The organism is Pseudomonas sp. DF11 (genome assembly GCF_058148565.1).
In genome coordinates this window covers 57672-288357 of the sequence record NZ_JBYVYN010000004.1, presented here as the reverse complement: position 1 = coordinate 288357, position 230686 = coordinate 57672, and the positions used below count along the sequence as shown (strand labels likewise).

Genomic DNA, 230686 nt, shown 5'->3' with positions numbered 1-230686 from the left:
GCCGACCTGGCAAGGCGTATTGGTTCTACGCGCCTTGGTGGGGCTATCGTTGAGCGGTCTGGCAGCGGTGGCGATGACCTACCTGAGCGAAGAAATCCATCCCAAGCACATCGGCCTGGCGATGGGGCTGTACATCGCCGGCAACGCCATCGGCGGCATGTGCGGGCGCCTGATCACCGGGGTCTTGATCGACTTTGTCAGCTGGCACACTGCAATGCTGGTGATCGGTGGCCTGGCCTTGATCGCGGCGGCGGTGTTCTGGAGGATTCTGCCCGAGTCGCGCAACTTCCGCCCGCGCTCGCTACACCCGCGCAGCTTGCTGGACGGTTTCACCATGCACTTTCGCGACGCCGGCCTGCCGTTGCTGTTTCTCGAAGCCTTCGTGTTGATGGGCGCGTTCGTGACGCTGTTCAACTACATCGGCTACCGCTTGCTGGCCGAGCCCTATCACCTGGATCAGGCCTTCGTCGGACTGTTGTCGGTGGTGTACCTGTCGGGCATCTACAGCTCGGCGAAAGTCGGTGCCCTGGCGGACAAACTCGGTCGGCGCAAAATGCTCTGGGCAACCATTGCCCTGATGCTGGCCGGGCTCGCACTGACCATGGCCACGCCACTGTGGCTGGTGGTCCTGGGCATGCTGGTGTTCACCTTCGGCTTCTTCGGCGCTCACTCGGTCGCCAGCAGCTGGATCGGCCGCCGCGCCCTCAAGGCCAAGGGCCAGGCATCGTCGCTGTACCTGTTCAGCTATTACGCCGGGTCGAGTGTTGCGGGTACGGCGGGCGGCGTGGCCTGGCACCTGGCCGGGTGGAACGGGATCGGCCTGTTCATCGGCGGGTTGCTGGTGGTGGCGTTGCTGGTGGCGGTGAAACTGGCGAGGTTGCCGTTGTTGCCGGGGAATGTGCAGGTTTAGATCCAAGGCAGGAACAGAGTAGACACTTTGTGGCGAGGGGATTTATCCCCGCTGGGCTGCGCAGCAGCCCTAAAGCAGTGAACTCAATCTTCCTGGCCCACCGAGTGCCTGGTGTGGGGGCCGCTTCGCAACCCAGCGGGGATAAATCCCCTCGCCACAGGGCTTGTTTCTTGCGCGGCAGCGCAGCGTCGAAGACGCGGCGGCCACTCTCTCACCACAAAAACCTCATACCCCTGGCCAAAATTGCTGTGTACTCGATCGATCATTGACGTAACACCACCCGCGCCTCCAACACACTACCACGCGCTTCCAGGGTCAACGACTGCAACGCCGCGCCCTCCCGCTCTTGCTGATCCAGCCACTGAAGCAACCGGTTGGCATCGCCACTGACGGCCAGTCGCAACGAATCGCCGTCGACCTCCATCTCTGCGATATCCAACCCCGCCGCAGTCGCACTGTCATTGACGCGCACCGACAAGGGGCGTGTCGCGGCGGTCGGATCCCGGGTGGGTTCGGCGCGCAGGATTCGGGCGTGCAGCTCAGCCTGTTGGCGATACTGTCGCTCGGAAACCTCCAGCCGTTGCCGGGTCGGTTGCCAAATCGAGGTGTAGGCCACGACCACCAGCAACAGCCCGACCAGGCCCAGCAACGATTGTTGCTCACGACGTGACACCCTCCCCCAGGCCTGGATCAGGCTATTGAAGTTCATCAACTGTTCTCCAGCGTGAGAGTGGCCTGCACTCGGTTGTTCTGTTTGCTGGCGCTGCCCAGGGTGACGGACAGTCCGGTTTGCTGCCCGCGTTCACGCAGTTGCTCGAGCTCGACGAAGCTGTTGGCGGTCAGTTGGATTTTCCAACCTTCGTCCTCACGAAAATCGATGCGCTGCACTTCGACGTTGCTCGCGCCAATGACCTGCTCCGTCAGACGGACCAGACGCGCAACCTGGGTGTCCTGGCTTTGCCCACGACGACTCTGCAACGCCTGGAACTGCGCCGCCAGGTCGACGATCCGGGTTTGCTCGGGATACAGCGACCTGAATCGCTGCTCGTCCTGGGCGTACAGATAACGAGTTTCGCCTTCAAGAAATCGTATGCGCGCCTCGCTGAACGCCCAGGTGAGCAATAACAATCCCGACGCGGCAACCGCCACGCCACGCCACGGCAAAGGCTGACGACGTCGACGAAACTCGCCCTGCAACAGGTCGATGGGATGTCCGCCAGCGTTGAGCAGCCACTCATCGATACCTTCGCGATCGCGTCCCTCGTCCAGCCAGTGAATGTCCTCGGGCAAGTCGGGCTTGAGCGTTGCCAGGGCCCGGGCCGACAGCGATACCCGCGCCGGCAACGCCCCGCCCAACAGCCAGCGACCGAACCAACGCACCGCAAAAGCCCTGTCATCGGGAAGCAGGTCGGCATCGACATGCATCGCACGGACATCGACGCCTTGCGCGGCCAGCAGCGCCAGCAATGCCTGGAACCGGCTTCGCTCGGTCACCATCAGCGGGTAGCGCTGCTGACGATCCCGCGCGCCGGCGCTGATGTGCAACGTCTCGAGGTTTTCACTCAACTGTTCTTCGATGGCGAACGCCAGGGCCTGGGGTCGCGGCTGGCGTCGAGAAGGCCACGGATCGCTGCGCAGCCAGCTGCACATTTCCATCGGCAACAGCACGTCGACGACTCGCCCGTGCAATTCGCCGGCGGCTTCATGCAAGGGCAGGCAGCGTCGATCGCCCGTGGGCGACCACACGCAACACGGCCAGTTGGCGCAAGGCGCCTCCATGCCGTCGGGCGTCAGGTAAAGCCAGGTTTTCATCTAAGGGCGCTCACTGGGGCTGATGGGTAAAAGACGACGCTGAGTCACCGTCCAGCGTCCGCTAACGGGGTCGCGCTCGATGTCCGAGGCCAGGCGCAAACGGCTGCCGGCACGGGTCACGCTCACGGTGATTCGGAACCAGCGGCTGCTCACGCCCAGGCCATGGCTGCCAATGTCCGATCCGGACAACAGCGGGTCATTGGTAAAGGCCTGCGCGCTGGCGAATGGCAGGTGGCGACGTTGGTTGACCAACGCTTTGGCCGGCCCATCCTCCATACCGTCCAGGCTCATCAACACTGGCAGCGGGGCGGTATTGATATTCAACAGGGCCTCCCTGGGCAGCAACACCACCCAAGGCTCCAGGCGTCGCAGCGTCTGGCCGTCGATGCCCGGCAGCAGGCGCAGTTGACTCAACTCCTGCACCGAGCCGACCTGGGGCAATGACAACGCGGGTAAGTCCAGCAACGCCAACAATCGCGTCCAACGACCGAGCGTGACTTGATCGGTTTGGCCCTGGGCCAGCAGCGCATTGAGGTTCAAGCGCCCGGCCAGATCCTCGATATCGATGTGGACCTCGGCGTCTTCCATCTCGAAAGCAGGTTCGAGCCGAGCCCAATCCTGGCTCAGGCCTACCGGCCCGGACGAAGTGATCGCGCTACCTTCCAACACCGCCTGCGCCCAGGCTTCAGCGGCCAGCCCCAATTGACGCAGCTGGACGTGCTGCAACTGCTGGGCGCTGCTCTGCAACAACAGGCGATGACTGCGCAGCATGCCGGCGGTGAGCAGCAGCGCCAGGCTCAGGACCAACAACACACTGATCAGCGCCACGCCCCGTTGTCGGTTCACGGCAACGCACCAGGCAACAGCAGCACACGGCGGATCTGCTGGAAACGCCCCGTGGAAATCACCAGTTCCAACGCCAGCGGCGCATTGCCGCGCACGGTTTCGCCGTGCCAGCCCCGTTTCGCATCGAATACACGCCAGCTCAGGCTGCGTACGTCCTCGAGCAATTTCTGCTGTTGCACGATGACCGGCCCTTCACCGCGACTGTCGCGCCACAACACAGCGCCCTCGAGTCGATAGTTCACCGTTTGCCGCTCGCTGCGTGGCTGGTCCAGCGGATTGGGCCAATGGCTACGCTGCAATTGCAGGCGCCCGGACGCGAGCACGATGGAATCGGCAACGACCTGCCACGCATCCCGTTCGATGACTCCCACGGCGCGCTGCAAGGCCCTGACTTCACGCTCATGTTGACCGGCGCCCTGCTGGGTGCGCACGACACTGTCGAACAGGCGCCAACTGGCCAGGCCAAGCAGGGCAAAAATGGCGATGGCGATGACCAACTCCAACAAGGTGAAGCCCGACTGTCTATTCATGACGGTTGCGGATCCATCCAGTGGTGCGATGCACTGCAGCTGGGCTGCCGGCGCGGCTGACCTGGATCTCGACCTGGAGCAGACGCGGGTCGCGGGCCGGGGCGACACGCTGGTGCAAGATCCAATCGCGCTGATCCAGGCGTTGGGTCAGGCGCTGTGTGCCAAGGGGCGTAGCGGCTTGCAGGCGGAGCTCGCTGAGCTGGTTGTCCGCCAGCCAGGCGCTGAACAGACGGTCCTCGAGCCCGGCGCTTTGCTTGAGCACGAACTGACTGGCCGACAGCACCGCAGCCGCCAACGTGGCGAAAATCGCCAGCGCGACCATGATTTCCAACAGCGTGAATCCCTGGCAATCGGCAGCCAGCCTGCGAGCGTCAGCCATCGATCAGCGGCTCCGCCAAACCATCGCTCATGACCTGGGAGATCGTCTGGCCAGCGACTTTGATGAGCAACCTGAACGGACTGATCTCGTCACTGCTGAGCATCAGCAACTGTGGCGGGCCTTGGGCATCATCGAGCGTCAGGACGTGGCCGTCCTGCTCCAGCCCAAGCGTCAGGCTTTCAGGCATTCGCTGAAGCGCCGACACCGCTGTCCAGCCCAGGGACTCGAGGCGCAACGCCTGATAACCGCGAGGCTGTATGCGCACCCCATACTCCAGCCCATCCAACACCGCGCGTTCGCGCAACTGCTGTACCACGCGGACGAAGTCCTGGGCTTGCTGCCGGGCCTCACGCACCGGGCTCGGACCGAGAGCCAGACTGACCATGCCCATCACGACGCCAATCAACACAATCACGACCATCAGTTCCAGCAAGGTGAACCCCCGAAAATGACGACCCATGTTCACTCGGCCCAATTGCCGATATCGGCGGCAAACCCATCGCCGCCCGGCAGGCCATCGGCACCCAGCGAGTACAGGTCATAGCCGCCATCGAGTGACTTGAGGCCAGGGTTGAGAAACTGGTAGGGCGTGCCCCAGGGATCGACCGGCAGGCTTTTCAGGTAACCCTGGGGGTTCCAGTTCTTTGCCACCGGCGTACCGGACGGACGCTTGCTCAGCGCCTCCAGGCCTTGCTGGGTCGAAGGGTAATGAGCGTTGTCGAGACGGTACATTTCCAGGGCCGTGGCAATCGCCTGGATATCCGTGCGCGCGGCGGTGACCTTGGCTTGGTCGGGCCGGCTCATGAACTGCGGCACGACGATGGCGCCGAGGATGCCGATGATGACCACCACCACCATGATTTCGATCAGGGTGAAGCCGCGCTGAGGACATGCCGGTCGGTTGCTGTGAAGTTTCATGGGTCAATTCACCAATTGGTTGAGGCTCAAGATAGGAAGCAGAATGGCCATGACGATCAGCAGCACGACGCCGCCCATCAGCACCAACATGGCCGGTTCGAAAAGGCTCACCACCAGCGCGATGCGCGCCGCGAGGCTGGCCTCCTGTTGTTCGGCGGCGCGGGCCAACATGCTCTCGAGTTCGCCGGCGCGTTCGCCGCTGGCAATCATGTGCAGCATCAGCGGCGGGATATCCCCGCCGAGCTCCAGGCCACGGGTCAGGGTCCCGCCCTCGCGCACCGAACGAGCAACGTCGGCCATGCGCCCACGAATGGTCAGGTTGCCGATCACCTGCGCGGCGATGTGCAAGGCGTCCACCAAAGGCACCGCGCTCTTGCTCAGGATCGCCAGGGTGCTGGCGAAGCGGGCCGCTTCCATCGCCCGCAGCACCTCGCCCAACAACGGCAGCCTGAGCAACAAGCGATGCCAACGCAGGCGCCACGCCGGTTGGCGCAGGCTCCAGCGCCACAGCCCGAGCAATCCGGCCAAAGCCCCGAACAGCAGCAGGCCATAGCGGCGCAAGCCATCGCTCAGCGCGATCAGCGCCTGGGTCAGCCAAGGCAGCGGCTGGCCACTGTCGACGAAAATCTTCACCACATCCGGCACCACGTAGCCCAGCAGGAACGCGACAATCGCGACGCAGGCCAGCATCAGGATCAGCGGATACACCAACGCCAGTTGAATGCGCTGGCGCGACGCCTGGCGCGCCTGGGTGTAGTTCGCCAGTTGCTCCAGCACCTGGCCCAAGTGGCCGGATTGCTCACCAGCGGCAACGGTGGCGCAAAACAGCTCGGGGAAGGCTTGGGGAAATGCCCCCAGGGCCGTCGCCAAGGCGTGACCTTCCATCACTCGGCTGCGCACTGCCGACAGCAAGTGGACGACACGGCGCTTCTGGCTCTGTTGCGCCACCGCCCCCAGGGCTTCTTCGAGGGGCAGGCCGGCCTGGATCAAGGTGGAAAGCTGCAACGTCAGCAACGCCAGGTCAGCCGGGCTCAAACGTCCCCCCGCAGGCCGGATGCCAAAGGTTCGCGACTCCCCGGCTTCACGCAGCTCGCTGGGCAGCAAACCGCGCTCGCGCAATAACTGACGGGCATGGCGGGGGCTGTCGCCTTCCACCCGGCCCTTGCAGCGTCGGCCCTGGGCATCTTCGGCCCGGTAGTCGAAGGTCGGCATGACGCTAATCCTCCTGGGTGATGCGCAGCAGTTCATCGACGCTGGTCAGGCCTGCGAGAACCCGCTGGCGCCCGTCCTGGAACAGGCTGCGGGAAGTCTTGCGCGCCTCAGAAGCCAACGCCTGCTCGGTGGCGCCCTCGTGAATCAGCTGCGACAACGCGGCACTGACATTCACCAGTTCGTAAATACCGATGCGCCCGCGATAACCTTTCTGGCATTGAGTGCAGCCTTGGGCCTTGAACAGCCGTGGCGCGGCGTCGGCTTCAAGACCCAGGCGCAGACAAGTGGCGGCGTCGGCCACATAGGGCGTCTTGCAGAACGGGCACAAGGTGCGCAACAAGCGCTGGGCGACGATGCCGGCCAGGGACGAGGCCAGCAGATAGGCATCCACGCCCATGTCCACCAGCCGCGTGACCGCGCCGACGGCGGTATTGGTGTGCAGGGTCGAGAGCACCAGGTGCCCGGTCAGGGACGCCTGGACGGCGATCTCGGCGGTCTCGCGATCGCGGATTTCACCGACCATCACCACATCCGGATCCTGGCGCAAAATGGCCCGCAGGCCACGGGCGAAGGTCATGTCGACTTTCGGATTGACCGGCATCTGGCCGATGCCCGGCAGGTGATATTCGATCGGGTCTTCGACGGTGAGGATGTTGCGGCTCTGGTCGTTGATGCTGCTCATCGCCGCGTACAGGCTGGTGGTTTTGCCCGAGCCCGTGGGCCCGGTCACCAACACGATGCCGTGGGGTTTGCCGAGCAATTGGCGCAGCCCGGCCAGGGTGTCGTCGGGCAGGCCCAGGCGTTGCAGGTCCAGGCGTCCGGCCTGCTTGTCGAGCAGACGCAACACCACGCGCTCGCCATGGGCCGACGGCAAGGTCGAGACCCGCACATCGACTTCGTGCCCGGCCAGCCGCAAGGCCATTCGCCCGTCCTGGGGCACGCGCTTTTCGGCGATGTCCAAACGGGCCATGACCTTGATCCGCGATACCAGCAGATTCGCCAACTCCCGACGCGGACGCAGCATTTCCTGCAACTGACCGTCGATGCGCATGCGTACCGACAGGTATTGCTCGAACGTTTCCAGGTGCACGTCCGAGGCGTGTTCGCGGACCGCCTCGCTGAGCAGGGCGTTGATCAGCCGGATGATCGGCGCATCACCTTGTTGCTCCAGCAAGTCGGTGGTCTGCGGCATCTGGTCGGCGAGGCTGAGCAGGTCCAGTTCTTCGTCCAGGCCCTGGGCCACCTGCTCGGCGGCACTCTGGCCCTGACGATAGACGTTGGCCAGGCGCGCAGCGAACGGCGCCGGCTCCAGCACCTGGATGGGCAAATCCCGACCGCACAGGCGCCGCACTTCCGCCACGGCGGTCAGCGGCGTATCGCCGCGCATCACCAGGGTCAAGGTCGGCCCCGCGCCTTCGAGCAGCACACCGAAACGCCTGGCGAAACCAAAGGGCAACGGGGCCTGCGAGTCCGTCACAGGGCCCCCGAACGCTGTGGCGGATCGGCCGCATCCGTGGATGAGTCGAACAACTGGCGGGCATCCCGGGGCAACAACAGCGAGTTGTTTTTCCGCGAGCCGGGTTTGCTCAGGTCCCGGAGCGCGTCGTAGCGCTGGCGGCTGACCTCGGCCAGGTCTTCGTTGCTGCGCACGATGGTCGGGCGCAGGAACACCATCAGGTTGCTTTTGGTCTGGGTGTCGCGGTTCCAGCGAAACAACGCGCCCAGGTACGGAATACTGCGCAGCAAAGGAACACCGCTTTGCTGGGTGCGGACACTGTCGCGGATCAGCCCGCCGATCACGATGATCTCGCCATCGTCCGCCAGGATCGTGCTCTTCAAGGCGCGCTTGTTGGTGATCAGGTCGGAGGAATCCACACCGGAGACAGACGGCGCGATGTCCGAAACTTCCTGCTCGACTTCAAGGCGCAAGGTCGAACCTTCGTTGATGTAGGGCTTGACCTTGAGGCTGATGCCGACGTCCTTGCGCTCCACGGTGGTGAACGGATTGTCCGCACCGTTGCCACTGGTGGCGTAGGAGCCCGTTTTGAACGGGACGTTCTGGCCGACGATGATTTCCGCTTCCTGGTTATCCAGGGTCAGCAAGCTGGGGGTGGAAAGCAGGTTGCTGTGGGTATCGCTCGCCAGCGCCGAGACCAGCGCACTGAAGCGGTCGCCACCCAGGCGCAGGAACGCGCCCTCGGTCTTTTTATCCAGCTTATTGAGGTCCAACCCGATGATCGGGATGTCGGTTCCCGGAAAGTTGATCGCCCCTGTCGCACTGCCGCTCTCCAGACCCCACTGCACCCCCAGCGCTTCGGAAATGTCGCCGGTGACCTCGACGATGGCCGCATGAATGAGCACCTGGGCCCGGGGCTGGTCCAATTCACGAACGATGTTCTCGATGATGCGGACCTGAGCAGGTTCGGCGATCAGCACGAGGGCATTCTGGCTTTCATCGGCCTTGATCATGAACGGGCTGGTGGCGGCAGTTTCCCGCAGGCCGGTCAGTGCCGGCGTGGTTTTCTTATCCTGACCGACAGCCTCCAGCACCTCGGCCAGTTGCTTGGCATCGCTATGGCGCAGGCGGATGACCCGGGCGTTGTCCTGGGATGTCGCGGCCGGGACGTCGAGGGTCCGGGCCAGATCGACCAGGCGCTGGCGCACCGCTGGCGCGCCGATGATCACCAATCGATTGCTGCGGGCATCGGCGATCACCAGGCCCGCCGTTTCGCCCTCGCGCTTGCCACCGGAGGCCTCCATCAGCGGTGCGATATCCCCAGCCTGGGCATGCTGCAACCGCACCACCACATGATTACGGTTGCGCCCTGAGTCCAGTTGCCGAACCACTTCGGCGATGCGCTGGACATTGGCGGCGGTGTCGGTCACCACCAGGGCATTGGACGATACCGAAGGGCCGACGTAACCACTGCCTGACACCAGGGGCCGGACCAACCCGGCGACGTCGGCGGCGATACTCGATTGCAAGTCGAGGACCCGGGTGACGAACTGCGACGGTGTGGCGCTTTTTACATCCGTGACGCCGGCTCGCGTCTTGGCATCGCTGACCGGGGTGATGAGGATCCGCTCGCCTTCGTCGATCACAGTGAAGTTGTGTGCGTCGAGTACCGAATAGAACAACCGACGCACACCCTCGCGGTCCAGCGCCTGGCGGGACATGACCGTAATGCGCCCTGACACCCGGGGATCGAGCACCACGGTCTTGCCCAGGATCGCGGAGAACTCCTCGACCACATCGCGCAGTTCCGCATTGTTCATCGCCAGTTGCCATTGGGTCTCCTCGGCCCGCAACGAACCGGGGAACATCAACGGACAGGCCGCGACAAGGCCGAACAGGACGCATGACACACGGCCTCGGATAAAGCTGTTCATGAATTCGATCACTCTGATTGCCCGGCCACCGGGCGTAGGTATTGCGAGGAATGAAGCGTGGCATGGCGCCCGTCTTCGAGATCCAGCCGGCGCAGCAAGGGCTTGACCGCTTGCTGCAAGGCCAACCGTTCTTCACGGCCGTTGCGCCACAACGTCACATGGCTGGCCTCGACCCGGCGCAGCACGCTGCCACCGGGCAAGCGCTCGCCCACCTGGTAAATGCGCGGGCCGGCGGCGTCCGCCAGCAACGCCCGCGACAAGCCTTCGCCGGCGACAAAACTGGCCTGCAACGTAATCGGCTCGGCGCTTGGCGCCTGGACACCTTCAGGTGCCAGGCCAAGCACGGTCGTCACGGCTTGCACGTTGGGCAGGTCGCGAACCGGCACCACCGGCGGGTCGGCCAGCACTGGCACATCACGGCCCAATCCCTGGCGAAAGCGCCACTCCTGTCCGGCCAGCAATACCCCGTATAGCAGCGGCACGAGTAACAGCAGCAGCTTCGGCAGGCGGCGACCAAGAAAAGACCGGCTCACCCTTGCGCGCTCCGGCCCATCGCGCCCGCAGGCTTGGCGAAAGACATTCGCCGTACCACCCTGCGCCCGGAAAACTCATGCCAGAGCACCGCGCACAGGTGCAGCGCAATCAGCATCGAAAGCACCACGCAAGACAGGGTATGGAGGGTGTTGGCCAGCTCGATCAGCGCCGGATCAGCCAATGGTTGAGGGAAGCGAACGAGGCCGAAGACACTGATGGCGCTTTTCATCATCAGCACGCCAGTCACCAGAACGACACCGATAGTCAGGTAGATCAGCGTATGCACCGCCAGGGCCAGCCTCTTGTTCAATGAAAGCGCTGCCCCACGGGGCTCCCGCTCGCAAAAGAACAACCAGGTCCGCCACACGAAAAACGGAATGAACAGCGTGGTCAGCGACACATTGAGTGACCCGACCCACTGCTCGGTCGAAGCTGACACCGGGTTGAACGCCACATAAAACCCGGACGCCAACGCCCATAAGATAATGATCGCCGACAGCCAGTGCAGCAGCACCCGTCGCCTGGAATAGTTGATAGGCATCATTGCGCCCTCGTCTGAAGGCCCCAGGCAACCCGCGGGTTGCCTGGGGCCATGCCTGTCAGGACTTACAGCTTGTCCCAGGCGCTTTCCCAGGACGCACCGACACCCGGTTCGAAAGCGTTCGCCGACTGGCTGTACTGGTTGCAGAAGCCGGACGCAGGGAACGGCTTGCACTCGAAGACTTCGTCGGTCTTGGACTGCAGCACTTTCGTGCCGACGGTGTAGTCGCCAAGGCCGTCAGGGAACACGAAGTCGTATTCGATGCCGGCGCCCTCACCGGTCAGGGTGACCGTCTGGGTCTCCTGGCGCGTGGTGCGGCCGTCTTCGGTGGTGCCCACCAGCGTCAGGGTGTGCACGCCAGGGTTGCTGCGCACGTCCAGGCTCAGGCCGGTACTGCCTTCACCTACGGCTTGCGCGACAGCCAACTGCTTGTCCTTCTCATCGAACAACGTGGCTTCAAGGTTCATCCTGCGGTTTGTCTGCGCGGTGAGCACCATACTGACCCGACCTTTGTCGAGTACGTACTCTGGTTGCAGGGGGGACAGTTCCATGCTGGCGTTGGCGTCTTCCTGCATGTCCAGTTGCACTTGATAGCCGGTCACACCGCTTTCTTTCTGGGCGTACAGCCTGTTGGTACCCTTGACCGGGGCGATATTGCCGTCTTCGTCACGAATACCGGCACGAATCAGGGCATGGGCGTTGTTGATGGCTTCGGCCAATTTGAACGACCAATTCTCAGGCTTGCCTTCTTCAGCGTTGTCGATGCTGATTTCTACGCTGTACTGCGCATTTTCGCCGGTGGCGGAGAATGCCCGGGCCTTGACCTTGTCACCCGCCAGCAACGGGGTCGATCCTGTAATGCTGCCCACCGGCAACCAGCCGCCCGGTAATGCGGCTTCGGCGAGAATGTTCACATCCACCGGGTTGTAGAACGCGTTATCGGTGTCGCCCACAGTCCAGACGGCCAGGATGACGTGATGACCCGTTTTGCTGTCAGGAATGACGCAGTTGTGCGGAGCACCGCCTACCGGAATTTGATGACCGCCCTCCACCGTACAGAACGGCGTGCTGTCGAACGAGGTGCGCTTGAGCACTTGGTTCGGTTTCCAATCGTCGCGGGTAATGAAATATTCGTGTTTGCTCGTCCGGTGCGCCGCGATGTATTGCCATTGAAAGGCAATGTTGCGGTCCCTGATTTCGGTCAGGTGCCAGCGCGAAGAAGATTGCGCATCGAGAGCAGAAAAGTTGGCGTTGCCGCCGCTGGCGATTTTGCCGTCGATAGGGCCTTGCAGCGGCCCGCCACCGGCTCCATTCGGGAAGCCCTTGAAGGTCTCGCCGGTACTATGCGGCTCGTATTGCGCGCCGCCGCAGTTCTTGTTGATACCTTTCTGGCACAGCAGCGCACGGGAAGGCGGCACTTCGACGAAACCGTGGGCAAACACACTCTGGGAAGCCACCATTGCCGATAACAGAACTAACGACGAAGCACACCCCGTTAACACACTGTTCTTCTTGAAGTTGTTGTTCATATAAATTCCAGACTACTCATCGAGATTGAAAGACGTATCACCGTCATCTTGAAAGGTGCGCTGGATCGTTCAGCGCTGAACCTAACAAGCGCCGAACCTTATAGAAAGTTGAATATTTCCTATGTAGGAAAAATCTCTCAAACCAGAAGGAATGATCTGTGAAGCTATTTCCTTTACATAGTTCGAGAAACTTCTTACGAATAGAAATAGCTATCAAACAAACACAAACAGATACTTCATACAAAACAACTAACGAGTTTCATATTGAACAAATAAACAACAGGGCAAGAAAAAGCCTGTCCGGCACGGGTCCGGACAGGCTGGGTGACGCAGGGTTGCGATTACTGGTGGTATTGCGCCGACAACTCATGCACCGCTCGCAGGAAGGCACCGGCGTGTTCAGGGTCGACTTCCGGGGTGATGCCATGACCGAGGTTGAACACATGGCCGCTGCCGCTGCCGTAGCTGGCGAGGATGCGCCCGACTTCAGCGCGGATGGCTTCGGGCTTGGCGTAGAGCACGGTCGGGTCCATGTTGCCTTGCAAGGCGACTTTATGACCGACGCGCTCGCGAGCGTTGCCAATGTCGCAGGTCCAGTCCAGGCCCAGGGCGTCGGCGCCGGCATCGGCGAGGCTTTCCAGCCACAGGCCGCCGTTTTTGGTGAACAGGATCACCGGCACCTTACGACCTTCATGCTCGCGAATCAGGCCGCTGACGATCTTGCGCATGTAGGCCAGGGAAAACTCCTGGTACGCCGCCGCCGACAGGTTGCCACCCCAGGTGTCGAAGATCTGCACCGCTTGCGCACCGGCCAGGATCTGCCCGTTGAGGTACGAGGTGACCGACTGGGCCAGTTTGTCCAGCAACAGGTGCATGGCTTGCGGGTTGTCGTAGAGCATCGCCTTGGTCTTGCGGAAGTCCTTCGACGAGCCGCCTTCGACCATGTAGGTGGCCAGGGTCCATGGGCTGCCAGAGAAGCCGATCAGCGGCACGCGACCGTTGAGTTCACGGCGGATGGTGCTGACTGCGTCCATGACGTAGCCCAGGTCCTTCTGCGGGTCGGGAATCGGCAGGGCTTCGATGTCCGCGAGGGTGCTGACGACTTTCTTGAAACGCGGACCTTCGCCAGTCTCGAAGTACAGGCCCTGGCCCATGGCGTCGGGAATGGTGAGGATGTCGGAGAACAGGATCGCTGCGTCCAGCTGTGGGTAGCGATCCAGCGGCTGCATCGTCACTTCGCAAGCGAACTGGGGGTTCATGCACAGGCTCATGAAGTCACCGGCCTTGGCGCGACTGGCGCGGTACTCCGGCAGGTAGCGACCGGCCTGGCGCATCATCCACACCGGGGTGACGTCTACGGGTTGCTTGAGCAGGGCGCGAAGGAAACGGTCGTTCTTCAGGGCAGTCATGTCGGCATCCGGAAAAAAAGTGCGGGCATTTTCTCAGAGCGCGAGGCAAAAGGCACGGCAAGAGCCGTGCCTTTTATCTATCGGGGCAATTTGTCGCGGTAGGTACGCTGGTTTCAACAACACCTTGAAACCAATGTGGGAGCGGGCTTGCTCGCGAATGCGGTGTGGCAGGCAACAAATCCGTCGACTGACACTCCCTCTTCGCGAGCAAGCTCGCTCCCACATTTGATCGCATTCCAATTCAGGAAATGATCAGACCCCCAGGTAATCCAGGATCCCTTCCGCCGCATTGCGGCCTTCGAAGATCGCTGTCACCACCAGGTCGGAACCACGGACCATGTCGCCACCGGCGAAGATCTTCGGGTTGCTGGTCTGGTGCTTGTACTGGCCCTGTTCCGGGGCCACGACGCGGCCCTGGCTGTCGGTCTGGATGCTGAACTGCTCGAACCACGAGGCCGGGCTCGGGCGGAAGCCGAAGGCGATGACCACGGCGTCGGCCGGGATGATCTCTTCGGAACCGGGGATCGGCTCGGGGCTGCGGCGGCCGCGGGCGTCCGGCTCGCCGAGACGGGTCTCGACCACCTTCACGCCTTCGACCTTGTCTTCGCCGACAATGGCGATCGGCTGGCGGTTGTAGAGGAACTTCACGCCTTCTTCCTTGGCGTTCTTCACCTCTTTGCGCGAGCCGGGCATGTTGGCTTCGTCACGACGGTAGGCGCAGGTCACCGACTTGGCGCCCTGGCGAATCGAGGTGCGGTTGCAGTCCATCGCCGTGTCGCCGCCACCGAGTACCACGACCTTCTTGCCTTTCATGTCGACGAAATCTTCCGGCGACTTTTCAAAGCCCAGGTTACGGTTGACGTTGGCGATCAGGAAGTCGAGTGCGTCATAGACGCCTGGCAAGTCCTCGCCGGCGAAGCCGCCCTTCATGTAGGTGTAGGTGCCCATGCCCATGAATACCGCGTCGTATTCTTCGAGCAGTTGCTCCATGGTCACGTCCTTGCCCACCTCGGTGTTCAGGCGGAACTCGATGCCCATGCCGGTGAAGACTTCGCGGCGATTGCTCAGCACGGTCTTTTCCAGCTTGAACTCGGGAATGCCGAAGGTCAGCAGGCCGCCGATTTCCGGGTTCTTGTCGAACACCACCGGGGTCACGCCGCCACGCACCAACACGTCGGCACAGCCCAGGCCCGCCGGGCCGGCACCGATGACCGCCACACGCTTGCCGGTCGGCTTGACCTTGGACATGTCCGGGCGCCAGCCCATGGCGAACGCGGTGTCGGTGATGTACTTCTCCACCGAACCGATGGTCACCGCGCCGAAACCGTCGTTGAGGGTGCAGGCACCTTCACACAGGCGATCCTGCGGGCACACCCGGCCGCAGACTTCCGGCAGGGTGTTGGTCTGGTGGGACAACTCGGCGGCCTGGAGGATGTTGCCCTCAGCCACCAGTTTCAGCCAGTTGGGAATGAAGTTGTGCACCGGGCACTTCCATTCGCAATACGGGTTACCGCAACCCAGGCAGCGATGGGCCTGGTCGGCCGACTGCTGGGGTTTGAAAGGCTCATAGATTTCCACGAACTCTTTCTTGCGTTGACGCAACAGTTTCTTCTTCGGATCCTTGCGCCCGACATCGATGAACTGGAAGTCGTTATTCAGACGTTCAGCCATTGTTAAAACCTCATCAAACTCTTCAGGCGCATATCACTGCGGGTTGGCACGAGTGCTGGAAAGCAACGATTTCAGGTTGGCAGCCTTGGGCTTGACCAGCCAGAAACGGCGCAAGTAGTCATCGAGGTTTTCGGCGAGTTCACGACCCCACTCGCTGTCGGTTTCCGCGACGTACTCGTTCAGCACGTTTTGCAGGTGGCTGCGATAGGCTTCCATCGCCTCGCCGCTGATCCGCTGGATTTCCACCAGTTCGTGGTTGACCCGGTCAACGAAGGTGTTGTCCTGGTCGAGCACGTAGGCGAAACCGCCGGTCATGCCAGAGCCGAAGTTATAACCGGTCTTGCCCAGCACGCAGACAAAACCACCGGTCATGTACTCGCAGCAGTGATCGCCGGTGCCTTCCACCACAGTGTGGGCCCCGGAGTTACGCACGGCAAAACGCTCGCCCGCGGTGCCGGCGGCAAACAGCTTGCCGCCCGTGGCGCCGTAAAGGCAGGTATTGCCGATGATGGCACTGTCCTGGGTCTTGTAGATGCTGCCCTTGGGCGGAACGATGACCAGTTTGCCGCCGGTCATGCCCTTGCCCACGTAGTCGTTCGCATCGCCTTCCAGGTACATGTTCAAGCCACCGGCGTTCCAGACGCCGAAGCTCTGGCCTGCGGTGCCCTTGAAGCGGAAGGTGATCGGCGCCTTGGCCATGCCCTGGTTGCCGTGTTTGCGCGCGATTTCGCCGGAGATCCGCGCACCGATGGAACGGTCGCAGTTGCAGATATCCAGGTCGAACTCGGCACCGCTCAGGTCGTTGATCGCCGCGGCGGCCATGTCGACCATCTTCTCGGCCAGCTCGCCCTTGTCGAATGGCGGGTTGCGGTCGACCTGGCAGAACTGTGGCTTGTCCGCCGGAATGTGATCGCTGCCCAGCAATGGGGTCAGGTCCAGGTGGTGCTGCTTGGCGGTCTGGCCTTCGATGACTTCCAGCAGGTCGGTACGGCCGATCAGCTCCTCGAGCGAGCGCACGCCCAGCTTCGCCAGCCACTCACGGGTCTCTTCGGCCACGTAGGTGAAGAAATTCACCACCATGTCGACGGTACCGATGTAGTGGTCCTTGCGCAGCTTTTCGTTCTGGGTCGCCACGCCGGTGGCGCAGTTGTTCAGGTGACAGATGCGCAGGTACTTGCAGCCCAGGGCGATCATCGGCGCGGTGCCGAAGCCGAAGCTCTCGGCGCCGAGGATGGCGGCCTTGATCACGTCCAGGCCGGTTTTCAGGCCGCCGTCGGTCTGCACCCGGACCTTGCCGCGCAAATCGTTGCCACGCAGGGTCTGGTGGGTTTCAGCCAGGCCCAGTTCCCATGGCGCCCCGGCGTACTTGATCGAGGTCAGCGGCGAGGCGCCGGTACCGCCGTCGTAGCCGGAGATGGTGATCAGGTCGGCATAGGCCTTGGCCACACCGGCGGCAATGGTACCCACGCCCGCTTCCGCCACCAGTTTCACCGAGACCAGCGCCTGCGGGTTCACCTGCTTGAGGTCGAAGATCAGTTGCGACAGGTCTTCGATCGAGTAGATGTCGTGATGCGGCGGCGGCGAGATCAGGGTCACGCCAGGCACGGCATAACGCAGCTTGGCGATCAGGCCGTTGACCTTGCCACCGGGCAGTTGGCCGCCCTCACCGGGCTTGGCGCCCTGGGCCACCTTGATTTGCAGCACTTCAGCGTTGACCAGGTATTCCGGCGTCACACCGAAGCGGCCAGTGGCGACCTGCTTGATTTTCGAACTCTTGATGGTGCCGTAGCGCGCCGGGTCTTCGCCGCCTTCACCGGAGTTGGAACGCGCACCGAGGCGGTTCATGGCTTCGGCCAAGGCTTCGTGAGCTTCCGGGGACAGGGCGCCGAGGGAGATACCGGCGGAATCGAAACGCTTGAGCACCGATTCCAGCGGCTCCACTTCACTGATGTCCAGCGGCGTGTCGAGGGTCTTGACCTTGAGCAGGTCGCGGATCATCGACACCGGACGGTTGTCCACCAGCGAGGTGTATTCCTTGAACTTGCTGTAGTCGCCCTGTTGCACGGCCGCTTGCAAGGTGTTGACCACATCCGGGTTGTAGGCGTGGTATTCGCCGCCATGGACGAACTTCAACAGGCCGCCCTGCTGGATCGGCTTGCGCGGGCTCCAGGCTTCGGCTGCCAGGGCTTTCTGCTCGGCTTCGATGTCGACGAAACGCGCACCCTTGATGCGGCTCGGCACGCCACGGAAGCTCAGCTCGCAGACTTCTTCGGACAGGCCGATGGCCTCGAACAATTGCGCGCCGCGATACGAGGCGATGGTCGAGATGCCCATCTTCGACAGGATCTTGAGCAGGCCCTTGGTGATGCCCTTGCGGTAGTTCTTGAATACCTCGTAGAGGTCGCCCAGCACTTCACCGGTACGGATCAGGTCACCCAGCACTTCGTAGGCCAGGAACGGATACACCGCCGAGGCACCGAAACCGATCAGCACCGCGAAGTGATGCGGATCGCGGGCGGTGGCGGTTTCCACCAGGATGTTGGAGTCGCAGCGCAGGCCTTTTTCGGTCAGGCGATGGTGCACCGCACCGGTGGCCAGCGAGGCGTGGATCGGCAGCTTGCCCGGCGCGATGTAACGGTCGCTCAGCACGATCTGGGTACGCCCGGCGCGCGCGGCTTCTTCAGCCTGGTCGGCAACGTTGCGGATCGCCGCTTCCAGGCCGACGCTTTCGTCGTAGTTCAGGTCGATGACCTGGCGGGCGAAGCCCGGACGGTCGAGGTTGGTCAACGAGCGCCACTTGGCCGGGGAAATGACCGGCGAGCTGAGGATCACCCGCGAGGCGTGCTCCGGCGACTCCTGGAAAATGTTGCGCTCGGCACCGAGGCAGATCTCCAGGGACATGACGATCGCTTCACGCAGCGGGTCGATCGGCGGGTTGGTCACCTGGGCGAACTGCTGGCGGAAATAGTCGTACGGCGTGCGCACGCGCTGGGACAGCACGGCCATCGGCGTGTCGTCGCCCATGGAGCCGACCGCTTCGTAGCCCTGCTCGCCGAGCGGACGCAGCACCTGGTCACGCTCTTCGAACGTCACCTGGTACATCTTCATGTACTGCTTGAGCTGATCGACGTCGTAAAAAGCCGAGCCATGGTCGTTGTCTTCCATGGTCGCCTGGATGCGCAGGGCATTCTTGCGCAGCCATTGCTTGTACGGATGACGGGACTTGAGGCGGTTATCGATCGCATCGGTGTCGAGGATCTGGCCGGTTTCGGTATCCACGGCAAAGATCTGGCCCGGGCCTACACGGCCCTTGGCGATGACATCTTCGGGCTGGTAGTTCCAGACACCGATTTCCGAAGCCAGGGTAATGAAACCGTTGGTAGTGGTGACCCAGCGCGCCGGACGCAGACCGTTACGGTCCAGCAGGCACACGGCGTAGCGACCGTCGGTCATGACGATACCGGCCGGGCCGTCCCACGGCTCCATGTGCATGGAGTTGTATTCGTAGAAGGCCCGCAGGTCCGGGTCCATGGTCTCGACGTTCTGCCACGCCGGCGGCACCAGCATGCGCACGCCGCGGAACAGGTCGATGCCACCGGTCACCATCAGTTCCAGCATGTTGTCCATGCTCGAGGAGTCCGAGCCGACGCGATTGACCAGCGGGCCGAGCTCTTCGAGGTCCGGCATCAGGTCGTTGGCGAACTTGGTGCGCCGGGCCACGGCCCAGTTGCGGTTGCCGGTGATGGTGTTGATCTCGCCGTTGTGGGCGAGGAAGCGGAATGGCTGCGCCAGCGGCCATTTCGGCAGGGTATTGGTGGAGAAGCGCTGGTGGAACACGCAGATCGCGGTTTTCAGGCGCTCGTCGCTCAGGTCCGGATAGAAGGCGGTGAGGTCCGCCGGCATCATCAGGCCTTTATAAATGATGGTCTTGTGGGAAAAGCTGCAGATGTAGTGATCGGTGTCAGCGGCGTTGGCCACGGACGAACGACGACGAGAGCTGAACAGCTTGATCGACATCTCTTGGTCGCTCAGGCCATCGCCGGCGATGAACACCTGCTCGATCTGGGGCAGGCGCTCGAGGGCCAGGCGGCCGAGGACGCTGGTGTCGATTGGCACTTTGCGCCAGCCCACCAGTTGCAGGCCGGCGGCCAGGATCTCGCGGTTCATGTTCTCGCGAGCCGCCTCAGCCTTCACCGGATCCTGGTTGAAGAACACCATGCCCACGGCATACTGCTTGGGCAGGGTCACGCCGAACGTTTCCTGGGCAATGGCACGCAGGAACTCGTCAGGCTTTTGAATCAGCAAGCCGCAACCGTCACCGGTCTTGCCGTCGGCGTTGATCCCACCGCGGTGGGTCATGCAGGTCAGGGCCTCGATGGCCGTTTGCAAAAGGGTATGACTGGGCTCGCCCTGCATATGGGCTATCAGGCCGAAACCGCAGTTATCCTTGAATTCATCTGGTTGGTACAGACCTGCTTTCATAGACACTTTCTCACCAGGCTGCCTCTAATCGAGGCAAATTTCTTTTCAATTCAACCAGTTGCATGCCGCGCCGAACGTACGCCAGCTTTGCGGGGGCAAAAGGGAGGTCATTGTACACACCGACACAGAGGCTCACAAATTTGACGACGAACTGTCGCAAATCCATGTCGCATTTGTGAAAGGTTTAAAGCTATATGCTGTGCTAGTCAAAACTTTTTTGGGTTCGACCGCTACGACTCAAACGCTACTGTGACGCAGACACCACAAGGCGCGCGGCCTGAAAGGTCGCCCGCCCTTGCGGAAATTTTGAGGTTGCCGGGAGAGGCGGCCTGGGTAAGGCCGCCGAATCTTCAGCGAGTTGCTGCCAGTTCCTGTTGGACGCTGGCGACAGTGCGAGGCCAAGGTTTACCAGCCTGAACCTTCGCTGGCAAGGCCTTGATGGCGGAAACGGCTGCATCACGACTGGCAAAGCTGCCGTAGGTGATGACATACAGCGGCTTGCCGTTGAGCACTTTCTTGAAATAGCGGTACTCGCCACCCTGCTCCTTGACGAAGTTCTGCGCCGTGGCTTCGGAGCTGGTGCCGAGGATCTGCACCACGTAGTTACCCGGTGCCTGGCCGGCGTACCAGTTACCGCCCGCAGCCTTGGCCGGGGTAGCAGCAGGCTTGGCCGCTGGTGCTGCTGGCTTGGCCGCAGGCGTTGGAACCGGTACAGGCTTGGCGGTGGCCAGTTGGGTCGGAGCCGGGGTCGGCTTGGCGGCCGGAGCAGGCGTTGGCGTCGGCGCAGGACCGGCCGGCACGCCCGCTGGTGGTGCGGTGGTAGTCACGGTCGGCGGCACGTCGCTGCTGTCGTCGATCGGTGGCGCCGCGCCGTCGTCGCCTTCGGTGATGCCACCGGCCGCTTCGGCCAGCGGGCCACGCATGACCGGCTGCGACTGGCCGACCAACGGCAGCGGCATCGGCTGGGTGTTACCGGCGAACTCCACGGCCGGAGCACCACCGTTGGGTTGTGGCGTGCCCTGACCGAGGGGCAGTTGCGCCTGTTCGTTGGCAGGTGTGCCCGTGGTCGGTGCCTTGTTGCGACCCGGCATCAGCCAGGCCGCGGCAACCGCGACCACGACGACGGCGGAAATTGCCAATACGTGTTTCTTCGGCATGTTGAACCCCATACTTGGACGCTTCACCGCTGAGCGGCTGGCAATCATGACTTCGATCAGAGCATCGCGGGCGACCTGGTTGATGTTGCCAGGCCAACCGCCTGCGCTTTCGTGAATCTCAGAGATCTGATCGGCGGTAAAAAGTTCGATACCCCGGCCCGCCCCCTCAAGACGCTGGGCCAGGTATTCACGCGTCTCTTCCTCGGTGTAGGGCGCCAACTCGATAACGTGGAAGCGCTCTTCCTCAAGGCTCAGTTGATCCAGATCAGCGATCAGCGACGACTCGCCGAACAGGAACACATGAGGACGACCTTCCGGCGCACCGGCAGCCAGGGCCAGCAGCGCTTCCAGGGCCGACTCGTCGAGCTGCTCGGCGTCGTCCACCAGCAGATAGACTTCCTGCCCGGTCAGCGCCAACTGCACGATCTGATCGAGAATCGCCCCGATTTCGGCCTGGGCGACATTCAGCGCCTGGGCCACCTGGCGCAACACACCGGCGGCATCGCCGGCGCCACGGGCGGAGACCACCAGGCTTTGCACCGACTGCTTGTTGGTACTGGCCACCAGGGCCTGGCGCAGCAAGGTCTTGCCACTGCCCTGGGGACCTGTGACCACCAACAGCAACTGGCTGTAGCGCGCCAGGTGATGCAACTGGCCCAGCACCGGCTTGCGCTGGGCGGGGAAGAACTTGAAGCCCGGGACCCGTGGAGCGAAAGGGTCATGACTCAATTGGAAATGGCCGAGGAAAGCCTCGTCGGCATGCAAACTAGTCATCGGAATCTTATTAACCTTTAAGCTGAGCCAGGGCGCGGTAGTCCGCTCCCAGCGTGGCCTGTAGAACTTCTTTCGGATAATCGTCGGTCACCACCGCTTCGCCCATGTGGCGCAGCAGCACCAGACGCAGACGACCGTCGATCACTTTTTTGTCGATTGCCATGTGTTCAAGGAAATCCGCCTCAGTCATTTCCTCGGGTGGAACCACCGGCAGCCCGGCGCGCTGGAACAGACGAATGCCGCGATCACGCTCCTGCTCGCTGATCCAGCCCAGGCGCGCAGACATCTCCAGGGCCATGACCGTGCCGGCCGCAACCGCCTCGCCATGCAGCCAGACACCATAGCCCATGTGGGTTTCGATGGCATGGCCAAAAGTGTGGCCCAGGTTGAGCGTGGCCCGCACTCCCGACTCCCGCTCATCGGCACCCACCACGGCGGCCTTGGCGGCGCACGAGCGCTCGATGGCGTAGGTCAGGGCCGCCTGATCCAGCGCACGCAGACGGTCGACGTTCTCTTCGAGCCAGCCCAGGAACGGCTCGTCGCAGATCAGCCCGTACTTGATGACTTCCGCCAGCCCCGCGGACAATTCGCGGGCAGGCAAGGTGTTGAGGGTGGCGGTATCGATCAGCACCACGTTGGGCTGATAGAAAGCTCCCACCATGTTCTTGCCCAGCGGATGATTGATCCCGGTCTTGCCGCCCACCGACGAATCGACCTGGGACAGCAGCGTGGTGGGGATCTGGATGAAATCGACGCCACGCTGATAGCAGGCGGCGGCAAAACCGGCCATGTCGCCGATCACGCCGCCACCGAGGGCAATCACCGTGGTGCGCCGATCGTGCCGCGCACTCAGCAGGCCGTCGAAGATAAGTTGCAGGGTTTCCCAGTTCTTGAAGGCTTCACCGTCGGGCAACACCACTGAAATGACCGAGAAGGCCGACAGGCTGCGGGTCAGACGTTCCAGATACAGGGGCGCGACGGTTTCATTGGAAATGATCGCCACTTGCCGCCCGGCGATATGCGGCGCCAGCAGTTCGGGCTGGTCCAGCAAGCCTTCGCCAATATGAATCGGGTAGCTGCGCTCGCCCAGGTCGACCTTAAGTGTCTGCATGTGTCCCCACAGTGAAGATGGAATCAGGCGTCCTGCCTGCAATTAACGAAAGTCCACGGTGCTTGTTCTGACGCCAGTTAATGGCCATCCGCCACGCCCCAGCCGGGCCACGACGGGACGTCGAGGATAGCGCATTTCGCCAAGCGCATTAACGGGGAGGCAGTTGCTGAAGGCGATCAAGGATGTCGAGCACCACCATCCGCGGTGGCCGCTCGTCGGTTTCCACCACCAGGTCGGCGATCTCCCGATACAACGGGTCACGCAGCTCCAGCAGGTCCCGCAGGGTCTTGGCCGGGTCGGCGGTACGCAACAGCGGACGGTTGCGATCCCGAGCGGTGCGGCCGACCTGCTGTTCGACGGAGGCATGCAGGTAGACCACTCGTCCGCCGGCGTGCAGCGCCCGACGATTGGCTTCGCGCATGACCGCGCCGCCGCCGGTGGCCAGCACCACGCCATCGAACGCGCACAGCTCGGCGATCATCGCCTGCTCACGGTCACGAAAGCCCGGTTCGCCTTCCTTGTCGAAAATCCATGGGATATTAGCGCCCGTGCGCAATTCAATTTCCTTGTCGGAATCTTTGAATGGCAGGCGCAGCTCTTTGGCCAGCAAACGGCCGATGGTGCTTTTTCCAGCGCCCATCGGCCCAACAAGAATCAAATTTCGCACAGAATCAACGACTCACAGCAATCGCCTGGTTGTTCATGATACGCGGAGTGAGGAACACCAGCAGCTCGGATTTTTTCTCCGAGACCACATCACGCCGGAAAAGGCGGCCAAGATACGGCACATCGCCAAGAAATGGCACCTTATCTACAACCTTGCTCTGAGTATTTGAGAAAACCCCGCCAATCACAATGGTCTCGCCGTCATTGACCAAGACCTTGGCGTTGACCTCGTTTTTCTTGATTGGCGGTACATCCTGCACCTTGTTCAAGTAGTCCGGCTCATCCTTGGTGACCTTGACCTCCATGATGATGCGATTGTCCGGGGTGATCTGCGGAGTCACCTCCAGCGACAGCGAAGCCTCCTTGAACGACACCGACGTGGCACCGCTGGAACTGGCTTCCTGATAAGGGATTTCCGTGCCCTTGAGGATTTTTGCCGTCTCCTTGTCGGAGGTCACCACCTTGGGCTGGGAGACGATTTCACCGTTGCCGGTCTTCTCCATGGCCGTCAGCTCCAGATCCAGCAGCACGTTGTCGGTGATGAACGCAATGCCGATTCCGGAGGTATTGCCCGACGCGCCCAGATCGACAAACGGCTGGTTGGTGCTGGTACTGCCCGGCGTGCCAATGGTGGTGGAGTCGCCGGTGGTGACCCCGGAGGAATTCCAGTTGCCCTTGTTCTGGATCGAACCGCCCCAACGCACACCCAGGCTTTTGTCGTAATCGACGTTGGCCTCGACGATCCGCGCCTCGATCATCACCTGGCGCACCGGAATATCCAGTTGCGCCACGATCCTGCGCAGTTCGTCGAGGCGGTCCTGGGTCTGGTAGGCGATGATGTTGTTGGTTCGCTCATCCACCGTGATCGTGCCGCGCTCGTCGGCCTTAGCCTCGGCACTGGTCACTGACTGGAACAGCTTGGCGATGTCCGCCGCCTTGGCGTAGTTGACCTGCAACAGCTCACGCCGCAGTGGTGCCAGGTCGGCAATCTGCTTCTGCGACTCCAGCTCCTGGCGCTCGCGGGCCGCAATTTCATCGGCCGGAGCCACTAGCAGCACGTTGCCGACCTTGCGCTTGTCCAGCCCCTTGGTCTTGAGCACCAGATCCAGCGCCTGGTCCCAAGGCACGTTCTGCAAGCGCAGGGTGATGCCGCCCTGCACCGTGTCGCTGGCCACCAGGTTCAGGTTGGTGAAATCGGCGATCAATTGCAGGACCGAGCGTACCTCGATGTCCTGGAAGTTGAGCGAGAGCTTCTCGCCACTGTAGGCCGCGCGGTCGGCGTTGCGTTTTTGCAGGTCGTCGACGGTCATGGGCCGGACGCTGACGGTGAGCTTGTTGTCGGTCTGATAGGTCGAGTAGTCGAAGGTGCCGCTGGGCTCGATGCTGATGATCGCCCGGTCGCTGCCGGCGCTGGCATTGACGAACTGCACCGGGGTGGCGAAGTCCTTGACGTCCAGGCGCACCCGCAATGGCTCGGGCAATTGGGTTCTGGCGAAATTGAGGATGATCTTGCCTTCGCGCTCCTGGATGTCCGGGGCGATGGACGGATCAGACAGGTCGATCACCACGTTGCCTTCGCCCTGGGTCCCGCGCTGGAAGTCCACCCCACGGATCGCCTTGCCCACCGGCGCACTGGCCCTCGCAGGCACGGCGCTGGCAACCGCCGGGCGCGGGGCCTGGGCGGTGTTCTTCGGGGCAGTGCTCTTCGGAGCGGCCCCCTTGCCGACCACCACGAACAGGTTGTTACCTTCAACCCGGGTGTCATACGGCGCCAGTTGGGTAAGGCCGATGATCAACCGGGTGCGATCCCCGGCCTCGACCACGGTGGCGCTGCGTGCATTGCCCCCGCCCAGGTCGTGGTTCCTGCTGGCCAGTTGATTGGTCACCCCGGGCAGGTCCAGGGCAATCCGGGCCGGTTGTTCGGTGGTGTAGCCCCGAGGAGTCGGCGGCGGTCCATCGAAGGTGAGCTTCAACTCGACACGGTCCCCCGGCAACGCCGCCACATCCAGCGTCTTCAGACTGGCCCCATGAACCATCGGCGACAACAGCGCTATCCATAGCGAAATACCGAGGGCTGAAAAAAACCTGTTCATTGTTCGAGTTCCACTATGAATGCTCTTTCAAAGGAATGGTCCGTGGTCGCTCCAGCCAGGCACCCTCGCCATCGGGAACGATTTCGACCACATCGACCTGGGTGGCACTGATGGCGACGATCCGCCCGTCGTTGCGACCCAGATAGTCACCGACCTTGAGCCGATGCACCCCGCCCGCGCCACGCAGGAGCGCGAAGGAGCCACTGACGTTGGAGATCGTACCGACCATTTCGAACTGCTCGATGTTGAAGCCCTCCAGGTACTGCTTGACCCGGTTGGGGTCGGGCCGGACGTTGCGCGAGCCCCGCTGCCGGTCGGCCTGGTCCACGCGGACCTGTCGGGAAAACGGACTGCGCAGGTTGGCGGCGCTGTAGGTAAAGGTTTCGTAGGGCCTGAACGTGGGTGTCGGCTCGATCTTGCCAGGCGGGCGCAGGCGCACTTCGTTCATGTAGGCGTCCAGGTCGCTGAAACCGTTGTCGTTGTTGCAGCCCGCCAGTGCGACCAGGCCCGCCAGCAGGCAGATGCGACACACCGGCCTCATGGTTGCGCCTCCTGCTCGTTGTACCGGTAGGTCTTGGCCTGGATGCTCATGCGCAACTTCGTGCCCGCCTCGGGCTCCATCGGAGCGATTTCGAAATCGTGCAGCGTGACGATCCGGGGCAACCCGGCCACCCCACTGACGAACGTCGCCAGGTCGTGGTAGCCGCCGGTCACGGTGATCTGGATCGGCAACTCGATGTAGAACGGCTGGGTGACCTCCGGCAGCAGCTTGATTTCCTCGAATTCCAGGCCGCTGCCCAGGCCGGTGCGAGTGATGTCCTCCAGCAGGCCCGGCACTTCGGTATCGCTGGGCAATTGCCGCAACAGCACACCAAAAGACGTTTCCATCTGCTTCATCTGCTCGGTGTAGCGCTCCAGGTTCGCGGCCATGTGAGCCTTGCCCGCGAATTGCGCCTTGAGGGTGTTTTCTTCCTCGCGCACCTGCTGCAACTGGTTTTCCAGGTCACTCAAGGCAAAGTTATAGCCCAGCCCCAGCACCAGGACCACCAGCAGGACGCCGGCCAGCCATTTGATGGGCGCCGGCCAGGAACCGATGTTGTTGGTGTCCAGGTCACTGAGGTCGATCTTGCGTAGCGCGTCGAACCACTCCCCTGGTTTCATTGGGCGCCCTCCGCATCGGCCGGGCGGGTCTGGCGAACCGTCAGCTGGAAAACGTTGGCCTGGTCGAGTTGCCCGGCGGTGGTGGCCTTGACCTCCGTCAGGTTGGGCGTATCGAACAGGTCCGACGAGTCCAGGTTGCGCATCAGGTCCGAGACCCGGTTGTTCGATTCCGCGGCCCCCTTGATCGAGAGCGTGTGGTCTTCCATCTTCACTTCGGTGAAATAAACCCCGTCCGGCAAGGTCCTCGCCAACTGGTCGAAGATGCGCCCGCTGACCGGCCGGTTTCCCTGCAAGTCCTGGATGATGCGCATACGCTCCAGCAATTGCTGGCGACGAGCCTTCAATTCGCTGATCTGCTTGATGCGCTCGTCCAGTACGGCGATCTGTTCCGAGAGATGGTTATTGCGAGCGACCTGGTGGTCGATGGCGCTGTCGATGTATCGGACCGCGACCAGGACGACGCCGACCGCACCGACCAGCGCGCCCACCAAGGCCAGCAAAAAGCGTTTGCGCCGTTCTTCGCGCAGCTCTTCGCGCCAGGGAAGCAGGTTGATCCGCGCCATCAGTCGAAGCTCCTGAGGGCCAGCCCGCAGGCAATCATCAGCGCCGGCGCATCACTGGCCAGCGCCCCGGCATTGACCTTGCTGCCCAGGGCCATGTTGGTAAACGGGTTGGCCACTTGGGTCGGTGTACCCAGGCGCTGCTCGATCAGCCGATCCAGGCCGGCGACCGAAGCCGTGCCTCCGGCCAGCAGGATATGGTCGACCGCACTGTACTGGCCCGAGGCGAAGAAGAACTGCAGGGATCGTGAAACCTGCTGGACCAGGGCCTCGCGAAAGGGCTGCAACACTTCGCTCAGGTAGTCGTCCGGCAGCCCTCCCTGCTTCTTTGCCAAGCCGGCCTGCTCGGGGGTCAAGCCATAGCGACGCTGAATCTCCTCGGTCAACTGGCGGCCGCCGAACAATTGTTCGCGGGTATAGATGATGCGCCCGTTGTGCAGCACGCTGAGGGTGGTCATGGTGGCGCCGATGTCGATAACCGCCACGGTCAGCCGCTCCTGGGAGGCGGCCAGTTGCGTGGCAAGCAGGCCGAAAGCGCGCTCCAGCGCATAAGCCTCCACATCGACCACCCGGGCCGTCAGCCCGGCGAGTGCCAACGCAGCCTCGCGGACCTCGACGTTTTCCTTGCGGCAGGCCGCCAGCAGCACTTCGACGCGCTCGGCACTGCGCGGCGAAACGCCCACCACTTCAAAATCGATGGCCACCTCATCCAGCGGATAGGGAATGTATTGATCGGCCTCGATCTTGAGCTGGTTTTCCATGTCATCGTCGGACAACCCGGCGTCCATCTCGATGGTCTTGGTGATCACCGCCGACCCCGCAACGGCCACCGCCACGCTACGCACGGGCGTCTTGGCCTTGGCCAACAGCCGCGACAATGCCTGGCCCACCCCTTCGAGATCGGCGATGTTCTTCTCGACCACGGCGTTGGCCGGCAACGGTTCGACCGCATAGGACTCGACGCGGTATCGCTCGCCCTGGCGGCTCAGCTCGAGCAGCTTCACCGACGTCGAACTGATGTCGATCCCCAGAAGCGCATGGGCTTTTTTATTGAAGAGTCGTAGCACTACCAATTCCCTATGACTATCCGTGAGTTACGGACTCTCTAATATGCATTGCGTTCAATCACTCCGGCCCGACGGACGTCCGGATGGCATTCGCGACGAAAAAAAATGCTTATAATGCCCAGCGTTTTTTTCGCTTTGTTGCAAGCACGGGGTCCATCCCTGCACCTGGCGCCTTTTTCATTCTTTGCCTGGATATCCAAAAGCCTTGATTCGTCTGCTGAAATTTTTCGGATGGTCCATCGTCGCTGTTTTCTGCGGACTGCTCTTGGGCCTGAGCGGTGCCTTCCTTTACCTTAGTCCGGGATTGCCGTCCGTGGAGGCGCTGAGAAGTATTCAGTTGCAGATTCCTCTGCGGGTGTACAGCAGCGACAACAAGTTGATCGCCGAATTTGGCGAAATGCGCCGCACGCCGATCCGTTTCGCCGACATTCCCCCCAATTTCATCAATGCGTTACTAAGTGCTGAAGACGATAACTTCGCCAATCACTATGGCGTCGATCCAGGCAGCCTGATGCGCGCCGCCAGCCAGTTGGTCAAGAGCGGGCACATCCAGTCCGGCGGCAGCACCATCACCATGCAGGTGGCCAAGAACTTCTTCCTGACCAGCGAGCGCAGCTTCTCGCGCAAGACCACCGAGATCCTCCTGGCCCTGCAAATCGAGCGGCAGCTGACCAAGGATGAAATCCTCGAGCTGTATGTGAACAAGATCTACCTGGGCAACCGCGCCTACGGCATCGAGGCGGCGGCACAGGTGTACTACGGCAAGTCGATCCGCGATGTGAGCCTGGCGCAGATGGCGATGATCGCCGGCCTGCCCAAGGCACCGTCACGCTTCAACCCTCTGGCCAACCCGGCACGCAGCAAGGAGCGTCGCGACTGGATCCTGGGGCGCATGTACAAGCTCGGCAAGATCAGCGAGGCCGACTACACGGCCGCGATCAATGAACCGCTGAACGCCAGCTATCACGTACCGACCCCGGAAGTGAACGCCCCGTATATCGCCGAGATGGCCCGTGCCGAGATGGTCGGGCGCTATGGCAGCGACGCTTACACCGAAGGTTTCCGCGTGACCACCACGGTACCGAGCAACTTGCAGGAAATGGCCAACACCGCCCTGCACGAGGGCTTGATGACCTACGACCAGCGCCACGGCTACCGTGGCCCTGAATCGCGCCTGCCGGGCAAGACCAAGGAAGCCTGGGCCCTGGAGCTGACCAAGCAACGCACCATCAGCAGCCTGGAGCCGGCGATCGTCACCTCGGTGGACAAGGACGGCATCAAGGTGCTGACCCGCAACGGCGAACTGGAAGAACATGTGGCCTGGGACACCATGAAATGGGCCCGTCCGTTCCTCAATACCAACAGCATGGGCGCCAACCCACGGCAGCCATCCGACGTGGCCCAGGTCGGCGACCTGATTCGCGTCCAGCGCCAGGCGGACAATACCCTCAAGTTCAGCCAGATCCCGGCCGCCCAGGGTGCGCTGGTGTCCCTCGACCCACAGGACGGCGCCATCCGTTCGCTGGTGGGCGGTTTTGCCTTCGAGCAGAGCAACTACAACCGGGCGTTGCAGGCCAAGCGCCAGCCGGGCTCGAGCTTCAAGCCGTTCATCTACAGCGCCGCCCTGGATAATGGCTACACCGCCGCCAGCCTGGTGAACGATGCGCCGATCGTGTTCGTCGATGAGTACCTGGACAAGGTCTGGCGACCGAAGAACGACACCAATACATTCCTCGGCCCGATTCGCCTGCGTGAGGCGCTGTACAAATCCCGCAACCTGGTATCGATCCGCCTGCTGCAGGCACTGGGCGTGGACCGCACCATCGACTACATCAGCAAGTTCGGCTTCAACAAGCAGGACTTGCCGCGTAATCTATCCCTGGCGCTGGGCACCGCGACCCTGACGCCAATGGAAATCGCCACGGGCTGGAGTACGTTCGCCAACGGCGGGTACAAGATCACCCCGTACATCATCGACAAGATCGAAAGCCGCAACGGCGAGACGCTGTTCGTTGCCAACCCGCCACGCGTGCCCACGGGCGAGCAGGCCAGCGATGGCCTCGCCGCGCCGTCCACCGAGACGTTCACGGTCAATGCGACGCCGGGCGAAGCCACGACAGCGCCAGGCCTGCCGCAAGCCCCCGCCGTCGCGGAACGCATTGTCGATGGCCGCACCACCTACATTCTCAACAGCATGCTCCAGGACGTGATCAAGCTCGGTACCGGCCGCCGTGCCCTGGCCCTGGGCCGCACCGACCTGGCGGGCAAGACCGGTACCACCAACGAATCCAAGGACGCCTGGTTCTCCGGCTACAACGCCGATTACGTGACCACCGTCTGGACCGGTTTCGACCAGCCCGAAAGCCTGGGTCGCCGTGAGTTCGGTGGCACCGTGGCGCTGCCGATCTGGATGAGCTACATGGGCGCCGCCCTCAAGGACAAACCGCCTCACACCCAGCCGGAACCGGAAGGTATCCTCAGCCTGCGGGTCGACCCGGTCAGTGGCCGTGCAGCCACGCCAGGTACCCCGGGCGCGTACTTCGAACTGTTCAAGAGCGAAGACACGCCACCGTCGGTCAACGAGCTGGGCAACGGCGTTGCGCCGGGCAGCCCGTTGCCGGCGGACGAAGCGGCGCCGATCGATCTGTTCTGACCCAGCCCCACCCAAAAGCCCCGCCTTCGGAAGAAGTGCGGGGCTTTTTTTTGCAGGCTATCTCGTGGCGAGGGGATTTATTCCCGCAGGGCTGCGCAGCGGCCCAAAAACCAGGCAGCACGGAACAATAGATGAACCGCGACAGCCGGATTACGACTGCTGCGCAGCCGAGCGGGGATAAATCCCCTCGCCACGGGTTTCTGGCTTCTGGAAAGATTTCTGGCCACCCACAACCCCGCAGGCAATAAAAAACCCCGACTCACCAGAGCCGGGGTTTTCGTTGAAGCGCTACAACGGCTTAGCCGTTGAACACATCATCCACGCTCTTGAGCGGGTAGTTCTTCGGATACGGCAGGGTGGCCACGCCAGTCTCGATGGCGGCCTTGGCCACGGCGTCGGAGATCAGGGTGATCAGGCGGGCGTCCATTGGCTTCGGAATGATGTACTCACGACCGAATTCCAGCTTGATGCCGCCGTAGGCGTCGCACACTTCCTGGGGTACCGGCAGCTTGGCCAGTTCGCGCAGGGCGTTGGCGGCCGCGACTTTCATTTCTTCGTTGATGCGCTTGGCGCGAACGTCCAGGGCACCGCGGAAGATGAACGGGAAGCCCAGTACGTTGTTGACCTGGTTCGGGTAGTCCGAACGGCCGGTGGCCATGATCACGTCGCTGCGGGTAGCGTGAGCCAGCTCCGGGGAGATTTCCGGATCCGGGTTCGAGCAGGCGAACACGATCGGGTTCGGCGCCATGCGCAGCAGGTTTTCCGGGCTCAGCAGGTTCGGACCCGACAGACCGACGAATACGTCGGCACCGTCCAGCGCGTCCGCCAGGGAGCGCTTGTCGGTCGCGTGAGCGAACACAGCCTTGTACTGGTTCAGGTCGTCACGGCCGGAGTGGATCACGCCGGTACGGTCGACCATGAAGATGTTTTCGATCTTGGCGCCCATGCTCACCAGCAACTTCATGCAGGAGATGGCCGCGGCGCCGGCGCCCAGGCAGACGATCTTGGCTTCCGGCAGGGTTTTGCCAGCGATTTCCAGGGCGTTGATCATGCCGGCCGCGGTGACGATGGCGGTGCCGTGCTGGTCATCGTGGAATACCGGGATGTCGCACTGTTCGATCAGGGCGCGCTCGATCTCGAAGCACTCAGGTGCCTTGATGTCTTCCAGGTTGATACCGCCGAAGGTGATGGAGATACGCTTGACGGTGTCGATGAAGGCTTGTGGGCTCTCGGAGTCGACTTCGATGTCGAATACGTCGATACCGGCGAAGCGCTTGAACAGCACACCCTTGCCTTCCATAACCGGCTTGGAGGCCAATGGGCCGAGGTTACCCAGGCCGAGAATCGCGGTGCCATCGGAAATGACTGCAACCAGGTTGCCTTTACCGGTGTATTTGTAGGCCAGTTCAGGGTCGCGAGCGATTTCGCGTACTGGTTCGGCTACGCCGGGGCTGTAGGCCAGCGACAAGTCGCGAGCAGTAGCGGTGGCCTTGGTGAGCTCGACACTCAGCTTCCCTGGACGAGGATTAGCGTGATATTCGAGAGCGGCAGTTTTCAGATCAGACATGTGGGCATTCCGCTTTTTACTGTGTTGGACAGACGGACCGCCGAGGATACGCGCCTCGTAAAATCCCCACAAGACTGACCAGTCACTACTGTCAAGCGCCCTGCCCTACGACTTTGGGCCAAGAGCCACGAAACACAAGGGCTACATGCATACAATCAGACAGAGAAATGTCTACAATTTTTAATCAAGCCCTCTCGCGCAGCCCGATACCTTGCTTTATCGCAGGCACAAAAAAGGCGCCCACAAGGGACGCCTTCTTTATCAATCTGGAAGGGTCGAAACGACCTTCCAGAATGATCAGCCTCAGGCTTTTGGAGTAACTTTGCCGAAAGCACCGAAACGATCGGCGAACTTCTGAACGCGGCCGCCGGTATCCAGAGTCTTTTGCTTACCGGTGTAGAACGGGTGGCATTCGTTGCAAACGTCGATCGCCAGGGCTTTGCCGTAGGTCGAACGAGTTTCGAACTTGTTGCCGCAGCTGCAAGTCACGGCAATTACTGGGTATTCCGGATGGATATCGGTTTTCATGCTGTTTTCCTCAGGCTAGCGTGCCGCCACCCAACACTATTGTTGAATACCGCACGTAATTAGGCCGCGGATTCTACCAGACAACATCAATCACGCAAGCTATGACTTGTACCAACCGTCTGCTAGGCTCCCTGCCTCATGCGCAAGCTCTTCCACAGGGTTGTGCCAAGCCTTCTGAATTCGTCTGTATATCGAGACCCTCCCGCGTGCCCGACGCCATCCTGCGCCTCGCCTTGCCTTCGCCCCTGCGCCGCCTGTTCGACTACCGCGCCCCGGCCGGAGTCCTGCGCGCCCAGTTGCACCCGGGCATGCGCCTGCGGGTGCCGTTCGGTCGCCGGGAGATGATCGGGATCCTGGTGGAGGTCACCGATCACAGCGAAGTGCCGGCCGACAAGCTCAAACCGGCCCTGGCTCTGCTCGATGCCACGCCCCCCTTGCCGGCGTCGCTGTTCAAGCTGTGCCTGTGGACCTCCCAGTATTACCAGCACAGCCTCGGCGATACCTTGAGCTGGGCGCTGCCGGTGCTGCTGCGCCAGGGCGAACTGGCCGAGGCGCGCCAGGAGCGGTTCTGGTCGGTGGCCCCGGGAGCCTCGCTGGACGATCCGCGCATCGCCCGTGCCCCGCGCCAGCGCGAAGCCCTGGCGACCCTGGCCCAGCACCCCCACGGTGTCGCCCATCAATTGCTGAGCAAGCTGATGCTCAGCAAGGACAGCCTCGATCTGCTGCTGGCCAAGGACCTGGTCCAGGTGGAGATCCGCAGGCACGCCCCCGGCGCCCGCCACGAACATTGGTTGGCCCAGCCGGAACTGCCGCTCAACGCCGAACAACGGGCTGCTTGCGAAGCGATCCGGGCAGGCTTCGACAGTTATCACGCCTTTCTGCTGGCGGGCGTCACCGGCAGCGGCAAGACCGAAGTTTATCTACAGCTGATCCGCCAGACTTTGGAAGCCGGCAAACAGGCCCTGGTGCTGATTCCGGAAATCAACCTCGGCCCGCAAACCCTGGCGCGCTTCGAACAACGCTTCAACGCCCGGATCGCCCTGGTGCACTCGGCGGTCAACGACCGCGAACGCCTGGAGGCCTGGCTCGCCGCCCGCGATGGCGAGGCCGACATCATCATCGGCACCCGTTCGGCACTGTTCACGCCGATGAAGAATCCCGGCCTGATCATCATCGACGAAGAACACGACGGCTCCTATAAACAGCAGGAAGGCCTGCGCTACCACGCCCGCGATCTGGCGCTGGTGCGCGCGCGCCAGGAAAACATCCCCATTGTCCTCGGCTCGGCGACGCCGTCCCTGGAAAGCCTGCACAACGCCTATAGCGGCCGCTACGGCCTGCTGCGCCTGAACGAACGGGCCGGCGGCGCCAAGCAACCTCGGTTCCTGCGCCTGGATGTGAAAAGCCGTCCGCTGGACAGCGGTATTTCCGGGCCGATGCAGCAAGCCATCGGCCAGACCCTGGCCGCCGGGCAGCAGGTCCTGGTGTTTCTCAATCGCCGTGGTTTTGCCCCGACCCTGTTGTGCCACGACTGTGGCTGGATGTCCGGTTGCGAACGCTGCGACGCGCGGATGACCGTGCATCAGCGCCACGGCGAACTGCGTTGCCACCATTGCGGCCACGTCGAGCGCGTGCCAAGGCACTGCCCACAGTGCGGCAAAGTGGATTTGCGCCCGGTCGGCGCCGGCACCGAACGCGCCGAAGAACGGCTGGGCATCCTGTTTCCCGATTACCCGGTACTGCGGGTGGATCGCGACAGCACCTCGCGCAAAGACGCGATGAACCAGTTGTTCGCCACCATCCAGAAGGGCCAGCCGTGCATCCTGGTGGGCACACAGATGCTCGCCAAGGGGCACCACTTCCCCCGGGTCACGCTGGTATCGATCCTCGACGCCGATGGCGGCCTGTTCTCCGGTGACTTCCGCGCCAGCGAGCGCATGGCGCAGTTGATCGTCCAGGTTGCGGGGCGGGCCGGGCGGGCCGAGGAGCCGGGCAAAGTGATTATCCAGACCCACCTGGCCGATCACCCGCTGTTGATCCAACTGACCGAACAAGGTTATTTCGCCTTCGCCGAACAGGCCTTGAGCGAACGGCGCAGCGCCGGCCTGCCGCCGTTTGCCCACCTGGCATTGCTGCGGGCCGAAGCCCACAAGCCGGGGCAGGCCGAAGCATTCCTCGACGAGGCCTGCAGCGAGGCAGAACGCTTGCTGGCAGAGCAGAGCCTCACCGGCATCGAACTGTTGGGCCCGGTACCGGCACCGATGGAACGGCGGGCCGGGCGCTATCGCGCGCAGCTTTTATTGCAAGCCAATGCCCGGGCGCCACTGCATCGCCTGCTGAGCGCCTGGCTGCTGGTGCTGGAACAAATGCCCAGCGGGCGAGCGGTGCGCTGGTCGCTGGATGTGGATCCGGTGGATTTGTATTGACCCAGGCATCGTCATCGCGAGCAGGCTCGCTCTCACATAGGAATGCAATTTTCTGTGGGAGCGAGCCTGCTCGCGATGAGGCCCGAATAATCACCACACATCCCCAACCGACCCGCTACAGTTGGCAAGCCCGTCTTCGCCACGGATAATGCCCAGTTTTTCCACCAGCGCATCGAAGCGCCGCCGCGCCTGCGGTTGAAAGAGAAGACCATGAAAGACACCATTCGCCAGCTCATCCAGCAAGCCATCGCCCAACTCGTCACTGAAGGTGTGCTGCCAGAAGGCCTGTCGCCGGCGATTCAGGTCGAAAACACCCGCGACAAGACCCACGGCGACTTCGCCAGCAACATCGCGATGATGCTCGCCAAACCGGCCGGCATGAAACCGCGAGACCTGGCGGAAAAAATCATCGCCGCGCTGCCGGCCGACGAAAACGTCAGCAAGGCAGACATTGCCGGCCCCGGCTTCATCAATTTTTTCCAGAACACCCAAGCCCTGGCCTCGCGCCTGGACGCGGCCCTGGCCGACGAACGCATCGGCGTGCGCAAGGCCGGTCCGTTGCAGCGCACCGTGGTCGACCTCTCGGCCCCTAACCTGGCCAAGGAAATGCACGTCGGCCACCTGCGCTCGACCATCATCGGCGACGGCGTGGCCCGGGTCCTGGAGTTTCTTGGCGACACGGTGATCCGCCAGAACCACGTTGGCGACTGGGGCACCCAGTTCGGCATGTTGATGGCCTATTTGCAGGAAAACCCCATCACCAGCGATGAGCTGTCGGACCTGGAGAACTTCTACCGCGCCGCCAAGCAACGCTTCGACGAGTCACCCGAGTTCGCCGACCGTGCCCGTGGCCTGGTGGTCAAGCTGCAGGCCGGCGACCCCGAGTGCCTGGCGCTGTGGACCAAGTTCAAGGACATCTCCCTGTCCCATTGCCAGAAAATCTACGAGCTGCTGAACGTCAAATTGACCATGGCCGACGTGATGGGCGAAAGCGCCTACAACGATGACCTGGCCAACGTGGTCAACGACCTCAGGGCCAAGGGCATGCTGGTGGAAAGCAACGGCGCCCAGTGCGTGTTCCTCGACCAGTTCAAGACCGCCGACGGCGAGCCGCTGCCGGTGATCATCGTCAAGGCCGACGGCGGCTATCTCTACGCCACCACAGACCTGGCGGCCGTGCGCTACCGCAACGGCGTGCTCAAGGCCGATCGAGTGCTGTACTTCGTCGACCAGCGTCAGGCCCTGCACTTCCAGCAGGTGTTCGAAGTCGCGCGCCAGGCCGGTTTCGTGACCCGTCCGATGGAAATGGAGCACATGGGCTTCGGCACCATGAACGGTGCCGACGGTCGTCCGTTCAAGACCCGTGATGGCGGCACGGTGAAACTGATCGACCTGTTGACCGAAGCTCAGGAGCGCGCCTACACCCTGGTCAAGGGCAAGAACCCGGACCTGGCCGAAGACGAACTGCGCAAGATCGCCAAGGTCGTGGGCATCGACGCGGTGAAATACGCCGACCTGTCCAAGCACCGCACCAGCGACTACAGCTTCAACTTCGACCTGATGCTCAACTTCGAAGGCAACACCGCGCCGTACCTGCTGTACGCCTATACCCGCGTGGCCGGGGTGTTCCGCAAGCTCGGCAAAAGCTTCAGTGAAGTGGATGGCCAGATCGTGCTTGAAGCCGCCCAGGAACAGGAGCTGGCGGCGAAACTGGCGCAGTTCGGCGAGGTGCTCAACAACGTCGCCGACAAGGGCACACCGCACATCCTGTGCGCCTACCTGTACGATGTGGCCGGCCTGTTCTCCAGCTTCTACGAGAACTGCCCGATCCTCAATGCGCAAACCCCAGAGCAAATGCAGAGCCGCCTGCGCCTCGCCGCGCTGACCGGGCGTACGCTCAAGCAAGGCCTGGAGCTGCTGGGCCTGGAAACCCTGGAGCGCATGTAAGTTGGCCGCCAAGAAAAAACCTGCCCCCAAACGCGGCGCCAGTCGTTACCAGCCTCCAGCCAAGAAACCGATTCCTGGCTGGTTGTGGATGGCCATCGGCCTGACCGTCGGCGCTTTCATTGTGTTTCTGATGAAGCTGGAGCCAGGCCAGGGCGATGACGTCAAGCGCGTCCGGCAGGAGCAGCAGAAAGCCACGCGCATCGCCGAGGCCAACAAGACCCCGCCGAGCCCGACGCAACCGGTGAAACCGAAATACGACTTCTACACCTTGCTGCCGGAATCGGAAGTCATCGTGCCGCCCGATGCCGTGCCGGAGAAAACCCTGCCGACACCGCAGGTGCCTGCTACGCCGGTGACCCCAGCCGAAGCGGCGAAAATCGACACCGCTCGCGCCCAGGCCGCCCTGGCCGGCATCACGCCGCCACCGGCCCCACCGGTACAGAAAGCCGCGCCAGTGACCAAGTTCTTCCTCCAGGCCGGCTCGTTCCGCAAGGAGGCCGACGCCGACAAGGTCCGGGCGCAGATCATTCTGCTGGGTCAGTCCGTGTCCGTGGAGTCCGGCACCGTGAAGGACGAAACCTGGTACCGGGTATTGGTCGGCCCATTCAGCAACCGGGAAGAATTGACCAAGGCCCAGAAACAACTGGCCGGCAGCGGTTTCAGCAACCTGTTGTTACAACAACGCCAGAGCCGCTGAGCCAAGCGACCGCGATCCTGTGGCGAGGGGATTTAGCGAAACGTCGCACCGCCCCGCTGGGGCGTGAAGCGGCCCCGAAAAAGCCTGCCGTTTCGGTGTGTCAGGCTGATTACCCCAAGCTTTAGGGGCTGCTTCGCAGCCCAGCGGGGATAAATCCCCTCGCCACAGGATTGCGGAGCAACCGCAGCGCACCACTCGTCTCCTCCCGCCCCCCACAGTTGAAAAACCCCGCGCCACCCCCATATGAGTTCCATCCGGGCATTTTCGCCCCGCTGCGTGGAGACTCTCCCTTGACCACCATCGTTTCAGTCCGCCGTCATGGCAAAGTCGTCATGGGCGGCGACGGCCAGGTTTCACTGGGCAACACCGTGATGAAAGGCAACGCGAAGAAAGTCCGCCGCCTGTATCACGGCGAGGTCATCGCCGGGTTCGCCGGCGCCACCGCCGACGCGTTCACCCTGTTCGAACGTTTCGAAGGCCAGCTGGAAAAACACCAGGGCCATCTGGTTCGTGCCGCCGTGGAACTGGCCAAGGAATGGCGCACCGACCGCTCCCTGAGCCGCCTCGAAGCCATGCTCGCGGTCGCCAACAAGGACGCCTCGCTGATCATCACCGGCAACGGCGACGTCGTGGAGCCGGAGGATGGCCTGATCGCCATGGGTTCCGGCGGCGCCTACGCCCAGGCCGCGGCCAGCGCGCTGCTGAAAAAAACCGACCTGTCGGCCCGTGAGATCGTCGAGACTGCCTTGGGCATCGCCGGCGACATCTGCGTCTTCACCAATCACACCCAGACCATTGAGGAGCAGGACCTCGCCGAATAAGCCTGCCATTTGCGCACCGGCTCATTCTTGCTTGAGGACCGCCAATTATTATGTCCATGACTCCCCGCGAAATCGTCCACGAACTCAACCGCCATATCATCGGCCAGGACGATGCCAAGCGCGCCGTCGCCATTGCCCTGCGCAACCGCTGGCGGCGGATGCAGCTGCCCGAAGAGCTGCGCGTCGAGGTGACCCCCAAGAACATCCTGATGATCGGCCCGACCGGTGTCGGCAAAACCGAAATCGCCCGTCGCCTGGCCAAACTCGCCAACGCGCCGTTCATCAAGGTCGAGGCCACCAAGTTCACCGAAGTCGGCTATGTGGGTCGCGACGTCGAGTCGATCATCCGTGATTTGGCCGATGCCGCCATCAAGCTGCTGCGCGAACAGGAAATCACCAAGGTTCGCCACCGTGCCGAAGACGCCGCTGAAGAACGCATCCTCGACGCCCTGTTGCCACCGGCGCGCATGGGCTTCAACGCCGACTCCGCCGCGACCCAGGATTCCAACACTCGCCAGCTGTTCCGCAAGCGCCTGCGCGAAGGCCAACTGGATGACAAGGAAATCGAGATCGAAGTCGCCGAAATGGCCGGCGTCGACATTTCCGCGCCACCGGGCATGGAAGAAATGACCAACCAGTTGCAGAGCCTGTTCGCCAACATGGGCAAGGGCAAGAAAAAGAGCCGCAAGCTCAAGGTCAAGGAAGCGCTGAAACTGGTGCGCGATGAAGAAGCCAGCCGCCTGGTCAACGAAGAAGAGTTGAAGGCCAAGGCGCTGGAAGCGGTCGAGCAACACGGCATCGTGTTCATCGACGAAATCGACAAGGTCGCCAAGCGCGGCAATGTCGGCGGCGCCGATGTGTCCCGCGAGGGCGTACAACGCGACCTGCTGCCGCTGATCGAAGGCTGCACGGTCAACACCAAGTTGGGCATGGTCAAGACCGACCACATCCTGTTCATCGCTTCCGGTGCGTTCCACCTGAGCAAGCCGAGCGACCTGGTGCCGGAGCTGCAGGGTCGCCTGCCGATCCGTGTCGAACTCAAGGCGCTGACGCCGGAAGACTTCGAACGCATCCTGAGCGAGCCCCACGCGTCCCTAACCGAACAGTATTGCGCGTTGCTCAAGACCGAAGGCCTGAGCATCGAGTTCACGCCGGAAGGCATCAAGCGCCTCGCGCAGATCGCCTGGCAGGTCAACGAAAAGACCGAGAACATCGGTGCCCGTCGCCTGCATACGCTGCTCGAACGCCTGTTGGAGGAAGTCTCGTTCAGCGCCGGCGACCTGGCCAGCGCCCACAACGAAGCGCCGATCCTGATCGACGCCGAGTACGTCAACAGCCACCTGGGTGAACTGGCGCAGAACGAAGACCTGTCGCGGTATATCCTGTAAGTAGCAATTACAGGCGAACGCAGACCTGTGGGAGCGGGCTGTGTGGGAGCAAAGCTTGCTCGCGATCCAGGCGCTGCGGTCCTCAAGAGACCCCGGCGTTTTCATCGCGGGCAAGCCTTGCTCCCACACAGCCCGCTCCCACATTGACTGTGTCGTTTTATAGATCAAGGTGTCCTTCAGAGACAGATCACAGGCCATGACCAAACTCCCCACCGCCATCAACCTGCACAAAGCCTCCAAGACCCTGACGCTCAAATACGCGCCAGACGAGGAGTACCACCTGCCCGCCGAATTCCTGCGGGTGCACTCGCCTTCCGCCGAGGTCCAGGGCCATGGCAAACCCATCCTGCAATACGGCAAGCTCAACGTCGGCCTGACCAAGGTCGAACCGGCCGGCCAGTACGCACTGAAACTGACCTTCGACGACGGCCACGACAGCGGACTGTTCACCTGGGACTATCTCTATCAGTTGGCGGTGCGCCAGGAAGACCTGTGGAACGATTATCTTGCCGAGCTCAAGGCCGCCGGGAAAACCCGCGATCCGAACGAGTCCGTCGTCAAGCTGATGCTCTAGCTCAAGGGCTGGCGCTTTAGGGCGATTTTTCTAGACTCATCTGCTTGAATGCCCGCGCAGCAACGTCAATGACTGGCCTGCTTGCGAAAAAAATTAAACTCGGGTAACCAATGGAGCTGGCAAGTTACCTGCAAAGGAACCGGCGAGTTCCTGGCATACGTTTCCTCATTGGCCCTCGATGCGGAATTAATGGTCACCCGAGCAGCGTACCTGGTATTGGCTGTGTGGCTTCATGGCACGATACGGGTACTCGTCTGAAGGGCAATGGAGCGTCGTAGATGAGCAACAAGAACAACGATGACCTGAAGTACCAGGCCTCGGAAAATACCCTGGGGTTGAATCCCGTCGTCGGCTTGCGCAGGAAAGACCTGCTGGCCTCTGCCCGCATGGTGCTGACCCAGGCCATCAAGCAACCGCTGCACAGCGTCAAGCATGTCGCTCATTTCGGCGTCGAACTCAAGAATGTCCTGTTTGGCAGATCCGAACTGCAACCGGCCGGTGACGACCGTCGCTTCGTCGACCCGGCGTGGAGCCAGAACCCGCTCTACAAACGTTACCTGCAAACCTACCTGGCGTGGCGCAAGGAGCTGCACGCCTGGATCGACGACAGCAACCTCTCGCCAGCGGACATCAGCCGCGGGCATTTCGTGATCAACCTGATGACCGAAGCCATGGCGCCGACCAACTCGGCGGCCAACCCGGCGGCGGTCAAGCGCTTCTTCGAAACCGGCGGCAAGAGCCTGCTGGACGGCCTGTCCCACCTGGCCAAGGATCTGGTGCACAACGGCGGGATGCCGAGCCAGGTCAACATGGGCGCGTTCGAGGTCGGCAAGAGCCTGGGCGTGACCGAAGGCGCCGTGGTGTTTCGCAACGACGTGCTGGAGCTGATCCAGTACCGGCCCATCACCGAGCAGGTCCACGAACGTCCGCTGCTGGTGGTGCCGCCACAGATCAACAAGTTCTACGTCTTCGACCTCAGCCCGGACAAGAGCCTGGCGCGCTTCTGCCTGCGCAGCAACGTGCAGACCTTCGTCATCAGTTGGCGCAACCCTACCAAGGAGCAGCGCGAGTGGGGCCTGTCGACTTACATCGAGGCGCTCAAGGAAGCGGTGGACGTGGTCACGGCCATCACCGGCAGCAAGGACATCAACATGCTCGGCGCCTGCTCGGGCGGCATCACCTGCACCGCGTTGCTGGGCCACTACGCCGCCCTCGGCGAGAAAAAGGTCAATGCCCTGACCTTGCTGGTGAGTGTGCTCGACACCACCCTGGACACCGACGTGGCGCTGTTCGTTGACGAGCAGACCCTGGAAGCGGCCAAGCGCCACTCCTACCAGGCCGGCGTACTCGAGGGCCGCGACATGGCCAAGGTGTTCGCCTGGATGCGTCCCAACGACCTGATCTGGAACTACTGGGTCAACAACTACCTGCTGGGCAACGAGCCGCCGGTGTTCGACATCCTGTTCTGGAACAACGACACCACGAGGTTGCCGGCGGCGTTCCACGGCGACCTCATCGAAATGTTCAAGAACAATCCACTGATCCGGGCCAATGCACTGGAAGTGTGCGGCACGCCCATCGACCTCAAGCAGGTCACCGCCGACATCTACTCCCTGGCGGGCACCAACGACCACATCACGCCGTGGAAGTCCTGCTACAAGTCGGCGCAGTTGTTTGGCGGCAAGGTTGAATTCGTGCTGTCGAGCAGCGGTCATATCCAGAGCATCCTCAACCCGCCGGGCAACCCCAAGTCGCGCTACATGACCAGCGACGACATGCCGGCCAAGGCCGAGGACTGGCAGGAAAACTCCACCAAGCATACCGATTCCTGGTGGCTGCACTGGCAGGCCTGGCTGGCCGAGCGCTCGGGCAAACTGAAAAAAGCCCCTACCGTGCTGGGCAACAAGGCCTACCCGGCCGGTGAAGCGGCACCCGGCACTTATGTGCATGAGCGGTAGGAAATGCAACTCGTCTGCTGCGGGAGTGGGCTTGCTCACGAAAGCATTCCGGCAGCCGACACTGAATGCAAGGCCCACAGCGCTGGGGAACATAAAACCCATGTTCACAGCAGATTCCCTGTGGGAGCGAGCCTGCTCGCGATAACGGTGTGTCAGCCCACATTGATGTTGGATGTACCGCCGTCATCGCGAGCAGGCTCGCTCCCACAGGGGATAGGGGAAAAATGAAAGACAGCGATCCAACCCATAGGGCTTGAAGCATGCCGCAACCGTACATCTTCCGTACCGTCGATCTGGATGGCCAGACCTTGCGCACCGCGGTACGTCCCGGCAAGCCTCACTTGACGCCCTTGCTGATTTTCAACGGCATCGGCGCCAACCTCGAGCTGGTGTTCCCGTTCATCCAGGCCCTGGACCCGGACCTGGAAGTCATCGCCTTTGACGTACCCGGTGTCGGCGGCTCATCGACGCCCAACCGGCCGTATCGCTTTCCCGGGCTGGCAAAACTCACTGCGCGGATGCTCGATTACCTGGACTACGGGCAGGTCAACGTGATCGGCGTGTCCTGGGGGGGCGCCCTGGCCCAGCAGTTCGCCTATGACTACCCGGAGCGCTGCAAGAAGCTGGTCCTGGCGGCCACGGCGGCCGGGGCGGTGATGGTGCCAGGCAAACCGAAGGTGCTGTGGATGATGGCCAGCCCCCGGCGCTACGTGCAACCGTCCCATGTGATGCGCATCGCACCGCTGATCTACGGCGGTTCGTTCCGCCGTGACCCGAGCCTGGCGGCCAGCCATGCGGCCAAGGTTCGTTCGGCGGGCAAGCTCGGTTATTACTGGCAGCTGTTCGCCGGCCTGGGCTGGACCAGCATCCACTGGCTGCACAAGATCCACCAGCCGACCCTGGTGCTGGCCGGCGACGACGACCCACTGATCCCACTGATCAACATGCGCATGCTGGCCTGGCGCATTCCCAATGCCCAATTGCACATCATCGATGACGGCCATCTGTTCCTGATCACCCGGGCCGAGGCGGTGGCACCGATCATCATGAAATTCCTGGAGGAAGAACGTCAGCGTGCAGTGATGCATCCGCATCCCTCGCCGCTGGGCGGCTGAAACCGCCCATTAGCGCCTGGCAGGACGCCGGACCGCGCAGCGACCCGAAACAGCGACTATGTTGTCTGCTTCGGTGTGTTTGTTTTTAGCCTGATGACGAAGGAGTTGACTCATGCGCGACAAACCGGCGAAGGGTTCCATGCCCGCCCCTGCCAGTTTCATCAACGCACAAAGTGCGGTCACCGGCTTGCGTGGCAGAGACCTGCTATCCACCTTGCGCAGCGTTGCCGCACATGGCTTGCGCAACCCGGTGCACAGCGCCCGGCATGCGTTGAAGCTGGGCGGTCAACTGGGCCGTGTGCTGCTGGGCGAGACCCTGCACCCCACCAACCCCAACGACCAGCGTTTCGCCGATCCCACCTGGCAGCTCAATCCGTTCTATCGCCGCAGCCTGCAGGCCTACCTGAGCTGGCAGAAACAGGTCACGAGCTGGATCGACGAAAGCACCATGAGCCAGGATGACCGCGCCCGCGCCCATTTCGCCTTCGCCCTGCTCAACGATGCCGTGTCGCCGTCCAATACCTTGCTCAACCCACTGGCGGTCAAGGAACTGTTCAACTCCGGCGGCGCCAGCCTGGTTCGAGGTATCAGCCACCTGGTGGACGATCTGTTGCACAACGACGGCTTGCCGCGCCAGACCACGCCCCACGCCTTTGAAGTCGGCAAGACCCTGGCGACTACACCCGGAGCGGTGGTGTTTCGCAACGAATTGCTCGAGCTGATCCAGTACCGGTCCATGAGCGAAAAACAGTACGCCAAGCCCTTGCTGATCGTGCCGCCGCAGATCAACAAGTTCTACATTTTCGACCTGAGCCCTTCCAACAGCTTCGTCCAGTACGCCCTGAAAAACGGTTTGCAGGTCTTCATCATCAGTTGGCGCAACCCGGATGTACGCCACCGCGAATGGGGCCTGTCCAGCTATGTCGAGGCAGCGGAAGAGGCCATGAATGTCTGCCGGGCAATCACCGGCGCCCGCGAGGTCAACCTGATGGGTGCCTGCGCCGGGGGCATGACCATCGCGGCCCTGCAAGGCCACCTGCAAGCCAAGCGCCAGCTACGCCGGGTCGCCAGCGCCACGTACCTGGTGAGCCTGCTGGACAGCCAGATCGACAGCCCGGCCACGCTGTTCATCGACGAGCAGACCCTGGAAGCCGCCAAGCGCCGCTCCTACCAGAAGGGCATCCTCGATGGTCGCGACATGGCCCGGGTATTCGCCTGGATGCGCCCCAACGATCTGATCTGGACCTACTTCATCAACAACTACCTGCTGGGCAAGGAGCCGCCGGCCTTCGACATTCTCTACTGGAACAACGATTGCACCCGGCTGCCGGCGGCTTACCACGGCGACCTGCTGGACTTCTTCAAGCACAACCCACTGACCCATCCCGGCGGCCTGGAAGTGTGCGGCACGCCAATCGACCTGCAGAAAGTGACGGTGGACAGTTTCAGCGTGGCTGGCATCAACGACCACATCACGCCCTGGGACGCGGTGTACCGCTCGACGCTGTTGCTCGGTGGCGAAAAACGCTTCGTGCTTTCCAACAGCGGTCATGTCCAGAGCATCCTCAACCCACCGGGCAACCCCAAGGCCAATTACATCGAAAGCGCGAAACTGAGCAGCGACCCACGGGCCTGGTACTACGACGCCAAGCACGTCGAAGGCAGTTGGTGGACCCAGTGGCTGAGCTGGGTCCAGGAGCGCTCCGGCGCCCAGCACGAAACCCAGATGACCTTGGGCAACGCGAACTACCCGCCTCTGGACGCAGCCCCGGGGACCTATGTTCGCGTGCGCTGAAGGCTCCACCCCACGGCCAGGTTATTGGCCGTGGCACGACTTGATCACTAAGAAGAACGGATGAAAACCCGCGACCGCATCCTCGAATGTGCCCTGCAGTTATTCAACGAAAAGGGCGAACCGAACGTATCCACCATGGAAGTTGCCAACGAAATGGGCATCAGCCCGGGCAACCTCTACTACCACTTCCATGGCAAGGAGCCGCTGATCCTCGGGTTGTTCGAGCGGTTCCAGAGCGAACTGGCCCCCCTGCTGGACCCTCCGGCGGACGTGCAGTTGGCGCCGGAAGACTATTGGTTGTTCCTGCATCTGATCGTCGAGCGCCTGGCCCAGTACCGATTTCTGTTCCAGGACCTGTCGAACCTGGCCGGGCGTCTGCCGAAGCTGGCCAAGGGCATTCGCCAACTGCTCAATGCCCTGAAGCGAACCCTCGCCTCACTGCTGGCGCAGCTCAAGGCCCAGGGGTTGCTGGTCAGCGATACCCAGGCCCTGGGGCAACTGGTGGAACAGATCACCATGACCTTGCTGTTCTCGCTGGACTATCAACGGATCCTCGATCGCGAGGGCGAGGTGCGACTGGTGGTTTACCAGATCATGATGCTGGTGGCGCCGCACCTGCCGCCAGCGACCAAGGTGGCGACCGAGCGACTGGCATTGCGGTACCTGGAAGAGCATGAGTGATGATCCTCTGTGGGAGCGGGCTTGCTCGCGAATGCGCAGTGTCAGTCAGCAGTGATGTAGCTGATACTCGGCATTCGCGAGCAAGCCCGCTCCCACATTTGGATCTGCTGTGCATTCAAACGCACACGCAAATAAAAACGCCCGACCTTCACAGGCCGGGCGTTTTTGCATGTCCTCAAGAATCAGGACTGGGTGGGTGGTGTCGATGGAGCCGGCGCAGTGGTCGGAGTGACGACCGGGGTCGGTGCCGCGGCGGAGTTCGCCGTGCTCGCCGGAGTTGCCGGTTTGGCGGCCGCGGTGGGCGCCTTCGGTGCGGCAGCTTTTGGCGCGGCCGTTTTTTTCACGACAGGTTTTTTCGCTGCAGCGGGTTTGGCTGCCGCTTTTGCCGCAGGCTTAGCGGCAGGTTTAGCCGCTGGTTTAGCCGCAGCGGGTTTAGCTGCAGCAGTCTTGGCCGCTGGCTTGGCAGCCGGTTTGGCTGCTGCTTTCGCCGCTACCGGTTTGGCCGCCGCTTTAGCAGCAGGTTTGGCCGCTGCGGTTTTAGCCGCGGGCTTGGCCGCTGCTTTGGCAGCAGGCTTGGCGGCGGTTTTTGCCGCAGCCTTGACCAATGGCTTGGCTGCCGTTTTGGTCGCCGGCTTGGCCGCCGCCGTCTTGGTCGCTACCGGTGCGACTTTGGCGCCAGTGAGTTTTTCGATCTGCTTGGTCAATGTATCGACCTTGCTGTGCAGCGCCTTCACTTCATTGCGGCTCGGCACGCCCAGACGCGAGATCGCACTGTTCAGGCGCTTGTCGAAAGCCCCTTCCAGTTCGTCCCATTTGCCCAGTGCACGATCCTTCACGCCGCCGATTCGCGACTTGGCGGACTCGGCAGTGCCCTTGGCCGCATCGACTTGTTTGCCGACGGCCGTCTTGGTGAGTTTTTCGGCCTTTTCGCCGTCCTTAACCAGGGACTCGAAGAGTTTGCTGCCGTCAGTGTCGATCTTCGAGTACACGCCTAAACCAGCAAGCCAGATTTTGCGGGAGTATTTTTCAATCTTCCCGGCCCACGAGCTGCCTTCTTTTTCAGTGATCTTTTTGCCAGCCATCCCGTTCTCCTTAATGTTTACGCGCGACACGTTCGAGCAATGCTGTCAGCTCATCGAGCTTAGCAGAGAGTGTCTCAACGTCATGTTTAGACGGAATGCCGATACGATTCAAGGCACTTGCAACACGGGCATCGAATACCTTCTCGACTTTATCGAGTTGTACTTCAACCCGGGCCTTGAAAGTATTGACGTCGGTCTTGGCTTCAATCAATTCGCTGTTGGCCGCTTCAAGTTTCCCGGCAATTTTCTTTTTGCCTTTGGTTTCAATAACTTCGCCAGCCTTTACCAACTCCTGGAAGTACTCGCTGCCTTCCTGGCCGACCTTCGTGTAGGCGCCCAGGCCAGCCAGCCAGATCTTGCGCGCGTACGTTTTCACGTCGCTGAGCGTGGAAGATTCAACGTCGGTTTTTTTCTTCAGAATAACTTTGGCCACGGTGCACCTCACTCGAAAAAAGGTTTGAGGAACTGCCCGCGCATGGACGGGCTCAGGCACAAAGTAGTGACAATAATTAGAAAGAGCACCCTAACAACTGACAGACATCCTATTGGCGCTGACTTCCCATGTGGGAGCGAGCCTGCTCGCGATAGCGATGGACCAGCAACATTGATGTTGAATGACACACAGCAATCGCGAGCAGGCTCGCTCCCACATTTGGATCGTGGTGGACTTCAGTTCTGTACCCACCCTTCGATCAATCAAACCAACGCCTTATCCAGCGCCTTTTCGATTTCCGTCTTGATCGTGCCGCTCATGGCCGACATCAACATGCCCAGCTCCACGTCGACGCGGATCGAGTCCTCGCCCACGTGCACTTCGCCCTTGACCCCGGAGCGCTTGAGTTTCAGGGTGTCGCCCTCCCACTGCGGCTCCAGGCCATAGCTGTCGGACAACTTCTGGGCCAGCTTGTCGGCCTTCTCTCGCGCCGCTTCCTTGCCCAGGCCATGGGCACGCTCAACAGTTATACGGGCCATCGGGTGACTCCTGTTTTATCGGGACTTGCCTGAACGTTTCAGACCCTGGCTGCGTCAAAACGTCCCGGCGGTAGCCCATCTTACCTTCAGCCTTGCCAAGACAAAGCCCTCCACCGGGATTAGAATGTCCCGCATTCTTTTTTGGTGACCGCGATATGACTGATCAGCGCAAAGGCAGCGATGCCGAACCCACCACTCACTTCGGCTTCAAGAACGTGCCGGAAAGCCAGAAAGCGGAAAAAGTCGCCGAGGTTTTCCACTCCGTGGCCGCCAAGTATGACTTGATGAACGACCTGCTCTCGGGCGGCATGCACCGTCTGTGGAAACGTTTCGCGATCGAGCTGTCGGGCGTGCGCAGCGGCAACCGCGTACTGGACATCGCCGGCGGCACGGGCGACCTGACCAAGAAGTTTTCCCACATCGTCGGGCCGACCGGCCAGGTGGTGCTCGCCGACATCAACGAATCCATGCTCAAGGTCGGCCGCGACCGCCTGCTGGACCTGGGTGTGGCCGGCAATGTCGAGTTCGTCCAGGCCGACGCCGAGAAGCTGCCGTTCCCCGACAACCATTTCGACTGCGTGACCATCGCCTTCGGCCTGCGCAACGTCACCCACAAGGAAGACGCCCTGCGCTCGATGCTGCGCGTGCTCAAGCCCGGCGGCCGCCTGCTGGTGCTGGAGTTCTCCAAGCCAACCAACGCGCTGATGTCCAAGGCCTACGATGCCTACTCGTTCGCCTTCATGCCGCTGATGGGCAAGCTGATCACCAATGACTCGGAAAGCTACCGCTACCTGGCCGAATCGATCCGCATGCACCCGAACCAGGAAACCCTGAAGTCGATGATGGTCGAGGCCGGTTTCGACCGCGTGACCTACCACAACATGACCGCAGGTATCGTCGCCCTGCATCGCGGTATCAAACCCTGATGCTGCTCACCGGCCTGCTCGCCAGCGTCGAACTCGGCCTCAACCGGGTGCTGCGCCTGGACAGCACGGCGCTCGCGCGCCTGGCGCACTTGAGCGGCACAGTGATCGCCGTCGACTGCCGCAGCCCGGCGTTGCGGCTGTTCATCCTGCCCAGCGACGAAGGCCTGATGCTCGCCGCCCACTGGGAAGCCGAGGCCGACTGCACGCTGCGCGCCCCGGCGTCGAGCCTGCTGAGCCTGGCCCTGGGCAAGGACAAGACTGCCGTGCTGCACAGCCCCGAGGTAGAGCTCGATGGCGACAGTGGTGTGCTGCTGGAGCTGGCGGCGATTCTCCAGGACCTGGAGCTGGATTGGGAATACGAAGTGTCCCGCTGGATCGGCCCGGTGGCGACCCAATTGCTCAGCGGCCATTTGCGTAGCCGCGGCCGCTGGTATCGCCAGGGCTTCGTCAGCCTGGGGCAGAATCTGAGTGAATACCTGGCCGAAGAATCGCGTACCCTCGTAGGCCAACGCGAAGCCCAGGCCCGTTTTAATGAACTGGATCAGGTCAAGCTTGACCTGGAACGTCTCGAGGCGCGTTTCGAGCGCCTTTCCCGATCCCTTGAAACCAAGCGATAACGCATGAAGCTGCTTGCCGTCCGCCGTTTGTTGCGCATCCAGCGCGTCGTGATCCGCTACCGCCTCGATGACCTGCTGTTCGCCCTGCCGTTGCCCTGGTTTCTCCTGGCATTGCGTTTCGTGCTGCCGTGGCGCTGGTTCCCCCGGCGAACGCTAGACCTGACGCGCGGCGCACGCCTGCGCCTGGCCTTGCAGGACCTGGGGCCGATCTTCATCAAGTTCGGGCAGATCCTCTCGACCCGTCGCGACCTGTTGCCCGAAGACATCGCCGATGAGCTGATGCTGCTGCAGGACCGCGTGCCGCCGTTCGACTCCAAGCTGTCGGTGGCGCTGATCGAAGAACAACTGGGCAAGAAGGTCAGCGAAGTCTTCAGCCGTTTCGACGTCGAGCCCCTGGCCTCGGCCTCGGTGGCCCAGGTGCATGCGGCGCAGCTCAAGAGCGGTGAAGAAGTGGTGGTCAAGGTGATCCGCCCGGGCCTCAAGCCGATCATCGCCCAGGACCTGGCGTGGCTGTTCATCCTCGCCCGGGCCGCCGAGCGGCTGTCGGCCGACGCCCGCCTGCTGCATCCGGTGGACGTGGTCCAGGACTACGAAAAAACCATCTACGACGAACTCGACCTGCTGCGCGAAGCCGCCAACGCCAGCCAGTTGCGCCGCAACTTCGAAGGCTCGCCGCTGCTCTATGTGCCGCAAGTCTATTGGGACTGGTGCCGCCCGAAAGTGTTGGTGATGGAGCGCATCTACGGCATCCAGGTCACCGACCTGGCGACCCTGGCCGACCAGCGTACCGACATGAAGTTGCTGGCCGAGCGTGGCGTGGAGATTTTCTTCACCCAGGTATTTCGCGACAGCTTCTTCCACGCCGACATGCACCCGGGCAACATCTTCGTCAGCACCGTACAGCCATGGAGCCCGCAATACATTGCCATCGACTGTGGCATCGTCGGCAGCCTGACCCCGGAAGACCAGGACTACCTGGCGCGCAACCTGTTCGCCTTCTTCAAGCGTGATTACCGTCGTGTCGCCCAACTGCACATCGATTCGGGCTGGGTGCCGGCCGAGACCAAGCTCAACGAGTTCGAAGCGGCGATCCGTACCGTGTGCGAACCGATCTTCGAAAAACCGTTAAAAGATATTTCCTTCGGCCAGGTGCTGATGCGCCTGTTCCAGACCGCGCGCCGCTTCAACATGGAAGTCCAGCCACAACTGGTGCTGTTGCAGAAAACCCTGCTGAACATCGAAGGCCTCGGCCGCCAGTTGTATCCGGACCTCGACCTGTGGAACACCGCCCAACCGTACCTCGAGCGCTGGATGCGCGAACGCGTCAGCCCCAAAACCTTGCTGGGCAACGTGCAAAGCCAGTTCGAGCAGCTCCCGCACCTGGCCAACATGACCCGCGACCTGCTCGAACGCATGTCCCAGCCCCATGCCCACGACCCGGCGCCACCGTGGCACCGACGCAAGGACGACTGGTTCCTGCGCTTGCTCGGCGCAGCTCACCTGGGAGGTGGCGCCATGCTGGCGGCTGGTGGGCCGTTGAGCGAATTGGGCCATTGGCCCGCCGCAATCATGGTGATCGTCGGCTTGTATCTGGTCGTTCGACGATAGCCAGCACCGGTTCGCGCTGGCACACTGTTTCAACGCTGGGCCCGCCGACTTCAGGTGCGTGGCCCATGGTCGGAGTCAAAGATGAAAAACTGGCAGGACGAGATCAAATGGGACGCTGACGGCCTGGTGCCGGCCATCGCCCAGGACCACAAGACCGGGCGCGTACTGATGATGGCCTGGATGAACCGCGAAGCACTGGCCCTGACCGCCGCCGAGAACCGCGCCATCTATTGGTCACGTTCCCGTGGCAAGCTGTGGCGCAAAGGTGAAGAATCCGGGCATGTGCAGCACCTGCATGAGATGCGCCTGGACTGCGACGGCGACGTCATCATCCTGATGGTCGAACAAGTCGGTGAGATTGCCTGCCACACCGGCCGTCAAAGCTGCTTCTATCGCGTCTTCGAGAACGGCGACTGGAAAACCGTCGACCCGGTGCTCAAGGACCCGCATGCCATTTATTCAGGACATACCCATGAGTGACACCCTGATCCGCCTGGCCCAGGTGCTGGAAGAGCGCAAAGGCGCCGCGGCCGACAGCTCCTATGTCGCCAGCCTGTACCACAAGGGTTTGAACAAGATTCTGGAAAAAGTCGGCGAAGAGTCGGTCGAGACCATCATCGCCGCCAAGGACGCCGCCATCAGCGGCGATTGCAGCGACGTGATCTACGAGACCGCCGACCTGTGGTTCCACAGCCTGGTCATGCTCGCCCAACTGGGGCAGCATCCGCAGGCCGTACTGGATGAACTGGACCGTCGCTTCGGTCTGTCCGGGCACGTCGAGAAAGCCTCGCGCCCATCCGCCTGATCAACTTTTGAGAGGAATAGCCACATGGGTATCTTTGACTGGAAACACTGGATCGTCATCCTGGTTGTCGTGGTGCTGGTGTTCGGTACCAAGAAACTGAAAAACCTCGGCACCGATGTCGGCGAGTCGATCAAGGGCTTTCGCAAAGCCATGAACGATGACGAAAAACCGGCCGACCCGACGGCTGCCCCGGCGCAACCGGTACAGCCAGCCCAACCGGTACATCCCCAGGCCTCCCAGCCTGTGAATGCGCCGCACACCATCGACGTGCAGGCACAAAAAGTCGAAGAGCCCGTCCGCAAAGACTCGTGAGCACTGACTAATGTTTGGGATCAGCTTCACTGAACTGCTGCTCGTCGGCCTCGTCGCCCTGCTGGTACTGGGCCCCGAGCGCCTGCCGGGTGCTGCGCGCACCGCCGGTCTGTGGATCGGGCGCCTGAAGCGCAGCTTCAATGCGATCAAACAGGAAGTTGAACGTGAGATCGGTGCCGACGACATCCGTCGGCAACTTCACAACGAACATATCCTGTCCCTGGAGCAGGAAGCGCGGAAAATCTTCACGCCGACCCAACAGGAGCCGACGCCAGTCCAACCTGCGGTCGAGCCGACGATTGCGCCCCAGGCGCCGGTGGACAACACGGCGCCCGTGGTGGCCAAACCGGTGGAACCCGCCGCGACAGTAACCACGCCAGCAGCTCCCAACGACCCTACATTGCCGCCGCGAGCCCCATGAGCGATATCCCTGAAAACGACCAGCCGATGCCGCTGGTCTCGCACCTTACCGAGTTGCGCACCCGCCTGCTGCGTTGCGTCGCGGCGATTTTCATTATTTTCGCCGGGCTGTTCGCCTTCACCCAGCAGATCTACACCTTCGTCTCCACACCGCTGCGCCAGTACCTGCCGGCAGGGGCGACAATGATCGCCACCGATGTGTCGTCGCCGTTCCTGACGCCACTGAAACTGACGATGATGGTCTCGCTGTTCCTGGCGATCCCGGTGATCCTGCACCAGATCTGGGGCTTCATCGCACCGGGCCTGTACAAGCATGAAAAACGCATCGCCGTGCCGCTGCTGGTGTCCAGCATCCTGCTGTTCTACACCGGCATGGCGTTCGCTTATTTCCTGGTGTTCCCGCTGATCTTCAAGTTCTTCGCCGCCGCTACGCCGGCAGGCGTGGAGATGATGACCGACATCACCAGCTACCTGGATTTCGTCATGACGCTGTTCTTCGCTTTCGGCGTGGCGTTCGAAATCCCCGTGGCGGTGGTGCTGCTGGTGTGGATCGGCGTGGTTGACGTTGCCTACCTGAAGAAGATCCGTCCCTATGTGATCATCGGCTGCTTCGTGGTCGGCATGATCCTGACCCCGCCGGACATTTTCTCCCAGACCCTGCTGGCCGTGCCGATGTGGCTGCTGTTCGAGATCGGTATCCTGTTCGGTGGCCTGGTGCGCAAGCGCCGGGAAGAAGAGCCCGAGGACCAGCCGGTCGACGACCACAACGACCAGCCGCCAGCGACCCAAGCGTGAACCTGCTGCTACTCGAAGAGGCCGACTTCATCGGGCCGGACCGCGTGATCCTGAGCGATCGCCGGTTGACCCACATGCAGGAAGTCCATCGCAGCGCCGTCGGTGACAGCCTGCGGGTCGGGCGCATCGGCGGGTTGATGGGCACGGCCCAGGTGCTGCGCCTGGAAGCCCGCGAGGCGGAACTGCAAGTGGCCCTCGACCAGCCTGCGCCAGCCAAGTTGCCGCTGACCCTGGTGCTGGCCCTGCCGCGTCCGAAAATGCTCCGGCGGGTGTTCCAGACCATCGCCACCATGGGCGTGCCGCGCGTGGTGCTGGTCAACAGCTATCGCGTGGAAAAGAGCTTCTGGCAGACGCCATTCCTCGAACCCGAGGCCATCCGCGAGCAACTGATCCTGGGCCTGGAACAAGCCCGGGACAGCGTGCTGCCAGAAATCATCATCGAAAAACGCTTCAAACCCTTCGTTGAAGACCGCCTGCCGGCCATTACCGACGGCACCTTGGGCCTGGTCGGTCATCCCGGCAACTACCCGCCCTGCCCCCGCGCGCTGACAGAGCCGGTGACCTTGGCCATCGGCCCGGAGGGTGGCTGGATTCCCTACGAGATCGACCTGCTGGCCAAGGCCGGCTTGCAACCGGTGCAATTGGGCGAGCGGATCCTGCGGGTCGAGACCGCCGTCACGGCCCTGCTCGCGCGGTTGTTCTGATCCCCACGGCTTGTGCACCTTTGTGACAGGGTGGATTGACCCCGCCGGTTGAGAGCCTACCCACCCTCTGGAAGTAACCCCCCACCTATTTTCTACAGATCCCTGTGACATGGTCGATACTCTCCTCATAAGACCTACAAAAGGTTCGAAGGAGTATCAGCATGTTCAGTTGGCTAACCGAAAAGCTGGGAAACGTAAGCGTCAATCGCAAACTGGGTTTCGGTTTTGGCCTCGTACTGCTCATGACCCTCCTGAGCACCTTCGCAGGCTGGAACAGCCTGAGCAGCGTGATCAGCCGTGCGGATAAGCAGGCGTCCATTGCCAGCCTCAATGAACTGGCCAAGGATTTGCGCGTCGCCAGCCTCGACTATGAAATGCGGCGCGGCGAACAAGGGCCGGCTACCGTCAGCGAGTTCCTGGGCAAGCTCCAGGAGAGCATACAAGCTGCCCTCAAACGGTTCGTGCGCCCGGCAGACCAGGAATTGCTCAATCAGCAACTGGCTATCCTCGATGAGTACAAACGTGCCTTTGCCGACCTGACCCAGGCGACGCAGAACCGCGAATCGGCCCGATCCAAGCTTGGCGCCAACGCCGACAACGCCGTGGCCAAGGTGACAGAAGTCGAAAATGCCTTGCGCCAAGGCGACAGCGTCCCGCAATTCAACAGTGTGGTGGAGCTGAGCAAACTGCTCCAGCAAGCGCGCTATCAGGTCCGCGGCTACACCTACAGCGGCAAGGCCGAAGCTGAGCAACCGGCGCTGGATGCCATCGAAAACGTCTTGAAAAACCTTGAAAACCTGCCGGGCAAACTGCCGGAACAACACACCGCCAACCTGCAACAAGCCAGCGAATCGATGAAAGCCTATCACGCTGCCGTCAGCCAGTTCCGCGACTCCCAGGTGAGCAGCGCCTCAGCCCTCAAGAAAATGGTGGATCAAGACGCCCGTTTGAACGCGCTGAACAGTCATCTGACGACCTCGCAGATCGAGAAACGCGACCAGGAGACGGCTCAAGCCAAAGAAACGCTGATCATCGTCACCATCCTGGCGCTAGCGTTTGGCCTTCTGGCCGCATGGATCATTACCCGGCAAATCGTCGGTCCACTGCGGCAGACCCTGGTTGCCCTCGAACGTGTCGCCTCCGGCGACTTGAGTCAAAACCTGGTGGTCACCCGTCGTGACGACATGGGCCAATTACAAGGCAGCCTGCAGCGAATGGTGATCGGCCTGCGGCAATTGATTGGCGGCATCAGCGACGGCGTCACGCAAATCGCCAGCGCTGCCGAACAGCTTTCGGCCGTCACCGAGCAGACCAGCGCCGGGGTCAACAGCCAAAAAGTGGAAACCGATCAGGTCGCCACCGCCATGCACGAAATGACCGCCACGGTGCAGGAAGTGGCGCGCAATGCCGAGGAAGCCTCCGAAGCGGCCGTCGCCGCTGACCAGCAGGCTCGCGAGGGCGAAAAAGTAGTCGGCGAAGCCATTGCCCAGATCGAACGCCTGTCCAAGGAAGTCGGCAACTCTACCGAAGCCATGGGCCATCTCAAGCGCGAGAGCGACAAGATTGGCAGTGTGCTGGACGTGATCAAGTCGGTCGCCCAGCAAACCAACCTGCTGGCCCTCAACGCCGCCATCGAGGCCGCCCGCGCCGGCGAGGCCGGACGTGGTTTTGCGGTGGTGGCCGACGAGGTGCGTAGCCTGGCCCAGCGTACCCAGAAGTCCACTGAAGAGATCGAGGAACTGATCCTCGGCCTGCAATCGGGCACTGAACAGGTCGCGGCCACCCTGGACAACAGCCGCAACCTGACCGACAGCAGCGTCGAACTGACCCGTCGCGCCGGCGGCTCACTGGAAAACATCACCCGTACCGTCTCGGCAATCCAATCGATGAACCAACAGATCGCCGCTGCAGCCGAGCAGCAGAGTGCCGTGGCCGAAGAGATCAACCGCAGCGTCGTGAACGTTCGCGATGTGTCCGAACAGACGGCTTCTTCCAGCGAAGAAACCGCCGCCTCCAGTGCCGAACTGGCACGGCTGGGGGTTCATTTGCAGACGCTGGTAGGACGCTTCAAGGTCTGACCCAAAAGAGCTGGCATAAGCCTGTGGCCAGAGCTTGCTCCCTCGCCACAGGAGTGCATTACGTATTTTCTACAGATCCTGCCAAAACCGCCGATACAGCCCTGATAAAACCAATCAGCGCTACAAGGGAGTATCAGCATGTTCCGGTGGCTTGCCCAGGGTCTGGGAAACGTAAGCGTTAATCGCAAACTCGGCGCAGGCTTCGGCCTGGTGCTGTTCCTTACCTTGATGATTGCATTCACCGGCTGGTCCGGCCTGGGCAATGTCATCAGTCGGGGCGACAAACTGGGGTTCATTGCCAGTCTCAACGACTTGAGCAAAGACTTGAACCTGGCCAGCATCGACTACAACACCACGCGGGGCGAGAAAGGACCGCAATCGGTCAACGACCTGCTGGGCAAGCTCGAAGAGGGCTTGAAGACTGCTCGCCTATTGATCGAACAACCGGCCGACGTCGCGCTGATCGATGCGCAACTGGCCGCCGTCGCCGAATACAAGGGCGCCTTCGCCCAGATGACCCGCGCTACCGTCAACCGCGAAGATGCCCGCAGCAAACTCGGTGCCAGCGCCGACAACGCCGTGGCCCGCGTCACCGAAGTTGAAAAGTTGCTGCTGCAAGGCGGCGACGTCACCCTGTTCAACAGTGTGGTGACCCTGAGCAAAGCGGTCCAGCAAGCCCGCTACCAAGTTCGCGGCTACACCTACAGCGGCAAGAGCGAAGCCCAGCAACCGGCCCTCGAGGCCATCGACACGGTCCTCAAGCTGCTTGCGCGACTGCCAGACCAACTGCCCCAGGAACACGCCGCCAACCTGCAACAGGCCAACGACTCGTTCAATCTCTATCGCGCGGCGGTCGCCCAGTTCCGCGACTCGCAAATCGACAACGCCGCGGCCCTTCAGCGCATGAGCGAGCAAGGTCAGATACTGATCGACGCCAGCCAGAAGCTGACCGTGTCCCAGACAGCCGTGCGTGACCACGACGCCGCCCAAGCCAAGACGGTCCTGATCGTAGCGGCCGCCCTGGCGCTGCTGTTCGGTGTGATCGCCGCCCTGTTCATCACCCGGCAGATCGTCGGCCCGCTCGGCCAGACCTTGAAGGTTGCCGAACGCGTGGCCGCCGGTGACCTGACCCACAACCTCACCTCCGAGCGTCGCGACGAACTGGGCCAACTGCAACGCGCCATGCAAAGCATGACCGTGGGCCTGCGGCAATTGATCGGTGGCATCGGCGACGGAGTGACCCAGATCGCCAGCGCCGCCGAACAGCTCTCGGCCGTGACCGAACAGACCAGCGCCGGGGTCAACAGCCAGAAAGTGGAAACCGATCAGGTCGCCACCGCCATGCACGAAATGACCGCCACCGTGCAAGAAGTCGCACGCAACGCCGAGGAAGCTTCCGAAGCCGCCGTCGCTGCCGACCAGCAGGCCCGCGAGGGTGACAAAGTGGTTGGCGAGGCCATTGCCCAGATCGAGCGCCTGGCTAAGGAAGTCGGCAACTCCACCGCCGCCATGGGCGACTTGAAGCGTGAAAGCGACAAGATCGGCAGCGTCCTGGACGTGATCAAGTCCGTGGCCCAGCAGACCAACCTGCTGGCGCTCAATGCCGCCATCGAGGCCGCCCGTGCCGGTGAAGCGGGACGTGGTTTCGCGGTGGTGGCCGATGAAGTCCGCAGCCTGGCCCAGCGTACCCAGAAGTCCACCGAAGAAATCGCAGAACTGATTGTCGGCCTGCAAAGCGGCACCGAACAAGTCGCGACCATCATGGACAACAGCCGCAGCCTGACCGACAGCAGCGTCGAACTGACCCGCCGCGCGGGGGGCTCGCTGGAAAACATTACTCGCACGGTTTCGGCGATCCAGTCGATGAACCAGCAGATCGCGGCGGCGGCGGAGCAGCAGAGTGCGGTGGCTGAGGAGATCAACCGTAGCGTGCTGAATGTGCGTGATGTGTCGGAGCAGACGGCGTCGTCCAGTGAGAAGACTGCCGCTTCGAGTGCTGAGCTTGCGCGGTTGGGGGTTCATTTGCAGACGTTGGTGGGGCGGTTCCGGGTCTAGCAGGCCTACGCAAAACCTGTGGCGAGGGAGCTTGCTCCCGCTTGAGTGCGCAGCGCTCACAATATTGCAGGGAGCAGCGGCTGCGCCATCTTGAGCTGGTGGTCTGTGGGTCTTGGGTGTATATCCGTTATTTAGGTAACGGCTGCTGACGGTTCCGCCCTTACGGCGGCTCACTTTTGAAAAGCGCAAAAGTAAGCAAAACGCTTCTGCCCCACCACTCGGCACCTCGCCTAGGCTCGGTGTGCCCTCACTCCGGCATTGCTCCGTGGGCCCGCCGCGAAGGGCCATCCATGGCCCAGCGCGGCTAACCCGGCATCCATGCCGGGTTGCCCACTGCGCAATGCCTGCGTTCGGCCAGCGTGGTTAACGGGGCGCCGAGATCAACGTCCACCGCGAGGCGGCCTGATAGCCGACCTGGCTCTTGGTAAAACCGCGTTCCTCCTGTGGGAGCGGGCTTGTTCGCAAAGACCATGTCACAACCAATGAAGATATCGAATGTGTTGGCCTCTCACCGTTGATCTTCAGCGGGCACAACATTCATGTACACCGCAAAGCCATTGTGGGAGCGAGCCTGCTCGCGAAAGCGGTACCACAACTAATGGAGATGTCGGATGTGCTGGCCTCTTCGCCAGCAAGCTCACTCCCACCTTTGATCTTCAACGGACACAGCATTCACGTACACCGCAAAAACATTGTGGGAGCGAGCTTGCTCGCGAAGGCGGTGCCACAGTGGATGAAGATGTCGGATGTGCTGGCTCATCGCGAGCAGGCTCGCTCCCACAGGGGAGTGCAGTCACCCAGAACCAGGTCGGCTATCAGGCCGCCTCGCGGTGGACGTTGATCTCGGCGCCCCGTTAACCACGATGGCCGAACGCAGGCATTGTGGAGTGGGCATCCCGGCATGGATGCCGGGATAGCCGCGCTGGGCCATGGATGGCCCTTCGCGGCGGGCCCACGGAGCAATGCCGGAGTGAGGGCACACCGAGCCTAGGCGAGGTGCCGAGTGGTGGGGCATAAGGCGTTTTGCTTACTTTTGCACCTCTCAAAAGTGAGCCGCCGTAAGGGCGGAACCATAAGCGGCCGTTACCGAAGAAACGGATATACACACAAAAACACCTACATCCACAACCCGTCATCCCAAGGCTACACAACCTTGCACCATTGCCTACAACTGCGCCAGAATCCGCCGGCTTGTGCGCCTTGGCCCCGAGCTCTAACGTTTGCAGGTCGCTGTCAGTTCAGCGATCGGGTTTAGCAGCTCGGCACAATATCAAGGCACGCAGGTCCGTTTTATGGCGGCTGTGCGTGGGGCACTTCGGTGCGCCGGGTTCCTTGATTCCTGGTCTGCTAACCCGCGTACTGCCGCCACCCTTTTCGTTTAGCAGCGATGTCTGGCGGCTCCATCAATCAAGGAGCCTCATGATGTACAAAGTCACCCCCAACCCACCAGAACCCGAAACCGATCCCAAGAAACTCCAGGAAGCCACCGATCGCGCGCTCGATTACTACCTGAACCCCAAACAGCCCAAACCCGAAGACGAACAACCATCGGGCCAGCTCTTCACCGTCCTGGACCACATCGACACCGAAACCCTACTGGCCAACCTCAGCGAAACCCTGGCCTCAGCCGATGCCATGACCAACGACCTCGCATTCGACCTGGAAGGTTCACCACGCCATATTGCCCTGGGCATCCAACAACTGATCGAACTGAGCGGCCTGTTGGCAAACCGAGTGCTGGACAGAATCAATGCACAACCCTGACCTCGCCACGGCGAACTAAAACAGCACCCAACAAAAAGCCCCGCTTCCTTTCAGAAGCGGGGCTTTTTGCGTATCAGGCCACTTGCGATTGTACGCTCACCGGCTGTAACGGCAGCAGCGGTGCATGGGGATCGGCCTTGACCGATTCACGCCACGCCGCCAGCCACTCGGGATGCGCCTCGCTCCAAACCTGCTCGTGCAGGCGGGACAAGGCCACCGGATCGCTCAGCAGCGCCAGTCGCTCGGCGTTGCTGAGACCGGCAGGACCGGCCTTCAAGGCGTGACGAACGCGTTCGACCCGCAGCCATTCAATCGGCTCGGCCTGGCCGTGACGCGAGGTTGCCAGGGCATACGCCAAGGCGTTCTGTTGTGGATCGACCACCGCCCGGATGAAACCGTCTTTCAACGCGTGCCAACGGTTTTCATGGGTGTACTGGTCTGTCGACAGCAGTTCCTGCGGCGGTGCGTATTCCTCAGGGATCAGGAACAGGCTCTCATCGCGGGATTTCAAGCCCAGGCCCACGCGACTGGAGATCACCGATACCGGGATCGACAGCATCAGCGAACCGACGATCGGCACCAGCCACCACAGGAAGCTCGGGTTCAGCCAGATCACCAGCAAGGCCCAGAAGAAGCCCAGCAGGGTCTGCGGACCGTGGCGCTTGACCGCTTCGCTCCATGGCGTGGAATCGTCGTCACGTTGTGGCGAGTTCCAGGTCGCGGCCCAGCCCAGGAACGCGGCGAGCACGAAGCGGGTGTGGAAAATCATCCGCACCGGCGCCAGCAACATGGAGAACAACATCTCCAGCAGCATCGACAGCGTCACCTTGAACTTGCCACCGAACTCCTTAGCACCCTTGGCCCAGATCAGCACGATGCTCAGCAGCTTAGGCAGGAACAGCAACACGATGGTCGTCGAGAACAAGGCGATGGCCTTGTCCGGATGCCATTGCGGCCACAGCGGATAAAGCTGACGTGGTTCGAGGAAGTATTGCGGTTCCATCAGCGTGTTCACCGCCAGCAGCGCGGTGGAGAGCACCAGGAAGAAGAACCACAGCGGCGCCGACAGGTAGGACATCACGCCCGTCAGGAACACCGCACGGTGCACCGGGTGCATGCCCTTGACCAGGAACAGCCGGAAGTTCATCAGGTTGCCGTGGCACCAGCGACGGTCACGCTTGAGTTCGTCCAGCAGGTTCGGCGGCAGCTCTTCGTAGCTGCCCGGCAGGTCATAGGCAATCCACACGCCCCAGCCGGCACGGCGCATCAGCGCAGCTTCGACGAAGTCGTGGGACAGGATGGCACCGGCGAACGCGCCTTTACCGGGCAACGGCGCCAGGGCGCAGTGCTCGATGAACGGTTTCATGCGGATGATCGCGTTGTGGCCCCAGTAGTGGGATTCGCCCAACTGCCAGAAGTGCAGGCCGGCGGTGAACAGCGGACCGTACACCCGGGTGGCGAACTGCTGCATGCGCGCATACAGCGTGTCCATGCCCGAAGCGCGTGGCGCAGTCTGGATGATACCGGCGTCCGGCGTGGCTTCCATCAGGCGCACCAGGCTGGTCAGGCACGTGCCGCTCATGACGCTGTCGGCGTCGAGTACGACCATGTACTTGTAGTCGCTGCCCCAACGACGGCAGAAGTCGTCGAGGTTGCCACTCTTGCGCTTCACGCGACGGCGACGGCGGCGATAGAAGATCTTGCCGAAGCCCCCGGCTTCACGGCAGACGTCCAGCCAGGCCTGTTGTTCGGCCACGCAGATATCGGTTTCGTTACTGTCGCTGAGGACGAAGAAGTCGAAGCGATCCAGGTCACCAGTGGCGGCCACCGACTCGAACGTCGCGCGCAAACCGGCAAATACCCGTGGCACGTCTTCGTTGCAGATCGGCATTACCAGCGCGGTGCGGGCGTCCTTGGGAATCGGCTCATTGCCGGCGCTGGCGCCAGAGATCCGGTACTTGTCGTGGCCGGTGAGCAATTCGAGGAAGCCCATCAGCGCCGTCCAGAAACCTGCCGACACCCAACAGAACAGGATCCCGAACAGAATCAGGATGCTGGTTTGCAGCGCATACGGCAGCACTTGCGTGGCAGTCTGCGATAGCGGTTGGTGCAGGACTTCGTCCAGATCCACCAGCGACCAGCCCTGGTACGGCATGATGCCTTTCATGTACCAGCCGGCGACGATGGTCTGGCCGAGCATCAATATCAGCAGGATGTAGCGACGGGTCGAACCCACGGTGCGCCAGCGTGCATGAGGCAGCACGCGCTCATCCTTGGGCGGCTTCGGCGGGTTGGTACGACCGGTCAGGCGCCGCCAGGCGCGCACCAGGATATTGGTGCGCCACGGCTCCGGCACGACCTTGGTCCGACGGATCGGCGGCGTCGCCTTGAGGCACACCCGACCACTGGCGTCGAGCCCGAGCATTTCGGCGTCCTCGAGCTCTTCGGCGGTGCTCAGGGTCAGTCGGCGGCCTACCGAGGCTTGCGCCGCCTCGGCGGGTGCGTCGAAAGTCGAAGACGACAGGCGTTCGTGCAATTCGCTGAAGGACTTGCAGCCCGCCAGTTCGGCGCGCTGCTCGTCGGTCATGGGCAAATGGGCCAGGTACTCGCTGAGCGTCTCTGGCTGTACTGGAGTATTACTCATCGGCTGGCAACTGATAGCTCCAGGTCTCGGTCAGGACTTGTTCAGTCGGTTCCGGTTCCTGCGGGGTTGGGGTCGGTTCAACAGCAGCATCCGCCGCCTTGACGGCTTTGGCTTCGTCCTTCGCTTTTTCTATCGCGAGTTCTTTTTCGGTCTGCTGGCGGGCGACTTTGTCGGCCTTGGCCAGGGTCGTGGTCACGGAGTGCGAAGCGGCCGGGGCTTCGACAGGCGTCAATGGACGCACCAGCGCCGCACGCATTTCGGTGGCTTGTTTCGAGTCCTTGATCTTCAACCGCAAGGTCAGGCGCCAGCCCTTGGTTTCCGGGTTGTAGCGCACGCTATTCTCGACGATCTCGCCGTTTTCGCCGACGCTCACCTGGCTACGCACATCGGCGTCTTCCGGCAGGGCTTGCAAGGACGGGCCTTCGAAATCCACCAGGTAGGCCACGCTGCCATCCGGCTGACGGATCAGGTTGGATTGCTTCACGTCACCGGTGGAACGCAGGGTCTGCTTGACCCAGGCACTGTCCGGCGAGTGCAGGCTGGCCTCGTCGAGGGTCCAGTGCAGGCGGTAGCTGAAGTCCAGCGGCTGGCCTGGCTCAGGCAGTTTTTCCGGGCTCCAGAAGGCAACGATGTTGTCGTTGGTTTCGTCGGCGGTCGGAATCTCTACCAGGTCGACGGTACCCTTGCCCCAATCGCCTTTCGGTTCGATCCAGGCACTTGGGCGCTTGTCGTAGCGGTCGTCCAGGTCTTCGTAATGGCTGAAGTCACGGCCACGTTGCAGCAGGCCGAAACCGCGCGGGTTTTCCACCGAGAAGTTGCTCACGGCCAAGTGCTTGGGATTGTTCAGCGGGCGCCAGATCCACTCGCCATTGCCGGCATGGATCGACAGGCCGCTGGAGTCATGCAGCTCGCGACGATAGTTCAGCACCTTGGACGGCTGGTTGGCGCCGAACAGGTACATGCTGGTCAACGGGGCCACACCCAGCTTGGTCACGCGGTCACGCAGGAACATGCGCGATTTCACGTCGACCACGGTGTCGGTGCCCGGACGCACGGTCAGGCGATAGGCGCCGGTAGCGCGTGGCGAATCCAGCAGGGCAAAAATCACCAGGTGCTTGTCGGTCGGTTTCGGACGTTGGATCCAGAATTCGCGAAAGCGCGGGAATTCCTCACCCGATGGCAGCGCGGTGTCGATGGCCATGCCCCGAGCGGACAGACCGTAGGTCTGGCCTTTGCCGATGACGCGGAAATAACTCGCGCCCAGCATGGTCATGATCTCGTCCTGCTTGTCAGCCTTGTTGATCGGGTACAACACGCGGAAACCCGCGTAACCCAGCTGTTCAGTGGCCTTTGGATCGAATTTCACATCGGCGAAGTCGAAGCGCGACGGGTCGTACTTGATCTCCTCGACGGTCGTCGCGGTGATTTCGTTGATCTTCACCGGCGTGTCGAAATGCATGCCCTGGTGATAGAAGGACAGCCTGAACGGCGTCTTCTGGTCGGCCCATTCGGCTTTTTCGGTGCGGAAACGGATTTTTTGATAGTCAGCGAATTTCATCTCGCGGAATTCGTTCGGCAGATTGCTGCGCGGGGCTTCGAATTTTTGCCCGGCCAGTTCTTGGGCCTTCGCCGATACATCATCCAGGCTGAATGCCCACAGTTGGCCCGCGCCAAACAGGCACAGCAGGGCCGAGCCCGCTACCAGAGCGTTTCTAAACCGTTTGGCAGTCATTTTTGGTGCATTACAGGGACTAACAATCACGAGCAACCCTCGCCGAAAACAGATCAAAAAACCAACGGCCAGATAAAGTATCCACACGGTATCGGCATTGAAAAACCGATCCTGCAGACCACTCTTGCCAAGTTGGCGAGCATTGTTCCGACTCCGGTGGAAGAAAATGATTCCCCAAACGGACCAGGACAAGTCTCTACCTAAGTCAAATGGACCAGCGAACGCTGGTCCCCCGTAGCGCGCGATTATCTAGTAGCCCGCGTGACAACGCATCAGGGATAGCAAAGTATTTATCGAGAAAACTCCCCGTCTGGCCTCGAAACAGATCCGAAAAGATGTTTCAAACGCTTTCAGGCCTGTAACAGGAAGGTTACCGGGCCATCATTGACCAAATGCACTTGCATGTCGGCGCCGAATCTACCTGATGCCACAGTGCCATGCACCTGTTTCGCCTGGGTTACTAGATAGTTGAACAACTCTTCTCCCAGGGCCGGAGGCGCGGCTGTCGAAAAACTCGGGCGCAAACCGCTTTTGGTGTCTGCCGCCAAGGTGAACTGCGACACCAGCAACAACCCGCCACCGACATCTGCCAGGGACAGGTTCATCTTGCCGTCGGCGTCGCTGAATACACGGTAGTTAAGCAGCTTATGCAGGAGCTTGTCGGCGCTGGCCCGGGTATCCCCGGGCTCGACGGCCACCAACACCAGCAAACCCTGATCCACTGCCCCGACGATCTCGCCTGATACTTCGACCCGTGCGCCGCGAACTCGTTGCAACAACCCCTTCATGCTTCTTCAGGCGGCAGGTCGAGCAGGCGCCGGGCCATTTGCGCCGCGGCGCGCACCAGGGCGTCGGTGATCCCCGGCTCCGAAGCGGCGTGGCCGGCGTCGCGAATTACCTGCAGTTCGCTGTTGGGCCAGTTCTGGTGCAGCTCCCAGGCATTGTCCAACGGGCAGATGACGTCGTAGCGGCCATGGACGATGACGCCTGGCAAATGGGCGATCTTGCCCATGTCGCGAATCAACTGGTTAGGTTCGAGGAAGGCATTGTTGGTGAAGTAGTGGCATTCGATCCGGGCGATCGACAGAGCCCGCTGCGGCTCGGAGAAGCGATCGACCACCAGCGGATTCGGACGCAGGGTCGCGGTGCGACCTTCCCAGGTGGACCAGGCCTTGGCCGCGTGCATCTGGGCGATCTGGTCGTTGCCGGTCAGGCGCTTGTGGAAGGCGCTGAGCAGGTCGTCGCGCTCGTCCAGCGGGATCGGGGCGATGTAGTCCTGCCAGTAGTCGGGAAACAGGCGACTGGCGCCAGCCTGATAGAACCACTCGATTTCCTGCGGACGGCAGAGAAAGATCCCACGCAGGATCAGGCCATGCACCCGCTCCGGGTGGGTCTGGGCATAGGCCAGGGCCAGGGTCGAGCCCCAGGAACCACCGAACAGCACCCATTTTTCGATACCCAGGTGCTTGCGGATGCGCTCCAGGTCTTCGACCAGATCCCAGGTGGTGTTGTTCTCAAGGCTCGCGTGGGGGGTGGACCGCCCACAGCCACGCTGGTCGAAGGTGACGATGCGGTACAGGTTCGGGTCGAAGTAGCGACGGCTCTGTGCATCACAGCCAGCCCCCGGGCCGCCGTGAATGAACACCACTGGCAGGCCTTCCGGGGAACCGCTTTCATCGACGTAGAGCGTGTGGGTGTCATCGACAGCCAGATCGTGCCGGGCATGGGGTTTGATCTGCGGGTACAAAGTCTGCATTGCGCGCTCCGTAAGGGGTCGAGTCATCCCTGTGGGGACTTCTATTTAGTCTGCCGTCCGGCATCATAAACCCGAATTACCTTAATGAGCATGCCCCCTGCGCAGTCAAAGCGTGTCAGCCAGGTACGCCAGCAGCGTGCGATACATCTGATCGACCTCCGGCACCAGACCCCGACCGCGCAGGCAACCATGGACCAACCCTTCGCCGACATACAGCACGGCATCCACCCCTGCGGCGTTCAGCCGCTCGCTGTAAAGGGCGCCATCGTCCCGCAGCGGGTCCCATTGCGCCACGACGATCAACGCCGGCGGCAAGCCGCCCAGGTGCTCGGCGAGCAACGGCATGGCGCCGGGCGACGGCGCGACACCACCCAGGTAAAGCGCGTGATAGCTGTCCAGGTCGTGGCTGCTCAACAGCGGCGCATCGGCATGTTCGCGACGTGACGGCAGAGGCGCCGGGCCAGCGAGCGCCGGGTAAATCAGCACCTGGGAACGGGGCAACGGTTGCCCGGCATCGCGCAGGGCCAGGCATAACGCAGCGGCGAGATTGCCACCGGCACTGTCACCGACCACCAGCCGGCGACGCGGGTCGATGGCAAACGGTGCGGCTGCCAGATAGCGCCACACGGCAAGGCAATCGTCCAAGCCTGCCGGAAACGGATGCTCTGGCGCCAGCCGATAATCCACGGCCACCACCAGCGCGCCCAGGGTGGCAGCCAGCTCCATGCAGATGAAGTCATGGGAGTCCAGGTCTCCCACCACCCAACCACCGCCGTGCAGATAGAGAATGCACGGCCAGCCTGCGGGCGGCGCTGCACGCCGTGGGTGATAAGCACGTACGCCCACACCGGCCCACTCGAAATCCTCGATGACCAGCGTTGGCGGATATGGCGGGGTGAACGCCCGGCACATCTGGCTGTAGGCCTGGCGCAAACCGGCGAGGCTGTCGTCCGGGCTGGTGAAGCTCAGGGTTTTGTCGATGAAGGCTGACATCTGTTCAGAGAGTGGATATGAGGCCATGAAGAACACCACCTATTGAAATGTGGGAGCAAGGCTTGCCCGCGATGGCAGCGGTACATCCAATAGTTATGTCGACTGATACATCGCTATCGCGGGCAAGCCTTGCTCCCACAGATAAATCACTCCACCACAGATGAATCACCCCGCCACAGCCAGGTAGGTCAGTTCTTGAGACTGGCCTGCACCGCCGCCACACCATCCTTGCCATCGAAGCTGGTGACGCCGGCCAACCAGCGCTGAAGGTCCTCGGGATGATCACGCAGCCATTGCCGGGCGACGTCCTGGGGTGTCTTGCGCTCCATGATCGGCACCATCAACTGGCTTTCCTGGGCGGCGGTGAAGGTCAGGTTCTCCAGCAAGCGATTCACATTCGGGCAGCGCTGGGCGTAGTCCGGCGCAGTCACGGTGGAGACGGTCGCCGCGCCTTCGTTCGGGCCGTAGACGTCTTCACTGCCGGTCAGGTAGGTGATCTTCATGTTGATATTCATCGGATGCGGGGTCCAGCCAACGAACACCACGAACTCCTTGCGATTCACCGCCCGCTGCACCGCCGCCAGCATGCCCGCCTCGCCGGATTCAATCAGTTTGAAGTCCTTGAGGCCGAAGTGGTTGGTTTCAATCATGGTCTTGATGGTGGTGTTGGCACCGCTGCCCGGCTCGATGCCGTAGATCTTGCCGCCCAGTTGATCCTTGAACCGGACGATGTCGGCAAAGGTCTTGAGCCCCGCCGCCGCCACATAGTCGGGCACGGCCAGGGTGGCTTGGGCATCGGCCAGGCTCGGCTTATCCAATACTTTCACCTGGTTGGCCGCCAGGAACGGGGCGATGTTCTTGTCCATCGCCGGTTTCCAGTAGCCCAGGAAGATATCGAGGCGCTTGTCGCGGATGCCGGCGAAGATGATCTGTTGCACCGCGCTGGTCTGCTTGCTTTCGTAGCCCAGGCCCGTGAGCAGTACATCGGCCATGCCGCTGGTGGCGATCACGTCGGTCCAGTTGACCACGCCCATGCGCACGGTCTGGCACGACGCCGGCTCGGCGGCCATCGCCCCGCCGCTCAAGATGACGGTACCGCAGAAGATCGACAGACAGCGTTTGAACAGTCTTTTCATCGAGAAGGTCTCGTGCGGCAGCGATTATTGTAGGTCGGTGTCTTGGTGCACCGTGACCGGAACATTACGCAGCGTCGAGGGGCCGAAGATGAACTGTGGCGACGCGGTTTTGCACGGTGGCGACCGTTCCTCTCCGAGGTTCAAGGACAACACAACACTGTGGCGAGGGGATCTGTGGGAGCAAGGCTTGCCCGCGATGAAGACACCGCGGTTCCCCTGAAACCGAGGCGCCTGTATCGCGAGCAAGCTTTGCTCCCACAGATGACGCCCCTCGCCACAGAGGAATCGCGCAGGTGTTTATTTTTTGTAAGCCTGCTGCCCCCACGCCAGCAAACCTTCCAGCAATTGCTTGAGCACCACTTGGGTCGGCTCCGCCAGATCCGCACGGTAGTTGAACGGTTCGAACTCTTCCATGTAGGTGCTCTGGCACAACTCCAGTTGCACCGCGTGGATGTCTTCGGCCGGGTTGCCATAGTGCCGGGTGATGTGTCCGCCCTTGAACCGCCCGTTGAGCACGTGGGTGAATTGGTCGTGGCGGGCGCAGATGGCTTCGAGCTGGCTGGCCAGGGTCGGGTCGCAACTGGCGCCGTTGAACGTGCCGAGGTTGAAGTCCGGCAGCTTGCCGTCGAACAGGTGCGGGATCACCGAACGGATCGAGTGGGCGTCGAACAGCAAGGCATAGCCGAACTCGGCCTTGAGCCGCGCCAGCTCCTGCTGCAGCGCTTGGTGGTACGGCATCCAGATCTGTTGCAGATACGTCGCCCGTTCCTCGGCCGACGGTTCCAGCCCTTGGCGAAACAACGGCACGCCATCGAACAGCGTCGCCGGGTACAAGCCGGTGGTGGCACCGACGTACATCGGTTTGTCGTCGGAGGGGCGGTTCAGGTCGACGACGAACCGTGAGTACTCCGCGGCCAGGGTGCTGGCGCCCAACGCATTGGCGAATTCATAGAGCCTGGGGATGTGCCAGTCGGTGTCTGGCAGGCTCTGGGCTTCGGGGATCAACCCGGCCTTCACCGCCGGGGTCAGGCGCAGGCCGGCGTGGGGCATGCTGATCAACAGCGGTACGCGCCCTTGCTTGAAATTCAGGACCTTCTCCACAACCGTTCTCCTCAATCGATTTCTGCGCCGTGGCGCACGACGCGTTTTTCCAGATCGCCACCAAGCCAGTACGCCAGGTCAGCCGGGCGGTCGATGTGCCAGGCGACAAAATCCGCCGCCTTGCCGGCTTCCAGCGAACCGTGGGTGTCCGCCATGCCCAGGGCCTGGGCCGCATGAATGGTCACCCCGGCCAGGGCTTCTTCCGGGGTCATGCGAAAACAGGTACAAGCCATGTTCAACATCAAGCGCAGCGACAACGCCGGCGAGGTGCCGGGGTTGAGATCGCTGGCCACGGCGATTTTCACCCCGTGCTTGCGCAAGGCATCCATGGGCGGCAGCTGGGTTTCGCGCAGGAAATAAAACGCCCCGGGCAACAGCACCGCCACCGTGCCGGACTCGGCCATGGCCTTGGCGTCTTCCTCGGTCATGAACTCCAGGTGATCGGCCGACAGCGCCCGGTAACGCGCCGCCAGGCTGGAACCGTGCAGGGACGACAACTGTTCGGCGTGCAGCTTCACCGGCAGCCCCAGTCGTTGCGCAGTGATAAACACCCGCTCGACTTGCGCCGGGGAAAACGCCAGGTATTCGCAAAAGGCATCCACCGCATCCACCAAGCCTTCGGCTGCCAGGGCCGGGAGCATCTCGGTGCAGATGTGCTCGATGTAGTCATCGGCGCGATCTTTGTATTCCGGTGGCAAGGCGTGGGCCGCCAGACAGGTGCTGCGCACGCTGACCGGCAGTTCGGCACCGAGGCGACGGATGACCCGCAGGATCTTGCGTTCACTGGCCAGGTCCAGGCCGTAGCCGGATTTGATTTCCACCGTGGTCACGCCGTCGCGCATCAGGCTTTGCAGGCGCTTGGCGGCACTGGCGAACAGCTCTTCTTCGCTGGCGGCGCGAGTGGCGCGCACGGTGCTGGCGATGCCACCGCCGGCCGCCGCGATTTCGGCGTAGCTGACGCCTTGCAGGCGCTGTTCGAACTCACCGCTGCGGTTGCCACCAAACACTGTGTGGGTGTGGCAGTCGATCAGCCCCGGGGTGACCCAGGCGCCCTTGAGATCGTTGACCGCCGGGTAGTCACCCGTCGGCAATTCGACACGCGGGCCGATCCATTGAATGTGCTCGCCCTGGGTGACGATGGCGGCGTCTTCGATGATCGAGTAGACGCCCTGGGCCATGGTCGCGGCGTGGCAGTTTTGCCAGAGGGTTTTCATCCCGAGTCTCCTCGTCTCATTCAAAATCGATTCGCGAGCAGGCTCGCTCCCACAAGGACTGCGCAGAACCTGTGGGAGCGGGCTTGCTCGCGAAGACGGCGGCACATTCGACATTGATTCAAGCTGACCCTTCGCTTTCGCGAGCAAGCCCGCTCCCACAGGTATCGAGGCTGATCAAACATCGTGTGTGCCTGCTTGCGGTAAGGCCCTTACAGGCTCGGCAGCAATTGCGCCGTGACCAGTTCATTCAGGCAACGACTGGCCAACAACTCGCTCGCCGCGTTGATGTCCGGCGCAAAGAACCGGTCCTTCTCATAAAACGGCACGTCCGCACGCAAGAGCGCGCGGGCCCGCTCCAGCTTCGCGGAGGTCTTCAAGCCGCCACGCAGGTCCAGCCCCTGGCACGCTGCCAACCATTCCACCGCCAGAATTCCACGGGTGTTCTCGGCCATTTCCCACAAACGCTTGCCAGCGGCCGGGGCCATGGAGACGTGGTCTTCCTGGTTGGCCGAGGTCGGCAGGCTGTCTACCGAATGGGGATGGGACAGCGCCTTGTTTTCGCTGGCCAGGGCGGCAGCGGTGACCTGGGCGATCATGAAGCCGGAGTTCACCCCACCATTGGCCACCAGGAACGGCGGCAATTGCGACATGTGCTTGTCCATCATCAACGAAATACGCCGCTCGCTCAGGGAGCCGATTTCGGCGATCGCCAGGGCCATGTTGTCGGCGGCCATCGCCACTGGTTCGGCGTGGAAGTTGCCACCGGAAATCACGTCACCCTCGGCGGCGAACACCAGCGGGTTGTCCGACACCGCGTTGGCTTCGATCACCAGCACCTCGGCAGCCTGGCGGAACTGGGTCAGGCAGGCGCCCATTACTTGCGGCTGGCAGCGCAGGGAGTACGGGTCCTGGACCTTGTCGCAGTTCTGGTGCGAATCGGAGACTTCGCTACGTTCGCCCAGCAGGTCGCGATAAGCAGCGGCGGCATCGATCTGGCCTTTCTGGCCTCGGGCGGCATGGATACGCGCATCGAATGGCGAGCGTGAGCCGAGCACCGCTTCCACCGTCAAGCTGCCCAGGGCCAGGGCACCGGCGAACAGGTCTTCGCCTTCGAACAGGCCACGCAGGGCAAACGCGGTGGACACCTGGGTGCCGTTGAGCAGCGCCAGGCCTTCTTTCGCCGCCAGGGTCAGCGGCGCAAGGCCGGCCACTTTCAGCGCTTCGACAGCCGGCAGCCATTCGCCCTTGTAGCGGGCCTTACCCTCGCCCAGCAACACCAGGGACATGTGGGCCAGTGGTGCCAGGTCGCCGGAAGCGCCGACCGAGCCTTTCAGCGGAATGTGCGGATAGACCTCGGCATTGATCAGCGCAATCAGCGCATCGATCACCTGCCGGCGGATCCCGGAAAAGCCCCGGCTGAGGCTGTTGACCTTGAGCACCATGACCAGCCGAACCAACGCATCGCTGATCGGCTCGCCCACCCCGGCGGCATGGGACAGCACCAGGGAGCGCTGCAGGTTTTCCAGGTCTTCGCTGGCGATGCGGGTCGAGGCCAGCAAGCCGAAACCGGTGTTGATGCCGTAGGCGGTGCGGTTCTCGGCCAGGATCTGTTCAACACAGGCGACACTGGCCTCGATCTGCGCCGACGCGCTGGCGTCGAGGCTCAGGGTCACGGGGTGCTGATAGATGTCACGCAATTGAGCCAGGCTCAATTGGCCGGGAATCAGGTTTAAGGCAGTCATGTATTGCTCCTTTTGAGAGTTTTGTTTTCACCCGCCAGTCGCTCCGGAATGTTCCGTTATCCGTCACCCTCGCCTTTTGGGCGGTGGATGCCTTGGCACGCTGGCGGTTTTTTGATCAATTCAAATTCGGTAAAGCGTTGTACAGCACGGCTGGATCTTTAAGCAGCGCGGCGGCGCTGGCGATGTCCGGCGCCAGCCAGCGATCCTGGTCATAGGCCGGGACATGCTCGCGCAGCAGTTTCCACGCAACGTCGGTGCCGGCACCGAAGCGTTGCGTCTTGAGAAATTCAAAGGCCTGGGCCGCCAGCAGGTATTCGATGGCGAGAATCTGCGTGCAGTTTTCCAACGCCCGATGCAGCTTCAGGGCGGCGTTGGTGCCCATGCTCAAGTGGTCCTCTTGCAGCCCTGAAGTGACGAAGTTGTCGAGCACCGCCGGTTGCGCCAGTTGCTTGTTCTCGGCGCACAGCGACGCTGCGACGTATTGCACGATCATCATCCCCGAATTCACCCCGGGGTTGGCCACCAGAAATGCCGGCAGGCCGCTGACGTGGGGGTTGATCAGACGATCGAGACGGCGCTCGGCGATGGAGCCGATCTCAGCCATGGCGATCGCCAGCAGATCAGCCGCCAGCGCCACCGACTGACCATGGGGATTGGCCTGGGACATCACTCGGAAGTTTTCCGGCGTGCCCAGCAACAACGGGTTATCGGTGGTGGCGTTGAGTTCGGTTTCGATCTGTTTGCGCGCATGCTCCAACTGATCCCGAGCGGCACCGTGCACTTGGGGAATCGAACGGATGCTCAAGGCGTCCTGGGTGCGAATGCCCAGGCTCGAGGCGATGACTTCGCTGCCATCGAGCAAGGCCCGCAAGTTGCCCCCGACTTGCTGCATGCCCGGGTGCGGCTTGAGGGCGATGATCTCGGCATCGAACGCTGCGATCTGTCCGCGCTGGGCCTCGAAGCTCATGGCACCGATCACATCGGCCCATTGCAGCAACCGCGTCGCATCGGCCAGGGCCAGGCAACTGAGGCCGGTCATGCACGGCGTGCCGTTGACCAGGCACAGACCGTCCTTGGCCCCCAGTTGCACCGGCTGCAGGCCTTCGGCAGCCAGGGCCTGCTGCGCCGGGACTATTTGCCCGCGATAGCTGACATTGCCCACGCCCAGCAGCGCGATGCTGATGTGGGCCATATGGGTCAGGTAGCCCACCGAGCCTTGGGACGGCACTTGCGGTGTGATGCCGCGATTGAGCAACGCCAGCAAAGCCTCGACTACTCGGCGATGAATGCCGGACTTGCCCTGGCTGTAATTGAGGATGGCGGCGCAGAGAATCGCCCGGGTCTGTTCATCGGAAAGCGGCGCGCCGACGCCACAGGCATGGCTGAGCAGGGTGTTGCGTGACAGTTGACTGAGTTGTTCGTCCTTGAGCGAGACATTGCACAAGGCCCCCAGGCCGGTGTTGACGCCGTAGGCGCGCTCGCCGCTTTCGACGATGCGCTGGACGATGGCCTGGGCATTGTCGATCCGTGCCCAGGCCTGGGCCGATAGCTCAAGCTCGGCACCGAAACGGGCGACGGCGACCACATCCTGCCAACGCAACGGGGCATCGGCGATTACGATTTTTTCAGCCTGGGACATCTAAAGCCTCATGCGCATATAAGTTGCCAAAACATTTGTGGCGAGGGGATTTATCCCCGTTGGGTCGCGAAGCGGCCCCAATATGTACCATCCGGTTGTGTCAGGCCGACTCCCTTGCCTGGTTTGAGGCTGCTACGCAGCCCAACGGGGATAAATCCCCTCGCCACAACTGCGTCCTACCTCAAACCACCGCCGCCCTGCGCTGCACGAACCGATCGACATACTCATCCGCCGGCGAGTGCAGGATCTCCCGGGGCGTGCCGACCTGGATCAGTTTGCCGTCCTTGAGAATCGCGATGCGGTTGCCGATGCGCACGGCCTCGTCGAGGTCGTGGGTGATGAACACGATGGTCTTGTGCAGGGTCTTTTGCAGCTCCAGCAACTGGTCCTGCATTTCCGCGCGGATCAGCGGGTCGAGGGCGCTGAAGGCTTCGTCCATCAGGATGATGTCAGTGTCCGCCGCCAAGGCGCGGGCCAGGCCCACGCGCTGGCGCATACCGCCGGAGAGCTGGTGCGGGTACTTGTTCTCGTAGCCCTTCAGGCCCACGGTGTTGATCCAGTGCAGCGCCCGCTCGGCGCACACCTGCTTGCTCTCGCCGCGCACTTTCAAGCCGTAGGCGACGTTGTCCAGCACGCTCTTGTGGGGCAGCAGGCCGAAGCTCTGGAACACCATGCTGATCTTGTGCCGACGAAATTCGCGCAGGGCGTCCATGTCCAGTTGCAGGATGTCTTCGCCGTCCACCAGGATCGCGCCGCTGGTGGGGTCGATCAGCCGGTTGAAGTGGCGCACCAGGGTGGATTTGCCGGAGCCGGACAGGCCCATGATCACGAAAATCTCACCGGTGCCGATGCTCAGCGACAGGTCGTTCACGCCGACCACGCAACCGGTTTCGGCCAGTACCTGGTCCTTGGTCTTGTTCTGGCGGATCAGCTCCAGGGCTTCCTTGGAGCGATTGCCGAAAATCTTGAAGACGTTCTTGACTTCGATCTTGCTGATGGCTGCGTTGCTCATTTGCTCACCTCATGCCGAGGACGACCATAGGCCTGGGTAATGCGGTCGATGACCACGGCGAGAATCACGATCGCCAGCCCCGCTTCGAGGCCGCGTCCGACGTTGAGGGTCTGGATGCCCACCAACACATCTTCACCCAGGCCTCGGGCGCCGATCATCGAAGCGATGACGACCATCGACAGGGCCATCATGGTGGTCTGGTTGATCCCGGCCATGATGCTCGGCAGGGCCAGGGGCAGTTGCACGCCGAACAGCTGCTGCCAGCGGTTGGCGCCGAAGGCGTTGATGGCTTCCATCACTTCGCCATCGACCTGGCGAATGCCCAGGTCAGTCAGGCGAATCAATGGCGGCGCGGCGTAGATCACCGTGGCGAAAATCGCCGGGACCTTGCCCAGGCCAAACAGCATCAACACCGGAATCAGGTACACGAAACTCGGCATGGTCTGCATGATGTCCAGCAACGGCATCAGCACCGAACGCAGGCGATTGCTGCGCGCCGAAAGAATGCCCAGCGGAATGCCGATCAACACCGAGATCAGCGTCGCCACCAGCATCAGGGCAAGGGTCTGCATCAGTTTGTCCCACAGGCCTACCGCCCCCACCAGGAACAACAGGCCGACAATCACCGCCGTGGCGACGACCTTGCGGGTGGCGTGCCAGGCAACGCCGCCGACGATGGCCAGCATCAGCCACCAGGGCGCCATGCGCAACAGGCCTTCGAGGTTGACGATGGCCCACAGCAGGGTGTCGGAGATGTGCCGGAACACATCGCCATAGTTGGTCACCAGGGAGTCGACCCAACCGTTGACCCAGTCGGCGATGGAGAAGGTAAAGCTTTCGGGAAACATAAGAGACTCTCGATCAAGTGGATGCAGTGAACGTCCCGGCCAGCCCTGGGGCTGACCGGGGGTATTCGACCTACAGAGCCGCGTCGATTTTCTTGGCTGCGTCTTCACTGACCCAGGCGTGCCAGACTTCAGGATGTTCCTTCAGGAAGATCTTCGCCAGTTTTGGCGACTCGATCCGCTCCTTGGCCATGCGCCCGAGGTTCTGGTTCAGGATGTCGATGGGCAGGTTGACCTTTTCCAGCACGGCCACCAGCTCCGGTGCTTCGTCATGGAAGGTCTTGGACAGGCCGACCTTGATGCTCACGCTCTTATCCACGCCGGGTTTTTCTTCCAGTTTCACCAGATCCACCTGGCCCATCAGCGGCGTTGGCGACCAGTAGTAGAACAGGATGGGTTCGCCACGCTTGTAGCTCGACAGCACCGCCGCATCCAGCGCCGGGCCGGTGCCGGGGCGGAAGTTGGTGTAGGTTTTTTCCAGGCCATAGCTCTTCAGCATTTCGCTGTTGTCCAGCTCGCAGGTCCAGCCGGCCGGGCAGTTATAGAAACGGCCCTTGGACGGCTCTTCCGGGTCCTTGAACACGGCGGCGTACTGGCCCAGGTCGGCGATGTTCTTCAGGCCCGGCGCCTTGGCTTCGAGCTTGCGCTTGGCATCGCCTTCAATCACGTAGCGCGGCACGTACCAGCCTTCGATGGCGCCTACGACCGGGGCACCGACACCGACCACTTTGCCGGCCTTCTCGGCCTTGTTCCAAACCTCGCTGCGGCCGACCCACTCTTCGGCGAACACCTGGATGTCGTTGCTGCTCAGGGCGTTTTCCATGGTGATGGAGTTGCCTGGCAGGCTGTCGGTCTTGCAGTCGTAGCCTTTTTCCAGCACCACTTGCAGGACGTCGGTCAGCAGCATGGCGCTTTCCCAGTTCAGGCCGGCAAACTTCACCGGTTTGCCCGACTCGCACCAACCCGCCGCTTGCGTGGCGCCGGCACTGGCCAGCAGGCCCATGGAAAGCAACGTGGTCAGCAGGGTCTTGTTCGATTTCATTGTGTGACGCTCCTAATCAGTGAATTGGCTTACGGCAGTCAAGAGGCATCCAGCCCTGTCAACGTCCCATCAGACCGCGTGGAGGCGGTCCGCCCTGCTCGGTTGTGCGTCAACCGTGTCCTGCTCGACCGGCAGGATCAATTGATCGGGTACAGCGCTGTGCCATTTCTTGGCGGCGAGGTAATACAGCCCCGCCGGAACCACCAGGCCGATGATCCAGGAAATATCCACACCCCCCATCGCCTCCACCAGCGGACCGGTGTAGAACTTGGTGGCGATGAACGGCAATTGAATCAGTACACCTAATGCATAGACGCTGATGCCCAGGGCGTTCCAGCGACCGTAGCGACCGTTCGGGTCGGCCAGTGCCGGCACGTCATAGCGCTCGCGAGTGATGCAGTAGTAATCCACCAGGTTGATCGCGCTCCAAGGCGTAAAGAACGCCAGCAAGAACAGGATGAAGGACTTGAACGCACCGAGGAACGAGTGCTGGCCGAGCAGCGCGATCAGGGTCGCGGCGCCGACGATGACCAGCACGAAGACCAGGCGCTGCAAGCGCGTGACGTTCAGGTGACCACGGAAGCCGCTGATGATGGTCGCAATGCACATGAAGCTGCCGTAGGAGTTCAGCGTGGAAATGGTCACCTTGCCGAACGCGATGCTGAAGTACAGCAGCGCGGCAGTGGCACCCGCACCACCCAAACCAACGATGTAGGCCACTTCGTGTCCCGCGAACTGCCCGTTGGCCGAGGCGGCGGCAAACACACCGAGAATCATCGCCACCTGTGCGCCGATGACTGAACCGGCGCCTGCGGCAAAAAAGGTCTTCACCGAGGACGTCTTGCTCGGCAGGTATCGCGAATAGTCAGCCACGTAGGGGCCGAAGGCGATCTGCCAGGATGCCGCGAGCGACACCGCCAGCAGGAAGCTGCTCCAGCTGAAATGGCGGATTTGCAGGAGTGCGCCAACGTCCGTCTGGGTCATCAGGCGAGCGAACAGGTAGACAAAGGCAATCACACCGATAACGCTGGCGACACGGCCAATGAAGTGAATCACCCGATAACCGAGCACCGTGACCAGCACGATGACACTGGCGAAAATGAGGATGCCGACACTGTCGCTGACGCCGAACAACTGGCCCAGCGCCTGGCCGGAAAGTACGGTTCCCGTCGCGGTGAAACCCAGGTACATCAGGCACACCAGCACGATCGGGATGGCCGCGCCATACACACCAAACTGCACCCGGCTGGAGATCATCTGCGGCAGGCCAAGCTTGGGGCCTTGCGCGGCATGCAACGCCATGACGCCACCGCCGAGCAGTTGGCCGATCAGCAAACCGATCAGCGACCAGAACACGTCACCGCCCAGCACCACCGCCAATGCGCCGGTGACAATGGCAGTGATTTGCAGGTTGGCACCCATCCAGAGGGTGAACTGGCTCAACAGCCGACCGTGCCGCTCCGCTTCCGGGATGTAGTCGATCGAGCGTTTCTCGATCAACGGCTTGCTGCTTGCGCGTGTGCTACTGACAGCCATGGTTCAACCTCTGGTGGATTGTTCTGGAATTCATCCCTGTGGGAGCGAGCCTGCTCGCGATGGCGGCCTATCAACCAACACAAGTGTTGAATGTGCCGGCCTCATCGCGAGCAGGCTCGCTCCCACAGGGTTTTGCATTACTTGCCGGTGATCATCGGCAGGTTCAGCCCCTGCTCTTTCGCGCAGTCGATAGCGATCTGGTAACCGGCATCGGCATGACGCATCACCCCGGTGCCCGGGTCGTTATGCAGCACGCGAGCGATGCGCTCGGCCGCTTCATCGGTGCCATCGCAGACGATCACCATGCCCGAATGCTGGGAGAAGCCCATGCCGACGCCGCCACCGTGGTGCAGCGAAACCCAGGTCGCGCCGCTGGCGGTGTTGAGCAAAGCATTGAGCAGCGGCCAGTCGGAGACCGCGTCGGAACCGTCCTGCATGGATTCGGTTTCACGGTTGGGGCTGGCCACGGAACCGGAGTCCAGGTGGTCGCGACCGATCACGATAGGGGCCGACAATTCGCCGCTGCGCACCATTTCGTTGAACGCCAGGCCCAACTTGGCGCGCTGACCCAGGCCAACCCAGCAGATACGTGCCGGCAAGCCCTGGAAGCTGATGCGCTCGCGAGCCATGTCCAGCCAGTTGTGCAGGTGGGCATCGTCGGGGATCAGTTCCTTGACCTTGGCGTCGGTCTTGTAGATGTCCTGCGGATCGCCCGACAGCGCGGCCCAACGGAACGGGCCGATGCCACGGCAGAACAGCGGACGGATATACGCCGGTACGAAGCCAGGGAAATCGAAGGCATTTTCGACGCCTTCTTCCTGGGCCATCTGACGAATGTTGTTGCCGTAGTCGAAGGTCGGCACGCCCATTTTCTGGAAGGCCAGCATGGCTTTGACGTGGACGGCCATCGATTGCTTGGCGGCCTTCACCACGGCAGCAGGTTCGGTCTTGGCGCGGGCGCGGTATTCGTCCCAGGTCCAGCCGGCCGGCAGGTAGCCGTTGAGCGGGTCGTGGGCGCTGGTCTGGTCGGTGACCATGTCCGGGCGCACGCCACGACGGACCATTTCCGGCAGGATTTCAGCAGCGTTCCCACACAGAGCGATGGAAATCGCCTTGCCTTCAGCGGTGTACTTCTCGATACGGGCCAGGGCGTCGTCGAGGTCTTTGGCTTGCTCGTCGACGTAGCGGGTCTTGAGGCGGAAATCGATGCTGACCTGCTGGCATTCGATGTTCAGCGAGCACGCACCGGCCAGGGTCGCGGCCAACGGTTGTGCGCCGCCCATGCCGCCCAGGCCGGCGGTGAGGACCCAGCGGCCCTTGAGATTGGAGTCGTAATGCTGGCGACCAGCCTCGACGAAGGTTTCGTAGGTGCCCTGGACGATGCCCTGGCTGCCGATGTAGATCCAACTGCCGGCGGTCATCTGGCCGTACATGGCCAGGCCCTTGGCGTCGAGTTCGTTGAAGTGTTCCCAACTGGCCCAGTGTGGAACCAGGTTGGAGTTGGCGATCAGGACGCGAGGTGCATTGCTGTGGGTCTTGAACACGCCCACCGGCTTGCCGGATTGCACCAGCAGGGTTTCGTCGTCGTTCAGGTTGGTCAGGCTTTCGACGATCTTGTCGTAGCACTCCCAGTTACGCGCCGCACGGCCGATGCCACCGTAGACCACCAGTTCCTTGGGGTTCTCGGCCACTTCGGGGTCGAGGTTGTTCATCAGCATGCGCAGTGGCGCTTCAGTCAGCCAGCTCTTGGCGGTCAGCGTGTTACCGCGAGGGGCGCGGATTTCAACGTCACGGTATTTTTCGGGTTTGCGGGTAGCGTCGGTCACAGCAAAAACTCCTCAGCGATCAGTCCAGACCAGCCCGGGCAGTGGGCAGCGATTTAGCGAACGTTGCGTTGAATATCGATGACTCATACGCATACGTCTTTACTTGTATGTACAAGCATATGCAATCAAGCGGCCAACTTGCTGGAGGCATGTTGCAGAATGGATTTGGAAACGGCTGCAAGGCCCGGAATTGACGGGTTTCTAAAGAGGATGAAATTTTTGGAGGAGATTTTTGATACGGAATAGGTGAGGTAAAAAAGCGTGGCGTTGCGCCACGCTGGGGCATTCGGTAACAAATTGGTGCGCAGAGAGGGAACATTGAGCAGGGCTTTTGTAACGAGGGGATTTATCCCCGCTGGGCTGCAGAGCAGCCCCAAAACCCGCGCCTCGGTATGTCAGATGTCTTGGGAAGAGAGAGCGGCTGTGGGGTCGCTTCGCGACCTAGCGGGGATAAATCCCCTCGCCACAGGGTTGATCAAACGCTGAGCATCAGTGGGCAGTCAGCTCGATCACGCAGCACTGGCCGTGGCTGGAGATGTCCAGCAGGCCGGTGTTACCGCTCAATTGCAAACAGTCGTAGAGGCCCAGGTTGACGGCGGACTCGCCAATCTCGACCATCAATCCCGGGGCCGCGCTGAACACCAGCACCGTCCCCGCCTCGCTGAAAAACCGCTGCCGTCCCCCCATCCATTGCAACCGCGCGCGGTAACGCTGCGGTGCATAGATCAGGTTGAAGTCACGGATCGGTCCACCCAGCAACGTACAAAAGACATGGCTTTCGCCGCTGAACGCAAAGGGGTCCAGCGGATGCAACGGTCGCGTGACCTGGCCATCGACGTTCAGTGTCATGCCGTCACCCTGCAAGACGCTGATGATCCGCTCGTAACCGGTGAACGTAGAAAAACCGCCCGACTCAGCGATATCGGCAATCGACAGACGCCAGCCAAAACCCTCCAGGCCGGTTCCGGCATCGCGAGTGATTTCCTCGGTGCTGCCGCCGCCGTTCTTCCACGGCATGCGCGGATAATCCGCCGCGCGTAAAACTTTCAAGTCACTCATTTATGAAACCGTCCTTCCAGACTATGACGCGAGCCCGGATGGATCAGGCGTGCGGCGGTCACCGGCTGGCGTCCGGACCAGGTACGACGGCGGATCAACAGGCACGGCTCGCCCCTTTCGATCTGCAGCAGCTTGCATTCGCTCGGCTCGGCCAGAATCGCCTCGACCACATGCTCACCCTCGGTCAGCGGCGCGACCTGGTTCAGATAGGCGTAGGGCGTTTGCACGGTGAAGTCCTGCTTGAGGTAGTCCGGCGCCACCAGTGCGTTGACGAAACGGTCCTCGATTTGCACGGGGATGTCGTTCTCGAAATGCACGATCAGCGAATGGAAGACCTTCTGGCCTTCACGCATGTCCAGGGCCAGGGCGCGCTCGGAACCGGCGGCCTCTTCTTCCAGGGTGATGACCTTGCAGGTGTGGCGATGACCACGGGAAGCGATTTCGTCGGCGATGTTATGCACTTCGAACAACGCGGACTGGCTCTTGGGCTCGGCCACGAACGTGCCGACGCCCTGCATGCGCACCAACAGGCCGTCGGCGGTCATTTCCCGCAGGGCACGGTTGATGGTCATGCGGCTGAAACCCAACTGGCTGACAAGCTCGCTTTCCGACGGCACGCGGTAATGCGGCGGCCAGTTTCCACTGTCGATCTGCTGGGTGATCATCTGTTTGACGCGGGCGTACAAGGGCGCCGGACTGTCACCCATGTTTGCGGCCAGCGGCGGTTTGGCAGGCGGAGTCGGCACGGCGGTTCCCTGTTCTGCGGATAAGATTGCTAGCTTGCCGGAGTTTACCGGCCAGGCAAACGTCTGTATATGTATATACAAATTACGCACGATGAGGTTGAACCATGTCCGCCTTCTTTGCCGAACGCGCGCTGCTGCCTAATGGATGGGCCAACGATGTACGTCTTGAGGTCGACGCCAAGGGCGTGCTGACCCATATCCAGGCCGGTTCCCACGCAGACGGCGCCGAACGGCTGGGCGGTCCGCTGTTGCCGGGCATGCCGAACCTGCACTCCCATGCCTTCCAACGGGCCATGGCGGGGCTGGCGGAAGTGGCCGGCAATCCCAACGACAGTTTCTGGACCTGGCGCGACTTGATGTATCGCCTCGTCGGAAAAATCAGCCCCGATCAACTCGGCATCATCGCCCGCCAGCTGTACATCGAAATGCTCAAGGCCGGCTACACCTCGGTCGCCGAATTCCACTATGTGCACCACGACACCGACGGCACACCCTATGCCGACCCGGCGGAGCTGGCTTTGCGCATCAGTCATGCCGCCAGCGCTGCCGGCATCGGCCTGACGCTGCTGCCGGTGCTCTACAGCCATTCCGGTTTTGGCGGCCAGGCACCCAATGACGGGCAGCGCCGGTTCATCAACAGCAGCGAAAACTACTTGAAGCTTCAGTCACGCTTGCAGCCGATCCTGGCCGGGCAACCGTCCCAGGCGCTGGGCTTGTGCTTCCATTCGCTGCGCGCCGTGACACCCGGGCAGATCCAGGATGTGCTGGCCGCCAGCGACCGCGAGTGCCCGGTGCACATCCACATCGCCGAGCAGCAAAAGGAAGTCGACGACTGCCTGAGCTGGAGCGGCGCTCGCCCGCTGCAATGGCTGTACGAAAACACCGAAGTCGACCAACGCTGGTGCCTGGTCCACGCCACCCATGCCAACGCCCAGGAAGTCAGCCTCATGGCCAAGAGTCGGGCGATTGCCGGCCTGTGCCTGACCACCGAAGCCAACCTGGGGGACGGGATTTTCCCCGCCGTGGATTTCCTCGCCCAGGGTGGGCGCCTGGGTATCGGTTCCGACAGTCATGTGTCGTTGAGCGTGGTGGAAGAACTGCGCTGGCTGGAATACGGCCAGCGCCTGCGGGACCAACGGCGTAACCGTTTGTATCGCGCGGACCAGCCGATGGTCGGCCGCACTCTGTTTGACGCGGCGCTGGAAGGCGGTGCCCAGGCCCTGGGGCAACCGGTCGGCGCCCTTGAAATCGGCAAACGCGCCGACTGGCTGGTGCTCGATGGCAACGACCCATACCTGGCCACGGCCCAGGGCGACGGGATTCTCAATCGCTGGCTGTTTGCCGGTGGGGATCGTCAGGTGCGCGATGTGATGGTTGGCGGAAAGTGGGTTGTGCGCGAAGGGCGCCATGGCGCGGAAGAAGAAAGCGGGCGGGCGTTTACCCAGGTATTGCGCGAGCTCCTGGGCTGACACCCATGAAGCAGAAAAACGCCCCCGGTAAGCAATACCGGGGGCGTGACCTCAGCGGCTGACAACCTCCTTGTACTTGCCACCAACCCTTGCTTGCCTCAGCGCATGCTCAATGACCACGGCTTCGAGACTGCGAACGCTGGTGCCCAACCGTTTCTTGGCTACGGCCAGCCCGTAGGCCGCCAACTCGTCACTGGCAATGTCGCTTGCCATGAGAGGCACCTGCACCAGAAGCACGCCGTCGCTCAGCAGGGTCACCTGCAGGCTCAGGCGATTCCCGTTGGCCAGTACGACGGAACCCTCGACCGATCTGGCATCAGAGCCTTGCAGCACAGGTGCCTGACGGTTGTCCGCATTGGCAAGTTCCAACGTGAAGCTGTTGCCCAGGTCGGTCGCGGAATACTGCCCTTCCCCGCTAAGCGGCTCGCCAGTACGGGTGCGGTAAAGCGCCAGGCTTTTTCGCACCGCAGGCTCTGAAACACCATCGGCCAGGGCCAGGCTCATCCTGCCATTGCCGTTGAGCACCGTGTCCTGCAGAACCAGATCATTTACGTCGACAAAATTGGCAGCAACGTTAGTCAGGTTCGGTGTATCACTGAACAAGGCAGTGGACGGGATCGGCTGCGCGGTGAATAGCCCCTCTACAACCATCTGGTTGTCCGGGCGTTCGAGTGCGACGTCGGTGCCATTGGCACCCTGCGCAGAGCCGATCAGCCCGACCGGCGTGTAATAAGGCTGCTGAATGCTTGCCGTGCCCACTAGCGGTTGGTCAGCCAATTGATAGTTGGCCGCATCGTTGCCCTGCAATAGCAGGTCGATCACACTTACCGTCTTGCCCTGCCCCGCATCCGGTGTGTCAAAGAGCGCCTGCCCCTTGGCACCGACCGCGTCGCCGACAATCACCCCGTCAAGAGCGATATCCCGAATGGTCGCCGTATTTCTACCGTCGTAAGGCTTATCAGCGATATTCACCGTCGCGGTGAGTTGCTTGCGATCGATATCGGCGATGCCGATCTGTGCAGTGCTGTCGAACGCGTAGTTGTTCGCCTCGTCACCGGTCAGGGCAACGCCCGAACCGCTGACCGATTTGCCCTGGCCGGCGTTCTTGTCGATAAAGGTGCCGGTGGTGCCAGTGGTGGTCACCTTGCCCTCATCACCGCTAACAACGCCCACCAGCAAGAGGTTGCTCAGGTCGGCCTTGGTGGTGCCATCGTAGGTTTTGTCGGCCACGTTGGCGGTGGCGGTCAGCTGCTTGCGATCGATATCGGCGGTGCCAATCTGCGCAGTGGTGTCGAACGCGTAGTTGTTCGCCTCGTCACCGGTCAGGGCAACGCCCGAACCGCTGACCGATTTACCCTGGCCGGCGTTCTTGTCGATAAAGGTGCCGGTGGTGCCAGTGGTGGTCACCTTGCCCTCATCACCGCCAACAACGCCCACCAACAAGAGGTTGCTCAGGTTGGCCTTGGTGGTGCCATCGTAGGTTTTGTCGGCCACGTTGGCGGTGGCAGTCAACTGTTTGCGGTCGATATCGGCGGTGCCGATCTGCGCAGTGCTGTCGAACGCGTAGTTGTTCGCCTCGTCACCGGTCAGGGCAACCCCCGAACCACTGACCGATTTGCCCTGGCCGGCGTTCTTGTCGATAAAGGTGCCGGTAGTGCCGGTGGTGGTCACCTTGCCTTCATCACCGCCAATAACGCCCACCAGCAGGAGGTTGCTCAGGTCGGCCTTGGTGGTGCCATCGTAGGTTTTGTCGGCCACGTTAGCGGTGGCGGTCAATTGCTTGCGATCGATATCGGCGGTGCCAATCTGCGCAGTGGTGTCGAACAGATAGTTGCTCGCCTCATCACCGGTCAGGCCAACGCCCGAACCGCTGACCGATTTACCCTGGCCGGCGTTCTTGTCGATAAAGGTGCCGGTAGTGCCAGTGGTAGCCACCTTGCCTTCATCACCGCCCACGATGCCAATCAGCGCGAGGTTGCTCAGGTTGGCCGTGGTGGTACCGTCATAGGTTTTATCGGCCACGTTGGCGGTGGCGGTCAGTTGCTTGCGATCGATATCGGCGGTGCCAATCTGCGCAGTGGTGTCGAACAGGTAGTTGCTCGCCTCGTCACCGGTCAGGGCAACGCCCGAACCGCTGACCGATTTACCCTGGCCGGCGTTCTTGTCGATAAAGGTGCCGGTAGTGCCAGTGGTGGTCACCTTGCCTTCATCACCGCCAACAACGCCCACCAGCAAGAGGTTGCTCAGGTCGGCCTTGGTGGTGCCATCGTAGGTTTTGTCGGCCACATTGGCGGTGGCAGTCAACTGCTTGCGGTCGATATCGGCGGTACCAATCTGCGCAGTAGTGTCGAACAGATAGTTGCTCGCCTCATCACCGGTCAGGCCAACGCCCGAACCGCTGACCGATTTACCCTGGCCGGCGTTCTTGTCGATAAAGGTGCCGGTAGTGCCAGTGGTGGTCACCTTGCCTTCATCACCGCCCACGATGCCAATCAGCGCGAGGTTGCTCAAGTTGGCCGTGGTGGTGCCGTCGTAGGTTTTGTCGGCCACGTTGGCGGTAGCCGTCAGTTGCTTGCGGTCGATCTGGCCAACAGTTCCGCTGACGCTGGAGGCATCGACCTGATAGCCGTAGACCTTGACGTTGCCATTGGTCGCTTCGGACACGTTGACGTCGTCCACGGTGACCAGCTTGCCCGCACCGGCGTTCTTGTTCGCGTAATAGGCGGCGCCGAACGACAGTACATCGATGGTGTCGCCATCGACGGCACCAGTCATGGCAAAGTTGGCGTCCGTCACCGTCGCGGTGGCGTTTGCGTCATAGGTCTTGCGCACCTCTCCCTGCAGCTCGACAGTGACCTTTGGCGCATAGCTGTAGAGGTGGCCATTGCCCGTACCCAACACAGTGTCGCCGTATTGCGCGGCGTACTGCTTGAAGGCGGCAGCGAGCCCGCCGCGGGTATCGTCCAGTGGGCTGCTGGAATAGGTCAGCCAGCGGCCATTGTTGGCAACCAGGGCATTGGCGCCAGCCTCGTTGACGAAATTGCGCGCGGCGACCAGTACCACGGCGTCGCCAGTACCTTGCGCAATGACTTTACCGCCGCTGCCGATCGCCACATCCCCGGTACCCGCTTGAGCTATGACGTGCCCGTTCGCATGGCTGTTGCGTAACTCTCCGTCGACCTGGATATCGCCGTTGAGCAGGGTCAGGTTGTTGTTGGCGTTGAAGGAGAAGCCGGACGCTTCAACCGAGGTGGTGCCCGTACCATCAGCGCGCCCGATGGTAAGGTTCTTGATCCCCAACAGTTTGCTGATGTCAGTCGCTGGCGCGTTGGCGTCCAGGAAAATGCCGCCACCGGCATTGCCGCTGTTGCTGTTCAACTGGATGTTGGTGTTCGCGTTGTAGGGTTCCAGACGGATGCTGGCGGTCGTCAGGTTCTGCAGCGTCGCCTGGGTGAAGTCGACGTTGTTGGCACGCAGCGTCAGCAGGTCATTGCCAGTGTCCAGGTTGAGCGTACTGGTGAAGTTGATCGCTCCATCTGTGTAGATCGAGGCCCCGCCAAGCATGGTCATCGGGGTACTGAAGTTGACGTCGCCGCTCAGGCTGAGCAAGCCCGCCAGACGCTTTTCTCCGGTGGAGCCGCCCAGCGCCTTGCTGCCCATTGCATCGCCGAAATACAGCCGACCTGTGCCGAGGGTGATATTGCTGTTAAGGGTGGCGATGCTTTCAGGGTACGCGGTGGTTCCGAACGATAGGTAGAGGTTGCCACCGTTGGTGTTGATCGGCGTATTGATGGTCAACGCGCCACGCCCACCGCTATCAGAATCGCTGGAGAGCCTGATGTAACCGCCTCCGGTGGTCAGCGAGCCGGCAATGGTCAAGCCGTCGGCACCGAGCAACGTGATGCTACCCGCTCCAGGCGTACCGCTACCGATCGACGAGACGTTGTGATCGGGTAATGCGGACACTGCGGGGTTCACGCCCGCTCCTGACGCAGAGAGGTTGAACACGTTACTGATAGAGCCAGTGCCACCGCCACCGGCCTGCATGTAGATACTGCCTGTGCCGGACACTGCCAGCGTATTGTTCGAGTTGGCGAATGTAATGGTTGAGTTGCTGCCACCGAGCGTCTCGGCGCGAAAGCTGACGTTCTGTTGCATGGCGATGACGCCGTCGCCACCATTGAGGTTCAGATCCGCGAAGTTAATATTATCGGTCGCCTGCATCAGCACGTTAGCCATCTGGGCTTCAAGCGTGCGCTCGTAAACCGTCACGTCGCCGCTGCCGGCGGACCAATCACCGCTGGTACCACTGCCGCCGGACACAGTGATGTTGGTCGGGTCGAGCAACAGGTCTCCTGTACGTCCCTTGGCCGCACGGGCATCGGTAGTGCCGGCATATTTCAGCTTCTGCTTGCCGGACACTTCAGCCTTGCCGCCGTTGCCGCCCTGGCTGCCACCGCGGATGGAAATATCGCCAGCAAAACGGTTCTCCCCATCGGCCCAGAACACTACAGTCCCGCCGTCACCGCCTACGGTCGCATCAGCGTTCACCTTGACGTTGCGCTCGACCGTCACCTGCCTGGCATTGGCCACCTTGGCATCCTGGCCTTGCCAGCCGCCGCCGACCTTGATCGTGCCGCCACCGCTCGTCCCGCCGGCCTTGAGCGTTGCGTCGGCAAGAGCGATACGCTCACCCGTCACCACGATGTCGCCGCCCTTGCCATGCTGGGAAGAGGCATCAAGCGTACCGGCGACCTGGGTCACGCCGCCCTCGCTATCACCGTCGAGCAGGATGCGGCCACCGCGTGCCACCAGGCCTTTGGCCTCAATGAGGCCGGTATTGTTGATCACGCTGTTCAAGGCGGCGTCGGCAGAGCGCGCGCTCAACGCAACCATGCCACCGTCGGCGCTAATATGGCCGTCGTTGCGGACCAGCGCGTCGAGCACACCGCGCTCGATGTTGACGCTCACCAGGCCGTCACCCTGGAAGTCGAGGCTGACTTTATCGCCTGCGGCCAGCACTGTGCTGCCGCCTGGCGTACGGATTGTTCCGCTGTTGCCGACCTGTGGGCCGATCAGCGCAACCACGCCACCCGCCGCCGCATTGACTGTGCCCTGGTTGAGCACCGCACCCGCGCCGGCACCACCACTCAGAGTGGTCTTGCCGGCGAGAAAGTCCTGGTCGCTGATCTTCAGGGAGGACGCCACCAGACCGCCGACATTGACCTGTGCGCCTTTGCCGATCACCACCCCGTTGGGGTTGAGCAGCCACACCTGACCATTGGCGTTGAGCTTGCCCAGGATCTGGCTGGCGTTACCGCCGCCTATCACGCGGTTGAGTGCGATGCTCTCGGCGCCCGGCTGGCGGAAGGTGACGCTGGCATCAGCACCGATATCGAAGCTGTTCCAGTTGGTGACAAGTTTGCCGGTGTGCTGGTCGATGACCATATGGCTGCCGTTCTGCGAGATAGCGCCACTGCCACCGACGATGGATCCGCCGCTGGGTAGATCGGCCGCCTGAGCCACCCCGCTACCGATCAGGCCAAGGACTGCGAGGAAACCGACTACACCACCGCGCTTGCCCCGCGTGGTGGAGTGTTCTGCCACGGCAACGAACGCCTGGTCGGCATCGCTCCAGACAAGACGATAAAGATGGTTCAACGAAGCGCGCTTCATGGGGAGCTCCTAAATTCGTGGATGACCGCAACGGGCTTGATCAGAATGCGTATGAGGCTTGAATCCAGGCGCGCCAGTCGCTGGCACGGCCGTCCGCGTCGAGCCCGGATTGTCCCCGTCCCGGGTTGTCGCCCAACGTGCGCGCTGCCGCGGTGCGGAAGCTGAAATCGCCCGCCCACAGGTTGGCGCCCAGGCCGACGGCATTCAGGTCATAGCGGTTGGTCTCGTCAGCATTGTCGATCGAGCCCGGCCAGGGGTTTTCGTGCAGCCAGATGCGACCGGTGTCGAAGAACCCGAGGCCTTGCAGCGTGACGCCTGGCAGATTCAGATCGAGGTTGCGGCGCAGCTCGAGGGTAGCCAGCCAGCCACGATCCCCGGAGGCTTCGCCCACCGGATAGGCGCGGACACCGGCAGGGCCACCCAGCAGGAATTTTTCCGAAGAGTCGAGGTTGTCGCTGGCCCACTGCGCCGAAACGCCGCCGTACAGCGTCCACGGGCTAGCGACGCCCAGGTTCTGCAAGCGCGAGACCCGCAGGTTGAGCTTATGGAAGCTGCCGTCGCTCTCGGCACTTACGCTGTCGGCAAATTTATCGTCGCGGTTACCGGACAGGTCCAGTTCACCAAACGTCATTGAGAGCATGGCATCGGTCACGCCGCCACTGGCCCAACTGTCAAAACGGTTGCCGCTCATGGCAACGATAAAATTATTCAGCTCGCGATCGCTCAGGTTGGTACCCAGGCCACGATCCTCAAGCGCTTTGTACTCATAGGTAGCGGACAGATTGAGATTCTGCAGACGCGAGCGAATCAACGGATAACTGAGCCCCAGCGAACCGCTTCGGGCATTACCGCGCAGATCCAGCGAACGGAATTGCTCCTGGTCCACTTCATACCGCAGATAAGAGCCGCCGGCATTCAGGCGCAGCCCGGAGGCTGTCAGCGGCAAGCTGTAGGAGCCGCCGACGATGTCGCTGCCGGTGCTTTTGCTCAACCCGATACTCAGCTGGTCACCGATACCCAGCGGGTCGTTGACGTTTATTTGCGCATTGCCACGGGCAGTACCGGTGCTGCGGTTGCCATAGTTGTCGGCTGAAACCCCGCCATTGACCAGGGCGCCTTGCCTGGCACTTATCAACAGACGGCTGGTGCCGGGTTCGATGCCACGTTCGAGCGCAGACTGGGCACTGACGCCAGGCTGGTCATTGATCAGCAGCAAGGCCCGCTCCAGATCCTCGACTTGCAGCACTTCACCTTCGGGAAGCGCGGCATCGGCGATAGCCTGCAAGCGATCGTGGCTGCTGCGGGTATTGCCGTTCAGCTCGATACGTGAGGCACCGGACTGCAGCCGCCCTTTTACCAAGGCGATCTCCAACTTGCCTTCTGTCAGATCCTGACGAGGGAGATAAGCGCGAGCCAGTACATAGCCACGTCCGCGAAGGTAGCGGGTGAGACTGTCGACCAATTGCTGCAGCCCCGCATGATCGAGCGTCTTGCCCAGGACCGGCTTGACCAGCTCTTGAAGATTTTCCGCCTCCGCAAGCTCCGTATCACCACTGAAGTGAATCTCCTTGAGCTGCACGCGAAGCCCGGAATCGGCGGGACGGCTGGTGTCGGCAGGAAGCTCGAAGGCCGGTGGTGGCGTGGTAGAGCGAGGCTCGGACGGCAGCGTCTGCTGGTGTTCATTGAGCAACTGTCCGGCATCGGGAACACTGCGCGCGAGCACTGACGGGGCAGCACCGGAACCCGCCATGACGACGGCCCAATACAGCAGATGCTTGCCCGCGCGAACGCAATCCTTGTAAGGAACTGGCATCGTACAACTCCGTAAAAATAGGGAAACCACCCACCGTGCCTCAGCCCGACAGATGAAGAGCCCGCGGAGTCTACTTACGCAGCCAACGACCCGACTTTGCGTGACCGGACAAGAGTTTTGCCGGAGCGGATCAGACCATTGATAAAGGAAAAAACTGACGAATGGTGCATCCACAGTTGTTGGCGACTCATGGATGCTCCCGGCGCGATCCCTGCCCGGCTAAACGTACTGACACACCGGATTGAATCGTTATTCGAGGCGGGCTGGAGCAGGGTTGCATCGAAACGATCGCCCTATCGTGAGGCTAGAAAGCAGCCTCTTTCTCCAGCTCTTCCAGGAATCCGTAGGGATAGTCGAGGGCGAGGAGCAGCTCGAGCTGCTGCAATTCACTACGGGGAAACTCCGATAGCTCATGATCAGCTCCAACTGCTGCCGAGCATTGCGCTCCACCTTGCGTGGAGAATCGTGCACCACGCCGGCCTGCACCAGACGCGCGTAGTCAATCATGCTGAGCAATGGCGAGCGAGTTCTTCGCCAATTGCCCAGCGTGCAGTCAGTCCGAAGTCTTGGCCATCTGTCGATCCGACGCTCGCCAGATCAACCGTGTCGTGTCGTAGCCCTGCTGGCGCGCGATGCTCAGCAGTTCCTCGCGCACGACGCTATTGACGGTCGGCGTACGGGACAGCAGCCACATGTAGCGGCGGCTCGGATCGCCAACGATAGCGGTCTTGTAGTCATCACTGACGTACAACACCCAGTATTGCCCTTTCGCCACGCCCGGCACGATTCGCGAAAACCAGTTGTCGAATTCGACCCAGAGCTTGTCGGTCTTGCCCGGCACCTGGGGCGTGGCGGTGCCCCTTGCTTCTTCCCACTGCCAGTCCGAGGTCAGGCAACGATTGAGCACACCCAAGTCGCCGTCTGGCTTGAGGGTGTAGTGAGCTTCCGATTGCGCACAATTGCGCTGGAAATACATGGGCAGGCGGGCCAACTCATACCAGGTCCCTTGGTAACGCTTGAGATTGACGCTGTTGACCGTCTTGGGTGCCAACGGATCTTCGCCAGAAGTGGCACAGCCAGCCAAAACCAGGCCAGCCAAAAGCACAAAAACTAACCGCATCATTATTTTTCTCCCGTGGGCCCATGGCCCCGGTTTACTTCAGGCCTTGGCCGGAAAACATCAACACTTTGTCACCGGCGTACTGCACGCTGATAAAGCTTTTCTGGTCGCCCCAGGTACAACTGGACATGCCGAGCGCGCCTGAACAATCGGTCGGTTTCCCCAGCAATGTTTCGACTTCGGACTTGGGCATGCCAGCCGACAGTTTCGAGTAGTTTTCCTGGTTGACCTTGCTGCATGCGGTCAACACGACGCACATAAACAGCAGAGCGATAGATCGCAGCGACATGGTGTAACTCCTGAAGCGGAAGGGAGGTGGCAGGGTGCCAACCTGATCCTTAGAAGAGAAAACCCCTATCTGGTTCCCTGACGACCCCAGTATTTATTGGCTGTACAGAGGTGTTTCATCGGTGAATCAATCGGTTTGTGACAGCGTCGTACCTTTCGTCGGGATTGGACCCTTGGCGCCTGGTGGGCCGGGCTTTTACGCCGATAAAAAGTAACGGCGCAAAATCCTGCGTTATGGCAAATTGACAGCCCGTCCTGACTCATCCCCCGCGGTAGTTTTATTAATGACCAGAAACATGAAATTCAGCCATAAAATCCTGTTGGCTGCCGCCCTTGTGGTGGCCATTGCTTTCGCCTGTTTCATCCTGTTCAACGACTATCGTCAACGCCAGAGCCTGCACGCCAGCACCGAGACTTCCATGCAGGAACTCGGCAGCCTGACCAGCCGTAACATCCAGACGTGGGTCGAAGGTCGCATCCAGTTGCTGCAATCGCTGGCCCAGCAGATCGCCGTGGACGGCAGCGGCGCCGACAGCCTCAAGCGCGCCGTGGGCTTGCCGGCCTATACCAGCAACTTCCAGCTCAGTTATTTTGGCGGCACCGACGGTGTGATGTTCTCGGTACCGGCCGGCAATCGCGCCGCCGATTACGACCCTCGCGCCCGTGGCTGGTACAAGGCCGCCAACAGCGCACAGCAAACCATCGTCACCGAACCCTACATCGCCGCTTCGTCGGGCAAGCTGGTGATCACCGTCGCCACCCCGGTACAGCACCAGAACCAGATGATCGGCGTGGCCGGTGCGGACATCGACCTGTCCAGCATCAGCGCCATCATCAACTCGCTGAACTTCGGCGGCCACGGCCACGCGTTCATCGTCAGCGCCGACGGCAAGATCCTGATCCACCCCGACAGCAAGCGCGTGCTCAAGACCCTGGCCGAGGCCTACCCCAACGGCGCGCCGCAAATCAGCCCGGGCATGAAAGAAGTCGATCTCGACGGCAAGACCCAATTCATCTCCTTCACCCACGTCAACGGCGTGCCGGGCGCCGACTGGTACGTGGCGCTGGTGCTCGACAAGGACACCGCGCTGGCGATGCTCAGCGAGTTCCGTACTTCGGCACTGATCGCCATGGCCATTGCCGTGGTGTTCATCATCGCCCTGCTGGGCATGTTGATCCGCGTGCTGATGCAACCGCTGCTGACCATGGGCCGCGCGATGCATGACATCGCCGAGGGCGAAGGCGACCTGACCCGTCGCCTGGTCATCCACGGCCACGATGAATTCGGCGCCCTGGGGACTTCGTTCAACCGTTTCGTCGAGCGCATCCATACCTCGATCCGCGAAGTGGCCTCGGCCACCGGCCAGGTCAACGAAGTCGCCCTGCGCGTGGTCAGTGCGTCCAACTCGTCGATGTTCAACTCCGACCAGCAGGCTTCGCGCACCAGCAGCGTCGCCGCGGCCATCAACCAACTCGGTGCCGCCGCCCAGGAAATCGCCCAGAACGCCGCCCTCGCCTCGCAGCACTCCAGCGATGCCCGCAGCCTGGCCGAAGACGGTCAGCAAGTGGTGGATAAAACCATCGCCGCCATGCAGCAGTTGTCAGCCAAGATCAGCGATTCGTGCGGCAACATCGAAACCCTGAACAGCAACACGGTGAACATCGGCCAGATCCTGGAGGTGATCACCAGCATTTCCCAGCAGACCAACCTGCTCGCCCTGAACGCCGCCATCGAAGCCGCCCGGGCTGGTGAAGCCGGGCGCGGCTTCGCGGTGGTCGCCGATGAAGTGCGCAACCTGGCCCACCGCACCCAGGATTCGGCGCAGCAAGTGCAAAAGATGATCGAAGAACTGCAAGTCGGCGCCCGGGAAGCGGTGCTGACCATGACCGACAGCCAGCGCCAGAGCGAAAGCAGCGTCGGCATCGCCAACCAGGCCGGCGAACGCCTGGGCAGCGTGACCCAGCGCATCGGTGAAATCGACGGCATGAACCAGTCCGTGGCCACCGCCACCGAAGAACAGACCGCCGTGGTGGAATCGATCAACGTCGACATCACCGAGATCAACACCTTGAACCAGGAAGGCGTGGAAAACCTGCAGGCTACCTTGCGCGCCTGCGCGGACCTTGAACAGCAGGCGGCGCGGTTGAAGCAGTTGGTGGGGAGTTTCCGGATCTAGCCCTTTCAAGGGCCCTTTCGCGAGCAAGCCCACTCCCACAGTTGACCGAGTTCCTTCAGGGAAACACGATCGACTGTGGGAGCGGGCTTGCTCGCGAAAGCGGCATCAGCCCCACGGCAAAAATCAGAACCTGGACCCAGGCCTGTTCAAGAACTCGATTTCCTCAGCCGTAGACTCGCGCCCCAACACCGCATTGCGATGGGGAAACCGGCCAAACCGGGCAATGATCTTCTGATGCCGTTCGGCATAATCCAGGTTGTCTTCAAACACCGTCCGCTGTGCCTCAGGCTGCTCCCGGACCAGATCGATAAACCGTGACACGGCTTCGTTCTGCACCGCGAGGTTTTCGCAGTGTTCCAGTACCAGATAGATGAACACGCGCTGGATCGGCTTGAGTTGCCGGTCGAAACCCGCCGCCAGCCCCTGGGCCACCAGCGCTTGGGCGCGCAGGTCTCCGGAAAAAGCCTTGGGAGTGTCGCGAAAGATCATTCGCGGGAGTTGGTCGAGTAGCAGCACCAGGGCCAGCCAACCTTCCGGGCGTTGCGCCCAGTCGGTCAATCCGTCGGCCAGTGCCTGCTCGACCAGATCGCCGAAGCGCTCACGCGCCTGGCGATCATGGCCTTTGCCAAACCACAGCTTGCCCTTGTCAGCCGATATTTCGTCCGGTGTCTGGGCTGAGCCAAACCACCAATCGAGCAACGGCTGCCAAGGCTGGGCCATGCCTTATTCCTTGTGGTAAGCCGTGACGCGGGCGACTTCTTCCTTAGAACCAAGGAACACCGCCACACGCTCGTGCAGGCCTTCAGGCTGGATGTCGAGGATACGCTGGTGACCGTTGGTGGAAGCGCCACCCGCCTGCTCCACCAGGAACGACATCGGGTTGGCTTCGTACATCAGGCGCAGCTTGCCCGGCTTGGACGGCTCACGGCTGTCGCGCGGGTACATGAACAGACCGCCACGGGTCAGGATCCGGTGCACATCGGCAACCATCGCCGCGACCCAACGCATGTTGTAGTTCTTCTTCAGCGGGCCTTCCTCGCCTGCCAGCAACTCTTCAACATAGCGTTTTACCGGAGCTTCCCAGTGACGCTGGTTGGACATGTTGATGGCGAATTCCTGGGTGGTTTCAGGAATGGTGATGTCTTCGTGGGTCAGGACGAAGCTGCCCATCTCGCGGTCCAGGGTGAAACCCTTGACGCCGTCGCCCAGGGTCAGCACCAGCATGGTCTGCGGGCCGTAGATGGCATAACCGGCGGCGACCTGCTGGGTGCCTGGTTGCAGGAAGGCCTTTTCATTTAGGGCTTCGTTCTGGCTCAGGTACTCGTTCGGGCAACGCAGTACCGAGAAGATGGTACCGACCGGGGCGTTGATGTCGATGTTCGACGAACCGTCCAGTGGGTCGAACACCAGCAGGTAGGCACCCTTGGGGTATTTGCCCGGGATCTGGTAGGCATTGTCCATTTCCTCGGACGCCATGCCGGCCAGGTGACCGCCCCATTCGTTGGCTTCGAGCAGGATTTCGTTGGACAGCACGTCGAGCTTCTTCTGCACTTCGCCCTGTACGTTTTCAGTGCCCATGCTGCCCAGGACACCACCCAGCGCGCCTTTGGAAACGGCGTGGCTGATCTCCTTGCACGCACGCGCCACCACTTCGATCAAAAAGCGCAGATCGGCAGGGGTGTTGTTGCTGCGGGTCTGCTCAATCAAATAGCGACTCAAGGTAACGCGGGACATGGACGGCTCCGAAGAATAGGGGGCGGAAAAACCAGCGCAGTTTAGCGCGAGTCGGGACTTAATTCCTCCTATGAGACGGGGAATGGCGGATTGAGTTCACGGGGTGGCGCCTCGCTTGGGTATTTCTGTTGATTGAGAGGACGCCATCGCGAGCAGGCTCGCTCCCACATTTGATCTTATGCGGACACAGTTTTTGTATACGACATGAATCCAGTGTGGGAGCGAGCCTGCTCGCGATGGGTGCGCAGCACCTCAGTTTTTGACCGGCGGCTTGCGCAACAAGCTGAACGCCATCGCCGCCAAGAACAACACACTGATCAACAACACCGCCCACAAGCCGATTTTCTTCCAGTTGGTCTCGACCGTCGCAGGCGTGGTTGCCGTGGCCGCTGCCGGCGTCGACGTGGCCGCGCCGTTCACCGTCGCCGTACCCAGCGTCGCCAGGCGCGACGGCTTGTAGTCAGGCACAAGGGTGGTCAATGGCAGGCTGGCCGCTTTGACTGTCGCACTGCCCAGCGCCAGGCTATAAGGCCCGTCGCCGCGCGCCAGGAACACCACCTGGGTCGGACGTACGGCAAAGCGCAGGGCCGGGGCTTCGGCTCCCAGGCCACCGCCGCGCTCGTCCACGGTCAGTTTCAATTGCTGCACGGTCTGGCCAGACAGTTGCAACTGGTTTTGCAGCACATCCTGGCCGTTCTGGGTCAGGCGATAGAGCAGGCCGCTGCCCAGGGGTTGCCATGGATGGCTGCTTTCACGGCGACCGGCCAGGGTCACCGGTGCCAGGCTGTTGGCCTGGCTCAGCTCGACCTGTACCTGCTCGATGTTCAGCCCCATGGGCAACTGCCAGGTGTATTCACCGGCCTTCGCGGTGCTGCCGGCCAACGGCTGCGACCAGACCAGTGGCAACGGCAAGCTTTCGCGGCTGGCGCTTTGCAGTTGAGCCGAGGTCAGCACCGGCGCGGAGGACGGCGAATCCCACAGCAACCGCAGATAACGCGCCGGCTGCCCCGGCAGGCTCACTTCATGCTGTTCGACCCGCTCATCGGCAAAGGTCAGGCGCGCCACCTGGCCTTCGCCCCACGACTGCCAATGCTGCAAGTCGTCACTGGCTTCGATGGTGAACCGCTGGAAACCGTCCCGCTCACTGGTCCAATCGAGGATCAACTGCTGCAACGGCGCCTTGATCGCGCTGGCATCCAGCAACCAGCCACGCAACTCCTCCTCCCCAGCTTCGAGCCGGCTGGAGGGTTGGACTTCCACCAGGGTGCCGTTGGCGTTCGATTGCACCCGCACACTGGGCGCACGCTCGTTGTCATCGGCGGCGTTATACAGCGGGAACCACTTCACGTCGGTAAGGGTAAGGTTTTCCCGGCTCTGGGCCGAGTCGCGCATCAACGCGTAGGCCTGGGCCTGGCCGGCCGCGTTGAAGACCCGCAGGTCGCTCAGGTCGGTCTGCCGTGCTTGCAACTGAACGTCCAGTGGCAACGGCAGGCGATACCACGGCCCTTCGCCGCTCAAGGCCAATGGCACCTGATGGGCGAAATCCGCCGGTTGCTCCTGGGCCGTAGCCGACAATGCCACCCACAACCCAACCACACCCAGTCCGATGCGACTCAACTTGCGACTCAAGATGACACTCCCTCACTGACAGGCATCGGCGGCTCGGCCGGCGAGGCCGTTTCCGGGCGCTTGGGCGGCAGCGGCGCGAAATAGCCCACCACCAGCAACAACACGCCCACGCCGATAAACGACACGATCCGCGCCAGACCGCCACGGTTACTCAATTCGACAAAGAACAGCTTGGCCACGACCACGGCGATCAACGCCGCGCCGATCAGCCACACCTCACGACGGTGACGCAGATGCCCACCGATCATCAGGCCCAGGGCGATCAAGGTCCAGACAATGGACAGCCCGGCTTGTACGAACATCGATTCAAGCAGCGCATCGAGCTCGAACGGCACGCCCATCCACTGGTGGGCACTGCGCATCACCAAGGCAGTGAAGAACGCGAACAACGACACACCGGCGATCAACTGGGCGATGTGTCCGACGCGACTCCAACGGTTGGTCGATTGCGCCACGGCGTTGCGGGCCCACACATAGACACCGAACAAGGCGAACAGCAGGCCCAGCTCCAACGGATTGAGCAACGGCACGTAAGGCAGTGGCTCTGCGGTGCCATCGCTGAAGGTGTTGGTCAGCCAGAACCAACCGAGCATCAACAGCGCCATGGGCGCCGCCGCATAGACCCGGTATTCGCGCGACTGGGCCGAGATCGGCCATGGCCAGGCACGCGGCGCGGCCATCAACACCAGGTACAGGCTCGGCAGGATCGCCCAACCCAGCCAGCGCCAGGCGTTGTACTGCTCCGACAGCAACAGCAGGCCGTAACGCAACTCCAGCATCAACACCGCCATCAGCAACCAGCAACCGAGCACGTGGGCGGTACTGCGCGCCTGGGCCGGCAGCATCGGCGCCAGGCGCTTGAGGGAGAGGAAATGCACGGCAAATACCGCCAGCCAGGCCAGCCAGCCGAAATCCGCGGCCGGGTGATAGTAGCTGTGCCCCGTTGCCACCAGCACACAGCCCGCCGCCGGAATCAACAAGGTGCACAGCAGCCCCAGCGCCGGCCAGTTCAAACGCAGTGCCAAGACAGTCCACAGCGCCACACTGATCGCCGCGACGAGCAGCAGCACGCTGCCCTGCAGGTTCACCGGGGCAAAGCGCAGCACTTCACTGACCCACGCCAGCGCCCACCAACCGGCGCCCCAGATCAACAGCATCTCGGACAGGCGCTGCAAGCTCATGGCTTCAAATACCGCCGCCGAATGACTGCGCTGCAATCGCCATGCACCCACCAGCGCCGCCAGGCCCAGCACCAACGGCGTCCAGAACCCGCTGTGGGCCAGGGGCCGCAGATCCTCGGCATTGAGCGGCCCCAGCAGCGCCGGCCCCGCCGTCAGGAACGCGGCACCGCCAAGCAGTTGCAACAGCAGGCCGAAGACAAAGCTCAGGCGTTGCTTCAGGTACAGACTCAGCCAGATGATCAGCAGGCCGCTGGCCGCCCACACTCCGCTCGCCGTTTGCCATGGCAGGACGAACAGCACCGCGAGATTGATCAGCACCAGCCCCGCCAGCAACACCACTGACAAACCGCGCAGCAAGCGGACATCGTTGCGCACCATATCGTCGCGCGCCGCCAGCAACATGCCACCAATCAACGCCAGGCCGATCAGCGAGGCGCTGAGCAAACCGCTCCAGCCCGCGCTGAACACCGCCGCCGAATCGCCCTCGGCACCTTGCAGGCGCAACAGGAACAGCGCGCCGCCGAGCAATTGCACCGCGAACGCGGTGAACAGGAAGCTGCGCGATTGCAGGCGCAGGCCGACAAACAGCGTCGCCAATCCGGCCAGGGCCCAAGCGATGGCGGTGCCGTGGGTGAGAAAGAACAGCGGTGCCAGCAGATAGAGGAAGCTCAGCCCCAGCACCGCCAGCACCGGCAGGCCTTGGCGCTCCCAGTTTGCGCAGTGTTCAGGCGCAGCCTTGAGCAGTTGGTAGAACGTGAACAGCAAGGCGCCGCCAAGCATCAATGCTCCCAACGGGGAGCCATCGAGCAGGCTGCCGTCGCCGTTGTGCAACTCGCTGACGAATGCCAGCGCCGAGCCCAGTTGCAGCAGCAAGGCAAAGGCCCGGGCCAAGGGTCGTTGCTGACGCAGGCCCAGCCAGAAGATCCCCGCGCCCTCCACGGCCCAGGCCGCCGAGGTCCAACGGGCGTCGAGCCCCAACGGAATCGCCAGGCTGGCAAAAATCACCCCAAGGGCCAGGCAGGTTTCGGCCAGCAGCAAGGCGCGTCCACCCATCAGCACGCGGGCCAGGCCCATGTAGATCATGCCCAGGGCCAGGGCGCTGAACGCAGCGGCGAATTCCAGATGCTGCACCAAGGCGAACTGCAGGCCGAAGCCCACCAGCGGCGGCGCGAACAGCATCGTGCCGTCCACGTAATCGCCCTTGCGCGCCGACCAGCGCAGCAATGCGTCGCGGCTGCCATCCTCGGGAGCATCGTTCATATCCATCAGTTTGCGGCGAGTGAACAGCAAACCAATCGCCAGGTACATCAGGAAGAAAACAATCAGGAACGGCTCGGTGCTCCAGAGCAGTTCCGGCGCGTAGGAGCGCAGGCCCCAGGCGAAACCGATGCCGAAGGTGCCGACGAAGCCAATCAGGTTGAGCAGGCGCCAGGCCTTGAACCAGGCAATCGCGAGGATGCCGGCGTTGAGCAGGATGAAGTAACTGAACAGGGCGACGTGGTTGCCGCTGCCGGTGGAGGTCAGGATCGGTGCGGCAAACCCGCCCAACGCGGCGGCGGCGGCCAGGCCCAGGGCGTTCTGGGTAATTGCCAGGATCGCCGAGAACACGGTGACTGCCACCAGCAGGCCCAAGGCCGCCTTGGAGTCGAGCAACGGATGCAGGCGCATGGCGGCGAATACCGTCAGGTACAGCACGGCGATCCCGGTGCCCTGGAGCATCAACGCATAGTTACTGTTGCGTTGACGCAACCACCAGCCCAGGCCCAGCAGGCCCAACGCGCTGGCCGCGACGCCGGCGTAACGCAATTCGATCGGCACCACCATGCCTTCAGTGGCGTAGCGCAACAGGAACGCCAGGCCGAGGAACAGCAGCACCACGCCGACCCGCAACACCGTGTTGCCGCCGAATAGCCAGTTGCGCGCACCAATAATGGCGCGGTCGAACAAGTTCGGACCACGCGGCGCCGTCGGTTGCGCAACCATCGGCTCCAGAGGCAGAGGGGCAAAGTCGCGCTGGGCACGCCGACTGGAGGTCTCTGGCGCGGGCTTCCAAACGTCATCGGGCAACGGCTGGCTGGCCTGGGTGGCCATCGCGGGAGCAGGTTCGAGGCCTGGTGGCAGTTCCCAGACGAGCTCTGGCTCACTGCGCGCCGCGGGCGGCTGCACGGCCTGGGGTACGTCAACCTCGGGCGCTGGCGCCGGATCACTCGATTCGGCCACCTCGCCGCGTTCGAGAACCGCCAGGCGGGCTTGCAGCGTGAGTAGGCTCTGCTGGGCCTCTTGCAGCAAGACCTGTTGCTTGGTCGCCTGGACACCCAGGCGGCCCAGTCGAAACGATTGGGCAATGCCAAGCCCCACCAACGCGCCTATCAGCGCATCGGCGAACGACTCGTCCACCACCCAGCCGAGTGCCAAGCCCAACAGCGTCAAGATCCATTGCATGGTCGATATCCCTAAGCGGCCCGTTGCGGGCGTAACCGGGGTGATGCGGTGCCTGGATCAGTCTAGTGGAAACCACCCAAACCCTGTGGGAGCGAGCCTGCTCGCGATGGGGTCTTCACATCCAACATTGATGTTGGTTGACAGACCGCTATCGCGAGCAGGCTCGCTCCCACATTGGACACTTTTGACTGAGCGACAACACCGCAGCCCGGCGAAACTGGCGCTTAGTATATCGACGAAGCCCAACCGCCGTTGGGCTTCGCTCACATTTCTTACAGCAAATGCTATTCCAGGGCTTTCCAGATGTCGGTGGCGTACTCACGGATGGTCCGATCCGAGGAGAACCAGCCCATGCGCGCGGTATTGAGCACTGCCGAACGCCACCACTGCTTGGAGTCGTGCCAACGCTCTTCGACCTTGGCCTGGGCGTTCCAGTAGGCATCGAAATCGGCGCAGACCAGGAAACGGTCGTAATTGATCAACGAATCCACCAGCCCGGCGTAGCGCATCGGATCGTCCGGCGAGAACACCCCGCCGCGAATCGCCTGTAACACATCGTTGAGCCGATGGGAGGCGGCGATGTCCGGCTCGGCGCTGAATTCACCGTTGCGCTTGCGGGCTTCCACCTGCTCAGCCGTCAAGCCGAAGATGAACATGTGTTCACCACCGACGCGCTCATGCATCTCCACGTTGGCGCCGTCCATGGTGCCGATGGTCAACGCACCGTTGAGACCGAACTTCATGTTGCTGGTGCCCGACGCCTCGAAACCGGCGGTGGAGATCTGCTCCGACAAATCCGCCGCCGGAATGATGCTCTCGGCCAGGCTGACGTTGTAGTTGGGCAGGAACACCACTTTGAGCAAGCCGCGCACGGTCGGGTCGTTGTTGACTACGCGGGCGATGTCGTTGGTCAGCTTGATGATCAGCTTGGCCTGGTGGTAACTGGCGGCGGCCTTGCCGGCGAAGATTTTCACTCGCGGCACCCAGTCCACTTCCGGTTCGGCGCGGATCGCCTGGTACAGTGCCACGGTGTGCATCAGGTTGAGCAACTGGCGCTTGTACTCGTGGATCCGCTTGACCTGCACGTCGAACATCGCCGCCGGGTTCACGGCAATCCCCAGCCGCTCGTGGATCAGGTAAGCCAGGGCTTTCTTGCTATGCAGGCGCTGCTCGGCGAACTGTTTGCGAAACGCCGGTTTATCGGCGAACGGCTCCAGTTCGATCAGGCGCTCCTCAGGGTTATCGAGCACGCTCGGGCCGAGGGCATCGACCATCATGGAGGTCAGTTCGGCGTTGGCCTGGAACAACCAGCGGCGGAAGGTGATGCCGTTGGTCTTGTTGTTGATCCGATCCGGATAGAGCTTGTGCAGCTCGGAGAACACCGTGCTGCGCATCAATTGCGTGTGCAGCCCGGACACGCCGTTGACGCTGTGGGAACCGAGGAACGCCAGGTTGCCCATGCGCACCCGGCGACCGTTGTCTTCTTCGATCAGCGAAACCGAGCGCAGCACGTCGAAATCGTGCACGCCCTTGGCCCGCAGCGAATCGATGTGCTGGGCATTGATCAGGTAAATGATCTGCATGTGCCGGGGCAACATGCGCTCCATCAGCCCTACCGGCCAGGTTTCCAGGGCTTCGGGCAACAATGTGTGGTTGGTGTAGGACAGCGTGTCCTGGGTGATCTGCCAGGCCGCGTCCCAGGCCACGTCGTAGACGTCCACCAGTTGCCGCATCAGTTCGGCCACGGCAATCGACGGGTGGGTGTCGTTGAGTTGGATCGCCGCGTGATCGCCCAGGGTCAGCACCGAGGTATGCATGTTGCGATGGCGGCGCAGCAAGTCCTGCAATGAGGCGGCGACAAAGAAGTACTCCTGGCGCAGGCGCAGTTCCTGGCCGGCCTCGGTGCTGTCGGCGGGGTACAGCACACGGGAAATACTTTCCGCCCGGGCCACCTCCGCTACCGCACCCAGGTGGTCGCCGGCGTTGAAGCGCTCCAGGTGCAGGTCTTCCACCGCCCGGGCGCGCCACAGGCGCAAGGTATTGACGCTGGCACCGCGCCAGCCCACCACTGGCGTGTCATAGGCAATGGCCCGCACGGTTTCCGCCGGGGACCAGACTTGCCGGGTCTTGCCGGCGTCGTCGGTGACGGTCTCGACACTGCCGCCAAAGCCGATCGGGTAGACCACCTCCGGCCGCTCGAACTCCCAGGGGTTGCCGAAATCCAGCCAATGCTCAGTCTGCTCCTGCTGCCAGCCATCGACGATCGCCTGGCGGAACAAGCCGTGCTCATAGCGAATACCGTAGCCGTGGCCGGCGATGCCCAGGGTCGACATGCTTTCCATGAAACACGCCGCCAGACGGCCGAGGCCGCCGTTGCCCAGTGCCGCATCCGGTTCGAGCAGGCGAATGCGCTCCAGATCCACGCCCAACTCGGTCAGGGCCTCGCGCGCGGTGTCCAGCAGGCCGAGGTTGCTCAGGCTGTCGTAGAGCAAGCGGCCGATGAGGAATTCCAGAGAGAGGTAATAGACACGCTTCTGGCCCTTGCGATAGATCTGCCGCGTGTGGTCCATCCAGTGTTCGACCATATGGTCGCGGGCGGCAAGGGCAATGGCTTCGAACCAGTCATGATCAAACGCATGATCCGGGTCCTTGCCGACGGCATAAGTGAGCTTGGTCAACACAGCGTCGCGAAATGCAGCGACTTCAGCTTCGCGAACAAGTGGTTCTTGAGTCATTGATGAGACCTCGAACGAGCATGGAATTGTCTGAGCCTAGTCGGTCTGACAGGCGGTACAGGCTCTGGTTCGGTGGTTTTTCCAAGGTGTCGGAGAATCGCCGCCAGGGAACTGCCATATCAGCGAATGGATGCAGGGGGCGTGCCGGTCCTGGGACGTTTTCGCGAGGATGAAAAAAAACCGGCAGATGGTCGTTCAAAATTTCACCAGTCCCGGTATGATCGCGCGCCCTGATGCATGCTGGTAAACCGTGATGATGAAGTCCAACCTGATCGCCGCCGCGGAGATCGACCGACTCGATACCTGGGCCAAGTACTCCGCCCCGATGTGCGGTTCCTGCGTGTCGAGCTGCTGCACGCTGCCGGTGGAGGTCAAGATCAAGGACCTGATCCGCATCGGCATCGTCGATGAGTTCGAACTGGGCGACCCGCCGAAAAACATCGCCAAGCGCCTGCAAAAGGAAGGGATCGTCGAGCGCTACAACCAGAAGTCGGAAATCTTCACGCTCCAGCGCATGAGCAACAACGATTGCCTTTATCTGGACCGCAAGAGCCGCTTGTGCACCATTTACGAGAAGCGCCCGGACACTTGCCGCAACCATCCGCGGGTCGGGCCACGGCCGGGCTATTGCGCCTACAAGCCCAAGGAAGTGGAGCGCGAGCGTAATCCGCGGACGTTGGACAAGTTCTGATCCATAGAAGGTTCAGCGGTGTCTGGACCACTGTCATCGCGAGCAGGCTCGCTCCCACACTGGATTTGTATCGGACACAAAAAAGCGGTGGTCGCTGCAGATCAACTGTGGGAGCGAGCCTGCTCGCGATGAGGCCCTTACAGACGCCACATAACTTCCAGCATAAAAACCAGGCAAAAAAAAAGCCCCCGATCTCGCGACCGGGGGCGTTTTTCATTCAGCCTGGGCTAAATCAGTTCTTGGCTTTCTTGGCAGCGCGGGTACGCTCGCTTTCATCCAGGATCTTCTTACGCAGGCGGATCGACTTCGGCGTCACTTCACACAATTCATCGTCCTGGATGAATTCCAGGGCCTGTTCCAGGGTGAAGCGAACAGGTGGAACCAGGGCGATAGTTTCGTCTTTGCCCGAAGCACGCATGTTGTCGAGCTTCTTGCCCTTGGTAGGGTTAACGCCCAGGTCGTTGTCACGGCTGTTCAGACCAACGATCTGGCCGCCGTAGATTTCCTGGCCGTGCTCGACGAACAGCTTGCCACGCGCCTGGAGGGTTTCCAGGGAGTAGGTCAGCGCCTTGCCGGTTTCAACCGAAACCAGAACGCCGTTCTGACGGCCAGACATGTCGCCAGACTTCATCACGTCGTAACGGTCGAAGATCGAGGTCAGGATGCCAGCACCGTTGGTCAGGGTCAGGAATTGGTTACGGAAACCGATCAGACCGCGAGCAGGGATGTTGTATTCCAGACGTACACGGCCTTTGCCATCCGGCACCATGTTGGTCAGGTCGCCCTTACGCAGGCCCATCTCTTCCATCACCTTGCCCTGGGATTCTTCCGGCAGGTCGATGGTGACGTTTTCGAACGGTTCGTGCTTCACGCCGTCAACCAGACGGATGATCACTTCCGGACGGCCTACAGCCATTTCGAAGCCTTCGCGACGCATGGTTTCGATCAGAACCGAGAGGTGCAGTTCACCACGGCCGGAGACCTTGAACTTATCGGCCGAGTCGCCTTCTTCAACGCGCAGTGCAACGTTGTAGAGCAGTTCTTTGTCCAGGCGTTCCTTGATGTTACGGGACGTCACGAACTTGCCTTCTTTACCGCAGAATGGCGAGTCGTTGACCTGGAAGGTCATGGAAACGGTCGGCTCGTCGACGGTCAACGGCTTCATCGCTTCAACGGTGTCCGGGTGGCACAGGGTGTCGGAGATGAACAGCGAGTCCATGCCGCTGATGCAGACGATGTCGCCGGCAGCCGCTTCTTCAACGTCTACACGGTGCAGACCGTGGTGACCCATCAGCTTCAGGATACGACCATTGCGGCGCTTGCCGTCGGCACCGATAGCCACGACCGGGGTGTTCGGCTTGACGCGACCACGGGCAATACGGCCAACACCGATCACACCCAGGAAGCTGTTGTAGTCCAGTGCCGAGATCTGCATCTGGAACGGACCGTCACGGTCGACTTTCGGCGCAGGTACGTTGTCGACGATCGACTGGTACAGCGGGGTCATGTCTTCAGCCATTTCGGTATGGTCCAGACCGGCAATACCGTTCAGGGCCGAGGCGTAGACGACTTTGAAGTCCAGCTGTTCTTCGGTGGCACCCAGGTTGTCGAACAGGTCGAAGATCTGGTCCAGAACCCAGTCCGGACGCGCGCCTGGACGGTCAACCTTGTTGATGCACACGATCGGACGCAGGCCGGCTTCGAAAGCCTTCTTGGTCACGAAACGGGTTTGCGGCATAGGGCCGTCCTGGGCGTCGACCAGCAGCAGCACGGAGTCGACCATCGACATCACGCGCTCTACTTCACCGCCGAAGTCGGCGTGACCCGGGGTGTCCACGATGTTGATGTGGTAGCCATTCCAGTTGATGGCGGTGTTTTTCGCCAGGATGGTAATACCGCGCTCTTTTTCCTGGTCGTTGGAGTCCATCACGCGCTCGTCGTTGAGCTCGTTGCGCTCCAGGGTGCCGGATTGACGCAAGAGTTTGTCTACCAGGGTGGTCTTACCATGGTCAACGTGAGCAATGATGGCGATGTTGCGTAGATTTTCGATCACTTGTGTATCTCGATCAGAGGATTCGGTGTGCTGACAGGTCGTGGCAGCGATTTACGTTGAGTCCGACAAAGCCGTTACAGCCCGTCGGCGGCGTCGGGGGGCCGGTGACGCAGGCCACAGGCAAACAGCCCCGGGCACTTAGCTCGGTCGATAAACGCGCACATTGGCATGCCCCTCACTGAGCAAATGGTGGGCATGCAGGCGACTCATCACGCCTTTGTCGCAATACAACAGGTACTGGCGAGTAGGGTCCAGTTCCTTGAAACGCGCGTTCACTGCATAGAACGGCATCGTTTTTACCTCGATGCCGGCGACACTCAGCGGGTCGTCTTCAGCGTCGTCCGGGTGACGGATGTCGATGATGATCTGACCGGCCAGCGCTTCGCCGACTTCTTCAATCTGTATGTCCTGGCCCAATTCGTCGATGACGCGATCGATCGGTACCAGCCTGGCGTTTTCGAGCGCCCGCTCGAGTATCGCCATGTCGAATTCTTTCTCTTCGTGCTCGACCCGCCCGCGCTTGGCCGCCGTCTTCGGATTGACCGAGATGACGCCGCAGTACTCCGGCATGTGTCGGGCAAACTCGGCGGTGCCAATGGCATTGGCCTGGTCGATGATGTCCTGCTTGTGGCTGGCAATCAGCGGCCGCAAGACCAGCTTCTCGGTCACGCAGTCGATCACCGACAGGTTCGGCAGCGTCTGGCTCGACACCTGGGAGATCGCCTCGCCGGTCACCAGCGCGTCGATATGCAGGCGATCGGCAATTCGTGAAGCGGCGCGCAACATCATACGCTTCAAAATGACGCCCATATGACTGTTATCGACTTTGCCGAGAATCTCGCCCAGGACTTCTTCGAACGGCACACTCACAAATAACACGCGTTGGGAGCTGCCGTACTTCTTCCAGATGAAGTGCGCCACTTCCATCACGCCCAGTTCATGGGCGCGCCCGCCGAGGTTGAAGAAGCAGAAATGGCTCATCAGGCCGCGACGCATGATCTGGTAGGCCGCCACCGTGGAGTCGAAACCACCGGACATCAGCACCAGGGTCTGCTCCAGCGAGCCCAGCGGATAACCGCCGATGCTGTTGTGCTGGCTGTGAATCACGAACAGCCGCTGGTCGCGAATCTCGATGCGCACTTCGATCTGCGGGTCTTTCAACGAAATACCGGCCGCTCCGCACTGTCGGCGCAACTGGCTGCCGACGTACTTTTCCACATCCATCGAACTGAATGGGTGCTTGCCGGCACGCTTGCAACGCACCGAAAAGATCTTGCCGGCCAGGGCATCACCATAATGAAGCATGCACTTGGCAAGGATGTCGTCGAAATCCCCCAGCGGGTACTCATCGACTTGCAGGAAATGCGCGATGCCCGGCATGCAGCTCAGGCGCTCGGTCATTTCCTTCAGGACCTTGGGTTCGCTGACACGGGTTTCCAGCTCGAGGTTGTCCCACACGCCGTTCACCACCACGGCCGGGTCCAGGTCTCGGAGCACGGCGCGGATGTTCTTGGCCAACTGGCGGATGAAACGCATCCGTACCGGGCGGCTCTTGATGGTGATCTCGGGGAAGACTTTTACGATTAGTTTCATGAAAACAGCGCGCGAACGGCCAGCCGAAAAAGGGGGGCGCGGATTATAGCGGAAATTGCTCAAGGTTTAACCAGTTAATGTGCAGATCGTTTTACATGCACCAAAACAGGTCATTATCGATTGACGGTGCCACATTGCAGTGCGTTATTGTCTGACAATCCGCGATTCAGGCCCACAAAAGCGTGGATTTGGTGCAAAAAACCCATGCTGGGGCACTGGCATGCAATTTGCTCCCTTGTGAGGCAGGTTGCCTTGGCAGAGTATTCGCGCCGGCATCACCCATATCTAAGGGCACTCCACTACCCGCCCGAAGCCACCCGGAGGACATATGTCGAAGTCGGTTCAACTCATCAAAGATCATGACGTCAAGTGGATTGATCTGCGCTTCACTGACACCAAAGGTACTCAACATCACGTGACCATGCCGGCTCGTGATGCGATGGACGACGAATTCTTTGAAATCGGGAAAATGTTCGACGGCTCCTCCATCTCCGGCTGGAAAGGCATCGAAGCCTCCGACATGATCCTGATGCCGGACGACGAAACCGCCGTCCTGGACCCGTTCACCGAAGAGCCGACCCTGATCCTGGTCTGCGACATCATCGAACCTTCGACCATGCAAGGCTATGACCGCGACCCACGCGCCATCGCCCACCGCGCCGAGGAATACCTGAAGTCCACCGGTATCGGCGACACCGCTTTCTTCGGTCCTGAGCCTGAGTTCTTCATCTTCGACTCGGTCAAGTTCAAGTCCGACATCTCCGGCTCCATGTTCAAGATTTTCTCCGAACAAGGTTCGTGGATGTCCGACCAGGACGTGGAAGGCGGTAACAAAGGCCACCGTCCTGGTATCAAGGGCGGTTACTTCCCGGTTCCACCGTTCGACCACGACCACGAGATCCGTACCTCCATGTGCAACGCACTGGAAGAGATGGGCCAGACCGTCGAAGTTCACCACCACGAAGTGGCGACTGCCGGCCAGAACGAAATCGGCGTGAAGTTCAACACGCTGGTCAAGAAGGCTGACGAAGTCCAGACCCTGAAGTACTGCGTGCACAACGTTGCCGATGCCTATGGCCGCACCGCGACCTTCATGCCGAAGCCTCTGTACGGCGACAACGGTTCGGGCATGCACGTTCACATGTCGATCTCCAAGGACGGCAAGAACACCTTCGCAGGCGAAGGCTATGCCGGTCTGTCGGACACCGCCCTGTACTTCATCGGCGGTATCATCAAGCACGGTAAGGCCCTGAACGGCTTCACCAACCCGTCGACCAACTCCTACAAGCGTCTGGTACCAGGCTTCGAAGCCCCGGTCATGCTGGCCTACTCGGCTCGCAACCGTTCCGCCTCGATCCGTATCCCTTACGTGAACAGCCCGAAAGCCCGCCGTATCGAAGCTCGCTTCCCGGATCCGGCTGCCAACCCTTACCTGGCCTTCGCTGCACTGATGATGGCCGGCCTGGACGGTATCCAGAACAAGATCCACCCTGGCGATGCCGCTGACAAAAACCTGTATGACCTGCCGCCTGAAGAGGCCAAGGAAATCCCACAGGTTTGCGGTAGCTTGAAAGAAGCCCTGGAAGAGCTGGACAAGGGCCGTGCGTTCCTGACCAAGGGCGGCGTATTCAGCGATGACTTCATCGACGCTTACATCGCACTGAAAAGCGAAGAAGAAATCAAGGTTCGCACCTTCGTACACCCACTGGAATACGAGCTGTACTACAGCTGCTGATCCAGTAAGCGCCGCCACACACGGCGTGAATAAAGAGAGGCCTCCTTCGGGAGGCCTTTTTTATGGGCGCCGGTTACAGGCATGATGCCTCGTCGCTCCCCATAGAAGACGAGACTGCCCATGACTTTGCGCTTCAAGCTCTGCCTTGCCCTGTCTGCCGCGCTGCTGGCCTGCACCGCCGAAGCCGCCTCCACTCCCGCACCTGACGCCCTTACCCCGCTACTTAACGCCATTGGCGAACGCCTGGCCCTCGCCGATGACGTGGCGTTGAGCAAATGGGACAGCCATAAACCGGTAGAAGACCGTCAGCGCGAGCGTGAAGTGATTGCCGCCGCTGTCGCCCAGGCGCCGGCCTACAAGCTGAGTGGCGAAACCGTGGAAGCGTTTTTCGCCGCCCAGATAGAGGCCAACAAAATGGTGCAGTACATCGATTTGTCCGACTGGGCCCTGGAAGGCAAGGCGCCGGACCTTCCGCGCCCGGACCTGGTGGGACAGATCCGCCCGCAACTCGACCGATTGCAAAAGCGCCTGCTGCAACAACTGGCCGACTTCGCTCCCTACCGCACCGACCCGCAATGCCCGCAATGGCTGGCCCGGGCCACCCACCACAACAAGCAGCACCCGGTGCACCGCCTCGCCCTGATCCGGGCGACTGGAGAGCTGTGCCTCTCCCCAAAATCCTGACCCCCCCTTCCCCTGTGGGAGCGAGCCTGCTCGCGATGAGGCCTGCACATCCAACACCTCAGCGCCTGACACGCCGCCATCGCGAGCAGGCTCGCTCCCACAGGGATCCAGCGTCGGCCATAAAGGCTGTGAACACCACAGATCCAATGTGGGACCGGGCTTGCTCGCGAAGGGGCCGGCATAGCCAATGTCTCAGCGTCTGACACTCCGCTTTCGCGAGCAAGCCCGCTCTCACAAGGTTTGGGTGCAACAACCTGGGCCAACCATCCGCCCTGGCCTATGCTGCACCCATCACTTTTAGTTTTCGGTCGATTTTCCATGGGTCGTGGTTTTTCAATCCTCCTGTTGCTGCTATTGGCGCTGCCAGCCGTCGCGCAGATCTACAAGTACACCGATGCCGAGGGCAACACCGCCTACAGCAACCAGCCGCCACAGGGCGTCCCGGCCCAGACGGTGGAATTACCGCCGCTCAACAGCATCGAACGCCAATCCCCGGCCAGCCCGGGCACGCCGCCAGCACCCGCGAACAACGACGAGCCGCGCAATGCCTACGAGATACTGGAACTGACGGACATCCCCACCGACGAGGCCCTGCGCGCCAACAACGGCACCTTCACCGTTGGCGTACGGGCCCAACCGCGACTGCGCAGCCCCCATCTGTTCCGGCTGCTGCTGGACGGGCAACCCTACGGCCAGCCGAGCAACGTGCCGCGCCTGCAATTGGTGAATATCGACCGGGGCGAGCACAGCCTGGCTGTCCAGGTGGTTGATGGGGAAACCCTCGTGCAACAAAGCGAGACCGTCACCTTCACCGTGCAACGGGTGCACCAACCATGATCCGCCAGCTGCTGGCGCTGGGCCTGTTGCTGATCGCTCAGTCAGGCGCGGCACAGGTCTACACCTACATCGATGCCCAGGGCAATCGCGTCTTCACCGATCAACCGCGCCCCGGCAATGCGAAGAAAGTCCAACTGCCACCCGGCAACCGGATGCCGGCGCCGCCTTCAGGCACATCCGCGGCGCCTACGGCCGAAGCGCGACCCGAGCCGCTGTTTCATTACGAAATGCTCCGCCTGCTGATACCCGAGCCGGACGCGACGATACGCAGCACCGCAGGCGAACTGATCGTCAGCGTCACCAGCGAACCCGGCCTGCAAAAAGGCCACCGCTACCGCCTGCTGCTCGACGGCCAACCCACTGGCGCGCCGGGGCCGAGCCCGGTGTTTGCCTTGAGTAACATCGATCGAGGCACCCATCATCTGGCGGTGGAGATACTCGATGAGCAAGACCGTATCGTCGAACGCACCGCCAACCAGCCCTTCCATATGCAACGCATGTCCCTGGCGCAGAAGCGCCGCATCAAACCCTGCGCTATGGCCGATTACGGTCAACGCCCCGAGTGCCCCCTGGCCGAAAAGCCCGAAGAAGAAAAAAGCAGCATCCTGCCGTTCTTCTAACGCCGTTCAGGCTGGCGCACTATGTTGGTGCAACAAATTGCACGCTACCCAGATTCCACACCCATTTTGGTTCGAAATTACCCGAAAAAGCTGGCAGAACGCCACGCAACCGGGCGAAAAACACCCTTTTGAGGCTCTAAACGCTTCTTTTCGGAGCCTTGGTTTGGTTTTTGCATTTTCCTTGTAACAGCGCATTAATCGCGCGCGCAATTTGGGACCGGCCCCGAGTTGCTACGCTCCAAAAGAGGTCCTGATGACCATTAGCGACGCACTACACCGCTTGCTGCTCGACAACCTCACCACCGCGACCATCCTGCTCGACGCCGAATTGCGCCTCGAGTACATGAACCCGGCGGCGGAGATGCTCCTGGCCGTCAGTGGCCAGCGCAGCCACGGGCAGTTCATCAGCGAGTTGTTCACCGAGTCCACCGAGGCGCTCAACTCCCTGCGCCAAGCGGTGGAGCAGGCTCATCCGTTCACCAAGCGCGAGGCGATGCTCACCGCCCTGACCGGCCAGACCCTTACCGTGGATTATGCGGTCACGCCGATCCTGAACAACGGCGCCACCTTACTGCTGCTGGAAGTCCACCCCCGTGATCGCCTGCTGCGCATCACCAAGGAAGAGGCCCAGCTATCCAAGCAGGAAACCAGCAAGATGCTGGTGCGTGGCCTGGCCCATGAGATCAAGAACCCCCTCGGCGGGATTCGTGGCGCGGCGCAGTTGCTCGCCCGTGAACTGCCGGAAGAAAGCCTCAAGGACTACACCAACGTCATCATCGAGGAAGCCGACCGCCTGCGAAACCTGGTGGACCGCATGCTCGGCTCGAACAAGCTGCCATCGTTGGCGATGTGCAACGTCCATGAAGTACTGGAGCGTGTCAGCAGCCTGGTAGAAGCGGAAAGCCAGGGTTGCATCACCTTGGTGCGCGACTATGACCCGAGCATCCCCGATGTCCTGATCGACCGCGAACAGATGATCCAGGCCGTACTGAACATCGTGCGCAACGCGATGCAAGCCATCAGCAGCCAGAACGAACTGCGCCTGGGCCGCATCAGCCTGCGCACCCGGGCCATGCGCCAGTTCACCATCGGCCACGTGCGCCATCGCCTGGTGACCAAGATCGAGATCATCGACAACGGCCCGGGCATCCCTGCCGAGCTGCAGGAAACCATTTTCTTCCCCATGGTCAGCGGCCGCCCGGACGGTACCGGGCTGGGCCTGGCCATCACCCAGAACATCATCAGTCAGCATCAGGGCTTGATCGAGTGTGAAAGCCACCCCGGCCACACCACTTTCTCGATCTTCCTGCCACTGGAACAAGGAGCCACATCGACATGAGCCGTAGTGAAACCGTGTGGATCGTCGATGACGACCGTTCTATCCGTTGGGTCCTGGAGAAAGCCTTGCAACAGGAAGGCATGACCACCCAGAGCTTCGACAGCGCCGATGGGGTGATGAGTCGCCTGGCGCGTCAGCAACCGGACGTCATCATCTCCGACATCCGCATGCCTGGCGCCAGCGGCCTGGATCTGTTGGCGCGGATTCGCGAGCAGCATCCGCGGCTCCCGGTGATCATCATGACCGCCCATTCCGACCTGGACAGCGCCGTGGCGTCCTACCAGGGCGGGGCCTTCGAGTACTTGCCCAAGCCATTCGACGTCGATGAAGCGGTGTCACTGGTCAAGCGCGCCAATCAACACGCCCAGGAACAACAGGGCATGGAAGAGGTGCCGGCCCTGGCCCGCACTCCGGAAATCATCGGCGAAGCGCCGGCGATGCAGGAAGTGTTTCGCGCGATCGGGCGCCTGAGCCACTCCAACATCACCGTGCTGATCAACGGCGAATCCGGCACCGGTAAGGAATTGGTGGCTCACGCCCTGCACCGCCACAGCCCACGGGCGGCATCGCCGTTCATCGCGCTGAACATGGCGGCAATTCCCAAGGACCTGATGGAATCCGAACTGTTCGGCCACGAAAAAGGCGCGTTCACCGGCGCGGCCAACCTGCGGCGCGGGCGCTTCGAGCAAGCCGACGGCGGCACATTGTTCCTCGATGAAATCGGCGACATGCCGGCCGATACCCAGACGCGCTTGCTGCGTGTACTGGCGGACGGCGAGTTCTATCGAGTGGGCGGGCATACGCCGGTCAAGGTCGATGTGCGCATCATCGCCGCGACCCACCAGAACCTGGAAACCCTGGTTCACGCCGGCAAGTTCCGCGAAGACTTGTTCCACCGCCTCAACGTGATCCGCATTCATATCCCGCGCCTGGCGGATCGTCGCGAAGACATCCCGACCCTGGCCCGGCACTTCCTCAGCCGCGCGGCCCAGGAACTGGCGGTGGAACCCAAGCTGCTCAAGAGCGAAACCGAGGAATACCTCAAGAACCTGCCGTGGCCCGGTAACGTGCGCCAGCTGGAGAATACCTGCCGCTGGATTACGGTGATGGCTTCGGGTCGCGAAGTGCACATCAGCGACCTGCCGCCGGAGCTGTTGAGCCTGCCACAGGACTCGGCCCCAGTGACCAACTGGGAACAAGCCTTGCGCCAGTGGGCCGACCAGGCCCTGTCCCGTGGCCAATCGAGCCTGCTGGATAGCGCCGTGCCGAGTTTCGAGCGGATCATGATCGAAACCGCCCTCAAGCACACCGCCGGCCGCCGTCGCGACGCCGCCGTGCTGCTGGGCTGGGGCCGTAATACCTTGACTCGCAAGATCAAGGAATTGGGGATGAAGGTCGATGGTGGGGATGATGATGACGGGGATGAGGGCTGATCGGCCTGTAACCCTTCGCTGAACTTGAAGGCCCAATCGCGAGCAGGCTCGCTCCCACAATGGATTTTCGGTGTTCGCGATATTTGTGAACACCAACAAACCCTGTGGGAGCGAGCCTGCTCGCGATGCTTTCTAAGGGTGCCATGCACCGCACCAATGCACCATGAACCGCAATTGCGCATGCCTTATGAGCAGGAGCCACTCGATCCGCCTCGAAAAAAACAGCTCAAATAAAAGCAAAAGCCCCGTAATACGGGGCTTTGCGCACCATCAGCAGTTTTTTTGTGACAAGCCATTAAAAACTGGCACGCCCCCTGCAGTAACTCAATCACTACCCAGTTTCGGGGACCTTGGTACAGGCAGGCCGGGGATTCCCCACTTTTATACCGGGCTCATCGAGCCCACTGTTTTGGGGGCCTTGATACAGGCAGGTCAAGGTTTCCCTTCTTTACACCAAGGGCTATGCGCCGAGCGCCAGCCCTCCCGTTTTGGGGACCTTGGTACAGGCAGGCCGGGGATTCCCTCTTTTATTGCTCTTGGAGATGGATCTCCAGCCGCCAGCGATCATCGACTTCGCTGCCGGCCCACTCCCCCCGCAACGGACGCGCCGCTACCAGCGTCAGCAACAACCCCTTGTCACTCAACCGCACTCGCCAGTTCACGTCCTTGCCGTTGAGCTTCAACTGGCCGCTCTGCGCTCGACCTTCTGCTTCGAACAACAGCGCTACCGAGCCGTCGATGACTTCCCCGTGTAGCTTGGGTTCGTTGTTGAACCAGACCACCACCCCGCCGTCAGTCACCTCGACCTGCTGCAATACGCTCGGTTCGGGCGTGGTCAGGCGTCCGATCATCAGCCCGACCATCATGCCGAAGATCGCCAACGAGCCCATCACCCGAGGCATTAGCTTCGAACGTTCATCGGTTTGCGGCGTAGAATGCCGCTCATCTTTGTCTGCGGAGCCGTGCATGTTTCACGTCATCCTTTTTCAACCGGAAATTCCACCGAATACCGGCAATGTCATCAGGCTGTGCGCCAACAGCGGCTGCCACCTGCATTTGATCGAACCGCTGGGCTTCGAGATGGACGACAAGCGTCTGCGCCGAGCCGGCCTCGACTACCATGAGTATGCCACCTTGCAGCGTCACGCCGACCTCGCCAGTTGTCTGGAAAGCCTCGGGCATCCGCGCCTATTTGCCTTCACCACCAAGGGTTCGCGGCCATTCCATGACGCCAGCTTCGTCGCCGGTGATGCGTTCCTGTTCGGCCCGGAAAGCCGTGGCCTGCCAGCCGAGGTGCTGGACGCCCTGCCCGCCGACCAACGCCTGCGCCTGCCCATGCGCGAAGGCTGCCGCAGCCTGAATCTGTCCAATACCGTGGCGGTGGCGGTTTATGAGGCGTGGCGGCAGAACGGTTTCCAATAGCAATATCGGAAACCCTGGCCAGAAACTCCTGTGGGAGCGAGCCTGCTCGCGATAGCGTTATGTCAGTCAGTACTGAGTTGACTGATACACCGCTATCGCGAGCAGGCTCGCTCCCACAGGTTTTATGCTCGGCTGACGGACGCTAGCCCGCCCTACCGCTTACTGAACGGTCGCGCCGCCTTCTTGCTGCATGCGTTGCAGCTCTTGGGCGTACAGGGCGTCGAAGTTCACCGGAGCCAGCATCAGGGCCGGGAACGAACCGCGGGTTACCAGGCTGTCCAGGGTTTCGCGAGCGTACGGGAACAGGATGTTCGGGCAGAATGCGCCCAAGGTGTGGCTCATCGAAGCGGCATCCAGGTTCCTGATCAGGAAGATCCCGGCCTGCTGCACTTCGGCGATGAACGCCACTTCGTCACCGTTCTTCACAGTCACCGACAGGGTCAGCACCACTTCGTGGAAGTCTTCTTCCAGGGCTTTCTGGCGAGTGTTCAGGTCCAGGCCTACGCTCGGTTCCCACTGCTGGCGAAAGATCGCCGGGCTTTTCGGGGCTTCGAAGGACAGGTCACGGACATAAATGCGCTGCAAGGAGAATTGCGGTGCGGTTTCTTCTTCGCTGGCAGCTGTGTTCTGTTGGTCAGTCATCGCAGATCCTTCTTACTTTCAGGTTCTATTAATGGAAAATCAGGCCTTGAGCATCGCATCGAGCTTGCCGGCGCGCTCCAGGGCATACAGGTCATCACAGCCGCCCACGTGGGTGTTGCCGATCCAGATCTGCGGCACGGAGGTGCGCCCGGCTTTCTGAGTCATTTCGGCGCGCAGTTGCGGCTTGCCGTCGACCTTGATCTCTTCGAAAGCCACGCCTTTGTTCTGGAGCAGGAACTTGGCCCGGGAGCAATAGGGGCAGTAATCGCTGGAATAGACAACGACGTGGGTCATCTCACTTCACCAGGGGCAGATTGTCGGCTTTCCAGCTCGCCACACCACCGGACAGCTTGGCGGCGGTGAAACCGGACTTCATCAGCTCGCGGGCATGGGTACCGGCGTGCTGGCCCTGGGCATCCACCAGGATCAGCGTCTTGGCCTTGTGTTTTTCCAGTTCGCCGATACGCGCGATCAGTTTGTCCTGGGGGATGTTCACCGCCCCGACAATGTGACCAGCGGCGTAATCCTTGCTCGGGCGGATATCCACCACCACGCCGGCATCCTTGTTGACCAGCGCGGTCAGCTCGCCAGTGCTCAGGCTGCGACCGCCGCCCTGCATCGTGTGGGCAACCAGCAACGCCAGCAGCACGACGAAGATACCGACGAGAATGTAGTGGTTAGTGGCAAATTGAATCAGGTGAGCAACCATCGAAGGAGGTTCCAGGGCGTTAAAATGTCGGCCAGTATACACAGCACACAAGGCCGGCCAAACCCCGCCCGGCGGTGACGCCGTCGGAACTTACCTTTAAACTGCCCGTCCCTTTTCCATCGTCTTCTTTTAACCAGCCACGAGTGGATTCCATGACTACCACGCCTAAACCTTTGGTCCTGATGATTCTCGACGGCTTCGGTCACAGTGACAGCCACGAATCCAACGCCGTGTATTCGGCCAAAAAGCCCGTGCTGGACCGCTTGTGGGCCACCGTGCCGAACGGCCTGATCTCCGGCAGCGGCATGGACGTCGGCCTGCCGGACGGGCAGATGGGCAACTCCGAAGTCGGCCACATGAACCTCGGCGCAGGCCGCGTGGTGTACCAGGACTTCACCCGCGTGACCAAAGCGATCCGCGACGGCGAGTTCTTCGAAAACCCGACCATCTGCGCCGCCGTGGATAAAGCCGTGACCGCCGGCAAGGCCGTGCACTTCATGGGCCTGCTGTCCGACGGTGGCGTGCACAGCCACCAGGACCACCTGATCGCCATGGCCGAACTGGCCTTCAAGCGCGGTGCCGAGAAAATCTACCTGCACGCCTTCCTCGATGGCCGCGACACCCCGCCGAAAAGCGCCACCTCGTCCATCGAACTGCTGGATGCGACGTTCCAGGCCCTCGGCAAGGGGCGCATCGCCAGCCTCATCGGTCGCTACTACGCCATGGACCGTGACAACCGCTGGGACCGTGTGGCCCAGGCCTACAACCTGATCGTCGACGGCAACGCCGAATTCAACGCCGCCACCGCCCAGGAAGGCCTGCAAGCCGCCTATGAGCGCGGCGAAAGCGACGAGTTCGTCAAGGCCACCACCATCGGCGAGCCGGTGAAGGTTGAAGACGGCGACGCCGTGGTGTTCATGAACTTCCGTGCCGACCGCGCCCGTGAGCTGACCCGCGTGTTTGTCGAAGACGACTTCAAGGAGTTCGAGCGCGTACGCCAGCCGAAACTGGCCGGTTTCGTGATGCTGACTCAATATGCCGCCAGCATCCCCGCGCCGTCGGCCTTCGCCGCTGGCAGCCTGGAGAACGTGCTGGGCGATTATCTGGCGAAAAACGACAAGACCCAGCTGCGCATCGCCGAAACCGAGAAATACGCCCACGTGACGTTCTTTTTCTCCGGTGGTCGCGAAGAACCCTTCCCGGGCGAAGAACGCATCCTGATCCCCTCGCCGAAGGTCGCCACCTACGACCTGCAACCGGAGATGAGCGCGCCAGAGGTGACCGACCGCATCGTCGAGGCCATCGAAAACCAGCGCTACGACGTGATCGTGGTCAACTACGCCAACGGCGACATGGTCGGCCACAGCGGCGTGTTCGACGCGGCGGTCAAGGCTGTGGAATGCCTGGACACCTGCGTTGGCCGCATCGTCGAGGCGTTGGAGAAAGTCGGCGGCGAAGCGCTGATCACGGCCGACCATGGCAACGTCGAGCAGATGTCCGACGAATCCACCGGCCAGGCCCACACCGCCCACACCACCGAACCGGTGCCGTTCATTTATGTGGGCAAGCGCAACTTCAAGGTCCGCGACGGCGGCGTGCTGGCTGACGTGGCACCGACCATGCTGATGTTGCTGGGCATGGAGAAGCCGGCGGAGATGACCGGGACTTCGATCCTGGTCTGACCCAACACAAATCCCCCTGTGGGAGCGGGCTTGCTCGCGAATGCGGTCTGCCAGTCGACATTTATGTGTCTGGTCTACCGCATTCGCGAGCAAGCCCGCTCCCACATTGGTTTCTGGTGTTTTTTGGGCCAGTTATCACACAGCCCCAAATGGGCGTTTTTTTTGCAGCGTGGGGCGGGCATACTAGGCCGTCCCTTTCCCTGGTGTCGCCCGCCTCTATGCTTCGCGTCCTGATAGCCCTCGTTCTGACCTGCCTGCTCCAACCGGCCTTTGCCGACGAGCGCGCGCAAACCCAACAGCAGTTGGAAGCCACGCGCCAGGACATCGCCGAGCTGAAAAAGCTGCTGGGCAAGTTGCAGGAAGAGAAATCCAGCGTGCAGAAAGACCTGCGCGGCACCGAGACCGAGATGGGCAAGCTGGAGAAACAGGTCGACGCCCTGCAAAAAGAGCTGAAGAAAAGCGAATCCGAGCTGCAGCGGCTCGATGGAGAGAAAAAAAAACTCCAGAGCGCACGTACTGAACAGCAAAAGCTGATCGCCATCCAGGCCCGGGCCGCCTACCAGAACGGTCGCCAGGAATATCTCAAGCTGCTGCTCAACCAGCAGAACCCCGAGAAATTCGCTCGCACCCTCACTTATTACGATTACCTGAGCCAGGCCCGCCTGGAACAACTCAAGAGCTTCAACGAAACCCTGCGCCAACTGGCCAATGTCGAAAAAGACATCGAACTGCAGCAAGCCCAATTGCTGGTGCAAAAGAGCAGCCTCGACACCCAGCGCGAAGAACTCGAGAAGGTTCGCAAGGAGCGCCAGGTGGCCCTGGCCAAGCTCAACGACGACGTAAAGGCTCGCGACAGCAAGCTCAAGGCCCGCGAGCAGGACCAGGCCGAACTGGCCAACGTATTGAAAACCATCGAGGAAACCCTGGCCCGCCAGGCTCGAGAGGCAGAAGAAGCGCGCCAGAAAGCGCTGATCGCCCAGCAGGAAGCCGAAAAAAAGCGTTTGCGTGAGGCCCAGGCCGAAGCGGACTCCGGCGACGCGCCGCGCAAACCGGTCAAATCCAGCCCTGGCGCGCTGGTTTCCAGTGATGGCGAGACCTTCGGCGGCGCTTTTGCTTCAGCCCGAGGCAAACTTCCATGGCCGGTCAATGGTCGATTGCTTGCACGCTTCGGTGAAACCCGTGGCGACGATACTCGCACCAAGTGGGATGGCGTGATGATCAGCGCTTCGGCTGGCAGCCAGGTGCATGCCGTTCATGGTGGGCGCGTGGTATTCGCCGACTGGCTGCGCGGCGCCGGCCTGCTGGTGATCCTCGATCACGGCAACGGTTATTTGAGCCTGTACGGCCACAACCAGACGCTGCTCAAGTCGGCGGGGGATGTGGTCAAGGCAGGCGAGTCCATCTCCACGGTCGGTAACAGTGGCGGGCAGGATACGCCAGCACTGTATTTCGCTATTCGTCAGCAGGGTCGCCCCAGTGACCCGGCCCAATGGTGTCGTGCGCAAGGATAAGCGCGCCCATCCTATTAAGGAGTTCGTTCGACATGCTGCATTTGTCCCGCCTTACCTCGCTGGCCCTGGCGATCGCCCTCGTGATCGGTGCGCCCCTGGCTTTTGCCGCTGACCCCGCCCCGTTGGCGCCAGCCAGCACGGCCGCGACCACCAAGGCCCCGCTGCCGCTGGACGAACTGCGCACCTTTGCCGAGGTCATGGACCGGATCAAGGCCGCTTACGTCGAACCGGTGGATGACAAAGTGCTGCTGGAGAATGCCATCAAAGGCATGCTCAGCAACCTTGATCCACACTCGGCCTACCTGGGGCCGGAAGACTTTGCCGAGCTGCAGGAAAGCACCAGCGGCGAATTTGGCGGCCTGGGCATCGAGGTCGGCAGTGAAGACGGTTTCATCAAGGTGGTTTCGCCGATCGACGACACGCCCGCCTCCAAGGCCGGCATCCAGGCCGGTGACTTCATCGTCAAGATCAATGGCCAGCCGACGCGCGGCCAGAGCATGACCGAAGCCGTGGACAAGATGCGCGGCAAGATCGGCCAGAAGATCACCCTGACCCTGGTACGCGACGGTGGCACGCCGTTCGACGTGACCCTGACCCGCGCGGTCATCCAGGTCAAGAGCGTGAAGAGCCAGTTGCTGGAGTCGGGCTACGGTTACATCCGCATCACCCAGTTCCAGGTCAAGACCGGCGAAGAAGTCGCCAAGGCCCTGGCCAAGATGCGCAAGGACAACGGCAAGAAACTCAACGGCCTGGTCCTGGACCTGCGCAACAACCCCGGCGGCGTGCTGCAATCGGCCGTGGAAGTGGTCGATCACTTCATCACCAAGGGCCTGATCGTCTATACCAAGGGCCGTATCGCCAATTCCGAGCTGCGCTTCTCGGCCACCGGCAACGACCTGAGCGAAGCCGTGCCACTGGTAGTGCTGATCAACGGCGGCAGCGCCTCGGCATCGGAAATCGTCGCCGGCGCCCTGCAGGACCAGAAGCGTGGCGTGGTCATGGGCACCACCAGCTTCGGCAAGGGCTCGGTGCAGACCGTATTGCCACTGAACAACGATCGCGCCCTGAAGATCACCACCGCGCTGTACTTCACGCCCAATGGCCGCTCCATCCAGGCCCAGGGCATCGTCCCGGACATCGAGGTGCGCAAGGCCAAGATCACCAACGAGCAGGACAGCGAGTACTTCAAGGAAGCCGACCTGCAAGGTCACCTGGGCAACGGCAACGGTGGCGCCGACAAACCAACCGGTTCCGGCGCCAAGGCCAAGCCAATGCCCCAGGATGACGATTACCAGTTGGCCCAGGCCCTGAGCCTGCTCAAAGGATTGAACATCACGTCCGGCCGCTGAGATGGGCCTGCGTTTCACCTTCGTCCTGCTGTGCCTGCTGGCGGGAGCCGTTAACGCGGCCCCCGCCACCGCATCCTCGCCGCACAAGGCGTACCTGAGCCTGATCATCGACGACCTGGGGCAAAACCTGCCTCGGGATCGCCGGGTACTGACCCTCCCCGGTCCCGTCACCGCCGCGATCATGCCGGACACGCCCCACGCCGCAGAATTCGCCCGCGAAGCCCATCGCGCCGGCAAGCTGGTCATGCTGCACATGCCCATGGACCCGGCCACCGGGCCGTTCGCCTGGCATCCGGAACTGCCCATCGAGGAACTGGGCAAGCGCCTGGACGCCGCATTCGCCGCCGTGCCCTACACCAGCGGGATCAACAACCACATGGGCAGCCGCATGACCGCCCAACCCCAGGCCATGGCGTGGCTGATGGCGAATCTGCAGCAGCGGCACAAGTTTTTCGTCGACAGCCGCACCAGCGCCCAGACTGTCGCGGCCGCCGAGGCCCAGAAGATTGGCCTCGCCAGCGTGTCGCGGGATGTGTTCCTGGATGACGAGCGTACCGAAGCCGCCATTGCCCACCAGCTTCAGGTGGCCATTGAGCTCGCTCATCGGCAGGGTTCGGCAGTAATGATTGGGCATCCCTACCCGCAGACCCTCGCAGTGCTCGAACGCGAACTACCTCGGCTCAAGGCCCAGGGCATCGAATGGATCGACATCAAGTCGATGATCAGTCTGCGCAGTAATCGGGCGATGGCCGGGCATGGGAAGGATGGTGTTTATCGGTAGCGGCTGAGCGCTATCTCAAACCGCGATGCCGCCATCGCGAGCAGGCTCGCTCCCACAGTGATCCAGGCTGGCTGCAGAATTAGCGCTCACCACAAATCCATTGTGGGAGCGGGCTTGCTCGCGATGGCGGCGGGACAGCGCTCAGAGATACCGCGCCAGGATCGCATCCACCGCGCCTTCCTTGCGCAGTTCATCCAGGGCCGCTTGCAGCCGGGCGACCACATCGTCAGGCACGTCTTTATTCAACGCCAGGTACAGCTCGGCACTGTTGAATCGCAACACGGTCTTGAGGTCGTTCACCCCTTCCTGACGCGCCAGGTAACGCCCGGCCGGGTCACCGGTCGCCCACAGATCGATCTGGCCGTTGACCAGTTTTCTGGCGTTGTCCTGATCGCGCAATACGACAATCGGCTTCAGGCCCTGCTTGGCCAATGTCTCGGCAATCGCGTCGCCCTTGTAGGCACCGATCCTGTATTGGCGCGCCTGCTCCAGCGAGTCGAGGGCAATCTTGCTATCGGCCTTGGCGAGCATGATCCAATCATCCGGGCCGATGGGGCCGACCCATTTGAAAAGCTTTTCGCGCTCCGGCAATCGCGCCATGACAAACACGCCGTATCCAGGGTTTTCCAAGGCGAGCTTGTAGATTCGCTCCCAAGGGAAACGTAGCGTCAGGCTGTAGGAGATGTCGGCGCGCTTGAATATTTCGCGGACGATGTCCACGGCAATGCCATGAATGTTCTCGTCCTGAGCGAAGTTCTTGCCGTTCTTGGCCATGTTGTACGGCGGGAAGTTTTCCGTCAGCAGCACCAGCGATGTATCGGCGGCGCGGGCGGTACCTGCAAGTAGCAACGTGACGCCGGCAAAGGCAAGAACGAGACGTTTGAGCATGTCGGGCTACCGCAATCCATGGTGTGCCCAAGAGTGCCTTGGGCCCGCCATGGTGTCCAGCGATCAGCGAATGCAGATACCGCGATGCGCCATATAGGCCTTGGCTTCCGGCACGGTGTATTCGCCAAAGTGGAAGATGCTCGCCGCCAGTACCGCGCTGGCATGGCCCTCGATAATCCCGTCGGCCAGGTGCTGCAGGTTGCCGACGCCACCGGAGGCGATGACCGGGATGCCCAGGGCATCGCTGATGGCGCGGGTGACTCCGAGGTCGAAGCCGTTTTTCATGCCGTCCTGGTCCATGCTGGTCAGCAGGATTTCACCAGCGCCCAGGCCTTCCATCTTCTTCGCCCATTCAACGGCGTCGAGGCCCGTAGGTTTACGACCACCGTGGGTGAAGATTTCCCAACGCGGGGTTTCGCCCGGGCCGGAGACCTTCTTGGCATCGATGGCCACGACAATGCACTGCGAACCGAAGTGCTGGGCCGCCTCGCCAACGAATTCCGGGTTGAACACCGCTGCGGTGTTGATGGACACCTTGTCCGCACCGGCATTGAGCAGGTTGCGGATGTCCTGCACGGTGCGCACGCCGCCGCCCACGGTCAGCGGGATGAACACCTGGCTGGCCATGCGCTCGACGGTGTGCAAGGTGGTATCGCGGCCATCGACGCTGGCCGTGATGTCGAGGAAGGTGATCTCGTCCGCACCCTGTTCGTCGTAGCGACGGGCGATTTCCACCGGGTCGCCGGCGTCACGGATGTTCTCGAACTTCACACCCTTGACCACCCGACCGTTGTCCACGTCCAGGCAAGGGATGATGCGTTTGGCCAGCGCCATGGTGAGTCCTCAGCCTTTGTAGGAATCGCAGAAGGCCTGGGCCTCGGCGACGTCCAGAGTGCCTTCGTAGATCGCGCGACCGGTGATCGCACCGATGATGCCCGGCGCCTTGGCGTCGAGCAGCGCCTTGATGTCGCCCAGGTTATGGATACCGCCGGAGGCGATCACCGGGATCTTCGTGGCGGCGGCCAGGGCGGCGGTGAACGGGACGTTGCAGCCCTGCATCATGCCGTCTTTGGCGATGTCGGTGTAGACGATGGCGGACACGCCGTCAGCCTCGAAACGCTTGGCCAGGTCGATCACCTGCACGCTGCTGACTTCCGCCCAGCCGTCGGTGGCGACGAAACCGTCCTTGGCGTCGAGGCCAACGATGACCTTGCCCGGGAAGGCGCGGCAGGCTTCAGCGACGAACTCCGGTTCCTTGACGGCCTTGGTGCCGATGATCACGTAACTCACGCCAGCCTTGACGTAGTGCTCGATGGTTTCCAGCGAACGAATGCCGCCGCCGATCTGGATCGGCAAGTTCGGGTAGCGCTTGGCGATGGCCGTGACCACTTCACCGTTCACCGGCTGCCCTTCGAAGGCGCCGTTCAGGTCAACCAGATGCAGGCGACGACAGCCGCCCTCCACCCACTTGGCGGCCATGCTCACCGGGTCATCGGAAAACACCGTGGAGTCTTCCATGCGGCCCTGACGCAGACGTACGCAAGCGCCGTCCTTGAGATCGATAGCGGGGATAATCAGCATCTGGCAAACCTTCAAATACGAATATTCAGCTAGGCTCGAAAATCAATTCTTCTCGAGCGCCCACAAGTCGCTTTCAATGCTTTCGAACCTTTCTTTAAGGTGCGTCTGCACATCGAAAATCGCCCTGTTGTAATAGTGCGGCGCAATTTCGCGGGTAAACAGGTCAAGAATTTCCGCCGCTTCGAATGAGCCCAGGTCCAGCTCGAAACGATCCTCCATGAACCGCTGGATCTTGCGGTTCGCTTCACTCTCCTGCTCGGGCGTGAGGCTGAGGATCGGCGGTTTCTTGCGGGCCATTACCAGCGCCCGTCCCACGCTGCGAAGTTCTGCAACAGTTGCAGGCCATGGGTATGGCTCTTCTCTGGGTGGAACTGCACGGCGAAGCGCGAACCATCGGCCAGGGCCGCGGCGAAATCGACGCCATAGTGCCCGCTGCCCACCACCTGCCGGGCATTGCCAGCGGCGATGTAGTAGCTGTGCACGAAGTAGAAACGCGCCAGGTCCGGAATGTTGTGCCACAGCGGGTGATCCACTGTCTGCTTCACTTCGTTCCAGCCCATGTGCGGGACTTTCAGGTGCTCGCCGTCTTCATGCAGATCCTTGCCAAAAAATTTCACCTGGCCTGGGAACATGTTGATGCAATCGACCCCGTCGTTCTCTTCGCTGCGTTCAAGCAAGGCTTGCATGCCCACGCAAATGCCGAGGAACGGACGGTCCTGGCTGACTTCATGCACCAGCGAATCGAAGCCCAGGCGGCGGATCTCGGCCATGCAATCGCGAATCGCACCGACGCCGGGAAACACCACTCGGTCGGCTTCGCGAATCACGTCGGCATCGCTGGTGATCAGCACCTTGCCGGCCCCCACATGCTCGAGGGCCTTGGCCACCGAGTGCAGGTTGCCCATGCCATAGTCGATAACCGCGACCGTCTGCATTACAGCACGCCCTTGGTGGAAGGCATCTGGCCGGCCATGCGGTCATCGAGCTCCACGGCCATGCGCAGCGCGCGGCCGAAAGCCTTGAATACAGTTTCGATCTGGTGGTGGGTGTTGTGCCCGCGCAGGTTGTCGATGTGCAGGGTCACGTTGGCGTGGTTGACGAAGCCCTGGAAGAATTCCTGGAACAGGTCAACGTCGAAGCCGCCGACGGTGGCACGGGTGTACGGCACGTGCATCTGCAGGCCCGGGCGACCGGAGAAGTCGATGACCACCCGCGACAGCGCCTCATCGAGCGGCACATAGGCATGGCCGTAGCGACGGATGCCCTTCTTGTCGCCGATGGCCTTGGTAAAGGCCTGGCCCAGGGTGATACCGACGTCTTCCACCGTGTGGTGGTCGTCGATATGCAGGTCGCCCTTGCTGACGATGTCCAGGTCGATCAGCCCGTGACGGGCGATCTGGTCCAGCATGTGCTCAAGAAAAGGCACGCCGATATCAAACCGGGCCTTTCCGGTGCCATCCAGGTTGATCGAGGCTTTGATCTGGGTTTCCAGAGTGTCGCGCTCGACAGACGCCTTACGTTCGGCCATCACCAGCTCCGCAAAATCATTGGGCGAAAAAGGCAGCCATTATAGGGGCGCGAGCGGCAAACAGAAACACGGGAGGTGATATCCCTGACGGGTTGTCGGCGATAGACATGTCCATACAAGCTTTCGCCTACACACAAAACAAATGTGGGAGCGAGCCTGCTCGCGATAGCGGTGCATCAGAAGACAATGATGTCGACTGACACGCCCTCATCGCGAGCAGGCTCGCTCCCACAGGGTTGGCCCGTCTCCGATGGATTCGGGCCTACCGTCATTGTCGCTTAGTGGAACAACACCGCCGTCTTCTGCAGGGTCACCCACACACCCCACGCCAACGGAATGCCCACCACCAGCCAGGCAGCAATCGCCAGGGGCTTGGTGCCTGGCGCGGCTTTCCACTCCAGCGAAGTGGTGCTGTCTGCGCCCTTGTCATGGCCCAGGGCCTGTTCGGCGGCCAGTTCGGCGTCGGTCATGAAGTACTTGTCGGCGACCGGACGGACCAGCAGGTTGCACAGGAAGCCCAGCACCAACAGACCGGAGAGGATGTACAAGGTGATGTCATAGGCCGCGGCGCGTTCAACGCCGATGCTCAGTTGATATTCACGCAGGTAGTTCACCAGCACCGGACCCAGCACGCCCGCCGCAGCCCATGCGGTCAACAGGCGACCGTGGATCGCGCCGACCATCTGCGTACCGAACAGGTCCGCCAGGTAGGCCGGCACGGTGGCGAAACCGCCGCCGTACATCGACAGGATGATGCAGAACGCCGCCACGAACAGCGCGACGCTGCCCAGGTGCCCCAGGTTCGGGATCAGCGCATACAGGGCAAAGCCCAGGGCGAAGAACACGAAATAGGTGTTTTTACGACCCAGGTAATCCGAGAAGGATGCCCAGAAGAACCGGCCACCGATGTTGAACAGGCTCAGCAGACCGGTGAAACCGGCGGCGATCGCCGCGATCTGACCCAGTTGCGTAGCGTCCAACTGGCCGAACGGCAGGTCATTGCCGAGCAACTTGCCACCGAACACTTCCTGCAGCAGTGGCGAAGCCATGCCGAGGATGCCGATACCGGCGGAAACGTTCAGGCACAGCACCAGCCAGACCAGGCGGAATTGCGGGGTTTTCCAGGCCACGTTCACGTGAACATGGCGATGGGTAATCATCGCGTTCGCGGCTTTCTTCGGTGCCGGGGTCCAGCCTTCAGGCTTCCAGCCGGTCGGCGGAACGCGGTACGACAAGGCGCCACCGATCATGAACACAAAGTAGATCGCAGCCATGACCAGGAAGCTCTGCCATACGCCCACGCCAGTCGGCGAAGCGAAATGGCTCATCAGCGCTGCGGCCAGCGGCGCACCGACCATCGCGCCACCGCCGAAGCCCATGATCGCCATGCCGGTGGCCATGCCACGCTTGTCCGGGAACCACTTGATCAGGGTCGATACCGGGGAGATGTAGCCCAGGCCCAGGCCGATGCCGCCGATCACCCCGGAACCGATCCACATCAGCCAGATCTGGTGGGTATAGATACCCAGCGCGGAAATCAGCAGGCCACCGCACCAGCACAATGCCGAGACAACGCCGGCCTTGCGCGGCCCGGCGTGTTCCAGCCAGCCGCCCCAGATGGCTGCCGAGCAACCCAGGAAGATGAAGAACAGGGTGTAGATCCAGCCGAGCATCGAGATCGGCCAGTCACATTGGGACGAAAAGACTTGCGAGATGAAGCTCATATCCGGTGCGCAGGCCACAGGCTTGGAGATACCCAAGGCTTTGGACAGTGGCAACCAGAACACCGAAAAGCCGTAGGCCATGCCGATGCAAAGGTGAATGGCCAGTGCGGCCGGTGGAACCAGCCACCGGTTGAAACCGGGTTTGGCGATGATGCGTTCCTTGGAGAGGAACGCTGGCTGGTCGGCGATGCCGCCCGCCGTGATGCTCGTGCTCATTGTGTATCCCCCAGTTATTGGAATGGTTCGCCAGCCACGCATCACCCTCAGCCTTCATTGCACGCAGGCATGGCTGTATTTTCTGGTGAAGCTCCATAGCATGCGACATCAAGTCGCAGAAGGGCGGACGAACGGGCAAAGGTTACCATTTGCTCGTGGCAGAAAAACCAAAGTGATATCACCTTTTTCGTGCCATCTGTCTTATCGCACACTTGCTCGCTTTCTGTAGGGGGCTAACGATTTATTTTTTCAGGAGTTGAGCCCCTCTCTCTGTGGCGAGAGGATTTAGCGGAACGTCGCACCAGCCCGCCGGGGCACGAAGTGGCCTCGAAACCAAACGCTTCGATCCCTCAGGTTGTGATTGTCTTGGCTGATATCAGTGTCGCTTCGCAACCCTGCGGGGATAATTCCCCATGCCACAGGTCTATGTTCGGCAAGCCTGGCAGGAGAACGATCCTCCAACGCGCCAGCAACTCAGGGCGTTATACTCCCGGCTAAATTTTGAACTCAACCTACAAGGATTCGCCCATGAAAGCGTTCGGCAAAATCCTGGGTCTGGTACTTCTCGGGCTGTTGCTGATCATTGTGGCCCTGGGCTTTGCCCTGACCCACCTGTTCGATCCCAACGACTACAAAGAAGAGATCCGCCAGATAGCCCGCGACAAGGCCCACATCGAGCTGACCCTCAATGGCGACATCGGCTGGAGCCTGTTTCCGTGGCTGGGCCTTGAGCTGCACGACGCCAGCGTCGCTACCCTGGCCAATCCGACCCAACCCTTCGCCGACCTGCAGATGCTCGGTCTTTCGGTGCGGGTGATACCGCTGCTGCGCCGGGAAGTGCAGATGAGCGATGTGCGGGTCGAAGGCCTGAACCTGCGGCTCAACCGTGACAAGAACGGTCACGGCAACTGGGAAGACATCGGCAAGGTGCCAGCCTCCACGACGACGGCGAGCGCACCGGCACCGACCGAACAACCGACCTCGCCCGCCAGCGCCCCGGCAGAAAAACCTGCCCAGCCAACCCGCCTGGACATCGACAGCCTGACCGTGAACAACGCCCGCGTCGAATACACCGACGAGCGGACTGGCAAGCTGTTCACGGCCGAGAGCATCCAACTGAGCACCGGCCCGGTCCACGACTCCACCAATATCCCGGTCACCCTGACCGCCTTCCTGTCCAGCAATCAGCCAGCCGTACGTGTACGCACTGAAGTGACGGGTGAACTGCGCTTCGAACGTGCCCTGCAACGCTACAAGTTCGAGGATCTGAAACTGTCCGGCGAAGCCACGGGCGACCCCTTGCAGGGCAAGACCCTGAACTTCGCCGCCCAAGGCCAACTGTTCCTGGACAAGGCGGCCAATGTCGCCGAATGGACCGGCATCAAGCTGTCGCTCAATCAACTGCGCGCCTTGGGTGAATTGAAAGTCAACGACCTCGACAAGACCCCGCAATTGAGTGGCGGGGTGTCGATCGCCCAGTTCGATCTGGCGAACTTCGTCGACAGCGTCGGCCAGAAACTCCCGGACATGGCCGAAGGCAGCCTGAGCAAGGTCGAACTGGTCAGCCGCATTGCCGGCACGCCGACCAGCGTCGAATTCAACAACATCAACCTGAAGATCGATGACAGCAACTTCAGCGGGCGCATCGCCGTGGAAGACTTTGCCAAGCAGTCCCTGCGCGCTCAGCTCAAGGCCGACACGTTCAACGTCGACCGTTACCTGCCGCCAAAGTCCGCCGAAGCGGACAGCTCCAAGGCGGCCCGTGAGGCTGAAGTCAGCAACACCGAGGCCAGCGCCATGGCTGGAGCCGGCAGTACACCGCTGCCGAGCGCTCCGACCCAGGGGGCCTGGAGTAATGATCGGCTGTTTCCGGTGGAACGCCTGAGCAAGCTGGACCTCGATGCCGACCTGACCTTCGGACAACTGACCCTCGATAAACTGCCGATCCAGAACGCGGCACTCAAAGCCACCGGCCTGGGTGGCCTGCTGACCCTGGAAAACCTGCGAGGCGATCTGTACAGCGGCAACTTCGAAACCAAGGGCACCCTGGACGTGCGCCAGCCTACGCCACAGTTGAGCCTGCAAACGCGCATCAACCGGGTTCCCGCCGAGAAGATCATCGAAAGCCAAGGCAAGAATCCGCCGGTCAAAGGCCTGGTCACCATCAACAGTGCGATCACCGCCAGCGGTAATAGCCAGAAAGCCCTGATCGACAGTCTCAACGGCAACGCCGGGTTCGTCATCAACGATGGCGTACTGCTCAATGCCAATCTCGAACAGCAATTGTGCAAAGGCATCGCCACCCTCAATCGCAAGACTCTCAGCGGCGAACCGCGGGGCAAGGACACGCCGTTCCAGCAACTCAACGGCAATCTCACTTTCAACAATGGCGTTGCCAACAACCCGGACCTGAAAGTCCGCATCCCCGGCATGACCGTCAATGGCAACGGCGATATCGACCTGCGGGTGCTGGGCATGGATTACCGCGTCGGCGTCATTGTCGAAGGCGACAAGAGCGACATGCCCGACCCGGCCTGCCAGGTCAACGAACGTTACGTCGACGTCGAATGGCCATTGCGCTGCCGTGGCCCACTGGAGCTGGGTGCGAAGGCCTGCCGCCTGGACAACGACGGGCTGGGCAAGGTCGCGGCGAAACTGGCCGGTGACCGGCTCGGCGACAAGATCGAGGAGAAGCTGGGCGACAAGGTCAGCCCCGAACTCAAAGATGCGCTCAAGGGGCTGTTCAAGCGATGAGAGCCGAGCAATTTTCCGCCGCCGTACTGGACTGGTTCGACCGCCATGGGCGCCACGATTTGCCCTGGCAGCGGGACATCTCGCCCTATCGGGTGTGGGTCTCGGAAATCATGTTGCAGCAGACCCAGGTCAGTACCGTGCTCAACTACTTCGACCGCTTCATGGTCGCGCTGCCCACCGTCCAAGCCCTGGCCGCCGCGCCGGAGGACGAAGTACTGCACCTGTGGACCGGGCTGGGCTATTACACCCGCGCGCGCAACTTGCAGAAGACCGCAAAGGTCGTCGTCGACCAATACGGCGGGGAGTTTCCCCGGGACGTGGAAAAACTCACCGAATTGCCGGGCATCGGCCTGTCCACCGCCGGCGCCATCGCCAGCATCAGCATGGGCCTGCGGGCGCCGATCCTCGATGGCAATGTCAAACGGGTGCTGGCGCGTTTCACCGCCCAGGAAGGCTATCCGGGCGAGCCCAAGGTGGCGAAACAGCTGTGGGCCACCGCCGAGCGCTTCACGCCACAGGACCGCGTCAACGCCTACACCCAGGCGATGATGGACCTGGGTGCCACCCTTTGTACCCGCAGCAAGCCCAGTTGCCTGCTCTGCCCGCTGAAGCAAGGCTGCGAAGCCCACATGCTGGGCCTGGAAACCCGCTACCCGATTCCCAAGCCACGCAAGGAAGTACCCAAGAAGCGTACCTTGATGCCAATGCTGGCCAACCACGAGGGCGCGATCCTGCTTTACCGCCGCCCTTCCACGGGGTTGTGGGGCGGGCTGTGGAGCCTGCCGGAACTCGACGATCTCGACGACCTGCAACACCTGGCCCTGCAACACTCGCTGGAATTGGGTAGCCAACAGCAAATGCCAGGCCTGGTGCACACCTTCAGCCACTTCCAGTTGGCGATCGACCCCTGGTTGGTCCGGGTCCGGGAAACCGGCCATCACGTGGCCGAGGCCGACTGGCTCTGGTATAACCTCGCCACCCCGCCGCGCCTGGGCCTTGCCGCCCCGGTCAAAACCTTGCTCGAACGCGCGGCCGCCGTAATGAACGCAGGAGAGTTGCAATGACCCGCACCATCATGTGCCGCAAGTACAAAGAAGAACTGCCTGCCCTGGAGCGTCCGCCGTTCCCGGGCGCCAAGGGCCAGGACATCTACGACAATGTCTCGGCCAAGGCCTGGGCCGACTGGCAGAAACACCAGACCCTGCTGATCAATGAAAAACGCCTGAACATGATGAACGCCGAAGATCGCAAATACCTTCAGGGCGAGATGGACAAGTACTTTTCCGGCGAAGATTACGCCAAGGCCGAAGGCTACGTGCCGCCGTCCGAATAAGCTGTCTGGAACCAGGGCGGATCGTAAGCGACGGTAATAATTAAATATTTTTTGATAACGTGCTTGACGCCCCCCTGAAAAACCCGTTTAATGCGCCCCGTTGCCCAGATAGCTCAGTCGGTAGAGCAGGGGATTGAAAATCCCCGTGTCGGCGGTTCGATTCCGTCTCTGGGCACCAAATACCGAAAACCCCGATCAAGAAATTGATCGGGGTTTTTTATTGCGTGGGATTTTCTTCCTGCACATTGTCGACTCAGCTACATTCGTCCGCTCCCCTCCAGCAAGCGAGTCGACATGGACATCACCGGTATCCCCTTTGGCACCACCGACTGGTCAACCATCGAGCCCACCGAACACAAAGGCGTCACCGGAACCGCCTATTGGCGCACGCGGCAATTCGGGGATATTCGGGTACGGATGGTGGAATACACCGCCGGGTATCTGGCCGACCATTGGTGTACCAAGGGTCACATCCTGTTTTGCCTCAAGGGCGAGCTCCATACTGAGCTCGAAGACGGTCGGCAATTTTTGCTCAAGCCCGGCATGAGCTATCAAGTCGCCGACCAGGCCGAGCCTCATCGATCCTCCACTTCATCGGGGGCGACGCTCTTCATAGTGGATTGAGATTCGAAGCGTGCGCGTTGAAGCTGTAGGATAGATGGCCTTATCCATCAGGAATCCGACCATGTCATCGGCGAACAAACAGCACAAGCGCAGCCAGCGCGCCAAGGCGAAAGCCAAGCAGAACCGTACTCAGCGTGCTGCTGCGCCAAACGATTTCCTGGACCCGAACGACGAGCGCATCGATCTGGAAACCGTGGACCTGACGGAACTGTTCCAACTCATGAGTGCCGCCGAAAAGATCAGCCAGAAGGCGATGTGCGAAGCGTTCCTGGCCCATCCCCTGCTGGCGCTGGTGCTGGAACAGGAAGGTGAGGAAGAAGCGACCGACTTCATCTTTACCGCACTGATCGAATACCGCCGTCTGACCACGGGCGTGGATGAGCAGACCGCGCTGGATTGGGTGGAAAGCAAGCAATTCCAGGCCGATTATGTGGCTGCATCCCAGGCGCTGACGCAAGGCCAGGACTGACTGTCTGGCCGGGGCCGCGGTGGATGACGCCCTGCGGGGATAGTTCCTACAAACCGGGGTCAACCAAGATGGGGCGGCGTCATACCCGTCCTGCATCAATCCGCTATTTTTCCTCCCAAGCAATCAGCCCCGTCCGGCATCATCGAAACGCCACCCGGAGCATCCTTGCGGTCCGCCCCCTCTCAATGGCTGGACACTGCGATGACGCCACTGCTGCCCCAAGATGACCCACAGCTCGCCCCTTTGATCAATGAACTCGGCGAGCTGATTCGCCAGGCACGCCAGAAGGTCCTGCGTGCCGTCGATACGCTCCAGGTACAAACCTGCTGGCAGATCGGCCGGCACATCATCGAATTCGAACAGGGCGGCGCGGAACGGGCGGCCTACGGGGCACGGTTGTTGCCATCTCTGGCTAAAGTGCTGACGGCACGGTTCGGGAAGGGATTCGATGCCTCGAATCTGCGCTACATGCGACTTTTTTATCAAGCATTTCCAATGTGTGACGCACTGCGTCACGAATTGAGTTGGACCCACTATCGAGTATTGCTGCGTGTCGAAAATACTCCTGCACGCCATTGGTATATGAACGAAGCCGCAACGCAAAACTGGTCCACCCGCGCCCTGGAACGCCAGATCGGCAGTTTCTATTACGAACGCCTGCTGGCAAGCCGCGACAGGCCGGCGGTGGAGCAGGAAGCCACCACTCATATCAAGGAGATGAACCTCGGCCCCCGGGATATCGTCAGGGATCCGGTGGTCCTGGAATTCCTCGGCCTGCCCAATGCCGGCGCGCTACTGGAAACGGAACTCGAACAGGCCTTGATCGACCAGCTACAGGGTTTCCTGCTCGAATTGGGCAAGGGCTTCGCCTTCATCGCCCGTCAGCAACGCATCAGCACCGAAAGCAAAGACTTCTACCTCGACCTGGTCTTCTATAACTACCTGCTCAAGTGCTTCGTGATCGTCGACCTCAAGCGTGGCGAACTGAGCCATCAGGACATCGGGCAGATGGACATGTACGTGCGCCTCTACGACGAACTGAAACGCGGTCCTGATGACAAACCCACCGTCGGCATCATTCTCTGTTCCCGGAAAGACGAATCGGTGGTGCGTTACTCCGTATTGCAAGGCAATGAACAACTGTTCGCCAGCCAATACCAACTGGTGCTCCCCACGGAAGAAGAGCTGCGCAACGAGCTGGATCGCGAGCGAGCGCGACTCGAGGAAGGACAATCGGGCACAACGGCTTGAAGAAATGAGAGCCGATCTGAGGACGCACACTCAAAAAACCCATGTAAGATTGGTGCGCTTTTTTTCCAGCAACGCTTCAATCAACGAGCGTCATCCCGCATGTCATCGGCCCCGCCCCACCCTTCTCTGATTCAGGCATTGCGGACCGAAACCGCTGAACTGCACGTCGCCCTGGAAAAACGCCTGCCGTTTTTCTCGCAACAGCTGGACCTGGATCTGTACCGACGCCTGATGGCGGCTTACTACGGTTTTTATCAGCCGCTGGAGCAACAGCTTCATGTGCTGGCGCTGATTCCAACCGGGCTGGACCAATCCCTGCGCATCAAACTGCCGGTATTGCGAGCCGACCTCAAGGCACTGGGCCTGGATGAAGCCGCTATCGAGGCATTGCCCACCTGCCAGGCGCTGCCACGAATCGACTCCCGAGCCGCCGCCCTCGGCGTTTCCTACGTGCTGGAAGGTGCGACCCTTGGCGGGCAGATCCTGCGGCGCAGGGTTGCCGAGCAGCTCGCTCTTGACGCTTGCAGCGGTGCGGCTTTTCTCAATGTGTATGGTGAACTCACCGGTCGACGCTGGAAGGATTTCCTCCAATACCTGGACGACAGGAACCTTGGCGAGGCCCAGGTGCTCGAAGTCACACGCGCCGCCAAGGCGACGTTCACTCACTTTGAACACTGGCTGGACAGCCAAAAGGTACTGTTATGACCCCGGAAAACCAGGAAGCCTTCGAAGAACTGCTGGCCAATTGCGCAGATGAACCGATCCGCTTTCCTGGGGCCATCCAGCCTCATGGCGTGCTGCTGATGCTGTCCGAGCCCGACTTCGTGATCCGTCAGGTCAGCGCCAACGTATTGCAATTGATGGGGCAAGACCCGCACAGGTTGCTGGGCCAGACGCTGGATGCACTGTTGGGACTGGAACAGGCCGAAGCGATCCTCATCGCTTGTCGCGCCGCTTTGGAAAGCGACAACGTGCCCGTGGCCATTGTGGTGAATCAGCAGCGTTTTGATGCCCTCGTACATCGCCACCAGGGCGCCCTGATCGTCGAACTGGAACAGCACCTGAGCGACTATCGCCCGGAAGGCGCCAGCGGCGAGGCCAACATGGGACGCATGCTGCAACGCCTGCAAAGTGCGAAAACCCTTCAGGCCCTGTACGAAATCAGTGTGCGGGAAATCCAGGCCATGACCGGTTACGACCGGGTGCTGATCTACCGCTTCGAGGAAGAAGGCCACGGCCAGGTGATTGCCGAGGCCAGCGCGCCGTCGATGGAGCTCTACAAAGGCCTGTTTTTCCCGGCATCGGATATTCCCGAACAGGCCCGCGAGCTGTATCGCACCAACTGGCTGCGGATCATTCCCAATGCCGACTACGCGCCGGTACCGCTGGTCCCGGAACTGCGGCCCGACACCCAGGCGCCGCTGGACCTGAGTTTTGCCACGTTGCGCAGCGTCTCGCCGATCCACCGCCAGTACATGAAAAACATGGGCGTGCTGTCCTCCATGAGCATCTCGTTGATGGAAGGCGAGCGCTTGTGGGGGCTGATCAGTTGCGGCAATCGCCAGCCGCTGCTTGTTCCCCATGAAATGCGCATGGCCTGCCAGACCATCGGCCAGGTGCTATCGTTGCAGATCAGCGCCATGCAAGCCCTGGAACTGACCCGGCAACGGGACGCCAAGCTGGAAGACCTCAAGGTCCTCGCCGCGGTCATGGTCGAGTCCAGCGACAACGTCTTCGATGGCCTGTCCCACGAGCCGCAACGCCTCATGGACCTGACCGGCGCCAGTGGCGTTGCGATTTTCGAGGACAACAAGCTACACCGCCACGGCCAGTGCCCGGAACCGGAGCAGATCCGCGAGCTGCACAAATGGATCCTGGAAACCGACAAGCCGGTGTTCTCCCACCACAACCTGAGCAGCGTCTTCGCGCCTGCCCAGGCTTATCAGGACGTAGCGAGCGGCGTGCTGGCGATCCACCTGCCCAAACCGGTGGAAAACGGCGTGCTGTGGTTCCGTCCCGAGGTGAAGCAAACCCTGCAATGGAGCGGTGACCCGCAAAAGCCCCTGGACCTGGAAAACAGCGAGACCGGCCTGCGCCTGCGACCCCGGACGTCTTTCGAGATCTGGAAAGTCGAAATGGCCGGCATCAGCACCAAATGGACCCATGGCGAGCTGTTCGCCGCCAACGACCTGCGGCGCTCGGCCCTGGAAAACGACCTGGCCCGCCAGGTACGCAAGGAGCGCCAGGCCGTGCAGGCGCGCGACGAACTGGTGGCCGTGGTGTCCCATGACCTGCGCAGCCCGATGACCGTCATTTCCATGCTCTGCGGCATGATGCAAAAGGCCTTCAGCTCCGACGGCTCCCACAGTTCCAAGCGAATCTCTTCCGCCATCGACACCATGCAACAGGCCACCAGCCGCATGAACGCGCTGCTGGAGGATCTGCTCGACACCTCGCGCATCGACGCCGGGCGCTACACCATCAATCCTCAACCGATGGATGTCAGCCAGATCTTCGACGACGCCTGTTCGTTGCTGACGCCGCTGGCCACTGCCAAGGCCATCGACATGTCCTTCCATGCCGAACCCAACCTGAGGATCAACGCCGATCCCGAGCGGCTCTTCCAGGTGCTGTCCAACCTGATTGGCAATGCCATCAAGTTCACGCCGCAACAAGGCTCCGTGGGCATCAGCGCGATGTCAGTTGGCAACGAGATTGTATTCAGCGTGCGCGACACCGGTGAAGGTATTGCGCCAGAACAGCTGCCTCATGTTTTCGAGCGCTACTGGACGACCAAGGAAGGCAACCCCAACGGCACTGGGCTGGGGTTGTACATTTCCAAGGGGATTGTCCAGGCCCATGGCGGTAAACTGCACGCCGAAAGCCAGCCAGGCCAGGGCAGCGAATTCCGCTTTACCGTGCCGAAAATCGACTGAACCGGGCGCCGCCCCCTAACGAATTGGAAACCGAAGCCCAATGGCCTCATTGAACAAACAGCAAAAACGCGCCAAGCGCGCCAAAGACAAAGCCAAGCAGATCCGCATGACCGGGCGTAAATCGATCCCGATGTATGGCGACCCGGCCAACGCCACCGCCCAGCCACCGGTCTACGTGCTGGAACTGTTCGCCAAGCTGCGCGAAGCCGAGGCCATCAGCCGCAGTGAAATGCTCGATACGCTGCTCACGTCCCTGAGCGTAATGATCATCGAACGCCCAGGCCTGCTCGACCTGAAAAACGCTGAAAACGAAAGCATGGCAGCCACCAACCTGGCCGCCGACATGCTGGTGGACTACCGCATGTGGGTCGATGACATGGATCGCGAGACGGCCCAGCGCTGGCTCAGCACCCCGGAGTTCATCGAGGATTTCAGCCAAGCGCTGGACCGTTATCGCCAGTCCATGGAAGAGCCCGCCAGCGAGTAAGCCGGCTGGCTATTCGTCACCGTTCCAATGGAACACCAGGTTGCGTGGGGCGCCACTGCCTACCTGGGCGGTGTCGTGCCGCGCCTCGCCGTTGCGCGTCGCCACCACCGTGTACTTGCCCGGCGGCAACTGCACGTAAACCAGCGGTCCCGCGTCATCCAGCGTCAGCAGCGTTTGCCCCGACGCGTTCTGGACGGTGACATCCACATCCGGGATGTATTTGTTTTCCACGCCAATCGCGAATGTCATGTGCAGGTTATAGCCCTGGGCCTGGCCGATGGCGTGGGCTTCATCCTCGCCGATACCGCCGGATAGATAGGTGATGCCGTTCTGCTGTAACGGTTGGACTTGCACGCCTGCGCTGTCTATTGGAGCCAGGTTGGTGGCGTTGGGCGTGATGGGAAATAGCAGTGCACCGATGGCGATAAGACAGTAAAGGAACTTCATGGCGGCAACTCCTGGTTCTGGGAAAGCCATCTCATTTGATGGATTCAGGACCGTTCCGGTTTAGATCGATTGGAAGTTGGGCCGACTGCGGATTGGAATAGCACGCTCATCCGGTTAACCCTTCCAACCCCCGCCCAAAGCTGGCACCATCGCGCCTTTTTTTACGCGACTCCCCGGACTTTTCACCGGTAAACAAGGTTCAAACGGCCGTTCGGTTGTTGATGGCGCGACAGACTGCTGTGCCGATGCGACAACCTGCCGCACATCACCGGTTTACCGCCCGTAGCGCTGTTGGCTGCCATTCGGACGCATGCTAGCTTGGCCGACTCGCCAAGGAAGGCCGCCAACAGCAAGGGAGTACACATCATGAGGACCGCACATGGCCCAGGCCACGCCCGCGCTTGAAATCCGCAACCTGCACAAACGCTACGGACAGCTGGAGGTGCTCAAGGGCGTCTCGCTGACCGCCCGTGACGGCGATGTGATCTCGATCCTGGGTTCCTCCGGGTCCGGCAAGTCCACGTTCCTGCGCTGCATCAACCTGCTGGAAAACCCCAACCAGGGCCAGATTCTGGTGTCCGGTGAAGAACTCAAGCTCAAGGCAGCGAAAAACGGTGAACTGGTGGCCGCCGACGGCAAGCAGATCAACCGCATGCGCAGCGAGATCGGGTTTGTGTTTCAAAACTTTAACCTTTGGCCGCACATGAGCGTGCTCGATAACATCATCGAAGCCCCGCGCCGAGTGCTTGGCCAAAGCAAGGCCGAAGCCGTCGAAGTCGCCGAAGCCCTGCTGGCCAAGGTCGGCATCGGCGACAAGCGCCATGCCTACCCGGCCGAACTGTCCGGCGGCCAGCAGCAACGCGCCGCCATCGCCCGCACCTTGGCCATGCAGCCCAAGGTGATCCTGTTCGACGAACCCACTTCCGCCCTTGACCCGGAAATGGTCCAGGAAGTACTTAGTGTGATCCGCGCCTTGGCCGAAGAGGGCCGCACCATGCTGTTGGTGACCCACGAAATGGGCTTCGCCCGTCAGGTTTCCAGCGAAGTCGTGTTCCTCCATCAAGGCCTGGTCGAAGAGCAAGGATCGCCACAGCAGGTCTTCGAGAACCCGCTTTCGGCGCGCTGCAAACAATTCATGTCCAGCAACCGCTAACGGAGCAGTACACATGCAGACCTACAAGAAATTCCTCCTGGCCGCAGCGGCCAGCCTGGTTTTCTCGGCCAGCGCCATGGCGGCCGAAAAACTGAAGATGGGCATCGAGGCGGCCTATCCGCCGTTCAACAACAAGGACGCCAGCGGCCAGGTCGTGGGATTCGATAAAGACATCGGCGACGCCCTGTGCGCCAAGATGAAAGTTGAGTGCGAAGTAGTCACTTCCGACTGGGACGGCATCATCCCGGCCCTGAACGCCAAGAAGTTCGACTTCCTGATTTCTTCGCTGTCGGTCAACGACGAACGCAAGCAGGCCGTGGATTTCACCGACCCGTACTACTCCAACAAACTGCAATTCATTGCACCGAAAAACGTCGATTTCAAAATCGATAAAGCGTCTCTCCAAGGTAAGGTCATCGGGGTACAGCGCTCCACGCTCGCCGGCACCTGGATGGAAGACAATATGGAAGGCGTCGTGCTGAAACTCTACGACACCCAGGAAAACGCCTACCTGGACCTGACCTCCGGCCGTCTCGACGGGATCCTGGCAGACAAATACGTGAACTACGACTGGCTGAAAACCGACGCTGGCCGTGCCTACGAATTCAAAGGTGACCCGGTGGTAGAGGGCGACAAGATCGCCATCGCCGTGAGCAAGGGCAATCCACTGCGTGAAAGACTGAACGCAGCGCTGAAAGAAATTGTTGCCGACGGCACTTATAAAAAGATCAACGACAAGTACTTCCCGTTCAGCATCTATTGATGCTGACGTGCCTGGCCGACGCTGCTCCTGGCAGCGCCGGCCTTTAGCAAAGCCTGCCGCGATATGAATTCTTACCCATGATGATCGATCTCTACGGATTCGGCCCGGCGCTCGCCGCCGGCGCGCTGATGACCGTCAAGTTGGCGCTCACGGCCCTCTGCCTGGGGCTGGTGCTCGGCCTGCTCGGTGCCCTGGCCAAGACCTCGCCATACAAGCCGCTGCGATGGCTTGGTGGCACTTATTCAACACTGGTTCGCGGCATCCCGGAATTGCTATGGGTGCTATTGATCTATTTCGGCACCGTTAACCTGATGCGTGCCTTGGGTGAGTACTTCGGCAATCCCGACCTTGCCCTCAACGCCTTCGCCGCCGGGGTCATTGCCCTGGGCCTGTGCTTTGGCGCCTACGCCACGGAAGTGTTTCGCGGCGCGATCCTGGCGATTCCCAAGGGCCACCGCGAGGCCGGCGTCGCCCTGGGCCTGTCGAAGTGGCGGATCTTTACCCGGTTGATCATGCCGCAGATGTGGCGCATCGCCCTGCCCGGCCTGGGCAACCTGTTCATGATCCTGATGAAGGACACCGCGCTGGTCTCGGTGATCGGCCTGGAAGAAATCATGCGTCATGCGCAAATCGGCGTGACCGTGTCCAAGCAACCGTTCACCTTCTATATGGTCGCAGCCTTCATGTACCTGGGCCTGACGGTGTTCGCCATGATCGGCATGCACTTGCTGGAGCGACGCGCCGCCCGCGGATTTACCAGGAGCACTCAATGAACTGGGACGTCATCATCAAGTGGCTGCCGAAGCTGGCCCAGGGCGCGACACTGACCCTGGAGCTGGTAGCCATCGCCGTGATCGCCGGGCTGCTGCTAGCGATTCCACTGGGCATCGCCCGCTCTTCGCGCCTGTGGTACGTGCGGGCGTTGCCCTACGCCTACATCTTCTTTTTCCGGGGCACGCCGCTGTTGGTCCAGCTGTTTTTGGTCTATTACGGCCTGGCGCAGTTCGATGCCGTACGCAGCAGCGCGCTGTGGCCGTACCTGCGGGATCCGTTCTGGTGCGCCACGGCCACCATGACCCTGCACACCGCCGCCTATATCGCCGAGATTCTGCGCGGCGCCATCCAGGCTATCCCAAAGGGCGAGATCGAAGCCGCGCGGGCCCTGGGCATGTCCCGACCCAAGGCGTTGTTCTACATCATGCTGCCCCGCGCCGCGCGCATCGGCCTGCCGGCCTACAGCAACGAAGTGATCCTGATGCTCAAGGCCAGCGCCCTGGCGAGTACCGTGACCCTGCTGGAACTCACCGGCATGGCCCGCACCATCATTGCCCGGACATACCTGCCGGTGGAGATCTTCTTCGCCGCCGGCATGTTCTATCTGCTGATGTCCTTTTTCCTGGTGCAAGGCTTCAAGCAGCTGGAGCGCTGGTTGCGCGTCGATGCCTGCCAGGGGCGCTGACAGCGGCGTGCTGACGGGCGAAGCACTGCTCGCCCGCTTCACGGCGCTGGACGTTTTTCTCACAACGCACCAGGCCCTGTGGAAACCGCGTCCGTTCACCCATCTGCAGTTGCCCTGGGAAACCACCTACCCGGAGCTGGCGCAATGGCTACGCCAACGTTCACTGGAAGCGGCGGAACACGACCATCACCAACCTTGGTTGATTGACGATGCGCCGGCGCCCTTCCCCGAACTGGCGGCCGTCTCCCGCGCATTGAGTGCGGTCTCGGCCTTGCCCGCCTGCGCGCTGGCAGCACCTGCACATCGCCTCAACGTCGATGTGCCCGGACGAAAATGGCAACAGATCGAAGCCTTCGCCAGTTGCCTGCACTTCACCAATGAACCGACCCACTGGCTCGACTGGTGCTCCGGCAAAGGTCACCTTGGTCGACGTTTGCTGCAGGGCGAACAACAACTGACTTGCCTCGAGTACGACCCCGCACTGGTCGTCAGCGGCCAACAACTGAGCCAGCACCACCACCTGCCCGCCACGCACCAGCAGCAAGACGTACTGGCAGCGGACACAGCCCAGGCGATCCACTCAAGCCACACACCCGTGGCCCTGCACGCATGCGGCGACCTGCATGTGCGTCTGATGCACCTGGCAAGCGCCGCCGGCTGTGCACAACTGGCTATCGCGCCGTGCTGCTACAACCGCATCAACGCCAAGCATTACCAGGCCCTGTCCGCCCCCGCCAAAGGCTCTACCCTGCAGCTTTGCATCGACGACCTGAGCCTGCCACTGACGGAAACCGTCACCGCCGGCGCCCGCGTTCGTCGGCAACGGGACCAGTCCATGGCCTGGCGCCTGGGCTTTGACCTGCTGCAACGGCAAGTCCGTGGCTGCGACGACTACCTGCCCACGCCCTCATTACCCAGCGCCTGGCTGGAAAAATCCTTCGCCCAATACTGCATCGATCTGGCGTCCTTGAAAGACTTATCCACAGTCGGCGCGCCTGATTGGGCCGCCTTGGAAGTAGCAGGCCATCAACGCCTGGCCGAAGTCCGCAACCTGGAACTGGTGCGAGGCCTGTTCCGACGGCCACTGGAGCTTTGGCTGGTGCTGGACCGGGCGCTTTTCCTCTCTCAAGAAGGCTACGACGTGCGCCTTGGCACCTTCTGCGAAACGCCGCTGACGCCACGTAATCTGCTGTTGTTGGCAGAACGTCACGAAGCCGAAACAGCCTGTGGATAACTCTGTTGATGAAATAAACCTGGATCCAAGAAATCCGCGATTTCCTGACCGAATCAAGACTGGTCATTTTTTGTTCATATGGATAAAAAACCATGAAAACAGGCATTTGCGATGAAACGCGAAAGCGGTCACAAAATCGCAAGATGCCCTTCGCCTCCTCCTGCCCGTTGTGCATAAGCGCCCAAGCAAAACGACATAACCGCCGAATTCAGTGCTGCCCCGAGCCAGTAATTGCGTCCACCGCGCCCGTGCTATACAACAGCCCAACGTATCGTGATTGACACAATGCCGACACACTCAAGGACTGGCCGTGACGTTCATTTCCTACGCACAAAACTTCGAAGACATACGCCTGTGGCGCGCCCTTCAATCAGTGGAAAACGGCTTTTACCTCGACGTCGGCGCCAACCACCCGACAGATGACTCGGTCACCCGAGCGTTCTACGACCGCGGCTGGCGCGGCATCAACATCGAACCGGTGCCGGCCTACTACGACGCCCTCTGCCAACAACGCCCCCACGACATCAACCTGCAATGCGTGGCCGGCGAAAACGCCGAAACCCTGACCTTCTACACCATCGCCGACACCGGCTTATCCACAGTGGAAGCCAGCGTCGCCCAACAACACCGCGACGCCGGCATGGACGTGCGTAACCAGACCGTCCAGTCCCGCAGCCTGGCCTCCATCTGCGAGCAATACGCTCAGGACCGCCCCATCCACTTCCTGAAAATCGACGTCGAAGGTCACGAAGAAACCGTGCTACGCGGCATGGACTTCAGCCGCTGGCGCCCCTGGATCATACTCATCGAAACCCCATGGGCCCGCGACCAGACCTGGGAAACCCTGGTGACCGACGCCGGCTACCAATCGATCCTGTTCGACGGCATCAACACCTACTACCTCGCCGAAGAACACCTGGCCCTCAAACCTGCCTTCGAAATCCCCCCGTGCAACCTCGACGGCTTCCAGCTCTGCAAAGGCCACAAATTCAGCCACCCCATCGACGACACGGACCAACAGCTCAACGCCGCCCTGCAACGCGCCGAACAGGCCGAAGCCCAACTCCACGCCATCCAAAACAGCCGCACCTGGCGAGCCCTGAACAAACTGCGCACGCTGCTGCACCGCGCCTGAGCCGGACCTGCGCAAAAATAGTCAGAATTCAGGGGTTTACAGAACGCACCCAATCGCTATAATCGTCGCCCACACGCCGGTATAGCTCAGTTGGTAGAGCAACTGACTTGTAATCAGTAGGTCCCGGGTTCGACTCCTGGTGCCGGCACCATACAAGGTTCCAGAGAAGGATTTCAAAATCTCTGGAACCCCCGAAAAACCCGCCTTCTGGCGGGTTTTTTCGTTTTAGAGGCTCTTACGCCTCTCACATGGCACTTGCGATTTCTTGAAACGAATCCACGCTTCAGGCTGCCGCCCACCCCAATCCAGCTGCGGTATAGTCCGCCCCCTCCTTGGCGACGATGCCAAAACCAGTTTTCGGGATTAAGGGAACGTTGGATGGGTGGCAAACCAAGACCTGACCCTTCTATTGTCAGCGGTTTCAGAGTCGCGTATGTAGAAGGTGGCCGTAAGTACTACTTTGATGCCGCAGAGCAACGATACTACTCATGGGATTCGCTTCATGGCGAGTTTGAAGTCTTCGACCGACGTGGCTTTCACCTGGGTTCGGTCTGCCCTGAAACCGGGCTTGCTTTGAAACCTGCCGTCCGTGGACGAAGGATCAAACCGAACTGAGAGGTTCATATGAATTTTGTAGAGCTTTGCCTTAAAGGCGATGTGCTGGAAGAAGAGATCGACCGATTCGTCGAGGACTGGCACGAAGGCCGTCAAGGTGCCGACATGCAGCTGCATGAGTACCTGGGCATGAAGTGGGAAGAGTACCAGCTGTGGTCAACAACCCCTTCTGTCTTACCTTTTGTATTGACTGCCCACAAATACGGCACCTCTCTTAAGGACCAACTCGATCAGGATAAATTTGCGATTGCTGCGCGAGCACGATCGGTCGCTGAAGCGACCAAAGTCGAAGCGTGGCTACGCAGCGTGGGCAAGATCTAGTGACCCCAGAAGAAAAAATGGCCAGTCGCGTCCTGGCCATCCGCAAACTGACACCGCCTTACGATCTAGAACAGCTCGCCTCTGCCTATGGGGAGCTTGAATACCTTGAACTGCCGTTCGGCGTGGACGGAATCACAATTGGTATCGGCGCTGCCACCAAGCCTCGTATCCTGATCAACTCAAGCGCTCCCGGTACCCGTCGAAAATTCACGTTAGCCCACGAGATTGGGCATGTTGTTATCCCATGGCATACCGGCACAATCGTCTCCCACTTGGAAAACGGGGAAGTTGATGCCGCCTACAGCCAGATGGAAACCGAAGCCAATCGATTTGCCGCAGAGCTGTTGATGCCGTCCGATTGGTTGCGTGAAGCGTTCAAAGCCTCATCCTGTGTGGAGCAATATTTCCGCTTGGTCCTTACCTTGGCAGGGGCATCCAAAGAAGCAACATTCAATAAAATATTACGCCCGCTCCCTCAACCAGTGATTTGCGTACAGGTAGACGGAGCATCCAGAGTCCTTAGCAGACGAAAATCCCAAACCGCACCCTACCCACCAGAACGAAACACCTTAGTCAGCAGCGATACCTTCCAGACAGACTGTCGTTTTGAAAGCTTCGAAATAGACGGCCAGCTTTACATGAGCTGGACATTTGTCGGACGCGACATACAGGAGTAGACAAAAGACCGTGGCGGGAAGTCTATGCCCAAATCCTGGGTGACACCGGCATGCAGGAATACTTGCAGAACATGAATGGGATCCTGGCTGCTGCTTACGGCAAAAACAAGGCGCTCGACGAAGCAGAAATCTGCGGTGCCATCATCCGCGCATTTACACGATATGAAATGTTCGATGTGGTGATCAAACATGAGCTATTTGAACAGTTTGTGATCAAGCGGGTGAGGGAGTTGAAACTGCGGGGTTGACTGATCAAACAGGCGTAGAAAAGATCCGTCGTTGGCGCCATGCTGCTCACGGAGCTGGGCAGCATTGGGTTTTGATCTGTCGCAGCGCCGCGAGAACGTGGCGCAGGTTACAAGGAGGGCGGCTTCGCAGCCATCGGGGATAATTCTCTCGTCACAGGTTCACTGTCCCTGGCCCAAACAATTTGAAGCATATTCATCAAATCATTCCCCCCGCCGATAGCCTCAGATAAGAGCATCGCCTGACCCAAGGCTCGGCCGGCACTCGACTACACTATCCCAGAATTCCTCCGCTCCAGGAGCAGTAAGCGATGAAGATCCGCACCAAGGTCATAGGCTCGGGATTGGTCAGTCTTTCTTTTGCGCTGTTGCTTGGCGGTATCGGGCTGTGGGGTTATCACTCCATGACCGAGGCCCTGGTGCAGAACGAGACCAGTATTTCGGCCATGCGCAAGCACATGGAGGCGGACATGATGCATGACGCCATTCGGGCCGATGTGCTGGCCGCTTTGCTGGTGACACCGGGGGATGCCCAGGCGGCCAAGGAGGTGACGGAGGCGTTCGATGAGCATACGCAGCGCATGCGCAAGGTCATCGCCGAAAACGCCGAGGCCAAGTTGCCGGCGGATGTCGCCAAGGCGATTGCCGAGCTCAAGCCACAAGTTGAAACCTACATCGACAAAGCCAAGCAAATCATTGGCAAGGCACTCAGTGGTGCCCAGGACGGCCATGCGCTGCGGGCGGAGTTCGACTTGGCGTTTTCGGCTCTGGAAGAGCGCAACGAGGCGGTGAGCGAGCTGATCGAGAACCAGGCGCAGACGTCCCGCGAGCATCAGGACGGCAGCATTCAAAGCTCGGAGCGCTGGCTGATCGCGACCTTGCTGGCCACTTGCGTGGCGCTGGCGCTGTTGTCGTGGAGCTTGCTCAAGGCCGTGCTTACGCCGCTGAACAAGATCATCCTCAACACCCAGGCGATTTCCCAGGGGGATTTGCAACGCTCCATGGGCGCGCAAAGCAAGGATGAGCTGGGCCAACTGCAAGGTGTGATCGAGCAGATGCAGACCAATCTGCGACAAATGATCGCCACGATTCGCGGCCAGAGCGATGAGTTACACGGCACGTCTCGCAACCTGGGCGATACGGCGCGGCAGATCGTGTCCAGTGCCGACCAGCAGGCCCAGAGCGCGACCAGCATGGCGGCCAGCATGGAGCAGATGATGGCGAACATCAGCCAGATCCATCAGCACGCCGACAGCGCCCGGACGATCTCGGCGCAGTCAGAACAACTGGCGAGCAGCGGTGGCCAGGTGATTCTCGGGGTAGTGGAAGGCATGAACCGCATCGCCGAGGTGGTCAACCAATCGTCCAGCAAGATCACGGCGCTGGATGCATCGTCCGAGGACATTCACTCCATCATCCAGGTGATCAAGAGCATTGCCGAGCAGACCAACTTGCTGGCCCTCAACGCCGCCATCGAGGCCGCCCGCGCCGGCGAGGCGGGCCGTGGTTTCGCCGTGGTGGCCGATGAGGTACGCAACCTGGCGGCGCGCACGACCCAGTCGACCCAGGAAATTACCGCGATGATCGAGCGCATCCAGTCCAGCGCACGGGATGCAGTGGCGAACATGCAGGCTTGCGTCAGCCGAGTGGACGAAGGCGTCAACCTGGCCCAGCAGGCCGGGGTGTCCATCAGCGAAATCCGCACCGGCGCCCGGCATGCCGCCGAAGTGGTGGAGGAAATTTCCCAGACCATTGCCGAGCAATCCAAAGCCAGTGATGAGATGGCCCAGCGGGTAGAGTCGATTGCCGAGCAGTCCCGCGAGAACACCCGCTCGATTCACACCCTGACGCAAACGGCGGATCAATTGAACCATGCGGCGGGATCGATGCAGGCTTCGGTGCAGCAGTTCAAGATCTGATCAATCGACACCGTTGTGGCGAGAGAGCTTGCTCCTGTCGAGCTGCACAGCAGCCTCTGGTTTCAATAGCCGCGAATTATTGAAAATTATGGCTGGGCAATAATGATTGCCCAGCCATAAACAGCGCAAAAGCCCTGGCTCACACCTGACTCACCTCAAACACAAACGAAATCTCCCGCTTCTGGGCACTCCAGACGTACCGAATATGCTTGCCTTGCACCGGAATCGACACCGCCGGCGGGCGAAACGCGGCTACGCATTCGTGGCCGGGCAGGCGGACGCTGTTGTACAGCAATCCCCAGGACAAGGTTTCCCGCAGTTGCCGGGCGAATACTTGGGACGGGCCGTAGGCTGTAGGGTCCGGGTTGTGAAGGTGGGGGTAGTCGTAGCGGATGTCGTGCAAGGGTTTGATGACCTTGTTGACGTAGGTGCGCATGGTCAACTCCAGGTCTGGCTCATTGGTCGCACCAAGGAATCGCGCCTGGTGATAGCAGGTTTCGGCGATGGCCGCTTCCTGGCTGCTGGCGGCGTAGTAGACGCCGAAGGTGCCGTCGCTGAAACGGCTGCTTTTGCCGATGTGGGTAAAAGCCGCCATCACGGGCGAAGAACCCGGCCCGGAAATGCGGTCCTCGGGGCGTACCCGGGACAGCACGCCGGCTTGCTCCATCAATCGGTCATTGGTCAGTGCTTCCAGGGCATAGGCCGTGGGCAGGTCTTCAGGGTCGAGTACGTCTTCAAACAGCGAAATCGGTGGGAAGCTGCTGTTGACGATCCGATAGGCCCGTTTCCATTGCGGGTCCGCCAAGGGTGGCATCATCAACCGCGCACTCCGTCGAGGTAGCGCCGCACATCGGCGATGTCCACCACCCGCCCGGTCAGCATGTAGGACAGCGCCGACTGGCCGTTGAACGGTGCCGCGGTATTCGGACTGCTGACCCACTGATAGGCACGGTCCCGGCTATTGCTGAAGATGATGCTCAGCGCCTTGTGAATACCCATGAGGTAGGAAATACGCTCCAGCGTATCGCGAGGCAGCCTCACGTTTTCCGGTAATTGTTTGTATTTGTAGAAGGTCGTGTTTCCTACCTTGCCCAGCAATGTGCGCTGCTGCTCGACACTACAGCCCCAGAGCTCCATGAGGTTGAAGAAAAACTTCAATGCGACTCGACCCGCGCCCGGGGAATCCAATTGTTGCTGCGCATTGAGGTTGATGGAGGAAGTCGCCATGGGTTTGGGCTCCTTTGTCGCGGGATGGTGCTTAGAGGATAGTACAGATATGGATTATTTTTAAATTTTTATTCGCAAGTGGATTAAAGCATTCCCCTTCGACCGCTCCTTGCCAGCATCGACTGGGCAAAATCCCCAAATCCCGCATAAGCTCCAACCATCGCCTGCCGGCGCTTTTCGGCACAAAATCGCGACAAGCGTGGCAAGGTGCATGATGATAGCCAGCATGCACTGCCTGGCCCGGACCAGGTGCACAACAATAGCGAGCCCACTTAAGCAGAGGGCATTACCTCATGGATAGCAGAACCCTACGCAACCTCATGCGTATCGTGCAGACCGGCTCCTTGTCGGCAGCGGCCGAACATTCGTGCCTCACGGTGCAGGCGTTGGCGGCGCAGTTGAACAAGGTCGAGGAACAGTTCGGTTTCCGGTTGTTCCGGCGCTCGAACAAGGGCCTGACCTTGACGAGCCAGGGCTCGGAACTGACCCCCTTCATGGATCAGGTGCTGGTTGCCACCCGACAGTTGGAGGAGAAAGTCGCGGCGCTCAAGACACCGCGACAGCGCACGCTCAGAGTGGCGCTCAATACCACCCTGCCAGCTGAATTCAACCGGCGGATGATCGACCGGTTGATCGCTGTGTTTCCCCAGTACCAGCTGGAATTCAGCTACGCCGAGTCGATGGAGAACCTGAGCAAGCTCAGGAATGAAGATTTTGACCTGGCGATCCTGATCGGGCAGCAACAGGGCGGTTTTTCCAGCATCACCATGCCGGATGTGCAGGTGCAGGTGGTCGGCGCCCATTGCGGCGATGAAGACGACTCCCTTGGCTTGCTCGGTGACAAGTTTCAGGTGCGTCCGGCAGAAGAATGTCCGTATTCCCACAGTTTCCTGCGTTTTCTCGACGCCGGCCTGGGCGAGTACGGGTCGAGCCAGCGAATGGTGTATTCCTGCAGTGAAACGCTGACGTTGTCGTTGATCACCCAACTCGACGGCCTGGGGCTGGTGTCCCGGGAAGCGGCGCTGCGCAATGGCCTGGCGATTTTCCCGGACTTCGAGGATTTCCTTGAAGTCCGCCTGGCGGTAAACAATCCGGAGTTGTCGGGCCAGGCGCTGCATGATGTGGTGGACCTGACGCTACAGGAACGAACCGAGCGCGATGTACGCCGCCGTACCCACCGCCACGCTGAGAAACAGGTTGCGGCTGAAATACGCACATAACAACGTCGGAATCGCGGCATAAAACTCAGGGCGGTCGAGTTGTATCTGCTGATCCTTGATCAACAAGGGGGTCAGGCTGATGGCAGCGACGATCGCCACTGGCAGGTATTCCAGAGCGCGGGCGACCAATGGCGGCCAGTGCTCGGTATTGACCTGCAATGGCAAGGCGCGTGGCAGGAAGGTCACTGCCATCATCAGCGCCACGACCAGGATCAGGAACGTTTGGTCAGGCATACGCCCACCCCGCAGCCAACGAACGTGGCGATGAAGACGTTGAACGGCGAGCTGCCCAGCAGGCTCAGCCCCCCCATGCAGACGACAGCCGCCAGGGCCGCGATCAGTTTATTGCGGGTGTTGCACAACGAAACCAGCACGTAGAGCATCATCGCGGTCAGGGCATAGTCGAGCTTGTACTTGATGAGGTGCGCCGCGTACTGCGCGCATACGGCGCCCAGCAAGCCGCCGAGCACCCAGGAGGTGTGGCAGAACAGGTTGAAGCCGACCAGGTAGCGCACGCTGACCGGTGCCCCACTGCCAAGCTTGACGCTATGGAACGCGAACGACTCGTCCGTCAGCCCCGCCGCGTAGCACCAGCGCTCGAAACGGCTGAGCCCCAGTGCGCGCAGGGCCTTGGCCATGTAGACCGACATCAGCATGTGCCGGGCATTGATCAGGAACGTGGTGAGCACGATGGTGGTCAGCGAGGCACCGCTGGAAATCAACGCCAACGCGGCGAATTGCGAAGCGCCCGCGTAAACGAACAGGCACATCGCCACCGGCAACCACAGGGGCAGCCCGGCGTTGACCGCCATCAGACCGAACACAAACGAGACCGTGAAATAACCCGCTACCACCGGACTGGCTTCAGCGAAGGTACGCGAGGCTTGTGGTTCGACCGCCAGCGGCTGGCTGGAAGTCTTGTTCATAAATCCCTCTCGAAGGTGATTTCACCCCGGGGCTCACAGAAACCCTGGGCAGCCCAGAAGCGCTTGCCGGCCAGATTAGCATCGTCGACGAAAAGGAACATGCGCAGCACGCCGACCCGTTTCATGTCGGCCGAGGCCGCTTCCACCAGGCGCTGGCCCAGGCCTCGGGTACGATGTGCCGGACTGACGGCCAAGTGATTGATCGTACCGCGGGTGCCGAGCATGCCCCCAATCACAGCACCGACCACTTCACCACTGGCATCGACCGCCAGGTAGGCGGTGGTGGTGTCCTGCAACAGCACACCCCGCAAAAATCGAGCATCCTGCCATTCGCAGAACGACACTTCGTTGAATCCGCGAAAAAACTGCTCCAGTCGTTCGGCGTCCCTGACCTGGGCCCGGCGCAACAGGACCTGCAGCACCGAGTCGTCCATGGGTTCGAGCCGTTCAGCGAACAATGTCGAAAGCGGTCCCGGGCCGCGAGAAGGAAATGGCCAGGATTTGCCGGAACGCCATTTCATGGGCGTGAACATTGCGGGCCGGTGTCACGTAATGGCGCATGTCGCGGTCGAGGAAGAACGTGGTGTCGAGAATGTCCTCGTAGGTAATCGCCGCCAGTTGTTCCTCCTGGGCGGTGTACAAACGGCTTTCGGCGCCCGCCACATTATGGCGACCCCAGAAATGCACACCGCTGAACGGATACCCGTCGCAGTGGATCCCCTCGGGGGTGATTTCCAGCTGCTTGCCTGGCTTGATCTCGATGCGGATCTGGTGGATCTGGCACTGCCAGATTTCATCGTGCAGTTCCTGCGGCAGGACGTTCTTGTAGACCTCGAAGTCCGTGTCGATCAGGCTGCGCATCACCGGCGAGTTGATCACTTCGTTGGAGAAGTCCTGGAAGTGCCGCTCCAGACCGCCGACATAGCTATTGTTGGCCTTGGACTGAATGTAGGCGCGGTGTTCGAGCTGCGTGAGCTCACGAGTCGTCGGGTTGTATTCGAAGTCGCTGTAGCGGCGAAAACGCATGCCTGACTCGGCCTGGCCGTAGTAGCTGTCGGGTTCCATGTTTTCCCAGCTTTTGGTCAGCCGGACAAAATCGCCGAAATGACCGTAGAGGTTGAAGTCCCCACCGCGAACGTTGACGTATTTGTCACGTCTTAGCGCTTCGCCCACTTCCCTGTTCAGAACGATCATTTTTCATAGGTCTCCACTGCATTGAGCGGCCTAATCTAGTAGGTGCAGGATTTACGTCCATGAGAAAGTATTTGAGGCACTTCAAGTCTTGTTTGAAACGGCGGTTGAAGTTTCACTAGTACGACTTTTCCTCGGGGAAACGGGCGCTTTTTGCGACTTTTCTGGCGTCAAAAGGTAAAAAAAAACCCCCGAATTGATGTCGGGGGTTTTTATCAGGCGCTTGTCACGCAATCACGCATCAGAAGACGTTGATCGGATAATCCACGAACACTCGCAGCTCGTTGCCACTGACGTTGTACTCGCTGGATTTCTGCGACACACGCAGCACGGAGCTGCGCAATCTGACGCTCAAGTCCTTGGCTGGACCACTTTGGACCACGTACTTGAACTGGTTGAAGATCTCGCGTTCGGTGCCGCCTTCGCTGGTAGAAGTGGTGATGTTATCGCCACGCACGTAAGCGACGTTATAGGTCAGGCCCGGTACGCCGAAGGTGGTGAAATCCAGGCCGTAGCCCAACTGCCAGCTGCGCTCGTCTTCAGCGTTGAAGTCGGACCAGTAGGAGTTGGCCAGGTAGATCGTGTTACCGCCATCACCCACGCGATTCTGCCCGCGTTGATAACCGCCGTAGGCGTAGCCCAGGTTGCTGTCGCCGGTGCTGCGCTGGTGGGCGAGGGTAAAGCTGTGCGGGCCCGTGGCGAAGGTGGCAGCCAGGCTCCAGATCTTGTTGTCGTCGCCGGTGACGTTGTTTTCGCGAACGTAACTGTTGTCCAACTTGGTGCGATAACCGTTGAAATCCAGGGTCAGGGACTGATCCTTGGCCAGCGGGAACACATAGTTGGCGTTCACGTATTGCTTCTTCAATACGTCCTCGACATCCGAGGCGTAGAGCGAAGCCTTGAACTGCTCGGTGAACTGATAGCTGCCGCCCAATACGTTGATCGACTTCAGGCCACCGCTGTCACGGCCTTCGGCGCTCTTGCGCGACTCAGCGGTGAAACGGCCGGCATTCAGCTCCAGGCCTTTGATCTCCTTGGAAGTGATCAGGGTGCCGGTGTAGCTTTCCGGCAGCAGGCGCGAATTGTCATAGCTCAGCACCGGCAGGGCCGGCATCTGGTCACCGTAGGCCAGCACGGTATTGGAGACGCGGAACTTGACCGCTGCACCAAACTTGGACAGGTCATCGGCGGCGTTGCCGCTGTCGCCTTGCTTGAAGAAATCGATGCCTTGGGCACCGCTACGCCCCTTGCCGCCGTCTAGGCGCAGCGCGTACAGGCCGAACGCGTCCACACCTACACCTACGGTGCCCTGGGTGAAACCGGACGAGAAGGTACCAATGGCCGCCTGACCCCACTCGGCCTTGTCCTCGTTGCCATCTTTGTAGTCGCGATTGATGTAAGCGTTGCGCAACAGCACTTTCAAGCTGCTGTCTTCAACGAACCCCTTGGACTCAGCCTGGTCATTGGCCATGGCGTGTGTCGAGCTCAAGATCCCCAGTGCGATCAAACTAATGCGCTTGTTCAACATGATTATTTTCCTTGTACGGGTTGATACGCACCGTGACGAGCAGCCGAAATGGCGCTTTTTGCGCTCTTTTTCGGACTCTTGCTCCTGAAAATAATGAAAAGGCCCGCCCACGTCTGATCGTGTCGGGCCTTTTTATTATTTAAGAGTCATGGCTGTTAGCCACAGGCGTGGGCGAATCCTAGTCGCGCCCTCAACGGTGTGTCAATTTCGTGAATCGTCTGTGATTAGGCGAAAAAAATCTAAGAATCGAGCCCTTATACATCAGCCGCGCGCAACGCCATCGACATCTGTGTTATTGACCCCCGCGATCGCGAGCAAGCTTCCATAGGGATTTAAGTGAATTAGAAATCCCAGCGGACACAAAAAAAGCGCTGCCATCCCGGCCAGCGCTTTTTATCAATCCGTCGAATTCTATCCTTGCATCACATCCCACAACGCCTCCAGCTCCGCCTCGCTGAACAGGCCAGCGGGGTAGCGCTCAACGATCACCCGGCGCGGATCAGGTTCTCTGATCTGACGCGTTCCGTTGGACTTCAACCACTGCGCCAAGGCTTGAAGCGACTCACCATTAACGGCCAAGGGATGGCATGTGCGCTCGCTTATCATATTCATTCCAGCGCCCTCCTGGTTGATGAGCGGCCAATTTATCCAAGGTTTATGACAAAACAACGCAGCCCCGCTCCCCGAAACTGCCGGGATGCTGATACAAGAGCTATGCCAATGTATCCCCGACGACCATAAAACAGACACAAAAAACCCACGACCCAATCGGGCCGCGGGCTTGCCAGCATGGATCCAAAAACGCCGACTTAGAGCCGGCGCCGTCGATATCACCAAGCTGTTACATCGCCACTCATTTTGCGCGCGGCGCGGGCTGCTGTTGAGTAAGGCAATGGATATTGCCGCCCCCCAGTAACAGTTCACGCCCTGGCACCATGACCACTTCATGCTCCGGGAACAGGCTCTGCAGGATATCCTTGGCCGGGCCATCGAGCGGATCGTCAAAACTCGGCGCAATGATGCCGCCATTGACGATCAGGAAATTCACGTAGGAGCCCGCCAGTCGCACGCTTGGGTTGCGCTCCTGGGAACCTTCCACCGCATCCACGCCTGAACATTCCTCTTCCGTGGCATACAACGGCCCCGGAATCGGCATTTTGTGCACTGTGAACGGGCGTCCCTTGGCGTCAGTGCTGTTTTGCAGCACGTTCATCGCCGCGTGGCAGCGAGTGTAGTTCGGGTCTTGCGGGTCGTCGGTCCAGGCAAGCAGCACTTCACCAGGCCGCACGTAGCAGCAAAAGTTATCCACATGGCCGTCGGTTTCGTCGTTGAACAGGCCATCCGGCAGCCAGATGATCTTGTCCACGGCCAATTGCGCGCTGAGCACCGCCTCGATCTCCTCACGGCTCAAGTGCGGGTTGCGATTGCGGTTGAGCAGGCATTCCTCGGTGGTGATCAGCGTGCCTTCGCCATCCACATGGATCGATCCGCCCTCGAGCACGAAACCTTCGGTGCGGTAGCGCGGGCTACGCTCGATCTCGAGGATTTTTCCGGCCACTTGTGAATCACGATTCCACGGCGCGTACAGGCCACCGTCGAAACCGCCCCAGGCGTTGAAGTCCCAGTCGACGCCACGCACTTCGCCGCTGTCATTGATCACGAACGTAGGCCCCGTGTCGCGGACCCAGGCGTCGTCGCTGGACATTTCCACCAGGCGGATATTCGGCACGTCGAGACGCGCCCGCGCATTTTCGTATTGGCCCGCGGACACCGCCACGGTCACTGGTTCAAAACGGGCGATGGCCTTGGCGACCGCCACGTGGGCAGCCTGCGCGGGCTTGCCACCCAGGCGCCAGTTGTCCGGGCGCTCGGGCCAGATCATCCAGACCTGGGTCTGGGTCGCCCATTCGGCAGGCATGTAGAAACCATCCGCACGGGGAGTGCTGTGCAATGTTGTCATGGGTCATCTCCTGGGCGATGGGAAGCGCTGAATCTATAGACGATAAATATCGACTAATAAAGTCATAAAAACTAAACAATATCAAGAAATAGCGAAAAAGACCGACAAAAATCGATTTTAACAATAGCGCTAAACCCTGTGGGAGCGAGCTTGCTCGCGATAGCGGTGGGTCAGCCAAATCAATATTGGCTTGGACACCGTCATCGCGAGCAAGCTCGCTCCCACAGGGGAACAGCTTGGCGTTCCAGATGGGTTACAGCCCCTCGTCCAATACCTTCGCCAGCATATCGACAAAGAAATCCACACTCTGACGGGTGGTCACCATCGGCGGTTTGATCTTGAGGATGTTCAGATAATCGCCAGTCGGTTGCATGAAGATCCCCAACTCCCGCAGGCGGTTGCACAACGCCGTGGTTTCTTCAGTGGCCGGCTCCAATGTGGCGCGATCGCGGATCAGTTCCACGCCCAGATAGAACCCGGAGCCATGCACCGCACCCACCAACGGATAGCGGTCGTTCAAGGCCTCCAGCCGAGCCTTGAAATGCCCACCAACCACGCGGGCGTTTTCCCAGAGATTTTCTTCTTCCATGACGTCCAGCACCGCCATGCCGATCTGGCAACTGACCGGGCTGCCCCCAGCCGACGAGAAGAAATACCCCTCGGCTTCCAGCGCCTCGGCGATTTCCCGACGGGTGATGACCGCGCCCAGCGGCTGGCCGTTGCCCATGCCCTTGGCCATGGTGATGATGTCCGGGACCACGCCTTGTTCTTCGAAGCCCCAGAAAAACTCGCCCATGCGTCCGTAACCGACCTGTACCTCGTCGGCGATGCAGACCCCACCGCGCTCGCGCACCATCGCGTAGACCTGCTTCAAGTAACCGGGCGGCAGCGCGATCCCGCCGGCATTGCCGTACACCGGTTCGCAGATGAAACCGGCGAGCTGGCGCTTGTTTTCGGCGATTTTCGCCAGGTTGTGTTCGACGCTGCGTACGTAGTCCGGCGCACAGTCGGCGCCACGGAATTCGCCGCGATAGGTGTTCGGTGCAGTCACCGGGTGCACCCAGTCCGGACGGCTGCTCAGGGCCTGGGGGTTGTCGGCGATGGAGGTCGAGACCGCATCGGCTGCCACCGACCAGCCATGGTAGGCCTCCAATACACTGAGCATGTCCCGTCCGCCGCTGTAGGCCCAGGCCAGGCGGATCGCCAGGTCGTTGGCCTCGGTGCCGCTGTTGACCAGGAACACCCGATCCATGTTGGACGGTGACAACGCCAGCAGGCGCTCGGAAAATTCGGCAATCGCCGCATAGTGGAAACGCGAGTTGGTATTGAGCAGCGACCACTGCCGGGCAGCCACCGCCGCCATGCGTGGATGGCCGTGGCCCAGCACGGCGACGTTGTTGAGCATGTCCAGGTACGAGCGGCCCTGCATGTCGATCAGATGGTTGCGCCAGCCACGCTCGATACGCGGCGGATCGACGTAATAGTGCTTCTGCGAACGGGCAAAACTCGCATCGCGACGGGCCAGCAGCGCCTCGGGGTCGATTTCCGGTTCGGCATCGCAAGCCAGCCCCAGCAGCACCGCCGGCGAAGGGCAAAGCGCTTGCCAGGCCAGCGCCCGGGAGGGCGTGCAGAACAGCGGCGGATTCACCTGCCCCCCCCTGCACAACTGGACCCGCAACGGCCCCGTCACTTCGCCCAGCACCTGCCCCTTGACCAGCGCCGCGCCGGAATGCAGCGACGACGTCACGCCCCATAGCCGCACGCTCAACTGCGCACTGTCCAGTTGCAACAAGCCTTCGGCGCTCTTGTGCACGACCCCGGCGAACGGCGATTCGAGCGGTGTACCCCGAGGCACACTCAACTCCACGTGCAGTGGATAAGTATCGGGCTCGACGGCGCTGTCCGGTCGGGTGCGGGATAATCGGTACTGCCCGTAGCGGCTGGCGGCCAGACCGTGGACGCCAGCGGCTTCGCTCAACAGACGCTGGTCGATCCCCGGCTGCTCCCAATTGCCGGCCTCGAAATGCGGGCTCAGCACACCCAGGTCGATCAACGCGAACTCACGCCCCACCAGGGTCGGCAACAGCGGCGCAAAGCCTTCGCTGGCAATGGGCGGCAGGCTGTGGCCGACGGCGGTAAGAATCGCCGCTTCCATCAATTCGAAGGGCACCGAATGGGCGACCTGGAAAATCTCCCACTCATGGGCCAGGTTGTCACGGCTGTATTGGTTGTTTGGGTCGATGGAAACCTGCTGTTCACCACTGAGCACCAGTACCGCGGCGCGTGCCACGATCAACGGCCACAGCGCCAACAGTTCCTGGTGTTGCAAGGGGTTGGCCGCGTGGTAGGCCTTGATCGCCGGCAAGATGAAGAACGGATCGCCGTCGGCATGATGCAGCAGGGCCGCGCATGTCACCGACAAGTCAGTGATGCGCCAGGTACGGACCAGGTCGCCGAAATCGATGACGCCCTGCAATTGCCACTGGCGCTGGGCGTCGCGCTGCCAGACCACGTTGTCATCGGTGACGTCCATGTGGATCGCCTGCACCGGCAGACTGGCCTTGAGCGGCTGCAAACGCCGCTCGGCCTGTTGCGCGACCTCGGAGATCAGTTGGCGCCGCTGATCGTCGTCGATGACTGGCAGCAGGTAATCGACCAGGGCCGGAGCGTGGCGCGCATCCCATTGCAAGGTCCGCTCCAGGCCCGGGTGGTCGAATGTCGCCAGAGCCAGGTCCATTTCCGCGCACAAGCGGCCCAGGCCTGTCACCAGTTCGGGCGTCAAGTGCTTGAGCTGCGTGAGGGACTGGCCGTCGATGTACTCCAGCAGTCGCATGTGAATCGCTTGCCCATCGACTTCCAAGGTCAGCAGGTCTTCCCCGTTGCTGGCGCTAATCACTCGCGGCACTTTCACCACGTCGTGTCCGGCCAACTGCTTGAGGGCAGCGTGTTGGGCCTGTATTTCCGGGACAGCGTAGTCACCGTGGCAAATTTTCAACACAAAGCGCCCGCGGTCGCTGTCGACGCGGTAGTTGAGGTCCTGGTTGCTGCCAAGGGGTCGCAGGTCGCCGCTGAGTCCGTAATTCGAGCGCAGCAGCACCAGCGCTTGCTCGGCGCTGATCTGTGGGCTTGGCAAACTGGCACGGTGAACCAACGTAGCGAATGGCATACAGGGACCCCTGAAGTGGTTTTGTTCGGATGCCTATCTCGCCACTGAGTCGGGGGATAAGCAACCCCTCCTGTTCAAAAATATGCACAGCTCTCCTGAAAAGCTGTGTGGGGAGGCTTGTCCGTGGAATATTCGCTTGCACCGCTCCCACCATGCCAACAAGCTATGCTTCTATACTTGTCATCCCATGGATAAGGCTCAACTGGATGCGCATTCTCGTCACCGGCGGTGCTGGTTTTATCGGCTCGGCGCTCATACGGCACTTAATTCTCGATACCGAACACCAGGTCCTGAACCTCGACAAGCTGACCTACGCAGGAAATCTCGAATCGCTGAGCAGCATCGATCACGACAGCCGTTACGAATTCGTCCAGGCCGACATTGTCGATCAAGCGACCGTCAGTGCGGTGTTGGCGCGATTCAAGCCTGAAGCCATCATGCACCTGGCAGCCGAGTCCCATGTGGATCGCTCCATCGATGGCCCGGCGGATTTCATCCAGACCAATATCGTGGGCACCTACAGTCTGCTGGAAGCCACCCGCGCTTATTGGCAGACCCTGGCCGAGCCGCAGAAACGCGCGTTTCGCTTCCACCATATCTCCACCGATGAAGTGTATGGCGACTTGCACGGCGTGGATGACCTGTTTACCGAAACCACCGCCTACGCCCCAAGCTCACCGTATTCGGCGAGCAAGGCGGCGTCCGACCACCTGGTCCGCGCCTGGCAACGCACCTACGGCTTGCCCGTGCTGTTGACCAACTGCTCGAACAACTACGGGCCGTTTCACTTCCCTGAGAAGTTGATTCCCCTGGTGATTCTCAACGCGCTGGCCGGTAAGCCGTTGCCGGTCTATGGCAACGGCCAGCAAGTGCGCGATTGGCTGTTCGTCGAAGACCATGCCCGTGCACTGCTCAAGGTCGTCACCGAAGGCGCGGTCGGCGAGACTTACAACATTGGTGGGCACAACGAGCAAAAAAACATCGACGTGGTGCGCAGTATCTGCGCGTTGCTCGAAGAGCTGGCGCCTCACAAACCCGAAGGGGTCGCGGGCTATGCCGACCTGATTACCTTCGTCAGGGATCGTCCCGGTCACGACCTGCGCTACGCCATCGACGCGAGCAAGATCGAACGGGAATTGGGTTGGACGCCCCGGGAAACCTTCGAGACCGGCCTGCGCAAAACCGTGCAGTGGTATCTCGAAAACCTGCTGTGGTGCCGACGTGTCCAGGACGGCAGCTACCAAGGTGAGCGCCTGGGCTCGCTCGACACCAAGGATGCAATTGCATGATGAAGGGTATTGTTCTGGCCGGCGGCTCCGGCACCCGCCTGCACCCGATTACCCTCGGGGTTTCCAAGCAGCTACTGCCGATTTATGACAAGCCGATGATTTATTACCCGATCTCGGTGTTGATGCTCGCGGGCATCAAGGACATCCTGATCATTTCCACCCCTCAGGATCTGCCGCAATACCGCAACCTGTTGGGTGACGGCCAGCAGTTTGGCGTGCAATTGAGCTATGCCGAGCAGCCGTCGCCCGACGGCTTGGCCCAGGCATTCCTGATCGGCGAGCAGTTCATTGGCGGCGACTCGGTGTGCCTGATCCTGGGTGACAACATTTTCCACGGCCAGCATTTCGGCGAACAATTGCAAACCGCCGTCAACCGGCAGAGTGGCGCGACCGTGTTCGGCTACTGGGTCAAGGACCCTGAGCGTTTTGGTGTGATCGATTTCGATCCCGAAGGACGGGCGATCTCCATCGAAGAAAAGCCCACTGCGCCCAAATCCAGCTACGCGGTGACCGGCCTGTATTTCTACGACAACGACGTGATCGAGATCGCCAAGGGCATCAAGCCATCCAAACGCGGCGAACTGGAAATCACCGACATCAACAATACCTACCTGCAACGCGGTGACCTGCACGTCGAGCGCTTCGGTCGTGGTTTCGCCTGGCTGGACACCGGTACCCACGACAGCCTGCTGGAAGCCTCGCAATACGTGCAAACCATCGAACATCGCCAAGGCCTGAAAGTGGCGTGCCTGGAAGAAATTGCCTACCAGCAAGGTTGGGTCAGCCGCGAGCACATCCTTGAGCGCGCCCAGTATTTTGGCAAGACCGGCTACGGCCAATACCTGTTCAAGATCGCCGGAGAAACACGTTGAACGTTATTCCCACCCGTTTGCCAGAGGTCTTGATCATCGAACCAAAAGTCTTCGGCGACGGCCGGGGATTTTTCTACGAAAGCTTCAATGCCCGGGCGTTTGCCGAGGCGACCGGCTCTAGCCTGCAATTCGTCCAGGATAACCATTCACGCTCGACCAGAGGTGTGCTGCGTGGTCTGCACTATCAAATCGAGCAGCCCCAGGGGAAACTGGTACGGGTCATTGCAGGGGAGGTGCTGGATGTGGCAGTGGATATCCGTCGCAGCTCTCCTGGCTTCGGTCAATGGGTCTCCATGCGTCTCTCGGCGCAGCTCCCGCGACAACTGTGGATTCCGCCAGGGTTTGCCCACGGCTTCGTCGTGCTGAGCGAATCGGCGGACTTCCTCTACAAGACCACTGATTACTACGCGCCCTCCGCCGAACGTTGCATTCGCTGGGACGACCCGCAACTGGCCATCGACTGGGAGCTCGAAGGCGCACCGATCCTCTCGGTCAAGGACCAGAACGGCAAGGCCTTGCACGAGGCAGACCTGTTCCCGTGAGTGCTCCCTTGCGCATCCTGATCATCGGCCAGCATGGCCAGGTTTCCCGGGCACTTCAATCGCGCCTGTCCGGCATGGGCGAGTTGCTTGTACGCGGCAGCGACCAGCTCGATCTGGCGCAACCGGATTCCCTGCCCACGTCCATCGAGGCCCTGCGGCCCGGCCTGATCATCAATGCCGCCGCCCACACGGCCGTCGATCAGGCCGAGAGCGAACCGGAACGGGCGTTCGCCATCAATGCCACGGCCCCGGGTATCCTGGCCCAGATAGCGGTCGGGCTGGGCATCCCGTTGATTCATTACTCCACCGACTACGTCTTCGATGGTCTCAAGCCCGCTCCCTATACCGAGGACGACACGCCCAATCCGCTGAGTGTTTACGGACGCAGCAAACTGGCCGGCGAAAACGCCATCTGCCAGGCTGGCGGCCCGCACCTGATTCTGCGCACCAGTTGGGTGTACTCCACCGAAGGCCGCAATTTCCTGTTGACCATGCAGCGCCTGTTGCAGGAAAAACCGCAGTTGCGGGTGGTGGCCGATCAGATTGGCGCACCGACCTGGGCGGGCACCATTGCCGACAGTACCGCCCAACTGATCGAGCGCTGGCAAGCCGGCCGACCCGGCGCGTGGGGCACTTATCACCTGACAGCCCAAGGCGAGACGTCCTGGTTCGGTTTCGCCCAGACCATCGGCGAAAACCTGCTCGAACGACACAAACCGTGCGCACTGCTTGAGCCCATTGCGTCGAGCGCCTATCCGACTCCGGCCCCTCGGCCGCTGAACTCGCGCCTGGATTGCACGCGCCTGCTGAGGGAATGGGGGGTAAGCCAGCCGGACTGGCGAAGCGCGTTGCAACGGTGCCTTGCCGGACAAGCCTAGTGCTGCCTTACAAATAGTATTTGCGAGGCAACTAGGCATAATACGCCTGTTACCACAGGCGCCCGATGCTCATGAATTCCACCCTTCCCCGCAGACCCCGCTGGCGCAGCCTGGCCTTGCTCGCGCTGTGCCTGGCGCCGTTGCTGTGGCCGTTGGAGCACCTGGCCGAACGTTATTACCGCAACGAACTGGCCGGGCAGAACCGCCAGACCCTGGACCTCTATGTCGCCAACCTGTTGGGCACGTTGCACCGTTATGAGGTGCTGCCACAGATTCTCGGTGACCTGCCGGCCTTGCGCGCCGCCTTGTCGGCGCCGGACGATGGCGTGACCCAAGGCAATGCCAACCGGCTGCTGAAAAACATCAGCACCCAGACCGGCGCCGAAGTCATGTACCTGATGGACCCTTCCGGCAAGACCCTGGCCGCATCGAACTGGGACAAACACGACAGTTTCGTCGGACGCAATTTCTCCTTCCGGCCGTACTTCATCGAAGCCATGGCCGGGCGCCTGGGCCGTTTCTTTGGCTTGGGCACCACCTCGGGCAAACGCGGTTACTTCTTTGCCGCCGCCGTGCGCGACCGCGAGGAAGTCATCGGGGTGCTGGTGGTCAAGGTCGACCTGGATCACACCGAAAGCCTGTGGGGCAAGACCCCCGAACAATTGCTGGTGACCGATCACAACGGTGTGGTCATCCTCACGTCGCGACAGGAATGGCGATTTCGCGCGACCCGCCCCCTCAACGACGACGAGCGCAAGGCCATCAGCGCGGTACAACCTTATCCGACCCGCGATCCCAAGCCGCTGAGCCTGGACGCCAACGCCTGGCTGACCCAGACCCAAACCATCGACGAAACCGGCTGGAGCGTAAGCATTCTCGCCCCGCGCACGCTGATCGATAGGCCGGTGCGCACCGTGGTCGCCATCGGAGGTGCGGCGTTGCTGGTCTTGATGTTGCTGCTCGGGTTGATGATGCAGCGCAGGCGCCATTATCTGGATCGGATCGCCTTCGAAGCCAAGGCCCGTCACGAGCTGGAGGGCCGGGTGGCCGAGCGTACCAGTGACCTGGAAGGGCTGAATCGGCGATTGAAACAGGAAGTGCTGGAGCGCGAGCAGGCCCAGCAGGAATTGGTCCGTGCCCAGGATGACCTGGTGCAGGCCGGCAAGCTGTCGGCCCTGGGCACCATGTCGGCGAGCATCAGCCACGAACTCAATCAACCGCTGGCAGCGATTCGCAGCTACGCGGAAAATGCCGAGATTCTGCTCGACCACCAACGCACCGACGACGCCCGTGGCAACCTCAAGCTGATCAGCGAACTGACCGGGCGCATGGCCTCGATCATCGCCCACCTGCGCGCCTTTGCCCGCCGCGACCGCCATGCCCCGGAAAGCGTCGCCCTGCAACCGGCGCTGGACGATGCCCTGGCGCTGCTCGCCAAACGCCGGCGCAGCATGGAAGTGGAACTGATCCGTGACCTGCCGGCCGCCACGCTGTGGGTCGAAGCCGGCGAAACCCGCCTGCGCCAGGTACTCGGCAACCTGCTGGCCAACGCCCTCGATGCGCTTACCGAGAAAGGCCCGCCACGCAAACTCTGGCTCAGCGCCCAAGCCACCGAAACCGGCGTCAACCTGTACATCCGCGATAACGGCCCGGGGTTTTGCATGGAAGCCCTGGGCCGCGCCGGCGAGCCCTTCTATACCACCAAGACTCGCACCCAGGGCCTTGGCCTGGGGTTGGCGATCTGCGACACCCTGATGCGCGCCTTCGGCGGCGAACTGTCGTTCGCCAATCACAAGGAAGGCGGCGCCCTGATTACCCTGAAGCTGCGCGCCGGCGCCCCCGGGGTGAGCCTGCAACCGTCCGAGGACCGAAGTGTATGACCATCGATAACCGGATTGAGGTGGTGCTGATCGACGACGATCCCCATTTGCGTCAGGCCTTGAGCCAGACCCTCGACCTGGCCGGCTTGAAAATCCTGCCCCTGGCCGAAGCCAAGGGCGTGGCCGGGCAACTGCCACGTGACTGGCCGGGTGTGGTGGTCAGTGATATTCGCATGCCGGGCATGGACGGCCTCGAACTGCTGCGCGAACTCCACGCCCAGGATCCTGAGCTGCCGGTGCTGCTGATCACCGGCCACGGTGACGTGCCACTGGCAGTACAGGCGATGCGCGCCGGGGCCTATGACTTCTTGGAAAAACCGTTCGCCAGCGATCATCTGCTCGACAGTGTGCGCCGGGCCCTAGCCCTGCGCCGATTGGTGCTGGACAACCGCAGCCTGCGCCTGGCCCTGAGCGATCGCCATGAACTCAGCGCTCGCCTGGTCGGCCAGTCGACACCGATGCTGCGCCTGCGCGAGCAGATCGGCGCACTGGCCGCCACCCGCGCCGACGTGCTGATCCTCGGTGAAACCGGTGCCGGCAAGGAAGTGGTCGCCCGTGCGTTGCACGACCTTTCATCCCGTCGTAACGGGCCATTTGTGGCGATCAACGCCGGGGCCCTGGCCGAGTCGGTGGTGGAAAGCGAACTGTTTGGCCACGAACCTGGCGCGTTCACCGGCGCGCAGAAACGCCGTATCGGCAAGTTCGAGTTCGCCAATGGCGGCACGCTGTTTCTCGATGAAATCGAAAGCATGAGCCTGGATGTCCAGGTCAAGTTGTTGCGTCTGCTGCAAGAGCGCATGGTGGAGCGGCTTGGGGGGAATCAACAGATCCCGCTGGACATCCGCGTCATCGCCGCCACCAAGGAAGACCTGCGCCAGGCCGCCGATCAGGGGCGTTTTCGTGCCGATCTTTATTACCGCTTGAACGTCGCGCCGCTGCGCATACCGCCGTTGCGCGAACGAGGGGAGGATGCGCTGATGCTGTTCCAGCACTTCGCCGACGAAGCCAGTGCTCGCCACGGCCTGCCGCCCCACGAATTGCTGCCGGCACAACGGGCACTGCTGTTGCGCCACAGCTGGCCGGGCAATGTGCGCGAACTGCAGAACGCCGCCGAGCGCTTTGCCCTGGGCCTGGAACTGGCCTTGGACAACAGCGCGCCGGACGGCAGCCCCGGCGCACCGGTGGAGGTGGTCAGCGGCGGCCTGAGCGAGCAGGTGGAAAATTTCGAGAAAACCCTCATCGCCGCCGAACTGGCCCGCCCCCACAGCTCGGTGCGCAGCCTGGCCGAAGCCCTGGGCATCCCACGCAAGACCTTGCACGACAAGTTGCGCAAACACGGCCTGACCTTTGGCGACAGCAGCCACGGCCCGGCCGATGAATCCGATTGAGCCATCATCTCCTTTTCAAACAAGAGGCCCCGCAATGAACCGCGACAGCCGTTACCTGGAATCGATCCTGCACCACGACATCCCCTTGACCCGGGACATGGGCCTCAAGGTGCTCGATTGGCAGGCCCGACAGTTGCGCTTGTCCTTGCCGCTGGCTGCCAACGTCAACCACAAGAGCACCATGTTCGGTGGCAGCCTGTATTGCGGTGCGGTACTGGGCGGCTGGGGCTGGTTGCACCTGGCCTTGCGCGAGGAAGGCATCGAAGACGGGCATATCGTGATCCAGGAAGGGCAGATCAGCTATCCACTGCCAGTGACCCGCGACGCGACCGTGGTCTGCGAAGCGCCTGAGGAAAAGCTCTGGAAACGCTTCCTCGCCACCTACCGGCGTTACGGACGGGCGCGACTGGCCTTGCAGACGCAGGTGATGAATATCGGCAGCGAGGACGTGGCGGTGCAGTTCGAGGGGCAGTACGTGTTGCACCGCTGACTGAAAGCATCACAAATCCCTGTGGCGAGGGGATTTATCCCCGCTGGGCTGCGCAGCAGCCCCAAAAAACAGGACCGCTTCGCGCCTCAGCGGGGATAAATCCCCTCGCCACAGAGAACCGAACAAGGCTTAAGAACGGGCGAGCTCCAACAGCTTGCCGCGCCACGCCGCTTTCGCCGGCAATGCCAGGAACGACGCATTCAACAGCGATTCACGGGCCGGATAGCAGAACGGTTCGCCGCTCAAACTCAACACCTCGCCACCCGCTCCTTCCAATACCCCCTGGGCCGCGGCGGTGTCCCACTGGGACGTCGGCGCCAGCCGTGGATAGCAATCCGCCGCGCCTTCGGCCACCAGGCAGAACTTCAATGAGCTGCCGATGCTGGTCAGTTGCAATTCACCCAGGCTCCCACTCAAGCCATCCAACAGGCGCTCCTGCTCGGGGCTGGTGTGTCGCCGACTGGCGACCACAGTGAAAGCCTCGCCCGGCGCCAGGACATTACGCACCGCGATAGGCGAAGGCTCGCCGCCACGGTCGCCACGCCAAGCCCCCAACCCTGCGCCGCCGACATAAAAGCGCCCGTTTGTGGGCATCGACACCACGCCGAACACCACGCGGCCCTGTTCCACCAAGGCGATGTTGACGGTGAACTCCTCGCTGCCGGAAATGAACTCCTTGGTTCCATCCAGCGGGTCCACCAGCCACCAACGCTGCCAGCCGGCACGCACGCTTTGGGCAATATCGGCGTCTTCTTCGGAGAGGATCGGAATATCCGGGGACAGCGCCAACAACCCGGCCACGATCACATCATGAGCGGCCATGTCTGCGGCGGTCACCGGCGACTCGTCGGCCTTGTGGTTGACCTGCACGTTGGCGCGCCAGAACGGCAGGATCGCCTCACCAGCCTTGAGTGCCAGCTCGACCACAGGCGCCATCAACGGATGAGGGTAGGTCATGACAGGAACACTCCACGCTGGGCCAACAGGTCACGGGCCAGGTACAGAGCCGCCAAGGCCCGGCCCTCCGTGAACTGCGGGTTCTGTGCCAGGGCCGACAGCTCATGCAGGTTGACCTTGTCCACACGCATCGGCTCGGGCTCATCGCCCTCCAGCCGTTCTTCATACAGGTCGGTTGCCAGCACCACCTGGATTTTCTGGCTCATGTAACCGGGAGACAGCGACAACTCGGTCAGGTGTTCCAACTGTCGCGCACCGAAACCGGCCTCTTCCTTGAGCTCCCGCTCAGCCGCCGCAAGCACGTCTTCACCCGGCTCGATCAAGCCCTTGGGCAGGGACAGTTCATAGGCGTCGGTCCCTCCGCAATACTCCTCCACCAACACCGCGTGGTCGGCGTCGAGCATCGCCACGATCATCACCGCGCCGTAACCCGCGCCCTTGCTCGCCAGACGTTCATAGGTGCGCTCCACACCGTTGGAAAACCGCAATTTCAGTTCTTCCACGCAAAACAGGCGGCTGGTGGCGACGATCCGGCGATCGAGTATGGTGGGTTTCTGGCGCATAAACGGCTCCCTGGGCGATAGCGGGCTACTATACCCGGCCTATTCTGATTGTTTGTGTCGGATATCCGATTACCGCTGGAGAAGTTTTATGGCTTTGCTGCCCTGGCATGAGATCGATACAGTTCTGCTGGACATGGACGGCACCTTGCTGGACCTGCATTACGACAACCATTTCTGGCTCGAACACCTGCCCCAGCGCTACGCCGAACTGCATGGCGTGAGCCGGGCGATGGCCGAGATGGAGCTGCAGCCATTGTTCGAGCGCAACGCCGGCCAGTTGCAATGGTATTGCCTGGACTTCTGGAGCAGCGAACTGAAACTGCCGGTGCGCGAGCTGAAGTTGGAAACCGCGCACCTGATTGCCTTGCGCCCGGACGCCGATACCTTCCTGGCGGCGATCCAACGGGCCGGCAAGCGCGTGGTGATGATCACCAACGCCCACCGCGATTCGTTGTCCCTGAAGCTGGAACGCATCGAACTGGCTCCCTACTTCGAGCGCTTGATCAGTTCCCACGACTACGGCTTCCCCAAGGAAAACCCGCAATTCTGGGACGCGCTGCAAGCCGACCTGAACTTCGACCCGGCCCGCAGTCTGTTCATCGACGACACGTTGCCGGTGTTGCGCAGCGCCCGGGACTTCGGTGTGGCGCACCTGCTGGCCGTCAGCGAGCCGGATAGCCGCAAGGGGCCAAAGGATACGGGGGAGTTCGAGGCGCTGGGGGATTATCGAGTCCTGATCGAAGGGCTTTGACAGGCTCTAATGTGGCGAGGGGATTTATCCCCGCTGGGCCGCGAAGCGGCCCCCAACCAGCCAACTCGGCATGCCAGGAAGATTGAGTTCACTGCTTTAGGGCTGCTGCGCAGCCCGGCGGGGATAAATCCCCTCGCCACAGGGACCCGGTTACTCAGGGATACGCAACACCTGCCCCGGATAGATCTTGTCCGGGTGCGACAACATCGGCGTGTTGGCGTCGAAGATCTTCTGGTACTTATTCGCATCACCATAGACACGCTTGGAAATGGCACTCAAGGTGTCACCTTTCTCGACGGTCACGAACTTGGCCTCTTTAGCCACTGGGCCAGTCACCGTAATCTGATCGTCAACACTGCCTACACCTGCAATGTTGCCCACCGCCAGCAGGATTTTTTCTTTCTCTTCCTGGCTCGCGACTTCACCGGTGACGATGACCTTGTCGCCCTCGATCGTCGCCTGAACGTTCGGATTGCCCAGGCCGACCTTTTCAATGTGCTGTTTCAGTTGTTCGCTGGCATTGGCATTGCCAGGGGTCAGTAGATCGATCAGCTTTTCACCCGCTTCTTTCACAAAACTAAAGATACTCATGGCACACGCTCCTTGGGTTTAAGTGTCCAGACGCCAAAGACTAGACCAGGCGAGCCGAACCCGGTTCCCAGCCGACCAATGACCCCACCCCCCGCAAGCGCTAGAATCCGACTCTTCCTGCGCCTTGGAGCGAAGATGGACATCAAGCAGCTGAAATTTCTTATTGCGCTGGACGAAACCCGCCACTTCGGCCAGGCCGCCGCTCGCTGCCACATCACCCAGCCGACCCTGTCGATGCGCCTGCGCAGCCTTGAAGAGGAACTCGACCTGCCGCTGGTCAACCGTGGCCAACGCTTTGAAGGCTTTACCGCGCCGGGAGAACGGGTGCTGGCCTGGGCGCGCACGGTGCTGGCAGCCTATGACGGGCTGCAGGCCGAAGCGGCGGCCTGCCGTGGCAACCTGGTGGGTACGCTGCGCCTGGGCGTGGTGCCGTTGTCGGACTTCGACCCGCTGGCAATGATGCAGCGCTTGCACGCCGAGCACCCCAACCTGCGTTTCGAACTGTCGTCCCTGAGCTCCGAACGCATCCTTGAACAGCTGGCGAACAACCGTATCGACCTGGGTATTTCCTATCTGGAACGCCTGGACAACGAACGCTTCGAGGCCCTGCCCTTCAGCCACACCCGCATGGGCCTGCTCTATGACCAGCGCTTTTTCTTTTTCGGCGAACAACCGCTTAGCTGGGAAGCGCTGATCGAACTCCCCCTGGGCATGCTCACCAGCGGCATGCATTTTCGCCAATCCATCGACCATAACTTCCACAGCCGGGGCCTCACGCCACAACCGCTGTTGCAAACCGACGCGGTGCATCAATTGTTACAAGCTGTGCACGGCGGGTTGTGTTGTGCGGTGATGCCCTTGGACAGCGGCCTGAACGTCCTGACCGAAGACTTGCGCATCCAGCCCATCGAAAGCGCGCAGACGTTGGTCCCGCTGGGTCTGATCATGCGCCGCGCCGCCCCACGCTCGGCCTTGGCGGAAGCGTGTTTTGCCCTCTATCAGAAATCAGTAACGACTTCTTGATCGACGTCATCTATTGAGAGATCAGTAATAGCGATTAGACGTGGCAGATTGCCGCATTTAGTCTTAACACTATTCCTACTCTCAGTGATGCCTATGAACGACAAGCCTCCGGTCAGTCCAGCGCCTGCGATGGAAACATCCGCGCCGGTCGCCAGCCAGAGCTATCGCTACTGCAATCTGGACCGCTCCCAATCGGACAGCACCGCGCTGGCCGAGGAAGTGGCGCTGGCGATTGCCTATAACGGCATCAGCCAGGCGGTAATGCTGGTCACCCCCACCGACCTTGAAGACTTCATCGTCGGCTTCAGCCTCGGCAGCGGCATCATCGAAGACTCATCAGACATCTATGACCTGCAACTGAGTGGCACGGGTGCCGCGCACCATGCCCAGGTGACCATCGCCAACCGCGCCTTCTGGAACCTCAAGCAACAACGCCGGCAGTTGGCGGGCACCAGTGGTTGCGGGCTGTGCGGCGTGGAAGCGGTGGAACAGGCATTGCCAAACCTCAAGGTGCTGCCCGGCGCGCCGCTGCCGCCGGCGCAATGGCTCGAAGGCCTGCGTGACCGTATCGGCCAGTTCCAGCCCCTGGGCCAGTACTGCGGCGCGGTCCACGCCGCGTTGTTCATGAATGCCCAGGGCGAATTGCTGCTGGGCCGCGAAGACATTGGCCGGCACAACGCCCTCGACAAGCTGATTGGGGCATTGGTCCGGCAACGGATCCCGGTGTCCGGTGGCGTGGCGATCGTCACCAGCCGTTGCAGCCTCGAATTGATCCAGAAAGTACTGCGTGCCGGCATCCAGACCCTGGTCAGCCTGTCGTCGCCCACGGGCCTCGCGGTGCAGTGGGCCCGCCAACACAACCTCAACCTCATCCACCTGCCGCAAAAAAGTGCGCCGCGGGTCTACAGCCCTGCGATGGAGAAACAAGCGTGAGCAATCATCAACAAGCCGACCAGAAACCCGTACCGCGCTACAAGCCCTACAAGGGTCCCGCCGGTGGTTGGGGTGCGCTGATCAGTGTCGCTCAGGCCTGGTTGACCAGCGACAATGCGCTGAAAAACATCCGCATGATGCTCAAGACCAACCAGAATGGCGGTTTTGACTGCCCAGGCTGTGCCTGGGGCGACTCACCGGAAAGCGGCATGGTCAAGTTCTGCGAGAACGGCGCCAAGGCAGTGAACTGGGAAGCTACCAAGCGCCGCGTCGATGGTGCGTTTTTCGCCAAGCACAGCGTGACCTCGCTGCTGGAGCAGAGCGACTACTGGCTCGAGTACCAGGGCCGCCTGACCGAGCCAATGCGCTACGACGCCGAAACCGACCGCTACAAACCCATCAGTTGGGAAGCGGCGTTTGCCTTGATCGGCAAGCACCTGCAGGGCCTGTCCAGCCCGAACCGGGCCGAGTTCTATACCTCGGGCCGGGCCAGCAACGAAGCGGCCTACCTGTATCAATTGTTCGTACGCGCCTATGGCACCAACAACTTCCCCGACTGCTCGAACATGTGCCACGAAGCCAGCGGTGTAGCGCTGGCCCAGAGTGTCGGCGTGGGCAAGGGCACGGTGACCTTCGACGACTTCGAGCACGCCGACGCGATTTTCGTCTGGGGCCAGAACCCCGGCACCAATCACCCCCGGATGCTCGAACCGCTGCGCGAGGCGGTCAAGCGCGGCGCCCAGGTGGTGTGCATCAACCCGCTCAAGGAGCGTGGTCTGGAGCGCTTCCAGCATCCGCAGCACCCGCTCGAGATGCTCACCAACGGCGATAAACCCACCAACACCGCGTACTTCCGCCCGGCCTTGGGCGGCGACATGGCGATATTGCGCGGCATGGCGAAGTTCCTCTTGCAATGGGAACGTGACGCGCAGAAGAGCGGCGCTGCGGCGGTGTTCGACCACGCCTTCCTCAACGAGCACAGCACCAACGTGCTGGATTACCTGGCCGCTGTCGACGATACGCCGTGGGAGCAGATCGTCGAGCAATCGGGCATGACCCTGGTCGAAATCGAGCAAGCGGCGCGCATGTATGCCAAAAGCAAGAACGTGATCATGTGCTGGGCGATGGGCATCACCCAGCATCGCCATTCGGTGGCGACCATCCAGGAAATCGCCAACGTGATGATGCTGCGCGGCAACATCGGCCGGCCAGGCGCAGGCCTGTGTCCGGTACGCGGCCACAGCAACGTTCAGGGCGACCGGACCATGGGCATCAACGAGCGCCCGCCCGTGGCGTTCCTCGACACGCTGGAGCGGCGTTTCCAATTCAAGGTGCCGCGTGAAAACGGTCACAACGTGGTCGAGGCAATCCATGCCATGGCCGACGGCCAGGCGAAGGTGTTCATCGCCCTGGGCGGCAACTTCGCCCAAGCCACGCCAGACAGCCATCGAACGTTTCAGGCCTTGACCAATTGCGACCTGACGGTGCAGATCAGCACAAAGCTCAATCGCAGTCATCTGGCCCACGGCAAGGAAGCGCTGATCCTGCCGTGCCTGGGCCGCACCGACATCGACCTGCAAGCTGAAGGCGCGCAAGCGGTGACCGTGGAAGACTCCTTCAGCATGGTGCATGCCTCCAATGGCCAGTTGCAGCCGCTGTCGAGCCAGATGCGCTCCGAACCGTGGATCATCGCCGGCATCGCCGCCGCCACGCTGGGCAGCCGCCCGGTGGACTGGAACTGGTTGGTGGCCGACTACAGTCGCATCCGCGACCTGATCGCCGACACCGTGCCCGGCTTCAAGGACTTCAACGAAAAACTGAAGAACCCCGGTGGATTCTATCTGGGCAACAGCGCCGGTTCGCGGCGCTGGAACACCCCGTCGGGCCGTGCCAACTTCAAGCCCAACCTGTTGCCGACCGACCTTGTGCATGAACGCACCCGCGCTACCGGCCAGTTGCCCGACCTGATCATGCAGTCCATGCGCTCCCACGATCAGTACAACACCACCATCTATGGCCTGGATGACCGCTATCGCGGCGTAAAGGGCCAGCGTGATGTGTTGTTCGCCAACGAAGCGGACATCATTCGCCTGGGCTTCAAGCCGGGCCAGAAAGCCGACATCGTCTCGCTCTGGGATGACGGCCGCGAGCGTCGGGTCAAGGGCTTTACCCTGCTGGCGTTCGACATTCCTGCCGGGCAGGCCGCGGCCTATTACCCGGAAGTGAACCCGCTGGTGCCACTGGAAAGCACCGGCGACGGCAGCCACACCCCAACGTCGAAATTCGTCGCGATTCGCCTGGAAGCGGCGAGCGAGAATGGGTTGATCCTGGCCAAGTCGGCCTGACACAGCCCTGGTTGGATCATGATTGCCCTGTGGCGAGGGGATTTATCCCCACTGGGGCGCGAAGCGGCCCTAAAACCTGTTGACTCGATATGCCAGGATAATTGAGTTGACTGTTTAGGGGCCGCTTCACGCCCCCAACGGGGATAAATCCCCTCGCCACAAAGTACTTTCCAGCGCCCACAAAAAAGGCCGTTTTCCATAGAAAACGGCCTTTCCGAAGTAGCTAAAGACCGGCCAATTCGCCTTAAGTTCCCACCTAAAAACAATAACTTAGAGAATTGTGCACAAGTCGTGTTACTCGTCGGATTTCTATTGTAAGCAAGCGAAGCGAGCCTCAGGATCGCGCCGTCATCCCTTTGAGGCTCCTCTATGAAGTTCTCCTCCATTCTCTTGTTGTCCCTTAGCTTGGCCAGTGGCGTCGCTTCTGCCGGTGGTACTGCCGAAGCAGGTGTGGGCGGCGCATTGGGCGGGGTTTTGGGTTCGGTCGTCGGCCAGTCCCTGGGCGGCAACACCGGTTCCACTATCGGCGCGGCGCTGGGCGGCGCGGGCGGCAGTGCGGTCGGTGCAGACAAACATAGCCGCGGCGAAGCGGCCATCGGCGGCGCGCTGGGCGCAGCCGGCGGCAACGTGGTTGGCCGTAGCGTCGGCGGCACCACCGGCAGCCTGATCGGTGCGGCAGCGGGCGGCGGCGCCGGTGGCGCGCTGGGTAACTACATGGGCAAGGACGATGACGACGATCGTTATGAAGGTCGCCGTGGTGATCGTCGCTACTATCGCGACGGCCATCCGGGTCGCGGCCATGCCTATGGGCATCGCAAGCATAAGCATCGCTATCACGATGACTGACCGCTGGCTTTAAATACCAGCTGGTAAAAGATCGCAGCCTTCGGCAACTCTTCCCAGAGCCTGACCGAAAGCTGCGATTTTTCGTTTCAGACCGCCAACTGTTCCAAAGCCCCACGTAGCCGATCCGGAATCGCCACCGGTCGATTCGACGCCCGATCCACGAACACGTGAACAAAACGCCCCGCCGCACAGGCCTCGTCCTCGCCCACCTTGAACACCGCCAGTTCGTACTGCACCGAACTGCTGCCCAGTTTCCCGACCCGCAGGCCGATTTCAATCCGGTCTGGAAAGGCGATCGAGGCAAAGTAGTCGCAGGCCGAACTCACCACGAACCCCACCACCTCTCCGTCATGGATATCCAGGCCGCCGACTTCGATCAGGTAGGTATTCACTGCGCTGTCGAAAAAGCTGTAGTAGGTGACGTTATTGACGTGACCGTACACATCGTTGTCGTGCCAGCGCGTGGTGATGGGTTGCAAGTGTGGGTATTCGTTGCGTTGCGGCATCAGGTGTCCTTTACGATTATTCAATGATCTTGACGTGGCATGACCTCAGGCCTGCGCGAAACCCTTGCCCTGCGCCGCCAGCTCGCCGATCAGGCGCGCGGGCTTCCAGTGATCGCCCTGCTTCGTTTCGAGCTCCAGCAGGCGTGCGTGGATATCCTCCAGCCCCTGCCCGTCGGCCCAGGCCATCGGGCCGCCCTTGTCCACAGGGAAGCCGTAGCCGTTGAGGTAGACCAGGTCGATATCGTGGGCCGACTCGGCAATGCCTTCCTGCAGGATCTTCGCCCCTTCGTTGACCAGCGCCAGCAAGCAACGCTCAAGGATTTCCTCCGGGCCGATCACGCGACGCTGGAAACCCAGCGCTTCACTGACCCGTAGCACCAGCGCATCGACCTCGACATCATGCTCCGCCTGTCGACTGCCCGGCTCGTAGTGATAGTACCCATTGCCGCTTTTCTGGCCGAACCGTCCCAGCTCGCACAGCCGGTTGTCCACCTGCACCTCGGGTGCGTCCTGGCCTTTGCCCGCCAGTTCACGGGCACGCCATTCCAGATCGTTGCCAACGACGTCGTACATACGGAACGGCCCCATGGCGAAGCCAAAGCCTTGCAACGCCGCATCCACCTGATGGGGAAACGCCCCCTCCAGCAGCATCTTGCGCGCCTCCAGCACATAAGGATGAAGCATTCGATTGCCGATGAATCCATGGCAATTGCCCGAGACGACGCTGACCTTGCCCATGCGCTTGCCCAGCACCAGCGCCGCATCCAGTACCGCGGCGGAGGTTTTTTCGCCGCGAACGATTTCCAGCAGCTTCATGATGTGCGCCGGGCTGAAGAAATGCAGGCCCAGTACCTGGGTTGGCCGGCGAGTGACAGCGGCGATGGCATCGATGTCCAGCGCCGACGTGTTGCTCGCCAGGATAGCCTCGGGCTTGAGCAAGCCGTCCAGCTCGCGAAAGATGGTCTGCTTGAGTTCAAGGTTTTCGTAGACGGCTTCGATCACCAGGTCCACATTGCGGATCGCCGCGTAATCATCCGCCCGTGTCACCCGGGCGATCCGCGCATCGGCCTCGCTCTGGTCGATACGGCCCTGGCGCACGCCATGGGCATAGGTCTCGGCCACGGCGACCAGTGCCTGCTCAAGCATCTGCGGATTGTTGTCGACCCACTGCACTGCCACGCCCGCGTTGGCCAGGCACATCACGATGCCCCGGCCCATGGTGCCTGCACCGACCACCGCCGCACGCTGAATATCGAAAGGTGTCTGGCTCATGTTTGCTCTCTTATTGGCGATCCCAAGACAGCCTTCACCTTAGTCAGCCGCCGAATATTTTTGAAATTTATTCGTGTGATGAAGGGCATTCAGCGGATGGATGTAGCTCACAGGTGCGCTTGAGTCCACTGGCGAACTTCCGCGTATGGATACTCTTCCAGTGCGGCATATCCGCGGATCGTCCGCGCCTTCAAGCGAGTGAACAACGGCACGCTGATCCCACACAGGAAGCGGGTGAGGCGTTCGGCAGACGGCACACTGCCGCTGTGCTGCTCATGCTTGTGGATAAAGTCACCACACAGCGCCTCGAAGTTTTTATCCACAAGCGCCGGCAACGCAGGCGGCTCTGGCAGGCGCGCGACATGCCCATGGCATACCGAACAATGGCCACACTGGTGTGGCGCATTGTCGTCGCCGAAATACTGCGCCAGGCGATAACCCAAGCAATGGTCGGTGGCGAACAGTTCGAGCATGGCGTGGATCCGCGCGATTTCACCGTGCTCGTGCCGGGTGAAACAGGCATGTAGCTCGGCGCTCAAGACCTGCGCATCCAGGTCCGCTTCCAGCACGCTGTACACCTCGGTCATCTGTTTGCTTTCCAGCTCGATCCAGCCCTTTTCCTGGAAATAATCCAGCGCCTTGACCACGCGATTACGCTCAGCGTGATACTGCTGGTACATCCCGTCGAAATTCACCGTGGCCCAGGTCCGGGCGCGACTGGAGGTCTGGATGATGGCCGAGACGAAGTCCCTGCGCTCGCCTTCGAAGCGCTCCAGCAGTTCATGCGGCTCAACCAGGAACTTGAAGCGGTACTCCGCGAAATAGGTATAGCGCGGCGCTATCAGCCGGCGTAGCTCCAACTGGACCAACAGCGTCTTGAGCGGCAGTTGCCGGATGTTGCTCTGGTCTGCCAAGGGCCCCAGCAAAAACTCCCATTGCCCATCCGTGGCGGCGGCCTTCAGTTCGTCGAGCACGCAACGAATGCCGGCGAGCTCCGGCGTATCGCCATACACAAAGTTCTCCAGCACGTTGAGACTGTCGCGATTGGCCAGCACCAGGCAATCGGAAGGCTGCCCATCCCGCCCGGCACGGCCGATCTCCTGGCTGTAGTTTTCGATGGACTTGGGCAGGTCGAAATGCACGACGTTGCGGATGTCGCTCTTGTCGATGCCCATGCCGAAAGCGATGGTCGCGACGATGCAATTGGATTGCCCGCCCATGAAGCGGCGCTGGATGGCTTCGCGTTGTTCATGGGGCAAACCGGCGTGATAGGCCTCGGCCTCGATACCGTGCCGGCCGAGGTGTTCGGCAATCTGCTCGGCGGTTCGCTGCAAGGTGACGTAGACAATGCTCGGTTGCCCGGCACGTTCGCCCAGCCATTGCACCAGCCGCGCGCGCTTGTCGGCACCCCGCACGGGCTCGACCAGCAGATTGAGGTTTGGCCGGTAGAAACCGGTCGTCACCACATCAGTGGCGGCAATGGCGAATTTCGCCTGCATGTCGGCGATGACCTTGGGTGTAGCGGTGGCCGTCAGTAGCAATACCTGGGGAATGTTGAACTGATGTTGGTAATCGGGAAGCTTGAGGTAGTCAGGTCGAAAGTTATGCCCCCATTCCGAAATACAGTGAGCCTCGTCCACCACCAGCAGCGAGATCGGCACCTGCTGCAGGAAATTGCGAAAGCGCTCGTTCTTCAGGCGTTCCACGGAAATCATCAGGATCTTCAACTCACCCGAACGGGCCCGCGCCATGGCGTCGCTGGTTTCGTCACGGCCCTGGGCCGAATCGATGCTCGCCGCCGCGATGCCGTGACGCTTGAGGAACGCCAACTGGTCCTGCATCAGCGCCAGCAACGGTGAGACCACCACGGTCAGGTGCGGCAATAGCAGGGCCGGCAATTGATAACACAGGGACTTGCCCGAGCCCGTGGGGAAAATGGCCGCCGCCGACCGACCGGCAAGCACGGCGCCGATGGCCGCCTCCTGGCCGGGACGAAACTGTGGATAACCGAAAACCTGTTCCAGGGTGCTGTGCATGCGCGGTCGCTCCTTTGACTGCTGCGATGCCCAAAGCCTAGCGGGACAACGCAGCGAGTCGAGAAAAGGTCGGGGGCAAAAACGATACTGGATGATACAGCCTCGGCGTCCTTTGGCTTTGCCACAAAACGATACAACCCAGGGCACTTTGCTGCCTCGTTCCCATCCCGTTTGCAGGTTAAGGTACGCGTCCGATTCAGGCGTTACATCAAGGCCAGGAGGCCTGGTGTGCAAGACTTTGTTCAAGGAACGAACGATGCCCTACCCATTTCCCGCGCTATGCGCCTTGGCGATAACGTCAGCCTCTCTACTGGCCGGTTGCCTGGCCACTCCAGGACAATCCAGCGTGGAACCGGCCGTGTTCGAAACGCCGGAGTACCACGCGCAGCGAGGCTTGGCGGTGGTCAAGGCTTCGGCCTTGTATGCACGGGGCGGCACGGGCCAGGGTGTGACTGTGGCGCTGATCGACTCGGGACTCGACGCCAGCCTGGAGGAGTTCGAAGGCAGGCTGAGTGATCCCGGGTTCGATTACGTCGAGAACCGTCCCGGTACGATTGACCGCATCGGCCATGGCACGCAAATGGCCGGCATACTCGCCGCCAACAAGAACGACCAGGGCATGCACGGCATCGCGTTCAATGCCCGGCTGATTCCCTTTCGCTTTGGCGATGACAACGAGCCGTTCTTCTTCGACAGCGAAATTGCCCAATCCTGGCAAACCGGCTTCGACAAGGGCGCCCGGCTGTTCAACAACTCATGGGCCAATGCCATCCCCGCCACCGAAATCAACGAGGCACGCTACAACCAGGTGATGCCCGACGCCCTGGCCGTTGCTCGAAAGCTGGTCGCGGACGGCGCCGTGTTTGTCTTTCCCACCGGTAACGAGCTCAAACGCGAGCCCCTGGCCGAGCCAGGACTGCCGGTCGCCTTGCCGGAACTGGAAAAAGGCTGGATCGCGGTGGTGGCGTTGAAAAACGATGGCAGCGCCATTAACGCAAAATCCAACTATTGCGGCGTCGCGGCGGCGTGGTGCATCGCCGTACCCGGCGGCGACGCAGGTGCACAGGCAGGCTTGCTCACGGTGGGCAAGGATGGTCGTTACATGCAAACCGCCGGCACCTCCCCAGCCGCAGCCCTGGTCAGTGGCGCACTGGCGGCCCTGCAAAGTCTTTATCCACAACTCAGCCCACAGCAAGTGCGCGAACACCTGCTGGCGACAACCAACCGCACAGGTATCTACGCCAATAGCGAAGCCTATGGCCGAGGGTTGATGGATCTTGAGGCTGCTGCGCGGCGCGTTCCTGGAGCAATGGTTGACTGAGTTCTTGCATGGTCGGGAAAGAGCGGTAGCGAACGGCCCTAAGTCATACAGCAACGGATTCAGGGGTTGAAGTTTCCTATCTTCTTTCCAATGGGCAGCAATTTCCCCCTAAACTTTCCCTCTGTACAGACGCGCGCCAACCCCTCCGGAACCTCGCCATGCACCTCGCCCCAGACTTCCCCGACGATCACACCATGCGCCAGCTCATGGAGTTGCTTCACGAAGAAATCGGCCTGCCTGAACGCAAGACGATTCGCCTGGACACTGCGATCAATCTCGACTTGGGTTGCGATGGCGCGGATGCCCGCCATTTGATGGAAGCATTGGAGGAGCGGTTCGCCCTCGAGCTGATCGACTACGACGCCTACCGCTATTTTCAGCCTGAAGGGTTTGATGTGTTTCAAAAGCGCAGGGCCAAAGGCCGTGGCAACAAGATGCCACTGACCATCGGCATGCTTTACAAGGCGATCAAGGCACAACGATGGGATACGCGGGAAGTGGAAGAAGCCTAGCTAACCGGGCGGTCTCAAGTGGCACTGCCTGGCCCGATTTCAGCAGCAATAATGGCAGCTTCCAAACCCTGTACAGATAAGTAGCCGCCCATAAAAAAACCGCCCATGAAGGGCGGTTTTTCATTCACCAACCAAACCTTACAACTGCGGACCTGCTGCCTTGATCGCGTCACTCACGTCGAACTTCTTGAAGTTCTCGATGAACAGACCGGCCAACGCCTTGGCCGCTTCGTCGTAGGCAGCTTTGTCGGCCCAGGTGTTGCGCGGGTTCAACAGGCCAGTCTCGACGCCCGGTACAGCCAGCGGCACGTCCAGGTTGATGATGTCCAGGTGTTCGGTTTCAACACCGATCAGCGCGCCGCTCTGGATCGCCGCGATCACCGCACGGGTGGTCGGGATGTTGAAGCGCTTGCCAACGCCATAGCCGCCGCCGGTCCAGCCAGTGTTGACCAGGTAGACCTTGGAGCCGAAACCACGGATGCGCTTGATCAGCAGTTCAGCGTACTCACCCGCTGGACGCGGAAAGAACGGAGCGCCGAAGCAGGTGGAGAAAGTCGACTTGATGCCGCTGCCCGACCCCATTTCGGTCGAGCCCACCAGTGCGGTGTAGCCAGACAGGAAGTGGTAGGCGGCTTGTTCTTCGCTGAGGATCGACACAGGCGGCAGTACGCCGGTCAGGTCGCAGGTCAGGAAGATCACGGCGTTTGGCTCGCCACCGAGGTTTTTCGGCGCGCGTTTTTCGATCAGCTCACGCGGGTAGGCGGCGCGGCTGTTCTGGGTCAGGCTGTCGTCGGCGTAATCGGCTTTCTTGGTGACCGGGTCGAGAACGACGTTTTCCAGCACGGCACCGTGCTGGATGGCTTTCCAGATGACCGGCTCGTTCTTCTCGGACAGGTCGATGCACTTGGCATAGCAGCCGCCTTCGATGTTGAAGACCACGCCCACGCCCCAACCGTGCTCGTCGTCACCGATCAGGTAACGGCTTTCATCGGCGGACAGGGTGGTCTTGCCGGTACCCGACAGACCGAAGAACAGGGTCACATCACCCTCTTCGCCCATGTTGGCGGCGCAGTGCATAGGCAGCACGTCAACAGCCGGCAGCAGGAAGTTCTGCACGGAGAACAGGGCTTTTTTCATTTCACCGGCGTAGCGCATGCCAGCGATCAACACTTTCTTGGCCGCGAAATTGATGATCACGGTGCCGTCGGAGTTGGTGCCATCGCGCTCAGGCTCGCAGACGAAGTTCGGTGCGTTGAGGATCTGCCACTCGTCCTTGCCACCGGCGTTGTACTGCTCTGGGTTGATGAACAGGCAACGGCCGAACAGGTTGTGCCAGGCGGTCTCGGTGGTCATCTTGACCGGCAGGTAGTGCGCAGGATCGGAACCTACATGCACGTGGGATACAAAACGCTCGCGTTCGCCCAGGTAGGCTTCGACGCGGTTCCACAGGGCATCGAACTTGTCGGCCGGGAACTTGCGGTTGATCGGGCCCCAGGCGATGGCGTCCTGGGTGGTTGGCTCTTCTACGATGAAACGGTCGACTGGCGAGCGACCGGTACGATGACCGGTACGAACAACCAGAGCGCCAGTATCGGCAAGCTCGCCTTCACCGCGATTCAGGGCTTCTTTAACCAGATCATCGACACTCAGATCGGTGTACACGGCGTTATTGGCTTGCGTCATGAGATTCCCCGTCGGCCCGTGGCCGAGTGCTCCAAACGTTTTGTAGTAGGAAGTCGCGCACTACTACCCGAAAAAAGTGGGCCGGATTATGCCAGAAAAGCCCAAAAAAAGTAGGGCCCTCCGGTCAGTACGGCGTAAATCCGGCGTTTGCCAGGAGATTTACCTGCGCTGAACCGTTTTAGTGACGAGTATCTGACGGTGTGTCGACACCCGCACCGGCGAACAATTGAGCGATGTCCGCCGCGTCGAACAGGTAGCGCTCGTTGCAAAACTGGCAATCGATCTCGATGGCGCCGCCATGCTCGATCACCAGTTGCTGCGCATCTTCCAGACCCAGACTGACCAGCGCATTGCCGGAACGTTCACGAGAGCAACTGCATTGGAAGCGCAACGGCTGGCCGTCGAACAGGCGTACCTGCTCCTCGTGATAGAGGCGATGCAGCACGGTTTCGTTGTCCAGGCTCAACAGCTCATCGGCGCTCAGGGTGCTGGCCAGAGCGGTAATGTGCTGCCAACTGGCGTCACGTTCTTCCGGGTCGCGCAGGCGATCGGCGGGCAGCTGTTGCAGCAGCAAACCGCGAGCGCGCCGCCCGTCGGCGTAGAGCCAGAAGCGGGTATTGGTCTGCTGGGACATGACGAAGTAGTTGGTGAAGCATTCAGCCAGGGTCGCGCCGTCGAGATCGACGATGCCCTGGTAACGCTTGCCCTGGGTCGGGTCGACCGTCAGGGCCAGTACGCCATTGGGCATCATGTCGGCCAGGGTCGCGTCGGGCGCGATCTGCTCGGCGTGATAACGGGCCAGGCCACGGATCTCACGTTCGCTGGAACATTCGATCATCAGCAGCGGGACCGGCCCTTCGGAACGTGCCTGGAGAATCAGCAAGCCATCGAACTTCAAGGTGCCCACCAGCAGCGCCGCAGCCGCCATCAGCTCGCCGAGCAGTTGCGCGACCGGCTCCGGATAGGGGTGCTTGGCGAGGACTTCGGCGTAGCTACGCTCCAACGCCACCAGCTCGCCACGGGCGTCGCTGTCATCGAAGATGAAACGTTGGGTGTAGTCGGTATCCGGTAAATCAGTCATAGGGTCTGGTATCTGCGGTGATGACAAATGATGGCGGGCATTTTATGGGCATTCGGGGTGGGTTCCAAGCAAGGCTTGGGCTGGCCTGACGGGAAGGCGCCGCCAACTCATCTGAATGTGTAGGCCTGACACCCGGGTACTCTGACCTCAAATGGCCAGTGCTTTATTCGCTATTGCTGCCATGAAACTTGAACAGGTCCCGGCGCTGCTTCTTGCTTGGCTTGCCATCGGTGCTGACGCCCAGGGCGCCGGCCTTGCGTTGCGCGGCGGCGGCTTCGCGCTTGGCGATGCTGGCTTCGGTTTCGCGATACAGGGCCTGCGCTTCAGGCGCGCCGCGACGCACGATCGACAGGGCCTCGACCACCACGGTCTTTTCATCGAACCCGGTGCGGATGACAAACTCATCGCCGATACGCGGTTCCTTGCCCGGCTTGCAACGTTCTCCCCGGTGATGGACCTTGCCGCTTTCGATGGCGGTCTTGGCCAGGGCCCGCGTCTTGTAGAAGCGCGCCGCCCACAACCATTTATCGAGACGGACCTTGTCGTCCTCTGCGTTTTTTTGTGCCACTGCAATTCCTCTTTCTGCCAATAGCCGGAACTGTACTACCGTTTTTGTCGAGCGCACGAATCCGACGCGACAGATAGAATGCCCGCCAAAACTGACGCCATGCGCATCGCTTGGGTCGGAATCGGTTACAAGCGCAAACAAGTGCGTAGATAACTGTCGCCATTTTGTGATTATTCTGCGTGAATACCGCGATTCGCGGAGTCCACGATCCGATGTACTGATCGCAGGTTTTTTTATTGAAGACTTTTGACCATTTGACCGTTGTCGGTCTGCGCGAGTGGGTGGCGCTCCCGGATCTGGGAGTCGTGGGCCTGCGGGCGAAAATCGACACCGGTGCCAGCACTTCCAGCCTGCATGCCACCGACATCGAGCCGTTCGAGCGCGATGGCGAAAAGTGGGTACGCTTCACTGCGCACCTCGGCACCGTGGTGCAGTTGCGCCATCGTCGCTGCGAAGCTCCGCTGGTGGCCCGCAAGACCATAAAGAGTTCCAACGGCCACGCTCAGGTCCGCTACGTGATCAGCACCACGTTGGCGCTGGGTGATCGGATCTGGCGGGTCGAGTTCACCCTTGCCTGCCGCAAATCCATGCGATATCGCCTGTTGCTGGGTTCCAAAGCCTTGATCGACGGCCAACTGGTGGTCAATCCGGGTACCAAATACGTTCAAGACAAGCCGGCATTCCCGGTGTCCACTACCTCTGCCACAGGTGTTGCATGAAGATCGCTGTGCTGTCGCGTAATCCGCGTCTGTATTCCACTCGTCGCCTGGTTGAAGCCGGGACCGAACGAGGCCATGAAATGGTGGTGATCGATACCCTGCGCGCCTACATGAACATCGCCAGCCACAAGCCGCAGATCCATTACCGTGGCAAACCACTGGAAGGCTTCGATGCGGTGATTCCGCGCATCGGCGCATCGGTGACGTTCTATGGCTGCGCCGTATTGCGCCAGTTCGAAATGATGGGCGTGTTTCCCCTCAACGAGTCGGTGGCCATCGCCCGCTCCCGGGACAAGCTGCGCTCCCTGCAGTTGCTGTCACGGCGCGGGATCGGCCTGCCGGTAACCGGTTTTGCCCACTCTCCCGACGACATTCCCGACCTGATTGCGATGGTCAACGGCGCACCTCTGGTGATCAAGGTGCTGGAAGGCACCCAGGGCATCGGCGTGGTCTTGTGTGAAACCGCAACGGCGGCGGAGTCGGTGATCGAAGCGTTCATGGGCCTGAAGCAGAACATCATGGTCCAGGAATACATCAAGGAAGCCGGTGGCGCGGACATCCGCTGCTTCGTGGTCGGCGACAAGGTGATTGCCTCGATGAAACGCCAGGCCAAGCCCGGTGAGTTTCGCTCCAACCTGCATCGCGGCGGCAGTGCCAGCCTGATCAAGATCACCCCGGAAGAGCGCATGACCGCCCTGCGCGCGGCAAAAGTCATGGGCCTGGCCGTGGCCGGCGTGGACATCCTGCGCTCCAATCACGGGCCGCTGGTGATGGAGGTGAACTCCTCGCCAGGCCTGGAAGGCATCGAGACCACCACCAGCAAGAACGTGGCGGGGATCATCATCGAGCACCTGGAAAAGAATGGTGGGCCGAACATGACCCGGACCAAGGGTAAAGGCTAAGTCAGAACAACAACTGTGGGAGCGAGCCTGCTCGCGATAGCGGTGGGTCCGTCAGCATCGATGTGACTGATATACCGCCATCGCGAGCAGGCTCGCTCCCACAGGCTCTTCCACGGGTCTCAGCCAGACTGGGATCGCTACACCGCATCCCGCGGCAACATCAACCCCAACGGCAAGCGCACCCGCGCTTCCAGTCCGCCGCCAACGCGGTTGCGCAGTTCGACATTGCCGCCGTGCATCGAGGCGATGCGCTTGACGATGGCCAGGCCCAACCCCGTACCCTTGCCGCCCCGGGCGCGATCGCCGCGGGTGAAGGGGTTGAAGATGGCCTCCAGCTCCGAGGGATCGATGCCAGCGCCACGGTCCATGACACTCAACACCACGTAAGGCGCACTGGTGTCACCGGAGACATAGGCTGCCACTTCAACGCCGGTGCCAGCATGGTTCAGGGCGTTGCCGATCAGGTTGTTCAGCAAGCGCTTCATCGACACGCGGCGCAACGGGAACGGCTGGATAGGTTCCAGGCGCAAGTGCACTTTCTCATCGTTCTGGTTATAGGGCGCGGCCACTTCCCGCACCAACTCACTGAGGTCCACCTCTTCCACGGACTCATCACGACCGTCGCGAATGAAGGCCAGGAACTGGTCGAGAATCGCGTCCATGTCCTCGATGTCGCGGACCATCTCGTCCGTCAGGTCGGTGTGTTCGCCCATCAACTCCAGGGACAACCGTAGCCGGGTCAGCGGGGTGCGCAAGTCATGGGACACGCCGGCGAGCATCAGTTCGCGTTCCCGCCCGGCTTGCTCGACGTCCTCGGCCATCTGGTTGAAGGCGCGATAGACCTCGGTCATCTCACTGGGTGTATCGCTGATGGGCAGCCGCACGCTGCGACCCTGGCCCAATTGGCGGGCCGCGTAGACCAGGCGTTTCAACGGTTGGTTGAGCTGGCTGACGAAAATCCAGGCCGATGCCGTCGACAACAGGCCGATGGCCAGGAACCAGCCGAGCACGTTCCAGATTTTCTGGCCGCGCAGCGGATGCGGATACAGCGGCACTTTCAACCAGCCATCCCCCAGGCTCGGGGCCCGCACCCAAAGCGCCGGCGGCGAGTGCATGCGCAATCTCACCTCGGTATCGGCGCCCAGTTCGGCCTGCATCTGGCGTTGATAGATCTCGCTGTAGGGCCAATGCTGCTCCCCCTCCGGCACACCGGCACCGACGACGCGGATCAGCGTCGCCGCCTCGGCGATTTTCGCTCGGTTGGTTTCATCCGCCGCCCAATAAGCCCGCAGGGTCAGGGCCACGCCGTGGCTGTACTGCCGGTCCACGAGAACGTCTTCGTTCATCAGCAGGTACACCAGCGTCAGTGCCTTGGAGAAGAGCACGACGATCAGCACCAGCCAGAGGGTGCGAGAGAAGAAACTCTGGGGGAACCAAACGGGGGTTTTCATGAATAACCGCTACACACTTGCAGGAGCGAGCGATGCTCGCACATGACAGACCGCGAGTCGCCTGGAAGAACACATTTCAACCGACCAGGCCACCCGCTCCTACAAATCGCCGATCACTTACCGGCGGCGCCATCCGGCACGAACACGTAGCCCACACCCCAGACCGTCTGGATATACCGCGGCTTGGAAGGATCGGGCTCGATCATCCGGCGCAGACGGGAAATCTGCACGTCGATGGAGCGCTCCAGCGCATCCCATTCACGACCACGGGCCAGGTTCATCAGCTTGTCCCGGGTCAGCGGCTGGCGGGCGTTCATCACCAGGGCCTTGAGCACGGCGAACTCACCCGTGGTGAGCATGTGCACCTCATCGCCGCGCTTGAGCTCACGAGTGGCCAGGGACAGCTCATAGTCGCCGAAGGTCACGCTTTCGTCTTCGCTGCCCGGCGCGCCAGGTACCGGCGCCGACTGGCGACGCAGTACCGCCTTGACGCGGGCCATCAGCTCGTCAGGGTTGAACGGCTTGGCCAGGTAATCGTCGGCGCCCAGTTCCAGCCCCTTGATACGGCTCAGCTCGTCGCCCTTGGCGGTAAGCATGATGATCGGGATCTGGTTGTTGGCGCCGCGCAGGCGGCGGCAGGCTGTCAGGCCGTCTTCACCGGGCAGCATCAGGTCGAGCACCACCAGGTTGAAAACTTCACGGGCCAGCAGTCGATCCATCTGCTCGGTGTTCGGTACGGTGCGGGCGCGGTAGCCCTTGCTGACGAAAAAACGTTCCAGCAAGCTGCTCAGCCCCGGATCGTCGTCAACGATAAGAATTTTTTCGCCTTCAGCAGTTTGTGCAGTGCTGCTCATAGGAAGCTCCTTTGATCTCGGCGCGCATTATGGCCTAGCTGCCGTTATACGCACCGTGTGCATTGTTAGCAGATTTTTCCTCTATCTCCACAAATCCGGGTATCGAGCCTACAGACCATGTCCCCCCCTCAAGGCGCAACGCTGGTTATAATGCGCGGCCCTTTGTGCCTGGGAATGTCGGATCGTGACCCCCGGGGTGCCATCTTTTCTCCTTGGCCAGGCAGCACTTTTTGAATTTCGCGGGTCAACAGGCAGCCTTTTGACCCAGGCAGCGGCGCATGCCAGGCCGCTCAACCAGTCTCGCCGAGCCCGGTTTCTGTGGTGGCGAGCCTGATTTCACAATTTGTCAGGTGGTTTTATGGACAGCATCAACAGCCGCATCGCCGAGGAACTCGGTGTACGCCCACAACAGGTCGAAGCGGCCGTCGCGCTACTCGATGAAGGCTCCACGGTGCCTTTCATCGCCCGTTACCGGAAAGAAGTGACCGGCAGCCTCGATGACACCCAATTGCGGCATCTGGAAGAGCGCTTGCGCTACCTGCGAGAACTCGACGAACGGCGTATCAGCATCCTGGCCAGCATCCAGGAGCAGGGCAAGCTGACTCCGCAACTTGAGCGCGACATCAAGCTGGCCGACACCAAGACCCGTCTCGAAGACTTGTACCTGCCCTACAAGCAAAAACGCCGCACCAAGGGCCAGATCGCCCTGGAGGCCGGCCTCGGCGAGTTGGCCGACGGCCTGTTCAACGACCCGACCCTGACTCCGGAAACCGAAGCCGCGCGCTTCGTCGATCCCGAAAAAGGCGTGGCGGACGTAAAAGCGGCGCTGGAAGGCGCCAAGTACATCCTCATGGAGCGTTTCGCCGAAGACGCCAACCTGTTGGAAAAACTGCGCAACTTCCTCAAACAGGAAGCCATCCTCAGCGCCCGGGTGATCGCCGGCAAGGAAGAGGAAGGCGCGAAGTTCCGCGACTACTTCGAACACGACGAACCGCTCAAAAGCGTGCCGTCACACCGCGCATTAGCGATTTTCCGTGGTCGCAACGAAGGCATTCTCAGTTCCGCACTGAAGGTCGGTGAAGAATTGCCCGGCACCATGCACCCGTGCGAAGGCATGATCGGCCAACAGTTCGGCATCCAGAACCAGAACCGCGCTGCCGACAAATGGCTGGCCGAGGTGGTGCGCTGGACCTGGAAGGTCAAGCTCTACACTCACCTGGAAACCGACCTGCTGGGTGAATTGCGCGACAACGCCGAGACCGAGGCGATCAACGTCTTCGCCCACAACCTGCACGACCTGCTGCTGGCCGCTCCAGCCGGCCCACGTGCCACCCTCGGCCTGGACCCGGGCCTGCGCACCGGTTGCAAGGTGGCGGTGGTGGACTCCACCGGCAAGCTGCTGGACCACGCGACGGTTTACCCGCACGTGCCACACAACAAATGGGACCAGACCCTCGCCGTGCTCGCCGCCCTGTGCGCCAAGCATTCGGTGGACCTGATCGCCATCGGCAACGGCACCGCCAGCCGCGAGACCGACAAACTGGCCGCCGAGCTGATCAAGAAATACCCAGCCATGAAGATGACCAAGGTCATGGTCTCCGAAGCCGGCGCTTCGGTTTATTCGGCGTCGGAACTGGCCTCCAAGGAATTCCCGGACCTGGACGTGTCGATCCGTGGCGCGGTGTCCATCGCCCGACGCCTGCAAGATCCGCTGGCGGAGTTGGTGAAGATCGATCCGAAATCCATCGGTGTCGGCCAGTACCAGCACGACGTTTCCCAGTTGAAACTGGCTCGTGGCCTGGACGCCGTAGTGGAGGATTGCGTGAACGCCGTGGGCGTGGACGTGAACACCGCTTCGGTGGCGCTGTTGGCACGTATCTCGGGCCTCAATGCCACGCTGGCGCAGAACATCGTCACCCACCGCGACGAACACGGTGCATTCAAGACCCGCGCCGCGTTGAAGAAAGTCCCGCGCCTGGGCGAGAAAACCTTCGAGCAGGCCGCCGGGTTCCTACGTGTCATGAACGGTGACAACCCGCTGGACTCCTCGGCCGTCCACCCTGAAGCCTACCCGCTGGTGCAGCGCATCGCCGCCCAGACCGACCGCGACATCCGTTCGCTGATCGGCGACGCCGCGTTCCTCAAGCGCCTGGACCCGAAAAAATTCACCGACGAAACCTTCGGCCTGCCGACCGTGACCGACATCCTCCAGGAATTGGAGAAACCCGGCCGCGACCCACGCCCCGAGTTCAAGACCGCCGAGTTCCAGGACGGCGTCGAAGACCTCAAGGACCTGCAACCGGGCATGATCCTCGAAGGCGTGGTGACCAACGTCACCAACTTCGGTGCCTTCGTCGACATCGGCGTGCACCAGGACGGCTTGGTGCACATCTCGGCCCTGTCGGAGAAATTCATCAAGGACCCGCGCGAAGCCGTGAAAGCCGGTGACGTGGTGAAAGTGAAGGTCATGGAAGTCGACATCCCGCGCAAACGCGTCGGCCTGTCGATGCGCATGAGCGACACGCCCGGCGAAAAAGTCGACGGTGCCCGTGGGGCTCGTCCGGGCTCGACCCCGCGTCAGTCGCAGAACACCGCGCCGCGCAAGGAAACCGCCACCGCGGCCCCGACGAACAACGCCATGGCTTCGTTGTTCGCCAACGCCAAGCAGTTGAAGAAACGCTGATGGACGTGCCGGCCGGGTTGGTGGAAAGCGCGTTTTTCAAGCTGCTCGGCTGCCGTCTGCACAGCCTGGGGGACGGGGTGGCGCAAGTCGCCCTGGGCCTCGAGCCGCCGTTGCGCAACCGTGGCAACAAGCTGCATGGCGGCGCGCTGTTCAGCCTGGTGGACATCGCCATGGGCCTGGCCTGCTCCAGTGTCCACGGCTTTGACCAGCAGAGCGCGACCATCGAATGCAAGATCAATTACATTCGCGCCGTGTCCGACGGTGAAGTGCTGTGCACCGCCCGGGTCATCCACCCCGGCCGACGCACACTGGTGGTCGAGGCCGAGGTGATGCAAGGCGACAAGCTGGTCGCAAAAGCGCAAGGCACGTTCGCTGTCCTATAGCTCCCCGTCATCGATTTGGGGTAATTTCGACGCCATGAATGCGGCATCGATACCCCTTGTGGGAGCGAGCCTGCTCGCGATAGCGGTATATCAGTCAGCTCGATATTGACTGCTCCACCGCTATCGCGAGCAGGCTCGCTCCCACAGAGGGTTGAGGTGACTCGTCCTTGGCCGCATGAAAACCAGGCGAAAACGCCAGTTTTAACTTCACCCTTGTAGACCGTCTTGCCCACCCCCATATTGGGGCGACTGACGCGTGAAGGAATTCAACTTGAGCGACCTTTTAAACCGCCGCCTGGCCCTGCTCGGCGAGCGCGCCAACCTCTCCCTGCTCGAACAATGCCTGCATGGCATCGAGCGTGAATGCCTGCGCGTCACGGACGATGGCCACCTGGCGCAGACCCCGCATCCCAAGGCCCTGGGTTCGGCACTGACCAACGAACAGATCACCACCGACTATTCCGAGTCGCTGCTGGAGTTCATCACCCCGGCCCTGGCCGACCCGGCCGATACCCTGCGCAGCCTCGACAAGATCCACCGGTTTGCCTACAGCAAACTCGGTGACGAATACCTGTGGAGCCCCTCGATGCCGTGCCCGCTGCCAGCGGAAGAGGACATCCCGATTGCGTATTACGGCACCTCGAATATCGGTCGACTCAAGTACGTCTACCGCAAGGGCCTGGCCCTGCGCTATGGCAAGACCATGCAATGCATTGCCGGGATCCACTACAACTTTTCCCTGCCGGAAAAGCTCTGGCCGCTGCTTCGGCAGAACGAAGCAGCCGACGTGAGCGACCGTGACTTCCAGTCTTCGTCCTACATCGCGCTGATCCGTAATTTCCGTCGCTACAGCTGGTTGCTGATGTACCTGTTCGGCGCCTCGCCAGCCCTGGATGTCGGTTTCCTGCGAGGTCGCCCGCACCAGTTGGAACAACTGGATCCAGACACCTTGTACCTGCCCTACGCCACCAGCCTGCGCATGAGCGACCTGGGTTACCAGAGCAACGCCCAGGCCGGCCTCACGCCTTGCTACAACGACCTGGCGAGCTACACCGACAGCCTGCGCAAAGCGGTGGCGACACCCTACGCGCCCTACGTCGAAGTCGGCACTCACCAGAACGGCGAGTGGGTGCAGCTCAATACCAACATCTTGCAGATCGAAAACGAGTACTACTCCAACATCCGCCCCAAACGCGTGACCTACACCGGCGAGCGGCCGATCCAGGCCTTGATGGCCCGGGGTATCCAGTACGTCGAAGTGCGTTGCCTGGACATCAACCCGTTCCTGCCGATGGGCATCGACCTCACCGAATCTCGATTCCTCGATGCATTCCTGCTGTATTGCGGCCTCAACGACAGTCCGCAACTGGAAAACAACGAGTGCGGCAACGCCACGAGCAACTTCCTGACGGTGGTCAAGGAAGGTCGCAAGCCGGGCCTGCAATTGCAACGCCACGGCCAAGCGGTGGACATGCAGGCGTGGGCCGTCGAACTGCTGGAAAAAATCGCACCGCTGGCCTCGCTGCTCGACCAGAGCCACGGTGGCGACGCCCACCGCCAGGCCTTGGACGCGCAACTGGCGAAGGTCCGTGATCCGTCCCTGACGCCCTCCGCCCAGGTGCTGGCCGCCATGGCCGAGCATCAGGAAAGCTTCGCCCAGTTCTCCCTGCGCCAAAGCAAGGCCCACGCCGAGTTCTTCCGGGCCGAGCCGTTGCCTGCCCAGGAGCAGGCCACATTCGAAGAAGCCGCCCGTGAATCCCTGGTTCAGCAAACTGAGCTGGAGCAGAACGAGGTGGGGGATTTCGATGTGTTCGTGGGTTCGTATCAGGCAAGCATCCTGGCGATCAGTAACTGACCGGACACTCCCATAGCTCCCGGGTGGAAATGCAGCTTTTGTGGCGAGAGGATTTATCCCCTCGCCACAAAAGCTGTGGTCATCTCCCATTTCTTGCTCCCCGCATAGAAATTTTCGCAAATAAGCTAATTCGAAAAAGTTATTTATTTTTGAATTCTTAGATCATTTAGTCTCCTCCAACGCCGAATCTCCGGTGGCCTGTTGAGGAGCTTTCCCATGACTTTGCGTTTTCCCCTTCGCCTTCTCGCGGCCGCCTCCCTGGCCGTCACCAGTTTTTTTGCCCAGGCAGCGGACCTGACCGTTGCCTACCAGACCACCGTCGACCCGGCCAAAGTCGCCCAGGCCGATGGCGCCTATGAAAAAGCCACCCAAGCCAAGATCGACTGGCGCAAGTTCGACAACGGTGCCGATGTCATCACCGCCATCGCCTCGGGCGATGTACAGATCGGCTATCTCGGCTCCAGCCCGTTGACCGCAGCCATCACCCGCAAAGTCCCGGTGGAAACCTTCCTCATCGCCACCCAGATCGGCGCCGCCGAAGCCTTGGTGGTTCGTGACAGTTCCGGCATCAACTCCCCGCAAGACCTGATCGGCAAGAAAATCGCCGTGCCATTCGTGTCCACTGGGCACTACAGCCTGCTCGCCGCGTTGAAGCACTGGAACATCGACCCGTCGAAAGTCACCATCCTCAATCTCGCGCCACCGGCCATCATCGCCGCCTGGAAGCGCGGCGACATCGACGCCACCTACGTCTGGGATCCAGCCTTGGGCGTGGCCAAGGAGAACGGCAAGGTGCTGATCACGTCTGCGGAACTGGCCAAGTTCGGCGCACCGACCTTCGACGCCTGGATCGTGCGCAAGGACTTCGCCCAGAAGCATCCTGAAATCGTTACCGCGTTCGCCAAAGTCACCCTGGACGCCTACGCCCAGTACCGCAAGGATCCACAGGCGTGGCTGGCCGATGCGTCCAACGTCGACAAACTGGTGAAGCTCTCCGGCGCCAAGGCCAGCGATATCCCGCTGTTGCTGCAAGGCAACGTGTTCCCGCTGGCAGCCGATCAGGTCGTGAGCCTCGGTGCACCGACCACCCAGGCCATCACCGATACCGCGGCGTTCCTCAAGGAGCAAGGCAAAGTCGAAGCCGTGCTGCCGGACTACGCACCTTACGTCAGCGCCAAATACATCACTCGTTGATCGAAAAAAGGGAGACACGCGATGGCCTTGCTACAGCTGGAGCGCATCAGCGCACAGTACCCCGGCGCGACGGAACCCGTGCTGGCGGACATTTCCCTGACCCTGGGCCCCAAGCAACTGCTGGTTGCCCTTGGCCCGTCCGGCAGTGGCAAGACATCGCTGTTGAACCTGATCGCCGGGTTCGTCGAACCCAGCGCCGGGCATATCACCCTGGACGGCGTACCGGTCAAGGGACCCAGTGCCGAACGCGGCGTGGTGTTCCAGGACGATGCATTGCTGCCTTGGCAGGACGTGCTGGCAAACGTTGGGTTCGGCCTGGAACTGGCGGGGGTCGCCAAGCAAAAACGTGAGGCCCGGGCTCGGGAAATGCTTGCCCTGGTGGACCTGGCCGGTTTCGAGCAACGCCGCGTCTGGCAGCTCTCCGGCGGCCAGAAGCAGCGTGTTGGCCTGGCCCGGGCATTGGCGGCCGACCCTCGCGTGCTGTTGATGGACGAACCTTTTGGTGCGCTGGACGCTTTCACCCGCGAGCAGATGCAGGAACTGTTGCTGCAGGTCTGGCAGCGCACCGCCAAACCAGTGTTCCTGATTACCCATGACATTGAAGAAGCCGTATTCCTCGCCACTGACTTGATCCTGTTGGCGCCGAACCCGGGGCAAGTCGTCGAGCGCCTGAGCCTGGATTTCGGCCAGCGCTACGGAGCCGGGGAATCGGCGCGGTCGATCAAGTCCGACCCGCGTTTTATCGAAACCCGCGAGCATGTACTCGCCAAGGTGTTCGCCCAACGCAGCGCCACTCGACTACAGGAGCGCGCATGATGAGCAGCTACGAAATTCCAGCCGTGGCCAGTGACGCGGCGCCCCAGCGCACGGCCATCGACCCGAGACCCAGCCTGAGTACGCGCTGGATCAGTGGTTTTACCCTGATCGCGCTGCTGGCGATCTGGTGGGCCGTCACCGCCAGTGGCCTGATCGAACCGCTGTTCCTGCCCTCACCGTCTGCCGTACTGCAAAAGGGCTGGCTGCTGGCGACCAGCGGTTACATGGACTCCACCCTCTGGCAGCACTTGGCCGCAAGCCTTGAACGTATCGGCCTGGGCCTGCTGTTCGCGGTACTGACGGCGGTGCCGGTAGGCATCGCCATTGGTGCCAACCGCATCGCGCGCGGCGTGCTCGATCCGTTGATCGAGTTCTACCGGCCGATTCCACCGTTGGCCTACCTGCCGTTGATCGTGATCTGGTGCGGCATCGGTGAGTTGTCGAAGGTGCTGTTGATCTACCTGGCAATCTTCGCCCCGATTGCCATCGCCACTGCCACGGGTGTGCGCACCGTCGACCGGGCCAAGTTGCGCGCCGCGCAATCGTTGGGTGCAACGCGGGCCCAGTTGATCCGCCATGTGATCGTGCCCAGCGCCCTGCCGGACATCCTCACCGGCATTCGCATTGGCCTGGGCGTGGGTTGGTCGACCCTGGTGGCCGCCGAGCTGATTGCCGCCACCAGTGGCCTGGGGTTCATGGTTCAGTCAGCGGCGCAGTTCCTGGTCACCGATGTGGTGGTGCTGGGGATCTTGGTGATCGCACTGATCGCCTTCGCCATGGAAATGGGCTTGCGCGCCCTGCAACGCAAACTGGTGCCGTGGCACGGCCAGACCCATTGAGACCCAATGACCACGCCGACCATTCGGCGCCCCACTGCGAGAACACGACGATGAGCCGCCCGACCATTACCCCTTTGAGCATCGCCCTTGGTGCGCAGATCAGTGGGATCGATATCAGCCAGCCCCTGAGCCCGGAACATCGCGACGTCATCGAGCAGGCCCTGCTTGAGCATCAGGTGCTGTTCTTTCGCGACCAGCCAATCGAGCCGACGCAACAAGCGCGTTTCGCCGGATATTTTGGCGACCTGCACATTCACCCGATCTACCCCAACGTGCCGGAGCAGCCCGAAGTATTGGTGCTCGACACTGCCGTTACCGATGTCCGCGATAACGCCGTGTGGCACACCGACGTGACCTTTCTCCCGACCCCCGCCCTGGGCGCGGTGCTCAGCGCCAAGCTGCTGCCGGCGTTTGGTGGCGATACGTTGTGGGCCAGTGGCATCGCCGCCTACGAAGCTTTGTCGACCCCATTGAAACGCTTGCTGGAAGGCCTGACGGCGACCCACGACTTCACCCGCTCATTTCCCTTGGAGCGCTTTGGCAACACCGCCGAAGACTTGGAGCGCTGGGAGCAAGCACGGCGGAAAAACCCACCGCTGTCCCATCCGGTGATCCGCACCCACCCGGTGAGTGGACGTCGGTCGCTGTTCGTCAATGAAGGCTTCACGACACGGATCAACGAGCTGTCGGAAAGCGAAAGCGAGGCGATCCTGAAACTGCTGTTCGCCCACGCCACCCGCCCGGAATTCACCCTGCGTTGGCGTTGGCAGGTCAACGACGTGGCGTTCTGGGACAACCGCGTCACCCAGCATTTCGCCGTGGACGACTATCGTCCTGCCCGGCGAGTGATGCACCGGGCGACGGTGTTGGGGGATGTGCCGTTTTTCAGGTGAGGCACTGAATCTGAATTGCTCTTGTGGCGAGGGGATTTAGCGAAACATCGCACCGCCCCGCTGGGCTGCACAGCAGCCCCAAAACAGATAACTCGATTCCACCTGATACACCGCGTGCTCAGGTTCGGGGTTGCTTCGCAGCCCAGCGGGGATAAATCCCCTCGCCACAGGGTTTTGTGTTCGCCGTGCTTACGGAGGTATTACTCCGCCGACGAAGGTTTCTCCCAAAGATTGATCCCGCCTTCCTGGGCAAACCGGTCGATCTCGGCCAGTTCGTCGGCGCTGAAGTTCAGGTTCTGCAGCGCCCCGACGTTCTCGATGATTTGCTCCGGCCGGCTGGCGCCGATCAGGGCGGAGGTGACCCGGGGATCACGCAGGGTCCAGGCCAGGGCCATTTGCGCCAGGCTCTGCCCGCGCCGCTGGGCGATCTCATTGAGCGCGCGCACGTGGGCGATGTTCTCTTCCGACAGGTGCGAAGCCTGCAACGAGCCGCCACCCGGGCGGTTGACCCGCGCATCGGCCGGAATGCCCTTGAGGTACTTGTCGGTCAGCAGGCCCTGGGCCAGCGGGGTGAAGGCAATCACACCGGTACCCAGTTCGTCAGTGGCGTCCAGCAGGTCTTTTTCCACCCAGCGGTTGAGCAGGTTGTAGGCCGGCTGGTGGATCAGCAACGGGACTTTCCATTCCTTGAGCAGCGCCGCCATTTCCCGGGTCTTCACCCCGGAATACGAAGAGATGCCGATGTACAGCGCCTTGCCCTGCTGCACAGCAGTGGCCAATGCGCTGGCGGTCTCTTCCAGTGGGGTGTCGGGGTCGAAGCGGTGGGAATAGAAAATATCCACATAGTCCAACCCCAGGCGTTGCAAGCTCTGGTCAAGGCTGGCCAGCACGTATTTGCGCGAGCCACCGCCCTGGCCGAAAGGCCCCGGCCACATGTCCCAACCGGCCTTGCTGGAGATAATCAACTCATCGCGGTACTGCTTGAAGTCTTCGCGCAGCAGTCGACCGAAATTGATCTCGGCGCTGCCGTAGGGCGGGCCGTAGTTGTTCGCCAGGTCGAAGTGGTTGATCCCTGAGTCGAACGCCGTACGCAACAAGGCGCGCTGGGTGTCGATGGGCGTGCTGTCACCAAAGTTGTGCCACAACCCCAGCGACAGCGCTGGCAATACCAACCCGCTGCGACCGACGCGGCGGTAAGGAATGGACTCGTAGCGGTTTTCGGCAGCGGTGTAGGTCATCGAAAGGCTCTCTGTTCGGACACTGGTGGCAGAAGCTAACATTTCACAGACGCATCGGTCAGGCGGAAAGTTCGCGCAAGGCTGCTGCTGCCAGAAAACCCGAACGCGAGCTATAACGCTGGTCACGTCGCACGGTTTGATCGATGCGTTCAAGCAATTGTTCGGGCAACGTGGCGTTGAACCGCACTGATTTCCCGAAATAGGGCGTGACATCAAACTCAACCACCCCCCATATCCCCCCGGCGTATTGCGGATTGTCGAGATGATCGTCAATTTCATGGATCTGCGGTAGCGGCTCGCCGTCGGCTATCAGGCCTTCATAGTGCAGCGAGAGCGCTTCTTTCACATTTTCGAATGCCTGGTTCACGGTACTGCCTGCGGAAAAACAACCCGGTACATCCGGGACCGTCACTCCGTATTCGGAATCGGCATCCTTGTGCAGAACGACCGGAAATTTCATTTGGATGAATCCTTCCTCCAGATCCGGCAACCGTCGCAACCGGTCTGATAACAATGTATCCCCATCGGGGATTTCGTAATCGATCATGGGCTTCATTTCAGGCCCGCCTGTTTCAATATGCTGGCGATCGTGCCTCTGGGCAGATCGGCGTCAGGGTGTTTTATCGTCACCCTCCCAGCCTTGAAGGGGTGTTTGTATTGATGATGGCTACCCTTGACTGCCACCAGACACCAACCATCTTCTTCGATCTTCCTGATCATTTCCCGACTTCGCATCACCTTTGCCTTATTCGACAGCTCTGCCGGAAAACTCTAGCCGCGAAAGAGGATCTTGATACACACAATACACACCCTGAAAAATATTAGTTCAATTCTCCAGCCGTTGCACCGCCACCCGATCAGCGCGCCTGCGCAAACACCTCCGTCACCCAATCCACGAACACCCGAACCCGTGGCGACATGTGTCGGTTGTGCGGATAGAGCACCGACACCGGCATGGAGGGCGGTGGGGTGTCGGGGAGGACTTCCTGGATCAGGCCCTGCCGGATCGGTTCCTGCATTCGGTAATACGGGCATTGGATCAAGCCCAGGCCGGCGATGGCCGAGGCGGCGTAGATTTCGGCACCGGACACCGACAACGTCCCCCCGATCGGCACCTCCTTGAGTTCGCCATCGACCATGAACTCGAACGGATAGAGCTTGCCGGTGGTCCGCGAGACGTAATTCACCGCCCGGTGATGTTTCAAGTCATCGAGGCTTTTCGGTTCGCCGTACTGGCGCAGGTAACCGGGGCTGGCACAGGTGATCTGCCGAAGGTTGGCGACACGTCGGCCGATCAATGACGAGTCCGCCAGCGCACCGGAGCGCAGCACGCAATCGACGCCTTCGGCAATCAGGTCGACGAAACGATCCGCCTCGCTAACGAACAGCTCTACTTCGGGGTAGCGGGCCATGAATTGCGGCAACGCCGGAATCACGAAATACCTGGCCTGGGTTCCATGCAGGTCCACCCTCAACTTGCCTTTGGGTGCCACGCCACGAAACGCCAGTTCGGCTTCTTCAAGCTCCGCCAGCAGTTGCACGCAGCGCGGGTAATAGGCCTCGCCGTCAAGGGTGGGGCGCACCTTGCGGGTACTGCGCTCCAGCAAACGCACGCCCAGCCAGGCTTCGAATTGATTGAGCGTGTGGGTCAGCGTGGCCCGGGGCATGTTCAAGTCTTCAGCGGCCAGGGTGAAGCTGCTGCGCTCGTATATGCGGACAAATACCCTCATCGCCTTGACCTGGTCCATTTGAATCCCGCGCGCTGATTGTTGGAAAAAATTGAACAGTCAAGGCAACTCTCGTGCATTTATCGCCAAGAGTAAACATGTGAATCTGGCTTCAACGAATCACAACCCCCTCACTCTCAAAGGAACCCTCACATGACTGTTCAAAATTCGAAAGTTGCCATCGTGACCGGCGCCTCCCGAGGCATCGGCGCCGAAATCGCCAAGCAACTGGCCAGCGAAGGTTTTGCCGTCGTCATCAATTACGCCAACAGCGCCAACGAAGCATCCAAGTTGGTGGTGCAATTGCGCCAGGCCGGCCACCAAGCCATAGCGGTCAAGGCAGACGTGTCCTCTGCCGCCGATGTCCGGCGGATGTTCGATGAAACCGAAGCGAAGCTGGGCAAGGTCGATGTGCTGATCAACAACGCCGGCATCCTTCAGGTAATGCCCCTGGCGCAGCACAGCGACGAGCTGTTCGAGCAGACGTTCGCCATCAACACCCGTGGCACCTTCAATACCCTGCGCGAAGCTGCGACCCGCCTGAACGACGGCGGCCGGATCGTGAATTTTTCCAGCAGCACCGTTGGCCTGAACCTGCCCGGCTACTCGGTGTACATCGCCAGCAAGGCTGCGGTGGAGTCCCTGACCCAGGTGTTCGCCAAGGAACTGCGCGGCCGCCAGATCACGGTCAACGCCGTGGCCCCCGGCCCGGTCGCCACCGAACTGTTCATGCATGGCAAGAGCGAAGAACAGGTGCAGCATTACGCCAAGATGCCGCCCCTGGAGCGCCTCGGCCAGCCGGAAGACATCGCCAGCGTCATTTCTTTTCTGGTGAGCCCGGCCGCCGGTTGGGTGAACGGGCAGATCTTGCGGGCCAACGGCGGCCTGGTCTGAGGCCTTATTCGCCGTCGCCAGCCACACCGCCATCGCGAGCAGGCTCGCTCCCACAAGGCAATTACTTAACCCTGTGGGAGCGAGCCTGCTCGCGATGGGATCAGTGCGGCGCCGATGAAGATCTGCTCCGCTACCTTTAGCCTTGGGCTTCGATCAGCGCACCAGATGCAGGAACTGCAGGTGGCGCTCGTACTGGTCGAGAATGTCGTTGATCACCTGCTCCTTGGTATAGCCCACCAGGTCGTAATCCTGGCTGCCTTCGCTCAGGTGCACTTCGGCACGGTAGTAACGTCGATTGTTGAGCTCCTTCGAGCCCATGCCCCCGCGGGCGAAGGACGGCGTGAAATAACCGCGCATCTGCACCTGGTAAATGAATGGATGCTGCTCGCCGTGGCCGATTTCCAGGCTGACGCTGTCGTTGGCCGGGTCTGGCTGGGTCACCACCGTCAGGCCCTTCTCGACGAACACTGCCGTCACTTCTTCAATGGCCGGACGTACCGTGGTGTCGAGGAAACGGTACACCTCGTCGCGGGACGGAAAATGCACCGCCTGGCTCAAGCGTTGGCGCCAGCCCCCCGTGCCCCGGCGGGCCCCCGAGACCGGGGCCAGGGAATGCAATTGCGCGATCTGCTTCTGGGATTCCAGGTAGAACGCCTTGTGCAGGCCCCACATCATCAGCAGCAGAATCAGCGAGAACGGCAAGGACGTCAGCACCACCGCCGACTTCAAGGCATCGATGCTGCCGGAGAACAGCAATGCGCTGGTCACCAGGGCGGTCATCGCGCCCCAGAACACCCGCAGCCATTTCGGCCCGTCTTCATCGGGATTGCCACCCTTGGCCGACAGCGTCGAAAGCACCACAGTGCCGGAGTCGGCGGACGTGACGAAGAACACGAAGCTGATGAACACCGTGACCGCGATGACGGTCTTGCTCCACGGGTAGGTTTCCAGCAGCAGGTAAAGGCTCATCGATGGATTTTCCAAGGCCGACATGCCCAGGGCGCTCATGCCGTGGTTCAGCACCTGGTCGATGGCGCTGTTGCCGAAAATCGACATCCACGCCAGGGTGAAGCCCAAGGGAATCAGCAGCACGCCAAACACAAATTCGCGGATGGTTCGGCCACGGGAAATCCGCGCGATGAACAGCCCCACGAACGGCGACCAGGCGATCCACCAGGCCCAGTAGAACACCGTCCAACCGCCAAGCCAGTCACTGGGTTTGTCATAGGCGTACAGGTCGAAGCTCTTCATCGGCAAGGCGCCGAGGTAATCGCCGATGTTCTGGATCAAGGTGTTGAGCAAATGCTGGGTGGGACCGGCGAACAGCACGAACAGCAACAAAGCGCAGGCCAGCAGCATGTTGATGTCGGACATGACCCGCACGCCTTTGTCGACACCGGCCACCGCGACGATGATCGCCGCGCCCATCATCAGCACGATCAGGCCGACTTGAATCCATTGGGTGTGGGCGACACCGAACAGGTAATCGAGGCCCGAGTTAAGGTGCAACACCCCGAAGCCCATGTCCGCGCCAAGGCCGAACACCGTGGCGATGATGCCGAAACCGTCCACCGCATAGCCGATGGGGCCATTGATGCGCTTGCCGATCAGCGGGTACAACGCCGAACGCAGGGCCAGCGGCAAATTGTGCCGATAGGCGAAATACGCCAGGGCCATGCCGACGAAAGCGAACACGCCCCAACCGTGCAGGCCCCAGTGCAGAAACAGAATCTGCATGGCCTGGCGCGCCGCGTCAGCGGTACCGGCCTCGCCCTGGGGCGGCTGCACCAAGTGGGTCAGCGGCTCGGAGACGCAGAAGAAAAACAGCGTGATGCTGATGCCGGCGGCGAACAGCATGCCAGCCCAGGACAGGTAACTGAATTCGGGTTCGTCGTGGTCGGCACCGAGCTTGATCTTGCCATAGCCGGACAAGGCGGTGACCACCACGAAGACCAGATACAGCGTCATCGCCAGCATGTAATACCAGCCGACCGTATTGGCCGCCCAGTTCTGCGCCGCCAGCAGCCAGGCACCGGCCTGCTCCGGCACGGCAATCACCACCAGGCCAAACAGCAGGATGAAAGTCGCCGCGAAATAAAACACCGGCGGGTTCATGCGGACCAGGCCGCTGGGTGGGAGGGACGAGGCACTCATGGGCGGTGCACTCCGGAAAGCGAAAGGATGGCGGTCGAAAACGGACTCGGCAAAGGCAAGCCTCCTGTTGTGAGCGGGCAGCAAACCGACGGTTTAACTTGAATGAACGTTCAAGTTAAACATGAATAGGTAGCTAAGGACTAATCGCAGGGCTCGACGGCACGTTTCCTACGCGAGCCTACGGAAGGGTATGACGTTGCCTGGAGAGCATTCGTTCACAGATGCCCTTGCAAATACAGACCCTGTGGGAGCGAGCCTGCTCGCGATAGCGGCATATCAGTAAATAAATTTGCCAACTGAACCACCGCTATCGCGAGCAGGCTCGCTCCCACAGGTTTTTTGGTGTTCATCCATTTGCGTCCCCTCCCCCGTTTACGCCCCGATAAACGATTGCCGGTTGCCCATGAATATCAGCGTGCCTATAGTCCAGACATCGCCTACAACCAGTACGGACTCATGATCAAAGAACAGTTGTCTCGCTTTAACCGTCTCGACCTGCTCGGCCATCCGACACCGCTGGAAAAACTCGAACGCCTCTCCTCCTGGCTCGGCCGGGACATCTATATCAAGCGCGACGACCTGACGCCCCTGGCCTTGGGCGGCAACAAACTGCGCAAGCTCGAATACCTGGCCGCCGATGCAATCGCCCAGGGCGCCGACACCCTCATCACCGCCGGCGCGATCCAGTCCAACCATGTACGCCAGACCGCCGCCCTGGCCGCGAAGCTGGGCCTGGGTTGCGTGGCCCTGCTGGAAAACCCCATAGGCACCGAGGACGGCAATTACCTGGGCAACGGCAACCGACTGTTGCTGGAGCTGTTCGACGCCAAGGTCGAGCTGGTGGAAAACCTGGACAACGCCGATGAGCAACTCCAGGCCCTGGCCGGTCGCCTGCGCAGCAACGGGAAAAAACCCTATCTGGTACCGATTGGCGGTTCGAACGCATTGGGTGCGCTGGGTTATGTGCGCGCCGGCCTGGAACTGGCCGAGCAGATCAAGGACACCGGGATAGAGTTCGCCGCCGTCGTGCTGGCCTCGGGCAGTGCCGGCACCCACAGCGGCCTGGCGCTGGCGTTGAGTGAAAGCCTGCCGACGCTTCCGGTCATTGGCGTCACGGTTTCACGTAGCGAGGAGGACCAGTTTCCGAAGGTCCAGGGCCTGGCCGAGCGTACCGCCCAGTTGCTGGACGTGGCCCTTCCCGAGGCTTTCAAGGTGAACCTGTGGGACGAGTATTTCGCGCCCCGCTATGGTGAGCCAAATGCCGGGACCTTGGCGGCGGTCAAGTTGCTGGCCAGCCAGGAAGGCCTGTTGCTGGATCCGGTCTACACCGGCAAGGCCATGGCCGGCCTGCTCGACGGCATTGGCCGAGACCGCTTCGACGACGGCCCGATCATCTTCCTGCACACCGGCGGAGCACCCGCGTTGTTTGCCTACAACGCGGCATTCCAGCTTTAGTGAAGACTTCTGTGGGAGCAAGTTCGCGTCGGCACACTCAGCATCACAGGGGCTGACAAATAGCTTTCGCGAGCAAGCCCGCTCCCACAGCATCGACATTCCATATTGGAATATATGGATGATTTAATATTATTTTCCAATCTATAAAGGCCACCCTATAGTCTCGCCGCAGGCGCATTTGCCGCGAGACGCCCAGGCTGCTTTAAGGCAGGATGTGGCAATCTTTTCGGATCGCGGCTACGCCTTATCTCAACCCAAATAAACCTCTTCATAAGAAAACACAGGGGCTTGTCATGAATTTTTCCGCATTACGTCGCAACCTGTTGGTAGGTTCGCTGGGCCTGGCATTGAGCGCCGGCCTGTTGGGGCAAGCGGTTGCCGGTGAGCAACTGCAAAAAATCAAGGACGCAGGCGTGATCAACGTCGGCCTGGAAGGCACTTACCCACCGTTCAGTTTCGTCGACGCCGACGGCAAGCTGGCCGGTTTCGAGGTGGAGTTTTCCGAAGCCCTGGCCAAGGAACTGGGGGTGAAGGTCAAGCTGCAACCGACCAAATGGGACGGCATCCTCGCGGCGCTGGAATCCAAGCGCCTGGACGCCGTGGTCAACCAGGTGACCATCTCCGAAGAGCGCAAGAAAAAATATGACTTCTCCACGCCATATACCGTTTCCGGGATTCAGGCGCTGACCCTGACCAAGAATAAAGACACCATCAAGACCGCCGCTGACCTGGCAGGCAAGAAAGTCGGCGTAGGCCTGGGCACCAACTACGAACAATGGGTGAAAGCCAACGTTCCCGGCGCTGACGTACGTACCTACGAAGATGACCCGACCAAATTCCAGGACCTGCGCGTTGGCCGTATCGACGCCATCCTGATCGACCGCCTCGCCGCGCTCGAATATGCCAAGAAAGCCAAGGACACTGCCGCCGCCGGCGAAGCGTTCTCCCGCCAGGAAGCCGGTATTGCCCTGCGCAAAGGCGAGCCTGAACTGCTGGACGCGGTGAACAAGGCCATCGAAAAACTTCGCGCCGACGGCACGCTGAAAAAGCTCTCGGAAAAATACTTCAGCGCTGACGTCACTCAATAATGGAAGAGGCTTTTCAACTCGCGCTGGACTCCGCGCCCTTCCTGCTCAAGGGCGCGTACTACACGATCATCCTCAGCCTGGGCGGGATGTTTTTCGGCCTGCTGCTGGGGTTCGGCCTGGCGTTGATGCGCTTGTCGCGTTTCAAACTGGTGAGCTGGATCGCCCGCATCTACGTGTCGTTCTTTCGCGGCACGCCGCTGCTGGTGCAGTTGTTCGTGATCTATTACGGGTTACCGCAACTGGGCGTCGAACTGGATCCGCTGCCGGCGGCCCTGATCGGCTTCTCGCTGAACATGGCCGCCTATGCCTGTGAAATCCTGCGGGCCGCCATCAGTTCCATCGAGCGCGGCCAGTGGGAAGCGGCGGCGAGTATCGGCATGACCCGCGCCCAGACCCTGCGCCGGGCCATCCTGCCGCAAGCCGCACGCACGGCCCTGCCGCCGCTGGGCAACAGCTTCATTTCCCTGGTCAAGGACACCGCGTTGGCGGCGACCATCCAGGTTCCGGAGCTGTTCCGCCAGGCGCAGTTGATCACCGCGCGAACCTTCGAAATCTTCACCATGTACCTTGCCGCCGCGCTGATCTATTGGATTCTGGCCAGCGTGCTCTCGCACCTGCAGAACGTCCTGGAAGCCCGGGTCAATCGGCACGACCAGGAGTCCTGACCCATGATTGTCGTGGAAAAACTGACAAAGCAGTTCAAGGGTCAGGTGGTGCTCAACGGCATCGACCTGAAAGTCGAAGAGGGTGAAGTGGTGGCGATCATTGGCCCCAGCGGTTCGGGCAAGACCACTTTCCTGCGCTGCCTGAACTTCCTCGAAGAACCCAGCAGTGGCCGGATCAAGGTCGGCGACATCGAGATCGATGGCAGCCGTCCGTTGAACCAGCAGCAGAATCTGGTGCGTCGCTTGCGCCAGCAAGTGGGTTTTGTGTTCCAGAACTTCAATCTGTTTCCCCATCGCACCGCGCTGGAGAACGTGATCGAGGGTCCGCTGGTGGTGAAAAAGACCCCGCGCGCAGAAGCCGAAGCACTGGGCCGCAAACTGTTGGCCAAGGTCGGCCTGTCTGGCAAGGAAGACGCTTACCCTCGGCGCCTTTCCGGCGGCCAGCAACAGCGCGTGGCGATTGCCCGGGCGTTGGCGATGGAACCGGAGGTGATCCTGTTCGATGAGCCAACCTCAGCCCTCGATCCGGAACTGGTGGGCGAAGTCCTGGCAACCATTCGCGGCCTGGCCGAAGAAAAACGCACCATGGTCATCGTGACCCACGAAATGGGCTTCGCCCGGGATGTCGCCAACCGCGTGGTGTTTTTCGATAAAGGCGTGATCGTCGAACAAGGCGAAGCCAAGGCCTTGTTTGCCGCGCCCAAGGAAGAACGCACTCGACAGTTCCTCAGCAAGTTCCTCTCGTCCAGCCACCACTCGCAGTAAGTTATAAAACGACATCACTTCCAGGGATGGACGTGATGTAACTGCCACGTAGCCAGCACACCACCTGAATTTTATTCCCGACGAAACAACCGGCAACTTTCTCACCCATCTAACGCACTGATTGTTCATGTGTGCCGTAACCCTCGTCACACTTCCTTTCACCCAAGCCTATGCCTCCGTCTCATCCGTATGGCTTGCTCCAAGCTGCCATTAAAAACGGCCAGGCCGAGGAAAAGGGTGTTTGATGCCAGGCATTATTAACGTCAACTCGTAGGAAACTTCTGAAGCCTCGCACAATTAATTATTAAGCAAGTGCCTCTATTGACACTGAAACTTCTGAACCCTTATCTAGGGAACCACAGGCGATGCACATTATTTATTTCTGCGCAGTGACTAACTGCAGTCAGCCTCCACGACTGCGCAAAATAAAATATGTCACGATTATCCATTGCCTTTGATCTTCCCAAAACGGACTTCGTTTTCAAGTATCAAGGAGAACACCATGACATGTATGTCGAATCTTGCTGAACTGTCCGCGCCGACCCTGGCCAATGCCCACCCCAGCGGCATCAACATCGCCAGCGCCGCTCACCTGGAAGTCGCCATAGCCCCCTACCCCGGCATGGACGTCGGTGACCTGATCGAGCTGTTCTGGGACAACTGCTACGTCGGCTCTCGCCAAGTGTCCCAGGCAGACCTGCAAGGCAGTATCACACTGCGGGTACCGGAGAGCTTCATCGTCAACGGCACCTCGCACATCCACTATCGCGTGATGCAGGTCGGACGCGGGCCGGCACTGTCCGCCAGGCAACAAGTGCAGGCGAAGCTCGATTGCCCCGGCGGCCAGCCATCAGCCCTGAGCGGCGATGAAAACCAGGGACTGGCCCCGGTGCACATTCCTGGCGCCATCCGCCGCCAAGGGGTAAACCCCAACCAGATCAAGCGCGGCGTGCCGCTGACGATCGAACCCTACCTGAACATGGCCGCCGGCGATGCGGTCACCCTGCGCTGGGGCGATGTGCGCATGGACCTGCCCCCAGTCAACCCGCACGAGGTTGGCCAGCCAATCCATATCTGGGTGCCGCCGCAGATTATCCTCGAGGCCGGCGAAGACCTGCGGCTGGAGGTGACCTATTGCATCCTCGACCGTGTAGGCAACAACTCCCTATGGGCGCCACCGCGAACGTTGAAGATCGGTTGCGCCAATCCTTATCTGAAAAACCCGGCGAAAGAGACCCTCATGGCTGCCGAGCCGCTCCGCCGAAGGTGAACCCCTGTGAGGGAGGGGATTTATCCCCTCATCACAACATCACTTGGCAAAAGCCCTCTATTGATATTCCTAAAAGTTAGTTCAAAAATAATTTATACACGCTTAGGGTATATAGACCGGACCACCGGACATTCTTGATTTTCGCTCGCCGCATTCATCGCGGCGTTTCTAAAGATGTGAGGTGGGTAATGGTACGGAACACAATCACCCCAGTGCAGTACGCCCCGGCACTGCCCGCAGCCACGGAGTGGCTGTAATGTCGGATTTGGCCCAAGCAAAGGTCCAGAGCGACCAGGACATCGCGCCGCTGTTGTTGCCTGCACAAGTACTGCGCAACGATGCCGAGGCCATCAAGGCCGCTCATGAGTTGGCCCAGGTCGCCCGCCAGCAAGCCGCGCGGCGTGACCAGCAACGCAAGCTGCCCTGGGCAGAAATCGAGCAATTCACCCGCAGCGGACTGGGTAGCATCGCCGTTCCCCGGGCGTACGGCGGTCCCCAGGTCTCGTTCGTCACCCTGGCCGATGTATTCGCAATCATCTCCGCTGCCGATCCGGCCCTCGGACAGATTCCACAGAACCAGTTCGGCGTGCTCCAGCTGATTCTCGGCACAGGCACCGAACGGCAGAAAAAAATTCTTCTGCAGAGCGTCCTCGAAGGCTGGCGCATCGGCAACGCCGGGCCGGAACGAGGTGTTCGCAATACCCTTGAGCTGAAGGCACGGATCACTGCCGACGGTGACGGCTTCGTCATCAATGGCCAGAAGTTCTATTCCACCGGTGCACTGTTTGCCCATTGGGTGGCGGTCAAGGCGCTGAATGACGAGGGGCGCCAAGTATTGGCGTTCGTGCGGCGCGGCACTCCGGGCCTGCGGATCGTCGACGATTGGTCGGGGTTCGGCCAGCGCACCACCGCCAGCGGCACCGTGCTGCTGAACAATGTGCGGGTAGATGCCGAGTTGGTCCTGGACAACTGGCGCATCAACGAAACGCCTGGCGTGCAAGGCGCGATTTCCCAACTGATCCAGGCCGCCATCGATGCAGGCATCGCCCGTGGCGCCATCGACGATGCCATCGCCTTCGTGCGTGAACGCGCCCGGCCATGGATCGACGCCAAGGTCGACCGCGCCAGTGACGACCTTTACGTGATCGCCGACATCGGCAAGCTGAAAATCGAATTGCACGCCGCCGAAGCGCTACTGCGCAAGGCCGGACAAGTGCTGGACCAGGTCAGCGCCGCGCCCATCACCGCGCAATCGGCTGCTCGCGCCTCGATTGCAGTGGCCGAGGCCAAGGTGCTCACCACCGAGATCGCCCTGCAAGCCAGCGAAAAACTGTTCGAGCTGGCCGGCAGTCGCGCCACCCTCGCCGAATTCAACCTCGACCGCCACTGGCGCAACGCCCGGGTGCACACCCTGCACGACCCGGTGCGCTGGAAGTATCACGCCGTAGGCGCCTACCACCTGAACGGCACTCTGCCGGCCCGGCATTCCTGGATCTGACGACCCGACCTCTGGAGCAGTACATGACGTTTTCTCAACACGTCGCGGTGATCACCAGCGATGAACAAGCCCTGATCGTGGCCAGCGACCTGGCCGATGACTTCAAGCGCGACAGCGCCCTGCGCGACCGCGAGCGTCGCTTGCCGCACCCGGAACTGGAGGCGTTCTCCCGCTCCGGCCTGTGGGGCATCAGTGTGCCCAAGGCCTACGGCGGCGCCGGTGTGTCCAACGTCACCCTGGCCAAAGTGATTGCCTTGATCTCTCAGGCTGACGGCTCTCTCGGGCAGATTCCACAAAATCATTTCTACGCCCTGGAAGTGCTACGGGTAAACGGCAGCGAAGCGCAAAAACAACGCCTGTATGCCGAAGTACTGGCCGGCCAACGCTTTGGCAATGCGTTGGCGGAGCTCGGTACCAAGACCGCCCACGACCGCATCACTCAACTGCGCCGCGACGGCGAGGGTTATCGCATCAACGGCCGCAAGTTCTACGCCACGGGGGCAATCTACGCCCAGCGCATCCCCACCTCGGTGGTGGATGAAAACGGCGTGCAACAACTGGCGTTTGTCCCTCGCGACAGCAAAGGCCTGACGGTAATCGACGACTGGACGGGGTTCGGCCAGCGCACCACGGGCAGCGGCTCGGTGGTGTTCGAAGACGTCCACGTCGCCGCCGAAGACATCGTGCCGTTCCAGAGCGCCTTCGAGCGCCCGACACCGGTGGGCCCCCTGGCGCAGATTCTTCACGCTGCCATCGACACCGGCATCGCCCGCGCCGCCTATGAAGACGCCCTGTACTTTGTCCGCAACAAAACCCGCCCATGGATCGACGCTACCAGCGACATCGCCACCGAAGACCCGCACACGCTCAAGAGCTTCGGTCAACTGAGCATCCGCCTGCACGCCGCCGAAGCCCTGCTGGAGCGAGCCGGTGAGTTTCTCGACCGGGCCCAGGCCGACACCCAGGCCGACACAGTCGCCGCCGCCTCGATTGCCGTGGCCGAAGCCCGGGCCATCAGCACCGAGATTTCCCTCGCCGCTGGCAGCACGCTGTTCGAACTGGCCGGCAGCCAGGCGACCCTGGCCGAACATGGCCTGGATCGCCACTGGCGCAACGCCCGGGTGCACACCCTGCATGACCCGGTGCGCTGGAAATACCACGCGGTGGGCAATTTTTATCTCAACGATGAAAAACCGCCGCTGCGGGGGACCATTTGATGGCCCACGGCAAGAAAAAAATCCTGCTCAACGCGTTCAACATGAACTGCATCGGGCACATCAATCACGGCCTGTGGACCCATCCCCAGGACACCTCGACCCAGTTCAACACGATCGAATACTGGACCGCTCTGGCGCAGTTGCTCGAGCGCGGGTTGTTCGACGGGCTGTTCATCGCCGATATCGTCGGGGTCTACGACGTGTACCAACAGTCGGTGGACGTCACGCTGAAGGAGTCGATCCAACTGCCGGTCAACGACCCGTTGCTGCTGGTCTCGGCCATGGCCGCCGTGACGAAAAACCTCGGTTTCGGCCTCACCGCCAACCTGACTTACGAACCGCCGTACCTGTTCGCCCGCCGCATGAGCACCCTCGACCACCTGAGTCGCGGCCGGGTCGGCTGGAACATTGTCACCGGTTACCTGGACAGCGCCGCCAAAGCCATGGGCCTGACCGCCCAGGTCGAGCATGACCGCCGCTACGACCAGGCCGACGAATACCTGCAAGTGCTCTACAAATTGTGGGAAGGCAGTTGGGAAAGCGACGCCGTACTCAACGACCGCGAGCAGCGGATCTATGCCCAGCCGGAGAAAGTGCACAAGGTCCGGCACCAGGGCGAGTTCTATCAGGTCGAGGGTTATCACTTGTGCGAGCCGTCGCCCCAGCGCACGCCGGTACTGTTCCAGGCCGGCAGTTCCGAGCGCGGCCTGCTGTTCGCCGGGCGACATGCCGAGTGCGTGTTCATCAGCGGCCAGAACAAACCGGCGACCAAGGTCCAGGTGGACAAGGTCCGCGCCAGCGCCGTCGAAGCCGGGCGCAACCCCGAGGACATCAAGGTGTTCATGGGTCTTAACGTGATTGTCGGCCAGACCGAAGCAGCCGCCTGGGCCAAGCATGCCGAGTACCTGGGCTACGCCAGCGCCGAGGCCGGCGTGGCACATTTTTCCGCGTCGACGGGCATCGACTTTTCCCAGTACGAACTGGACGAACCGATCCAGTACGTCAAGAGCAACGCCATCCAATCCGCCACCAAGACCCTGCAGAACAACGATTGGACCCGGCGCAAATTATTGGAGCAACACGCCCTCGGTGGTCGCTACATCACCGTGGTGGGTTCGCCCGAGCAGGTGGCCGACGAACTGGAGTCATGGATCGCCGAAACCGGCCTCGATGGTTTCAACCTGACCCGCATTGTCACGCCGCAAAGCTATGTGGACTTCATCGACCTGGTGATTCCCGAGCTGCAGCGACGCGGTTCGTACAAGACCGAATACGACAACGGCACCTTGCGTGAAAAGCTGTTTCACGCCCAGGCCCATCTACCCGAACAACACACCGGTTCGACCTACCGGCACTAACCCTGTGTAGAGCCCTTGTGGCGAGGGGATTTATCCCCGTTGGGGCGCGAAGCGGCCCCGAGATCCGACGGTGTGTCAGGTAGATGGATTTGACTGCTTTGGGGCTGCTACGCAGCCCAGCGGGGATAAATCCCCTCGCCACAAAAATATGCACCGCCCCCCTAAAATGACTGGAATATCCGACATGACCAAGCAACTCCTGACCCTGCCAGTCAAAGCACTGGCCCTGGCCCTCGGCCTGTTCAGCTCGGCGCTGTTCGCTGCCGACGCACCGTTGAAAATCGGCACCACCGCCGCGTTCGCCATTCCCCTGGAAGCCGCCGTGGAAGAAGCCGGCAAGCAAGGCCTGAAGGTCGAGTTGGTGGAGTTCAGCGACTGGATCGCGCCCAACGTCAGCCTGGCTTCCGGCGACATCGACGTGAATTACTTCCAGCACATCCCGTTCCTGGAAAACGCCAAGGCCGCCGCCGGGTTCGATCTGGTGCCCTTTGCCCCGGGGATCATCAACAACGTCGGCCTCTATTCGAAAAAATACAAAAGCTTCGATGAGTTGCCCGAAGGCGCGAGCGTGGCCATTGCCAACGATCCGATCAACAGCGGGCGCGGCCTGCAACTGCTGGCCAAGGCTGGGCTGATCACGCTCAAGCCCGGTGTCGGCTACAAGGCCACCGAAGACGACATCGTCGCCAACCCGAAGAAACTCAAGATCCTCCAGGTCGAGGCCGTGCAACTGGTGCGCGCTTATGAGGACGCCGACCTGGTACAGGGCTACCCGGCCTACATCCGTTTGGCAAAAACCTTCGATGCCACGTCGGCCTTGCTGTTCGATGGCCTCGATCACAAGGAATACGTGATCCAGTTCGTGATCCAGCCCAAGAGCAAGAACGACCCGCGGCTGGCCAAGTTCGTCGATATCTATCAGCACTCGCCCGCCGTGCGCGCCGCCCTGGACAAGGCCCACGGCAAGCTCTACCAAGCCGGCTGGGAAGGCTGACCATGAACGCCGTCAACGCGCGACTCCGACATGAAGCCCCCCCGCCCCATAGCGCCGAACAGACTGAACTGCATCCAGAGCTGAACCGCGCCCACGTGCGCTTCATCGGCCTGGGCAAGACCTACAACGGCGCCCAAGGGCCGGTGGCCGCACTGCAAGGCATCGACCTGGCGATCCAGCGTGGCGAAGTATTCGGCATCATCGGCCGCAGCGGTGCCGGCAAGTCCTCGCTGATCCGCACCATCAACCGGCTCGAACAACCCACCAGTGGCCGGGTGTTGATCGATCAGATAGACATCGGCGAGTTCGATGAAGATCGTCTGGTGGAGCTGCGTCGACGCATCGGCATGATCTTCCAGCACTTCAACCTGATGTCGGCCAAGACCGTGTGGCAGAACGTCGAGCTACCGTTGAAAGTGGCCGGCGTGCCCAAGGAACAACGCCAGCGCAAGGTCCGCGAGCTGCTGGAACTGGTCGGCCTGCAAGGCAAGCACAAGGCCTACCCGGCGCAACTCTCCGGCGGACAGAAGCAGCGGGTCGGGATTGCCCGGGCGCTGGTGCATGACCCGCAGATCCTGTTGTGCGACGAAGCCACCTCGGCCCTGGACCCGGAGACCACCCAATCGATCCTCGGCCTGCTACGCGAGATCAACCAGCGCTTGGGCCTGACCATCGTATTGATCACCCATGAAATGGCGGTGATTCGCGAAGTCTGCGACCGGGTAGTGGTGCTCGAGCAGGGGCGGATCGTCGAGCAGGGGCCGGTCTGGGAAGTGTTTGGCAACCCGCAGCACGAGGTCAGCCGGACGCTGCTGGCGCCCCTGCAACACGCCATACCGGAGGAACTGCAAAGCCGCCTGCAAGCACAGCCAGCGTCGGCGGATGCCGCTACCGTGCTGCGCCTGCAATTCACCGGCGCAGGCCGCGATGAAGCGGATCTCGCCGCTCTATTCAGCGCCCTCGGTGGCCGGGTGCGGCTGCTGCACGGCGGCATCGAGCGCATTCAGGGCCACGGGCTGGGGCAATTGCTGCTGGCGGTGAGCGGTTCGTCGTGGGGCGCCGAGGAATTGCGTCAACGTGCGGGCAATTGGGCGCAACGAGTGGAGGTGCTGGGCTATGTGGTTTGATCGGTTGTTGCAGGGTTTCATCGACACGTTCCTGATGGTCGGCGTGTCGTCGCTGATCGCGCTGCTGGCGGGCATTCCGCTGGCGGTGATCCTGGTCACCAGCGGCAAGGGCGGGATCTATGAAGCGCCAGCCTTGAATCGTGTCCTGGGTGCGTTCGTGAATCTGTTTCGTTCGATACCGTTCCTGATTCTGATGGTGGCGTTGATCCCCTTCACCCGGCTGATCGTCGGCACCACCTATGGTGTCTGGGCGGCAGTCGTGCCGCTGACCATCGCCGCCACGCCGTTCTTCGCCCGCATCGCCGAAGTCAGCCTGCGGGAGGTCGATCATGGCTTGATCGAAGCCGCCCAAGCCATGGGTTGCCGCCGTTGGCACATCGTCTGGCATGTGCTGCTGCCCGAAGCCCTGCCGGGTATCGTCGGCGGCTTCACCATCACCCTGGTGACCATGATCAACTCTTCGGCCATGGCCGGAGCGATTGGCGCCGGCGGCCTGGGCGACATCGCCTACCGCTATGGCTACCAGCGTTTCGACAGCCAGATCATGCTCACGGTGATCGTGTTGCTGGTGGCCCTGGTGGCGGTGATTCAACTGGGCGGCGACCGCCTGGCGCGCGGTCTGAACAAACGCTGATCTATGGGAGCAGTTGACCTGTGGGAGCAAAGCTTGCTCGCGATAGCAGTATTCCATCCAACATGGATACCAACTGGACGACTGCAGTCGCGAGCAAGCTTTGCTCCCACAGGCAGATCAGGGGGCTTGCGGTATAGTCAGCTGACACTCCCCACCCAAGCCCGCGACCATGAAACACACCGCCGACGACCTGCACACCATCACCGCCACGACCCTGGGCCATTACAACGCGGTCGCGGAGAGTTTTCGCGAAGGTACCCGCGACCACGATGTAAGCCAGAACATCGACGCCTTGCTGCGCCATATCCAGGGCCAGGCACCGCTGCACATCCTGGACTTCGGCTGCGGTCCGGGGCGTGATTTGCGCACGTTCACCAGCCTGGGCCATGTCGCGGTCGGCCTCGACGGTTCAGAAGAATTTGCCCGGATGGCGCGCCAGGACAGCGGCTGTGAAGTGTGGCAACAGGACTTCCTGGAGCTCGACCTGCCGGCCGGCCGCTTTGACGGGATTTTCGCCAATGCGGTGCTGTTTCATGTGCCGGTCCAGGAACTGCCTCGGGTGCTCAAGCAATTGCACGCCACGCTCAAGCCCGGCGGCGTGCTGTTCAGCTCAAACCCTCGGGGTGAAAACCAGGAAGGCTGGAACGGCCAACGCTTCGGCGCCTACCACGACCTCGCGGCCTGGCGCACGCTGCTTGGCGATGCAGGTTTCGTGGAACTGGAGCATTACTATCGACCGGCGGGGCTGCCACGGGAGCAGCAGCCTTGGTTGGCGAGTGTCTGGCGTAAACCTGCTTAGGATTTGAGGACGCCATAGCGAGCTTGCTCGCGATAGCGGTGCAACAATCCATGAAACTCGATGGTTTGGCCTCATCGCCTGGCAGCTTCACTCCTGTTTTTTCAACCACTTCTGCGACAACTGCTCCAACCTCCCGTCATCCTTGATGCGCGCCAGGGCGTTGTCCAGGCTGGCCTTGAACGCCGGATTACCCTTCTGGAACGGAATCACCAGGTTCGGCGCCGGCTCGCTCTTTTCCTGCGGCTGGAACGATTGCGCCATGACCAGCGGACGTGGCGATTCGTCCTTGCTCGCCAGCAGTTGTGCATCCGGATGGCTGTAAACGGCGCTGGTGTCGAAACGTTCCGCCAGTTCCGGGGTCATTGCTATGTGGTTGATGGCAACGTCGTACTTGCCGCTCTCCACGCCGGTCAGCAGATCCGCGGCATCGGTGACCACGAAGTCGGGACGTACATCGAGCTCATTGGCAAGCATTTCGCCCAGTTCCACTTCGAAACCGGTGAGTTTGCCGTCTTCCTTGAAGTTGAAGGGTGCGGTATTGGCCTCGAGGGCAATGCGCAGTTCGCCACGGTCATTGATGTCATCGATCAGTTCGGCATGAGCCAGAGGGCTCAAAAGGGGAAGCAGGCAGATCAGGCCAGGCAGAAAACGCATGGTCACTCCTTTGTAATTTATACAAGCGACGCTCGTTTCAGGCTCGCTTTGCTATGGTTGTTGCAGGCTTCGACAACGATTGGTCATGAAGTTGTCATGGCCAGGCGGATTTCATGGAAAAACTGGAGAAAAAAATGAAAAGCTTTATGTCTCGTGCTGCGTTGGCTGGCCTGTTACTGGGTACTTGCGTGCTGGCAACCGCCGCGACCCCGGCGCCCAAAGGCGCTGAAGTGTTCATCGTTTCCCCGGAAGACGGCGCCACCGTCCCTCAGGCATTCACGGTCAAGTTCGGCGTCAAGAATATCGCCCTGGCTCCGGCCGGTGATGTGACCAAAAATACCGGGCACCATCATTTGCTGATCGATGTGGACAAACTGCCGGCAGCGGGCGCGCCCATTCCCACCGATGCCAACCACATGCACTTCGGCAAGGCACAAACCCAGGCCGACATCAAACTGACCCCAGGCAAACACACCCTGCAGTTAATCCTGGGCGATAGCGGCCATATGCCGTTCGATCCGTCGATCGTGTCCAAGAAAATCACGGTGAACGTGAAGTAACAGCACTCACTGAAAAAATGCGTCCCCCCTGTGGGAGCGAGCCTGCTCGCGATAGCGGTCTATCCGACACATTAATGTTGGCTGACACGCCGCTATCGCGAGCAGGCTCGCTCCCACAGGTCATATAAAAAAACGGGAGCCCTTTCGAGGCTCCCGTTTTTTTCAGCGACCGCTCTGTTAGAACAACACGCGGCAACGAATGGTGCCGTTGATGTGCTGCAGCTTCTCTTGCGCCAGGTCCGAGTATTCGGCGTCGACGTCGATCACGACGTAGCCGACTTTCTCGTTGGTCTGCAGGAACTGACCGGAAATGTTGATGCCGTTTTCGGCGAAGACCTTGTTGATCTCGCTCATCACACCCGGGATGTTCTCGTGGATGTGCAACAGGCGATGCTTGCCAGGGTGAGCCGGCAGGGCCACTTCCGGGAAGTTCACCGACGATACCGAAGTACCGTTGTCGCTGTACTTGACCAGTTTTTCCGCCACTTCCAGGCCGATATTGGCCTGGGCTTCAGCGGTGGAACCGCCGATGTGCGGAGTCAGGATCACGTTGTCCAGGCCACGCAGCGGGCTTTCGAAGATGTCGTCGTTGGAGCGTGGCTCCACCGGGAACACGTCGATGGCGGCGCCGATCAGGTGCTTGTCCTTGATCGCTTCAGCCAGGGCGTCGAGCTTGACCACGGTGCCACGCGCGGCGTTGATCAGGATCCCGCCCTTCTTGATGGCGCGGATTTCCTTCTCGCCGATCATCCACTGGGTAGCAGCGGTTTCCGGCACGTGAAGGGTCACGATGTCGGACATGCCCAGCAGTTCGTGCAGGTCATTGACCTGGGTGGCGTTACCCAGCGGCAGCTTGGTCACGGTGTCGTAGAAGAACACCTGCATGCCCAGGCCTTCCGCCAGTACCGACAACTGGGTGCCGATCGAGCCGTAGCCAACGATCCCCAGCTTCTTGCCGCGAATTTCGAAGGAGTTGGCCGCGCTCTTGATCCAGCCACCGCGGTGGCAGGAAGCGTTCTTCTCAGGGATGCCGCGCAGCAACAGGATCGCTTCGGCCAGCACCAGTTCGGCAACGGAACGGGTGTTGGAGTACGGCGCGTTGAACACTGCGATACCGCGCTCACGCGCCGCGTTGAGGTCAACCTGGTTGGTGCCGATGCAGAAGCAGCCGACCGCCACCAGTTTCTTGGCGTGGTCGAAGATCTCTTCGGTCAATTGCGTACGGGAGCGAATGCCGATGAAGTGAGCATCGGCGATCTTTTCCTTGAGCTGGGCTTCCGGCAGAGAACTGGTGATGTACTCGATGCTGGTGTAGCCCGCCGACTTGAGGACGTCGACAGCCGATTGGTGGACGCCTTCGAGAAGAAGGAACTTGATCTTGCTCTTATCGAGAGAAGTCTTGCTCATCTGCGTAAACCTGTGTCCCGGAGAAAAATGGCAGGGAATCGGACAGCGCATGCTGGCCCGACCGGCGTGACAGCCGTCGCCGCAGAACAGCCGTTGGGCACTACGCTGCGGGGTCGGTATGCTAGCATATGCACCCCGCTAAACACTCATTCCTGCGACGTGAAGCGTTCTCAGGATGACCATGAATTGTTCGAGAGTTCTGTCGATGACCAATCCTGCCCTGATAGATGAGCTGAAGACCCTGGTTGAGCCTGGCAAGGTCCTGACCGATGCCGACTCCCTGAACGCTTACGGCAAGGATTGGACCAAGCATTTCGCCCCGGCGCCGAGCGCCATCGTCTTCCCCAAGACCACCGAGCAGGTCCAGGCCATCGTGCGCTGGGCCAATGCGCACAAGGTCGCGCTGGTGCCATCGGGCGGACGTACCGGGCTTTCCGCCGCAGCCGTGGCGGCCAACGGCGAAGTGGTCGTGTCATTCGACTACATGAACCAGATTCTCGATGTGAACCTCACCGACCGTACCGCCGTCTGCCAGCCAGGCGTGGTCACCGAACAATTGCAGAACAAGGCCGAAGAACACGGCCTGTACTATCCGGTGGACTTTGCCTCGGCCGGTTCCAGCCAGATTGGTGGCAATATCGGCACCAATGCCGGCGGAATCAAGGTCATTCGCTACGGCATGACCCGTAACTGGGTGGCGGGCATGAAGGTCGTCACCGGCAAGGGTGACCTGCTGGAACTGAACAAGGACCTGATCAAGAACGCCACCGGCTACGACTTGCGGCAGCTGTTCATCGGTGCCGAGGGCACCCTGGGCTTCGTGGTCGAGGCCACCATGCGCCTGGACCGCGCGCCGAAAAACCTCACCGCCATGGTGCTCGGCACGCCGGACTTCGATTCGATCATGCCGGTGCTGCACGCTTTCCAGGGCAAGCTGGACCTGACCGCCTTCGAGTTTTTCTCCGACAAGGCCCTGGCCAAGGTCCTGGGTCGCGGCGACGTGCCAACACCGTTCGAAACCGAGTGCCCGTTCTACGCCCTGCTGGAGTTCGAAGCCACCACCGAAGAAGTCGCCAACCACGCCCTGGAAACCTTCGAACACTGCGTGGAGCAAGGCTGGGTGCTGGACGGTGTGATGAGCCAGAGCGAAACCCAACTGCAGAACCTGTGGAAACTGCGCGAGTACATCTCCGAGACCATCTCGCACTGGACGCCATACAAGAACGACATCTCGGTGACCGTCTCCAAGGTCCCGGGTTTCTTGCGGGAAATCGACGCGATCGTCGGCGAACACTACCCGGACTTCGAAATCGTCTGGTTCGGCCACATCGGCGACGGCAACCTGCACCTGAACATCCTCAAGCCGGAAAACCTGAGCAAGGACGAGTTCTTCGCCAAGTGCGCGACCGTGAACAAATGGGTCTTTGAAACCGTCGAGAAATATAACGGCTCGATTTCCGCCGAACATGGCGTGGGCATGACCAAGCGCGACTACCTGACCTATAGTCGTTCGCCAGTGGAAATCGAGTACATGAAAGCCGTGAAGGCTGTATTCGACCCGAACGGCATCATGAACCCGGGCAAGATCTTCGCTGTTTGAATCAACGAACCAGGAGTCGGTAATGAGCTATCAGCACCAGTATGTCGACGGTACACGTATCCATTTTCCGGTAGGGAAAGTGGTGTGCATTGGCCGCAACTACGCCGAACATGCCAAGGAATTGGACAACCCGGTGCCCACCGAACCCTTGCTGTTCATCAAGCCGGGCAGTTGCGTGGTGCCACTGGAGGGCGGTTTCAGCATTCCTGCCGACCGTGGCTCGGTGCACTACGAAGCGGAAATCGCCGTGCTGATCGGCAAGCCGCTGTCGCCCCGCCCGAGCGCCGAGGAAGTGCTGGACGCCATCTCCGGCTTCGCCCCGGCCCTGGACCTGACCCTGCGAGACAAGCAGGCCGAGCTCAAGGCCAAGGGCCTGCCGTGGGAAATCGCCAAATCCTTCGACGGCGCGGCGGTGATCGCACCGTTCGTGGCGAGCGGCACCTTCGCCGACCTGACCGACATCCCCGTTCGCCTGACCATCAACGGTGAAGTGCGCCAGGATGGCAACAGCAGCCTGATGCTCAACCCTATCGTGCCAATGATCCAGCACATGGCCGGGTGCTTCTCGCTCCAGGCCGGCGACGTGATCCTCACCGGCACCCCGGCGGGCGTCGGGCCGCTGAATGCAGGGGATGAATTGGTACTGGAACTGCCGGGGGCGAGCCGCTTCGAAAGCAGCGTTCGTTAACTCGGTTTTGTAACCTCTATAGATCAAATGTGGGAGCGGGCTTGCTCGCGAATGCGGTGTATCAGTCGACCTTCATGTGTCTGATACACCGCATTCGCGAGCAAGCCCGCTCCCACAGGTATCTGGCTTTTTCCTGAAGACCGACGTTTTACCGTTTTTTTCACATGCCATCCGGATAATTCCGGGGAATGCGGCATCTGAGCCAGCCATTCACTTAGCCGAATTTTCTGGAACGCATTCCCCGATGGCCAAAACCCAAGCACTGTCTGCCGCCAAACCTGCCCACCGCTCCCGCTTCGCCCTGCCCTGGTACGCCTGGTCGCTGCTGGCGCTGGCTGCCGCCTATGGCCTGGCGTTTGCGATGCATTGGGACGACCGCGGCCTGCTTTGGCTATCGGAACACTTCCAGAGCCCGGCCCAGCGCCAGGAGAGCATCTGGCTGCCGGACTACCGCGCCGTGATCGACGCCAAGCCACTACCGGGCATGGAGAAGGACGAGGCGTCCGATGTGACCTACAACCCGCAGACCAAGACCCTGTTCGCCGTCATGGGCAAGAACCCGTTCCTGGTGGAGCTGACCCTGCAAGGCGATGTGCTGCGCAAGATGCCTTTGGTGGGCTGGAACAACCCCGAAGGCGTGACCTACATGACCAATGGTCTGCTGGCGATTACCGACGAGCGTAATCACACGCTGTCGATCGTCCAGGTGGATGCCAACACCCGCGAGCTGAACAGTACTGACTTCCCTCAATACGACCTGGGTGCATCAGCGAACCAGAACAAAGGGTTCGAAGCGATTGTCTGGGATCCGCGTAACCAGCAACTGGTGCTCGGGGAGGAACGCCCGCCAGCACTGTTCACCTGGAAAAGCGATGGCAGCCAATTGCTCAAGGGCGACAAGCAGATCCACGTCAGCAATGAACTGGACTTGCGCAACCTCTCGGCACTGGCGATCGACCCGCGCACCGGTCACATGCTGGTGCTTTCGGCCGACTCCCATCTGCTGCTGGAACTGGATGAAAAAGGCGAGCAAGTCAGCTTCATGACCTTGCTGGGCAGCTTCAACGGCTTGAAAGACACCATCCCTCGCGCCGAAGGCGTCACCATCGATGAGGCCGGCAATCTGTACATGGTCAGCGAACCGAATCTGTTCTATCGTTTCGAGAAACAGCGCTGATAGCACTAACTCTGTAGGATAAATCCTCATTCGTTGTAGGGTGTGGCACACAGCCATTAAGCTTCAGTTCAGGCAGCCGTGGTATTTCCACCCACCTGTTCTTATCCGAGCCCACCCCAACATGCGTCGACTCGCCCGCCCCAAACCCCTGTTCCTGATACTGCTGACCCTGGCGCTGTTCTTCCTGATCGCGGTCGGCCAGCACCTGCGCCTGTTCGAACGCGCCTGGTTCAACCTCAACACCCTCTGGAAAACCACCAGCGAACAGGCTATCGCTCTGGACCAGTACCGGGTCACAATCGAGGCACAGGTAATCGAGGGCCTAAACGATGACGTTTCGGCGCTGACGTTCGATCCGGTACGCAAAAGCCTGTTCACCGTGACCAACCAGAATTCCGAGCTGATCGAGCTGTCACTCGATGGCAAGATCCTGCGGCGCATCGCCCTGGTCGGCTTTGGTGATCCGGAAGCGGTGGAGTTCATCAGTGAAGACACCTACGTCGTCTCCGACGAGCGCCAGCAGCGTCTGATCAAGATTCACCTGGAGGACGACACCCAATTCCTCGACGCCGCCGACGCCGAGCAGATGACCCTCGGCGTGCACATGAGCGGCAACAAAGGCTTCGAAGGGCTGGCCTACGATTCGGTGGGCAAACGGCTGTTCGTGGCCAAGGAACGCGACCCGATGCTGATTTATGAAGTGCATGGGTTTCCCCACCACAATCCGGAAAAGTCCTACGCGGTCCATGTAATCAACAACCCCAAGCGCGATGCCGGGCTGTTCGTGCGCGATCTTTCAAGCCTGCAATACGACGAGCGCAGCGGCCATTTGCTGGCGCTGTCCGATGAGTCGCGGTTGATTATCGAGCTGGATATAGACGGCCGGCCGTTGAGCACGCTGTCGTTGAGCAAAGGCCGCCAGGGCCTGCAAAAAACCGTGCCGCAGGCCGAAGGCCTGGCCATGGACGACGACGGAAACCTGTATGTGGTGAGCGAACCGAATCTGTTCTACGTGTTCAAGAAGCCGCAGCCTTGATGCACTCGCCCTGAAACACCACAACAACCCAATGTGGGAGCGAGCCTGCTCGCGATAACGGTGTGTCAGCCAACATTGATGTGTCGGATAAACCGCTATCGCGAGCAGGCTCGCTCCCACAGGGAATACTTCACTCAAAAAGAGCAGGTTATTTCGTCGACTTACTCAGCCCGCAGGGTCTTCACCCCTTCAGCGGTTCCCAACAACAGCACATCCGCCGGACGAGCAGCGAACAAACCGTTGGTGACCACACCGACGATGGCGTTGATCTGGCTTTCCAGTTCCACCGGGTTGGTGATCTGCAAGTTGTGCACGTCCAGGATGATATTGCCGTTATCGGTCAGCACGCCTTCGCGATACACCGGATCACCGCCCAGTTTCACCAGTTCGCGGGCCACATGACTGCGAGCCATCGGGATGACTTCCACCGGCAACGGGAACGCACCGAGCACGGGTACGAGTTTGCTGGCGTCGGCGATGCAGATGAAGGTCTTGGCCACGGCCGCGACGATCTTCTCGCGCGTCAGGGCCGCGCCACCGCCCTTGATCAGGTTCAGGTGCGCGTCGCTTTCGTCGGCGCCGTCGATATAAAACTCCAGGTCGCTCACGGTGTTGAGCTCATACACCGGGATCCCGTGGCCCTTGAGGCGCGCGGCGGTGGCTTCGGAGCTGGCGACCGCGCCATCGAACGCGCCCTTGTGGCGAGCCAGCGCGTCGATGAAGCAGTTGGCCGTGGAGCCGGTGCCGACTCCGACGATGCTCTTGTCATCCAGTTTCGGGAGGATGAGGTCGACAGCGGCCTGGGCCACGGCCTGTTTGAGTTGATCCTGGGTCATGCGGGCTCCGAAAGCGGGCAGGAAGTAAAGAGGGGCGCGAGTATAACCCAACAAAACCTTGGGATTCGTGTGGTCGCCCAGCCAAAAGCCGGGTTAGACTCCTTGGCCCTGCCCAACTCGCTCAGTGATGCTTTCCGATGCTTGAACAGTACGTCAAAAAGATCCTCACCTCGCGCGTTTATGACGTTGCCGTAGAAACCCCGTTGCAGACCGCTCGCCAGCTCTCCGAGCGGCTGGGCAACAGCATTTTGCTCAAGCGTGAAGACTTGCAGCCGGTGTTCTCGTTCAAGATTCGCGGGGCCTACAACAAGCTGACCCAGCTCAGCGACGAAGAACGCGCCCGCGGCGTGGTCACGGCTTCGGCGGGCAACCACGCCCAGGGCCTGGCCCTGGCGGCCAAGGTGCTGGGCGTCAAGGCCACCATCGTGATGCCCAAGACCACCCCGGAAATCAAGGTCGAAGGCGTGCGCTCGCGGGGCGGCAAAGTAGTGCTGCATGGCGATTCGTTCCCCGAAGCCCTGGCCTATTCGCTGAAACTGGTCGACGAAAAGGGCTACGTCTACATCCACCCCTATGACGACCCCCACACCATTGCCGGGCAGGGCACGGTGGCGATGGAAATCCTGCGCCAGCACCCGGGGCGCCTGGATGCGATTTTCGTCCCGGTGGGCGGCGGCGGGCTGATCGCCGGGATCGCGGCCTACGTGAAGTACCTGCGCCCGGAGATCAAGATCATCGGCGTCGAGCCGGACGATTCCAATTGCCTGCAAGCGGCCATGGCCGCTGGTGAGCGCGTGGTCCTGCCGACCGTGGGACTGTTCGCCGATGGCGTCGCCGTGGCACAGATCGGCCAGCACACCTTCGACATCTGCAAACACTACGTGGACGAAGTGATCACCGTCAGCACCGACGAGATCTGCGCAGCGATCAAGGATATCTACGACGATACCCGCTCGATCACCGAACCTGCCGGCGCCTTGGGCGTGGCCGGGATCAAGAAATACGTCGAATCACGGGGTGTCAGCGGCCAGACCCTGGTGGCCATCGACTCCGGCGCCAACGTCAACTTCGACCGCTTGCGCCACGTTGCCGAACGCGCCGAACTGGGCGAGGGCCGCGAAGCGATCATCGCCGTGACCATCCCTGAGAAGCCAGGCAGCTTCAAGGCGTTCTGCGAAGCCGTCGGCAAACGCCAGATCACCGAATTCAACTACCGCTATAACACCGGCAGTGAAGCGCACATTTTCGTTGGCGTACAAACGCATCCGGAAAACGATCCACGCAGCGCGCTGATCGCCAGCCTGACCGCGCAAGGCTTCCCGGTGCTGGACCTGACCGACAACGAACTGGCCAAGCTGCACATCCGCCACATGGTGGGCGGGCACGCGGCACACGTCATTGACGAAGTGGTGTTGCGCTTCGAATTCCCGGAACGCCCGGGCGCGCTGTTCAACTTCCTCAACAAGCTGGGCGGGCGCTGGAATATCTCGATGTTCCACTACCGCAACCATGGTGCGGCGGATGGCCGTGTGGTCGCCGGGTTGCAAGTGCCCCACGATGAGCGCCATCTGGTGCCAGCCGCCCTGGAAGAAATCGGCTACCCGTACTGGGATGAAAGCGATAACCCGGCCTATCAGTTGTTCCTGGGTTGATAAAGCCGGGCTAGGCTGTGAGCAGGACTTAAGGAAATCGAACAATGGAAACACTGACCACGCTGAAGATCGCTCACGTCGTCGCCACTGTATTGCTGTTGGCGGGCGCCCTGGGGCTGGCCATCTGGGTCTGGCGCACGCGCCGCAACGGCGATGCCACGGCGGCGGCACGTACCCTGCAACGCCCGCGGCTGTTCATCTGGTTGGTGATGATCCTTGCACTGGCGAGCCTTCCATTCACGGGCTGGTGGATGGTGCATCAGGTCGGCTGGCCGCTGGGACAGACCTGGCTGTTGGCTTCCAGCGTGCTCTACACCTTGGCGGCGCTGGCGGGGTTCTGGCTTGTGGTGCGGCTGAACAAGTTGCGCAAGCTGCCGACGGCGGGCGCTGGGAAGTTTACGTTTGCCTTGGCGCTGTTCAGCGTTGTCTGCTTTATCGCCATTGCGGGGCTGATGGGGGCTAAGCCGGTTTAAGGCGTTAGACCGCGCCGGCCCTATCGCGAGCAGGCTCGCTCCCACACTGGATTTGCGTTGTTCACAAAATCCCTGTGGGAGCGAGCCTGCTCGCGATAGCTATATCAACCGCGCAACGAAATCACCGGCCAACCACGTCTTTCGGCCTCGGCCCGCAGATTCGGATCCGGATCCACCGCCACCGGATACGTCACCACCTCCAGCAACGGCAAGTCGTTCATCGAATCACTGTAGAAATAGCTGCCGTCGAGCGAATGCCCGGTCTCTTCCAGCCAACGGTTCAACCGGGTCACCTTGCCCTCGCGAAAACACGGGATGTCGGTGCTGCGCCCGCTATAGCGCCCGTCGATCATCTCGCACTCGGTGGCGATCAGGGTTTCCACCCCCAGGCGTTCGGCGATCGGCCCGGTGACAAAGCGGTTGGTGGCGGTGATGATCACCAGCTTGTCGCCAGCGTCGCGATGCTTTTCCAGCAATTCGATGGCCTGGGGCAACACGATTGGCTCGATGCAGTCGCGCATGTAGTCCAGGTGCCACTGGGCCAGCACATCCATTTCGGTCCGACCGAGGATTTCCAGGCAAAAGTTCAGGTACTCGGCGTTGTCGAGCTTGCCGGCCAGGTAATCCTGGTAGAACTCGTCGTTGCGTGCCTTGTAAGTGACAGCATCCAGGAAACCGCGCTCGCACAGGTAATCGCCCCACGCGTGATCGCTGTCGCCGCCCAGCAATGTGTTGTCCAAGTCGAATAAAGCCAGCCGCATTGCAGTTACTCGCTGAAAAATCTGAAGAAAGGCGTCCAGAATACGTACTTTTCACAAGAGTGCACATAAGCTAGGCGGGCTCGTTGCTGCTTTCACAACCTTTGTGGAACAATGCGGCGACATGCGTTTGCGAGGTTGTTGCCGTGATCGACCCCGATGGTTTCCGCCCCAATGTGGGGATCATTCTTACGAATGATGCAGGGCAGGTGCTATGGGCTCGCCGTATCAATCAAGACGCCTGGCAGTTTCCCCAGGGCGGGATCAACCCCCAGGAGACGCCGGAAGAGGCCTTGTACCGCGAGTTGAACGAAGAAGTGGGGCTTGAGCGAGAAGATGTCGAAATACTCGCCTGCACCCGAGGCTGGTTGCGCTATCGTTTGCCGCAACGCCTGGTCCGCACGCACAGCCAACCGCTGTGTATCGGCCAGAAGCAGAAATGGTTTCTCCTGCGCCTGATCTCCAACGAGCAGCGGGTGCGGATGGATTTGACCGGTAAACCGGAGTTCGATGGCTGGCGCTGGGTCAGCTATTGGTATCCGTTGGGCCAGGTGGTGACATTCAAGCGCGAAGTGTATCGACGCGCTCTCAAAGAGCTTGCCCCGCGCCTGCTGACGCGCGACTGACGACGGAGTTCGACCCCGAGCCATGCTCAATACGCTGCGCAAGATCGTCCAGGAAGTTAACTCCGCCAAGGATCTCAAGGCGGCGTTGGGGATTATTGTATTGCGCGTCAAAGAGGCCATGGGCAGCCAGGTCTGCTCGGTCTACCTGCTGGACCCCGAGACCAACCGTTTCGTGCTGATGGCCACCGAGGGCTTGAACAAGCGCTCGATCGGCAAGGTCAGCATGGCGCCCAATGAAGGTCTGGTCGGCCTGGTCGGCACGCGCGAAGAACCCCTGAACCTCGAAAACGCCGCGGATCACCCGCGCTACCGTTACTTCGCCGAAACCGGGGAAGAACGCTACGCCTCGTTCCTCGGCGCGCCGATCATCCACCACCGTCGCGTTGTCGGCGTGTTGGTCATCCAGCAAAAAGAGCGCCGCCAGTTCGACGAGGGGGAAGAAGCCTTCCTCGTGACCATGAGCGCGCAACTGGCCGGGGTTATCGCCCACGCCGAGGCTACCGGCTCGATCAGCGGCCTGGGTCGCCAGGGCAAGGGCATCCAGGAAGCCAAGTTCGTCGGCGTACCGGGCTCACCGGGCGCGGCGGTGGGTACGGCGGTGGTGATGTTGCCACCCGCCGACCTCGACGTGGTGCCGGACAAGACCATCACCGATATCGATGCCGAACTGGGGCTGTTCAAGACCGCCATCGAAGGTGTGCGCGCCGACATGCGCGCCCTGTCGGCCAAGCTGGCGACGCAGCTGCGCCCTGAAGAGCGCGCGCTGTTCGACGTCTACCTGATGATGCTCGACGACGCCTCCCTGGGCAGCGAAGTGACCACGGTCATCAAGACCGGCCAATGGGCCCAGGGCGCGCTGCGCCAGGTGGTGACCGACCACGTCAACCGTTTCGAACTGATGGACGACGCCTACCTGCGCGAGCGCGCCTCCGACGTCAAGGACCTGGGCCGCCGGTTGCTGGCCTATTTGCAGCAGGAGCGCCAGCAGACCCTGGTCTATCCCGACAACACCATCCTGGTCAGCGAAGAGCTGACCCCGGCCATGCTCGGCGAAGTGCCCGAAGGCAAATTGGCGGGACTGGTCTCGGTACTGGGCTCCGGTAACTCCCACGTAGCGATCCTGGCCCGAGCCATGGGCATCCCGACGGTGATGGGCCTGGTGGACCTGCCGTACTCCAAGGTCGACGGCATCCAGATGATCGTCGATGGCTACCACGGCGAGGTCTACACCAACCCCAGCGAAGTACTGCGCAAGCAGTTTGCCGATGTGGTGGAGGAAGAGAAACAACTGTCCCTGGGCCTGGACGCGCTGCGGGACCTGCCGTGCGTGACCCTCGACGGCCACCGCATGCCACTGTGGGTCAACACCGGCCTGCTGGCCGACGTGGCCCGGGCGCAGAAACGTGGCGCCGAGGGTGTAGGCCTGTACCGCACCGAAGTGCCATTCATGATCAACCAGCGCTTCCCGAGTGAAAAGGAACAGCTGGCGATCTATCGCGAACAACTGGCTGCGTTCCACCCGCAACCGGTGACCATGCGCAGCCTGGACATCGGCGGCGACAAGTCCCTGTCCTACTTCCCGATCAAGGAAGACAACCCGTTCCTCGGCTGGCGCGGCATTCGCGTGACGCTCGACCACCCGGAAATCTTCCTGGTCCAGGCCCGTGCCATGCTCAAGGCCAGCGAAGGCCTGAACAACCTGCGCATCCTGTTGCCGATGATCTCCGGCACCCATGAACTGGAAGAAGCCCTGCACCTGATCCACCGGGCCTGGGGCGAAGTGCGCGACGAAGGCACCGACGTGCCGATGCCGCCGGTGGGCGTGATGATCGAGATTCCGGCGGCGGTGTACCAGACCAAGGAACTGGCGCGGCAGGTGGACTTCCTGTCGGTGGGCTCCAACGACCTGACCCAGTACCTGTTGGCCGTGGACCGCAACAACCCACGGGTGGCCGACCTGTACGACTACCTGCACCCGGCGGTGCTGCAAGCCTTGCAGAACGTGGTGCGTGACGCCCATGCCGAAGGCAAGCCG

General features: G+C 61.3%; 202 protein-coding genes, 2 tRNA genes and 2 pseudogenes (2 of these 206 only partly in view). 107 read left to right on the top strand and 99 right to left on the bottom strand.

The annotated features are described in order from the left end of the window. Nucleotides 1-910 carry the 3' portion of an MFS transporter gene (locus AC30D9_RS14800; protein ID WP_432421855.1) on the top strand. The gene continues 347 nt to the left of window position 1, outside the view, so the window shows 910 of its 1257 coding nt (coding positions 348-1257); the start codon falls outside the window, past its left edge; its stop codon occupies nucleotides 908-910. Between the two features lie 262 nt (nucleotides 911-1172). Here the strand turns inward: AC30D9_RS14800 and AC30D9_RS14795 are convergent, their stop codons facing one another. The 24 genes from AC30D9_RS14795 to AC30D9_RS14680 form a co-directional block, all read right to left on the bottom strand. Continuing rightward, nucleotides 1173-1619, bottom strand: coding sequence for a type II secretion system protein M (locus AC30D9_RS14795; protein ID WP_490144287.1), 447 nt, complete (start codon nucleotides 1617-1619; stop codon nucleotides 1173-1175). Next, nucleotides 1619-2722 carry a type II secretion system protein GspL gene (gene gspL, locus AC30D9_RS14790; RefSeq protein ID WP_490144286.1) on the bottom strand — a complete coding sequence of 368 codons (1104 nt, stop codon included), beginning with the start codon at nucleotides 2720-2722 and terminating at the stop codon, nucleotides 1619-1621. Before gspL ends, AC30D9_RS14795 begins: the two co-directional genes overlap by 1 nt. Further along, complete coding sequence (locus AC30D9_RS14785; RefSeq protein ID WP_134922532.1) at nucleotides 2723-3568, bottom strand: type II secretion system protein GspK; 846 nt, start codon at nucleotides 3566-3568, stop codon at nucleotides 2723-2725. After that, on the bottom strand, nucleotides 3565-4098 hold the full coding sequence (locus tag AC30D9_RS14780) for a type II secretion system protein GspJ (RefSeq protein WP_490144285.1): 534 nt from the start codon (nucleotides 4096-4098) through the stop codon (nucleotides 3565-3567). Before AC30D9_RS14780 ends, AC30D9_RS14785 begins: the two co-directional genes overlap by 4 nt. After that, nucleotides 4091-4477, bottom strand: coding sequence for a type II secretion system minor pseudopilin GspI (gene gspI, locus AC30D9_RS14775; protein WP_134922530.1), 387 nt, complete (start codon nucleotides 4475-4477; stop codon nucleotides 4091-4093). Before gspI ends, AC30D9_RS14780 begins: the two co-directional genes overlap by 8 nt. Further along, entirely contained in the window at nucleotides 4470-4937 is a 468-nt protein-coding gene (gene gspH / locus AC30D9_RS14770; RefSeq protein WP_307573656.1) for a type II secretion system minor pseudopilin GspH, read from the bottom strand. The genes gspI and gspH overlap by 8 nt, the downstream gene beginning before the upstream one ends. A 2-nt stretch (nucleotides 4938-4939) precedes the next feature. Continuing rightward, nucleotides 4940-5395, bottom strand: a complete 456-nt coding sequence (gene gspG / locus AC30D9_RS14765) for a type II secretion system major pseudopilin GspG (RefSeq protein ID WP_307573654.1) — start codon at nucleotides 5393-5395, stop codon at nucleotides 4940-4942. 3 nt (nucleotides 5396-5398) lie between these two features. Beyond that, nucleotides 5399-6607 carry a type II secretion system inner membrane protein GspF gene (gene gspF / locus AC30D9_RS14760; RefSeq protein WP_307573652.1) on the bottom strand — a complete coding sequence of 403 codons (1209 nt, stop codon included), beginning with the start codon at nucleotides 6605-6607 and terminating at the stop codon, nucleotides 5399-5401. Between the two features lie 4 nt (nucleotides 6608-6611). Further along, nucleotides 6612-8084, bottom strand: a complete 1473-nt coding sequence (gene gspE / locus AC30D9_RS14755) for a type II secretion system ATPase GspE (RefSeq protein ID WP_490144284.1) — start codon at nucleotides 8082-8084, stop codon at nucleotides 6612-6614. After that, nucleotides 8081-9997, bottom strand: coding sequence for a type II secretion system secretin GspD (gspD, locus tag AC30D9_RS14750; RefSeq protein ID WP_245150886.1), 1917 nt, complete (start codon nucleotides 9995-9997; stop codon nucleotides 8081-8083). The genes gspE and gspD overlap by 4 nt, the downstream gene beginning before the upstream one ends. A gap of 8 nt (nucleotides 9998-10005) precedes the next feature. Beyond that, nucleotides 10006-10530: a type II secretion system protein N gene (locus tag AC30D9_RS14745; protein WP_490144283.1), complete on the bottom strand. Its 525-nt coding sequence runs from the start codon at nucleotides 10528-10530 to the stop codon at nucleotides 10006-10008. After that, nucleotides 10527-11075 (bottom strand): cytochrome b, encoded by a 549-nt coding sequence (locus tag AC30D9_RS14740; protein WP_490144282.1) that lies wholly within the window; start codon nucleotides 11073-11075, stop codon nucleotides 10527-10529. Before AC30D9_RS14740 ends, AC30D9_RS14745 begins: the two co-directional genes overlap by 4 nt. A gap of 62 nt (nucleotides 11076-11137) precedes the next feature. Next, entirely contained in the window at nucleotides 11138-12601 is a 1464-nt protein-coding gene (gene gbpA / locus AC30D9_RS14735; RefSeq protein ID WP_490144281.1) for an N-acetylglucosamine-binding protein GbpA, read from the bottom strand. A gap of 341 nt (nucleotides 12602-12942) precedes the next feature. Continuing rightward, on the bottom strand, nucleotides 12943-14010 hold the full coding sequence (hemE, locus tag AC30D9_RS14730; protein ID WP_134922521.1) for a uroporphyrinogen decarboxylase: 1068 nt from the start codon (nucleotides 14008-14010) through the stop codon (nucleotides 12943-12945). Nucleotides 14011-14262: 252 nt separating this feature from the next. Then, the gene (locus AC30D9_RS14725; RefSeq protein ID WP_490144280.1) at nucleotides 14263-15681 is read right to left on the bottom strand and encodes an FAD-dependent oxidoreductase; all 1419 of its coding nucleotides are present in this window, start codon (nucleotides 15679-15681) and stop codon (nucleotides 14263-14265) included. A gap of 33 nt (nucleotides 15682-15714) precedes the next feature. Next, nucleotides 15715-20163, bottom strand: a complete 4449-nt coding sequence (gene gltB / locus AC30D9_RS14720) for a glutamate synthase large subunit (protein WP_490144279.1) — start codon at nucleotides 20161-20163, stop codon at nucleotides 15715-15717. A gap of 350 nt (nucleotides 20164-20513) precedes the next feature. Then, nucleotides 20514-22094, bottom strand: coding sequence for an AAA family ATPase (locus AC30D9_RS14715; RefSeq protein ID WP_307573639.1), 1581 nt, complete (start codon nucleotides 22092-22094; stop codon nucleotides 20514-20516). A 10-nt stretch (nucleotides 22095-22104) separates the two neighbouring features. Further along, entirely contained in the window at nucleotides 22105-23205 is a 1101-nt protein-coding gene (gene aroB / locus AC30D9_RS14710) for a 3-dehydroquinate synthase (RefSeq protein ID WP_134922517.1), read from the bottom strand. 148 nt (nucleotides 23206-23353) lie between these two features. Continuing rightward, a complete protein-coding gene (gene aroK, locus AC30D9_RS14705) occupies nucleotides 23354-23872 on the bottom strand; it encodes a shikimate kinase AroK (RefSeq protein WP_003196983.1) in 519 nt (172 codons plus the stop codon). A gap of 4 nt (nucleotides 23873-23876) precedes the next feature. Next, the gene (locus tag AC30D9_RS14700; RefSeq protein ID WP_490144278.1) at nucleotides 23877-25964 is read right to left on the bottom strand and encodes a type IV pilus secretin PilQ; all 2088 of its coding nucleotides are present in this window, start codon (nucleotides 25962-25964) and stop codon (nucleotides 23877-23879) included. A gap of 13 nt (nucleotides 25965-25977) precedes the next feature. Then, nucleotides 25978-26505: a pilus assembly protein PilP gene (locus AC30D9_RS14695; RefSeq protein WP_109752040.1), complete on the bottom strand. Its 528-nt coding sequence runs from the start codon at nucleotides 26503-26505 to the stop codon at nucleotides 25978-25980. Then, on the bottom strand, nucleotides 26502-27125 hold the full coding sequence (pilO, locus tag AC30D9_RS14690) for a type 4a pilus biogenesis protein PilO (protein WP_109752039.1): 624 nt from the start codon (nucleotides 27123-27125) through the stop codon (nucleotides 26502-26504). Before pilO ends, AC30D9_RS14695 begins: the two co-directional genes overlap by 4 nt. After that, the gene (locus AC30D9_RS14685) at nucleotides 27122-27688 is read right to left on the bottom strand and encodes a PilN domain-containing protein (protein ID WP_307573637.1); all 567 of its coding nucleotides are present in this window, start codon (nucleotides 27686-27688) and stop codon (nucleotides 27122-27124) included. The genes pilO and AC30D9_RS14685 overlap by 4 nt, the downstream gene beginning before the upstream one ends. Continuing rightward, a complete protein-coding gene (locus tag AC30D9_RS14680) occupies nucleotides 27688-28752 on the bottom strand; it encodes a pilus assembly protein PilM (protein ID WP_134922513.1) in 1065 nt (354 codons plus the stop codon). The genes AC30D9_RS14685 and AC30D9_RS14680 overlap by 1 nt, the downstream gene beginning before the upstream one ends. A 208-nt stretch (nucleotides 28753-28960) precedes the next feature. On the opposite strand from AC30D9_RS14680, the gene AC30D9_RS14675 reads away from it, so the two are divergent. Then, nucleotides 28961-31405 carry a penicillin-binding protein 1A gene (locus AC30D9_RS14675; RefSeq protein WP_307573783.1) on the top strand — a complete coding sequence of 815 codons (2445 nt, stop codon included), beginning with the start codon at nucleotides 28961-28963 and terminating at the stop codon, nucleotides 31403-31405. Nucleotides 31406-31703: 298 nt separating this feature from the next. On the opposite strand, the gene AC30D9_RS14670 is transcribed toward AC30D9_RS14675, so the two are convergent. Together AC30D9_RS14670 and rpmE are read right to left on the bottom strand one after the other, a co-directional pair. Beyond that, nucleotides 31704-32972 (bottom strand): malic enzyme-like NAD(P)-binding protein, encoded by a 1269-nt coding sequence (locus AC30D9_RS14670; protein ID WP_109752035.1) that lies wholly within the window; start codon nucleotides 32970-32972, stop codon nucleotides 31704-31706. A 303-nt stretch (nucleotides 32973-33275) separates the two neighbouring features. Further along, the gene (gene rpmE, locus AC30D9_RS14665; RefSeq protein ID WP_003196965.1) at nucleotides 33276-33500 is read right to left on the bottom strand and encodes a 50S ribosomal protein L31; all 225 of its coding nucleotides are present in this window, start codon (nucleotides 33498-33500) and stop codon (nucleotides 33276-33278) included. A gap of 206 nt (nucleotides 33501-33706) precedes the next feature. On the opposite strand from rpmE, the gene AC30D9_RS14660 reads away from it, so the two are divergent. From AC30D9_RS14660 to AC30D9_RS14615, 10 genes are all read left to right on the top strand, one after another. Next, nucleotides 33707-35926: a primosomal protein N' gene (locus AC30D9_RS14660; RefSeq protein WP_490144277.1), complete on the top strand. Its 2220-nt coding sequence runs from the start codon at nucleotides 33707-33709 to the stop codon at nucleotides 35924-35926. A 210-nt stretch (nucleotides 35927-36136) separates the two neighbouring features. Beyond that, a complete protein-coding gene (argS, locus tag AC30D9_RS14655; protein ID WP_134922510.1) occupies nucleotides 36137-37873 on the top strand; it encodes an arginine--tRNA ligase in 1737 nt (578 codons plus the stop codon). Between the two features lies 1 nt (nucleotide 37874). Further along, a complete protein-coding gene (locus tag AC30D9_RS14650; protein ID WP_490144276.1) occupies nucleotides 37875-38570 on the top strand; it encodes an SPOR domain-containing protein in 696 nt (231 codons plus the stop codon). A 290-nt stretch (nucleotides 38571-38860) separates the two neighbouring features. Then, nucleotides 38861-39391, top strand: coding sequence for an ATP-dependent protease subunit HslV (gene hslV / locus AC30D9_RS14645; protein WP_003196958.1), 531 nt, complete (start codon nucleotides 38861-38863; stop codon nucleotides 39389-39391). Nucleotides 39392-39441: 50 nt separating this feature from the next. Continuing rightward, a complete protein-coding gene (gene hslU, locus AC30D9_RS14640; protein ID WP_134922509.1) occupies nucleotides 39442-40779 on the top strand; it encodes an ATP-dependent protease ATPase subunit HslU in 1338 nt (445 codons plus the stop codon). 196 nt (nucleotides 40780-40975) lie between these two features. After that, nucleotides 40976-41353, top strand: coding sequence for a gamma-butyrobetaine hydroxylase family protein (locus AC30D9_RS14635; RefSeq protein ID WP_134922508.1), 378 nt, complete (start codon nucleotides 40976-40978; stop codon nucleotides 41351-41353). Between the two features lie 278 nt (nucleotides 41354-41631). Beyond that, the gene (phaC, locus tag AC30D9_RS14630) at nucleotides 41632-43311 is read left to right on the top strand and encodes a class II poly(R)-hydroxyalkanoic acid synthase (protein ID WP_134922507.1); all 1680 of its coding nucleotides are present in this window, start codon (nucleotides 41632-41634) and stop codon (nucleotides 43309-43311) included. Between the two features lie 260 nt (nucleotides 43312-43571). Beyond that, nucleotides 43572-44426, top strand: coding sequence for a poly(3-hydroxyalkanoate) depolymerase (gene phaZ, locus AC30D9_RS14625; protein ID WP_109752028.1), 855 nt, complete (start codon nucleotides 43572-43574; stop codon nucleotides 44424-44426). Between the two features lie 112 nt (nucleotides 44427-44538). After that, nucleotides 44539-46221 carry a class II poly(R)-hydroxyalkanoic acid synthase gene (phaC, locus tag AC30D9_RS14620; RefSeq protein WP_134922506.1) on the top strand — a complete coding sequence of 561 codons (1683 nt, stop codon included), beginning with the start codon at nucleotides 44539-44541 and terminating at the stop codon, nucleotides 46219-46221. 60 nt (nucleotides 46222-46281) lie between these two features. Beyond that, entirely contained in the window at nucleotides 46282-46902 is a 621-nt protein-coding gene (locus AC30D9_RS14615) for a TetR/AcrR family transcriptional regulator (RefSeq protein WP_134922505.1), read from the top strand. Between the two features lie 182 nt (nucleotides 46903-47084). On the opposite strand, the gene AC30D9_RS14610 is transcribed toward AC30D9_RS14615, so the two are convergent. From AC30D9_RS14610 to AC30D9_RS14600, 3 genes are all read right to left on the bottom strand, one after another. Then, the gene (locus tag AC30D9_RS14610) at nucleotides 47085-47984 is read right to left on the bottom strand and encodes a phasin family protein (RefSeq protein ID WP_490144275.1); all 900 of its coding nucleotides are present in this window, start codon (nucleotides 47982-47984) and stop codon (nucleotides 47085-47087) included. 10 nt (nucleotides 47985-47994) lie between these two features. After that, nucleotides 47995-48417, bottom strand: a complete 423-nt coding sequence (locus tag AC30D9_RS14605) for a phasin family protein (RefSeq protein WP_039592410.1) — start codon at nucleotides 48415-48417, stop codon at nucleotides 47995-47997. Between the two features lie 263 nt (nucleotides 48418-48680). Continuing rightward, nucleotides 48681-48956, bottom strand: coding sequence for a polyhydroxyalkanoic acid system family protein (locus AC30D9_RS14600; RefSeq protein WP_109752024.1), 276 nt, complete (start codon nucleotides 48954-48956; stop codon nucleotides 48681-48683). A 155-nt stretch (nucleotides 48957-49111) separates the two neighbouring features. On the opposite strand from AC30D9_RS14600, the gene ubiE reads away from it, so the two are divergent. From ubiE to AC30D9_RS14535, 13 genes and pseudogenes are all read left to right on the top strand, one after another. Next, nucleotides 49112-49882, top strand: coding sequence for a bifunctional demethylmenaquinone methyltransferase/2-methoxy-6-polyprenyl-1,4-benzoquinol methylase UbiE (gene ubiE / locus AC30D9_RS14595; protein WP_003196937.1), 771 nt, complete (start codon nucleotides 49112-49114; stop codon nucleotides 49880-49882). Then, nucleotides 49882-50506: pseudogene (locus AC30D9_RS14590) on the top strand (ubiquinone biosynthesis accessory factor UbiJ). Before ubiE ends, AC30D9_RS14590 begins: the two are co-directional and overlap by 1 nt. Beyond that, nucleotides 50503-52107 (top strand): ubiquinone biosynthesis regulatory protein kinase UbiB, encoded by a 1605-nt coding sequence (gene ubiB, locus AC30D9_RS14585; RefSeq protein ID WP_134922502.1) that lies wholly within the window; start codon nucleotides 50503-50505, stop codon nucleotides 52105-52107. Before AC30D9_RS14590 ends, ubiB begins: the two are co-directional and overlap by 4 nt. An 81-nt stretch (nucleotides 52108-52188) precedes the next feature. Continuing rightward, nucleotides 52189-52587: a phosphoribosyl-AMP cyclohydrolase gene (hisI, locus tag AC30D9_RS14580; RefSeq protein ID WP_003196931.1), complete on the top strand. Its 399-nt coding sequence runs from the start codon at nucleotides 52189-52191 to the stop codon at nucleotides 52585-52587. After that, nucleotides 52580-52912, top strand: coding sequence for a phosphoribosyl-ATP diphosphatase (locus AC30D9_RS14575; RefSeq protein ID WP_134922501.1), 333 nt, complete (start codon nucleotides 52580-52582; stop codon nucleotides 52910-52912). The genes hisI and AC30D9_RS14575 overlap by 8 nt, the downstream gene beginning before the upstream one ends. Before the next feature lie 24 nt (nucleotides 52913-52936). After that, on the top strand, nucleotides 52937-53224 hold the full coding sequence (locus AC30D9_RS14570; RefSeq protein WP_134922500.1) for a twin-arginine translocase TatA/TatE family subunit: 288 nt from the start codon (nucleotides 52937-52939) through the stop codon (nucleotides 53222-53224). Nucleotides 53225-53234: 10 nt separating this feature from the next. Beyond that, entirely contained in the window at nucleotides 53235-53645 is a 411-nt protein-coding gene (gene tatB, locus AC30D9_RS14565) for a Sec-independent protein translocase protein TatB (protein ID WP_490144274.1), read from the top strand. Then, nucleotides 53642-54439, top strand: a complete 798-nt coding sequence (tatC, locus tag AC30D9_RS14560) for a twin-arginine translocase subunit TatC (RefSeq protein WP_134922498.1) — start codon at nucleotides 53642-53644, stop codon at nucleotides 54437-54439. The genes tatB and tatC overlap by 4 nt, the downstream gene beginning before the upstream one ends. Further along, nucleotides 54436-55143 carry a 16S rRNA (uracil(1498)-N(3))-methyltransferase gene (locus AC30D9_RS14555; protein ID WP_490144273.1) on the top strand — a complete coding sequence of 236 codons (708 nt, stop codon included), beginning with the start codon at nucleotides 54436-54438 and terminating at the stop codon, nucleotides 55141-55143. The genes tatC and AC30D9_RS14555 overlap by 4 nt, the downstream gene beginning before the upstream one ends. Before the next feature lie 161 nt (nucleotides 55144-55304). After that, a pseudogene (locus AC30D9_RS14550) lies at nucleotides 55305-56318 on the top strand (methyl-accepting chemotaxis protein); the annotation flags it as partial. 9 nt (nucleotides 56319-56327) lie between these two features. Further along, a complete protein-coding gene (locus tag AC30D9_RS14545) occupies nucleotides 56328-57221 on the top strand; it encodes a methyl-accepting chemotaxis protein (RefSeq protein WP_373459234.1) in 894 nt (297 codons plus the stop codon). A 138-nt stretch (nucleotides 57222-57359) separates the two neighbouring features. Continuing rightward, nucleotides 57360-59276 (top strand): methyl-accepting chemotaxis protein, encoded by a 1917-nt coding sequence (locus AC30D9_RS14540; protein WP_490144272.1) that lies wholly within the window; start codon nucleotides 57360-57362, stop codon nucleotides 59274-59276. A gap of 1422 nt (nucleotides 59277-60698) precedes the next feature. Then, the gene (locus AC30D9_RS14535) at nucleotides 60699-61040 is read left to right on the top strand and encodes a DUF6124 family protein (RefSeq protein ID WP_490144271.1); all 342 of its coding nucleotides are present in this window, start codon (nucleotides 60699-60701) and stop codon (nucleotides 61038-61040) included. A gap of 73 nt (nucleotides 61041-61113) precedes the next feature. Here AC30D9_RS14535 and mdoH read toward each other — a convergent pair whose 3' ends face one another. The 17 genes from mdoH to hutC form a co-directional block, all read right to left on the bottom strand. Beyond that, nucleotides 61114-63684 carry a glucans biosynthesis glucosyltransferase MdoH gene (gene mdoH / locus AC30D9_RS14530; protein WP_307573606.1) on the bottom strand — a complete coding sequence of 857 codons (2571 nt, stop codon included), beginning with the start codon at nucleotides 63682-63684 and terminating at the stop codon, nucleotides 61114-61116. Further along, nucleotides 63677-65416 carry a glucan biosynthesis protein G gene (locus AC30D9_RS14525; protein ID WP_373459231.1) on the bottom strand — a complete coding sequence of 580 codons (1740 nt, stop codon included), beginning with the start codon at nucleotides 65414-65416 and terminating at the stop codon, nucleotides 63677-63679. Before AC30D9_RS14525 ends, mdoH begins: the two co-directional genes overlap by 8 nt. Before the next feature lie 350 nt (nucleotides 65417-65766). Continuing rightward, nucleotides 65767-66204: a D-aminoacyl-tRNA deacylase gene (gene dtd, locus AC30D9_RS14520; RefSeq protein WP_134922492.1), complete on the bottom strand. Its 438-nt coding sequence runs from the start codon at nucleotides 66202-66204 to the stop codon at nucleotides 65767-65769. Further along, complete coding sequence (gene pip / locus AC30D9_RS14515; RefSeq protein ID WP_003196909.1) at nucleotides 66201-67172, bottom strand: prolyl aminopeptidase; 972 nt, start codon at nucleotides 67170-67172, stop codon at nucleotides 66201-66203. Before pip ends, dtd begins: the two co-directional genes overlap by 4 nt. Nucleotides 67173-67277: 105 nt before the next feature. Then, the gene (locus AC30D9_RS14510) at nucleotides 67278-68192 is read right to left on the bottom strand and encodes an alpha/beta hydrolase (RefSeq protein ID WP_490144270.1); all 915 of its coding nucleotides are present in this window, start codon (nucleotides 68190-68192) and stop codon (nucleotides 67278-67280) included. Nucleotides 68193-68353: 161 nt separating this feature from the next. Then, the gene (locus AC30D9_RS14505; protein WP_490144269.1) at nucleotides 68354-69301 is read right to left on the bottom strand and encodes a choline ABC transporter substrate-binding protein; all 948 of its coding nucleotides are present in this window, start codon (nucleotides 69299-69301) and stop codon (nucleotides 68354-68356) included. A 297-nt stretch (nucleotides 69302-69598) separates the two neighbouring features. Continuing rightward, nucleotides 69599-70402, bottom strand: a complete 804-nt coding sequence (gene hutG, locus AC30D9_RS14500; protein WP_490144268.1) for an N-formylglutamate deformylase — start codon at nucleotides 70400-70402, stop codon at nucleotides 69599-69601. 11 nt (nucleotides 70403-70413) lie between these two features. Further along, nucleotides 70414-71616 (bottom strand): imidazolonepropionase, encoded by a 1203-nt coding sequence (gene hutI, locus AC30D9_RS14495; RefSeq protein ID WP_490144267.1) that lies wholly within the window; start codon nucleotides 71614-71616, stop codon nucleotides 70414-70416. 209 nt (nucleotides 71617-71825) lie between these two features. Beyond that, a complete protein-coding gene (gene hutH / locus AC30D9_RS14490; RefSeq protein WP_490144266.1) occupies nucleotides 71826-73358 on the bottom strand; it encodes a histidine ammonia-lyase in 1533 nt (510 codons plus the stop codon). Between the two features lie 115 nt (nucleotides 73359-73473). Then, the gene (gene hutH / locus AC30D9_RS14485) at nucleotides 73474-74997 is read right to left on the bottom strand and encodes a histidine ammonia-lyase (protein WP_490144265.1); all 1524 of its coding nucleotides are present in this window, start codon (nucleotides 74995-74997) and stop codon (nucleotides 73474-73476) included. Between the two features lie 181 nt (nucleotides 74998-75178). Further along, entirely contained in the window at nucleotides 75179-76009 is an 831-nt protein-coding gene (locus AC30D9_RS14480) for a quaternary amine ABC transporter ATP-binding protein (RefSeq protein WP_050586211.1), read from the bottom strand. Then, nucleotides 76006-76857 carry an ABC transporter permease gene (locus tag AC30D9_RS14475; protein ID WP_109752006.1) on the bottom strand — a complete coding sequence of 284 codons (852 nt, stop codon included), beginning with the start codon at nucleotides 76855-76857 and terminating at the stop codon, nucleotides 76006-76008. Before AC30D9_RS14475 ends, AC30D9_RS14480 begins: the two co-directional genes overlap by 4 nt. A gap of 70 nt (nucleotides 76858-76927) precedes the next feature. Continuing rightward, the gene (locus tag AC30D9_RS14470; protein WP_307573589.1) at nucleotides 76928-77896 is read right to left on the bottom strand and encodes an ABC transporter substrate-binding protein; all 969 of its coding nucleotides are present in this window, start codon (nucleotides 77894-77896) and stop codon (nucleotides 76928-76930) included. 69 nt (nucleotides 77897-77965) lie between these two features. Then, entirely contained in the window at nucleotides 77966-79432 is a 1467-nt protein-coding gene (locus AC30D9_RS14465; RefSeq protein WP_490144264.1) for a purine-cytosine permease family protein, read from the bottom strand. Between the two features lie 137 nt (nucleotides 79433-79569). Beyond that, nucleotides 79570-81258 (bottom strand): urocanate hydratase, encoded by a 1689-nt coding sequence (gene hutU, locus AC30D9_RS14460; RefSeq protein ID WP_039592729.1) that lies wholly within the window; start codon nucleotides 81256-81258, stop codon nucleotides 79570-79572. A gap of 489 nt (nucleotides 81259-81747) precedes the next feature. Beyond that, nucleotides 81748-82317 carry a HutD/Ves family protein gene (locus tag AC30D9_RS14455; RefSeq protein ID WP_134922485.1) on the bottom strand — a complete coding sequence of 190 codons (570 nt, stop codon included), beginning with the start codon at nucleotides 82315-82317 and terminating at the stop codon, nucleotides 81748-81750. After that, complete coding sequence (gene hutC / locus AC30D9_RS14450; protein ID WP_170845945.1) at nucleotides 82314-83024, bottom strand: histidine utilization transcriptional repressor HutC; 711 nt, start codon at nucleotides 83022-83024, stop codon at nucleotides 82314-82316. Before hutC ends, AC30D9_RS14455 begins: the two co-directional genes overlap by 4 nt. A gap of 143 nt (nucleotides 83025-83167) precedes the next feature. Here hutC and AC30D9_RS14445 point away from each other — a divergent pair, with 143 nt between their 5' ends. Next, a complete protein-coding gene (locus AC30D9_RS14445; protein ID WP_307573582.1) occupies nucleotides 83168-84532 on the top strand; it encodes a formimidoylglutamate deiminase in 1365 nt (454 codons plus the stop codon). A gap of 51 nt (nucleotides 84533-84583) precedes the next feature. Here the strand turns inward: AC30D9_RS14445 and AC30D9_RS14440 are convergent, their stop codons facing one another. The 4 genes from AC30D9_RS14440 to AC30D9_RS14425 form a co-directional block, all read right to left on the bottom strand. Further along, nucleotides 84584-90208 carry a YDG domain-containing protein gene (locus tag AC30D9_RS14440; protein WP_490144263.1) on the bottom strand — a complete coding sequence of 1875 codons (5625 nt, stop codon included), beginning with the start codon at nucleotides 90206-90208 and terminating at the stop codon, nucleotides 84584-84586. Between the two features lie 40 nt (nucleotides 90209-90248). Beyond that, nucleotides 90249-92021, bottom strand: coding sequence for a ShlB/FhaC/HecB family hemolysin secretion/activation protein (locus AC30D9_RS14435; RefSeq protein ID WP_490144262.1), 1773 nt, complete (start codon nucleotides 92019-92021; stop codon nucleotides 90249-90251). Nucleotides 92022-92574: 553 nt separating this feature from the next. Beyond that, nucleotides 92575-93144, bottom strand: a complete 570-nt coding sequence (locus AC30D9_RS14430; RefSeq protein WP_134922481.1) for a lipocalin family protein — start codon at nucleotides 93142-93144, stop codon at nucleotides 92575-92577. Between the two features lie 31 nt (nucleotides 93145-93175). Continuing rightward, complete coding sequence (locus AC30D9_RS14425; RefSeq protein ID WP_018608002.1) at nucleotides 93176-93430, bottom strand: lipoprotein; 255 nt, start codon at nucleotides 93428-93430, stop codon at nucleotides 93176-93178. Nucleotides 93431-93713: 283 nt separating this feature from the next. Between AC30D9_RS14425 and AC30D9_RS14420 the strand changes: the two genes are divergently transcribed. Beyond that, complete coding sequence (locus AC30D9_RS14420; RefSeq protein ID WP_490144261.1) at nucleotides 93714-95606, top strand: methyl-accepting chemotaxis protein; 1893 nt, start codon at nucleotides 93714-93716, stop codon at nucleotides 95604-95606. 123 nt (nucleotides 95607-95729) lie between these two features. On the opposite strand, the gene AC30D9_RS14415 is transcribed toward AC30D9_RS14420, so the two are convergent. The 5 genes from AC30D9_RS14415 to AC30D9_RS14395 form a co-directional block, all read right to left on the bottom strand. Then, nucleotides 95730-96326, bottom strand: a complete 597-nt coding sequence (locus tag AC30D9_RS14415) for a DUF924 family protein (protein ID WP_490144260.1) — start codon at nucleotides 96324-96326, stop codon at nucleotides 95730-95732. Between the two features lie 3 nt (nucleotides 96327-96329). Beyond that, nucleotides 96330-97340 (bottom strand): class 1 fructose-bisphosphatase, encoded by a 1011-nt coding sequence (locus tag AC30D9_RS14410; RefSeq protein WP_116833968.1) that lies wholly within the window; start codon nucleotides 97338-97340, stop codon nucleotides 96330-96332. A 252-nt stretch (nucleotides 97341-97592) separates the two neighbouring features. Then, nucleotides 97593-98969, bottom strand: coding sequence for a DUF3999 domain-containing protein (locus AC30D9_RS14405; protein ID WP_307573568.1), 1377 nt, complete (start codon nucleotides 98967-98969; stop codon nucleotides 97593-97595). Next, nucleotides 98966-102592 (bottom strand): DUF2339 domain-containing protein, encoded by a 3627-nt coding sequence (locus tag AC30D9_RS14400; protein WP_490144259.1) that lies wholly within the window; start codon nucleotides 102590-102592, stop codon nucleotides 98966-98968. The genes AC30D9_RS14405 and AC30D9_RS14400 overlap by 4 nt, the downstream gene beginning before the upstream one ends. A gap of 284 nt (nucleotides 102593-102876) precedes the next feature. Beyond that, nucleotides 102877-105327 carry a glycogen/starch/alpha-glucan phosphorylase gene (locus AC30D9_RS14395; protein WP_490144258.1) on the bottom strand — a complete coding sequence of 817 codons (2451 nt, stop codon included), beginning with the start codon at nucleotides 105325-105327 and terminating at the stop codon, nucleotides 102877-102879. A 253-nt stretch (nucleotides 105328-105580) separates the two neighbouring features. Here AC30D9_RS14395 and AC30D9_RS14390 point away from each other — a divergent pair, with 253 nt between their 5' ends. Next, on the top strand, nucleotides 105581-106018 hold the full coding sequence (locus tag AC30D9_RS14390; RefSeq protein WP_307573564.1) for a YkgJ family cysteine cluster protein: 438 nt from the start codon (nucleotides 105581-105583) through the stop codon (nucleotides 106016-106018). Between the two features lie 232 nt (nucleotides 106019-106250). Here AC30D9_RS14390 and typA read toward each other — a convergent pair whose 3' ends face one another. Then, on the bottom strand, nucleotides 106251-108071 hold the full coding sequence (gene typA / locus AC30D9_RS14385; protein WP_053117555.1) for a translational GTPase TypA: 1821 nt from the start codon (nucleotides 108069-108071) through the stop codon (nucleotides 106251-106253). Nucleotides 108072-108209: 138 nt separating this feature from the next. Further along, nucleotides 108210-109664, bottom strand: a complete 1455-nt coding sequence (gene thiI, locus AC30D9_RS14380) for a tRNA uracil 4-sulfurtransferase ThiI (protein WP_109751994.1) — start codon at nucleotides 109662-109664, stop codon at nucleotides 108210-108212. 328 nt (nucleotides 109665-109992) lie between these two features. Between thiI and glnA the strand changes: the two genes are divergently transcribed. From glnA to ntrC, 6 genes are all read left to right on the top strand, one after another. Next, nucleotides 109993-111399, top strand: coding sequence for a type I glutamate--ammonia ligase (glnA, locus tag AC30D9_RS14375; RefSeq protein WP_092253219.1), 1407 nt, complete (start codon nucleotides 109993-109995; stop codon nucleotides 111397-111399). 120 nt (nucleotides 111400-111519) lie between these two features. Next, nucleotides 111520-112083, top strand: coding sequence for a chorismate mutase (locus AC30D9_RS14370; RefSeq protein WP_134922475.1), 564 nt, complete (start codon nucleotides 111520-111522; stop codon nucleotides 112081-112083). 318 nt (nucleotides 112084-112401) lie between these two features. Next, entirely contained in the window at nucleotides 112402-112920 is a 519-nt protein-coding gene (locus AC30D9_RS14365; RefSeq protein ID WP_490144257.1) for a DUF4124 domain-containing protein, read from the top strand. Continuing rightward, the gene (locus AC30D9_RS14360) at nucleotides 112917-113540 is read left to right on the top strand and encodes a DUF4124 domain-containing protein (protein WP_490144256.1); all 624 of its coding nucleotides are present in this window, start codon (nucleotides 112917-112919) and stop codon (nucleotides 113538-113540) included. Before AC30D9_RS14365 ends, AC30D9_RS14360 begins: the two co-directional genes overlap by 4 nt. A 253-nt stretch (nucleotides 113541-113793) precedes the next feature. After that, the gene (gene glnL, locus AC30D9_RS14355) at nucleotides 113794-114879 is read left to right on the top strand and encodes a nitrogen regulation protein NR(II) (protein WP_014336111.1); all 1086 of its coding nucleotides are present in this window, start codon (nucleotides 113794-113796) and stop codon (nucleotides 114877-114879) included. Further along, nucleotides 114876-116312 carry a nitrogen regulation protein NR(I) gene (gene ntrC / locus AC30D9_RS14350; protein WP_013692071.1) on the top strand — a complete coding sequence of 479 codons (1437 nt, stop codon included), beginning with the start codon at nucleotides 114876-114878 and terminating at the stop codon, nucleotides 116310-116312. The genes glnL and ntrC overlap by 4 nt, the downstream gene beginning before the upstream one ends. Nucleotides 116313-116839: 527 nt before the next feature. Here the strand turns inward: ntrC and AC30D9_RS14345 are convergent. Beyond that, nucleotides 116840-117280 (bottom strand): hypothetical protein, encoded by a 441-nt coding sequence (locus AC30D9_RS14345; RefSeq protein ID WP_134922473.1) that lies wholly within the window; start codon nucleotides 117278-117280, stop codon nucleotides 116840-116842. Here AC30D9_RS14345 and trmL point away from each other — a divergent pair. Continuing rightward, entirely contained in the window at nucleotides 117279-117734 is a 456-nt protein-coding gene (gene trmL, locus AC30D9_RS14340) for a tRNA (uridine(34)/cytosine(34)/5-carboxymethylaminomethyluridine(34)-2'-O)-methyltransferase TrmL (protein ID WP_092401422.1), read from the top strand. The two genes, AC30D9_RS14345 and trmL, sit on opposite strands and share 2 nt — an antisense overlap. Nucleotides 117735-117893: 159 nt before the next feature. Here the strand turns inward: trmL and secB are convergent, their stop codons facing one another. Genes secB through AC30D9_RS14325 form a run of 3 tightly spaced genes read right to left on the bottom strand, consistent with a single transcriptional unit; the run spans nucleotide 117894 to nucleotide 119085 of the window. Beyond that, nucleotides 117894-118376 carry a protein-export chaperone SecB gene (gene secB / locus AC30D9_RS14335; protein WP_134922472.1) on the bottom strand — a complete coding sequence of 161 codons (483 nt, stop codon included), beginning with the start codon at nucleotides 118374-118376 and terminating at the stop codon, nucleotides 117894-117896. Nucleotides 118377-118415: 39 nt separating this feature from the next. Continuing rightward, nucleotides 118416-118670: a glutaredoxin 3 gene (grxC, locus tag AC30D9_RS14330; RefSeq protein ID WP_072397923.1), complete on the bottom strand. Its 255-nt coding sequence runs from the start codon at nucleotides 118668-118670 to the stop codon at nucleotides 118416-118418. A 1-nt stretch (nucleotide 118671) separates the two neighbouring features. After that, nucleotides 118672-119085, bottom strand: a complete 414-nt coding sequence (locus tag AC30D9_RS14325) for a rhodanese-like domain-containing protein (protein WP_109751986.1) — start codon at nucleotides 119083-119085, stop codon at nucleotides 118672-118674. A 152-nt stretch (nucleotides 119086-119237) separates the two neighbouring features. On the opposite strand from AC30D9_RS14325, the gene gpmI reads away from it, so the two are divergent. The 4 genes from gpmI to AC30D9_RS14305 all read left to right on the top strand — a co-directional run bounded on the left by gpmI (nucleotide 119238) and on the right by AC30D9_RS14305 (nucleotide 124408). Continuing rightward, entirely contained in the window at nucleotides 119238-120767 is a 1530-nt protein-coding gene (gene gpmI, locus AC30D9_RS14320) for a 2,3-bisphosphoglycerate-independent phosphoglycerate mutase (RefSeq protein WP_490144255.1), read from the top strand. 218 nt (nucleotides 120768-120985) lie between these two features. After that, nucleotides 120986-122278: a murein hydrolase activator EnvC family protein gene (locus AC30D9_RS14315; protein ID WP_109751984.1), complete on the top strand. Its 1293-nt coding sequence runs from the start codon at nucleotides 120986-120988 to the stop codon at nucleotides 122276-122278. Between the two features lie 32 nt (nucleotides 122279-122310). Next, nucleotides 122311-123627 (top strand): S41 family peptidase, encoded by a 1317-nt coding sequence (locus AC30D9_RS14310; protein WP_134922468.1) that lies wholly within the window; start codon nucleotides 122311-122313, stop codon nucleotides 123625-123627. 1 nt (nucleotide 123628) lies between these two features. Then, nucleotides 123629-124408, top strand: coding sequence for a divergent polysaccharide deacetylase family protein (locus AC30D9_RS14305; RefSeq protein WP_307573547.1), 780 nt, complete (start codon nucleotides 123629-123631; stop codon nucleotides 124406-124408). Nucleotides 124409-124549: 141 nt separating this feature from the next. Here the strand turns inward: AC30D9_RS14305 and AC30D9_RS14300 are convergent, their stop codons facing one another. From AC30D9_RS14300 to AC30D9_RS14270, 7 genes are all read right to left on the bottom strand, one after another. Beyond that, complete coding sequence (locus AC30D9_RS14300; protein ID WP_134922466.1) at nucleotides 124550-125296, bottom strand: substrate-binding periplasmic protein; 747 nt, start codon at nucleotides 125294-125296, stop codon at nucleotides 124550-124552. Nucleotides 125297-125359: 63 nt separating this feature from the next. Beyond that, nucleotides 125360-126130 carry an imidazole glycerol phosphate synthase subunit HisF gene (gene hisF / locus AC30D9_RS14295; protein WP_123345509.1) on the bottom strand — a complete coding sequence of 257 codons (771 nt, stop codon included), beginning with the start codon at nucleotides 126128-126130 and terminating at the stop codon, nucleotides 125360-125362. A 9-nt stretch (nucleotides 126131-126139) separates the two neighbouring features. Then, entirely contained in the window at nucleotides 126140-126877 is a 738-nt protein-coding gene (hisA, locus tag AC30D9_RS14290) for a 1-(5-phosphoribosyl)-5-[(5-phosphoribosylamino)methylideneamino]imidazole-4-carboxamide isomerase (RefSeq protein WP_038605771.1), read from the bottom strand. A gap of 42 nt (nucleotides 126878-126919) precedes the next feature. Beyond that, nucleotides 126920-127174 (bottom strand): DUF2164 domain-containing protein, encoded by a 255-nt coding sequence (locus tag AC30D9_RS14285; protein WP_307573542.1) that lies wholly within the window; start codon nucleotides 127172-127174, stop codon nucleotides 126920-126922. After that, entirely contained in the window at nucleotides 127174-127812 is a 639-nt protein-coding gene (gene hisH, locus AC30D9_RS14280) for an imidazole glycerol phosphate synthase subunit HisH (protein WP_134922464.1), read from the bottom strand. Before hisH ends, AC30D9_RS14285 begins: the two co-directional genes overlap by 1 nt. Next, a complete protein-coding gene (gene hisB / locus AC30D9_RS14275; RefSeq protein ID WP_003186751.1) occupies nucleotides 127812-128405 on the bottom strand; it encodes an imidazoleglycerol-phosphate dehydratase HisB in 594 nt (197 codons plus the stop codon). The genes hisH and hisB overlap by 1 nt, the downstream gene beginning before the upstream one ends. 278 nt (nucleotides 128406-128683) lie before the next feature. Then, nucleotides 128684-130345, bottom strand: coding sequence for an OFA family MFS transporter (locus AC30D9_RS14270; protein WP_490144254.1), 1662 nt, complete (start codon nucleotides 130343-130345; stop codon nucleotides 128684-128686). A gap of 528 nt (nucleotides 130346-130873) precedes the next feature. Here AC30D9_RS14270 and AC30D9_RS14265 point away from each other — a divergent pair. The 10 genes from AC30D9_RS14265 to AC30D9_RS14220 all read left to right on the top strand — a co-directional run bounded on the left by AC30D9_RS14265 (nucleotide 130874) and on the right by AC30D9_RS14220 (nucleotide 140199). Further along, complete coding sequence (locus AC30D9_RS14265; RefSeq protein WP_490144253.1) at nucleotides 130874-133099, top strand: AsmA family protein; 2226 nt, start codon at nucleotides 130874-130876, stop codon at nucleotides 133097-133099. Next, on the top strand, nucleotides 133096-134163 hold the full coding sequence (gene mutY / locus AC30D9_RS14260) for an A/G-specific adenine glycosylase (protein ID WP_490144252.1): 1068 nt from the start codon (nucleotides 133096-133098) through the stop codon (nucleotides 134161-134163). The genes AC30D9_RS14265 and mutY overlap by 4 nt, the downstream gene beginning before the upstream one ends. Further along, the gene (locus AC30D9_RS14255) at nucleotides 134160-134432 is read left to right on the top strand and encodes an oxidative damage protection protein (protein WP_134922460.1); all 273 of its coding nucleotides are present in this window, start codon (nucleotides 134160-134162) and stop codon (nucleotides 134430-134432) included. The genes mutY and AC30D9_RS14255 overlap by 4 nt, the downstream gene beginning before the upstream one ends. 102 nt (nucleotides 134433-134534) lie before the next feature. Beyond that, nucleotides 134535-134610, top strand: a tRNA-Phe gene (locus AC30D9_RS14250). 116 nt (nucleotides 134611-134726) lie between these two features. Then, nucleotides 134727-135056 carry a DHCW motif cupin fold protein gene (locus AC30D9_RS14245; protein WP_109751974.1) on the top strand — a complete coding sequence of 110 codons (330 nt, stop codon included), beginning with the start codon at nucleotides 134727-134729 and terminating at the stop codon, nucleotides 135054-135056. A 61-nt stretch (nucleotides 135057-135117) separates the two neighbouring features. Beyond that, nucleotides 135118-135525 (top strand): hypothetical protein, encoded by a 408-nt coding sequence (locus tag AC30D9_RS14240; RefSeq protein ID WP_109751973.1) that lies wholly within the window; start codon nucleotides 135118-135120, stop codon nucleotides 135523-135525. A 201-nt stretch (nucleotides 135526-135726) separates the two neighbouring features. Then, nucleotides 135727-136776: a PDDEXK nuclease domain-containing protein gene (locus AC30D9_RS14235; RefSeq protein ID WP_490144251.1), complete on the top strand. Its 1050-nt coding sequence runs from the start codon at nucleotides 135727-135729 to the stop codon at nucleotides 136774-136776. Nucleotides 136777-136875: 99 nt separating this feature from the next. Continuing rightward, complete coding sequence (locus AC30D9_RS14230) at nucleotides 136876-137481, top strand: biliverdin-producing heme oxygenase (RefSeq protein WP_134922458.1); 606 nt, start codon at nucleotides 136876-136878, stop codon at nucleotides 137479-137481. Then, nucleotides 137478-139712: an ATP-binding protein gene (locus tag AC30D9_RS14225; RefSeq protein ID WP_490144250.1), complete on the top strand. Its 2235-nt coding sequence runs from the start codon at nucleotides 137478-137480 to the stop codon at nucleotides 139710-139712. The genes AC30D9_RS14230 and AC30D9_RS14225 overlap by 4 nt, the downstream gene beginning before the upstream one ends. Before the next feature lie 40 nt (nucleotides 139713-139752). Next, complete coding sequence (locus AC30D9_RS14220; RefSeq protein WP_307573521.1) at nucleotides 139753-140199, top strand: hypothetical protein; 447 nt, start codon at nucleotides 139753-139755, stop codon at nucleotides 140197-140199. Between the two features lie 9 nt (nucleotides 140200-140208). On the opposite strand, the gene AC30D9_RS14215 is transcribed toward AC30D9_RS14220, so the two are convergent. Beyond that, complete coding sequence (locus tag AC30D9_RS14215) at nucleotides 140209-140646, bottom strand: peptidase associated/transthyretin-like domain-containing protein (RefSeq protein WP_116833959.1); 438 nt, start codon at nucleotides 140644-140646, stop codon at nucleotides 140209-140211. A 379-nt stretch (nucleotides 140647-141025) separates the two neighbouring features. Here AC30D9_RS14215 and AC30D9_RS14210 point away from each other — a divergent pair, with 379 nt between their 5' ends. The 12 genes from AC30D9_RS14210 (at nucleotide 141026) to AC30D9_RS14155 (ending at nucleotide 150167) form a co-directional block, all read left to right on the top strand. Then, nucleotides 141026-141799, top strand: a complete 774-nt coding sequence (locus AC30D9_RS14210; RefSeq protein ID WP_307573518.1) for an ABC transporter ATP-binding protein — start codon at nucleotides 141026-141028, stop codon at nucleotides 141797-141799. Nucleotides 141800-141812: 13 nt separating this feature from the next. Continuing rightward, nucleotides 141813-142562: an ABC transporter substrate-binding protein gene (locus tag AC30D9_RS14205; RefSeq protein ID WP_490144249.1), complete on the top strand. Its 750-nt coding sequence runs from the start codon at nucleotides 141813-141815 to the stop codon at nucleotides 142560-142562. A gap of 77 nt (nucleotides 142563-142639) precedes the next feature. Then, nucleotides 142640-143335 carry an ABC transporter permease gene (locus tag AC30D9_RS14200; protein WP_307573514.1) on the top strand — a complete coding sequence of 232 codons (696 nt, stop codon included), beginning with the start codon at nucleotides 142640-142642 and terminating at the stop codon, nucleotides 143333-143335. Further along, complete coding sequence (locus tag AC30D9_RS14195; RefSeq protein WP_134922449.1) at nucleotides 143332-144021, top strand: ABC transporter permease; 690 nt, start codon at nucleotides 143332-143334, stop codon at nucleotides 144019-144021. Before AC30D9_RS14200 ends, AC30D9_RS14195 begins: the two co-directional genes overlap by 4 nt. Continuing rightward, nucleotides 144002-145255, top strand: a complete 1254-nt coding sequence (locus tag AC30D9_RS14190; protein ID WP_490144248.1) for a methyltransferase — start codon at nucleotides 144002-144004, stop codon at nucleotides 145253-145255. Before AC30D9_RS14195 ends, AC30D9_RS14190 begins: the two co-directional genes overlap by 20 nt. Before the next feature lie 310 nt (nucleotides 145256-145565). After that, nucleotides 145566-146390: an FkbM family methyltransferase gene (locus AC30D9_RS14185; protein WP_490144247.1), complete on the top strand. Its 825-nt coding sequence runs from the start codon at nucleotides 145566-145568 to the stop codon at nucleotides 146388-146390. 75 nt (nucleotides 146391-146465) lie between these two features. Continuing rightward, a tRNA-Thr gene (locus AC30D9_RS14180) sits at nucleotides 146466-146541 on the top strand. 227 nt (nucleotides 146542-146768) lie between these two features. Further along, a complete protein-coding gene (locus AC30D9_RS14175) occupies nucleotides 146769-147005 on the top strand; it encodes a colicin E3/pyocin S6 family cytotoxin (protein WP_307573438.1) in 237 nt (78 codons plus the stop codon). A 9-nt stretch (nucleotides 147006-147014) separates the two neighbouring features. Next, nucleotides 147015-147326: a hypothetical protein gene (locus AC30D9_RS14170; RefSeq protein WP_018606359.1), complete on the top strand. Its 312-nt coding sequence runs from the start codon at nucleotides 147015-147017 to the stop codon at nucleotides 147324-147326. A gap of 17 nt (nucleotides 147327-147343) precedes the next feature. Beyond that, nucleotides 147344-148003 carry an ImmA/IrrE family metallo-endopeptidase gene (locus tag AC30D9_RS14165; protein ID WP_490144246.1) on the top strand — a complete coding sequence of 220 codons (660 nt, stop codon included), beginning with the start codon at nucleotides 147344-147346 and terminating at the stop codon, nucleotides 148001-148003. Between the two features lie 50 nt (nucleotides 148004-148053). Next, nucleotides 148054-148251, top strand: coding sequence for a hypothetical protein (locus tag AC30D9_RS14160; RefSeq protein WP_490144245.1), 198 nt, complete (start codon nucleotides 148054-148056; stop codon nucleotides 148249-148251). 308 nt (nucleotides 148252-148559) lie between these two features. Further along, entirely contained in the window at nucleotides 148560-150167 is a 1608-nt protein-coding gene (locus AC30D9_RS14155; protein WP_134922444.1) for a methyl-accepting chemotaxis protein, read from the top strand. A gap of 139 nt (nucleotides 150168-150306) precedes the next feature. Here the strand turns inward: AC30D9_RS14155 and AC30D9_RS14150 are convergent, their stop codons facing one another. Both AC30D9_RS14150 and AC30D9_RS14145 read right to left on the bottom strand, forming a co-directional pair. Beyond that, nucleotides 150307-150984, bottom strand: a complete 678-nt coding sequence (locus AC30D9_RS14150) for an RES family NAD+ phosphorylase (RefSeq protein ID WP_490144244.1) — start codon at nucleotides 150982-150984, stop codon at nucleotides 150307-150309. After that, the gene (locus AC30D9_RS14145) at nucleotides 150984-151394 is read right to left on the bottom strand and encodes an MbcA/ParS/Xre antitoxin family protein (RefSeq protein ID WP_134922442.1); all 411 of its coding nucleotides are present in this window, start codon (nucleotides 151392-151394) and stop codon (nucleotides 150984-150986) included. The genes AC30D9_RS14150 and AC30D9_RS14145 overlap by 1 nt, the downstream gene beginning before the upstream one ends. Nucleotides 151395-151687: 293 nt before the next feature. On the opposite strand from AC30D9_RS14145, the gene AC30D9_RS14140 reads away from it, so the two are divergent. After that, nucleotides 151688-152614, top strand: coding sequence for a LysR family transcriptional regulator (locus tag AC30D9_RS14140; protein WP_307573430.1), 927 nt, complete (start codon nucleotides 151688-151690; stop codon nucleotides 152612-152614). Here the strand turns inward: AC30D9_RS14140 and AC30D9_RS14135 are convergent. From AC30D9_RS14135 to AC30D9_RS14100, 8 genes are all read right to left on the bottom strand, one after another. Beyond that, complete coding sequence (locus AC30D9_RS14135; protein ID WP_307573428.1) at nucleotides 152531-152848, bottom strand: AzlD domain-containing protein; 318 nt, start codon at nucleotides 152846-152848, stop codon at nucleotides 152531-152533. The two genes, AC30D9_RS14140 and AC30D9_RS14135, sit on opposite strands and share 84 nt — an antisense overlap. Continuing rightward, complete coding sequence (locus AC30D9_RS14130; RefSeq protein WP_109751954.1) at nucleotides 152827-153540, bottom strand: AzlC family ABC transporter permease; 714 nt, start codon at nucleotides 153538-153540, stop codon at nucleotides 152827-152829. Before AC30D9_RS14130 ends, AC30D9_RS14135 begins: the two co-directional genes overlap by 22 nt. Beyond that, a complete protein-coding gene (locus AC30D9_RS14125; protein WP_209022177.1) occupies nucleotides 153537-153974 on the bottom strand; it encodes a GNAT family N-acetyltransferase in 438 nt (145 codons plus the stop codon). Before AC30D9_RS14125 ends, AC30D9_RS14130 begins: the two co-directional genes overlap by 4 nt. 13 nt (nucleotides 153975-153987) lie before the next feature. Continuing rightward, a complete protein-coding gene (locus tag AC30D9_RS14120; RefSeq protein WP_109751953.1) occupies nucleotides 153988-154734 on the bottom strand; it encodes a 2OG-Fe dioxygenase family protein in 747 nt (248 codons plus the stop codon). 238 nt (nucleotides 154735-154972) lie between these two features. Then, nucleotides 154973-156259, bottom strand: coding sequence for an OprD family porin (locus AC30D9_RS14115; RefSeq protein ID WP_307573424.1), 1287 nt, complete (start codon nucleotides 156257-156259; stop codon nucleotides 154973-154975). A 411-nt stretch (nucleotides 156260-156670) separates the two neighbouring features. Then, the gene (locus AC30D9_RS14110) at nucleotides 156671-156871 is read right to left on the bottom strand and encodes a hypothetical protein (RefSeq protein WP_109751950.1); all 201 of its coding nucleotides are present in this window, start codon (nucleotides 156869-156871) and stop codon (nucleotides 156671-156673) included. A 241-nt stretch (nucleotides 156872-157112) separates the two neighbouring features. Then, nucleotides 157113-158219, bottom strand: a complete 1107-nt coding sequence (gene aguA, locus AC30D9_RS14105) for an agmatine deiminase (protein ID WP_307573421.1) — start codon at nucleotides 158217-158219, stop codon at nucleotides 157113-157115. A gap of 253 nt (nucleotides 158220-158472) precedes the next feature. Next, nucleotides 158473-161385 (bottom strand): aminotransferase, encoded by a 2913-nt coding sequence (locus tag AC30D9_RS14100; protein WP_490144243.1) that lies wholly within the window; start codon nucleotides 161383-161385, stop codon nucleotides 158473-158475. A 206-nt stretch (nucleotides 161386-161591) separates the two neighbouring features. On the opposite strand from AC30D9_RS14100, the gene rfbB reads away from it, so the two are divergent. The 7 genes from rfbB (at nucleotide 161592) to AC30D9_RS14065 (ending at nucleotide 168724) form a co-directional block, all read left to right on the top strand. Continuing rightward, nucleotides 161592-162674: a dTDP-glucose 4,6-dehydratase gene (rfbB, locus tag AC30D9_RS14095; RefSeq protein WP_490144242.1), complete on the top strand. Its 1083-nt coding sequence runs from the start codon at nucleotides 161592-161594 to the stop codon at nucleotides 162672-162674. Next, the gene (gene rfbA / locus AC30D9_RS14090) at nucleotides 162671-163546 is read left to right on the top strand and encodes a glucose-1-phosphate thymidylyltransferase RfbA (RefSeq protein ID WP_307573416.1); all 876 of its coding nucleotides are present in this window, start codon (nucleotides 162671-162673) and stop codon (nucleotides 163544-163546) included. Before rfbB ends, rfbA begins: the two co-directional genes overlap by 4 nt. Beyond that, complete coding sequence (gene rfbC / locus AC30D9_RS14085; protein ID WP_307573414.1) at nucleotides 163543-164088, top strand: dTDP-4-dehydrorhamnose 3,5-epimerase; 546 nt, start codon at nucleotides 163543-163545, stop codon at nucleotides 164086-164088. Before rfbA ends, rfbC begins: the two co-directional genes overlap by 4 nt. Next, complete coding sequence (gene rfbD / locus AC30D9_RS14080) at nucleotides 164085-164966, top strand: dTDP-4-dehydrorhamnose reductase (RefSeq protein WP_307573412.1); 882 nt, start codon at nucleotides 164085-164087, stop codon at nucleotides 164964-164966. Before rfbC ends, rfbD begins: the two co-directional genes overlap by 4 nt. Before the next feature lie 71 nt (nucleotides 164967-165037). Continuing rightward, entirely contained in the window at nucleotides 165038-166846 is a 1809-nt protein-coding gene (locus AC30D9_RS14075; protein ID WP_307573410.1) for a sensor histidine kinase, read from the top strand. Further along, complete coding sequence (locus AC30D9_RS14070) at nucleotides 166843-168234, top strand: sigma-54-dependent transcriptional regulator (protein ID WP_307573408.1); 1392 nt, start codon at nucleotides 166843-166845, stop codon at nucleotides 168232-168234. Before AC30D9_RS14075 ends, AC30D9_RS14070 begins: the two co-directional genes overlap by 4 nt. Before the next feature lie 34 nt (nucleotides 168235-168268). Further along, nucleotides 168269-168724 (top strand): YiiD C-terminal domain-containing protein, encoded by a 456-nt coding sequence (locus AC30D9_RS14065; protein WP_490144241.1) that lies wholly within the window; start codon nucleotides 168269-168271, stop codon nucleotides 168722-168724. Between the two features lie 129 nt (nucleotides 168725-168853). Here the strand turns inward: AC30D9_RS14065 and cysQ are convergent, their stop codons facing one another. Both cysQ and nudE read right to left on the bottom strand, forming a co-directional pair. Beyond that, on the bottom strand, nucleotides 168854-169681 hold the full coding sequence (cysQ, locus tag AC30D9_RS14060) for a 3'(2'),5'-bisphosphate nucleotidase CysQ (RefSeq protein WP_490144240.1): 828 nt from the start codon (nucleotides 169679-169681) through the stop codon (nucleotides 168854-168856). Then, nucleotides 169678-170244 (bottom strand): ADP compounds hydrolase NudE, encoded by a 567-nt coding sequence (gene nudE, locus AC30D9_RS14055; RefSeq protein WP_116833949.1) that lies wholly within the window; start codon nucleotides 170242-170244, stop codon nucleotides 169678-169680. Before nudE ends, cysQ begins: the two co-directional genes overlap by 4 nt. A gap of 88 nt (nucleotides 170245-170332) precedes the next feature. Between nudE and yrfG the strand changes: the two genes are divergently transcribed. Continuing rightward, entirely contained in the window at nucleotides 170333-170995 is a 663-nt protein-coding gene (gene yrfG / locus AC30D9_RS14050; RefSeq protein WP_134922428.1) for a GMP/IMP nucleotidase, read from the top strand. 150 nt (nucleotides 170996-171145) lie between these two features. On the opposite strand, the gene lysM is transcribed toward yrfG, so the two are convergent. Further along, the gene (lysM, locus tag AC30D9_RS14045; protein WP_307573402.1) at nucleotides 171146-171586 is read right to left on the bottom strand and encodes a peptidoglycan-binding protein LysM; all 441 of its coding nucleotides are present in this window, start codon (nucleotides 171584-171586) and stop codon (nucleotides 171146-171148) included. A 135-nt stretch (nucleotides 171587-171721) separates the two neighbouring features. Between lysM and AC30D9_RS14040 the strand changes: the two genes are divergently transcribed. The 4 genes from AC30D9_RS14040 (at nucleotide 171722) to AC30D9_RS14025 (ending at nucleotide 176733) form a co-directional block, all read left to right on the top strand. Beyond that, on the top strand, nucleotides 171722-172609 hold the full coding sequence (locus tag AC30D9_RS14040) for a LysR family transcriptional regulator (RefSeq protein WP_109751935.1): 888 nt from the start codon (nucleotides 171722-171724) through the stop codon (nucleotides 172607-172609). A gap of 93 nt (nucleotides 172610-172702) precedes the next feature. Then, entirely contained in the window at nucleotides 172703-173542 is an 840-nt protein-coding gene (gene fdhD / locus AC30D9_RS14035; RefSeq protein ID WP_134922427.1) for a formate dehydrogenase accessory sulfurtransferase FdhD, read from the top strand. Continuing rightward, nucleotides 173539-175887, top strand: coding sequence for an FdhF/YdeP family oxidoreductase (locus AC30D9_RS14030; RefSeq protein WP_490144239.1), 2349 nt, complete (start codon nucleotides 173539-173541; stop codon nucleotides 175885-175887). Before fdhD ends, AC30D9_RS14030 begins: the two co-directional genes overlap by 4 nt. Before the next feature lie 369 nt (nucleotides 175888-176256). After that, entirely contained in the window at nucleotides 176257-176733 is a 477-nt protein-coding gene (locus AC30D9_RS14025) for a glycine zipper domain-containing protein (RefSeq protein ID WP_134922425.1), read from the top strand. 86 nt (nucleotides 176734-176819) lie between these two features. Here AC30D9_RS14025 and AC30D9_RS14020 read toward each other — a convergent pair whose 3' ends face one another. The 3 genes from AC30D9_RS14020 to AC30D9_RS14010 form a co-directional block, all read right to left on the bottom strand. Then, nucleotides 176820-177239 carry an acyl-CoA thioesterase gene (locus AC30D9_RS14020; protein WP_490144238.1) on the bottom strand — a complete coding sequence of 140 codons (420 nt, stop codon included), beginning with the start codon at nucleotides 177237-177239 and terminating at the stop codon, nucleotides 176820-176822. 45 nt (nucleotides 177240-177284) lie between these two features. After that, nucleotides 177285-178511: a 3-hydroxyacyl-CoA dehydrogenase gene (locus AC30D9_RS14015; RefSeq protein WP_490144237.1), complete on the bottom strand. Its 1227-nt coding sequence runs from the start codon at nucleotides 178509-178511 to the stop codon at nucleotides 177285-177287. 107 nt (nucleotides 178512-178618) lie between these two features. Further along, complete coding sequence (locus tag AC30D9_RS14010) at nucleotides 178619-180547, bottom strand: RecQ family ATP-dependent DNA helicase (RefSeq protein WP_490144236.1); 1929 nt, start codon at nucleotides 180545-180547, stop codon at nucleotides 178619-178621. 256 nt (nucleotides 180548-180803) lie between these two features. On the opposite strand from AC30D9_RS14010, the gene AC30D9_RS14005 reads away from it, so the two are divergent. After that, a complete protein-coding gene (locus AC30D9_RS14005; RefSeq protein WP_490144235.1) occupies nucleotides 180804-181868 on the top strand; it encodes a S8 family peptidase in 1065 nt (354 codons plus the stop codon). Nucleotides 181869-182026: 158 nt separating this feature from the next. Further along, nucleotides 182027-182380: a DUF1493 family protein gene (locus AC30D9_RS14000; protein WP_134922418.1), complete on the top strand. Its 354-nt coding sequence runs from the start codon at nucleotides 182027-182029 to the stop codon at nucleotides 182378-182380. A 138-nt stretch (nucleotides 182381-182518) separates the two neighbouring features. Here AC30D9_RS14000 and AC30D9_RS13995 read toward each other — a convergent pair whose 3' ends face one another. The 3 genes from AC30D9_RS13995 to AC30D9_RS13985 all read right to left on the bottom strand — a co-directional run bounded on the left by AC30D9_RS13995 (nucleotide 182519) and on the right by AC30D9_RS13985 (nucleotide 185712). After that, on the bottom strand, nucleotides 182519-184063 hold the full coding sequence (locus AC30D9_RS13995) for a phosphoenolpyruvate carboxykinase (RefSeq protein WP_109751923.1): 1545 nt from the start codon (nucleotides 184061-184063) through the stop codon (nucleotides 182519-182521). A gap of 178 nt (nucleotides 184064-184241) precedes the next feature. After that, nucleotides 184242-185144, bottom strand: a complete 903-nt coding sequence (gene hslO / locus AC30D9_RS13990) for an Hsp33 family molecular chaperone HslO (RefSeq protein WP_134922416.1) — start codon at nucleotides 185142-185144, stop codon at nucleotides 184242-184244. 163 nt (nucleotides 185145-185307) lie between these two features. Then, a complete protein-coding gene (locus AC30D9_RS13985; protein ID WP_109752348.1) occupies nucleotides 185308-185712 on the bottom strand; it encodes an RNA-binding S4 domain-containing protein in 405 nt (134 codons plus the stop codon). Nucleotides 185713-185948: 236 nt separating this feature from the next. On the opposite strand from AC30D9_RS13985, the gene rimB reads away from it, so the two are divergent. Both rimB and rimK read left to right on the top strand, forming a co-directional pair. Further along, nucleotides 185949-186431: a retropepsin-like aspartic endopeptidase RimB gene (rimB, locus tag AC30D9_RS13980; protein ID WP_109751921.1), complete on the top strand. Its 483-nt coding sequence runs from the start codon at nucleotides 185949-185951 to the stop codon at nucleotides 186429-186431. Then, entirely contained in the window at nucleotides 186428-187333 is a 906-nt protein-coding gene (gene rimK / locus AC30D9_RS13975) for a 30S ribosomal protein S6--L-glutamate ligase (RefSeq protein WP_003196697.1), read from the top strand. Before rimB ends, rimK begins: the two co-directional genes overlap by 4 nt. A gap of 137 nt (nucleotides 187334-187470) precedes the next feature. Here the strand turns inward: rimK and AC30D9_RS13970 are convergent, their stop codons facing one another. Together AC30D9_RS13970 and ompR are read right to left on the bottom strand one after the other, a co-directional pair. After that, entirely contained in the window at nucleotides 187471-188784 is a 1314-nt protein-coding gene (locus AC30D9_RS13970) for an ATP-binding protein (RefSeq protein ID WP_003196694.1), read from the bottom strand. 113 nt (nucleotides 188785-188897) lie between these two features. Continuing rightward, on the bottom strand, nucleotides 188898-189638 hold the full coding sequence (ompR, locus tag AC30D9_RS13965) for an osmolarity response regulator transcription factor OmpR (protein WP_134922415.1): 741 nt from the start codon (nucleotides 189636-189638) through the stop codon (nucleotides 188898-188900). A 358-nt stretch (nucleotides 189639-189996) separates the two neighbouring features. Between ompR and AC30D9_RS13960 the strand changes: the two genes are divergently transcribed. From AC30D9_RS13960 to tauD, 7 genes are all read left to right on the top strand, one after another. After that, complete coding sequence (locus tag AC30D9_RS13960; protein ID WP_490144234.1) at nucleotides 189997-192321, top strand: Tex family protein; 2325 nt, start codon at nucleotides 189997-189999, stop codon at nucleotides 192319-192321. Then, the gene (locus AC30D9_RS13955; RefSeq protein WP_109751919.1) at nucleotides 192321-192704 is read left to right on the top strand and encodes a PaaI family thioesterase; all 384 of its coding nucleotides are present in this window, start codon (nucleotides 192321-192323) and stop codon (nucleotides 192702-192704) included. Before AC30D9_RS13960 ends, AC30D9_RS13955 begins: the two co-directional genes overlap by 1 nt. A gap of 271 nt (nucleotides 192705-192975) precedes the next feature. Next, entirely contained in the window at nucleotides 192976-194559 is a 1584-nt protein-coding gene (gene gshA / locus AC30D9_RS13950) for a glutamate--cysteine ligase (protein WP_307573382.1), read from the top strand. Nucleotides 194560-194775: 216 nt separating this feature from the next. Next, complete coding sequence (tauA, locus tag AC30D9_RS13945) at nucleotides 194776-195753, top strand: taurine ABC transporter substrate-binding protein (RefSeq protein WP_307573380.1); 978 nt, start codon at nucleotides 194776-194778, stop codon at nucleotides 195751-195753. Between the two features lie 21 nt (nucleotides 195754-195774). Further along, nucleotides 195775-196569, top strand: a complete 795-nt coding sequence (tauB, locus tag AC30D9_RS13940) for a taurine ABC transporter ATP-binding subunit (RefSeq protein WP_490144233.1) — start codon at nucleotides 195775-195777, stop codon at nucleotides 196567-196569. Continuing rightward, the gene (tauC, locus tag AC30D9_RS13935) at nucleotides 196569-197408 is read left to right on the top strand and encodes a taurine ABC transporter permease TauC (RefSeq protein ID WP_134922410.1); all 840 of its coding nucleotides are present in this window, start codon (nucleotides 196569-196571) and stop codon (nucleotides 197406-197408) included. The genes tauB and tauC overlap by 1 nt, the downstream gene beginning before the upstream one ends. A 50-nt stretch (nucleotides 197409-197458) precedes the next feature. After that, on the top strand, nucleotides 197459-198301 hold the full coding sequence (tauD, locus tag AC30D9_RS13930; RefSeq protein ID WP_134922409.1) for a taurine dioxygenase: 843 nt from the start codon (nucleotides 197459-197461) through the stop codon (nucleotides 198299-198301). Between the two features lie 200 nt (nucleotides 198302-198501). On the opposite strand, the gene mgrA is transcribed toward tauD, so the two are convergent. The 4 genes from mgrA to AC30D9_RS13910 form a co-directional block, all read right to left on the bottom strand. Next, on the bottom strand, nucleotides 198502-199539 hold the full coding sequence (gene mgrA / locus AC30D9_RS13925) for an L-glyceraldehyde 3-phosphate reductase (protein ID WP_490144232.1): 1038 nt from the start codon (nucleotides 199537-199539) through the stop codon (nucleotides 198502-198504). 58 nt (nucleotides 199540-199597) lie between these two features. Beyond that, entirely contained in the window at nucleotides 199598-199999 is a 402-nt protein-coding gene (locus AC30D9_RS13920) for a type II toxin-antitoxin system HicB family antitoxin (protein ID WP_307573776.1), read from the bottom strand. A 92-nt stretch (nucleotides 200000-200091) separates the two neighbouring features. Next, on the bottom strand, nucleotides 200092-200274 hold the full coding sequence (locus tag AC30D9_RS13915; protein WP_490144231.1) for a type II toxin-antitoxin system HicA family toxin: 183 nt from the start codon (nucleotides 200272-200274) through the stop codon (nucleotides 200092-200094). A 122-nt stretch (nucleotides 200275-200396) separates the two neighbouring features. After that, a complete protein-coding gene (locus AC30D9_RS13910; protein WP_134922406.1) occupies nucleotides 200397-201287 on the bottom strand; it encodes a LysR family transcriptional regulator in 891 nt (296 codons plus the stop codon). Nucleotides 201288-201419: 132 nt separating this feature from the next. On the opposite strand from AC30D9_RS13910, the gene AC30D9_RS13905 reads away from it, so the two are divergent. Next, nucleotides 201420-202160, top strand: coding sequence for an SDR family oxidoreductase (locus AC30D9_RS13905; protein WP_490144230.1), 741 nt, complete (start codon nucleotides 201420-201422; stop codon nucleotides 202158-202160). 153 nt (nucleotides 202161-202313) lie between these two features. Here the strand turns inward: AC30D9_RS13905 and betT are convergent, their stop codons facing one another. Further along, nucleotides 202314-204275, bottom strand: a complete 1962-nt coding sequence (gene betT, locus AC30D9_RS13900) for a choline transporter BetT (RefSeq protein ID WP_307573774.1) — start codon at nucleotides 204273-204275, stop codon at nucleotides 202314-202316. A 495-nt stretch (nucleotides 204276-204770) separates the two neighbouring features. On the opposite strand from betT, the gene AC30D9_RS13895 reads away from it, so the two are divergent. From AC30D9_RS13895 to AC30D9_RS13840, 12 genes are all read left to right on the top strand, one after another. Beyond that, nucleotides 204771-205769 carry a D-cysteine desulfhydrase gene (locus tag AC30D9_RS13895; RefSeq protein WP_134922403.1) on the top strand — a complete coding sequence of 333 codons (999 nt, stop codon included), beginning with the start codon at nucleotides 204771-204773 and terminating at the stop codon, nucleotides 205767-205769. A gap of 293 nt (nucleotides 205770-206062) precedes the next feature. Beyond that, nucleotides 206063-206857: a cystine ABC transporter substrate-binding protein gene (tcyJ, locus tag AC30D9_RS13890; protein ID WP_134922402.1), complete on the top strand. Its 795-nt coding sequence runs from the start codon at nucleotides 206063-206065 to the stop codon at nucleotides 206855-206857. Next, nucleotides 206857-207522, top strand: coding sequence for a cystine ABC transporter permease (gene tcyL / locus AC30D9_RS13885; RefSeq protein ID WP_109751907.1), 666 nt, complete (start codon nucleotides 206857-206859; stop codon nucleotides 207520-207522). Before tcyJ ends, tcyL begins: the two co-directional genes overlap by 1 nt. A gap of 3 nt (nucleotides 207523-207525) precedes the next feature. Then, entirely contained in the window at nucleotides 207526-208287 is a 762-nt protein-coding gene (gene tcyN / locus AC30D9_RS13880; RefSeq protein WP_307573365.1) for an L-cystine ABC transporter ATP-binding protein TcyN, read from the top strand. A 502-nt stretch (nucleotides 208288-208789) separates the two neighbouring features. Next, nucleotides 208790-209557, top strand: a complete 768-nt coding sequence (locus AC30D9_RS13875) for a hypothetical protein (RefSeq protein WP_134922399.1) — start codon at nucleotides 208790-208792, stop codon at nucleotides 209555-209557. A gap of 256 nt (nucleotides 209558-209813) precedes the next feature. Further along, entirely contained in the window at nucleotides 209814-211055 is a 1242-nt protein-coding gene (locus AC30D9_RS13870; RefSeq protein WP_490144229.1) for an SfnB family sulfur acquisition oxidoreductase, read from the top strand. A gap of 23 nt (nucleotides 211056-211078) precedes the next feature. Continuing rightward, nucleotides 211079-212272: an SfnB family sulfur acquisition oxidoreductase gene (locus tag AC30D9_RS13865; RefSeq protein WP_116833932.1), complete on the top strand. Its 1194-nt coding sequence runs from the start codon at nucleotides 211079-211081 to the stop codon at nucleotides 212270-212272. Beyond that, the gene (locus AC30D9_RS13860) at nucleotides 212272-213630 is read left to right on the top strand and encodes an LLM class flavin-dependent oxidoreductase (RefSeq protein WP_490144228.1); all 1359 of its coding nucleotides are present in this window, start codon (nucleotides 212272-212274) and stop codon (nucleotides 213628-213630) included. Before AC30D9_RS13865 ends, AC30D9_RS13860 begins: the two co-directional genes overlap by 1 nt. 184 nt (nucleotides 213631-213814) lie before the next feature. Then, nucleotides 213815-214624: a MetQ/NlpA family ABC transporter substrate-binding protein gene (locus tag AC30D9_RS13855; protein ID WP_134922396.1), complete on the top strand. Its 810-nt coding sequence runs from the start codon at nucleotides 213815-213817 to the stop codon at nucleotides 214622-214624. 2 nt (nucleotides 214625-214626) lie between these two features. Then, nucleotides 214627-215751 carry a methionine ABC transporter ATP-binding protein gene (locus AC30D9_RS13850; protein ID WP_490144227.1) on the top strand — a complete coding sequence of 375 codons (1125 nt, stop codon included), beginning with the start codon at nucleotides 214627-214629 and terminating at the stop codon, nucleotides 215749-215751. Continuing rightward, nucleotides 215741-216385 carry a methionine ABC transporter permease gene (locus tag AC30D9_RS13845; protein ID WP_490144226.1) on the top strand — a complete coding sequence of 215 codons (645 nt, stop codon included), beginning with the start codon at nucleotides 215741-215743 and terminating at the stop codon, nucleotides 216383-216385. Before AC30D9_RS13850 ends, AC30D9_RS13845 begins: the two co-directional genes overlap by 11 nt. A gap of 169 nt (nucleotides 216386-216554) precedes the next feature. Next, nucleotides 216555-217184, top strand: coding sequence for a class I SAM-dependent methyltransferase (locus AC30D9_RS13840; protein WP_490144225.1), 630 nt, complete (start codon nucleotides 216555-216557; stop codon nucleotides 217182-217184). Nucleotides 217185-217271: 87 nt separating this feature from the next. Here AC30D9_RS13840 and AC30D9_RS13835 read toward each other — a convergent pair whose 3' ends face one another. Next, nucleotides 217272-217838: a transporter substrate-binding domain-containing protein gene (locus AC30D9_RS13835; protein ID WP_134922393.1), complete on the bottom strand. Its 567-nt coding sequence runs from the start codon at nucleotides 217836-217838 to the stop codon at nucleotides 217272-217274. Between the two features lie 134 nt (nucleotides 217839-217972). On the opposite strand from AC30D9_RS13835, the gene AC30D9_RS13830 reads away from it, so the two are divergent. After that, the gene (locus AC30D9_RS13830) at nucleotides 217973-218398 is read left to right on the top strand and encodes a DUF4399 domain-containing protein (RefSeq protein ID WP_134922392.1); all 426 of its coding nucleotides are present in this window, start codon (nucleotides 217973-217975) and stop codon (nucleotides 218396-218398) included. Between the two features lie 177 nt (nucleotides 218399-218575). Here AC30D9_RS13830 and serA read toward each other — a convergent pair whose 3' ends face one another. After that, complete coding sequence (gene serA, locus AC30D9_RS13825) at nucleotides 218576-219805, bottom strand: phosphoglycerate dehydrogenase (protein ID WP_025211258.1); 1230 nt, start codon at nucleotides 219803-219805, stop codon at nucleotides 218576-218578. A 205-nt stretch (nucleotides 219806-220010) separates the two neighbouring features. Here serA and AC30D9_RS13820 point away from each other — a divergent pair, with 205 nt between their 5' ends. From AC30D9_RS13820 to AC30D9_RS13805, 4 genes are all read left to right on the top strand, one after another. Further along, nucleotides 220011-221405 carry an FAD-binding oxidoreductase gene (locus AC30D9_RS13820; RefSeq protein WP_109751896.1) on the top strand — a complete coding sequence of 465 codons (1395 nt, stop codon included), beginning with the start codon at nucleotides 220011-220013 and terminating at the stop codon, nucleotides 221403-221405. 22 nt (nucleotides 221406-221427) lie between these two features. Further along, nucleotides 221428-222093, top strand: a complete 666-nt coding sequence (locus AC30D9_RS13815; protein ID WP_490144224.1) for a fumarylacetoacetate hydrolase family protein — start codon at nucleotides 221428-221430, stop codon at nucleotides 222091-222093. Between the two features lie 244 nt (nucleotides 222094-222337). Continuing rightward, on the top strand, nucleotides 222338-223270 hold the full coding sequence (locus AC30D9_RS13810; protein WP_490144223.1) for an SdiA-regulated domain-containing protein: 933 nt from the start codon (nucleotides 222338-222340) through the stop codon (nucleotides 223268-223270). A gap of 121 nt (nucleotides 223271-223391) precedes the next feature. Then, a complete protein-coding gene (locus AC30D9_RS13805; protein WP_490144222.1) occupies nucleotides 223392-224306 on the top strand; it encodes an SdiA-regulated domain-containing protein in 915 nt (304 codons plus the stop codon). Nucleotides 224307-224467: 161 nt separating this feature from the next. On the opposite strand, the gene rpiA is transcribed toward AC30D9_RS13805, so the two are convergent. After that, nucleotides 224468-225142 (bottom strand): ribose-5-phosphate isomerase RpiA, encoded by a 675-nt coding sequence (rpiA, locus tag AC30D9_RS13800; RefSeq protein ID WP_307573340.1) that lies wholly within the window; start codon nucleotides 225140-225142, stop codon nucleotides 224468-224470. Nucleotides 225143-225279: 137 nt separating this feature from the next. On the opposite strand from rpiA, the gene ilvA reads away from it, so the two are divergent. Together ilvA and AC30D9_RS13790 are read left to right on the top strand one after the other, a co-directional pair. Then, nucleotides 225280-226794 (top strand): threonine ammonia-lyase, biosynthetic, encoded by a 1515-nt coding sequence (gene ilvA, locus AC30D9_RS13795; protein ID WP_307573338.1) that lies wholly within the window; start codon nucleotides 225280-225282, stop codon nucleotides 226792-226794. A 44-nt stretch (nucleotides 226795-226838) separates the two neighbouring features. Then, the gene (locus AC30D9_RS13790) at nucleotides 226839-227267 is read left to right on the top strand and encodes a DUF2269 family protein (protein ID WP_307573337.1); all 429 of its coding nucleotides are present in this window, start codon (nucleotides 226839-226841) and stop codon (nucleotides 227265-227267) included. 104 nt (nucleotides 227268-227371) lie between these two features. Here the strand turns inward: AC30D9_RS13790 and AC30D9_RS13785 are convergent, their stop codons facing one another. Then, on the bottom strand, nucleotides 227372-228028 hold the full coding sequence (locus AC30D9_RS13785) for a histidinol-phosphatase (RefSeq protein WP_490144221.1): 657 nt from the start codon (nucleotides 228026-228028) through the stop codon (nucleotides 227372-227374). Between the two features lie 143 nt (nucleotides 228029-228171). On the opposite strand from AC30D9_RS13785, the gene AC30D9_RS13780 reads away from it, so the two are divergent. Both AC30D9_RS13780 and ptsP read left to right on the top strand, forming a co-directional pair. Further along, nucleotides 228172-228651: an RNA pyrophosphohydrolase gene (locus tag AC30D9_RS13780; protein WP_003186867.1), complete on the top strand. Its 480-nt coding sequence runs from the start codon at nucleotides 228172-228174 to the stop codon at nucleotides 228649-228651. Between the two features lie 22 nt (nucleotides 228652-228673). After that, nucleotides 228674-230686, top strand: the 5' portion of a protein-coding gene (gene ptsP / locus AC30D9_RS13775) for a phosphoenolpyruvate--protein phosphotransferase (RefSeq protein WP_058546640.1). It continues 267 nt past the right edge of the window; only the first 2013 of its 2280 coding nucleotides appear in the window; its start codon is at nucleotides 228674-228676; its stop codon lies beyond the right edge, outside the window.

What these genes read in the sequence shown, in the direction of transcription:
- tcyJ (WP_134922402.1), top strand. Translation starts at nt 206,063, where the DNA reads ATGAATTTTTCCGCATTACGTCGCAACCTGTTGGTAGGTTCGCTGGGC.
- AC30D9_RS14070 (WP_307573408.1), top strand. Translation starts at nt 166,843, where the DNA reads ATGACCATCGATAACCGGATTGAGGTGGTGCTGATCGACGACGATCCC.
- AC30D9_RS14420 (WP_490144261.1), top strand. Translation starts at nt 93,714, where the DNA reads ATGACCAGAAACATGAAATTCAGCCATAAAATCCTGTTGGCTGCCGCC.
- AC30D9_RS14135 (WP_307573428.1), bottom strand. Translation starts at nt 152,848, where the DNA reads ATGCCTGACCAAACGTTCCTGATCCTGGTCGTGGCGCTGATGATGGCA.
- AC30D9_RS14575 (WP_134922501.1), top strand. Translation starts at nt 52,580, where the DNA reads ATGAGTGACACCCTGATCCGCCTGGCCCAGGTGCTGGAAGAGCGCAAA.
- AC30D9_RS14025 (WP_134922425.1), top strand. Translation starts at nt 176,257, where the DNA reads ATGAAGTTCTCCTCCATTCTCTTGTTGTCCCTTAGCTTGGCCAGTGGC.
- AC30D9_RS14360 (WP_490144256.1), top strand. Translation starts at nt 112,917, where the DNA reads ATGATCCGCCAGCTGCTGGCGCTGGGCCTGTTGCTGATCGCTCAGTCA.
- hisI (WP_003196931.1), top strand. Translation starts at nt 52,189, where the DNA reads ATGAAAAACTGGCAGGACGAGATCAAATGGGACGCTGACGGCCTGGTG.
- tatC (WP_134922498.1), top strand. Translation starts at nt 53,642, where the DNA reads ATGAGCGATATCCCTGAAAACGACCAGCCGATGCCGCTGGTCTCGCAC.
- AC30D9_RS14065 (WP_490144241.1), top strand. Translation starts at nt 168,269, where the DNA reads ATGAACCGCGACAGCCGTTACCTGGAATCGATCCTGCACCACGACATC.
- grxC (WP_072397923.1), bottom strand. Translation starts at nt 118,670, where the DNA reads ATGACCCACGTCGTTGTCTATTCCAGCGATTACTGCCCCTATTGCTCC.
- AC30D9_RS13845 (WP_490144226.1), top strand. Translation starts at nt 215,741, where the DNA reads ATGTGGTTTGATCGGTTGTTGCAGGGTTTCATCGACACGTTCCTGATG.
- AC30D9_RS14395 (WP_490144258.1), bottom strand. Translation starts at nt 105,327, where the DNA reads ATGACTCAAGAACCACTTGTTCGCGAAGCTGAAGTCGCTGCATTTCGC.
- AC30D9_RS13840 (WP_490144225.1), top strand. Translation starts at nt 216,555, where the DNA reads ATGAAACACACCGCCGACGACCTGCACACCATCACCGCCACGACCCTG.
- AC30D9_RS14005 (WP_490144235.1), top strand. Translation starts at nt 180,804, where the DNA reads ATGCCCTACCCATTTCCCGCGCTATGCGCCTTGGCGATAACGTCAGCC.
- AC30D9_RS14150 (WP_490144244.1), bottom strand. Translation starts at nt 150,984, where the DNA reads ATGATGCCACCCTTGGCGGACCCGCAATGGAAACGGGCCTATCGGATC.
- AC30D9_RS13910 (WP_134922406.1), bottom strand. Translation starts at nt 201,287, where the DNA reads ATGGACCAGGTCAAGGCGATGAGGGTATTTGTCCGCATATACGAGCGC.
- tauD (WP_134922409.1), top strand. Translation starts at nt 197,459, where the DNA reads ATGAGCCGCCCGACCATTACCCCTTTGAGCATCGCCCTTGGTGCGCAG.
- AC30D9_RS14230 (WP_134922458.1), top strand. Translation starts at nt 136,876, where the DNA reads ATGTCATCGGCCCCGCCCCACCCTTCTCTGATTCAGGCATTGCGGACC.
- AC30D9_RS14780 (WP_490144285.1), bottom strand. Translation starts at nt 4,098, where the DNA reads ATGAATAGACAGTCGGGCTTCACCTTGTTGGAGTTGGTCATCGCCATC.
- glnL (WP_014336111.1), top strand. Translation starts at nt 113,794, where the DNA reads ATGACCATTAGCGACGCACTACACCGCTTGCTGCTCGACAACCTCACC.
- AC30D9_RS14310 (WP_134922468.1), top strand. Translation starts at nt 122,311, where the DNA reads ATGCTGCATTTGTCCCGCCTTACCTCGCTGGCCCTGGCGATCGCCCTC.
- AC30D9_RS13920 (WP_307573776.1), bottom strand. Translation starts at nt 199,999, where the DNA reads ATGAAATTTCCGGTCGTTCTGCACAAGGATGCCGATTCCGAATACGGA.
- rimK (WP_003196697.1), top strand. Translation starts at nt 186,428, where the DNA reads ATGAAGATCGCTGTGCTGTCGCGTAATCCGCGTCTGTATTCCACTCGT.
- AC30D9_RS14240 (WP_109751973.1), top strand. Translation starts at nt 135,118, where the DNA reads ATGTCATCGGCGAACAAACAGCACAAGCGCAGCCAGCGCGCCAAGGCG.
- phaZ (WP_109752028.1), top strand. Translation starts at nt 43,572, where the DNA reads ATGCCGCAACCGTACATCTTCCGTACCGTCGATCTGGATGGCCAGACC.
- trmL (WP_092401422.1), top strand. Translation starts at nt 117,279, where the DNA reads ATGTTTCACGTCATCCTTTTTCAACCGGAAATTCCACCGAATACCGGC.
- hisH (WP_134922464.1), bottom strand. Translation starts at nt 127,812, where the DNA reads ATGCAGACGGTCGCGGTTATCGACTATGGCATGGGCAACCTGCACTCG.
- AC30D9_RS13835 (WP_134922393.1), bottom strand. Translation starts at nt 217,838, where the DNA reads ATGCGTTTTCTGCCTGGCCTGATCTGCCTGCTTCCCCTTTTGAGCCCT.
- AC30D9_RS14000 (WP_134922418.1), top strand. Translation starts at nt 182,027, where the DNA reads ATGCACCTCGCCCCAGACTTCCCCGACGATCACACCATGCGCCAGCTC.
- gspL (WP_490144286.1), bottom strand. Translation starts at nt 2,722, where the DNA reads ATGAAAACCTGGCTTTACCTGACGCCCGACGGCATGGAGGCGCCTTGC.
- AC30D9_RS13830 (WP_134922392.1), top strand. Translation starts at nt 217,973, where the DNA reads ATGAAAAGCTTTATGTCTCGTGCTGCGTTGGCTGGCCTGTTACTGGGT.
- AC30D9_RS14115 (WP_307573424.1), bottom strand. Translation starts at nt 156,259, where the DNA reads ATGTTGAACAAGCGCATTAGTTTGATCGCACTGGGGATCTTGAGCTCG.
- AC30D9_RS14570 (WP_134922500.1), top strand. Translation starts at nt 52,937, where the DNA reads ATGGGTATCTTTGACTGGAAACACTGGATCGTCATCCTGGTTGTCGTG.
- AC30D9_RS13915 (WP_490144231.1), bottom strand. Translation starts at nt 200,274, where the DNA reads ATGCGAAGTCGGGAAATGATCAGGAAGATCGAAGAAGATGGTTGGTGT.
- AC30D9_RS14130 (WP_109751954.1), bottom strand. Translation starts at nt 153,540, where the DNA reads ATGAACAAGACTTCCAGCCAGCCGCTGGCGGTCGAACCACAAGCCTCG.
- AC30D9_RS14255 (WP_134922460.1), top strand. Translation starts at nt 134,160, where the DNA reads ATGACCCGCACCATCATGTGCCGCAAGTACAAAGAAGAACTGCCTGCC.
- betT (WP_307573774.1), bottom strand. Translation starts at nt 204,275, where the DNA reads ATGAACCCGCCGGTGTTTTATTTCGCGGCGACTTTCATCCTGCTGTTT.
- hslU (WP_134922509.1), top strand. Translation starts at nt 39,442, where the DNA reads ATGTCCATGACTCCCCGCGAAATCGTCCACGAACTCAACCGCCATATC.
- phaC (WP_134922506.1), top strand. Translation starts at nt 44,539, where the DNA reads ATGCGCGACAAACCGGCGAAGGGTTCCATGCCCGCCCCTGCCAGTTTC.
- secB (WP_134922472.1), bottom strand. Translation starts at nt 118,376, where the DNA reads ATGACTGACCAACAGAACACAGCTGCCAGCGAAGAAGAAACCGCACCG.
- AC30D9_RS14195 (WP_134922449.1), top strand. Translation starts at nt 143,332, where the DNA reads ATGAACTGGGACGTCATCATCAAGTGGCTGCCGAAGCTGGCCCAGGGC.
- AC30D9_RS14215 (WP_116833959.1), bottom strand. Translation starts at nt 140,646, where the DNA reads ATGAAGTTCCTTTACTGTCTTATCGCCATCGGTGCACTGCTATTTCCC.
- AC30D9_RS14075 (WP_307573410.1), top strand. Translation starts at nt 165,038, where the DNA reads ATGAATTCCACCCTTCCCCGCAGACCCCGCTGGCGCAGCCTGGCCTTG.
- fdhD (WP_134922427.1), top strand. Translation starts at nt 172,703, where the DNA reads ATGAACGACAAGCCTCCGGTCAGTCCAGCGCCTGCGATGGAAACATCC.
- AC30D9_RS14040 (WP_109751935.1), top strand. Translation starts at nt 171,722, where the DNA reads ATGGACATCAAGCAGCTGAAATTTCTTATTGCGCTGGACGAAACCCGC.
- AC30D9_RS14315 (WP_109751984.1), top strand. Translation starts at nt 120,986, where the DNA reads ATGCTTCGCGTCCTGATAGCCCTCGTTCTGACCTGCCTGCTCCAACCG.
- AC30D9_RS14430 (WP_134922481.1), bottom strand. Translation starts at nt 93,144, where the DNA reads ATGATGCGGTTAGTTTTTGTGCTTTTGGCTGGCCTGGTTTTGGCTGGC.
- AC30D9_RS14145 (WP_134922442.1), bottom strand. Translation starts at nt 151,394, where the DNA reads ATGGCGACTTCCTCCATCAACCTCAATGCGCAGCAACAATTGGATTCC.
- AC30D9_RS14610 (WP_490144275.1), bottom strand. Translation starts at nt 47,984, where the DNA reads ATGGCTGGCAAAAAGATCACTGAAAAAGAAGGCAGCTCGTGGGCCGGG.
- AC30D9_RS14170 (WP_018606359.1), top strand. Translation starts at nt 147,015, where the DNA reads ATGAATTTTGTAGAGCTTTGCCTTAAAGGCGATGTGCTGGAAGAAGAG.
- AC30D9_RS13855 (WP_134922396.1), top strand. Translation starts at nt 213,815, where the DNA reads ATGACCAAGCAACTCCTGACCCTGCCAGTCAAAGCACTGGCCCTGGCC.
- AC30D9_RS13970 (WP_003196694.1), bottom strand. Translation starts at nt 188,784, where the DNA reads ATGAAAACCCCCGTTTGGTTCCCCCAGAGTTTCTTCTCTCGCACCCTC.
- AC30D9_RS13875 (WP_134922399.1), top strand. Translation starts at nt 208,790, where the DNA reads ATGACATGTATGTCGAATCTTGCTGAACTGTCCGCGCCGACCCTGGCC.
- AC30D9_RS14475 (WP_109752006.1), bottom strand. Translation starts at nt 76,857, where the DNA reads ATGTTTCCCGAAAGCTTTACCTTCTCCATCGCCGACTGGGTCAACGGT.
- mutY (WP_490144252.1), top strand. Translation starts at nt 133,096, where the DNA reads ATGAGAGCCGAGCAATTTTCCGCCGCCGTACTGGACTGGTTCGACCGC.
- aroB (WP_134922517.1), bottom strand. Translation starts at nt 23,205, where the DNA reads ATGCAGACACTTAAGGTCGACCTGGGCGAGCGCAGCTACCCGATTCAT.
- AC30D9_RS14225 (WP_490144250.1), top strand. Translation starts at nt 137,478, where the DNA reads ATGACCCCGGAAAACCAGGAAGCCTTCGAAGAACTGCTGGCCAATTGC.
- AC30D9_RS14440 (WP_490144263.1), bottom strand. Translation starts at nt 90,208, where the DNA reads ATGAAGCGCGCTTCGTTGAACCATCTTTATCGTCTTGTCTGGAGCGAT.
- AC30D9_RS14370 (WP_134922475.1), top strand. Translation starts at nt 111,520, where the DNA reads ATGACTTTGCGCTTCAAGCTCTGCCTTGCCCTGTCTGCCGCGCTGCTG.
- AC30D9_RS14400 (WP_490144259.1), bottom strand. Translation starts at nt 102,592, where the DNA reads ATGCAATGGATCTTGACGCTGTTGGGCTTGGCACTCGGCTGGGTGGTG.
- AC30D9_RS14120 (WP_109751953.1), bottom strand. Translation starts at nt 154,734, where the DNA reads ATGATCGTTCTGAACAGGGAAGTGGGCGAAGCGCTAAGACGTGACAAA.
- tcyL (WP_109751907.1), top strand. Translation starts at nt 206,857, where the DNA reads ATGGAAGAGGCTTTTCAACTCGCGCTGGACTCCGCGCCCTTCCTGCTC.
- hisB (WP_003186751.1), bottom strand. Translation starts at nt 128,405, where the DNA reads ATGGCCGAACGTAAGGCGTCTGTCGAGCGCGACACTCTGGAAACCCAG.
- hutH (WP_490144266.1), bottom strand. Translation starts at nt 73,358, where the DNA reads ATGACTGCCTTAAACCTGATTCCCGGCCAATTGAGCCTGGCTCAATTG.
- AC30D9_RS13995 (WP_109751923.1), bottom strand. Translation starts at nt 184,063, where the DNA reads ATGACGCAAGCCAATAACGCCGTGTACACCGATCTGAGTGTCGATGAT.
- glnA (WP_092253219.1), top strand. Translation starts at nt 109,993, where the DNA reads ATGTCGAAGTCGGTTCAACTCATCAAAGATCATGACGTCAAGTGGATT.
- AC30D9_RS13850 (WP_490144227.1), top strand. Translation starts at nt 214,627, where the DNA reads ATGAACGCCGTCAACGCGCGACTCCGACATGAAGCCCCCCCGCCCCAT.
- yrfG (WP_134922428.1), top strand. Translation starts at nt 170,333, where the DNA reads ATGGCTTTGCTGCCCTGGCATGAGATCGATACAGTTCTGCTGGACATG.
- AC30D9_RS14160 (WP_490144245.1), top strand. Translation starts at nt 148,054, where the DNA reads ATGCAGGAATACTTGCAGAACATGAATGGGATCCTGGCTGCTGCTTAC.
- hutI (WP_490144267.1), bottom strand. Translation starts at nt 71,616, where the DNA reads ATGAAAACCCTCTGGCAAAACTGCCACGCCGCGACCATGGCCCAGGGC.
- AC30D9_RS14685 (WP_307573637.1), bottom strand. Translation starts at nt 27,688, where the DNA reads ATGGCGCGGATCAACCTGCTTCCCTGGCGCGAAGAGCTGCGCGAAGAA.
- serA (WP_025211258.1), bottom strand. Translation starts at nt 219,805, where the DNA reads ATGAGCAAGACTTCTCTCGATAAGAGCAAGATCAAGTTCCTTCTTCTC.
- AC30D9_RS13790 (WP_307573337.1), top strand. Translation starts at nt 226,839, where the DNA reads ATGGAAACACTGACCACGCTGAAGATCGCTCACGTCGTCGCCACTGTA.
- AC30D9_RS14470 (WP_307573589.1), bottom strand. Translation starts at nt 77,896, where the DNA reads ATGAAATCGAACAAGACCCTGCTGACCACGTTGCTTTCCATGGGCCTG.
- AC30D9_RS13785 (WP_490144221.1), bottom strand. Translation starts at nt 228,028, where the DNA reads ATGCGGCTGGCTTTATTCGACTTGGACAACACATTGCTGGGCGGCGAC.
- AC30D9_RS14020 (WP_490144238.1), bottom strand. Translation starts at nt 177,239, where the DNA reads ATGCCGCAACGCAACGAATACCCACACTTGCAACCCATCACCACGCGC.
- tcyN (WP_307573365.1), top strand. Translation starts at nt 207,526, where the DNA reads ATGATTGTCGTGGAAAAACTGACAAAGCAGTTCAAGGGTCAGGTGGTG.
- AC30D9_RS14390 (WP_307573564.1), top strand. Translation starts at nt 105,581, where the DNA reads ATGATGAAGTCCAACCTGATCGCCGCCGCGGAGATCGACCGACTCGAT.
- AC30D9_RS14600 (WP_109752024.1), bottom strand. Translation starts at nt 48,956, where the DNA reads ATGGCCCGTATAACTGTTGAGCGTGCCCATGGCCTGGGCAAGGAAGCG.
- rpmE (WP_003196965.1), bottom strand. Translation starts at nt 33,500, where the DNA reads ATGAAAACCGATATCCATCCGGAATACCCAGTAATTGCCGTGACTTGC.
- AC30D9_RS14220 (WP_307573521.1), top strand. Translation starts at nt 139,753, where the DNA reads ATGGCCTCATTGAACAAACAGCAAAAACGCGCCAAGCGCGCCAAAGAC.
- AC30D9_RS14235 (WP_490144251.1), top strand. Translation starts at nt 135,727, where the DNA reads ATGACGCCACTGCTGCCCCAAGATGACCCACAGCTCGCCCCTTTGATC.
- gspD (WP_245150886.1), bottom strand. Translation starts at nt 9,997, where the DNA reads ATGAACAGCTTTATCCGAGGCCGTGTGTCATGCGTCCTGTTCGGCCTT.
- AC30D9_RS13820 (WP_109751896.1), top strand. Translation starts at nt 220,011, where the DNA reads ATGACCAATCCTGCCCTGATAGATGAGCTGAAGACCCTGGTTGAGCCT.
- tatB (WP_490144274.1), top strand. Translation starts at nt 53,235, where the DNA reads ATGTTTGGGATCAGCTTCACTGAACTGCTGCTCGTCGGCCTCGTCGCC.
- AC30D9_RS14545 (WP_373459234.1), top strand. Translation starts at nt 56,328, where the DNA reads ATGGGCCAATTACAAGGCAGCCTGCAGCGAATGGTGATCGGCCTGCGG.
- AC30D9_RS13865 (WP_116833932.1), top strand. Translation starts at nt 211,079, where the DNA reads ATGACGTTTTCTCAACACGTCGCGGTGATCACCAGCGATGAACAAGCC.
- AC30D9_RS13895 (WP_134922403.1), top strand. Translation starts at nt 204,771, where the DNA reads ATGATCAAAGAACAGTTGTCTCGCTTTAACCGTCTCGACCTGCTCGGC.
- tauC (WP_134922410.1), top strand. Translation starts at nt 196,569, where the DNA reads ATGAGCAGCTACGAAATTCCAGCCGTGGCCAGTGACGCGGCGCCCCAG.
- AC30D9_RS13810 (WP_490144223.1), top strand. Translation starts at nt 222,338, where the DNA reads ATGGCCAAAACCCAAGCACTGTCTGCCGCCAAACCTGCCCACCGCTCC.
- AC30D9_RS14015 (WP_490144237.1), bottom strand. Translation starts at nt 178,511, where the DNA reads ATGAGCCAGACACCTTTCGATATTCAGCGTGCGGCGGTGGTCGGTGCA.
- phaC (WP_134922507.1), top strand. Translation starts at nt 41,632, where the DNA reads ATGAGCAACAAGAACAACGATGACCTGAAGTACCAGGCCTCGGAAAAT.
- AC30D9_RS14270 (WP_490144254.1), bottom strand. Translation starts at nt 130,345, where the DNA reads ATGAGCACGAGCATCACGGCGGGCGGCATCGCCGACCAGCCAGCGTTC.
- dtd (WP_134922492.1), bottom strand. Translation starts at nt 66,204, where the DNA reads ATGAAGGGGTTGTTGCAACGAGTTCGCGGCGCACGGGTCGAAGTATCA.
- pilO (WP_109752039.1), bottom strand. Translation starts at nt 27,125, where the DNA reads ATGAAACCAGGGGAGTGGTTCGACGCGCTACGCAAGATCGACCTCAGT.
- AC30D9_RS14155 (WP_134922444.1), top strand. Translation starts at nt 148,560, where the DNA reads ATGAAGATCCGCACCAAGGTCATAGGCTCGGGATTGGTCAGTCTTTCT.
- nudE (WP_116833949.1), bottom strand. Translation starts at nt 170,244, where the DNA reads ATGCGCCAGAAACCCACCATACTCGATCGCCGGATCGTCGCCACCAGC.
- AC30D9_RS14525 (WP_373459231.1), bottom strand. Translation starts at nt 65,416, where the DNA reads ATGACTGCCAAACGGTTTAGAAACGCTCTGGTAGCGGGCTCGGCCCTG.
- AC30D9_RS14465 (WP_490144264.1), bottom strand. Translation starts at nt 79,432, where the DNA reads ATGGCTGTCAGTAGCACACGCGCAAGCAGCAAGCCGTTGATCGAGAAA.
- AC30D9_RS14455 (WP_134922485.1), bottom strand. Translation starts at nt 82,317, where the DNA reads ATGAGTGACTTGAAAGTTTTACGCGCGGCGGATTATCCGCGCATGCCG.
- AC30D9_RS14415 (WP_490144260.1), bottom strand. Translation starts at nt 96,326, where the DNA reads ATGGCCCAGCCTTGGCAGCCGTTGCTCGATTGGTGGTTTGGCTCAGCC.
- AC30D9_RS14110 (WP_109751950.1), bottom strand. Translation starts at nt 156,871, where the DNA reads ATGAATATGATAAGCGAGCGCACATGCCATCCCTTGGCCGTTAATGGT.
- AC30D9_RS14535 (WP_490144271.1), top strand. Translation starts at nt 60,699, where the DNA reads ATGTACAAAGTCACCCCCAACCCACCAGAACCCGAAACCGATCCCAAG.
- ubiB (WP_134922502.1), top strand. Translation starts at nt 50,503, where the DNA reads ATGAAGCTGCTTGCCGTCCGCCGTTTGTTGCGCATCCAGCGCGTCGTG.
- AC30D9_RS14670 (WP_109752035.1), bottom strand. Translation starts at nt 32,972, where the DNA reads ATGTCTGATCTGAAAACTGCCGCTCTCGAATATCACGCTAATCCTCGT.
- AC30D9_RS13860 (WP_490144228.1), top strand. Translation starts at nt 212,272, where the DNA reads ATGGCCCACGGCAAGAAAAAAATCCTGCTCAACGCGTTCAACATGAAC.
- AC30D9_RS14445 (WP_307573582.1), top strand. Translation starts at nt 83,168, where the DNA reads ATGTCCGCCTTCTTTGCCGAACGCGCGCTGCTGCCTAATGGATGGGCC.
- AC30D9_RS14010 (WP_490144236.1), bottom strand. Translation starts at nt 180,547, where the DNA reads ATGCACAGCACCCTGGAACAGGTTTTCGGTTATCCACAGTTTCGTCCC.
- gspH (WP_307573656.1), bottom strand. Translation starts at nt 4,937, where the DNA reads ATGGGTCGTCATTTTCGGGGGTTCACCTTGCTGGAACTGATGGTCGTG.
- AC30D9_RS14700 (WP_490144278.1), bottom strand. Translation starts at nt 25,964, where the DNA reads ATGAACAGGTTTTTTTCAGCCCTCGGTATTTCGCTATGGATAGCGCTG.
- AC30D9_RS14725 (WP_490144280.1), bottom strand. Translation starts at nt 15,681, where the DNA reads ATGGCTGAACGTCTGAATAACGACTTCCAGTTCATCGATGTCGGGCGC.
- ntrC (WP_013692071.1), top strand. Translation starts at nt 114,876, where the DNA reads ATGAGCCGTAGTGAAACCGTGTGGATCGTCGATGACGACCGTTCTATC.
- cysQ (WP_490144240.1), bottom strand. Translation starts at nt 169,681, where the DNA reads ATGACCTACCCTCATCCGTTGATGGCGCCTGTGGTCGAGCTGGCACTC.
- thiI (WP_109751994.1), bottom strand. Translation starts at nt 109,664, where the DNA reads ATGAAACTAATCGTAAAAGTCTTCCCCGAGATCACCATCAAGAGCCGC.
- hslO (WP_134922416.1), bottom strand. Translation starts at nt 185,144, where the DNA reads ATGACTGATTTACCGGATACCGACTACACCCAACGTTTCATCTTCGAT.
- gspI (WP_134922530.1), bottom strand. Translation starts at nt 4,477, where the DNA reads ATGGCTGACGCTCGCAGGCTGGCTGCCGATTGCCAGGGATTCACGCTG.
- AC30D9_RS13955 (WP_109751919.1), top strand. Translation starts at nt 192,321, where the DNA reads ATGGACGTGCCGGCCGGGTTGGTGGAAAGCGCGTTTTTCAAGCTGCTC.
- hisA (WP_038605771.1), bottom strand. Translation starts at nt 126,877, where the DNA reads ATGCTGATTATCCCCGCTATCGATCTCAAGGACGGCGCTTGCGTACGT.
- AC30D9_RS13805 (WP_490144222.1), top strand. Translation starts at nt 223,392, where the DNA reads ATGCGTCGACTCGCCCGCCCCAAACCCCTGTTCCTGATACTGCTGACC.
- AC30D9_RS14615 (WP_134922505.1), top strand. Translation starts at nt 46,282, where the DNA reads ATGAAAACCCGCGACCGCATCCTCGAATGTGCCCTGCAGTTATTCAAC.
- AC30D9_RS14365 (WP_490144257.1), top strand. Translation starts at nt 112,402, where the DNA reads ATGGGTCGTGGTTTTTCAATCCTCCTGTTGCTGCTATTGGCGCTGCCA.
- pip (WP_003196909.1), bottom strand. Translation starts at nt 67,172, where the DNA reads ATGCAGACTTTGTACCCGCAGATCAAACCCCATGCCCGGCACGATCTG.
- AC30D9_RS14510 (WP_490144270.1), bottom strand. Translation starts at nt 68,192, where the DNA reads ATGGCCTCATATCCACTCTCTGAACAGATGTCAGCCTTCATCGACAAA.
- AC30D9_RS13905 (WP_490144230.1), top strand. Translation starts at nt 201,420, where the DNA reads ATGACTGTTCAAAATTCGAAAGTTGCCATCGTGACCGGCGCCTCCCGA.
- AC30D9_RS14715 (WP_307573639.1), bottom strand. Translation starts at nt 22,094, where the DNA reads ATGACTAGTTTGCATGCCGACGAGGCTTTCCTCGGCCATTTCCAATTG.
- AC30D9_RS14200 (WP_307573514.1), top strand. Translation starts at nt 142,640, where the DNA reads ATGATGATCGATCTCTACGGATTCGGCCCGGCGCTCGCCGCCGGCGCG.
- AC30D9_RS13960 (WP_490144234.1), top strand. Translation starts at nt 189,997, where the DNA reads ATGGACAGCATCAACAGCCGCATCGCCGAGGAACTCGGTGTACGCCCA.
- AC30D9_RS14140 (WP_307573430.1), top strand. Translation starts at nt 151,688, where the DNA reads ATGGATAGCAGAACCCTACGCAACCTCATGCGTATCGTGCAGACCGGC.
- AC30D9_RS14210 (WP_307573518.1), top strand. Translation starts at nt 141,026, where the DNA reads ATGGCCCAGGCCACGCCCGCGCTTGAAATCCGCAACCTGCACAAACGC.
- AC30D9_RS14635 (WP_134922508.1), top strand. Translation starts at nt 40,976, where the DNA reads ATGACCAAACTCCCCACCGCCATCAACCTGCACAAAGCCTCCAAGACC.
- AC30D9_RS14410 (WP_116833968.1), bottom strand. Translation starts at nt 97,340, where the DNA reads ATGTCCCGCGTTACCTTGAGTCGCTATTTGATTGAGCAGACCCGCAGC.
- gspG (WP_307573654.1), bottom strand. Translation starts at nt 5,395, where the DNA reads ATGAAACTTCACAGCAACCGACCGGCATGTCCTCAGCGCGGCTTCACC.
- ompR (WP_134922415.1), bottom strand. Translation starts at nt 189,638, where the DNA reads ATGAGCAGCACTGCACAAACTGCTGAAGGCGAAAAAATTCTTATCGTT.
- gspF (WP_307573652.1), bottom strand. Translation starts at nt 6,607, where the DNA reads ATGCCGACCTTCGACTACCGGGCCGAAGATGCCCAGGGCCGACGCTGC.
- hutH (WP_490144265.1), bottom strand. Translation starts at nt 74,997, where the DNA reads ATGTCCCAGGCTGAAAAAATCGTAATCGCCGATGCCCCGTTGCGTTGG.
- hisF (WP_123345509.1), bottom strand. Translation starts at nt 126,130, where the DNA reads ATGGCGCTGGCCAAACGCATCATCCCTTGCCTGGACGTGGACAACGGT.
- aguA (WP_307573421.1), bottom strand. Translation starts at nt 158,219, where the DNA reads ATGACAACATTGCACAGCACTCCCCGTGCGGATGGTTTCTACATGCCT.
- AC30D9_RS14325 (WP_109751986.1), bottom strand. Translation starts at nt 119,085, where the DNA reads ATGGTTGCTCACCTGATTCAATTTGCCACTAACCACTACATTCTCGTC.
- AC30D9_RS14740 (WP_490144282.1), bottom strand. Translation starts at nt 11,075, where the DNA reads ATGATGCCTATCAACTATTCCAGGCGACGGGTGCTGCTGCACTGGCTG.
- AC30D9_RS14175 (WP_307573438.1), top strand. Translation starts at nt 146,769, where the DNA reads ATGGGTGGCAAACCAAGACCTGACCCTTCTATTGTCAGCGGTTTCAGA.
- gbpA (WP_490144281.1), bottom strand. Translation starts at nt 12,601, where the DNA reads ATGAACAACAACTTCAAGAAGAACAGTGTGTTAACGGGGTGTGCTTCG.
- ubiE (WP_003196937.1), top strand. Translation starts at nt 49,112, where the DNA reads ATGACTGATCAGCGCAAAGGCAGCGATGCCGAACCCACCACTCACTTC.
- AC30D9_RS14505 (WP_490144269.1), bottom strand. Translation starts at nt 69,301, where the DNA reads ATGAAAAGACTGTTCAAACGCTGTCTGTCGATCTTCTGCGGTACCGTC.
- AC30D9_RS14190 (WP_490144248.1), top strand. Translation starts at nt 144,002, where the DNA reads ATGCCTGCCAGGGGCGCTGACAGCGGCGTGCTGACGGGCGAAGCACTG.
- AC30D9_RS14425 (WP_018608002.1), bottom strand. Translation starts at nt 93,430, where the DNA reads ATGTCGCTGCGATCTATCGCTCTGCTGTTTATGTGCGTCGTGTTGACC.
- hutC (WP_170845945.1), bottom strand. Translation starts at nt 83,024, where the DNA reads ATGGGTGACAGTCCGGCGCCCTTGTACGCCCGCGTCAAACAGATGATC.
- rfbB (WP_490144242.1), top strand. Translation starts at nt 161,592, where the DNA reads ATGCGCATTCTCGTCACCGGCGGTGCTGGTTTTATCGGCTCGGCGCTC.
- gpmI (WP_490144255.1), top strand. Translation starts at nt 119,238, where the DNA reads ATGACTACCACGCCTAAACCTTTGGTCCTGATGATTCTCGACGGCTTC.
- argS (WP_134922510.1), top strand. Translation starts at nt 36,137, where the DNA reads ATGAAAGACACCATTCGCCAGCTCATCCAGCAAGCCATCGCCCAACTC.
- AC30D9_RS14245 (WP_109751974.1), top strand. Translation starts at nt 134,727, where the DNA reads ATGGACATCACCGGTATCCCCTTTGGCACCACCGACTGGTCAACCATC.
- AC30D9_RS14695 (WP_109752040.1), bottom strand. Translation starts at nt 26,505, where the DNA reads ATGAGGCCGGTGTGTCGCATCTGCCTGCTGGCGGGCCTGGTCGCACTG.
- tauA (WP_307573380.1), top strand. Translation starts at nt 194,776, where the DNA reads ATGACTTTGCGTTTTCCCCTTCGCCTTCTCGCGGCCGCCTCCCTGGCC.
- mgrA (WP_490144232.1), bottom strand. Translation starts at nt 199,539, where the DNA reads ATGACCTACACCGCTGCCGAAAACCGCTACGAGTCCATTCCTTACCGC.
- hemE (WP_134922521.1), bottom strand. Translation starts at nt 14,010, where the DNA reads ATGACTGCCCTGAAGAACGACCGTTTCCTTCGCGCCCTGCTCAAGCAA.
- AC30D9_RS14165 (WP_490144246.1), top strand. Translation starts at nt 147,344, where the DNA reads ATGGCCAGTCGCGTCCTGGCCATCCGCAAACTGACACCGCCTTACGAT.
- AC30D9_RS14540 (WP_490144272.1), top strand. Translation starts at nt 57,360, where the DNA reads ATGTTCCGGTGGCTTGCCCAGGGTCTGGGAAACGTAAGCGTTAATCGC.
- AC30D9_RS14300 (WP_134922466.1), bottom strand. Translation starts at nt 125,296, where the DNA reads ATGCTCAAACGTCTCGTTCTTGCCTTTGCCGGCGTCACGTTGCTACTT.
- AC30D9_RS14480 (WP_050586211.1), bottom strand. Translation starts at nt 76,009, where the DNA reads ATGAGCAACGCAGCCATCAGCAAGATCGAAGTCAAGAACGTCTTCAAG.
- AC30D9_RS14285 (WP_307573542.1), bottom strand. Translation starts at nt 127,174, where the DNA reads ATGGCCCGCAAGAAACCGCCGATCCTCAGCCTCACGCCCGAGCAGGAG.
- AC30D9_RS14795 (WP_490144287.1), bottom strand. Translation starts at nt 1,619, where the DNA reads ATGAACTTCAATAGCCTGATCCAGGCCTGGGGGAGGGTGTCACGTCGT.
- AC30D9_RS13815 (WP_490144224.1), top strand. Translation starts at nt 221,428, where the DNA reads ATGAGCTATCAGCACCAGTATGTCGACGGTACACGTATCCATTTTCCG.
- AC30D9_RS14205 (WP_490144249.1), top strand. Translation starts at nt 141,813, where the DNA reads ATGCAGACCTACAAGAAATTCCTCCTGGCCGCAGCGGCCAGCCTGGTT.
- tauB (WP_490144233.1), top strand. Translation starts at nt 195,775, where the DNA reads ATGGCCTTGCTACAGCTGGAGCGCATCAGCGCACAGTACCCCGGCGCG.
- rpiA (WP_307573340.1), bottom strand. Translation starts at nt 225,142, where the DNA reads ATGACCCAGGATCAACTCAAACAGGCCGTGGCCCAGGCCGCTGTCGAC.
- ilvA (WP_307573338.1), top strand. Translation starts at nt 225,280, where the DNA reads ATGCTTGAACAGTACGTCAAAAAGATCCTCACCTCGCGCGTTTATGAC.
- AC30D9_RS14265 (WP_490144253.1), top strand. Translation starts at nt 130,874, where the DNA reads ATGAAAGCGTTCGGCAAAATCCTGGGTCTGGTACTTCTCGGGCTGTTG.
- AC30D9_RS13870 (WP_490144229.1), top strand. Translation starts at nt 209,814, where the DNA reads ATGTCGGATTTGGCCCAAGCAAAGGTCCAGAGCGACCAGGACATCGCG.
- AC30D9_RS14100 (WP_490144243.1), bottom strand. Translation starts at nt 161,385, where the DNA reads ATGCCATTCGCTACGTTGGTTCACCGTGCCAGTTTGCCAAGCCCACAG.
- AC30D9_RS14125 (WP_209022177.1), bottom strand. Translation starts at nt 153,974, where the DNA reads ATGGACGACTCGGTGCTGCAGGTCCTGTTGCGCCGGGCCCAGGTCAGG.
- lysM (WP_307573402.1), bottom strand. Translation starts at nt 171,586, where the DNA reads ATGAGTATCTTTAGTTTTGTGAAAGAAGCGGGTGAAAAGCTGATCGAT.
- mdoH (WP_307573606.1), bottom strand. Translation starts at nt 63,684, where the DNA reads ATGAGTAATACTCCAGTACAGCCAGAGACGCTCAGCGAGTACCTGGCC.
- AC30D9_RS14345 (WP_134922473.1), bottom strand. Translation starts at nt 117,280, where the DNA reads ATGCACGGCTCCGCAGACAAAGATGAGCGGCATTCTACGCCGCAAACC.
- AC30D9_RS14435 (WP_490144262.1), bottom strand. Translation starts at nt 92,021, where the DNA reads ATGCCAGTTCCTTACAAGGATTGCGTTCGCGCGGGCAAGCATCTGCTG.
- gltB (WP_490144279.1), bottom strand. Translation starts at nt 20,163, where the DNA reads ATGAAAGCAGGTCTGTACCAACCAGATGAATTCAAGGATAACTGCGGT.
- AC30D9_RS14305 (WP_307573547.1), top strand. Translation starts at nt 123,629, where the DNA reads ATGGGCCTGCGTTTCACCTTCGTCCTGCTGTGCCTGCTGGCGGGAGCC.
- rfbA (WP_307573416.1), top strand. Translation starts at nt 162,671, where the DNA reads ATGATGAAGGGTATTGTTCTGGCCGGCGGCTCCGGCACCCGCCTGCAC.